The sequence below is a fragment of the Prodigiosinella confusarubida genome (assembly GCF_002847015.1).
GTDB lineage: Bacteria > Pseudomonadota > Gammaproteobacteria > Enterobacterales > Enterobacteriaceae > Prodigiosinella > Prodigiosinella aquatilis.
On record NZ_CP025085.1, the window covers coordinates 691,902 to 922,587 of the forward strand.

At 49.3% G+C, this 230,686-nt stretch carries 200 protein-coding genes, 8 tRNA genes, 3 rRNA genes, 1 pseudogene and 2 riboswitches (2 of these 214 only partly in view); of the genes and pseudogenes, 140 read left to right on the forward strand and 72 right to left on the reverse strand.

Going from position 1 to position 230,686, the window contains the following annotated elements; translation table 11 throughout:
- From CWC46_RS03185 to CWC46_RS03210, 6 genes are all read left to right on the forward strand, one after another.
- Positions 1-3,503, forward strand: the 3' portion of a protein-coding gene (locus CWC46_RS03185) for a cellulose biosynthesis protein BcsC (RefSeq protein WP_021013640.1). Its footprint begins 256 nt before the window's first position; only the last 3,503 of its 3,759 coding nucleotides appear in the window; the start codon falls outside the window, past its left edge; its stop codon occupies positions 3,501-3,503.
- A gap of 2 nt (positions 3,504-3,505) precedes the next feature.
- Positions 3,506-3,997 carry a cellulose biosynthesis protein BcsD gene (gene bcsD / locus CWC46_RS03190; protein WP_021013639.1) on the forward strand — a complete coding sequence of 164 codons (492 nt, stop codon included), beginning with the start codon at positions 3,506-3,508 and terminating at the stop codon, positions 3,995-3,997.
- On the forward strand, positions 3,994-4,992 hold the full coding sequence (locus CWC46_RS03195) for a glycosyl hydrolase family 8 (protein WP_021013638.1): 999 nt from the start codon (positions 3,994-3,996) through the stop codon (positions 4,990-4,992). The genes bcsD and CWC46_RS03195 overlap by 4 nt, the downstream gene beginning before the upstream one ends.
- A 226-nt stretch (positions 4,993-5,218) precedes the next feature.
- Positions 5,219-5,539: a hypothetical protein gene (locus CWC46_RS03200; RefSeq protein WP_021013637.1), complete on the forward strand. Its 321-nt coding sequence runs from the start codon at positions 5,219-5,221 to the stop codon at positions 5,537-5,539.
- Positions 5,520-6,806, forward strand: coding sequence for a dicarboxylate/amino acid:cation symporter (locus tag CWC46_RS03205; protein WP_021013636.1), 1,287 nt, complete (start codon positions 5,520-5,522; stop codon positions 6,804-6,806). The genes CWC46_RS03200 and CWC46_RS03205 overlap by 20 nt, the downstream gene beginning before the upstream one ends.
- Before the next feature lie 273 nt (positions 6,807-7,079).
- Positions 7,080-8,561, forward strand: coding sequence for a M16 family metallopeptidase (locus tag CWC46_RS03210; RefSeq protein ID WP_021013635.1), 1,482 nt, complete (start codon positions 7,080-7,082; stop codon positions 8,559-8,561).
- Between the two features lie 145 nt (positions 8,562-8,706).
- Here the strand turns inward: CWC46_RS03210 and kdgK are convergent, their stop codons facing one another.
- The 3 genes from kdgK to yhjD form a co-directional block, all read right to left on the reverse strand.
- Positions 8,707-9,648: a 2-dehydro-3-deoxygluconokinase gene (gene kdgK, locus CWC46_RS03215; RefSeq protein WP_021013634.1), complete on the reverse strand. Its 942-nt coding sequence runs from the start codon at positions 9,646-9,648 to the stop codon at positions 8,707-8,709.
- Positions 9,649-9,826: 178 nt separating this feature from the next.
- Positions 9,827-10,024, reverse strand: coding sequence for a 2-hydroxymuconate tautomerase family protein (locus tag CWC46_RS03220; protein WP_021013633.1), 198 nt, complete (start codon positions 10,022-10,024; stop codon positions 9,827-9,829).
- Positions 10,025-10,080: 56 nt separating this feature from the next.
- Complete coding sequence (gene yhjD, locus CWC46_RS03225) at positions 10,081-11,073, reverse strand: inner membrane protein YhjD (protein ID WP_021013632.1); 993 nt, start codon at positions 11,071-11,073, stop codon at positions 10,081-10,083.
- Positions 11,074-11,319: 246 nt separating this feature from the next.
- Between yhjD and CWC46_RS03230 the strand changes: the two genes are divergently transcribed.
- On the forward strand, positions 11,320-12,540 hold the full coding sequence (locus tag CWC46_RS03230; RefSeq protein ID WP_021013631.1) for an MFS transporter: 1,221 nt from the start codon (positions 11,320-11,322) through the stop codon (positions 12,538-12,540).
- A 45-nt stretch (positions 12,541-12,585) separates the two neighbouring features.
- Here the strand turns inward: CWC46_RS03230 and CWC46_RS03235 are convergent, their stop codons facing one another.
- Together CWC46_RS03235 and CWC46_RS03240 are read right to left on the reverse strand one after the other, a co-directional pair.
- Positions 12,586-13,149 carry a DcrB family lipoprotein gene (locus tag CWC46_RS03235; protein ID WP_021013630.1) on the reverse strand — a complete coding sequence of 188 codons (564 nt, stop codon included), beginning with the start codon at positions 13,147-13,149 and terminating at the stop codon, positions 12,586-12,588.
- A gap of 142 nt (positions 13,150-13,291) precedes the next feature.
- Positions 13,292-13,969 carry a 7-cyano-7-deazaguanine/7-aminomethyl-7-deazaguanine transporter gene (locus CWC46_RS03240; protein WP_021013629.1) on the reverse strand — a complete coding sequence of 226 codons (678 nt, stop codon included), beginning with the start codon at positions 13,967-13,969 and terminating at the stop codon, positions 13,292-13,294.
- 219 nt (positions 13,970-14,188) lie between these two features.
- On the opposite strand from CWC46_RS03240, the gene tusA reads away from it, so the two are divergent.
- Positions 14,189-14,434 (forward strand): sulfurtransferase TusA, encoded by a 246-nt coding sequence (tusA, locus tag CWC46_RS03245; protein ID WP_021013628.1) that lies wholly within the window; start codon positions 14,189-14,191, stop codon positions 14,432-14,434.
- Between the two features lie 66 nt (positions 14,435-14,500).
- On the opposite strand, the gene CWC46_RS03250 is transcribed toward tusA, so the two are convergent.
- Together CWC46_RS03250 and CWC46_RS03255 are read right to left on the reverse strand one after the other, a co-directional pair.
- On the reverse strand, positions 14,501-16,807 hold the full coding sequence (locus CWC46_RS03250) for a zinc/cadmium/mercury/lead-transporting ATPase (RefSeq protein WP_021013627.1): 2,307 nt from the start codon (positions 16,805-16,807) through the stop codon (positions 14,501-14,503).
- Positions 16,808-16,902: 95 nt separating this feature from the next.
- Positions 16,903-17,532, reverse strand: coding sequence for a lysoplasmalogenase (locus tag CWC46_RS03255; protein ID WP_021013626.1), 630 nt, complete (start codon positions 17,530-17,532; stop codon positions 16,903-16,905).
- A 259-nt stretch (positions 17,533-17,791) separates the two neighbouring features.
- Between CWC46_RS03255 and CWC46_RS03260 the strand changes: the two genes are divergently transcribed.
- Entirely contained in the window at positions 17,792-18,118 is a 327-nt protein-coding gene (locus tag CWC46_RS03260; protein WP_021013625.1) for a DUF1820 family protein, read from the forward strand.
- A 74-nt stretch (positions 18,119-18,192) separates the two neighbouring features.
- Here the strand turns inward: CWC46_RS03260 and CWC46_RS03265 are convergent, their stop codons facing one another.
- Positions 18,193-18,483 carry a DUF1145 family protein gene (locus tag CWC46_RS03265; protein WP_021013624.1) on the reverse strand — a complete coding sequence of 97 codons (291 nt, stop codon included), beginning with the start codon at positions 18,481-18,483 and terminating at the stop codon, positions 18,193-18,195.
- 31 nt (positions 18,484-18,514) lie between these two features.
- Positions 18,515-19,090, reverse strand: coding sequence for a 16S rRNA (guanine(966)-N(2))-methyltransferase (rsmD, locus tag CWC46_RS03270; RefSeq protein ID WP_021013623.1), 576 nt, complete (start codon positions 19,088-19,090; stop codon positions 18,515-18,517).
- A gap of 306 nt (positions 19,091-19,396) precedes the next feature.
- Here rsmD and ftsY point away from each other — a divergent pair, with 306 nt between their 5' ends.
- From ftsY to rpoH, 4 genes are all read left to right on the forward strand, one after another.
- A complete protein-coding gene (gene ftsY, locus CWC46_RS03275) occupies positions 19,397-20,707 on the forward strand; it encodes a signal recognition particle-docking protein FtsY (RefSeq protein ID WP_021013622.1) in 1,311 nt (436 codons plus the stop codon).
- 26 nt (positions 20,708-20,733) lie between these two features.
- Positions 20,734-21,414, forward strand: coding sequence for a cell division ATP-binding protein FtsE (gene ftsE, locus CWC46_RS03280; protein WP_021013621.1), 681 nt, complete (start codon positions 20,734-20,736; stop codon positions 21,412-21,414).
- Positions 21,395-22,363 (forward strand): permease-like cell division protein FtsX, encoded by a 969-nt coding sequence (gene ftsX / locus CWC46_RS03285; protein ID WP_021013620.1) that lies wholly within the window; start codon positions 21,395-21,397, stop codon positions 22,361-22,363. Before ftsE ends, ftsX begins: the two co-directional genes overlap by 20 nt.
- A 305-nt stretch (positions 22,364-22,668) precedes the next feature.
- Positions 22,669-23,526, forward strand: coding sequence for an RNA polymerase sigma factor RpoH (gene rpoH, locus CWC46_RS03290; RefSeq protein WP_021013619.1), 858 nt, complete (start codon positions 22,669-22,671; stop codon positions 23,524-23,526).
- A 74-nt stretch (positions 23,527-23,600) separates the two neighbouring features.
- Here the strand turns inward: rpoH and panM are convergent, their stop codons facing one another.
- Entirely contained in the window at positions 23,601-24,005 is a 405-nt protein-coding gene (panM, locus tag CWC46_RS03295; RefSeq protein WP_021013618.1) for an aspartate 1-decarboxylase autocleavage activator PanM, read from the reverse strand.
- A 404-nt stretch (positions 24,006-24,409) separates the two neighbouring features.
- Between panM and CWC46_RS03300 the strand changes: the two genes are divergently transcribed.
- The 6 genes from CWC46_RS03300 to CWC46_RS03325 all read left to right on the forward strand — a co-directional run bounded on the left by CWC46_RS03300 (position 24,410) and on the right by CWC46_RS03325 (position 30,549).
- Entirely contained in the window at positions 24,410-25,522 is a 1,113-nt protein-coding gene (locus CWC46_RS03300) for a branched-chain amino acid ABC transporter substrate-binding protein (protein ID WP_021013617.1), read from the forward strand.
- A gap of 78 nt (positions 25,523-25,600) precedes the next feature.
- Positions 25,601-26,527: a high-affinity branched-chain amino acid ABC transporter permease LivH gene (gene livH, locus CWC46_RS03305; protein WP_021013616.1), complete on the forward strand. Its 927-nt coding sequence runs from the start codon at positions 25,601-25,603 to the stop codon at positions 26,525-26,527.
- Positions 26,524-27,798: a high-affinity branched-chain amino acid ABC transporter permease LivM gene (locus tag CWC46_RS03310; RefSeq protein ID WP_021013615.1), complete on the forward strand. Its 1,275-nt coding sequence runs from the start codon at positions 26,524-26,526 to the stop codon at positions 27,796-27,798. The genes livH and CWC46_RS03310 overlap by 4 nt, the downstream gene beginning before the upstream one ends.
- Positions 27,795-28,565, forward strand: coding sequence for a high-affinity branched-chain amino acid ABC transporter ATP-binding protein LivG (gene livG / locus CWC46_RS03315; protein WP_021013614.1), 771 nt, complete (start codon positions 27,795-27,797; stop codon positions 28,563-28,565). The genes CWC46_RS03310 and livG overlap by 4 nt, the downstream gene beginning before the upstream one ends.
- Positions 28,534-29,271 carry a high-affinity branched-chain amino acid ABC transporter ATP-binding protein LivF gene (livF, locus tag CWC46_RS03320; RefSeq protein WP_071790835.1) on the forward strand — a complete coding sequence of 246 codons (738 nt, stop codon included), beginning with the start codon at positions 28,534-28,536 and terminating at the stop codon, positions 29,269-29,271. The genes livG and livF overlap by 32 nt, the downstream gene beginning before the upstream one ends.
- Positions 29,272-29,364: 93 nt before the next feature.
- Complete coding sequence (locus tag CWC46_RS03325; protein ID WP_021013612.1) at positions 29,365-30,549, forward strand: aminotransferase-like domain-containing protein; 1,185 nt, start codon at positions 29,365-29,367, stop codon at positions 30,547-30,549.
- A 133-nt stretch (positions 30,550-30,682) separates the two neighbouring features.
- Here the strand turns inward: CWC46_RS03325 and CWC46_RS03330 are convergent, their stop codons facing one another.
- The 6 genes from CWC46_RS03330 to ltnD all read right to left on the reverse strand — a co-directional run bounded on the left by CWC46_RS03330 (position 30,683) and on the right by ltnD (position 38,121).
- Positions 30,683-32,338 carry a methyl-accepting chemotaxis protein gene (locus tag CWC46_RS03330; RefSeq protein WP_021013611.1) on the reverse strand — a complete coding sequence of 552 codons (1,656 nt, stop codon included), beginning with the start codon at positions 32,336-32,338 and terminating at the stop codon, positions 30,683-30,685.
- A gap of 595 nt (positions 32,339-32,933) precedes the next feature.
- Entirely contained in the window at positions 32,934-34,289 is a 1,356-nt protein-coding gene (locus CWC46_RS03335; RefSeq protein WP_021013609.1) for a GntP family transporter, read from the reverse strand.
- Positions 34,290-34,518: 229 nt separating this feature from the next.
- The gene (gene otnI / locus CWC46_RS03340) at positions 34,519-35,295 is read right to left on the reverse strand and encodes a 2-oxo-tetronate isomerase (protein WP_021013608.1); all 777 of its coding nucleotides are present in this window, start codon (positions 35,293-35,295) and stop codon (positions 34,519-34,521) included.
- Between the two features lie 2 nt (positions 35,296-35,297).
- Complete coding sequence (gene otnC, locus CWC46_RS03345) at positions 35,298-35,939, reverse strand: 3-oxo-tetronate 4-phosphate decarboxylase (RefSeq protein WP_021013607.1); 642 nt, start codon at positions 35,937-35,939, stop codon at positions 35,298-35,300.
- On the reverse strand, positions 35,936-37,210 hold the full coding sequence (gene otnK, locus CWC46_RS03350; protein ID WP_021013606.1) for a 3-oxo-tetronate kinase: 1,275 nt from the start codon (positions 37,208-37,210) through the stop codon (positions 35,936-35,938). The genes otnC and otnK overlap by 4 nt, the downstream gene beginning before the upstream one ends.
- On the reverse strand, positions 37,207-38,121 hold the full coding sequence (ltnD, locus tag CWC46_RS03355) for an L-threonate dehydrogenase (RefSeq protein WP_021013605.1): 915 nt from the start codon (positions 38,119-38,121) through the stop codon (positions 37,207-37,209). The genes otnK and ltnD overlap by 4 nt, the downstream gene beginning before the upstream one ends.
- 300 nt (positions 38,122-38,421) lie before the next feature.
- Between ltnD and ygbI the strand changes: the two genes are divergently transcribed.
- The 7 genes from ygbI (at position 38,422) to CWC46_RS03390 (ending at position 45,665) form a co-directional block, all read left to right on the forward strand.
- Positions 38,422-39,183, forward strand: coding sequence for a DNA-binding transcriptional repressor YgbI (gene ygbI / locus CWC46_RS03360; protein WP_021013604.1), 762 nt, complete (start codon positions 38,422-38,424; stop codon positions 39,181-39,183).
- Positions 39,184-39,618: 435 nt separating this feature from the next.
- Positions 39,619-40,938: a sn-glycerol-3-phosphate ABC transporter substrate-binding protein UgpB gene (gene ugpB, locus CWC46_RS03365; protein ID WP_021013603.1), complete on the forward strand. Its 1,320-nt coding sequence runs from the start codon at positions 39,619-39,621 to the stop codon at positions 40,936-40,938.
- 53 nt (positions 40,939-40,991) lie between these two features.
- Complete coding sequence (gene ugpA / locus CWC46_RS03370; protein WP_021013602.1) at positions 40,992-41,879, forward strand: sn-glycerol-3-phosphate ABC transporter permease UgpA; 888 nt, start codon at positions 40,992-40,994, stop codon at positions 41,877-41,879.
- A gap of 11 nt (positions 41,880-41,890) precedes the next feature.
- Positions 41,891-42,739: a sn-glycerol-3-phosphate ABC transporter permease UgpE gene (gene ugpE, locus CWC46_RS03375; RefSeq protein WP_021013601.1), complete on the forward strand. Its 849-nt coding sequence runs from the start codon at positions 41,891-41,893 to the stop codon at positions 42,737-42,739.
- Positions 42,740-42,820: 81 nt separating this feature from the next.
- A complete protein-coding gene (locus CWC46_RS03380; protein WP_021013600.1) occupies positions 42,821-43,897 on the forward strand; it encodes a sn-glycerol-3-phosphate import ATP-binding protein UgpC in 1,077 nt (358 codons plus the stop codon).
- Complete coding sequence (gene ugpQ, locus CWC46_RS03385; protein WP_021013599.1) at positions 43,894-44,643, forward strand: glycerophosphodiester phosphodiesterase; 750 nt, start codon at positions 43,894-43,896, stop codon at positions 44,641-44,643. Before CWC46_RS03380 ends, ugpQ begins: the two co-directional genes overlap by 4 nt.
- Before the next feature lie 65 nt (positions 44,644-44,708).
- Positions 44,709-45,665 carry an AEC family transporter gene (locus tag CWC46_RS03390; protein WP_021013598.1) on the forward strand — a complete coding sequence of 319 codons (957 nt, stop codon included), beginning with the start codon at positions 44,709-44,711 and terminating at the stop codon, positions 45,663-45,665.
- A gap of 17 nt (positions 45,666-45,682) precedes the next feature.
- Here the strand turns inward: CWC46_RS03390 and CWC46_RS03395 are convergent, their stop codons facing one another.
- Complete coding sequence (locus tag CWC46_RS03395) at positions 45,683-45,961, reverse strand: hypothetical protein (RefSeq protein WP_021013597.1); 279 nt, start codon at positions 45,959-45,961, stop codon at positions 45,683-45,685.
- Positions 45,962-46,130: 169 nt separating this feature from the next.
- On the opposite strand from CWC46_RS03395, the gene CWC46_RS03400 reads away from it, so the two are divergent.
- Positions 46,131-46,595: a tRNA (cytidine(34)-2'-O)-methyltransferase gene (locus CWC46_RS03400; protein ID WP_021013596.1), complete on the forward strand. Its 465-nt coding sequence runs from the start codon at positions 46,131-46,133 to the stop codon at positions 46,593-46,595.
- Positions 46,596-46,665: 70 nt separating this feature from the next.
- On the opposite strand, the gene CWC46_RS03405 is transcribed toward CWC46_RS03400, so the two are convergent.
- The 4 genes from CWC46_RS03405 to cpxR all read right to left on the reverse strand — a co-directional run bounded on the left by CWC46_RS03405 (position 46,666) and on the right by cpxR (position 51,896).
- Positions 46,666-47,427: a DUF3142 domain-containing protein gene (locus CWC46_RS03405; RefSeq protein ID WP_021013595.1), complete on the reverse strand. Its 762-nt coding sequence runs from the start codon at positions 47,425-47,427 to the stop codon at positions 46,666-46,668.
- The gene (locus CWC46_RS03410; RefSeq protein WP_021013594.1) at positions 47,397-49,598 is read right to left on the reverse strand and encodes a PA5441 family protein; all 2,202 of its coding nucleotides are present in this window, start codon (positions 49,596-49,598) and stop codon (positions 47,397-47,399) included. Before CWC46_RS03410 ends, CWC46_RS03405 begins: the two co-directional genes overlap by 31 nt.
- A gap of 232 nt (positions 49,599-49,830) precedes the next feature.
- Positions 49,831-51,201: an envelope stress sensor histidine kinase CpxA gene (gene cpxA / locus CWC46_RS03415; RefSeq protein ID WP_021013593.1), complete on the reverse strand. Its 1,371-nt coding sequence runs from the start codon at positions 51,199-51,201 to the stop codon at positions 49,831-49,833.
- A complete protein-coding gene (gene cpxR / locus CWC46_RS03420; RefSeq protein ID WP_021013592.1) occupies positions 51,198-51,896 on the reverse strand; it encodes an envelope stress response regulator transcription factor CpxR in 699 nt (232 codons plus the stop codon). Before cpxR ends, cpxA begins: the two co-directional genes overlap by 4 nt.
- Positions 51,897-52,047: 151 nt before the next feature.
- Between cpxR and cpxP the strand changes: the two genes are divergently transcribed.
- From cpxP to CWC46_RS03465, 9 genes are all read left to right on the forward strand, one after another.
- Positions 52,048-52,545, forward strand: a complete 498-nt coding sequence (gene cpxP / locus CWC46_RS03425) for a cell-envelope stress modulator CpxP (protein ID WP_021013591.1) — start codon at positions 52,048-52,050, stop codon at positions 52,543-52,545.
- A 483-nt stretch (positions 52,546-53,028) separates the two neighbouring features.
- Positions 53,029-53,895, forward strand: a complete 867-nt coding sequence (locus CWC46_RS03430) for an ABC transporter substrate-binding protein (RefSeq protein ID WP_021013590.1) — start codon at positions 53,029-53,031, stop codon at positions 53,893-53,895.
- A 102-nt stretch (positions 53,896-53,997) separates the two neighbouring features.
- A complete protein-coding gene (locus CWC46_RS03435) occupies positions 53,998-54,696 on the forward strand; it encodes an amino acid ABC transporter permease (protein ID WP_021013589.1) in 699 nt (232 codons plus the stop codon).
- Position 54,697: 1 nt separating this feature from the next.
- Complete coding sequence (locus tag CWC46_RS03440) at positions 54,698-55,399, forward strand: amino acid ABC transporter permease (RefSeq protein ID WP_021013588.1); 702 nt, start codon at positions 54,698-54,700, stop codon at positions 55,397-55,399.
- 10 nt (positions 55,400-55,409) lie between these two features.
- Positions 55,410-56,135: an amino acid ABC transporter ATP-binding protein gene (locus CWC46_RS03445; RefSeq protein ID WP_021013587.1), complete on the forward strand. Its 726-nt coding sequence runs from the start codon at positions 55,410-55,412 to the stop codon at positions 56,133-56,135.
- Between the two features lie 14 nt (positions 56,136-56,149).
- Positions 56,150-57,352 (forward strand): pyridoxal phosphate-dependent aminotransferase, encoded by a 1,203-nt coding sequence (locus CWC46_RS03450; RefSeq protein ID WP_021013586.1) that lies wholly within the window; start codon positions 56,150-56,152, stop codon positions 57,350-57,352.
- 122 nt (positions 57,353-57,474) lie between these two features.
- A complete protein-coding gene (locus CWC46_RS03455) occupies positions 57,475-58,695 on the forward strand; it encodes an MFS transporter (RefSeq protein ID WP_021013585.1) in 1,221 nt (406 codons plus the stop codon).
- Positions 58,662-59,648 (forward strand): NAD(P)-dependent oxidoreductase, encoded by a 987-nt coding sequence (locus CWC46_RS03460; protein WP_021013584.1) that lies wholly within the window; start codon positions 58,662-58,664, stop codon positions 59,646-59,648. Before CWC46_RS03455 ends, CWC46_RS03460 begins: the two co-directional genes overlap by 34 nt.
- A 40-nt stretch (positions 59,649-59,688) precedes the next feature.
- Positions 59,689-60,414 (forward strand): IclR family transcriptional regulator, encoded by a 726-nt coding sequence (locus CWC46_RS03465; protein ID WP_021013583.1) that lies wholly within the window; start codon positions 59,689-59,691, stop codon positions 60,412-60,414.
- A 44-nt stretch (positions 60,415-60,458) separates the two neighbouring features.
- Here the strand turns inward: CWC46_RS03465 and CWC46_RS03470 are convergent, their stop codons facing one another.
- The gene (locus CWC46_RS03470) at positions 60,459-60,908 is read right to left on the reverse strand and encodes an NUDIX hydrolase (RefSeq protein ID WP_021013582.1); all 450 of its coding nucleotides are present in this window, start codon (positions 60,906-60,908) and stop codon (positions 60,459-60,461) included.
- A 224-nt stretch (positions 60,909-61,132) separates the two neighbouring features.
- On the opposite strand from CWC46_RS03470, the gene CWC46_RS03475 reads away from it, so the two are divergent.
- From CWC46_RS03475 to aguA, 5 genes are all read left to right on the forward strand, one after another.
- The gene (locus tag CWC46_RS03475; RefSeq protein WP_021013581.1) at positions 61,133-61,600 is read left to right on the forward strand and encodes a 2TM domain-containing protein; all 468 of its coding nucleotides are present in this window, start codon (positions 61,133-61,135) and stop codon (positions 61,598-61,600) included.
- 139 nt (positions 61,601-61,739) lie between these two features.
- Complete coding sequence (gene fieF / locus CWC46_RS03480; RefSeq protein ID WP_021013580.1) at positions 61,740-62,642, forward strand: CDF family cation-efflux transporter FieF; 903 nt, start codon at positions 61,740-61,742, stop codon at positions 62,640-62,642.
- Between the two features lie 218 nt (positions 62,643-62,860).
- The gene (pfkA, locus tag CWC46_RS03485) at positions 62,861-63,823 is read left to right on the forward strand and encodes a 6-phosphofructokinase (protein ID WP_021013579.1); all 963 of its coding nucleotides are present in this window, start codon (positions 62,861-62,863) and stop codon (positions 63,821-63,823) included.
- Positions 63,824-64,237: 414 nt separating this feature from the next.
- Positions 64,238-65,122: an N-carbamoylputrescine amidase gene (gene aguB, locus CWC46_RS03490; protein WP_021013578.1), complete on the forward strand. Its 885-nt coding sequence runs from the start codon at positions 64,238-64,240 to the stop codon at positions 65,120-65,122.
- A 3-nt stretch (positions 65,123-65,125) separates the two neighbouring features.
- Complete coding sequence (aguA, locus tag CWC46_RS03495; protein ID WP_021013577.1) at positions 65,126-66,223, forward strand: agmatine deiminase; 1,098 nt, start codon at positions 65,126-65,128, stop codon at positions 66,221-66,223.
- Positions 66,224-66,595: 372 nt separating this feature from the next.
- Here aguA and tpiA read toward each other — a convergent pair whose 3' ends face one another.
- Both tpiA and CWC46_RS03505 read right to left on the reverse strand, forming a co-directional pair.
- Entirely contained in the window at positions 66,596-67,363 is a 768-nt protein-coding gene (tpiA, locus tag CWC46_RS03500; RefSeq protein WP_021013576.1) for a triose-phosphate isomerase, read from the reverse strand.
- A gap of 127 nt (positions 67,364-67,490) precedes the next feature.
- Positions 67,491-68,084: a DUF1454 family protein gene (locus CWC46_RS03505; RefSeq protein ID WP_021013575.1), complete on the reverse strand. Its 594-nt coding sequence runs from the start codon at positions 68,082-68,084 to the stop codon at positions 67,491-67,493.
- 171 nt (positions 68,085-68,255) lie between these two features.
- Between CWC46_RS03505 and CWC46_RS03510 the strand changes: the two genes are divergently transcribed.
- Entirely contained in the window at positions 68,256-68,678 is a 423-nt protein-coding gene (locus CWC46_RS03510; protein ID WP_021013574.1) for a DUF805 domain-containing protein, read from the forward strand.
- Positions 68,679-68,722: 44 nt separating this feature from the next.
- On the opposite strand, the gene fpr is transcribed toward CWC46_RS03510, so the two are convergent.
- The 4 genes from fpr to CWC46_RS03530 form a co-directional block, all read right to left on the reverse strand.
- A complete protein-coding gene (gene fpr / locus CWC46_RS03515) occupies positions 68,723-69,469 on the reverse strand; it encodes a ferredoxin--NADP(+) reductase (protein ID WP_021013573.1) in 747 nt (248 codons plus the stop codon).
- A gap of 142 nt (positions 69,470-69,611) precedes the next feature.
- Positions 69,612-70,622, reverse strand: a complete 1,011-nt coding sequence (glpX, locus tag CWC46_RS03520; protein WP_021013572.1) for a class II fructose-bisphosphatase — start codon at positions 70,620-70,622, stop codon at positions 69,612-69,614.
- Between the two features lie 122 nt (positions 70,623-70,744).
- A complete protein-coding gene (gene glpK, locus CWC46_RS03525; RefSeq protein WP_021013571.1) occupies positions 70,745-72,256 on the reverse strand; it encodes a glycerol kinase GlpK in 1,512 nt (503 codons plus the stop codon).
- Between the two features lie 30 nt (positions 72,257-72,286).
- A complete protein-coding gene (locus CWC46_RS03530; protein ID WP_021013570.1) occupies positions 72,287-73,132 on the reverse strand; it encodes an MIP/aquaporin family protein in 846 nt (281 codons plus the stop codon).
- Positions 73,133-73,646: 514 nt separating this feature from the next.
- Here CWC46_RS03530 and zapB point away from each other — a divergent pair.
- A complete protein-coding gene (gene zapB / locus CWC46_RS03535; RefSeq protein WP_021013569.1) occupies positions 73,647-73,889 on the forward strand; it encodes a cell division protein ZapB in 243 nt (80 codons plus the stop codon).
- A gap of 64 nt (positions 73,890-73,953) precedes the next feature.
- Here zapB and rraA read toward each other — a convergent pair whose 3' ends face one another.
- The 7 genes from rraA to priA form a co-directional block, all read right to left on the reverse strand.
- Positions 73,954-74,439: a ribonuclease E activity regulator RraA gene (gene rraA, locus CWC46_RS03540; RefSeq protein ID WP_021013568.1), complete on the reverse strand. Its 486-nt coding sequence runs from the start codon at positions 74,437-74,439 to the stop codon at positions 73,954-73,956.
- A 130-nt stretch (positions 74,440-74,569) separates the two neighbouring features.
- The gene (locus tag CWC46_RS03545; RefSeq protein ID WP_021013567.1) at positions 74,570-75,487 is read right to left on the reverse strand and encodes a 1,4-dihydroxy-2-naphthoate polyprenyltransferase; all 918 of its coding nucleotides are present in this window, start codon (positions 75,485-75,487) and stop codon (positions 74,570-74,572) included.
- 108 nt (positions 75,488-75,595) lie between these two features.
- Positions 75,596-76,927 carry an HslU--HslV peptidase ATPase subunit gene (gene hslU / locus CWC46_RS03550; RefSeq protein WP_021013566.1) on the reverse strand — a complete coding sequence of 444 codons (1,332 nt, stop codon included), beginning with the start codon at positions 76,925-76,927 and terminating at the stop codon, positions 75,596-75,598.
- Between the two features lie 9 nt (positions 76,928-76,936).
- Positions 76,937-77,467, reverse strand: a complete 531-nt coding sequence (gene hslV / locus CWC46_RS03555; RefSeq protein ID WP_021013565.1) for an ATP-dependent protease subunit HslV — start codon at positions 77,465-77,467, stop codon at positions 76,937-76,939.
- Positions 77,468-77,555: 88 nt separating this feature from the next.
- A complete protein-coding gene (ftsN, locus tag CWC46_RS03560) occupies positions 77,556-78,374 on the reverse strand; it encodes a cell division protein FtsN (protein ID WP_071790834.1) in 819 nt (272 codons plus the stop codon).
- 80 nt (positions 78,375-78,454) lie between these two features.
- Positions 78,455-79,498: a DNA-binding transcriptional regulator CytR gene (cytR, locus tag CWC46_RS03565; protein ID WP_037380414.1), complete on the reverse strand. Its 1,044-nt coding sequence runs from the start codon at positions 79,496-79,498 to the stop codon at positions 78,455-78,457.
- 272 nt (positions 79,499-79,770) lie between these two features.
- On the reverse strand, positions 79,771-81,966 hold the full coding sequence (priA, locus tag CWC46_RS03570; protein ID WP_021013562.1) for a primosomal protein N': 2,196 nt from the start codon (positions 81,964-81,966) through the stop codon (positions 79,771-79,773).
- 266 nt (positions 81,967-82,232) lie between these two features.
- On the opposite strand from priA, the gene rpmE reads away from it, so the two are divergent.
- Positions 82,233-82,448, forward strand: a complete 216-nt coding sequence (gene rpmE / locus CWC46_RS03575; protein ID WP_021013561.1) for a 50S ribosomal protein L31 — start codon at positions 82,233-82,235, stop codon at positions 82,446-82,448.
- Positions 82,449-82,537: 89 nt separating this feature from the next.
- Here the strand turns inward: rpmE and metJ are convergent, their stop codons facing one another.
- Positions 82,538-82,855: a met regulon transcriptional regulator MetJ gene (gene metJ / locus CWC46_RS03580; protein ID WP_021013560.1), complete on the reverse strand. Its 318-nt coding sequence runs from the start codon at positions 82,853-82,855 to the stop codon at positions 82,538-82,540.
- Between the two features lie 186 nt (positions 82,856-83,041).
- Here metJ and metB point away from each other — a divergent pair, with 186 nt between their 5' ends.
- The 3 genes from metB to metF all read left to right on the forward strand — a co-directional run bounded on the left by metB (position 83,042) and on the right by metF (position 87,807).
- A complete protein-coding gene (metB, locus tag CWC46_RS03585) occupies positions 83,042-84,202 on the forward strand; it encodes a cystathionine gamma-synthase (RefSeq protein ID WP_021013559.1) in 1,161 nt (386 codons plus the stop codon).
- Between the two features lie 2 nt (positions 84,203-84,204).
- Positions 84,205-86,640, forward strand: a complete 2,436-nt coding sequence (locus CWC46_RS03590) for a bifunctional aspartate kinase/homoserine dehydrogenase II (RefSeq protein ID WP_021013558.1) — start codon at positions 84,205-84,207, stop codon at positions 86,638-86,640.
- 273 nt (positions 86,641-86,913) lie between these two features.
- Positions 86,914-87,807 (forward strand): methylenetetrahydrofolate reductase, encoded by an 894-nt coding sequence (metF, locus tag CWC46_RS03595; protein ID WP_021013557.1) that lies wholly within the window; start codon positions 86,914-86,916, stop codon positions 87,805-87,807.
- 168 nt (positions 87,808-87,975) lie between these two features.
- On the opposite strand, the pseudogene CWC46_RS03600 reads toward metF, so the two are convergent.
- Positions 87,976-88,618: pseudogene (locus CWC46_RS03600) on the reverse strand (redoxin family protein); the annotation flags it as partial.
- Between the two features lie 160 nt (positions 88,619-88,778).
- On the opposite strand from CWC46_RS03600, the gene oxyR reads away from it, so the two are divergent.
- On the forward strand, positions 88,779-89,696 hold the full coding sequence (oxyR, locus tag CWC46_RS03605; RefSeq protein WP_021013556.1) for a DNA-binding transcriptional regulator OxyR: 918 nt from the start codon (positions 88,779-88,781) through the stop codon (positions 89,694-89,696).
- Here the strand turns inward: oxyR and sthA are convergent.
- Positions 89,679-91,088 carry a Si-specific NAD(P)(+) transhydrogenase gene (gene sthA, locus CWC46_RS03610; protein ID WP_021013555.1) on the reverse strand — a complete coding sequence of 470 codons (1,410 nt, stop codon included), beginning with the start codon at positions 91,086-91,088 and terminating at the stop codon, positions 89,679-89,681. The genes oxyR and sthA overlap by 18 nt on opposite strands.
- Positions 91,089-91,284: 196 nt before the next feature.
- Here sthA and fabR point away from each other — a divergent pair, with 196 nt between their 5' ends.
- Positions 91,285-91,914, forward strand: coding sequence for an HTH-type transcriptional repressor FabR (fabR, locus tag CWC46_RS03615; RefSeq protein WP_037380411.1), 630 nt, complete (start codon positions 91,285-91,287; stop codon positions 91,912-91,914).
- Between the two features lie 24 nt (positions 91,915-91,938).
- Positions 91,939-92,310: a YijD family membrane protein gene (locus tag CWC46_RS03620; RefSeq protein WP_021013553.1), complete on the forward strand. Its 372-nt coding sequence runs from the start codon at positions 91,939-91,941 to the stop codon at positions 92,308-92,310.
- A gap of 61 nt (positions 92,311-92,371) precedes the next feature.
- Here the strand turns inward: CWC46_RS03620 and trmA are convergent, their stop codons facing one another.
- Entirely contained in the window at positions 92,372-93,475 is a 1,104-nt protein-coding gene (gene trmA / locus CWC46_RS03625) for a tRNA (uridine(54)-C5)-methyltransferase TrmA (protein ID WP_021013552.1), read from the reverse strand.
- A gap of 137 nt (positions 93,476-93,612) precedes the next feature.
- Positions 93,613-93,809: riboswitch (cobalamin riboswitch) on the forward strand.
- Positions 93,810-93,878: 69 nt separating this feature from the next.
- Here trmA and btuB point away from each other — a divergent pair.
- The 13 genes from btuB (at position 93,879) to yjfF (ending at position 107,460) form a co-directional block, all read left to right on the forward strand.
- Positions 93,879-95,750 carry a TonB-dependent vitamin B12 receptor BtuB gene (btuB, locus tag CWC46_RS03630; protein WP_021013551.1) on the forward strand — a complete coding sequence of 624 codons (1,872 nt, stop codon included), beginning with the start codon at positions 93,879-93,881 and terminating at the stop codon, positions 95,748-95,750.
- On the forward strand, positions 95,695-96,555 hold the full coding sequence (gene murI / locus CWC46_RS03635) for a glutamate racemase (RefSeq protein ID WP_021013550.1): 861 nt from the start codon (positions 95,695-95,697) through the stop codon (positions 96,553-96,555). Before btuB ends, murI begins: the two co-directional genes overlap by 56 nt.
- Before the next feature lie 369 nt (positions 96,556-96,924).
- Positions 96,925-98,467, forward strand: a 16S ribosomal RNA gene (locus tag CWC46_RS03645).
- 69 nt (positions 98,468-98,536) lie between these two features.
- Positions 98,537-98,613, forward strand: a tRNA-Ile gene (locus CWC46_RS03650).
- A gap of 100 nt (positions 98,614-98,713) precedes the next feature.
- A tRNA-Ala gene (locus tag CWC46_RS03655) sits at positions 98,714-98,789 on the forward strand.
- Positions 98,790-98,988: 199 nt separating this feature from the next.
- Positions 98,989-101,998 (forward strand): 23S ribosomal RNA (locus CWC46_RS03660).
- A gap of 111 nt (positions 101,999-102,109) precedes the next feature.
- Positions 102,110-102,225: ribosomal RNA gene (rrf, locus tag CWC46_RS03665) — 5S ribosomal RNA — on the forward strand.
- Together the 16S, 23S and 5S rRNA genes with 4 tRNA genes alongside form the textbook arrangement of a ribosomal RNA operon.
- A 121-nt stretch (positions 102,226-102,346) precedes the next feature.
- Positions 102,347-102,423: transfer RNA gene (locus tag CWC46_RS03670), tRNA-Asp, on the forward strand.
- A gap of 8 nt (positions 102,424-102,431) precedes the next feature.
- A tRNA-Trp gene (locus CWC46_RS03675) sits at positions 102,432-102,507 on the forward strand.
- 432 nt (positions 102,508-102,939) lie between these two features.
- A complete protein-coding gene (gene ytfQ, locus CWC46_RS03680; protein ID WP_021013549.1) occupies positions 102,940-103,896 on the forward strand; it encodes a galactofuranose ABC transporter, galactofuranose-binding protein YtfQ in 957 nt (318 codons plus the stop codon).
- An 84-nt stretch (positions 103,897-103,980) separates the two neighbouring features.
- On the forward strand, positions 103,981-105,495 hold the full coding sequence (locus CWC46_RS03685; protein WP_021013548.1) for a sugar ABC transporter ATP-binding protein: 1,515 nt from the start codon (positions 103,981-103,983) through the stop codon (positions 105,493-105,495).
- Positions 105,488-106,498 carry a galactofuranose ABC transporter, ATP-binding protein YtfT gene (gene ytfT / locus CWC46_RS03690; RefSeq protein WP_021013547.1) on the forward strand — a complete coding sequence of 337 codons (1,011 nt, stop codon included), beginning with the start codon at positions 105,488-105,490 and terminating at the stop codon, positions 106,496-106,498. The genes CWC46_RS03685 and ytfT overlap by 8 nt, the downstream gene beginning before the upstream one ends.
- Positions 106,498-107,460: a galactofuranose ABC transporter, permease protein YjfF gene (yjfF, locus tag CWC46_RS03695; protein WP_021013546.1), complete on the forward strand. Its 963-nt coding sequence runs from the start codon at positions 106,498-106,500 to the stop codon at positions 107,458-107,460. The genes ytfT and yjfF overlap by 1 nt, the downstream gene beginning before the upstream one ends.
- A gap of 19 nt (positions 107,461-107,479) precedes the next feature.
- Here the strand turns inward: yjfF and hdfR are convergent, their stop codons facing one another.
- Entirely contained in the window at positions 107,480-108,307 is an 828-nt protein-coding gene (gene hdfR / locus CWC46_RS03700; protein WP_021013545.1) for an HTH-type transcriptional regulator HdfR, read from the reverse strand.
- Between the two features lie 120 nt (positions 108,308-108,427).
- Here hdfR and CWC46_RS03705 point away from each other — a divergent pair, with 120 nt between their 5' ends.
- Entirely contained in the window at positions 108,428-108,766 is a 339-nt protein-coding gene (locus tag CWC46_RS03705; RefSeq protein ID WP_021013544.1) for a MaoP family protein, read from the forward strand.
- 61 nt (positions 108,767-108,827) lie between these two features.
- Here the strand turns inward: CWC46_RS03705 and CWC46_RS03710 are convergent, their stop codons facing one another.
- Positions 108,828-110,354: a YifB family Mg chelatase-like AAA ATPase gene (locus tag CWC46_RS03710; RefSeq protein ID WP_021013543.1), complete on the reverse strand. Its 1,527-nt coding sequence runs from the start codon at positions 110,352-110,354 to the stop codon at positions 108,828-108,830.
- A gap of 352 nt (positions 110,355-110,706) precedes the next feature.
- On the opposite strand from CWC46_RS03710, the gene CWC46_RS03715 reads away from it, so the two are divergent.
- The 8 genes from CWC46_RS03715 to CWC46_RS03750 all read left to right on the forward strand — a co-directional run bounded on the left by CWC46_RS03715 (position 110,707) and on the right by CWC46_RS03750 (position 119,489).
- Positions 110,707-111,930 (forward strand): MFS transporter, encoded by a 1,224-nt coding sequence (locus CWC46_RS03715; protein ID WP_021013542.1) that lies wholly within the window; start codon positions 110,707-110,709, stop codon positions 111,928-111,930.
- A 132-nt stretch (positions 111,931-112,062) separates the two neighbouring features.
- A complete protein-coding gene (ilvL, locus tag CWC46_RS03720; RefSeq protein WP_071790830.1) occupies positions 112,063-112,161 on the forward strand; it encodes an ilv operon leader peptide in 99 nt (32 codons plus the stop codon).
- Positions 112,162-112,300: 139 nt separating this feature from the next.
- Positions 112,301-113,968, forward strand: a complete 1,668-nt coding sequence (gene ilvG, locus CWC46_RS03725; RefSeq protein ID WP_021013541.1) for an acetolactate synthase 2 catalytic subunit — start codon at positions 112,301-112,303, stop codon at positions 113,966-113,968.
- Complete coding sequence (gene ilvM / locus CWC46_RS03730; protein ID WP_021013540.1) at positions 113,965-114,222, forward strand: acetolactate synthase 2 small subunit; 258 nt, start codon at positions 113,965-113,967, stop codon at positions 114,220-114,222. The genes ilvG and ilvM overlap by 4 nt, the downstream gene beginning before the upstream one ends.
- Before the next feature lie 24 nt (positions 114,223-114,246).
- The gene (locus CWC46_RS03735; protein ID WP_021013539.1) at positions 114,247-115,173 is read left to right on the forward strand and encodes a branched-chain amino acid transaminase; all 927 of its coding nucleotides are present in this window, start codon (positions 114,247-114,249) and stop codon (positions 115,171-115,173) included.
- Between the two features lie 74 nt (positions 115,174-115,247).
- A complete protein-coding gene (gene ilvD, locus CWC46_RS03740; protein ID WP_021013538.1) occupies positions 115,248-117,098 on the forward strand; it encodes a dihydroxy-acid dehydratase in 1,851 nt (616 codons plus the stop codon).
- 3 nt (positions 117,099-117,101) lie between these two features.
- The gene (gene ilvA / locus CWC46_RS03745) at positions 117,102-118,646 is read left to right on the forward strand and encodes a threonine ammonia-lyase, biosynthetic (protein WP_021013537.1); all 1,545 of its coding nucleotides are present in this window, start codon (positions 117,102-117,104) and stop codon (positions 118,644-118,646) included.
- A 102-nt stretch (positions 118,647-118,748) separates the two neighbouring features.
- A complete protein-coding gene (locus CWC46_RS03750; protein WP_021013536.1) occupies positions 118,749-119,489 on the forward strand; it encodes a DUF2461 domain-containing protein in 741 nt (246 codons plus the stop codon).
- Between the two features lie 106 nt (positions 119,490-119,595).
- Here the strand turns inward: CWC46_RS03750 and ilvY are convergent, their stop codons facing one another.
- Positions 119,596-120,483, reverse strand: a complete 888-nt coding sequence (gene ilvY / locus CWC46_RS03755; protein ID WP_021013535.1) for an HTH-type transcriptional activator IlvY — start codon at positions 120,481-120,483, stop codon at positions 119,596-119,598.
- A gap of 166 nt (positions 120,484-120,649) precedes the next feature.
- Here ilvY and ilvC point away from each other — a divergent pair, with 166 nt between their 5' ends.
- Positions 120,650-122,128: a ketol-acid reductoisomerase gene (ilvC, locus tag CWC46_RS03760; RefSeq protein WP_021013534.1), complete on the forward strand. Its 1,479-nt coding sequence runs from the start codon at positions 120,650-120,652 to the stop codon at positions 122,126-122,128.
- A 74-nt stretch (positions 122,129-122,202) separates the two neighbouring features.
- Here ilvC and putP read toward each other — a convergent pair whose 3' ends face one another.
- The gene (gene putP, locus CWC46_RS03765; protein ID WP_021013533.1) at positions 122,203-123,687 is read right to left on the reverse strand and encodes a sodium/proline symporter PutP; all 1,485 of its coding nucleotides are present in this window, start codon (positions 123,685-123,687) and stop codon (positions 122,203-122,205) included.
- A 462-nt stretch (positions 123,688-124,149) separates the two neighbouring features.
- On the opposite strand from putP, the gene putA reads away from it, so the two are divergent.
- A complete protein-coding gene (gene putA, locus CWC46_RS03770) occupies positions 124,150-128,124 on the forward strand; it encodes a trifunctional transcriptional regulator/proline dehydrogenase/L-glutamate gamma-semialdehyde dehydrogenase (protein ID WP_021013532.1) in 3,975 nt (1,324 codons plus the stop codon).
- A gap of 55 nt (positions 128,125-128,179) precedes the next feature.
- Here the strand turns inward: putA and ppiC are convergent, their stop codons facing one another.
- Positions 128,180-128,461 carry a peptidylprolyl isomerase PpiC gene (ppiC, locus tag CWC46_RS03775; protein WP_037380398.1) on the reverse strand — a complete coding sequence of 94 codons (282 nt, stop codon included), beginning with the start codon at positions 128,459-128,461 and terminating at the stop codon, positions 128,180-128,182.
- 158 nt (positions 128,462-128,619) lie between these two features.
- On the opposite strand from ppiC, the gene rep reads away from it, so the two are divergent.
- Entirely contained in the window at positions 128,620-130,644 is a 2,025-nt protein-coding gene (gene rep, locus CWC46_RS03780; RefSeq protein ID WP_021013530.1) for a DNA helicase Rep, read from the forward strand.
- Positions 130,645-130,739: 95 nt separating this feature from the next.
- Here the strand turns inward: rep and CWC46_RS03785 are convergent, their stop codons facing one another.
- The 3 genes from CWC46_RS03785 to rhlB all read right to left on the reverse strand — a co-directional run bounded on the left by CWC46_RS03785 (position 130,740) and on the right by rhlB (position 135,841).
- On the reverse strand, positions 130,740-132,527 hold the full coding sequence (locus CWC46_RS03785; RefSeq protein WP_021013529.1) for a glycosyl hydrolase family 28 protein: 1,788 nt from the start codon (positions 132,525-132,527) through the stop codon (positions 130,740-130,742).
- Between the two features lie 517 nt (positions 132,528-133,044).
- A complete protein-coding gene (gppA, locus tag CWC46_RS03790) occupies positions 133,045-134,541 on the reverse strand; it encodes a guanosine-5'-triphosphate,3'-diphosphate diphosphatase (protein WP_021013527.1) in 1,497 nt (498 codons plus the stop codon).
- Between the two features lie 7 nt (positions 134,542-134,548).
- Positions 134,549-135,841, reverse strand: a complete 1,293-nt coding sequence (rhlB, locus tag CWC46_RS03795; RefSeq protein ID WP_021013526.1) for an ATP-dependent RNA helicase RhlB — start codon at positions 135,839-135,841, stop codon at positions 134,549-134,551.
- 119 nt (positions 135,842-135,960) lie between these two features.
- Here rhlB and trxA point away from each other — a divergent pair, with 119 nt between their 5' ends.
- From trxA to CWC46_RS03895, 20 genes are all read left to right on the forward strand, one after another.
- Complete coding sequence (gene trxA / locus CWC46_RS03800; RefSeq protein ID WP_021013525.1) at positions 135,961-136,287, forward strand: thioredoxin TrxA; 327 nt, start codon at positions 135,961-135,963, stop codon at positions 136,285-136,287.
- Positions 136,288-136,709: 422 nt separating this feature from the next.
- The gene (rho, locus tag CWC46_RS03805; protein ID WP_037380347.1) at positions 136,710-137,969 is read left to right on the forward strand and encodes a transcription termination factor Rho; all 1,260 of its coding nucleotides are present in this window, start codon (positions 136,710-136,712) and stop codon (positions 137,967-137,969) included.
- 239 nt (positions 137,970-138,208) lie between these two features.
- Positions 138,209-139,300 carry a UDP-N-acetylglucosamine--undecaprenyl-phosphate N-acetylglucosaminephosphotransferase gene (gene wecA, locus CWC46_RS03810; protein ID WP_071790829.1) on the forward strand — a complete coding sequence of 364 codons (1,092 nt, stop codon included), beginning with the start codon at positions 138,209-138,211 and terminating at the stop codon, positions 139,298-139,300.
- A 21-nt stretch (positions 139,301-139,321) separates the two neighbouring features.
- Positions 139,322-140,368: an ECA polysaccharide chain length modulation protein gene (wzzE, locus tag CWC46_RS03815; RefSeq protein WP_021013522.1), complete on the forward strand. Its 1,047-nt coding sequence runs from the start codon at positions 139,322-139,324 to the stop codon at positions 140,366-140,368.
- 70 nt (positions 140,369-140,438) lie between these two features.
- On the forward strand, positions 140,439-141,569 hold the full coding sequence (wecB, locus tag CWC46_RS03820) for a non-hydrolyzing UDP-N-acetylglucosamine 2-epimerase (protein ID WP_037380343.1): 1,131 nt from the start codon (positions 140,439-140,441) through the stop codon (positions 141,567-141,569).
- Complete coding sequence (gene wecC, locus CWC46_RS03825) at positions 141,566-142,828, forward strand: UDP-N-acetyl-D-mannosamine dehydrogenase (protein ID WP_021013520.1); 1,263 nt, start codon at positions 141,566-141,568, stop codon at positions 142,826-142,828. Before wecB ends, wecC begins: the two co-directional genes overlap by 4 nt.
- 65 nt (positions 142,829-142,893) lie before the next feature.
- Entirely contained in the window at positions 142,894-143,595 is a 702-nt protein-coding gene (gene rffC / locus CWC46_RS03830) for a dTDP-4-amino-4,6-dideoxy-D-galactose acyltransferase (RefSeq protein WP_021013519.1), read from the forward strand.
- Between the two features lie 4 nt (positions 143,596-143,599).
- A complete protein-coding gene (rffA, locus tag CWC46_RS03835; RefSeq protein ID WP_021013518.1) occupies positions 143,600-144,730 on the forward strand; it encodes a dTDP-4-amino-4,6-dideoxygalactose transaminase in 1,131 nt (376 codons plus the stop codon).
- A 1-nt stretch (position 144,731) separates the two neighbouring features.
- The gene (gene wzxE, locus CWC46_RS03840; RefSeq protein WP_037380339.1) at positions 144,732-145,982 is read left to right on the forward strand and encodes a lipid III flippase WzxE; all 1,251 of its coding nucleotides are present in this window, start codon (positions 144,732-144,734) and stop codon (positions 145,980-145,982) included.
- Complete coding sequence (locus tag CWC46_RS03845) at positions 145,979-147,064, forward strand: TDP-N-acetylfucosamine:lipid II N-acetylfucosaminyltransferase (RefSeq protein WP_021013516.1); 1,086 nt, start codon at positions 145,979-145,981, stop codon at positions 147,062-147,064. The genes wzxE and CWC46_RS03845 overlap by 4 nt, the downstream gene beginning before the upstream one ends.
- The gene (gene wzyE, locus CWC46_RS03850) at positions 147,061-148,434 is read left to right on the forward strand and encodes an ECA oligosaccharide polymerase (RefSeq protein WP_021013515.1); all 1,374 of its coding nucleotides are present in this window, start codon (positions 147,061-147,063) and stop codon (positions 148,432-148,434) included. The genes CWC46_RS03845 and wzyE overlap by 4 nt, the downstream gene beginning before the upstream one ends.
- The gene (wecG, locus tag CWC46_RS03855) at positions 148,431-149,183 is read left to right on the forward strand and encodes a lipopolysaccharide N-acetylmannosaminouronosyltransferase (RefSeq protein WP_021013514.1); all 753 of its coding nucleotides are present in this window, start codon (positions 148,431-148,433) and stop codon (positions 149,181-149,183) included. The genes wzyE and wecG overlap by 4 nt, the downstream gene beginning before the upstream one ends.
- A gap of 166 nt (positions 149,184-149,349) precedes the next feature.
- Positions 149,350-149,426: transfer RNA gene (locus CWC46_RS03860), tRNA-Arg, on the forward strand.
- A gap of 81 nt (positions 149,427-149,507) precedes the next feature.
- Positions 149,508-149,583, forward strand: a tRNA-His gene (locus CWC46_RS03865).
- Between the two features lie 21 nt (positions 149,584-149,604).
- Positions 149,605-149,691: transfer RNA gene (locus tag CWC46_RS03870), tRNA-Leu, on the forward strand.
- 41 nt (positions 149,692-149,732) lie between these two features.
- A tRNA-Pro gene (locus CWC46_RS03875) sits at positions 149,733-149,809 on the forward strand.
- Positions 149,810-150,284: 475 nt separating this feature from the next.
- Positions 150,285-151,613: an amidohydrolase family protein gene (locus tag CWC46_RS03880; protein ID WP_051391431.1), complete on the forward strand. Its 1,329-nt coding sequence runs from the start codon at positions 150,285-150,287 to the stop codon at positions 151,611-151,613.
- Between the two features lie 239 nt (positions 151,614-151,852).
- Positions 151,853-152,632 carry an ABC transporter ATP-binding protein gene (locus CWC46_RS03885; RefSeq protein WP_021013512.1) on the forward strand — a complete coding sequence of 260 codons (780 nt, stop codon included), beginning with the start codon at positions 151,853-151,855 and terminating at the stop codon, positions 152,630-152,632.
- Positions 152,629-153,432: an ABC transporter permease gene (locus CWC46_RS03890; protein ID WP_021013511.1), complete on the forward strand. Its 804-nt coding sequence runs from the start codon at positions 152,629-152,631 to the stop codon at positions 153,430-153,432. Before CWC46_RS03885 ends, CWC46_RS03890 begins: the two co-directional genes overlap by 4 nt.
- Positions 153,433-153,451: 19 nt before the next feature.
- Positions 153,452-154,390, forward strand: coding sequence for an ABC transporter substrate-binding protein (locus CWC46_RS03895; protein WP_021013510.1), 939 nt, complete (start codon positions 153,452-153,454; stop codon positions 154,388-154,390).
- A gap of 207 nt (positions 154,391-154,597) precedes the next feature.
- Here CWC46_RS03895 and CWC46_RS03900 read toward each other — a convergent pair whose 3' ends face one another.
- From CWC46_RS03900 to CWC46_RS03920, 5 genes are all read right to left on the reverse strand, one after another.
- Positions 154,598-155,479, reverse strand: a complete 882-nt coding sequence (locus tag CWC46_RS03900) for an EamA family transporter (RefSeq protein ID WP_021013509.1) — start codon at positions 155,477-155,479, stop codon at positions 154,598-154,600.
- A gap of 323 nt (positions 155,480-155,802) precedes the next feature.
- Positions 155,803-156,540, reverse strand: coding sequence for a class I SAM-dependent methyltransferase (locus CWC46_RS03905; protein WP_021013508.1), 738 nt, complete (start codon positions 156,538-156,540; stop codon positions 155,803-155,805).
- Between the two features lie 19 nt (positions 156,541-156,559).
- Positions 156,560-157,543, reverse strand: a complete 984-nt coding sequence (locus CWC46_RS03910; protein ID WP_021013507.1) for a thymidylate synthase — start codon at positions 157,541-157,543, stop codon at positions 156,560-156,562.
- A gap of 2 nt (positions 157,544-157,545) precedes the next feature.
- A complete protein-coding gene (locus CWC46_RS03915) occupies positions 157,546-158,001 on the reverse strand; it encodes a nucleoside 2-deoxyribosyltransferase (RefSeq protein ID WP_021013506.1) in 456 nt (151 codons plus the stop codon).
- Positions 157,970-158,512, reverse strand: coding sequence for an NUDIX hydrolase (locus CWC46_RS03920; RefSeq protein WP_021013505.1), 543 nt, complete (start codon positions 158,510-158,512; stop codon positions 157,970-157,972). Before CWC46_RS03920 ends, CWC46_RS03915 begins: the two co-directional genes overlap by 32 nt.
- Before the next feature lie 90 nt (positions 158,513-158,602).
- Positions 158,603-158,707, reverse strand: a riboswitch (TPP riboswitch).
- Positions 158,708-159,350: 643 nt separating this feature from the next.
- On the opposite strand from CWC46_RS03920, the gene CWC46_RS03925 reads away from it, so the two are divergent.
- The 3 genes from CWC46_RS03925 (at position 159,351) to CWC46_RS03935 (ending at position 163,062) form a co-directional block, all read left to right on the forward strand.
- Positions 159,351-160,502 carry an MFS transporter gene (locus tag CWC46_RS03925; protein WP_021013504.1) on the forward strand — a complete coding sequence of 384 codons (1,152 nt, stop codon included), beginning with the start codon at positions 159,351-159,353 and terminating at the stop codon, positions 160,500-160,502.
- Between the two features lie 16 nt (positions 160,503-160,518).
- Positions 160,519-161,715 carry a Gfo/Idh/MocA family protein gene (locus CWC46_RS03930; protein ID WP_021013503.1) on the forward strand — a complete coding sequence of 399 codons (1,197 nt, stop codon included), beginning with the start codon at positions 160,519-160,521 and terminating at the stop codon, positions 161,713-161,715.
- A gap of 237 nt (positions 161,716-161,952) precedes the next feature.
- A complete protein-coding gene (locus CWC46_RS03935) occupies positions 161,953-163,062 on the forward strand; it encodes an acyltransferase family protein (RefSeq protein ID WP_021013502.1) in 1,110 nt (369 codons plus the stop codon).
- 66 nt (positions 163,063-163,128) lie between these two features.
- Here CWC46_RS03935 and CWC46_RS03940 read toward each other — a convergent pair whose 3' ends face one another.
- Positions 163,129-163,527 carry a MerR family transcriptional regulator gene (locus CWC46_RS03940; RefSeq protein ID WP_021013501.1) on the reverse strand — a complete coding sequence of 133 codons (399 nt, stop codon included), beginning with the start codon at positions 163,525-163,527 and terminating at the stop codon, positions 163,129-163,131.
- A gap of 268 nt (positions 163,528-163,795) precedes the next feature.
- On the opposite strand from CWC46_RS03940, the gene CWC46_RS03945 reads away from it, so the two are divergent.
- The 8 genes from CWC46_RS03945 to CWC46_RS03980 all read left to right on the forward strand — a co-directional run bounded on the left by CWC46_RS03945 (position 163,796) and on the right by CWC46_RS03980 (position 170,865).
- On the forward strand, positions 163,796-164,584 hold the full coding sequence (locus CWC46_RS03945) for an alpha/beta fold hydrolase (protein ID WP_021013500.1): 789 nt from the start codon (positions 163,796-163,798) through the stop codon (positions 164,582-164,584).
- Between the two features lie 109 nt (positions 164,585-164,693).
- Positions 164,694-165,863 carry a sedoheptulose 7-phosphate cyclase gene (locus CWC46_RS03950; RefSeq protein ID WP_021013499.1) on the forward strand — a complete coding sequence of 390 codons (1,170 nt, stop codon included), beginning with the start codon at positions 164,694-164,696 and terminating at the stop codon, positions 165,861-165,863.
- Positions 165,864-165,944: 81 nt separating this feature from the next.
- Positions 165,945-166,985: an ROK family protein gene (locus CWC46_RS03955; protein WP_021013498.1), complete on the forward strand. Its 1,041-nt coding sequence runs from the start codon at positions 165,945-165,947 to the stop codon at positions 166,983-166,985.
- 5 nt (positions 166,986-166,990) lie between these two features.
- Entirely contained in the window at positions 166,991-168,103 is a 1,113-nt protein-coding gene (locus CWC46_RS03960) for an alcohol dehydrogenase catalytic domain-containing protein (protein WP_021013497.1), read from the forward strand.
- An 11-nt stretch (positions 168,104-168,114) separates the two neighbouring features.
- Positions 168,115-168,867, forward strand: a complete 753-nt coding sequence (locus CWC46_RS03965) for an SDR family NAD(P)-dependent oxidoreductase (protein ID WP_021013496.1) — start codon at positions 168,115-168,117, stop codon at positions 168,865-168,867.
- Positions 168,864-169,640: a sugar phosphate isomerase/epimerase family protein gene (locus tag CWC46_RS03970; RefSeq protein WP_021013495.1), complete on the forward strand. Its 777-nt coding sequence runs from the start codon at positions 168,864-168,866 to the stop codon at positions 169,638-169,640. Before CWC46_RS03965 ends, CWC46_RS03970 begins: the two co-directional genes overlap by 4 nt.
- A 4-nt stretch (positions 169,641-169,644) precedes the next feature.
- Positions 169,645-170,292: an HAD-IA family hydrolase gene (locus CWC46_RS03975; RefSeq protein ID WP_021013494.1), complete on the forward strand. Its 648-nt coding sequence runs from the start codon at positions 169,645-169,647 to the stop codon at positions 170,290-170,292.
- Between the two features lie 21 nt (positions 170,293-170,313).
- Positions 170,314-170,865: an NUDIX domain-containing protein gene (locus CWC46_RS03980; protein WP_021013493.1), complete on the forward strand. Its 552-nt coding sequence runs from the start codon at positions 170,314-170,316 to the stop codon at positions 170,863-170,865.
- A 52-nt stretch (positions 170,866-170,917) separates the two neighbouring features.
- Here CWC46_RS03980 and otsA read toward each other — a convergent pair whose 3' ends face one another.
- Together otsA and otsB are read right to left on the reverse strand one after the other, a co-directional pair.
- Positions 170,918-172,342, reverse strand: a complete 1,425-nt coding sequence (gene otsA / locus CWC46_RS03985) for an alpha,alpha-trehalose-phosphate synthase (RefSeq protein WP_021013492.1) — start codon at positions 172,340-172,342, stop codon at positions 170,918-170,920.
- A complete protein-coding gene (gene otsB / locus CWC46_RS03990; protein WP_021013491.1) occupies positions 172,339-173,112 on the reverse strand; it encodes a trehalose-phosphatase in 774 nt (257 codons plus the stop codon). The genes otsA and otsB overlap by 4 nt, the downstream gene beginning before the upstream one ends.
- Positions 173,113-174,116: 1,004 nt before the next feature.
- On the opposite strand from otsB, the gene CWC46_RS22780 reads away from it, so the two are divergent.
- From CWC46_RS22780 to CWC46_RS23575, 3 genes are read left to right on the forward strand one after another with little or no spacing between them, the layout of a single operon-like run.
- Positions 174,117-176,030, forward strand: a complete 1,914-nt coding sequence (locus CWC46_RS22780; protein WP_021013490.1) for an HAD-IIB family hydrolase — start codon at positions 174,117-174,119, stop codon at positions 176,028-176,030.
- Positions 176,023-176,625: an RdgB/HAM1 family non-canonical purine NTP pyrophosphatase gene (gene rdgB / locus CWC46_RS04000; protein WP_021013489.1), complete on the forward strand. Its 603-nt coding sequence runs from the start codon at positions 176,023-176,025 to the stop codon at positions 176,623-176,625. The genes CWC46_RS22780 and rdgB overlap by 8 nt, the downstream gene beginning before the upstream one ends.
- Positions 176,626-176,628: 3 nt before the next feature.
- The gene (locus CWC46_RS23575; protein WP_021013488.1) at positions 176,629-176,871 is read left to right on the forward strand and encodes a YgjV family protein; all 243 of its coding nucleotides are present in this window, start codon (positions 176,629-176,631) and stop codon (positions 176,869-176,871) included.
- Between the two features lie 216 nt (positions 176,872-177,087).
- Here CWC46_RS23575 and CWC46_RS04010 read toward each other — a convergent pair whose 3' ends face one another.
- The 3 genes from CWC46_RS04010 to CWC46_RS23580 form a co-directional block, all read right to left on the reverse strand.
- Positions 177,088-178,065, reverse strand: a complete 978-nt coding sequence (locus CWC46_RS04010) for a zinc-binding dehydrogenase (protein WP_021013487.1) — start codon at positions 178,063-178,065, stop codon at positions 177,088-177,090.
- A 62-nt stretch (positions 178,066-178,127) separates the two neighbouring features.
- The gene (locus tag CWC46_RS04015; RefSeq protein ID WP_021013486.1) at positions 178,128-178,805 is read right to left on the reverse strand and encodes a type 1 glutamine amidotransferase domain-containing protein; all 678 of its coding nucleotides are present in this window, start codon (positions 178,803-178,805) and stop codon (positions 178,128-178,130) included.
- Between the two features lie 180 nt (positions 178,806-178,985).
- Complete coding sequence (locus CWC46_RS23580; RefSeq protein WP_416354393.1) at positions 178,986-179,159, reverse strand: DegT/DnrJ/EryC1/StrS family aminotransferase; 174 nt, start codon at positions 179,157-179,159, stop codon at positions 178,986-178,988.
- A gap of 339 nt (positions 179,160-179,498) precedes the next feature.
- Between CWC46_RS23580 and idnD the strand changes: the two genes are divergently transcribed.
- From idnD to edd, 6 genes are all read left to right on the forward strand, one after another.
- A complete protein-coding gene (idnD, locus tag CWC46_RS04020; RefSeq protein ID WP_021013485.1) occupies positions 179,499-180,530 on the forward strand; it encodes an L-idonate 5-dehydrogenase in 1,032 nt (343 codons plus the stop codon).
- A gap of 17 nt (positions 180,531-180,547) precedes the next feature.
- Positions 180,548-181,312, forward strand: a complete 765-nt coding sequence (idnO, locus tag CWC46_RS04025; RefSeq protein ID WP_021013484.1) for a gluconate 5-dehydrogenase — start codon at positions 180,548-180,550, stop codon at positions 181,310-181,312.
- 75 nt (positions 181,313-181,387) lie between these two features.
- On the forward strand, positions 181,388-182,710 hold the full coding sequence (locus tag CWC46_RS04030) for a gluconate:H+ symporter (protein ID WP_021013483.1): 1,323 nt from the start codon (positions 181,388-181,390) through the stop codon (positions 182,708-182,710).
- Between the two features lie 54 nt (positions 182,711-182,764).
- On the forward strand, positions 182,765-183,763 hold the full coding sequence (idnR, locus tag CWC46_RS04035) for a DNA-binding transcriptional regulator IdnR (protein WP_021013482.1): 999 nt from the start codon (positions 182,765-182,767) through the stop codon (positions 183,761-183,763).
- Between the two features lie 64 nt (positions 183,764-183,827).
- Complete coding sequence (locus CWC46_RS04040; protein ID WP_021013481.1) at positions 183,828-184,355, forward strand: gluconokinase; 528 nt, start codon at positions 183,828-183,830, stop codon at positions 184,353-184,355.
- 20 nt (positions 184,356-184,375) lie between these two features.
- Complete coding sequence (gene edd / locus CWC46_RS04045) at positions 184,376-186,172, forward strand: phosphogluconate dehydratase (protein ID WP_021013480.1); 1,797 nt, start codon at positions 184,376-184,378, stop codon at positions 186,170-186,172.
- Between the two features lie 200 nt (positions 186,173-186,372).
- Here the strand turns inward: edd and hemY are convergent, their stop codons facing one another.
- From hemY to hemC, 4 genes are read right to left on the reverse strand one after another with little or no spacing between them, the layout of a single operon-like run.
- Positions 186,373-187,566: a protoheme IX biogenesis protein HemY gene (hemY, locus tag CWC46_RS04050; protein WP_021013479.1), complete on the reverse strand. Its 1,194-nt coding sequence runs from the start codon at positions 187,564-187,566 to the stop codon at positions 186,373-186,375.
- Positions 187,567-187,568: 2 nt separating this feature from the next.
- Positions 187,569-188,705, reverse strand: a complete 1,137-nt coding sequence (gene hemX, locus CWC46_RS04055) for a uroporphyrinogen-III C-methyltransferase (protein ID WP_021013478.1) — start codon at positions 188,703-188,705, stop codon at positions 187,569-187,571.
- A gap of 20 nt (positions 188,706-188,725) precedes the next feature.
- On the reverse strand, positions 188,726-189,466 hold the full coding sequence (hemD, locus tag CWC46_RS04060) for a uroporphyrinogen-III synthase (protein WP_021013477.1): 741 nt from the start codon (positions 189,464-189,466) through the stop codon (positions 188,726-188,728).
- Positions 189,463-190,401, reverse strand: coding sequence for a hydroxymethylbilane synthase (gene hemC / locus CWC46_RS04065; RefSeq protein ID WP_021013476.1), 939 nt, complete (start codon positions 190,399-190,401; stop codon positions 189,463-189,465). Before hemC ends, hemD begins: the two co-directional genes overlap by 4 nt.
- A 332-nt stretch (positions 190,402-190,733) precedes the next feature.
- On the opposite strand from hemC, the gene CWC46_RS04070 reads away from it, so the two are divergent.
- The gene (locus CWC46_RS04070) at positions 190,734-193,289 is read left to right on the forward strand and encodes a class I adenylate cyclase (RefSeq protein ID WP_021013475.1); all 2,556 of its coding nucleotides are present in this window, start codon (positions 190,734-190,736) and stop codon (positions 193,287-193,289) included.
- 105 nt (positions 193,290-193,394) lie between these two features.
- Here the strand turns inward: CWC46_RS04070 and cyaY are convergent, their stop codons facing one another.
- Complete coding sequence (cyaY, locus tag CWC46_RS04075; protein WP_021013474.1) at positions 193,395-193,715, reverse strand: iron donor protein CyaY; 321 nt, start codon at positions 193,713-193,715, stop codon at positions 193,395-193,397.
- Positions 193,716-193,792: 77 nt separating this feature from the next.
- Between cyaY and lptM the strand changes: the two genes are divergently transcribed.
- The 8 genes from lptM to CWC46_RS04115 all read left to right on the forward strand — a co-directional run bounded on the left by lptM (position 193,793) and on the right by CWC46_RS04115 (position 202,248).
- A complete protein-coding gene (gene lptM, locus CWC46_RS04080) occupies positions 193,793-193,969 on the forward strand; it encodes an LPS translocon maturation chaperone LptM (RefSeq protein WP_021013473.1) in 177 nt (58 codons plus the stop codon).
- A gap of 89 nt (positions 193,970-194,058) precedes the next feature.
- Positions 194,059-194,883 (forward strand): diaminopimelate epimerase, encoded by an 825-nt coding sequence (gene dapF, locus CWC46_RS04085; RefSeq protein ID WP_021013472.1) that lies wholly within the window; start codon positions 194,059-194,061, stop codon positions 194,881-194,883.
- Positions 194,880-195,584, forward strand: a complete 705-nt coding sequence (locus tag CWC46_RS04090) for a DUF484 domain-containing protein (RefSeq protein ID WP_021013471.1) — start codon at positions 194,880-194,882, stop codon at positions 195,582-195,584. Before dapF ends, CWC46_RS04090 begins: the two co-directional genes overlap by 4 nt.
- Positions 195,581-196,492 carry a tyrosine recombinase XerC gene (gene xerC, locus CWC46_RS04095; protein ID WP_021013470.1) on the forward strand — a complete coding sequence of 304 codons (912 nt, stop codon included), beginning with the start codon at positions 195,581-195,583 and terminating at the stop codon, positions 196,490-196,492. Before CWC46_RS04090 ends, xerC begins: the two co-directional genes overlap by 4 nt.
- Positions 196,492-197,208: a 5-amino-6-(5-phospho-D-ribitylamino)uracil phosphatase YigB gene (yigB, locus tag CWC46_RS04100; RefSeq protein ID WP_021013469.1), complete on the forward strand. Its 717-nt coding sequence runs from the start codon at positions 196,492-196,494 to the stop codon at positions 197,206-197,208. The genes xerC and yigB overlap by 1 nt, the downstream gene beginning before the upstream one ends.
- Before the next feature lie 84 nt (positions 197,209-197,292).
- Positions 197,293-199,455 (forward strand): DNA helicase II, encoded by a 2,163-nt coding sequence (gene uvrD / locus CWC46_RS04105; protein ID WP_021013468.1) that lies wholly within the window; start codon positions 197,293-197,295, stop codon positions 199,453-199,455.
- Positions 199,456-200,023: 568 nt separating this feature from the next.
- A complete protein-coding gene (corA, locus tag CWC46_RS04110) occupies positions 200,024-200,974 on the forward strand; it encodes a magnesium/cobalt transporter CorA (protein ID WP_021013467.1) in 951 nt (316 codons plus the stop codon).
- A gap of 215 nt (positions 200,975-201,189) precedes the next feature.
- Positions 201,190-202,248: an AbrB family transcriptional regulator gene (locus CWC46_RS04115; protein WP_037380322.1), complete on the forward strand. Its 1,059-nt coding sequence runs from the start codon at positions 201,190-201,192 to the stop codon at positions 202,246-202,248.
- Here CWC46_RS04115 and rarD read toward each other — a convergent pair.
- Both rarD and CWC46_RS04125 read right to left on the reverse strand, forming a co-directional pair.
- Positions 202,219-203,127, reverse strand: a complete 909-nt coding sequence (gene rarD, locus CWC46_RS04120; RefSeq protein ID WP_021013465.1) for an EamA family transporter RarD — start codon at positions 203,125-203,127, stop codon at positions 202,219-202,221. The two genes, CWC46_RS04115 and rarD, sit on opposite strands and share 30 nt — an antisense overlap.
- A gap of 122 nt (positions 203,128-203,249) precedes the next feature.
- Positions 203,250-203,720, reverse strand: coding sequence for a thioesterase family protein (locus tag CWC46_RS04125; RefSeq protein ID WP_021013464.1), 471 nt, complete (start codon positions 203,718-203,720; stop codon positions 203,250-203,252).
- 222 nt (positions 203,721-203,942) lie between these two features.
- On the opposite strand from CWC46_RS04125, the gene pldA reads away from it, so the two are divergent.
- Together pldA and recQ are read left to right on the forward strand one after the other, a co-directional pair.
- Positions 203,943-204,812 carry a phospholipase A gene (gene pldA / locus CWC46_RS04130; protein WP_021013463.1) on the forward strand — a complete coding sequence of 290 codons (870 nt, stop codon included), beginning with the start codon at positions 203,943-203,945 and terminating at the stop codon, positions 204,810-204,812.
- A gap of 133 nt (positions 204,813-204,945) precedes the next feature.
- Complete coding sequence (gene recQ, locus CWC46_RS04135; protein ID WP_021013462.1) at positions 204,946-206,772, forward strand: ATP-dependent DNA helicase RecQ; 1,827 nt, start codon at positions 204,946-204,948, stop codon at positions 206,770-206,772.
- Between the two features lie 74 nt (positions 206,773-206,846).
- Here recQ and rhtB read toward each other — a convergent pair whose 3' ends face one another.
- Positions 206,847-207,467, reverse strand: a complete 621-nt coding sequence (gene rhtB / locus CWC46_RS04140) for a homoserine/homoserine lactone efflux protein (RefSeq protein ID WP_021013461.1) — start codon at positions 207,465-207,467, stop codon at positions 206,847-206,849.
- A gap of 113 nt (positions 207,468-207,580) precedes the next feature.
- Between rhtB and pldB the strand changes: the two genes are divergently transcribed.
- A complete protein-coding gene (gene pldB / locus CWC46_RS04145) occupies positions 207,581-208,573 on the forward strand; it encodes a lysophospholipase L2 (RefSeq protein ID WP_021013460.1) in 993 nt (330 codons plus the stop codon).
- Positions 208,574-208,626: 53 nt separating this feature from the next.
- A complete protein-coding gene (gene yigL / locus CWC46_RS04150) occupies positions 208,627-209,427 on the forward strand; it encodes a sugar/pyridoxal phosphate phosphatase YigL (RefSeq protein ID WP_021013459.1) in 801 nt (266 codons plus the stop codon).
- 76 nt (positions 209,428-209,503) lie between these two features.
- Here the strand turns inward: yigL and glpT are convergent, their stop codons facing one another.
- Complete coding sequence (glpT, locus tag CWC46_RS04155; RefSeq protein ID WP_021013458.1) at positions 209,504-210,853, reverse strand: glycerol-3-phosphate transporter; 1,350 nt, start codon at positions 210,851-210,853, stop codon at positions 209,504-209,506.
- Positions 210,854-211,163: 310 nt separating this feature from the next.
- Between glpT and glpA the strand changes: the two genes are divergently transcribed.
- From glpA to gntR, 5 genes are all read left to right on the forward strand, one after another.
- Complete coding sequence (gene glpA, locus CWC46_RS04160) at positions 211,164-212,807, forward strand: anaerobic glycerol-3-phosphate dehydrogenase subunit A (protein WP_021013457.1); 1,644 nt, start codon at positions 211,164-211,166, stop codon at positions 212,805-212,807.
- Positions 212,797-214,059: a glycerol-3-phosphate dehydrogenase subunit GlpB gene (gene glpB / locus CWC46_RS04165; RefSeq protein ID WP_021013456.1), complete on the forward strand. Its 1,263-nt coding sequence runs from the start codon at positions 212,797-212,799 to the stop codon at positions 214,057-214,059. The genes glpA and glpB overlap by 11 nt, the downstream gene beginning before the upstream one ends.
- On the forward strand, positions 214,056-215,267 hold the full coding sequence (gene glpC, locus CWC46_RS04170; protein ID WP_021013455.1) for an anaerobic glycerol-3-phosphate dehydrogenase subunit GlpC: 1,212 nt from the start codon (positions 214,056-214,058) through the stop codon (positions 215,265-215,267). Before glpB ends, glpC begins: the two co-directional genes overlap by 4 nt.
- A 315-nt stretch (positions 215,268-215,582) precedes the next feature.
- Entirely contained in the window at positions 215,583-216,278 is a 696-nt protein-coding gene (locus CWC46_RS04180) for a pirin family protein (RefSeq protein ID WP_021013454.1), read from the forward strand.
- 201 nt (positions 216,279-216,479) lie between these two features.
- On the forward strand, positions 216,480-217,475 hold the full coding sequence (gene gntR / locus CWC46_RS04185; protein WP_037380370.1) for a gluconate operon transcriptional repressor GntR: 996 nt from the start codon (positions 216,480-216,482) through the stop codon (positions 217,473-217,475).
- On the opposite strand, the gene CWC46_RS04190 is transcribed toward gntR, so the two are convergent.
- Positions 217,447-217,995 (reverse strand): gluconokinase, encoded by a 549-nt coding sequence (locus tag CWC46_RS04190; protein ID WP_021013452.1) that lies wholly within the window; start codon positions 217,993-217,995, stop codon positions 217,447-217,449. The genes gntR and CWC46_RS04190 overlap by 29 nt on opposite strands.
- A 157-nt stretch (positions 217,996-218,152) precedes the next feature.
- Between CWC46_RS04190 and CWC46_RS04195 the strand changes: the two genes are divergently transcribed.
- Complete coding sequence (locus tag CWC46_RS04195; RefSeq protein WP_021013451.1) at positions 218,153-219,529, forward strand: GntP family permease; 1,377 nt, start codon at positions 218,153-218,155, stop codon at positions 219,527-219,529.
- A gap of 68 nt (positions 219,530-219,597) precedes the next feature.
- Here the strand turns inward: CWC46_RS04195 and CWC46_RS04200 are convergent, their stop codons facing one another.
- On the reverse strand, positions 219,598-220,191 hold the full coding sequence (locus tag CWC46_RS04200; RefSeq protein ID WP_021013450.1) for a YhgN family NAAT transporter: 594 nt from the start codon (positions 220,189-220,191) through the stop codon (positions 219,598-219,600).
- A gap of 203 nt (positions 220,192-220,394) precedes the next feature.
- On the opposite strand from CWC46_RS04200, the gene asd reads away from it, so the two are divergent.
- The gene (gene asd / locus CWC46_RS04205; protein ID WP_021013449.1) at positions 220,395-221,498 is read left to right on the forward strand and encodes an aspartate-semialdehyde dehydrogenase; all 1,104 of its coding nucleotides are present in this window, start codon (positions 220,395-220,397) and stop codon (positions 221,496-221,498) included.
- A gap of 109 nt (positions 221,499-221,607) precedes the next feature.
- On the opposite strand, the gene CWC46_RS04210 is transcribed toward asd, so the two are convergent.
- A complete protein-coding gene (locus CWC46_RS04210; protein WP_021013448.1) occupies positions 221,608-222,669 on the reverse strand; it encodes an MBL fold metallo-hydrolase in 1,062 nt (353 codons plus the stop codon).
- 428 nt (positions 222,670-223,097) lie between these two features.
- On the opposite strand from CWC46_RS04210, the gene nikR reads away from it, so the two are divergent.
- The 5 genes from nikR to opp1C all read left to right on the forward strand — a co-directional run bounded on the left by nikR (position 223,098) and on the right by opp1C (position 227,955).
- Complete coding sequence (nikR, locus tag CWC46_RS04215; protein WP_021013447.1) at positions 223,098-223,496, forward strand: nickel-responsive transcriptional regulator NikR; 399 nt, start codon at positions 223,098-223,100, stop codon at positions 223,494-223,496.
- A 274-nt stretch (positions 223,497-223,770) separates the two neighbouring features.
- Positions 223,771-224,559 (forward strand): class I SAM-dependent methyltransferase, encoded by a 789-nt coding sequence (locus CWC46_RS04220; protein ID WP_037380315.1) that lies wholly within the window; start codon positions 223,771-223,773, stop codon positions 224,557-224,559.
- A gap of 15 nt (positions 224,560-224,574) precedes the next feature.
- Entirely contained in the window at positions 224,575-226,161 is a 1,587-nt protein-coding gene (nikA, locus tag CWC46_RS04225; protein ID WP_021013445.1) for a nickel ABC transporter substrate-binding protein, read from the forward strand.
- 13 nt (positions 226,162-226,174) lie between these two features.
- Positions 226,175-227,113 carry a nickel/cobalt ABC transporter permease gene (opp1B, locus tag CWC46_RS04230; protein ID WP_021013444.1) on the forward strand — a complete coding sequence of 313 codons (939 nt, stop codon included), beginning with the start codon at positions 226,175-226,177 and terminating at the stop codon, positions 227,111-227,113.
- Positions 227,110-227,955: a nickel/cobalt ABC transporter permease gene (opp1C, locus tag CWC46_RS04235; protein ID WP_021013443.1), complete on the forward strand. Its 846-nt coding sequence runs from the start codon at positions 227,110-227,112 to the stop codon at positions 227,953-227,955. The genes opp1B and opp1C overlap by 4 nt, the downstream gene beginning before the upstream one ends.
- A 62-nt stretch (positions 227,956-228,017) precedes the next feature.
- Here opp1C and CWC46_RS04240 read toward each other — a convergent pair whose 3' ends face one another.
- On the reverse strand, positions 228,018-229,058 hold the full coding sequence (locus CWC46_RS04240) for an aldo/keto reductase (RefSeq protein ID WP_021013442.1): 1,041 nt from the start codon (positions 229,056-229,058) through the stop codon (positions 228,018-228,020).
- A gap of 344 nt (positions 229,059-229,402) precedes the next feature.
- Positions 229,403-230,686, reverse strand: the 3' portion of a protein-coding gene (locus tag CWC46_RS04245) for an L-cysteine desulfidase family protein (RefSeq protein WP_021013441.1). It continues 36 nt past the right edge of the window; only the last 1,284 of its 1,320 coding nucleotides appear in the window; the start codon falls outside the window, past its right edge — the gene reads right to left on this strand; the stop codon is at positions 229,403-229,405.

The following is a 230,686-nucleotide window of genomic DNA, read 5'->3' on the forward strand; positions in this document are numbered from 1 at the left end:
GCGACAACGCGGAAGCGGCAAAATGGCGTGCACGACTGAGTAAAGTGTCGCCTAATGACCCGCTCCTGCAGGTGCTGGATAATGCCCGGCAGTCGGCGGCTATTCCGCCAGCGCAGTTGGCGTTGGCGCGACAACAGGCACGTAGCGGCAATATCACCGCATCATTGCAAACCTGGCGCAATCTGTTTGTCGGGAACCAGCCGCCAGCAAGTGTGGCGGCAGAGTATTATCTGACCATGGCGGGTGACCCGACGCTTCGTCCGCAAGCCATTGATTTATTACGAGGATTCGTGGCTGCTCATCCGCAGGATAGCAAGGCGGAAGTGGCGTTGGCCAAGGCGCTGACCTATCAGGATTCGACCCGCCGCGAGGGATTGACACACCTTCGTGAACTGGCCTCCGGTAGCAAAGAAGCTGATCAAGCGATGCGTCAGGCGCTGTTGTGGTTGTCGCCGAAGGCGGATGATGCGCCGCTTTATCAGGCCTATCAACAACGGCATCCCCAGGATAGTGCAGTGATGGATTATTACCGTAAGAATGTGGGCGGTGATGAGAAAGAAAAAGGTTTTCAGGCGCTGAACCGCGGTGATTTTATTGATGCGCAGAAGGCGTTTGAGACTGTACTGAAAGCCAACCCGCAGGATTCGGATGCGTTGGCAGGGATGGGTTATGCCGCCCAGCGACGCGGTGATTTTGTTACGGCGGCGTCTTATCTGGAGCGTGCATCCACGTTGGGGGGCAATGACAGCGCCCAACGCCATCAACAGGCAGAAGATGCCCGGTTTTATGCCCAGTTGGCTAAAGCCCAGCAGGCAATGAAGACCGGTGACACAGCGCAAGCGCTGGCACTCAGTGAGCCGCTGGTTCAGGTGAGCGGCGACAAAGGCGTGTCGGCGAAACTGTTCCGCGCCGATGTGTTGCGTCGCACCAATAAGATGTCTCAGGCAGAACAGCTCTACCGCAGCGTGCTGCAAACGAATGCGGATAACCGTAACGCCAAAGAAGGACTTTATTATGTGTTACGGGAGCAAAATCGCATAGCGGAAGCGAATGCTCTGGTTGCGTCCCTGCCGGCGAGCGTGCGTAAAGGTATCGAGCCTCACCCGGTGGACAATGGCGATCCGGTGCGCAATGAGGCGAAACAAGCGCTGGCGGCGGGCAATACCTCGAAGGCGATACAGTTATTGCAACAGGGCATCCAGCGTTTTCCGCACAATGGTTGGTTACGGCTCGACCTGGCACGCCTTTACCATCAGCAAGGCGATATGAATGCAGCCACAGCCCTGATGCAGCCGCTATTTCGGTCCGATGCCAGTGCTGATGAGCTGTATGCCGCCGCACTGTTTGCCAGTGATAATCATGCCTGGCAACAGGTGCGCCTCCTATTGTCGCGGATCCCGGCTCGTCGTCAGAATGCCGCCACTCGCGAGCTGGCGCAGCGGGCCAACTTTAATTTGCAGATGGCGACCGCACAGGTTTACTTGTCGCATGGTGAAAACGCCGCCGCTGCCAATACGTTGCGGGCGCTGACGGTGACGCCAGCAGAGAATCCGGTCGATGCTGGTAATCTGGCACGGTCGCTGGCCGCTGCGGGCGATATCGGTACCGCAGTCACGGTGGTGCGTAATAATATGCAGCGAGGCGTTCAGGGGAATGCCGGGGATTATGCCGCTCAGATCAGCGTGTTGAATCAGGCGGGATTATCTGATGAAGCGCGGGCCTGGCTTAGCCGACCAGAACTGGTGGCACGTAGTACCGAGTCGCAACTGGATGCGTTGAATACTGGCTTTGTGATTCAGGATGCGGACCGCCTGCGGGAGAATAAGCAGTATGCTGCGGCCTATGACAAACTGGCCCGTGCTCTGCAACAGCAGCCAAAGAATACCGACTTGATGTTTGCCATGGCGCGGCTCTACCAGGCTGGCAAGATGAACAAAGAGGCGGCGGAAGTCTATGCCTTCCTGATGGCCCATGACACCCCGCAGCAGGATGCGCGAACCGGAGCCATCAACATCGCGCTGGCGCAGAATAATGTAGCGAAGGCACGATCGCTGGCTAATGGTCTGCAAGGTGAACAGACGCCAGCTCGTCTGTTGCTGATGGCCCGAGTGTCGGATGCCGAGGGCAATAAAGAACAGGCTCTCGTTTATCTGCGCGCCGCCCATGCGAAAGCGGTGGGACTGGAAGGCGCGGCCCCCGGCAAGGCACCGGCGATCGGTGGACTGAGTGTGACGGATAATCCATTTATCAATCGTACCGAGCTGGTTTCTAACCGTACCACCGCTCAGACCGCTTATCGTAACGTGATGCCATGGCAGCAGATCGCCGGGAGTGATCCCAATGCACTGATTACCACTGCTGATAATAAGCAAGTGACTTCACAGCAGGTCGAAACGTTTAATCAGATTAACCGCATGATGGACGATCTGGAGCATGACACCGGCAGTTGGTTGCAAGCCGGGGTGCAGATGCGGAGTCGGGATGGTGAGTCTGGCCTGGGCAAGCTGACAGAGTTCAAAGCCCCATTGACCTGGTCCAGCGGATCGTTTGGTGATACGCGCGTTAATTTTACCGCAACGCCGGTGACACTCAGTGCCGGAACGGTGGATGCCACCAACAGTTGGCGTTTTGGTTCCGGGGCGACGACGCAGACATCGCCCAGCAGCCAGCATGCCTCCGGTACAGAGTTGAATCTGTCCATGACCGGCAAAAAATACAAGTTGGATCTGGGCAGCACTCCATTGGGGCAAGATCTGAGCACCATATTGGGTGGCGTGCAGTGGTCACCGAAGCTGACGGACTACCTCACACTGGTGTTGACCGGGGAACGGCGTGCGGTGACCGACAGCCTGCTGTCTTATGTGGGGGCTCGTGATTCACTCAACGGTAAGCATTGGGGGCAGGTTACCAAGAACGGCGGCAGTGTACTGCTTAGTTACGATAATGGGGACGTGGGCTTTTACGGTGGTGCCGGTGCTTACGACTACATGGGCGAGAACGTAAAAAGTAATACCGGTGTGATGGCCAATGCCGGTGCCTATATCCGCCCGTATCATGACAGCAATCATGAGCTGAAAACTGGTATCAGCATTAGCTGGATGAATTTTGCCAATAACCTCAGTTATTACAGTTATGGGCAGGGCGGCTATTTCAGCCCGCAGGACTATGTATCACTGTCGTTTCCGGTGGAATGGAGTCAGCGATATGATGACTTAAGCCTTAAGGCGGGCGTTTCTATCGGTTATCAATCCTACTCTCAGGATCGCAGTGCCTATTATCCTAATAATCCGGACTTGCAGAGTGCGCTGGAGACCACTGATGCCACAGAGTCCTACTATTCTGGAGACAGCAAAAGCGGTATTGGCTATAACGTCCATCTCGGGGCGGATTATCGGATCAACAAAGAGATGACCATTGGTGGACTGATGGGATATGACACCTACGGCAGCTATAACGAAACAACAGCCCAACTCTACTTCCGTTATGGGCTTGGAGATAAATAAGCATGAGTGAACGTCAGCAACAAACACTGGACTATTATCGTCAGCAGCAGTTTCAACCTGGCTGGATAAGCCTTCTCAATGTAGTGGTCGGAGGGATGATAGATAATGCTGGCGAACAGGATGCCACCGCTTTTCTACGCCAGACTGGTGAGCAACTGGCTGAACACTATCCTCTGAAGGAAGCGGTTACTGTGAAGGGGCTGGAGTGTGAAATTAACCGTATCCTGGCAATGTTTCACTGGGGATGTGTGGATATTCAGCCGGGTGAGCAGTCTCTGGAGATTTTTCATCTGGAGCTGCCCGATAGTGATAATGGGCTGCTAAAGGGTGAACAATGGCGAATGGCGATGGGTGCTGTTCTGCAAGGACTCTATTCCCGCTGGTTATCCGCCCAGAATGGAAATGATCATATATTGCTGTCTTGTGAGAAAACAGACAGTGATGTCGTTTTGTTATTTCGTTATCAGAACGCGGCAAGAGGCACAGCACGATGAAACAGGCATGGCGTTGCGGGTGGGTAATGTTACTGATGGTTTTCTTCAGTACATCGGCAACGGCAGCCAGTGGCTGGGAAAGTTATAAAAGCCGTTTTATGATGACTGATGGGCGTATTCAGGATACGGGTAATAAAGATATCAGTCACACGGAAGGGCAGGGATTCGCCATGTTGCTGGCGGTGCATTATGATGATCGCCGTGCGTTTGATCGCCTGTGGAACTGGACCCGTACTCATCTGCAAGACCCGGGTAATAACCTGTTTTACTGGCGTTATGTTCCGTCTGCCGCGAATCCGGTGGCAGATAAGAATGATGCCTCGGATGGTGATGTGCTCATTGGATGGGCGCTACTGAAAGCCGGAGAAAAATGGCGGGATAAACAGTATCTGCAAGCATCAGACGTTATTCAGAAAGCCATCGTGGCCCACGATATCATCCGATTTGCAGGACGAACTGTGATGTTGCCTGGCGCTGTCGGTTTTAACAAAAATAGTTATGTGATTCTCAACCCGTCTTATTTTCTGTTTCCAGCCTGGCGTGATTTTGCCAGACACAGCCACCTTCAGGTATGGAGTCAGTTGATTGACGATGGTATGGCCTTGCTGAGCAACATGCGTTTTGGCGAGGTGGCTTTACCGGTTGATTGGGTGGCGCTCAATGCGGATGGAAGTATGGCGCCAGCGACTGCCTGGCCGGCACGTTTTAGTTACGATGCCATCCGCATTCCCTTGTACCTCTACTGGTATGACGCCAAAACGTTGGCGTTGGTGCCTTTCCAGCTTTATTGGCGGAATTATGCCCGTTTGCGGACACCTGCCTGGATCGATGTGCTGAATAACAGTACTGCGCCTTACAATATGCAAGGCGGATTGCTGGCAGTGCGCGATCTGACAATGGGTGATATCAGTGATGTAACGGATAGTCTCGGCCCATCCGAAGATTACTATTCAGCCAGCTTGCACCTGTTAGCCTGGTTGGCCAGCGGCAAATAATCATCGGCATCTGTTCTGGGGGCGTTTTCCCCAGAACAGGTTTCGCCATTCTCTCCTGAATCCCATATAAAGCAGTGAATTTTAGCCATCGTTAACTGAACGAACGCGTGCTTTCATCCCCTCTCCCCATGGCGTTAGTCCCGCCGGATGCTCGTGTCAGCGGCGAAAATAGTTGCTGCTTCGGTAATGTTGTTCACTTGCGTTGATTGCCGGAAGAGAACCGGAAATGCAGCTCCCGCAGCGATGTCTCACTTCGTGGGTACCCTGGGATCATGGTGCCTTAACGCTGACAAGTATTACGGCCGTCCCAGGCTTTTTGTGCGAAATGTTGCTTGTAATTTACATTAATGTTTATTTCTATGCTGATGCGGAAGCGATTCAGCTCTTGTTTTTAACCAACGTCTCACAAACTAAAGTTATAAAAGATGTTCGCTTTGTTAGGGCAATGTTATTTTCCAGCGCAATCACTGGTGGCATGTTTTATCCGTTTTTTACCTACTGGTGTTTTCCTATCAAAGGGCATAAATATGAAAAAATCAATATTTAAAAGTTTATATTTTCAGGTGCTTACAGCTATAACACTCGGTGTTTTGTTAGGCCATTTTTACCCCGAGATGGGTGAGCAAATGAAACCTCTGGGTACTGGATTTGTTAAATTAATCAAAATGATTATTGCCCCAGTCATTTTTTGTACCGTTGTCTCGGGTATCGCCGGCATGGAAAGTATGAAGTCGGTCGGTCGTACCGGTGCGATTGCCTTACTCTATTTTGAAATCGTCAGTACGTTTGCACTGATGATTGGTTTGCTGGTAGTTAACATCCTTCAGCCTGGTGCAGGGATGAATATCGACCCGGCTACCCTGGATGTTTCATCGGTTTCCTCTTATGCCAGCCAGGCTTCGCAGCATGGTGTGATCCCATTCCTGATGGATGTGATACCGTCCAGCGTGATTGGTGCCTTTGCCAGCGGTAATATTCTGCAGGTATTGCTGTTTGCCGTGATGTTTGGTTTTGCGCTGCATCATCTGGGTGAGAAAGGCGATCTGGTGTTCAATTTCATCGAAAGCTTCTCCAAAGTGATTTTCGGTATCATTAATATGATCATGCGTCTGGCACCGCTCGGAGCCTTTGGAGCCATGGCCTTTACCATCGGTAAATATGGTGTGGGTTCGCTGTTACAGCTCGGCCAACTGATCATCTGTTTCTACATTACCTGTGTGCTGTTTGTGGTGCTTGTACTGGGCACTATTGCCAGAATTACCGGTTTCAGTATCTTTAAATTTATCCGTTACATTAGAGAAGAACTGTTAATCGTGCTCGGCACTTCTTCCTCTGAATCCGCCCTGCCACGCATGCTGGATAAAATGGAAAAAGTAGGTTGTAAGAAGTCGGTAGTGGGTCTGGTGATCCCAACCGGTTACTCTTTCAATCTGGACGGTACGTCTATTTATCTGACCATGGCGGCAGTGTTTATTGCTCAGGCAACTAATGCGCACATGGATATCTGGCATCAGATTACTCTGCTGGTGGTGCTGCTGCTGTCATCAAAAGGTGCCGCGGGTGTAACGGGCAGTGGATTCATCGTTTTGGCAGCCACGATTTCTGCGGTAGGTCATCTGCCGTTGGCGGGTCTGGCGCTGATTCTGGGTATTGACCGTTTCATGTCTGAAGCTCGTGCATTAACCAATTTGGTGGGAAATGGTGTGGCGACAGTGGTTGTCGCTAAACTGTGTAACCAGCTGGATGAAAAACAGTTGGATGATGTCCTCTCCGGTCGTGAATCGAGTCAGGGTCTGGAGTCCCGCGTATCCTGATTTCGCCTGCCTGAACTTACCCTGCCTTTTACCCACGGCGCCTGTTAGTGCTGTGGGTAAATTTCATCCAATTCGTGTTAACGTTAAGCAATATCAACTTTTTTACTATTATTTTATCCTGCTGAGTGACATAGGCAAAAGCGTGCGGTCTAACGGAATGGTACACTTTGCCTCTCTTTTTGTGTGGTGCACAGACATAAGGTGATGGGATAAGTGTCACTGACATTCACAAAAAACATACCGTATTGGATAGTGATTAAAGTAGGGGTTCACATGCAGGGCACCAAAATAGGTCTTTTAGTTGGTGGAATGTTGCTGGCGGTTGTCGGCGGTAACGTGCAGGCTGAAACGCTACAACCGGATCCTGCCTGGCAACAAGGAAAACTGGATAATGGTTTTACCTGGCAACTATTGAGCACTCCCCAGCGCCCCAGTGACCGAATCGAATTACGTCTGGTGATAAATACCGGGTCGCTGTCAGAAAATGCACAACAAGCGGGCTTTTCCCATTTTATTCCTCGCCTGGCACTGACGCCCGGTGAGCATTTCTCTGCGGGACAATTACCATCACTTTGGCAATCAGCGGATAGTGATCATCCACTGCCACCTGCCACCACATCCTATGATTTCACCTCCTACAATTTGAGTTTGCCGAATAATCGTCCCGAGTTATTGAAGGATGCACTGAACTGGCTGGCAAATACGGCGGGTCAACTACAGATTACGGATAATCGGATTGCCATAGCGTTGAAAACGATGGACCCGGTGACAACCGCACCGGCCAACCCACGGGATCCCAGCTGGCATTATCGCCTGATGAAGGACTCCACACTGCTGGCGCATGATCCTGATCAGCCGATGAAAATTCCGGTTACCACTGAACAGTTGTCCCAGTTTTATAAAACCTGGTACACCCCGGATGCCATGACGCTGTATGTGGTAGGGAATGTAGATAATCGCAGTATCATCGAGCAGATTAATAACGTCTTCGCAAAATTACACGGCAAGCGCGTATCACCATCGCCTATGCCAACATTGTCGCCAATTCCGCCGGAACCCGTCATCTTGATGAGCAGCAATGCGAAGCAGGACACGATTTCTCTGGTCTGGGATAGGCCCTGGCAAAAGATTCGAGACTCACAGGCGTTAGCCCGTTACTGGCACAGCGATCTGGCGCGGGAAGCGCTGTTCTGGCATATGCAACAGGCACTGAAAGAAAGCCCTCTGAAAGACACCAACATACGCTTTGATTGTAATGTGATGTATGGCCGGGCACAGTGCGCCATTCATCTGGATAATGTCACCAGTGAATCAGTTGAACAAGACGTCGTGTTTCTGGCAAAAGAACTGGTTTATTTACGGGATAAAGGTTTATCCCAGGCTGAGTTTGATACATTGCTGTCCCGTAAAACCGATGAGCTCAGCAAATTATTTGCTACCTATGCCCGTACCAGCACCGATATTCTTATGGAACAGCGATTGCGCTCGCAGAGAAATGGCGTCGTCGATATCGCCCCGGAGCAATATCAGAAACTACGTCATGACTATTTGTCCTCAATCACACTGGAAATGTTGAATCAGGAGTTACGTCAGCAATTTTCTCAAGATGCTACGCTAGTGATGGTACAAAAGCAGGGGGAGCCGGAGGTCAACATAAAAGCGCTGATGGAAACGTATAACCGCCTGATGAAACCAGCTGAAGGCGCGTCTCCTGCCGTGGTGGAAACGCCCGTAGAAGCGGCTCCGGCAACCTAATGAACGACGCTGATGCAATCGGCCTGAAGCTGATCACTTGCGCGTAACGTGATATAGAAAGCGCATGAGGATGCTCTTCTCTGGAGCGCGCTTCTTTCATGCGTTCTCCGGCGCCTGGGGTGACGGAGAACGGTTATGAGTGATGCTATGCCCAGGCTGGCATGGCGTCTGGCGGAATGATGGCACCGCGATGCTGAATGACAGTACTGGCGGTAAGGTGCCCACGTTTGGCTGCCTCTTCCGCACTGCCACCATTCAACCGCACTGCCAGATAGCCAGCGCTGAATGAATCACCTGCGGCGGTAGTATCAATGACCTTTTCTTTCGGTAAGCTGATGGCTGGAACATTTAACAGTTGCGGTTTACCCTTCAGAGAAATAAGGCAGGAATCCGCACCGCGTTTCACCACGACCTCCGTTACACCCAGTTTGTGGGTACGTGTCAGCACCTCTTCTATCGGCTGCTTGCCCCACAGCATGTCTTCATCATCCAGTGTCAGGAAGGCGATATCAGTACAAGAGAGCATGTCGGTATAGGCTTGCCGGGTTTCTTCTTCGCTTTGCCACAGACGTGGGCGGTAGTTGTTGTCAAAAATGACTTTTCCACCGTTGGTGCGACAAGCACGTAGCACGGACATCAGACGCTGACGGCTGGTCGGGTTAAGGATGGCCAGACTGATACCGCTCAGGTAGATATACTCGAATTGTGACAAATGCTTACTGATGGTTTCAGCATCATCACTTTCCAGCCAGTAACGGGCGGCGGCATCGTTACGCCAGTAATAGAACGTCCTCTCGCCGCTGGCATCGGTTTCGATGAAATACAGGCCTGGCAGCTTGTCATTCATACGCTGGATCAAATCGGTTTTGACACCTTCACTCTGCCAGGCGGCTATCATTTCTGTGCTGAAAGAGTCGGTACCCAGCGCGGTCACGTAGTGGACATCCAGCGCGTCGGGCTTTACCTGACGTGCAATATATACGGCAGTATTCAGAGTATCACCGCCAAAGCCGCGGCTGAGATCCGCACCTTTTTGCGACAGTTCAATCATGCATTCGCCAATGATGGCAATGTTTTTTTTAGTCATGACAAGCCGGCCTGTTGAAAAAGTAAATCGGTAAGTAACCAGGAAAAAGTCAGCGTCAGTCTCAACATTACACTGCGTAGAGTCAAGAGCGATGAAACGATGTTTTATTTTTTCATGATGTGGATCGGAAAACCAGCAGTTTCCCAATCCGATACACGGTGTGCTTGGCGCAGTGGCGTTATTTTTTACGCAGTTCAGTTACAGACTGGCCACCGATTCCCCAGTTGTCGGTATCCACTTCATCAATCACAACCATGGTGGTGGCAGGATTTTTCCCCAGGGTATCCACCAGCACTTGTGTTACCCCTGCAATCAGCTGTTTCTTCTGCTCTGCCGTTGCTCCGTCTTTGGTGATTCTGATATTAACGAAAGGCATGTTTTCTCCTGTCTGTTCGGGTAATAAAGTACAAAAATCGTTACGGAGCGTGACGCCTATTGTGGCGGGACACCGTCATCCACTGTGTTATCGCCTTTATCTTCTGACGTTGCAATCCATGCCGCACAAAAGAGTATTAGCCGAGCAAAAAAGTAGAAGAAAGTCATCAGGCCGATGACAGAGCCAAATGCGGCGCCGGAAGGTGAACGGGCAAGCCAGGGAAGTGCCACCGTCATGGCGAACTTCAGTATCTCAAAACCGATAGCCGCCATCAGTGTGCCGCGCAGCAGTGCGCTGTGTCGGGGTTTGGTGTGTGGCAACACCCACAGTATCCAGATAAATAACAGATAGTTGGCGAATATGGAGATAGACAGTGTGATCAGTGTCATCACCGGTCGCAGCCATTCGATGCCGTCCAGACCCAACGCAATAACGATGGTGCTTTGTGCGGTACCCGCCACTGATGTCAGGAACAGGGTGATAATCAGGGCGATAAGCAACCCAATCAGCGAAAAGAAATCGCGCAGGTACTGAAAATAGAGTTTCTCTTCATCATGTGGTTTACGTTCCCAGACATCACGGGATTGGGCATGGATCGCTTCACGCAGATTACCCATCCAGTTAACGCCGGAATACAGCGCAATCAGTAAACCGGTAATACCTACGGTAGTACGTTGCTGCACGGCGGTATTGACCGTGTTTTTCAGCGTATTGGCCAGGTTGGGATCACTGATGGTATTAACGATATGGTTGATCAGTTCCGCCAACATATCCGGATTGGAGGCCAGCACGAAGCCCGCCGCTGCGAAAGAAACCATCAAAATGGGAATCAGAGACAAAAAAGAGAAATAGGTGATGGCCGCGCCAAACTGATTCCCCATCCGGTCATTAAAGCGTTCCCCGGCTCGGATAAAGTGCGCTACGCTAGGGACCGTTTTTAGCCGCTCACTCCACCGTTTCATCCGTGACAGTAATGATGTGGGATCTGGCGTGTTGCCATTACTCTGAGTTTTCGGTGTGGTACGTTGTCGGTCTGGCATCGCTGGCATGACATTATCTCCTGAATACGGTCATCCATCCTATGGATTATAACTGACATCACGATAACTCCGGTTTTTTGTGCGCTGCACTTGGGTTGGTCAATACTCGGTGATCAGTACAATAATTGATATGGCATCAATTAGCGCTGAAAGTCTTGACCGGCTTGTTTATACTGCTGATTCTTGCTGTTAACACTAATCTTTCGTTTAACACGTTTGCCCCGCAAACGTTAATGTTAAGTGAGTCAATCTCTCATGCCTGCTCTGTCGCCGCCAGAACCATCACTGAGCGCGTTGCGCCTTAATGTGCGTATTGCTTCCGTGGTGATGTTTAACTTTGCCAGTTATCTGACCATTGGTTTACCGCTGGCGGTTTTGCCTGGTTATGTTCACGACCATCTTGGTTACAGCCCATTTTGGGCCGGGTTGGTGATCAGCCTACAGTATTTCGCTACCCTCTTGAGCCGCCCGCATGCTGGGCGTTATGCGGATGAAAAAGGCCCTAAAAACGTTGTGGTACTGGGGTTGGCAGGGGCGTTATTGAGTGGGGTTTTCTACGCGCTGGCGGCCTGGAATGATGTTTCGCCGGTGCTGGCATTATTATTGCTGTGTATGGGGCGCATCATTCTGGGTATCGGGCAGAGTTTTGCTGGTACCGGGGCGACGTTGTGGGGCATCGGCGTGGTGGGGGCACGGCATATTGGCCGAGTGATTTCATGGAACGGTATTGCAACCTATGGGGCGATGGCCGTGGGAGCGCCGCTGGGGGTGTGGATTTACCATCTGGGCGGGCTGATGCTGTTGGCAAAGGTCATTATGCTGGTGACAACCGCCGCCATTCTGCTGGCGCTGCCACGACAGGCTGTAAGCGCCACACCGGGGAAAAAATTACCGTTTCGCGAAGTGCTGAGCAAAGTATGGGTATATGGCGTTATTCTGGCCCTGGGCTCGGCCGGATTTGGTGTTATCGCCACTTTCATCACGTTGTTTTATGACGATAAACATTGGGAAGGGGCCGCATTGACGCTGAGTATTTTCAGCTGTGCTTTCGTCGGAACCCGTTTACTGTTTCCCAATGTGATTAACCGATTTGGTGGTTTGGCGGTTTCTTTCGTGTGTTTTGTGGTTGAAGGTGTGGGATTGCTGCTGGTGTGGCTGGCAATGTATCCTGCGATGGCGGAAGTAGGGGCCTTTCTGGCGGGAGCGGGATTCTCGCTGGTTTTCCCCGCACTGGGTGTCGTTGCCGTGAAAGCGGTATCACCACAAAATCAAGGCAGTGGACTGGCAACCTACACTATTTTCCTCGATCTCTCTCTGGGTATTGTGGGCCCGGTTGCTGGTGTGCTGATGGGGTACACCGGTGTCGCGTCAATTTATCTCGCAGCGGCATTGTTGTTGTTGGGGGGATTGTTGCTGATCTGGCGGTTGTACCGACGTTCCCTGATTGTGTCGGAAGACACATTAAGACGAGTGTAATTCTGTGATATCAGTGTCAGGGCCGTTTACGACCCTGATCCTCTGTCAACGGAGTTTTAGCGTACTGATAATGCTTTCCGCATCGCTTTGTGCCTGCTGTTGATCGCCTGCGGGTAGGGTAATTTGTAATGTCATCAGGTGGTTATCCACTTTACCCAGTACGACGGAAGAATAGGCTTTCTGTCCGCCGCTGGTGATGATGCTGTCCAACTGCTGTAGTTTCTGGCCGTCTATCTCAATCGCTTTGTTGGTCACTACCTGGAGATTGGCGTCACGGGTACGTTGCTGATCCTCCAGACGTTGGCTCAGTACGGCCAGCGTGTCAGGCGTGTTGCCGGCCAAAATAACGATCACGGCTTTTTGGCCATTTGAGTCGGCATAGACATGCATATTGTTCGACTGAGTGCCGAGTTTACCGCTTTGGTCGCTCAGGCCTGCCGGTAAGATAAACGACAGCTTCCCTGACAGCAGAGTAACCGTTTGTCCCGCTGATTTTTCGGCCGTTGCACTTTTACTTTGCACCGCGGCGTTTTTGTCACTATTCCCGTCGCACGCTGCCAGCGTTGCCGCCAGCAGACCGATTCCGAGGTATTTTGCTATATTCGGCATTGGGTCCCTTCTTTTGTCAATAAAACCGATACGGTGTTATGGCACCCGATTCAGGCAGTAAAAACAAGCGTTTTGTTGTCACAAACCCTGTCTTGTACCGGTAAAACCTGACAAAGAAGATAATTTTCCGGTTATTCCGAAATCAGTTTTCGCTTTGAGCTGCCGGATAAGGGGTATCTTTTTCCTGCCGACTCAGGCGCCGGAGCAGCATATTCAACGCTACACCATACATTGGCAGGAAAAATATCGTACAGATCGTGATTTTGAATGCATAGTCCACCATCGCGATCTCTCCCCAGTGTGCTGACATAAACGGGTTTGTGCTGTGGTAAAACGCGATAAAGAAAAACGCCATCGTATCAACGAGATTGCCCAGTACAGCAGATGCCGACGGTGCAACCCACCATGCATGGCGTTGACGCAGGCGATTGAAGACCTGTACATCCAGAATCTGCCCCAATACGTAGGCCATAAAACTGGCGGAAGCAATACGGGCGACCACGATGTTGACTTCGCTCAGCACACCAAAACCCTGCCAGGCTCCCTGATAAAACAGTGAGGAAACCAGGTAGGAAATCATCAGGGCCGGTATCATTACCGCCAGGATAATGCGGCGTGCCAGCGGTGCGCCGAAAATTCGTACCGTCAGATCGGTTGCCAGGAAGATGAACGGAAAGGTAAACGCACCCCAGGTGGTATGAAAACCAAAAATCATGATAGGGAGCTGTACTAGGTAGTTACTGGACGTGATGATCAGAACATGGAATAGCGACAACCAGCATAGGGCGGTGAGTCGCTGCTGCGGAGTAAATTGAAACATAGTATGACCTTTTTGGTTATTGGGGGGAGGGAACCCAAAAGTAACAAATCTTTTCGCCTCATATTACGGCACGACGCGGCATAATACGCAATTGTCTTATCTTTGCAATGGTTACTTTTCATGCAAGTATTTTGATGGCTTGCACCGAAAAATGCGCAAGGTAAACTAGGGCGCTTCTACTCTTTTATTGACTACAAACACCGCAAACAGAGAATTCTAATGGCTGATGTCTTTACCAACCCGGATAAAACGCTGGATGCACAGGGACTGCGTTGCCCGGAGCCGGTGATGATGGTACGCAAAACTGTGCGACAGATGGAAACGGGTCAAACGCTGCTGATCATCGCTGATGATCCTGCTACTACGCGTGATATTCCGGGTTTTTGCCGCTATATGGAGCACGAGTTGCTGGCCCAGATGACAGAGCAACTGCCGTATCGTTATCTGCTGCGTAAAGGCCAGTAAAATACCCGTTTGTATCGTGTCTACAGGGCGCTGAACACCTGATGATATTTAGCGCCCTTTGCAATATTAATCCCGTTTGCTCAGTAGCCGCAGTGCATTGGCGGTAACCAGTGCGGTGGCGCCGGAGTCTGCCAGCACCGCCAGCCATAATCCGGTAATACCCATCAGCGTGGTAATCAGGAATACCGCTTTTAGTCCCAGTGCGATAGTCACATTCTGACGGATATTACGGTAGGTCGCCCGGGATAAATCGATCATTATTACCAGCGCAGTCAATCGGCTATGGGTTAAGGCGGCATCTGCTGTTTCCAGTGCCACATCAGTGCTGTTGCCCATAGCGATGCCAATCGTTGCGGCTTTCATCGCCGGGGCGTCGTTAATGCCGTCACCCACCATGGCAGTGGCGTATTGCCGATTCAGTGCATTGACCGCCTCGACCTTATCCGCCGGGAGTAGACCGGCACGATAGTCAATTCCCAGCGTTTGCGCGATAGCGGCAGCAGCACGCGCATTGTCACCCGTTAGCATCACACATCGGATTCCCATACTGTGCAATGATTCAAGTGCGGCGCTGGCATCCGGACGTACTCCGTCACGTAATGCCAGTAAGCCCAACATCTGGTTTTCCTCTTGTACTGCCACCACGGTTTTACCTTCCCCTTCTAGCCGCTCAATCTGCTGTTGCCACACAGGTGTGAGGACGTCGTTAGACAATCGGGAAGATGAACTGACCTGAATATGTTTGCCATTAACCCGGCCTTCCACACCGATGCCAGCTTGTGTGCGACGAGCCTCTGCGAAAGGTAGCAACTTACTGCTCGCTTGTGCCCGCTGGATAATCGCCTGTGCCAACGGATGGTGTGAGCCGGATTCTACGGCGGCGGCACGGCCCAGCAACGCCATCTCACTGACCATTTCTGCGGGTATGATATCCGTTACTTGTGGTTTTCCCTCGGTCAGTGTGCCGGTTTTATCAAATGCGATAATACGTAACGTGCCGAGAGATTCCAGGGCAGCACCGCCTTTGATCAGTGCGCCATGGCGTGCCGCCGCCGCCAGCCCGACAGTAATCGCCGCTGGTGTCGAAATGACCAATGCGCAGGGGCAACCGATCAACAGCAGCGCCAGGCCACGGTAAATCCAGGGTTGCCAGAGTTGCGACAGCAACAATGGAGGAACGATCATCACCAGCAGCGAAATCAACATGATGGCGGGAGTGTAATAGCGACTGAATCGGTCGATAAAACGTTCAATGGGAGCCCGACGTTCTTCTGCTTCTTCAATCAGTTGCAACATACGGTCAATAGCATTGTTTCCCGGTTGGGATACCACTTCCAATTGCACCACATGATCAACACACAGACTACCCGCTGCGATCCGGCTTCCCTGATGATGTTCAACCGGGATGGATTCACCGGTAATGGCACTTTCATCAAAGCTGGCGTCAATGGTCAGCAGCCGGGCATCGGCAGGTAGCCGGCCGCCGGGAGACACTTCAATAATATCGCCGGGAATCAGCTCGGTGAGAGGAACGGTAACTCGCTTCTGTCCACGAAGAGTGATGGCCTCTTCCGGTAGTAATTTCATTAATGCGCTAACGCCGCTTCTGGCTCGTTGCGCCGCGTACGCTTCCAATCGTTCACCCAACATGAACAGTAACAACACTACCGTGGCCTCGGTAATAGCGCCGATAAGCAACGCGCCCAGTGCCGCTACGCTCATCAGGGTTTCGATGGCAAAGGGGGAACCTGACCGGGTAAGCTGCCAGGCTTTTTTTATAACCGGTATCAGGCCGACTAACGTTGTGGTGAAAAAGGCCGCTTCACTCTTAGAAGGTGAGATAAACGATATCATCCAGCTTGCCATCGCCAGCAGAGCGAACAGGATTAAGAAACCGTTGCCCTGCATAACGCTGGAAGGTTGGGAAACAACTGAGGAGGATGTATCCGTGGTTCGAAGCGTAAATCCGACATTGTGAACGGCTTGCTGAACCTGTTCTCGTACATCGGTACGGGCATCGACGACCAGTTTTTCGGTAGCGAACAGCACGTTGACCTGATCAATGGTGGGAATATATTTTACAGCGGTTTCGATTTTTCTGGCACAACTGGGGCAATCCATACCGTTGATTATCCAACTGAAACGTTGACGAGAGAGAGGAGCTCGCTCATCGCTGTCGGGGTCATCGGTATCGGCATTGCCGCTGCCGCTGTCATCTGATGCGCTGTGGGCGCCATCACGCTCGGTTGCCGCTATCGGATTGAGCGACGCGGCTATTGCTGAACAGCCAGTATGGGCCGACGCCGCGGAAGCCGGTTCGTGATGGTGGCCACAACGGCAACGAGGGGTTTCAGTATGGTGATGAGGATGCATAGGTTACTCCTGTTTGATAGTCATTCTCATCGGAAACTTTACACCGTCATACCTGAGGAAACCAGTAGTCAGCCCGTTTAAAACGTTTAAAACGTTTAAAAATAGAGCGATCTGACAATCAGAAAATGGCCACCAAAATAGCAGGCCGCCACAATGGCACGCTGGGCTCGGAAGCTGATGCGAAAGTGCTGGATCAGCCAGATAGCATGACCAATGAACAGCAGCCCTGTACCCACCAGCAATGAGAAATTGTAATCAGTACCCAGCGAGAAGTAATGTTCCCCTGCCACCCAGACCATGATGGTGGTCATCACCACAAAGGCGCAAACCAGCCAGCGTTGGGTACCCAACTGTTGCCACAATACGGCAATCAGCAGTGCAGCAAGTATTATCAGCACGAGCGGCAGCGGCCAGAAGAAGCTCAGGGATAATTGCGAAGAGAGAAAACTCACCGTATAGAGCAGGTGTGCTATAAAATAGGCACTGATGGCAAATAGTAGTCGTTGGGTGGGAAGCAGCAGCAGTGCATCACCAATCAGCGTTGCCAGCAGCCCTGCTATCACCAGATATCCCGGGATGCCAAGAATGGGTGTTTGCCAGGCCAAAGCAACCAGTAACAACAGTGTCACGGGCTTGAACAGCCAGCGCTGCCAGACGGGGCCACGGTAGCTGGCGTCGACGTACAACCAGCCAGAGAAGAGAACAGCAATAAAAGACCACAGCATAGATTGTCCTTGATTCAGTTAATTGACCGGTCGAAAAAACACTGACGACAGTAAGCAGCTTGTAGCCAGCCCTGGACAAGCCGTTTTCATCGTTTGTCATCAGGTGATGTTCTCCCCAGTGTAGGGACTGTTAGCGGGATCAACAACATCGGTAACGGCTAATGCGAGGCGGCAAGCTTCATGTTATGTTAACGGCCAGTTTTTTTGTAGCGTATGACATGACAAGTGTTGGCAATATGTCGAAGGAGAGCGTTGTTGCATGAGCACTGAACCTGCACTTTACCGTATTCAGTTTATAAATAACGGCAAGAACTATCAGCTCTATGTGCGAGAATTGGTACCGAGCAATCTGTTCGGCTTTATTGAAATTGCCGACTTTGTTTTCGATAGCCAATCAACGCTACTGGTTGATCCCTCAATTGAGAAACTGAAAACCGAATTTGCCGGCGTCAGTCGCAGCTTTATTCCGTTACAGGCGGTGATCCGTATCGACGCGGTGACTGAGCGGGACAAGGGGAGTGCGCGGATTTCAGAGCTGGGCGACAATGTTTCCCATTTTCCTTACTTGCCAGGTAAAAATCCCTGAATCTTCTGTTTGGCTATTTCGATTCGTTACATCGAGCCTGGATGAACGTTGTTCTCCAGGCCTGGTTGCTATGGCTATCTGTGTTTGCGGGGCGAGATGGGCGGTTGTTTTTTCTGCCACGCCAGCAGTTCGAACACACCAAACAGGAAGACGCGTAGCTGAAATGCCCGGTCGAGGGGAGGCGCATCTTTAGGTTGACTGGTCTTGAGCAACAGGAACTGGATGCCGTGCATCAGTATCATGAACCCCATCGCGACGGTCATGAAAATATTCAGCGGCCGGGGGAAAGGAGAGATCAGATTAAAAATCAGAAAACTCCATACCCCGAGCATCAGTAACCGGCCAAAATTAATCCAAATCGTCATCATTTCCTCTTTGTATCGCAATCATGCCATGCTATTGGCGGATGTAGAGCCGATAAGCCACTTGACCTGCTATCTTTTCCCGGTGTAATAGCCAGTTCTTCGGGATGGACAGCGTATGATTTTCTGCTTCGGTTTCTATGTAAATCCAGGCTTCCGGAGCCAGCCAGCCTTGCGATTCCAACAGATGGAGGGTGTTGTTAAGCAAGTCTTTGCGAAACGGCGGATCCAGAAAAACGACATCAAAAGGCTCACCCGGCTGCGCCAGCCATTGCCGTGTATCCGTATTGATGACGTTGGCATTTTCTGCCCGGAGTAATGTCAGATTCTGCACCAATTGTCGGGCAATAGTGTGCTCTGTTTCTAATAATGTGGCATGGGCAGCATAACGAGACAGTGCTTCCAGGCTGAGTGCACCACTGCCGGCAAAGCAATCCAGACAACGTGCTTGTTGAATAACCGGCGCCAACCAGTTGAATAATGTCTCACGTACCCGGTCCGTCGTTGGGCGCAATCCGGGACTGTCCGGTACGGGAAGTTTTCTGCCACGCCACTGACCGCCGATAATCCGGATTTGGCCAGTTGACGATTTTGCATTTTGTTTTGCCATAGCGTGATGTTTTACCGAATTTCGGTACCGAGAGTGGCTCTGCCGTAAAATAGAATAGCGCTATTCTAACGGCGGTCAGCGGTAGAGGGAATGTATAAGATGACATCGTTATGGTTATCTGGTGTAAAGGATGACTCCTTCGGCTTTTCTCTTCAGTGGGTTTGACATACTTGGTTACGGAGATTGTCGGTCAGAGGTACCGTTCGCTGCGTGTTGCTGTGGTCGGGAAAGTGTTAAACTCGTTGTTTTGTTGACTTCATTGATTATTTATTCGCCGCACTGGGTGGCGAGGAGCGCGATTACAATATGGCAAAAGAGAAGAAGCGCGGATTGTTTTCCTGGCTGGGATTAAAGCGGCAGGAAGAAGAGAACACCAAGCAGCCGCAAGAGAAACCTGACACAGGTGAAACGGTTGATTTGGTTCCGGATGCACCGTTATCAACGGACACCTCTGCGCCGCAGCCCTTGACGGCAGAGCCGGATGATGAACCCGTGGTCTCGCAGGAAGATGAGAAACAGGTTGTCAGTCAACAATCTGACGTTGTGGTGGAAAACGTGACGATTTCGTTATCGTCCGCAGAAGTGGAACCTGATGAACCACCCGTGGTAGCAGAAGATCGTGAAGCCAACGCCTTGTCGGAAAAGGAATTGCCACAAGAGATGGACGCCAATCCGGCACCCCAGGAGCGTCCGACCAAAGAAGGATTTTTTGCCCGACTGAAACGCAGTCTGGTCAAAACCCGACAAAATCTGGGTTCCGGATTTGTCGGATTGTTTCGTGGCAGGAAAATTGATGATGATCTGTTTGAAGCGTTGGAAGAACAACTGATTATTGCTGATGTTGGGGTAGAAACTACCCGTAAAATTATCACCAGTCTTATGGACCATGTCAGCCGTAAGCAGCTTAAAGATACCGATATGCTGATGACCAAACTCAAAGAAGAGATGGCCGGCATTCTGGCAAAAGTGGATGAACCGCTGAATATTGAAGGTAAAACACCTTTTGTCATCCTGATGGTTGGTGTCAATGGTGTCGGCAAAACCACCACTATTGGCAAAATGGCGCGTCAGTATCAGGCACAAGGGAAATCGGTGATGTTGGCGGCGGGGGATACTTTTCGTGCTGCCGCGGTAGAGCAGCTTCAGGTGTGGGGTCAACGTAATAATGTAACGGTGATCGCGCAGCATACCGGTGCTGATTCCGCCTCGGTGATTTTCGATGCTATTGAGGCAGCGAAAGCGCGTGGAGTTGATGTGTTGATTGCCGATACCGCCGGGCGTTTACAAAATAAAGCCCACTTGATGGACGAGTTGAAAAAAATCGTGCGGGTGATGAAAAAACTGGATGCAGAGGCTCCGCACGAAGTCATGCTGACGCTGGATGCCAGCACTGGACAGAATGCGGTCAGTCAAGCCAGACTGTTCAACGAAGCCGTCGGCCTGAGTGGTATTGCACTCACCAAGCTGGATGGTACTGCCAAAGGCGGTGTGATATTTGCTATTGCCGACCAGTTTGGTATCCCGATCCGGTATATCGGCGTTGGGGAAAGTATTGAAGATTTGAGACCGTTTAAGGCTGATGATTTTATTGAGGCCCTGTTTGCCCGTGAAGACTAAAAATTTGCTCGCGAGGATGAGAACGGATGATTCGCTTTGAACAGGTCAGTAAAGCTTATCTCGGCGGACGTCAGGCTTTACAGGGCGTAGATTTTCATATTCGCCCCGCTGAGATGGTATTTCTGACCGGCCATTCCGGTGCAGGGAAAAGTACCCTGCTGAAACTGATTTGCGGTATTGAGCGCCCCAGCGCAGGCCATATCCTGTTCGGTGGGCATGACATCAGCCGTCTTAAAAAGCGTGAAATACCCTTCTTGCGTCGACAGGTGGGGATGATTTTTCAGGATCATCATTTGCTGATGGATCGTACTGTTTATGAGAATGTGGCGATGCCGTTGATCATTTCCGGTGCCAGCAGTGAAGACATTCGCCGTCGTGTGTCAGCGGCATTGGATAAAGTTGGCCTGCTGGATAAAGCGCGCAATTATCCGATTCAGCTTTCTGGTGGTGAACAGCAACGGGTGGGCATCGCCCGTGCGGTGGTGAACAAACCCGTGGTACTTCTGGCGGATGAGCCAACGGGCAATCTGGACGATGTACTGTCGGAGGGTATTCTGCGGTTGTTTGAAGAGTTTAACCGGGTCGGGGTGACTGTGCTGATGGCAACCCACGATACAGGACTGATTTCATGCCGGAATTATCGGGTACTGACCCTGTCTCAGGGACGCATGCTGGGAGGACATTACGATGGTGAATCGCGCCCGTAAAACGAACAAACCCAGTATGAAAACCAAGTCACTGCGCGGTGGTTGGCGGGAGCAGTGGCGTTATGCCTGGATGAGTGCTCTGAAAGATATGCTGCGTCAGCCGCTGGCAACACTGTTGACCATCATGGTTATCGCTATTTCCCTGACATTGCCCAGTATCTGTTATTTGGTCTGGAAAAATGTCAGTCAGGCGGCGGCTCAGTGGTATCCGACACCTCAACTGACAGTCTATTTGGATAAATCGCTGGATGATAACGCCGCCGAGGCGGTTATCAATAAAATCAAGACGGAAGACGGTGTCGATAAGGTTAATTATCTGTCCCGCGCCGAAGCGATGGGTGAATTTCGTAACTGGTCCGGGTTTGGTGGTGCGCTGGATATGCTGGAAGAGAATCCGCTACCTGCCGTAGCGATAGTGACCCCCAAACTCACTTTTCAGAGTACCGACACGCTTACCTCACTGCGGGACCGCATTGCGGCAACGCAAGGTGTGGATGAAGTCCGAATGGATGACAGTTGGTTCTCGCGGCTGATGGCGTTAACCGGGTTGGTCGGTCAGATTGCCGCCACCATTGGCATTCTGATGGTGGTAGCGGTATTCCTGGTAATTGGCAACAGCGTACGTCTGAGCATCTTCAGCCGTCGTGATACGATTAACGTCATGAAGCTGATTGGCGCCACCGATGGTTTCATTTTGCGACCGTTCTTGAACGGTGGGGCGCTACTGGGGTTTTGTGGTGCGGTGTTCTCATTGATCTTGTCGCAGGCATTGGTCTGGAAACTGGCCGTTGGCGTTAAACAGGTCGCATCGGTATTCGGTACAACGTTCACGGTGCAAGGGTTAGGCTGGGATGAAGCCGTGTTGCTGATTCTGATCGCCGCCATCATCGGCTGGTTGGCTGCCTGGTTGGCTACAGTACAACATTTACGCCGTTTTACACCGGAATAAGCTTTTTTTGATATACTCTGCTTTAGTGGTACACAGGCGTACAGCAGAAGTAGCGTGTTGCTACGGTGCTTTTCAGCGCATTATTTCGCTTGTTTTGTGTTTACACATTGCGGATTTTCCATCTTGATATGTAAAACAAGATGGATAAAAATGTAGGAACTTATAGTGTAAATCACCACTCTTAATCATACATGAGCCGGATTTTGTCGTCGGTGCCATTTGCAGCACAAAAGTACTACAGAGTAGCGATGGGTATGATGCTTAATGATTCATTACTGCATGAACGATTTTATGAGAGGGATTGAATGACCAAAGATATGCAAACTTTCACTTTAGTTCCCCAGGGCAGTCTGGAAGGGTACATTCGTGCCGCCAATGCCTATCCGATGCTGACGGCAGAGGAAGAGCGGGCGCTGGCTGAACGGCTGCATTACCAGGGAGATCTGGAGGCTGCCAAGCAGCTTATCCTGCCACACCTGCGCTTTGTTATTCATGTCGCCCGTAATTATTCTGGTTATGGCTTGCCGCAAGCGGACTTGATCCAGGAAGGCAACATCGGTCTGATGAAGGCGGTGCGTCGTTTTAATCCTGATGTGGGCGTTCGTCTGGTTTCCTTTGCCGTACATTGGATCAAGGCGGAAATCCACGAATATGTGTTGCGTAACTGGCGTATCGTCAAAGTTGCGACCACTAAAGCACAGCGTAAGCTGTTCTTTAATCTGCGTAAGACTAAACAGCGCCTCGGCTGGTTCAGTGCGGATGAAGTTGAACTGGTAGCGCGTGAGCTGGGCGTGTCCAGCAAAGATGTCCTTGAAATGGAATCCCGCATGTCAGCGCAGGATATGACTTTTGATCCGACGCCGGATGATGATGCACAACCGGGCCATGCAATGGCGCCGATGCTTTATCTACAGGATAAATCCTCTGACTTTGCTGACGGCATCGAGGAAGATAACTGGGAAAGTCATGCGGCCGATAAATTGAGCTTTGCCCTGGAAGGGTTGGATGAACGTAGTCAGCATATCATCCGCGCCCGCTGGCTGGACGATGACAACAAGTCCACGTTGCAGGAGTTAGCCGATCATTATGGTGTTTCTGCTGAGCGTGTTCGTCAATTGGAAAAGAATGCCATGAAAAAGCTGCGCACTGCGATAGAAGCGTAGTTACAGCGCGGAAGGGCAAGTCAAAACGACCGGAAGTGTCCGGTCGTTTTATGTTCTTATCACCATCACCACACCTATTTCTGAACCGTATATTCCCACCCGCCTGATACCGGATAGAAACCGCAGGACTGCATGAACTTGTCCATGACTTCTTCGCTGACCATCGCGTGGTCGGCCGCATCTAGCCACCACTCCTTTATCTGAGGCAGTGCGCGTAGTACTTCTTCGATCATATATTTCCCTACGCCATGACGTCGAGTTGAATCCCGTACTTTCAAATCAGTCAGTTCGGCATATTTCCCTTCTATCTCAACGAATACGCCTGCCAGCAAATGGCCATTAAAACGGGAGACAAACAATTTACGGTCCTCACTCAACTCTTTTTCCAGTAGTTCAAAATTCTGATGTGGCCAGATTTTGGCGAGATCAAGCCTGTCCTGTTCGCTAAGTGTAGTCAGGCATTCAACCGTTAATTTCATTTGATGATGCTCCAGTTAATTCATGAAAATATTGTAGTGAGCCTGTATCAAAAAAGTTGTGTAACTTTTTCTGTACGGTTAACAGGGGAAATGTTTTTTTTGTTGCTTATTTTTCGAGTAATGGATCGATATATGATGCATAAACCAGCATAACTAACCATGTATAAAATAAAAGTTGGATTTTAAGGCTGGTATTTTATCCTGTTCGTATCGCTTATTTCTGTTAGCATGAGTTGCTTTACAGCATAAAATTCCTGTTTAATGGTATGAAAAATAAAGCCTTATTATAAACTATTGCTAATACTTAGCCTAACTCGTTATTACTTATAAAGAAAGCGTAGATAATCACGATTATCGTTAATGATTATAGCAATATCCAAAAATGACCGACGGGGTAAAAACGGATGAAATTAAATACAGGTAAAGTATTGCTGATGGGGTGTATGGCGTTTGCCATGAGTCACGCGGTTAATGCCGCCGATATCAAGATTGCGGTAGTCGGCGCCATGTCTGGCCCGGTAGCACAATACGGTGATATGGAGTTTATTGGCGCTCGACAGGCGATTGCTGACATCAACGCCAAAGGCGGTGTCAATGGCAACAAACTGGTTGGCGTCGAATATGACGATGCCTGTGACCCGAAACAGGCCGTAGCGGTAGCAAACAAGGTGATTAACGATGGCATTCGCTATGTTATCGGTCACTTATGCTCTTCTTCGACACAGCCAGCTTCTGATATTTATGAAGATGAGGGCGTGCTCATGATCACGCCCGCTGCCACCAATGCGGATCTGACCACCCGTGGTTATAAAATGATCATGCGTACCACCGGTCTGGATTCCGATCAGGGGCCGACGGCGGCGAAATATATCATGGAAACTGTGAAGCCGAAGAGAATCGCGGTGATTCATGACAAACAACAATATGGCGAAGGTTTGGCCCGTTCGGTGCAGGAAAATCTGAAAAAAGCCAACGCCAATGTAGTGTTGTTTGAAGGGATAACGGCGGGGGATAAAGATTTTTCCTCATTAGTGGCGCGCCTGAAGAAAGACGATGTTGATTTCGTTTATTTTGGTGGTTACTACCCGGAGATGGGGCAGATTCTGCGTCAGTCCCGTCAAGCAGGGTTAACCGCTCAATTTATGGGTCCTGAAGGTGTTGGTAACTCTTCTTTGTCCAACATTGCGGGTGCGGCCTCTGAAGGTATGCTGGTAACCTTGCCGAAACGCTATGATCAGGTTCCTGCCAACCAGCCGATTGTCGACGAGCTGAAAGCCAAAAAACTGGATCCGACCGGCCCGTTTGTCTGGACGACCTATGCCGCTATTCAATCACTCACTACCGCTATGAAGCGCAGCGGTAGCATGGAACCGGAAAAACTGGTTGCCGACCTGAAAGCGAAACCGGTTGATACCGTAATGGGTACATTAAGCTGGGATGCAAAAGGTGACCTGAAAGGGTTTGAATTTGGTGTATTTAAGTGGCACGCAGACGGTACTTCTTCCATCGTGAAGTAATTGGCCAAATCTGTATTACTCCTGAATGCCGATGCCCCTGCTGCTAAAAGACGTGGGGGCAATATCTAAGGTTAAGGTATGTCCGAGCAGTTCCTCTATTTCCTTCAGCAAATGTTCAACGGCCTGACGTTGGGCAGTACCTACGCGCTGATTGCCATTGGTTACACCATGGTTTACGGCATTATCGGTATGATTAACTTCGCCCACGGTGAAGTTTATATGATCGGTAGCTATGTCTCCTTTATCGTGATTGCCGCATTGATGATGATGGGCATTGATACTGGCTGGTTGTTGATCGGCGTGGCCTTCATTGCGTCGGTGGTTATTTCAAGCGCCTATGGCTGGAGCATTGAACGCGTCGCCTATAAACCGGTGCGTAACTCCAAGCGTTTGATTGCCCTTATCTCTGCCATCGGGATGTCTATATTTCTACAAAACTATGTCAGTTTGACCCAGGGCTCGCGTGATGTGGCGTTACCCAATCTGGTGAAAGGGCAATGGACGCTGGGTGAAAGCAACGGTTTTGCCGCGACCATCAGCACCATGCAGTTGATCATCTGGGTGGTGACTTTTCTGGCGATGCTGGCGCTGACGCTATTTATCCGTTATTCCCGCATGGGCCGTGCCTGCCGCGCTTGTGCAGAAGATCTGAAAATGGCTAGTCTGCTGGGCATCAGCGCGGATCGTGTCATCTCTCTGACCTTCGTTATCGGTGCTGCTATGGCGGCGGTCGCCGGTGTATTGCTGGGTCAATTTTATGGCGTGATTAATCCGTATATCGGTTTTATGGCCGGGATGAAAGCCTTTACTGCTGCCGTGTTAGGCGGGATCGGTAGTATCCCTGGGGCGATGATCGGCGGGTTAATCCTGGGTATTGCGGAGGCGCTGACTTCCGCCTATCTGAGTACGGAATACAAGGATGTTGTGTCATTTGCGTTATTGATTGTCGTGCTGTTAGTGATGCCCACCGGTATTTTGGGGCGTCCGGAGGTTGAGAAGGTATGAAGCAGCGCAATGTGATTAATGCCATCATATCGGCATTGGTACTGCTGGTGATGGCCACGTTCCTGATGGGAATGCAACTGAGTCTCGACGGCACGAAACTGGTGGTACATGGTGCCAAAGCGGTACGTTGGTACTGGATTGGGGCTGGTTGCGCGATCGTCTTTGTTTTTCAGCTATTGCGTCCAGCATTGTCGCAAGGGATGAAGAAATTCTCCGGCCCGGCATGGGTGTTACCGAGCTTTGATGGTAGTACGCCACGGCAGAAATGGCTGGCGCTGGTACTGATTGTCGCCGCGATTGCCTGGCCGTTTCTGGTATCACGCGGTACGGTAGATATCGCCACCCTGACACTGATTTATGTCATGCTGGGACTGGGTCTGAACGTGGTCGTGGGGCTTTCCGGCTTGTTGGTGTTGGGATATGGCGGATTTTATGCCATCGGTGCCTATACCTACGCGCTGTTGAGTCATTATTACGGGTTGGGATTCTGGCAGAGTCTGCCGCTGGCAGGGATTACCGCCGCATTGTCTGGTTTTCTGCTGGGTTTCCCGGTATTGCGACTGCGTGGTGATTATCTGGCGATTGTCACGCTCGGTTTTGGTGAGATTGTTCGCATCCTGTTATTGAACAATACCGGGTTCACTGGTGGGCCGAACGGTATCAGTCAGATTCCCAAACCGACGCTCTTCGGGCTGGAATTCAGCCGCACCCCGCGTGGTGGTGGCTGGGATACATTCCATCACTTCTTCGGCCTGACTTATAATCCCGATGATCGCATCGTTTTCCTGTATCTGGTGGCGCTGCTGCTGGTAATACTGACGTTGTTCGTGATCAATCGTCTGCTGCGTATGCCGTTGGGTCGTGCCTGGGAAGCCCTGCGCGAAGACGAGATCGCCTGCCGTTCTCTGGGTCTCAGCCCAACCAAAATCAAACTGACCGCCTTTACCATCAGTGCCGCATTTGCTGGCTTTGCCGGTACGCTGTTCGCTGCTCGTCAGGGATTCGTCAGCCCGGAATCCTTTACGTTTGCGGAATCCGCCTTTGTGTTGGCTATCGTGGTACTGGGTGGTATGGGATCGCAGTTTGCTGTCATTCTGGCTGCTGTTCTGCTGGTGGTTTCCCGTGAACTGATGCGTGATCTCAATGAGTACAGCATGTTGCTGCTGGGGGCGCTGATGGTGTTAATGATGATTTGGCGTCCGCAGGGGTTGTTACCGATGAAGCGTCCGCAGATGAAGCTAAAGGTGCAGAAGAAGGAAGGTCAGGCATGAGTACGCAGCCATTATTGTCGGTTAAAGGCTTGATGATGCGCTTCGGCGGCCTGCTGGCGGTGAACAATGTGGAACTGGATCTGTATAACGGGGAGATCGTTTCACTGATTGGTCCAAACGGTGCCGGTAAAACCACGGTATTTAACTGTCTGACCGGTTTTTATCGCCCTTCTGGTGGCACCATCATCTTGCGTGATCAGCATCTGGAAGGAATACCCGGCCAGCAGATTGCCCGCATGGGCGTGGTGCGTACTTTCCAGCATGTGCGTCTGTTTCGTGAAATGACCGTAATTGAGAACCTGTTGGTAGCACAGCATCAGCACCTGAAAAGTGGTGTGTTTGCCGGTTTGTTGAAAACACCTGCATTTCGTCGCGCAGAAACGGATGCACAAAACCGTGCCGAGGTGTGGCTGGAACGGGTCGGTTTGTTGGATGTGGCGAACCGTCAGGCGGGGAATCTGGCTTACGGTCAGCAGCGGCGGCTGGAGATTGCCCGTTGCATGGTGACACGTCCTGAACTATTGATGCTGGATGAGCCCGCAGCAGGTCTGAACCCGAGAGAGACGGAAGAACTGAATGATTTGATTGTCGATCTTCGCAATAACCATCAGGTTTCGGTACTGCTGATTGAGCATGATATGAAGCTGGTGATGGGGATTTCCGATCGGATTTATGTGGTCAATCAGGGAACGCCGCTGGCACAGGGCACGCCGGCAGAGATTCGTAATAACCCGGATGTTATTCGAGCATATCTGGGTGAAGGATAAGGTTATGTTGTCATTGAATCAGGTTTCGGCGCACTACGGCAAAATTCAGGCACTGCATCAGGTGAGCCTGCATATTAACCAGGGTGAAATCGTCACGCTTATCGGTGCCAATGGTGCGGGTAAAACTACATTGCTGGGGACGTTGTGTGGTGAACCGCGGGCGACGGAAGGAAGGGTAATTTTCGACGGTAAGGATATTACTGACTGGCAAACAGCGCATATCATGCGTGAAGCCATTGCTATCGTGCCAGAAGGTCGCCGAGTGTTCTCCCGCATGACGGTAGAAGAGAATCTGGCGATGGGCGGTTTTTTTGCCGACCGCGAACAGTATCAACAACGAATTGAACGAGTTTATGAGCTGTTCCCGCGATTGTATGAACGTCGTGCCCAGCGTTCGGGCACTATGTCTGGCGGGGAACAGCAGATGCTGGCTATTGGTCGTGCGCTGATGAGTCAACCGCGTTTGCTGTTGCTGGATGAGCCTTCACTGGGGCTGGCACCGATTATCATCTTGCAGATTTTCGATACTATCCAGCAATTGCGTGAAGAAGGTATGACCATATTTCTGGTGGAACAGAATGCCAATCAGGCCTTGCGTCTGGCGGATCGTGGCTATGTGTTGGAGAACGGTCGTGTTGTGCTGGAAGATACCGGGGCTGCGTTGCTTGCTAATGAGGCTGTACGTTCTGCCTATCTGGGTGGTTAGCAATTTTCGAGAGAAATGGTCAACGCTGTTGCAGGCCGATAAAACCGACCCATGGTGTGATCATCTTCTTTCCATACATAAGTGAGAGTCAAGATGTCAATTGAAGCGTTATTGGCGCAGCGCATGGCTCGCCTGAAAAGCTCCGCGATTCGTGAGTTGCTGAAGCACAGCAAAATGGACCGGGTCATTTCGTTGGCTGGAGGGATACCTTCTGATGCATTGTTTGATTTTGAGGGACTGAATCAGGCCACGCAATTAGCTATCACCGAACAGCCCAAGTCGGCATTCCAGTATGGTTTAACGGAAGGGAGCCCTTTGCTGCGCGAACGGATTGTGGCGTTGTGCGCACTACGTGGGCTCAAAACCCACGCCGACGAAATTGTGGTTACAGCGGGTTCCCAGCAAGCGTTGGATCTGGTGATGCGTGCGACGGTAAATCCACAGGATATCTTTGTGGTTGAGCGCCCCACCTATTTGGCGGCGTTGCAGACACTGGAACTGGCAGAAGCGCGAATCATGTCGGTATCATCGGATGAGAATGGCATGGTGGTGGATGAACTGGCGACACTGCTGGAAACTCAACGTATCAAAGGCGTTTATCTGGTGCCGAACTTTGGCAACCCCAGCGGCGCGACGTTGAGCGCGGCACGCCGTAAGCAGTTGGTAGAACTGGCCGCACGCTATGATTTCATCATCGTGGAAGACGACCCGTATGGCGAGTTGCGTTTTACCGATGAACGTCATGCCACGCTATATCAACTGGCGAAAGAGGCCGGATATGCTGATCGGGTGATTTATACCTCGTCATTTTCCAAAATACTGGCACCCGGCCTGCGCCTTGGATGGGCCATTCTGCCGGAATGGTTGCTGCATAAAGTGGCGATTATCAAACAGGCAGCGGATCTGCATGCCAGCTCGTTGTCTCAGACTATTGCCGAATACTATCTGGGCTTGAACCGCCTGCCGGCACAGATCGAAAAAATCCGTCAGGCATATAAAGTGAAGGGTGAACTACTGTCATCGCTGATGGAGAAGGAGCTGGGTGGGGTGATTACCTTTAACCAGCCGAAAGGCGGCATGTTCCTGTGGGCCAGGTTTCGTCAGGAATTTAATACCACCGACTGGCTGCAAAAAACGCTGGAACAAGGCGTGGTCTTTGTGCCTGGTGAGTTTTTCTTCGCAGAAAAACCTGATTATTCAACGCTGCGTTTATCCTTTGCTACCGCGACGGAAGAACAGATGCACGAAGCCGTTACTCGCCTGCGACGGACGCTGTAAGCTTGACTACTCCGGCTATCTTCGTGAAAGAAAGCGGGGATCTCTCTTAATGTTAACGCCTTGACTATCAGATAGATTCCCGCCTTGACGGGAATGCTCCGTCAGATATCAGATTTTTCACACCACAGGGTGATTAAAAACTTTCCCAGTCTTTGTTGGCGCCGTTGGCCAATGCCAGTCTGGGTTTGGGGTGCACTTTTTCCCGAGGCGTGTGGTGTTGGGCCCCGGTAATAATAAATACTTTCATCAGCTCTACCAGCTGTGATGCCTGGTCGTTCAGGCTGTCTGCCGCACTGGTTGATTCTTCCACCAGCGAGGCATTTTGCTGCGTAACCTGATCGAGCTGGTTAATGGCGTCATTAATCTGTGAAATACCGGCTTCCTGTTCATGGGTAGTGGTGCCAATCTCGTTAATCAGATCGGCCACATGACGTGCCTGGCGCACCAGTTCATCAATAGTGGTTCCCGCTTTCCCGACCAGATTTGAGCCAGTTTCCACTTTTCGCACGCTCTCGCTGATGAGCTCTTTAATTTCTTTAGCTGCGGAAGCCGAGCGTTGTGCCAGTGAACGCACTTCACCCGCCACGACGGCGAAGCCACGCCCCTGCTCGCCAGCCCGGGCAGCTTCTACCGCCGCATTGAGCGCCAGAATGTTGGTCTGGAAGGCAATGCCATCAATGACGCCGATAATGTCGCCTATCTTGCGGGAGCTGCCGGATATATCCTCCATTGTGCGAATAATATTACCGACGGCTTCTCCACTCTTGGCCGCCGTTTCGCTGGCTGAATTAGCCAGCGTGGTGGCCGAGCGAACGGTATCTGCATTTTGGCGGATAGTCTGACTCATCTCTTCCATTGAAGCCGCGGTTTGTTGCAAGCTAGCGGCTTGTTCTTCCGTCCGTTGGCTGAGATCGGTGCTGCCAGCGGCAATCTGGTTGGACCCCGTAGCGATAGATTCGCTGCTCTGGCGAACCTGATCGACAACGTTACTCAAACCTTTTTGCATTTCATTCATTGCCGCCAGCACACTGGTCGTGTCCCCAGGGCGGAGAGAAATCGTAACGGATAAGTCACCTTGCGCAACCTGTCGAGCTATCTGTGCGGCATAGATCGGTTCACCACCCAGTTGCCTTTTAATGATGTGATTAATTAGTCCAGTGACCAATATGCCAAGTACGGAGGAAATAATGGCCAGTATCAGCATGAAGTTACCGTCGGATTTTGCTTCGTGCATGGCATTAGTTGCCATGGACAGGGTCATGTTTTTTTGTGCGTCAACCATGCCATCCAATGCCTTGAACACACCATCCTGGGCGGTCTGCATTTCGTTCAGCATGATTGCTCGTGCCTGTTCCCGTAACTCGGGTTGTTGGGACATACTGAGTTCAAGTGCTTGCAGGAAAGCTTTCAGGTACGCCGGACGTGCCTTGGTCATCTGGTCCAGCGAAGCACGGGTTTCCGGGGTATCCAGTCGTTCATTCAGCTGTTTGAGAAGTGCTGTGTTACGCGCGATTTGTTTATCGATTAACTGCTTTTCTTGTTGTATTCGTTGTGGATCGGTGCTGAGTCCGATATTGCGTATCAGCCGGGCATTGATATCGAAGCCAGCTTTTGTTTCCTGTATCAGTATCAGGTCGGTCAGACGCTCTTCAGCGAGATATTGAATATCGTTACTCAGGGCAACCAATTGTGAGCGACCAAAAATAGCGACCAGCAGGCCAATGATAATCACCAGTGCGAAGCCGGTAATCAGCATGGCGCCAAGTTTCATCTTTTTTAAAACGTCCATAGATATCCTTACTTTTCTTAATTTCCATGAGTTTTTTATCGCTCCGTTTAGAAGAAAACGGTACTTCAGTGTATAATTTTGCTTAATTCGGCCTCTCTTTCACAAATCGTGTATTAATTTTTGTTAGTGCCTTTTGTTTTGGTATTTTATTATTGGATAATAAATAATGATTCATATTATATGTTCAGCTATACCCGTCATACTTCAAGTTTCAGGTGTGTTGGCTGCGTTCGTTCACCCGAATCACTTATCTGAGTAAGCTCATCGGGATTCACTCTCTTGCCGCCTTCCTGCAACTCGAATTATTTTGGGTATAATGTTTATATACCCAATGAATTTCAAGATATAAGAAGGCGTCAACCGAGTAACGAAAGGCAGATAACGCCCTTGCAACTTGCAAAATGATGGGTGTAATGGAAATACATAATTGACTGATAATAACAATAAAAACCAAGTCATCTATTTCCTTTGGTAATAACTATTATTTAATAATAAGAATAAGGAAGTGAGCGTGATTTGTCGATTGTAATGTTGGCGATCGCCACATAGAAATACCTGCATCTGTGACAGGATTCTCAGATGCAGGAATAAAATATCAGATTACCAGCCACAAACCCCAGATGATAAAAAATCCTGACAGAGAAAGTACTGTGGTGAGTAGCGTCCAGGTTTTCAGCCCATCAGAGACGGACAATCCAAGATATTTGGTGACAATCCAGAATCCAGAATCGTTTACATGTGATAATCCCAGGCCGCCAAAACAGGCCGACAGCGTGACCAGCACCAATTGGATCTGGTTTAAACCACTAACTGCCTGGGTTAACAATCCACAGGTGGTGAGAATGGCAACGGTAGCTGAACCCTGAGAGGCTCGCAGTGCCAGGGAGAGAATAAACGCGGCCGGTATCAGTGGCAGATGGATACTGGTTAGTGTCTCAGCCAGTGCCTTACCGACACCCGATTCCACCAGTACTTTACCGAATACCCCGCCAGCGCCGGTGACCATAATCACAACGGCTGCCGCTGGCATTGCATCACCCATCACCATCCCGGTTTTTTCCAGCGTCCATCCCTGACGACGGGCAATAAAGAAAAATGCCAGTGTTAGCGCGACAAGCAGTGCCACCGCCGGCGCACCAACCAGTGTGGACAGATTACGGATGGGATGCCCTGCCGGTAGAATCGTGGCAGAGACCGTACCCAGCATGATGATGGCGATCGGTATCACAATCAAGGCGGTGATCAGCCCGGCGGACGGTGCGCGGGTATTCAGCGGTGTCGTGCTGTCTTCCGATTTGGCTAACTGCAACTGTTCCAAAACGTCAATGGAGAGGGCGTAGTTGCGGCGGTTAATGAACGTCGACATCCAAAAACCGATGACACCGACCGGGATGGCAACGGCTATGCCCAGCATGGTCAGCCAGCCAATATCCGCATTCAGCAACCCTGCTGCGGCAACCGGGCCAGGATGAGGCGGCATCGCCACATGGACGGTCAGCATGACACCCGCCATCGGTAAACCGAATTTCAGTGGTGATACTTTGGCGACCTTGGCAAAACCATAAATAATCGGGGCCAGAATAATAAAACCGACATCGAAGAACACCGGGATACCGAGAATAAATGCTGCGATGGTTAGTGCGGCAATAATCCGGTGTGTTCCCAATAGTTGAGTAAAACGCTTTGCCAGGGATTCGGCACCGCCGGAAACCTCAATCATCCTGCCCAGCATGGCGCCCAGACCGATGATCATGGTGACTGACCCTAGCACGCCCCCCATCCCGCTGGTCATCACTTTCATGATTTCGCTGGTGGGAATGCCGGTAGACAGTCCTACCAGTAAGCTGACTATTAATAGCGCCACAAAAGGCTGTATTTTTATTTTTATTACTAACAAGAGCAGTAATAATACGCCCAGTATTGCGATGCAGAGTAATGCTGAGGTTGACATAATTCTGACCCTCAATTAAATAATATTTATGCGTTGATGTTTTTCCTGTTATTGCAGGTAATAGCAGGAAGTATTTTTTATTTTTTTAAGATAAAAAGATGTTCATGGAGTAATGGTCAGTGATGACAATTACTCCTGAATTTCATTTTTATAATAATGAACATATCCAATAAGTGTCACGTTACAGGAAAGCGACAATGCAATTGTAACGTGAAAGATGTCGATATACTTATTGCCAGGGTTTAATCCAGCCTAATCCCTCTTTTGTATTCCCGCGTGGATTATATTCACAACCTACCCAGCCGGAATAACCGAGACGATCCAGTTCTTCAAATAAGAATGGGTAATTTATTTCTCCTTCATCAGGTTCATGACGTCCCGGTACGGCGGCAATCTGAACATGACCGTAACGACCCTGCATTTCCCGCATAATCTGTGTCAAATTACCATCAACAATTTGGGCGTGATAGAGATCCAACTGCACCCAGACATTGTCGCGATCAATCCGGTTTACCATCTCCAGTGTTTGATATTGGCTGGCCAATAGATAACGGGGTTTCAGACCCGGGTTTAGTGCTTCCAGCATGATGCTAATATTGTGCGGGGCAAACTTATCGGCCGCGTAGCGAATATTCTCAATATAGGTGCGCTGATAAAGAGAAATATCCGCACCTTCTGGAATAACACTCGCCATAATATGTACGGAAGGACAATTCAAGGCGATGGCATATTCCAACGCGCGATCAATATCCCGGTGCGCATCCTCTACCCGTTCCGGCAACGCGGTGACTCCCCATTCACCCGCCGCGATATTACCTGGCGAGGTATTAAATAATACCTGCTGAAGCCCGTAATGCTGTAATTTCTCAGCCAGTACCTCGGCTGGATATTCATAAGGGAATAAAAATTCAACGCCGTTGAAACCCGCCTCAGCGGCAGCCTGAAAACGCTCCAGAAAGGGCAGTTCGGTAAACAGGGTCGAAAGGTTTGCAGCAAATTTCGGCATGATTAACTCCGTAATTCAGCAATTTCTTCGCCAGTTAAGTAGCGAATACGTCGGTCGCCAAGAATGAAAATCAGTTTGGCGGTTTCTTCCAGCTCTTCCATATTGTCTGCGGCGGCCCGCAAATCCTTGCCAGTGACCACCGGACCATGATTAGCCAGCAGAAAGGCGCTATAGTGTGGTGCGAGTGCGACCAGGTCTTCACCCAGACGGGCATCTCCCGGACGGTAATAAGGCACCACCGGCACCTGACCAACCCGCATTACCACATATGGCGTAAAGGGCCGGATGGCATCCTGTGTATTTAATCCTTCCAGACAGGAGAGCGCGGTTAAATAGGTACTGTGTAGATGTACCACGGCACGGCAAGCCGGGTTATTAAGATACAGCGCCCGATGGAAACTCACTTCTTTAGAGGGTTTATCGCCGGAAAGCCATTTTCCATCGAGCCTGACCTTCGAAAGTCGCTCTGCCTGCAATTCGCCCAGACAGGAACCCGTCGGGGTAGCGAGTAGCGTGCCATCATCCAGCAGCAGCGAAAGATTGCCCGCAGAGCCAGTGGCATAACCGCGCTGAAAAAATGACGCACCCAGCCTGACCATTTCGTCACGCGCCAGTTGCTCATGGGTGGGCTGACGACCTGTCATAAGGCAAACTCCTGTTGTGCTCGGGCAAAAAAGTCTTCATCACCAAAGTTGCCGGATTTTAATGCCAGTGATAACGGATGGTCGGTGGATTTAACCCACGGAACGCCAGGGGAAATAGTCGGACCGATGTGGAACGCGCGAATGCCCAACGTTTGCACCACCCTGCTGGAGGTTTCGCCGCCAGCGATGATAAAACGCCGGAATCCTGCCGTCTGTAGCTGGCTGGCCACGCAGGCGAACAGGGTTTCTACCGCATGACTGCTGGCTTGTGCCCCAAAACGTTGTTGAATAGTGGCCAATGCTTCCGGTGCCGCGGTGGCGTACAGTAACGGTGCCAGCACGTCGTTGCGGTGTTCCTCTGCCCAGCGAGCCAGTTCATGAGCATAAGTTTGCAGTGCGCTCTCACTTTCAAGGCAACGGGCCACATCGATGGCCTGATGGGCGGCCTGCTGGCAATAACGCGCCACCTGTTGGTTGGTCATCACTGAACAGGAGCCGGAAAGCACTATACCAGCGCCCGGTTGTGGTAATCCGGCTTGCGTGGCGGTGGTTGATTGTGGCGCTGATGTGGCCCACACCCGCGCCAGACCGATAGCCAGCCCGGAACCGCCGGTCACCAGTTTCATTTCCCGCAGCGCATCGCCCTGTGTCAACAGATGCTGTTCGTTCAGGGTATCCAGTACCGCGTAGCGGCATCCCTGTTCCCGAAGTTGCGCCAAATGCTGTTTTACCGCCGCTGGACCCCGGTCCATGACGGCGTATGGCACCAGACCTGCGTGTCCATTGGCCTGCTGTTCCATTAGCCGCAGCAGGTTACTGTCCGTCATAGGGGTGACCGGGTGGTGACGCATGCCGGATTCCGACAGCAACTGCCCCATCACAAACAGATAACCCTGATACACGGTACGACCATTCACCGGCAACGCCGGGGAAATCACCGTCATAGATTCGCCCAACGCGTCCAGCAGCGCATCGGTCACCGGCCCGATATTCCCGTGGACGGTGCTGTCGAAAGTGGAGCAATATTTGAAATAGAACTGCTGGCAGCCCTGTTGCTGTAGCCAGGCGAGCGCCTTCAGTGCGTCGGTAACCGCCTGTTCAGCCGGACAGGAGCGGGACTTCAGGCTAATGACCACTGCCTGCGCCGTTATCTGATAATCGGCTTCCGGCACGCCATTCAGTTGTACGGTCGGCAGGCCATTCTGCACCAGAAAACTGGCGATATCCGTAGCGCCGGTAAAATCGTCTGCGATAACGCCAAGAGTGATCATGCGTCCTCCCGTTTTTCCGGCAGCGTAATACCGCTGAAGACTTTGATCACCGCACTGTCATCCTGCTTACCAAATCCGGCGTTGCTGGCGGCAGTAAACATATTGAAAGCGGTGGAAGCCAGCGGCAGCGGGAAATGCAGCGCTTTGGCGGTGTCGGTCACCAATCCCAGATCCTTGACGAAGATATCGACGGCGGATTTTGGCGTATAGTCGCCGTCCACTACGTGGCGCATCCGGTTTTCAAACATCCACGAGTTGCCAGCGGCGTGGGTCACTACATCGTACATTACGTCCAGCGGGATACCGGCCCGGGCTGCCAGCGCCATTGCTTCTGCTCCGGCGGCGATATGCACACCTGCCAGTAACTGATGAATGATTTTTACGGTGGCGCCGAGGCCAATTTCGTTGCCGATGCGATACACCTTGCCCGCTACCGCGTTCAATACCGGCTCCAGTTTGTTGAATACATCGTCGCTGCCGGAGGCCATGACGGTCATATCACCGGCAGCGGCCTTGACCGCGCCGCCAGATACCGGGGCGTCGAGCATCAACAACTGATGCTCTGCCAATTGTGCGGCAATGTCTTTGGCATCTTGCGCTGAAATGGTGGATGACACCATGACCGCCGTACCGGCCTTGAGTTTGGCGGCGACACTCGCTTCACCGAACAGAATGCTTTTCACCTGCGCGGCATTCACGACCAGCAGGACTACGGCGTCCAACTGGTTGGCAAAGTCGTCGATACGGGTGGCGGTTTGTGCCGCACCTTCCTGGCGCAAGCGCTCCAGTGTCTGCGGGTTGATATCGATGCCATAGGTAGTGAGCCCGGCGTTGATGCAGGACGTGGCTGCACCAAATCCCATCGATCCCAGACCGATGACCGCTACCGAATACGTTAAGGTTTCATTCATGACTGTCGCCTGTTAAGTTTAGTGATTATTTGTTCTATTGTGTTAAATGTAAGCGCAGTTGTCTGTTATTATGGTGACTGTCATCACATAAATTAACATTCGGGTGGTATTATCAAACGCTCCAGTGAAAGCAATGTTTGTGATAAATGTTAGTAAGCTTTTTATATCAACAGGTTATATTTAAGGCTATGTTGAATATGTTAATCGCTGCATGGCTTATAACGTGAATTTATGGTAATTATCACCCTGAATAATGAGTGATATCACAATATTTATCACGAAAACTAACAGGAGTGCGTGGTGATACCGGTAGAGCGTCATCAAAAGATTTTGTCACTGATTACTGAACGTGGCGTGGTCAGCATCAGCGAACTGATGGAAACGCTGGGCGTATCGCACATGACGGTACGACGAGACGTGCAAAAATTGGAACAGGATGGGCTACTACTCAGTGTGTCCGGTGGTGTGCGTTCGCCGGAACGGCTGGCGGCAGAACCGTCTCATCAGGATAAATCTGTCATGTTCAGCCAGCAGAAAGACGCGATTGGCCGGCTGGCGGCGCAGCAGATCCCGCACAACAGCTGTATTTATCTGGATGCAGGCACTACTACGCTATCGCTGGCGCGGCAACTGGCGGCACGGGACGATTTGCTGATTGTCACCAACGATTTTGTCATTGCCGGGTTTTTAATTGAATCCAGCCAGTGTCGTATGATCCACACCGGCGGCACCTTGTGCCGGGAAAACTGCTCCTGCGTGGGAGAAGCGGCGGCGCAGGCACTGCGTAATCTGTTTATTGATATCGCGTTTGTTTCGGCTTCTTCCTGGAGCCTGCGCGGCTTGTCCACGCCCAATGAAGACAAAGTCGCCGTCAAACGGGCGATAGTGGCAGCCAGCAGCAAGCGCATTTTACTAAGCGACACCTCAAAATACGGTCGTATCGCCACCTATCTGGCGACACCACTAACGGTATTTGACAGCATTATTACCGACGATGGTTTACCCATTGCCGCACAGGACGCGTTGAGGAAAATAGACGTTGAGGTACTGGTGGCGCGGTGATGTGGCATTGTTATGCCGATAGACAGATTTTAGGGGAAATGCAGGATGAGGTTCCCGGAGGGGCACCGCACTCCTGTGGTCGGCCCGTGTATCTCGGTGTTTAACTGACCGGCATGAGACGCGGGGCGGGTTGCCCTGTGAGGAAGCAATATTCTGATAATAAAAAGATCACTTTCTCACATAATAAAAAATAGCGTGTTGTTGGTAGTCGAAACAGTGCGCGACATAAAATGGGAATGCGTATTTTGCGAACAATAGCGACATGATAATCAGATTGACAGGCCAAACGCACGGTGGCGGAATGCAATCGTATGCAGTTGTCATTTGTCTGTCATTTAGTGGTTATTTTTCTGTCATCTGGGCATGCCATGTTAGCTCCCGAATATAAAACACGCCGTTTTACTCAGGCGTAATCAATGATTCCAGGAGACAGGCATGTTTAACCACGCTATTCGTAAAGCCGTAGCCGGTGTAGCCATTACAATGGCACTTAGCACTCAGGCACTGGCGGTAACCGAGATCCCTTTCTGGCACTCAATGGACGGTGAATTGGGCAAGACTGTGAATTCGCTGGTGGACCGCTTTAACCAGAGCCATAGCGATGTCAAAATCGTACCCGTCTACAAAGGTAACTACGACCAAAATCTGGCGGCGGGTATTGCTGCATTCCGCAGTGGTAATCCACCTGCCATCTTACAGGTTTATGAAGTGGGCACGGCTACCATGATGGCCAGCAAGGCGATCATGCCTGTCTACCAGGTGTTCCAACAGGCCGGCATCCCATCCGATGAGAAAGCGTTTGTTCCCTCGATATCCGGCTATTACTCCGATTCCAAAACCGGGCACCTGCTGTCGCAGCCATTTAACAGCTCAACACCGGTACTGTATTACAACAAAGATGCCTTCAAAAAAGCCGGTCTTAATCCAGAACAGCCACCTAAAACCTGGCAGCAATTGGCCACAGACGCCGCCAAATTGCGTGCTGCCGGTATGAAGTGCGGTTATACCAGCGGCTGGCAGGGCTGGGTTCAGCTTGAAAACTTCAGCGCCTGGAATGGTTTGCCCTTCGCCACTAAAAACAACGGTTTTGACGGTATGGATGCTGTGTTGGAATTCAACAAGCCGGTGCAGGTCAGGCATATCCAGATGTTGGAAAATATGCTTAAGAAAGGTGATTTCAGCTACTACGGCCGTAAAGATGAAGCGACCCCGAAGTTCTATAACGGTGATTGCGCCATGCTTACCACTTCTTCCGGCTCACTGGCCAACATCCGCCAATACGCCAAATTCAACTTCGGCGTAGCAATGATGCCTTATGACGCGGACGTAAAAGGCGCACCGCAAAACGCCATCATCGGTGGGGCCAGCCTGTGGGTGATGAAAGGTAAAGATGCCGCAACTTATAAAGGTGTCGCTGAGTTCTTGCAGTTCCTGACATCGCCGAAAATTGCTGCCGAGTGGCATCAGAAAACCGGTTATCTGCCGATTACGACTGCTGCTTATGAGTTGACCAAACAGCAGGGTTTTTATGCTAAGAACCCCGGCGCAGATATTGCAACTCGTCAGATGCTGAACAAGCCGCCGTTGCCGTTCACCAAGGGTATACGTCTGGGCAACATGCCGCAGATTCGTGCTGTTATGGATGAAGAGCTGGAAAGCGTCTGGACTGGTAAGAAAACCCCGCAACAAGCGCTGGATTCCGCCGTAGCGCGCGGCAATGTGCTGTTGCGTCGTTTTGAACAAGCCAATAAGTAAAATTGTATTCCGGGCCGAAAGGAATCGGCCATCCCTTTCTGAGAACGATGTCCATGACCTCTTCCCGTCCTGTTTTTGGTCGCAGCTGGCTACCCTATGCACTGGTTTTACCGCAGATGGCGATCACTGTGGTTTTTTTCCTCTGGCCTGCCGGGCAGGCACTGTGGTATTCGGTACAAAACGTGGATCCGTTCGGGTTATCCAGCCAATTTGTCGGGCTGGCTAACTTCGTCAACCTGCTCCACGACACCTATTACCTGGGAGCGTTTTACACCACGCTGGTATTCAGTTCTCTGGTGGCGGGTTCCGGGTTGATTATTTCGTTGTTTCTGGCGGCATTGGTGGACTATGTCATCCGTTTCAGCCGTTTTTACCAGACGCTGCTGATGCTGCCTTACGCTGTGGCGCCGGCTGTCGCAGCGGTATTGTGGATGTTTTTGTTCAATCCCGGAATGGGGTTGATTACTTATGCACTGGAACAGGTTGGGTATAACTGGAACCACGCACAGAATAGCGGCCAGGCGATGTTTCTGGTGGTGCTGGCGTCGGTGTGGAAACAAATCAGCTATAACTTCCTGTTTTTTCTGGCTGCCTTGCAATCGATACCCCGCTCCCTGATTGAAGCGGCGGCGATTGACGGTGCCGGTCCAGTCCGGCGTTTTTTCAATCTGGTACTACCGCTGATTTCGCCGGTGAGTTTCTTTCTGCTGGTGGTCAACCTGGTGTACGCCTTCTTTGATACTTTCCCGGTGATTGATGCCGCCACGGAGGGTGGGCCGGTGCAGGCCACCACCACGCTGATTTACAAGATCTACCGCGAAGGGTTTGCCGGACTCGATCTCTCCAGCTCGGCGGCGCAGTCAGTGGTGCTGATGTTTGTGGTTATTGTTCTGACCGTGATTCAGTTCCGCTTTGTCGAACGAAGGGTGAATTATCAATGATCAGGAACGCAATGATTGAAAAACGTCGCGGGTTGGATATTTTCAGCCATATCATGCTGGTTATTGCCATTCTGGTGGTGTTGTTTCCGCTGTATGTGGCGTTTGTCGCTGCGACGCTGGATCATGATCAGGTATTTCAGGTGCCGATGACGCTGATTCCCGGCGGCCATTTGTGGGAAAACCTGAGCTACATCTGGCAACATGGTGTCGGCGACAATAACAGCGCCCCTTTCGGACGGATGCTGATTAACAGTTTTATCATGGCGCTGACCATTACGCTGGGGAAAATCAGCGTGTCGATGCTTTCCGCCTTTGCCATCGTTTATTTCCGCTTTCCGTTCCGTAATCTATTCTTTTGGCTTATTTTTATCACCTTGATGCTACCGGTAGAAGTACGTATTTTTCCGACGATTGAGGTGATGTCCCAGCTCCATATCATGAACAGTTACACCGGATTGACTCTGCCGCTGATGGCGTCTGCCACTGCCACATTTCTGTTTCGGCAATTCTTCATGACCTTACCGAATGAACTATTGGAAGCGGCGCGCATTGATGGTGCTGGCCCGATGCGCTTTTTCTTCGACATGGTGCTGCCATTATCCAAAACCAATCTGGCGGCACTGTTTGTCATCACGTTCATTTATGGCTGGAATCAGTATCTATGGCCATTGCTGATTATAAGCGATGCTCGTCTGGGTACGGCGGTGGCCGGTATTCAGAGCATGATTGCCATCGGTGATAGCCCAACCGAGTGGAATCAGGTGATGTCGGCAATGTTGCTGACCATGTTGCCGCCGTTGTTGGTTGTGATGCTGATGCAACGCTGGTTCGTGCGCGGCCTGGTTGATAGTGAGAAATAAAACGTTATGGCGGGTTATCTTGCCCGTTAATCAGAGGGCCGCTGTTGCGCGGCGTTACGTATTTTCCCCCGGATATTTTTTATGGCATGTTTAAAACTTCAGGCCGTTACCAAATCCTACGACGGCAAAACACAGGTAATTCAGCCCATTGATCTGGATGTGGCAGACGGTGAATTTGTGGTGATGGTCGGGCCATCCGGCTGCGGGAAATCCACACTGTTGCGGATGGTGGCGGGGCTGGAACAGACCACCAGTGGCGATATCTATATCGGTGACGAACGGGTGACCGATCGGGAGCCGAAAGATCGCGGTATTGCGATGGTTTTCCAGAACTACGCGCTTTATCCACATATGAACGTTTACGATAATATGGCTTACGGGCTGAAAATTCGCGGGTTTGGTAAAGGGCATATTCGCCAGCGAGTAGAGGAAGCGGCCCGTATTCTGGAACTACAGCCCTTGCTGACGCGTAAACCGCGTGAGCTGTCTGGCGGTCAGCGGCAGCGTGTGGCGATGGGACGTGCCATTGTGCGGGAACCGTCGGTGTTCCTGTTTGATGAACCGTTATCGAATCTGGATGCCAAGCTGCGTGTGCAGATGCGTCTTGAGTTGCAGCAACTGCACCGGCGACTGAAAACCACCAGCCTGTATGTCACTCACGATCAAGTGGAAGCGATGACGCTGGCCCAGCGGGTGATTGTGATGAATAAAGGCGTCGCCGAGCAGATTGGCGCACCGGCGGAAATCTACCGCCGCCCGGCGTCCCTGTTTGTAGCCAGCTTTATCGGTTCTCCGGCCATGAATCTATGGGCCGGAAACATGAGTGATGATGGTAGCCGTTTTGCCCTGTCACCCGATTTTGCCATTCCATTGTCGATACCGAAACCACAATGGCAGGGATGTGCATTGACGCTGGGTGTGCGTCCGGAGCATATTCAGCTCTCTACACAAGCGGCGGGCGGCATTCCGCTGATCGTCGACACACTGGAGTTGCTGGGCGCGGATAATCTGGCGCACGGTAAATGGGCGGGGCAAAATATTATTGTGCGTTTGTCGCATGAACACTGCCCGGACGTGGGGTCGACCTTGTGGCTGCATTTGCCGGAAACAGCATGGCATTTATTTGATTCACAAAGCGGATTACGGATAGAAGCATGATAAATAACTGGCCTTACCCGGCTATCGTCGCCCACCGTGGCGGCGGTTCGTTGGCACCTGAAAACACGCTGGCGGCGATTGATGTCGGTGCCCGGCACGGTCACCGGATGATTGAGTTCGACGCCAAGCTATCGCAGGACGGGCAGGTTTTCCTGCTACATGACGACACGTTGGATCGTACCAGCAATGGTTGGGGTATGGCGGGTTTGTTGCCGTGGGATAAGCTGGTTACGCTGGATGCCGGTGGTTGGTACAGTCAGGATTTCAAGGGCGAGCCGCTGCCACTGCTTTCTGAGGTGGCACAGCGTTGTGCAAAATATGGTATGGCGGCAAATATCGAAATCAAACCCACCACTGGCTGTGAAGCTGAAACCGGGCGGGTGGTCGCGCTGGCAGCCCAGCAATTGTGGCGGGACCATCCGGTGGCGCCGTTGCTTTCGTCTTTTGCGGTGGAGGCGTTGGCGGCGGCACAGCAAGCGGTACCAGGATTGCCGCGTGGCCTGTTGCTGGATGAATGGAATGACGACTGGCAAGTCCTGACGCAACGCCTGGGCTGTGTCTCCATTCATCTGAATCATCAATTGCTGGATGAATCTCGAGTGGCGTTACTGAAAGATGCCGGGTTACGCATACTGGTTTATACCGTCAATCAGCCAGCGCGAGTACGGACCTTGTTGCAATGGGGCGTTGACTGTATCTGTACTGACCGGATAGATTTGATTGGGGCAGACTTTGCTGCCGGCTGAATTCTGCTTGTCTTGCCGATTAGCGCACTGAGTGCCGGTTAAAAATAAGCGTTAAGGAAGGGGCAATGCCCACGTTTATCATTTCTCTCTGGCACCAGATTTTCCTGTCATTACCTCTGTTTGTATTGATTATGCTGGGTTACGGCCTGATCCGTTGCGGAAGATGGTCTACTGCGGTCACGGATGCTCTCAGCAAATTTGTATTCTCCGTTGCCCTGCCTGCCATGCTGTTTCGCATGATGTGCGATTTCTCCAAACGACCGTCCGTGGATGCTCGTTTGCTGATCGCTTTTTTCGGCAGTTGCATGATTGTATTTGTGCTGGGACGGCTAATTGCCAACAAGATATTCCGGCTGGATGGTGTATCCGGCTCTGTATTTGCCCTAAGCGGTATCTTTTCCAATAACGTGATGCTGGGTTTGCCGATAGCTACCCTGATGCTGGGGCCAGCAGCTATCCCGTCAGTAGCGTTGGTGCTGGTGTTTAATGGCCTGATTTTGTGGACGTTGGTCACTATATCGGTAGAGTGGGCGCGCAACGGTACGCTGTCCATGCAGGGATTCACTAAAACCACGCTTGGCGTACTGAAAAACCCACTGATTGTTGGCATTCTTTCTGGCACGTTATTTAGTCTCACTGGGTTGTCGCTACCATCCACAATTGATAAGCCGATCGCCATGCTGGGGCAAATCGCGGTACCACTGTCGCTGGTGGCGCTGGGAATGGGACTGGCGGAATACCGTGTCCGTGATGGTTGGCAGATCAGCATGGCTGTCTGCATTATCAAATTGTTGGTACAACCGCTGGTGGTGTGGCTGTTGGCCCGGGCGCTTGGCCTGCCGGAGATGGAAACCCGGGTGGTGGTGCTACTTGGCTCAATGGCGGTAGGCGTTAATATCTATCTGATGTCACGTCAGTTTAATGTGCTGGGTGGTCCTATCGCCGCCAGCCTGCTGATGTCTACCGCGCTGGCGGCGGTTACTACGCCGCTGATTCTGACCTTGATGGGGGTTCGGATGTGATGTCCGGTTCTGCCGCGTTATTTTGAATTCGGTTTCTGTGCCTGTAGTCGTTGTTGCTGGAGCTGTAATTGCAACTGCTGTTGCTGTTCACGGCTGCGCTGCTTGATATCCTGGTTCAGGCTCTGTTGATGTATCTTTTGATTCTGTTGCATATTCTGTAGCAGCTTTTTCTGGCTGCTAATGCCGTTATCAAATTCTTTCTGCTGGGCTGAAGGCGCCTGTGCATTACCGGCCTGTACCGCCAGCGGCAGTAGCAGTGAAGTCAGTAGTATGACCGGGATAAGTGTTTTATTCATATGACCTCGGTAACAATAGTCCATTTTAGTAAACGTATCTTAAGTATAATCGTCAATCAATGAATCGTCCTGATATAGACACCGGCATCGGTGAGCCCCCGGTTTTGGGGTGATCCCTATGAATGATATATACTGCCGTCAAAATTTTCTTTGCGATTGACCTCATCCCATGTTTCATATTGCGCTCTACGAGCCACAAATTGCACCCAATACTGGCAATATCATCCGGCTGGCAGCCAATAATGGCTGTTTCCTGCATTTGATTGAACCGTTCGGTTTCGATTTTGAAGAAAAAAAATTGCGCCGTGCCGGACTGGATTATCACGATCTGGCCAGTGTCAGTCGTCATAAAAACTATCAGGAATTTCTGCAGGCGGTGGAAGGATGCCGTATTTTTGCCTGCACCACCAAAGGCAGTCGTCCATATGACGAGCCCAATTATCAGCCCGGCGATGTGTTGCTGTTCGGTTCGGAAACGTCTGGACTGCCGGATGCTATCCGTAACGGTTTTGCGCCGGAATGTCGTATCCGCATTCCAATGGAGCCTGACTGTCGCAGCCTGAATCTTTCTAATTCGGTGGCGATTATTAGCTACGAAGCCTGGCGACAAAACGGATTTGGTGGTCGGCGCTAGTCTTTAGTGATATCGATACTTGCCAGAAGGATGGTGAACCATACTTCTCTCTGGTTCGCAGAAAATCGACTCAATGGGTGATCGGCACCCGTCGGGCAGGAACCGGATTGATAAGAAATACCGCTTCGCCGCGGTAGAAAGGTGAGGCGGCTAGTCGATATTGCCAGCGATCGTCCCACCGTCCATGCTGTATTAGCCCAATACGAAAGGGAACTTTTAGTGCCAGCAGGGCGGGCAGATAATCACGGTAATTATTGATGGTATGGCGCCCCTGATAGGTTTGTACCACCAGTTCATCCACGACGTGATTCAGTCGGTTAAGCTGCTTAATGTCACCGGTTTTCGCCCAGTCCAGCAGGCCGGTAACGCTCAGGCGGCACGCTGTGGGCAACTGTCGCCGCAGTGTCTGCAGGAAGGTTACGTAATGTGCTAATTCATAGCTTCGTGCGTCGAAATCAATTTGAATACCCGCAACCTGATTACCGTTGGCGAGCCATTTCTCCCGTATTTTTAACATCCGGCGTAGCTGCTTTTCACTGATGTTCAGTGTTGAGACGCGATAGGTGAGCCACAAATGGTTGATATGCAGCTTGCTGACAGGAATTCCCTGTCGCAGAAAGACGGTTTTGCCCTGACGACGGGTGATCTCTCCCTGATGCAGATAAAGTGTCTCTGCCTGATGCAACACTGGCTGAGGCCGGACAGCTGCCCACAACCAGAATGCATGATAGTGAGCGGCGTTAACGGCGCTATAAACCACCGGACTAAGCACTAAAAGGCTGGTCAGCAAGGCGATACGCGTCACCAATAGTATTTGAGCTGCATCGCCCATTGACTGCCTTTAAACTCGGTTTTGAGTTGTTGGAACCAGGCTCTGCGGGTCGCCTTACTGATGTTCTGTGATCCACAGTCGTTATAGCCGCTGGGGGCGTAACAATAAATTGCGCGGTAGAGCGCATAACTCTTGTCTTCCGGTGGCGCTTTCGGAGAGGCGATGACCTGCATGTAACCATCCAGGCGGTTATGCTCATCACCAGTAAACTGGCTTACGGCTTCCGTCAGGCCGCTGAGCATATTGTTTTCTCCCCAATCGAATCCTACTGTATTTCCGGTGCGCAGGAAAAATTCTCCCAGACAGTTAATGGCGTGGGCATCATTCGGATTCTGGCTCAGCGTGGTGACCGTCTGTTGCAACGTCGGGCATTGATAGCCATCTTCGGTATCACTGCCGTCCCAGTCAAACACTGTCAGATCATCCTCACTCCAGCTTTGGTTTTCGGTGCTTTTCAGCGGCGCAATAGATTTCAGCAATGCGCTGTCTTTCAGGTAACCGGCGTAATCACCGTGTGTTAACTGTTTGGTTAACAGGGTATGTAACGCAATCGCCCGCTCTTCATGGCTTTGCTCGGGGCCGGTCTGCTTACGCAGCAGGTCGGCATTCGCGCTGATTTTCAGTATTGCCGAGCGAAAACGCAGGTTAGTTATCGGACTTTCCGGTGTGAACACCAGCTCCGGGTGGCCACTGTTGACCAGTGTTTGCGCTAGCGCCAGTTGCAGAAACTGTTGTTGGGTATAGTTGGTTTTCAGGGTTAAAAGATGACGCCAATGCGCGGTGGCGGCGCTCCATTGTTTCTGATGGTCCAGTGCCAAACCACGCAGAACCTGCGAACTGAACGCCGTAGTGTGGGTCAGGTCCTGGCGAGTGGTCATAGGGATGGTTTTGAGTACTGCCGCATAATCCTTCTGTTGGTAAAACTGAAATGCAGCTTGCAGGTAACGATATTCATCCCGCATGCCCGCTTTTTCAAACCACGGCCGCTGCTGGTTAATCTCTTCTTGCTTCAACGCGGGAAGACCCATCCAGCCATCCTCACTACGCAGGCGTTTGATATCCTGCACCAGCATCAGAACGGGCACTTCAGCCGAAGCAATAAATCGACTGTCTTCCAGCAATTTGTTGTCAACTTCATTACTGACTTCCTGTAAATCGCTGACGTTATTCACCGATGCCAGCGTTTTCTGATAACTTTCTGCCAGTTCACGCATATCACCAATGATCCAGTAGGCACGACGATACAATCCACGAGCCGAATCTGCGTAGTTCCCGTGCGGATAGTGCTTCAGATAGTCGTTAATACGTTGTACGGCGGTCTGTCCGGCTTGTTTATCCATCTTGCGCGCATCGAACATGTTGTATTCGTCCTGCGCGTTTTTCATCGCGTCATTAATGGCAACGCGTATCAGCATATAACGAGCGGTTTCCGCCACCCACGGCTGGCTGGCGTTGACCAGTTGCTGGAAGCCGCTGCCCGCCTGATCAAGATTCCCTTCATAAAACGCTGCGGCGCTATCGAGGTAGTGCTTGAGATCGCCCGCATGGCCACTATCCGGCAGATTGACCCGTTCCGTCGCTATCGCCTTGGAAGGATGGTCGGTCGAGATGATGTCTATCCGGATTTGTGCCAGCAAGATACGCTGCGCGTCATCCAGATCTTTATCATTTAGCAATACATCGAAAAAAGTCGCCAACGCAGTCAAATCATTAGAAACCCAGCGTCCTTCCATCTCCATTGGTGTCAGGTCGCGCAGCTTTTCCTGTGTAGCTGATGGAAGATGGAGCAGTCCGGCTTTTTGCAGTAGCACCGCGTTCTCCTGCGCCACCACATCATCGGCGGAGGCATTGTCATCCGCCGCATTGTTTGGCGTGACGTCTTGCGTGGTGTCTTCCGTTGCCGCCAGTCCCATTACCCGATAAGCAGTGAACGGATCAATACGAGAACTGGCCTGATCCGGCACTGGCAAGGGAATGGGTAAGTCAATATGATTGCGACTGCTTTCCAGCAGCATCAGATTCGTGCGAGTATCGTTATCAGGCAGGAGGTAGGGCAGTGCTGGTATACCGCAATCAGCATCTGAAAAGCCACAGATGCCGTCGCTGGAGCCGAACGCATAAGTGCTGAGTACGGTAATGGCGACGCCAGCCAGTACAAATAATCCTTTCATGCCCATTTTCCTGTGGTGAGGTGTCAGGTGACATTTAAGAACCTATCTCATTAGGCCAGGAACTCCCTGCAAGACATGCGCCTAATGGGATAATTTCTCCGTTGTCAGCGCCGAATATAAAACTAACGGCGTCGAGCACACACTCTACCCGACCTAAAGAAAAACTCAATGAATGGACGTCAGAGATATACTGGGCGCTGAACATCCAGCACCGAGTATCATAAACAGGAAACTAACGCTGGTACAACGGTAACCAGATAGTGAGTTGCAGGCCGCCTAACGGGCTGTCATCTGCTTTTACCCAGCCGTTATGTTGCGAAATGGCATTTTCCACAATCGCCAAGCCCAGACCGGTTCCGCCAGACTCCCTATCACGCGCTTCATCGGTACGATAGAACGGACGGAAAATCTGTTCACGATCGTCTGGGCTGACACCAGGGCCGTCATCCCCGACGACAATGGTCACACCCAGGCGATCCGCAGAGAACGCCACGGCAATGTGGTGATGAGAATAACGCAGTGCATTACGGACTACGTTTTCTAATGCGCTGTCGAGCGCCGATGGATTGCAGCACAGCATCCAGGCACCGGGTGGTGAAGTGATCTCCAATGTTTTCCCCATCTGTTCGGCTTCAAAGCTGGCATTGGCCAATACATCGTCCCACAGTTCGTCGGCACCCAACACTTCCCGTGATAGCTCGTTCTTGTGCTGATTACGCGATAGCAACAACAGATCGTTAATCATGCTGTCCAGTCGTTGAGTTTCCGTTTCAATTCGGGTGAGTTCATTGCCTTCGCCCTGACGGCGGCGAAGCAGTGCCGTGGCCAGTTGTAAACGGGTCAGCGGTGTGCGTAATTCGTGGGAGATATCGGACAATAGCCGTTGTTGAACGGTGACCATCCGTTCCAACGCACTGACCATCTGGTTAAAGCTGGCACCGGTTGCCAGAAATTCCTGTGGACCTGACTCCAGTTCCGGATGTTGACGCAGATTGCCGCGAGCCACTTCGTCAGCCGCGTTCTTCAGCTTACGGGCCGGTTTTGCCAGACTCCACGCCAGCCACAGCAGCAGTGGTGAACTGATGAGCATGGTGACGATCAACAACAGGAGTGGGCGGTCAAACAGTAGGTTGATAAAATCGGATTGCGGGCTACTGGATGGACGGATTATGTATAACAGGTAATTATCATCGCCATCATGCACAATAAAAGGGCCAAGTAGCTCAACGCGCCCATATTTTTTCTTCTTGGGAAACTCCGGGTTATCGGACTGACCGATGAAGTTGCGCACTATCTGCATTTCGTTACGCTGAACGCCGATAACGCGACCTTCACTCGTGACCAGCAGCAGGCGCTGTCCAGGAGGCGCCCATTTTTCGATGACGCGGAAAAGGCGTCGCCACCAGAGCAGATCGTTTGCCGGGTCGGCAGCCAGTTCGGCTTCAATATGCCGCTTCAGCATCAGACCCTGGCGCTGTTCGTTTTCGAGCAGCGATGTCAGTTGCCGTGAATCCAGCTTTGGCAACATCAACACCAGCACCAGCACCAATGCCAGTGTCAGCCAGAAAATAGCAAAAATACGGGCGGTCAGACTATTAATCATGCAGTGGAAACCATCAGATAACCCCGCCCGCGCAGGGTTTTAAACCAGGGCAACCCATCCTTACGTTCTGGCAACTTGCGTCGCAGATTGGAAATATGCATGTCGATAGCGCGATCAAAAGGTGTCAGCCGTTTACCCAGTACTTCCTGGCTGAGATGTTCGCGGGAAACAACCTGACCGAGACGTTGGGCCAGCAGATACAGCAGCGTAAACTCCGTACCTGTCAGATCAAGTACAACATCATCAAAGCTGGCTTCCTGTCGCCCAGGGTTTAGCCGCAGTCCATCCACTTCCAACGTGGGTGCACTGGTTTCACCGGCATGTTGTTGATCCGTCCAGTTAGATCGGCGCAGGATGGCACGGATGCGCGCAACCAGTTCACGGTCATTAAACGGTTTAGGCAAATAATCATCCGCACCCAGTTCCAGACCCAGCACACGATCCAGCTCGCTGCCGCGGGCTGTCAGCATGATCACCGGAGTTTGGTAACGCTGGCGAACTTCTTTCAATGTATCGATGCCGTTTTTCTTCGGCATCATGACATCCAGCAATAACAGGTCAATCGTGTCATCCAGGACGCTTAACGCCTGTTCGCCATCGTAGGCGACAACGACGTCAAAGCCTTCCATTTCGAGCAATTCTTTGAGCAAAGACGTTAGCTCTTTATCGTCATCAACCAACAGGATTTTATTCATGATTTATCTACCTCCATGGGCAAAATACGTCATAGATAGCCGCTATTCCATGACTTTACGTAGTTTTACACCGTCTGACGCATGTTTGCAGCAAGGCGATTAGACTGAACTCATTAATTCGCTGAGCCACCACCACACTGAGGAGTCATTGATGCGACGCGTAGCCACATTATCACTTGCTTCGTTGCTGATGTTGGGGTCCGGCATCATTGTGACGGCAGCCGCTGAAAGTCTCCCAATGGGTGACTGGCATTATGATGAATCTGCCATGAAATGTGACCAGAGTCAGCAAAGCATGTTTGATGGTGTGACGTTGACGGAACATCAGCGTCAGCAAATGCGTGATTTGATGCAGCAAGTTCGTCATGGCACACCTTCTTACGATGTCGGCGATATGGAAGATATGCACCGATTGGTGGTGGCGAAAAATTTTGATACGTCTGCTGTCAAGGCGTTAGTGAGCAAAATGGTTCATATGCAGGTCGCGCGCCGCGTAGAAATTGCCAGGGTGTGCAACCAAATGTACAACCTGCTGACACCCGAGCAGAAGGAGACTCTGGATCAGGAACATCAGCAGTATATGCAGAAAATACAGCAGCAAATGTCGATGATGAACCAGAATGCTCAGAATTTCAGTTTGTCTAAATAGTGTTTTCAGTAATGAGTTATTTCCTGGTAGTGAGTAGTGCCGAGAGTAGTAGTGTGTAAAAGATGTACCTGTTTTCCTTGCCATAGACACCATCCCTGTCTTTTCGCCCTCCTTGATGGAGGGCTTTTTTTTGGGTTCGAAAACTAAATATAGGTTATTGAAGTGGTGCGTTTTGTTTTCCCTTCTGTGGAGCAATTTCTCACCAAAACGGTGCGACAGATCACACTACTGAACACCTGATGTTAATGCCGTCAGGGGCGTCACGGGTATATTCTTCATATCTGTTGTTGCGTTCAGTCTTCATTATCTAACTGATATATAAATATTTATTCCATTTCTTGTTTTACTTTCTCAACTCATCCGTATTTTGGCATCCGTTATGCATTCTTAAAATCATAATGACATTATGAAAATAAAATACTCAATCAAATATCTGTTATTAACGTCGTTTCATTTTCAATTCACACTTGGGAGGATTAGCCGGTGGCTAAACAAGAAACAAGTCGTACTCTGCAAAGGAAAATCAACATCGGCATGCTGGCTGGCTCACTATTTGGCTTGCTCAGCATGGTTAATTCGGTTTCTGCGAATCAACTTCAGGAGATTAGGGCTCGGGGTGAAATGGTCTGCGGCACACTTTCCACCACGGAACCGTTAGGCTTTGTCAATCCAAAAACGCGTAAAGTCACCGGATTCGATGTGGATATCTGTCAGGCGCTGGCGGATCACCTGGGTGTCAGGATGGTGCAAAAAAGCCTTTCCGTCGAAGCACGTATCCCGGAATTACAAATTGGGCGTGTTGATATTCTTTCTGCTGCGCTGGGATACACCCCCGAACGCGCTAAACAGATTGAATTTACTGATTCGCATTTTCAAGTGCCGTTGAAAATTCTGGTTCCTGTTGCGGCGGGGTACAACTCGCTGGCCGACTTAAATGGTAAACGTGTCGGGATGACGTCTGGTTCTAGCTCAGAGTACTGGCTGCGTAAATCTTTCCCGAAGATACAGATCGTTACCTATCATGATTCGCCTTCCGGATTCCTGGCGTTGCAGCAGCATAAGGTAAGTGGACTGGCGTTTGCCCAGACATCGGGTATGCGTTATCTGCGGGCAGGTAAAGGCGACTTTGCTTTTATTGATCAGCCTATCGGCTGGGAACCTAATGCGCTGGGTATTAAAAAAGGTGAACCCGAATTTCTGGCGGCAGTAAATAGCACGTTGGAAAAAATGGAGCAGGACGGGGAACTGGAAACTATTTGGAATAAATGGCTGGGACCGCAAACCGTTTATAACGTAAAACGAGATCACAAACTTGAGCCTATTGAAAAAGTGAAACTCAGTACCGAATAATGTGAGAAAAATGATCGTGAAATGGTAGGCCACATTCACCATAAATGAATGTGGCATTGAATCTATTTCCTGGCTTTTCAATACGCCGAGGAGTCGAGTCGTATGACGAATTTTGATCCCTTTTCACTATTACAGGGTGTTTATCTGCAATGGTTGATAACTGGCCTGGAAACTACACTGACTCTGTTTATTTTATGTTTGGTCTCCGGTTTTATTTTGGCGCTGTTTTTGGCGGCTATGCGTATTTCTGGTATTACACCTTTAAGATGGTTCGTTGCTATTTATGTAGAATATCATCGTAATGTTCCGGCACTGGTTCAGCTTTTATTATGGTATTTCGGTTTATCGGCCGTATTACCTTATACCTTGTCAGAATGGGTTAATCAGCACGGCAGTGAATTTCTTTTTGCCTATATCGCACTGACGTTGAATACCGCTGCATTTATGTCTGAAGATTTGCGTAGTGGTTTACGTGCGGTCGCGAAGGGTCAAATGGAGGCATGCCGGGCTTTGGGTCTGACTTTTTCTCAGGCTATGCGGGATGTTATTTTACCGCAATCAATCCGTATTTCTATTCCGCCATTAATCAGCCAATCGTTGGCATTGTATAAATCAACCAGTCTGGCAATGGCGATCAGTGTGGCAGAACTGACCTATGCCGCGAAACAGATTGAAAATGAAACCTTCAGAACCTTTGATGCCTTCGCCATCGTCTCTGTCATCTACTTACTGGGTTCGTTGCTGATTGTCAGTGTGGGCTTTACCTGTGACCGTTTAGTGTATCGGACCAGGAGCCAATAGTATGAGTGACATGATAGCTATTGTAATGAATTACCGTAATTTACTTCTGGTAGGCGCTTATCCGGATGGGCCGATCGGCGGTCTGATTTTGACACTGTTTATTGCACTCAGTGGTCTGGTTTGCGCGTTTCCGCTGGCAATATTGGTCGGTATTGCCAGAACCAGCAAATATAAAGTTTTCTTCATCCCTGCGACGATATTTTCCAGTGTTATTCGTGGATTGCCGGTATTGATGTTGGTGTTCTGGTCCTATTTTGCCGTGCCGCTGCTTTCCGGACACTCAATTTCAGGTGTTATGACGCTGACTGTGGCATTAATTATCTACGAAACGGCTTTTTTAGGTGAAGTCATCAGAGCGGGAATAAAATCAATTCCTGTTGGACAAATTGAAGCCGCAAGAACATTAGGGATTAGTTATTCACGTACTCTCGCAGAGGTTATATTGCCGCAAGCACTATTTACCATGATTCCCAGTATTCTTAATCAGTTTATTAACCTGATTAAGAATACGTCATTGGGATATGTTATTGGTGTCGCAGAACTGACATATTCCGCTTATCAGATTAATACCATCGAATTAACCAAACCATTACAGGTCTTTGGTATTTTGGCGATTATCTATTTCATTATCTGCTTTTCATTGACGCAATTGGTCGGCTATCTGGAAAACATTATTCAGCGCAAACGACAACTGAAAATATAGGAGACTCGACATGTTGAAAATAGAAAACGTTGAGAAATGGTATGGGCCGAATAAAGTGCTGAATAACGTTTCTGAAGAAGTAGCTCGCGGAGAAGTGGTCGTAGTTTGTGGGCCGTCAGGATCAGGCAAATCGACCTTGATCCGTACCATCAACCGACTGGAAGAGATCCAGAACGGACGTATTCTGGTGGATGGTATCGACAGCCGTGCCAGTGATATCGATCTGAATCAGTTTCGTAGCAACATCGGTTTTGTTTTTCAGCAATTTAATTTATTCCCCAATCTGACGGTATTACAGAACGTCACGCTGGCACAGCGCCGGGTGCGTAAAAGTGATAAACGCGACGCGGATGAGGTGTCGATGGCTTTGCTGGAGAAAGTCGGATTGTCGATGAAATTGAGCGCCTATCCCCATCAGCTTTCCGGTGGTCAGCAGCAGCGGGTTGCCATCGCACGGGCGTTGGCGATGAAACCCCCGGTGATGTTGTTCGACGAGCCAACCAGCGCCCTCGACCCGGAGATGGTCGGCGAGGTGTTGCAGGTTATGCAGCAACTGGGCAGGGAAGGCATGACCATGGTGTGTGTGACCCATGAAATGGGCTTTGCCAAAGAAGTTGCCGACCGCGTGTTATTTATGGATCGCGGTGAAATCATCGAACGGGCTACGCCTGAAGCTTTTTTCTATCAACCCCAACATCCCCGCGCACAAAAATTTGTCGCTGATATCCGCCATTGACAGGAATTGTAAGCATGAGCATGACATCTGATGTACTCACACGTATCAAACCTTCAGCCAGCAATGCTGTTAGCCAGTTAGCCCGCGATCTGAAAGCGCAGGGGCGGGATGTCATCGCGCTAAGCTCCGGGGAACCGGATTTTGACACGCCGCAGCATATCAAGCAGGCGGCGTTGCAGGCGATGAACCGCGGTGAGACAAAATACCCACCAATAGCCGGCATTCCGGCACTGCGCGAGGCGGTAGTCGCCAAATTCAAACAGGACAACCAACTGGACTATGGCATCAAACAGATCATCGTTTCCAACGGCGCCAAGCAGATTATCTCCAACGCACTGATGGCGACGTTAAATCCAGGCGACGAAGTGATTATCCCCGCGCCTTATTGGGTTTCCTATCCGGAAATGGTGGCGCTCAGTGGCGGTACGCCGGTGACGGTCCCCGTCAGTGAACGACAGGGATTCAAGTTAACCGCCGACGCGCTTGAGGCGGCGATTACGCCAAAAACCAAATGGCTGATGTTTAATTCACCCTCGAATCCTTCCGGGGCGGTATATACCTATCAGGAACTGCGTGCGCTGGCGGATGTCCTGCTGCGTCATCCCCATGTCTGGGTCATGTGTGACGATATCTATGAAAAACTGGTCTACGACGATTGCACGTTCTATACCTTTCCCCAGGTCGAACCGGCATTAATTGAACGCTCGCTGGTGATCAACGGGGTATCAAAAGCTTATGCCATGACCGGGTGGCGCGTCGGCTACGGTGCCGCCCCTGCGTGGCTTATCAACGCCATGGAGACGATTCAGGGGCAAACCACATCTGGCGTCTCTTCTATTTCACAATGGGCCGCGGTGGCTGCGTTGACGGGGTCACAGGCGTTCTTTGCCGACTGGAAGTCCAGTTTCATCATGCGCCGCAACTATGTCGTTGCCGCTCTGAATGCGGCGCCAGGAATTAATTGTCAGGTGCCTCAGGGCGCGTTTTATGTTTATCCGTCCTGTGCCGGTGCATTGCAGAAAACCACTCCGGAAGGGCGTGTGCTCCACAACGATCAGGACTTTACCGAAGCACTGCTATCCAGTGAAGGCGTGGCGCTGGTGCACGGTGGCGCATTTGGTCTGGCACCTAATTTTCGTCTCTCTTACGCGGCTTCGATGGCGCAGCTTGAGGAGGCGTGCCTGCGGATTCAGCGCTTTTGTCAGCGTCTTGCATAAGATCTCTGACGCGACCCGGGGCGAGCCATGAGTATCGCATGGCGGCTCCTTCGTTCATTTCGGGAAGGATCTCTTTTTCATTCTTCGTGTGTGCATATTGTGGCGATGTTCAAGGAAGTGAAATGACGCTGATTCGTACTTTCCCGGTATTCAGAGAGCCGATGACACGCCGGTATTTAATGGGTCAGGCCGCCTCCATCCTGGGATTGTGGACGCAGAACGTGACGTTGAATCTATTGTTATGGCAAATGACCCATGTTGCGTGGATGTTGGGGGTGCTCAATTTCCTGCTTTATTGTCCAGCGTTGATTGTTCCGTTGCTGTTTGGCAGCCGGCTGACCCCTGCGCGCGTCAAAGTCATCATGATGAAGATCCTGTTTCTCTCCATGATTATCTCGACATTACTGTTAGCCAGCGTGACGCTTCATTTCATTAGCTCAACATTTATCTTACTGATTGCCGGTGTTGCCGGATGCATTTCTTCCATGGAGCTCCCGACCCGTCAACTACTACTGACCAGTAGCCTCCATGATAAGTCATTGATGTATAACGCTGTGGCGATGAATACGATGGTATTTAATATCGGCAGGATGTTTGGCCCGGCGATAGCGGCTTACAGCTTTAATCAGGTGGGTGCAGCGGGGGGATTTGTTATTTCGCTGTGTGGGTTGATGACCATGTTTTTTGCTGTCAGGAGGATACAGGTAGTTGAGCCGGATTATAAAAACCGCAAAGCGGGCGGCATGCGCAATGCGGTCCGCTACGTCATGCAGGATAGTTTTGCCGTGCGTTTCCTGCCGATGCTGGCGGTTGTCGGTATATTTGCCGGCTCATATCAGTCATTGATTCCGGTGCTGGCTGCTCAAGGGTTTCATGATACTACCCGTTACACCGGCTGGTTTTTCAGCAGTGCCGGGATTGGCTCGCTCTGTTCGGCGCTGTTGATCTCCACAAGGGTTTCCCATCAGCGCCTATTGCAGTGGCTGAGTGTTGCTCCCTGGTGTTGCGTGTTGGCGCTGACGGGGATTTCATTCTCTCACCTTCCCGTGTTGACCAGCCTGTGCTTCCTGCTACTGGGTTTGTCGCTGACATTTTTCTCGACCATGATTAACTCAACGTTGCAGCATCACAGCCCGTCGGAGCTGCGCGGAGCGGTAGTCGGTCTGTATGGTATGTCATTCCAGGGCACCATGCCGTTGGGGAACTTACTGGTAGGAATGATGGCTTCTGTCACAAATATCATGTCGACTTTTCTGTTGATGGCCTTCATGTTGGTGGTGGTATTAGGCGGACAGTGGGGAGCTACGAAATGGAAACACACCAGCAGGAGTTACAACCGATGAGCGAGACGATGATGAAAAAAACCGTATTGATGGCCCGTATGCTTCCCCCCCGTCTGGTGCAGCAATTGCGTGAGCATTTTCACCTGATTGGTCCGTTGACCCGTCTCGACGGGCAAGATCTTCCCGTTGGGGCCGAATCAGCAGAGGTGTTGCTGACCATGAGCGGCATTCCTACGGAAAAGGCCCTGATAGATGCGCTACCCGGTCTGCGTTTGGTAAGTTGTTATGGTTCTGGCATCGAGTTCGTTGATAGCGAGTATCTGAAACAAAGGGGGATTGCGCTAACCAATGCCGCAGGCACCAACGCCAGCAGTGTTGCTGAATTTGCATTGGGGTTGATTCTGAGCAGTACCCGACAGATTTTAACCAGTGAACGCTTCCTGCGTAGCGGCCAATGGAAAGGAAACAGTGTTGAACGTTATCCGTCGGTCCCTGGGTTGGAAGGCCATCGATTGGGGATTTATGGTTTAGGCGAAATCGGTTTGCAAATCGCTCAGCGGGCGCAGGCGTTCAATATGGCGATTGGTTATCATAGCCGTACTCAGAAAGTGGTGTCATATCGCTTTCTGGAGAATCTTTTACAACTGGCCGAATGGGCGGATGTCCTGGTGCTCGCCGCGCGTGGCAGTACACAAAACTACCATATTGTGGATACCCAGGTTCTGAATGCGCTGGGGCCGCAAGGGCATCTGGTCAATATCGCTCGAGGAATGCTGGTTGATGAGGCGGCGCTGTGTGATGCGCTGGAGAACCGGCGTATTGCTGGTGCCGCGTTGGATGTGTATGAATTTGAACCCGAAATCTCTACCCGTTTGCAATCGATGGAGAATATCATTCTCACACCTCACATTGCGGCCAATACGCATTCTGCTCAGGACGCTCAACAGCAACGGATGCTGGATAATACGGTGGCTTATTTTAAGGGTGACCGCTTGATTGGCAGGGTCTGCTAATCCTTGTACATTACTTCTTTTGCTAATTTTACGGGTAGGTATGTCCAGGCAAAAAACCACTGATGTTGATCGCTCGGTCAAGGCCGTCAAACGGACGTTGGCCATTCTTGATGCATTTATTCATCACCCGGGCGGCATTACGCTGAGTGAGCTAGAAGCGCAAACCGGATTGTTCAAGAGCGTGATCCTCCGTTATATGCTCTCACTGGAAGCTGAACGCTATGTGTTAAAGCGAGCGGATGGCAGCTATGAGCTCGGTTCTCGCGCTTATCAGCTCGGTTGTACATATGAGCGCACATTTAATCTGCGTGAGCACGTGTTACCCGTGTTGGATAAGCTCACTGACGCCACATTGGAAAGCAGCACTTTCTTTGTCCGTGATGGTGACTACCGTTTGTGTTTGCTGCGTAAAGATTCGCCGCAGCATATAAAATCCAGTGTGCCGGTCGGCACGATGCTGCCAATGGATGATACTTCCGCCGCGCATGTTCTGCGCACCTTTGAACAGGGTATGCCGGCGAAATGGTCATTTCCCGCGGGTTTGTTTACGTCCACCGGTGCGGGGACTAACCGTCAGGCATCGACTACCTATCTCACTGCGTCTATCTCCGCGCCGGTATTCAAACATGATAACCAGTTGGCGGGGGCATTGAGTATCTCCGGACCTACCAGCCGGTTCGATCCTGCCGATACCCACAGCCAGCAATTATTGATGGAAGCGGCCATCGCGTTATCACTCGTATTAGGTGCCGTCATGCCTGAATAACGCTATAAAATATGAGTGAGTAATACTTGGGAGTCCGGTTTCTTTTAGGTGGAGACATGCTGGCTGAGTATGGAGACAATCTCTTGCGGAAAAACGGTTTCTGTCGTCTGACCCAGTTCATCCAGTGACCACCATTTGTACTGGGTGATGACGTGTTTTTCGTGCTCACTCCACTGGTCACCCCTCAGCGTGTTGTCCGTGGTGTAAACGATGAAAAATCGCTCATCTGCTATTACTTGCTCGCCGTTGGACAGTACCATGGGGAATGTTCGTGTCGCGATACAAACGCCGGGATCCTGAATAATGATGCCAGTCTCCTCCTGCAATTCCCGTATGGCTGCCTGCTCAAAGGTTTCACCCGCTTCCACGGCACCGCCTGGTGTGGCCCAGTAGGTTTGGCCAGCCAGCGCATCATTGGTATGGCTAAATTTGAACAACAGCACCCGTTGTTGTGGGTCGAGTATCAGTAGTCGTGATGATGGTCTGTGTTTCATGGGGTCTCCGGCGCTATATCTGATGGGGCAATCATCTTTCTCGCCGATGGGTTCGATGTCAATGTATGCAGGATACAGTGAGTGGTGTCGCTGTTATGGCCGTCTGCTTCCGCTTTTCCGCTGCCTGTCAGGATGATGTCATGTTGCTGTCGGGTCGCTGTCGTGGTGTTTTTCCAGATGCAGATTCAAGCTGGTACCCGGTTTCATATCTAAAGGAGTTTATGATGAATGCGATAAAATCATTGCGTCTTTCCCGGGCCTGGTCTCAGGAACAACTGGCTGAATTGGCTTCCCTCAGTGTTCGTACCATTCAACGTATCGAAAATGGCGAGCAAGCCAGTCTGGAAACGCTTAGCGCGATTGCCGCGGCCCTTGAGGTACGAGTTGCGGATTTGATGGAAAACAGTGGTGAGCGACATCTGCAAAGTGAATCGCTGGAACAGCGAATTCTTGATGCTAAACATCAGGTGCATGAAGAAGGAAAACTCTGGCGCAGCCTGATCTTGTTTGCCGTGATCAATAGTGTTTTATTTGTAGTTAATCGACTAATCGATCCCCATACCCACTGGTTTCTCTGGCCGTTACTGATTTGGGGAGGATTACTGATGATAAAGGCTATTAATGTGTTTTTTCTGCGCAACTGGCTGGTGCGCTGGCAGCATGGCCGATTGCAGAAGATTTTACGTAAGTGAGTTAGTGACGTTCAAGGCGCGAAGTAACATGAGTGTTTTACTTCGCGTCAACAATCCACTGGGCAACATAGCAACCTTCACGGTTTTTCTCCCCCGGCAATCCAGTATACTGAGCACCTTATTCCGTCAGGAGTCAGGTATGAATTCTCAATACGCACGCCTCGTCACGATGGCGGCTTTTCTGGCAACCGCAACTGCGTTGCTGTTGTTTGGGCTAAAAGTCTTTGCCTGGTGGTATACCGGGTCAGTTAGTTTGTTGGCGTCACTGGTGGACTCCTTAATGGATATCGCTGCTTCGTTCATTAACTTGCTGGTGGTGCGTTATTCACTGCAACCCGCTGATCCGGAACATACGTTTGGTCATGGTAAGGCTGAGTCGTTGGCGGCATTGGCCCAGAGCATGTTTATTTCCGGTTCCGCACTGTTTCTGCTATTGACCGGTATGCAGCATCTGATTTCACCCCAACCGCTGTATGCGCCGGAACTCGGGATGTGGGTTACCGTGGTTGCGCTGATCTCGACTTTACTGCTAGTGGCCTTCCAGCGTTGGGTCATCAGGAGAACGTACAGCCAGGCAGTGCGGGCAGATATGTTGCACTATCAGTCCGATGTGTTGATGAACGGTGCTATTCTGGTCGCGCTGGCCTTGAGCTGGAAAGGTGTGACTTGGGCAGATGCGGCCTTTGCGCTGGGTATTGGCGTTTATATTTTATACAGTGCATTGAGGATGGCGTACGATGCCATACAGTCATTATTGGATCGAGCATTGCCAGATGAAGAACGCGCGGAAATTATTAGTATTGTGTCATCATGGCCAGGGGTCATTGGTGGTCATGAGTTAAGAACCCGCCGTTCTGGTCCTACCCGGTTTATTCAACTTCATCTGGAAATGGATGATGCATTGCCACTGGTCGAGTCACATCAGATTGCCGACGATATAGAGCAAGCTTTGCTACGACGTTTTCTCGGCGCCGATATTATCATTCATCAGGATCCTGTTTCTGTGGTGCCTGATGAACAACGGGGACGATGGGTACTATAGCTCCGTGAAATCTGTCTCCTTGTCGTAATAGTGTTGTAAAAGTGTGATATGGAGTAGGAATATATTGGTCTTTAAGCCTGACCTGAATCAATTCAGCTACGGGCATTTGTTATAATATGCTTATAAAAGATGAAGGGTTTATCACTGGTGTCGATTGATGCCATTAACCTTACGATAGAAAAATCTGCGAATTTACATCTACAAATCCAGAGGTTGTCATGATAAAAAAAATCGGAGTATTGACGAGCGGTGGCGATGCACCCGGCATGAATGCTGCCATTCGTGGTGTCGTACGATCAGCATTAACGGAAGGTCTGGAAGTGTTCGGAATCTATGATGGCTATCTGGGTTTGTATGAAGATCGGATGGCACAACTGGATCGCTACAGCGTATCAGACATGATTAACCGCGGCGGTACTTTCCTCGGTTCAGCGCGCTTTCCTGAATTCCGTGAGGAAGCGGTACGTCAGGTTGCCATCGAAAACATGAAGAAACGGAATCTGGATGCCTTGGTGGTTATCGGTGGTGATGGTTCCTATATGGGGGCCAAGCGCCTGACGGAAATGGGTTTCCCCTGCATTGGCTTGCCGGGTACTATTGATAACGACGTTGCAGGCACTGACTACACCATCGGCTATTTTACCGCACTGGAAACCGTGGTAGAGGCAATCGACCGCCTGCGTGATACGTCTTCTTCCCACCAGCGTATTTCTATCGTGGAAGTGATGGGGCGCCACTGTGGTGACCTGACGCTGGCCGCGGCGATTGCAGGCGGCTGTGAGTTTATCGTATTGCCGGAAGTGGATTTCAAACCCGAAGATCTGGTGAACGAAATTCAGGCTGGTATCGCCAAAGGGAAAAAACACGCCATCGTGGCAATTACCGAACTGATGTGTGATGTGAGTGAACTGGCCCGTTATATTCAACAGGAAACTGGTCGTGAAACCCGCGCCACGGTACTGGGTCATATTCAGCGTGGTGGTTCTCCCGTGGCTTATGACCGAATTTTGGCTTCCCGCATGGGGGCGTACTCTATTGAGCTGTTGCTACAAGGGTACGGTGGCCGTTGTGTCGGTATCCAGAATGAGAAACTGGTACATCATGATATTATTGATGCCATTGAGAACATGAAACGCCCGTTCAAGGGTGACTGGCTGGATACGGCCAAGAAATTGTACTGATAACGTCATTCGTGCCTGAATGGTCCACGCGTCTGGATGTACCGTCTTTTTCAGGCCGCGTTTGAGGTTGATGACATGATTGCCAATAGTCTGAATCCCGCCTAATAAGGCGGGATTTCTTATTGTTAGCTATAGATATGCCAGTCATCTCGAAATCTATCGGGTATAAAACAGCGGATAGGCCATGTGCATTCCACATTGTGTGCAGTACCGCCTGGCAGTGAAAGTCTCTTCATCTGTCGCAATGAACTGGCATAATAACCAAGGCCAGGCTACGGCGCAGAAGACGTTTAGGTCTTTCTCTGCCGGACCATGGATGATTTGCTGACCTAAACTTTAATAGTCGCTTGTTGAGCCAATATTATCGGTGTGGCTCAATAACAGCATGTAAATAGATAGGATTGAGGTTTCCGAATGACAAAAGTTACCGTTGCCGCAACACAGATGGCCTGTACCTGGGACTTACCCGGCAATATCGAAAATGCCGAAAAACTGGTGCGACAGGCTCATGCCAAAGGGGCACAAATCATCCTGATTCAGGAACTGTTTGCTGCGCCTTACTTTTGCATTGATCAGAGTCCGGAGCATTATGCACTGGCGCAGGAGCTGGAAACCAGCCCCATTATCAAACACTTTTCCGCACTGGCCGCCGAACTGGAAGTGGTGTTGCCGTTGAGTTTCTTCGAGCGAGCAAATAACGCCTATTACAACTCGTTGGTGATGATTGATGCTGATGGCACGGTGCTGGATGTGTATCGCAAAACCCATATTCCGAATGGTCCCGCCTATCAGGAAAAGCAGTTTTTTGTTCCGGGCGATACTGGTTTCAAAGTATGGCAAACCCGTTATGCCAAAGTGGGTGTCGGCATCTGCTGGGATCAGTGGTTCCCGGAAACCGCCCGCAGCCTGGCGTTGATGGGGGCAGAACTGATTTTCTATCCGACGGCCATTGGCTCTGAACCAGCTTTCCCACAGTGGGACAGCCAGCCGCACTGGACACGAGTTCAGCAAGGTCATGCCGCTGCTAACCTGATTCCGGTTATCGCGTCTAACCGTATTGGTACCGAAGCCAGTAAATATATAGAGGGTCTGGAAATGACGTTCTACGGCTCGTCGTTCATTGCTGATCCGACCGGCGCGTTGGTCGAACAGGCTGGCAGAACAGATGAAGCGGTACTGGTTCACACGTTTGATCTACAGGACATCGCGAAGATGCGCGCTACCTGGGGGTTGTTCCGTGATCGTCGTCCAGATATGTATGGTGTGCTCGGCACGTCTGATGGTAAAACCCGGAGATAAGTAATGTCTCAGCTAACCACGCCGTATCAGGATGGCTTTTCCATGCCAGCGGAATGGGCACCACATGAAGCGGTCTGGATGTTATGGCCGTACCGCCATGATAACTGGCGAACTCAAGGGGGGATAATCCCGGCCCAGCAGACTTTTGCGGCCGTTGCTGCCACGATTGCCCAGACCACGCCAGTGATAATGGGGGTGCCGCATGCCCATATGGCCGCCGCTAAACGCATTATGCCGGCCAGTGTCACATTGGTGGCGATGGAAAGTGACGATGCCTGGATGCGAGACACGGGTCCGACAATGGTGCTTAATCCGATGGGTGAGCGCCGCGGTGTTGACTGGCAGTTTAACGCCTGGGGGGGGGCGCTAGGCGGTCTGTATGAAGACTGGTGTCAGGATGAGAAAGTGGCGGAACAGGTGTTGGATTATCATCATGATGCGCGTTATCCCGCGCCACTGATTCTGGAAGGCGGTTCAATTCATACTGACGGTGAAGGTGCGTTGTTGACCACGGCAGAGTGCCTGCTTAACCCAAACCGTAACCCAGATCTGAATAAGGAACAGATTGAACGACTGCTACGTGATTATTTGAGCGTATCGACGTTTATCTGGCTGGAAGAGGGTGTGTATAACGACGAGACAGATGGCCATATCGACAATATGTGCTGTTTTGTCCGTCCGGGGGAAGTGGCGCTGCACTGGACCGATGATGAAAATGATCCACAGTACCCCCGTTCAATGGCAGCTTATCAGGTGTTGTCTCAGGCTCGGGATGCGCAGGGTCGTCAGTTGAAAATCTGGAAGTTGCCAGCCCCGGGGCCGTTGTATGCCACGCAGGAAGAGACGGTGGGCGTCAGTGAAGGGAATGCCATTGAGCGTAATGCCGGATCACGACTGGCTGGGTCTTACGTTAACTTTCTCATCAGTAACCGTCAGGTCATTTATCCGTTGCTGGATGAGCGCACTGATGGCAGTGCTCATAAACTGTTACAGCAAATGTTTCCGGATTATCTGATCAGTGGCGTTCCGGCACGGGAAATTTTGCTTGGTGGTGGTAATATCCACTGCATCACTCAGCAGATTCCGGCAACAACTCGTTGAATCTCCATCATGTAAAAAAGCACCTTTCAGGAATCGTGAGTTTGATGACAACGTGTCTATAGCGGTGATAATCGGGAGCTTGTAAAGCGCTGCAAGTACCTCCTCGTAAGCTCAAGCCGCGCCATTCCAGGCGCGGATGCTTTACTCATCTCTCCCATTATCGCTTTCCTGATCCCCGTACATAGGTTGGATAGCCGCATATATTTCTCGACCCTATCGTTGTCATCTCCTTGAAAACAGGGACTCATCCCAAGACGACTACATTGATTATAAATGGATTTCCACTTGTACGAGGTGACATCGTAGAACGATAAAAGGCCGGTCACAATGTGGCCGGCCTCTGTTCTTGGGATGGAAGCGTAGAGCAATTACTCAGACGTTTTTCGCTTCGGCTGCCGCTTTTACGATCACAGTAAATGCATCCGCTTTCAGTGATGCACCACCGACCAGCGCACCATCAATATCCGGCTGGGTAAAGAGTTCTGCTGCGTTAGCTGCATTAACAGAACCGCCATACTGGATAATAACCTGTTCAGCGATAGCCGCATCCTGTTTGGCAATATGGCCGCGGATGAATTTGTGTACTGCCTGTGCCTGTGCCGGAGTCGCTGATTTACCCGTGCCGATCGCCCATACTGGTTCGTAGGCAACCACGGTATTTTCAAACGCTTTCGCGCCCAGCGTATTCAGTACGGCGTCCAACTGACGGGCGCACACCGCTTCGGTTTGACCTGCTGCGTTTTCTGCTTCGGTTTCCCCGATACACAGAACAGGGATCAGTCCGGCTTCTTTCAGAACAGCGAATTTTCTGGCAATGAATTCATCGCTTTCTTTGTGATAAGTCCGGCGTTCCGAGTGGCCGATGATGATGTATTTGGCACCGATATCTTTCAGCATGTCAGCCGATGTTTCGCCGGTAAACGCGCCTGAAAGGTTCACGTCAACATTCTGCGCGCCCAGTGCGATACGGCTACCGGACAGTTGATGTTTAGCCTGATCCAGGTAAATAGCCGGCGGGGCGATAGCAACGCCACAACCGACAACCGTGCTCAGTTCGTTACGCAGTGCGGTGATCAGTTCGTGAACCATATTGGTGCTACCGTTCAACTTCCAGTTGCCCATAACTAAGGGATGTCGCATTTTTTCCTCCAGGCGGATGGCGAGTTAATCAATATTTATGTGGCTGCCATTGGCAGTTCAACCTGACGACAGTATAGAGAGGAAACACCATCGTGGCTCTGTTTTTCGTCATTAATTACTGGGTCGATCACGATTCAGGTAGCGTTAGCTTAATCGGTTCAACAGCGAAAGTTATCCCCTTCTCACCATTATCTGCTACGACATAACGCAAGGCACCTTCCGTTTGCTGGTAGAACGGCTGACCTTTGCCTTTCTCCAGCAAGCTTTCTATCTTTTTTATGCTTTGTTCAGTTGTAACCGAAGGAACAAAGGTCCGCAGCAGCGCCGACATATACTCAATCGCCTGTTTACGACGTCTATCTTCGTCGGGGTCTTTCGGTTTGGGTAGCCAGGTGATCTGTAGCGTTTTGATTTTTCCCGTTCCTTTTTCCAGCGCAGTTGAGGAGTAGAGGTAATCGTTGATTTCGCTGGCTGCACGGGTCAGGGTAGGTAAGTTGTCACCCGTATCCACTACCCGGTATTCGCCGATGGGCAATGTCGGGTTGCTGAGATTATAGCGAGTACGAAACTGAACGATGGTCATATCGAACGTTGGTGCACCAGCCAGCAGGTAAGGTGCTGTAGTTGGTATTCTTTGCTGGAAAAGCAACACAGACCAAGCGCTGGTCGAAATGAAGATCCAGGCAGAGAAGAAACAATATGCGACGATGGTTTTTTTCATAATGATATTGACCAGCTTATTTTACGTTAACCAGGGTAGTGCATGGCAGACAATATTTCTGATTAAAGCGGTATTCGTGAGCTGTTGTCAAAAATCGCATAAAAAACACAAGCCAATCTTTTCCTTAAGGTAAACTAGTGATCATAAAAACAGGTTTGGGATGGATCGCTGATGACGTTACAGCAGTGGTGTTTTTCATTTAGTGGCCGTATTGGCCGACGGGATTTCTGGTTGTGGGTGGCCATTTGGCTGGTACTCACCGTGGTGTTGTTTACTGTCGCTGGACAAGGCTGGCTGAGCACGCAAACGGCTGCATTCGCGTTGGTGGCACTATTGTGGCCGACGGCGGCGGTATTGGTAAAGCGGCTACATGATCGCAACAAAAGTGGTGGGTGGGCGTTGTTGCTGATTCTGGCCTGGCTACTGGGTAATGGTAACTGGAACATGCTACCAGCGTTGGGGCAGTGGGGGCTGGGGCGTTTTATACCGACGTTGATCGTCATCATGATGTTGCTTGATTGCGGTGCTTTCGTTGGTACGTCGGGAGAAAATCGCTTCGGGCCACAAGCAAGACCGTTGCGGCTCTGCTTCTGAGCGTTAACAGGGAAACGGTATCTGGCTCGTTCCCCCATTTGAAATTACCAGTAGTGTTCGCTGGTGATATGGCCGGGGCGACGTCGTAGATGCTTGCTCATCTGCCGTTCATCCTTCAGTAGTTGCTGAGTATCACGTACCATCTGTGGATTCCCACATAGCATAACATGGCTGGTTTGGGCATCAATGGATAGCCCGACGGCGTTCTCCAACATACCGTTGCTGATTAATGCCGGAACGCGGCCTGTCAGTGCCTCCGCCGTTTGCTCACGACTGACGACGGTCTGGATGCGCAGTTTATCGCCATAGTGTTGCTGAAGCTGCTGCATTAGCGGCAGATAACTTAAATCACGCGCGAAGCGGGCGGCATGCACCAGTACGATGTTTTTAAACCGCGCGACGTCTTTTCCTTCCTGCAGAATGGAGAGATAAGGGCCAATGGCGGTGCCGGTGGCCAGCATCCATAGCGTTTCGCATGGCGGAATTTCCTCCAATACGAAAAAACCAGCCGCTTCCTTCGTGACCATAACGTCATCTCCGGGTTGAAGCTGGTGCAGTCGAGGACTGAGTTTCCCTTCCGGTACATCGACCAGATAGAACTCCAGACTGTTGTCGCTGGGGGCGTTTACATAAGAATAAGCACGTTGTACGCGTTCACCATTGATTTCCAGCGCCAGTTTTGCAAACTGGCCGGCGGTGAAAGGATCAATCGGCGCATGCAGCCGAACGCTAAATAAATTTTCGGTCCAGTGTTCAACCTGAATAACCTTTCCGGTCACCCATTCAGCCATAATTCAATGCTCCTGTTTTGCACCCGCTCGACACCAAAAAGAAAAAACGCGCATCATGTGTGTTCATACCGAACCTGTTGTGATGGCTCAGACTTAAGATACGCCATCTTTTAACAACAGTGAAACAATCCGCGCGGCGGCATTACAACAGAAAATCGTGTAGTGCCTGATCTTTACGATCAAGATAATGTGTGGAACTGATGCGGCGTATTGTGCGTGATTTACCGCGGATCAGCAGGGTTTCCGTAGTGGCGATATTGCCGCGCCGTGAGATGCCGTCCAGTAAATCCCCTTTGGTGATGCCTGTCGCGGAAAAAATCACGTTGTCATTGCGGGCCATCTCATTGAGCGGAAGGACTTTCCCGGCTTCAATACCCATTTGGCGGCAGCGGACCAGCTCCTGTTCGCCAATACGGCGGTTTTCTGCTGTATCGCCTTTAACGTCATGACGCGCCAACAGGCGGCCTTGCATATCGCCACCCAGCGCCCGGATTACCGCGGCGGAAATGACGCCTTCCGGTGCACCACCGATGCCATATAACACATCGACTTCACTGTCTGGCATACATGTCAAGATGGATGCAGCAACATCACCGTCAGGAATAGCGAATACTTTCACGCCCAGACGCTGCATGTCAGCGATGATGCCATCATGGCGCGGTTTGGCCAGGATGATCACTGTCAGTTGGCTCAATGGTTTATTCAGTTTTTCTGCCACGCGGCGCAGGTTATCTTTCAGTGGGCAGTTCAGATCGATAATGCCTTTGGCTTCCGGGCCGACGATCAGCTTTTCCATGTACATGTCCGGCGCATGCAGGAATGACCCTTCTTCACCGACGGCCAGCACGGCCAGCGCGTTGGCCTGACCCATCGCGGTCATTCGTGTACCTTCAATAGGATCGACGGCGATATCGACCGCGTCACCTTGCCCACTTCCCACCCGTTCACCGATATAGAGCATCGGTGCCTCATCAATTTCGCCTTCGCCAATCACAATCTGGCCGTTGATGTTGATCTGATTGAGCATAATTCGCATGGCTTGTACGGCAGCGTTGTCGGCGGCATTTTTGTCGCCACGGCCCAACCATTTATAACCTGCCAGCGCTGCCGCTTCAGTGACGCGGGAAAACTCGATGGCTAATTCACGTTTCATGGATACCTGTCTGTTATCGAACACAATAAGGGGGAGGTGGGCGGCGATTTTAACACAGGAGGGAAGGCGAGAATAAACCAGAACAAGGGAAAAATGGGCGCGACGAGCGCGCCCGGACAGTTTTACTCTTCTTTGTCTTCCCAGGCGCGGGCACGTTCGACCGCTTTTTGCCAGCCGCGATAACGATAGTTACGCTCTACGGTTTCAATACCTGGACGGAATTCGTGCTCAATGGCGGCTTTGCTCTTCACTTCATCCAGATCGCTCCAGAAACCGGTCGCCAGGCCTGCCAGGAACGCTGCACCTAATGCCGTGACTTCACGAATAGCCGGACGTTCTACGCGAGTGCCGAGAATATCGGACTGGAACTGCATCAGGAAGTTGTTGGTTACCGCGCCACCATCGACACGCAGGGATTTCAGGTGGGTATTGGCATCAGCCTGCATGGCATCCAGCACGTCACGAGTCTGATAGGCGATGGATTCCAGTGTAGCGCGGATAATATGGTTGGCATTTACGCCACGGGTCAGGCCAAAAATGGCACCACGAGCGTAGGGATCCCAATAGGGTGCGCCCAGGCCGGTGAATGCCGGGACCACATAAACACCATTGGTATCTTTTACTTTGGTAGCAAAGTATTCTGAGTCCGCAGCATCACTGATCAGTTTCAATTCATCACGCAGCCACTGAATGGCAGCGCCGCCAATAAACACAGCACCTTCCAACGCGTAGTTCACTTCTCCACGCGGACCGCAGGCGATGGTCGTCAACAAACCATGTTTTGATCTCACCGCTTCGGTGCCGGTATTCATCAGCAGGAAGCAACCGGTGCCATAAGTGTTTTTCGCCATTCCTGATTGTACGCAAAGATGGCCGTATAGCGCCGCTTGCTGGTCACCAGCGATACCGGCGATAGGAATACGGGTGCCGCCTTTACCGCCGATGTTGGTTTGGCCGTAGATCTCGGATGAGGCTTTGACTTCCGGCAGCATGGCGCGAGGGACATCCAGCGCTTGCAGCATTTTTTCGTCCCAGTTAAGGGTATGGATATTGAACATCATGGTGCGGGACGCGTTAGTGTAATCAGTAACATGGACGCGACCTTGAGTCATTTTCCAGATAAGCCAGGTATCCACCGTACCAAATAATAGCTCGCCACGTTTGGCGCGCTCACGGGATCCTTCAACATGGTCCAGAATCCATTTCACTTTGGTACCGGAAAAATAAGGGTCCACTACCAGGCCGGTGGTGGCGCGGATATATTCTTCTAAGCCTTCTTTTTTCAGTTTTTCACAGATATCTGCCGAGCGCCGGCATTGCCAGACGATGGCGTTATAGATGGGTTTGCCGGTTTCTTTTTCCCAGACGATAGTGGTTTCACGCTGGTTGGTGATCCCGATACCGGCAACTTCGTCCGCGCTGATGCCCGCTTTAGCCAGCGCTTCCACCAAGGTGGAGCTTTGTGAGGCCCAGATTTCCATCGGGTCATGCTCAACCCAGCCTGCCTTTGGATAAATCTGTGGGAATTCGCGCTGAGATACACTGATGATATTGGCATCATGATCCATCACTACGGCGCGGGAGCTGGTTGTCCCCTGATCAAGGGCGACAATGTATTTCTTTTCCTGGTTCATAAAATTAATCCTGTTATGGTTTGCCGGGTACTAAATATCGCGAGTTTCAGTATGTGTCGCGGTGTCGTCGTCAATAACGCAGATGTCACAAGGCAAGTGGCGGCCAATCAAGGCACGATAACCAAATGCACCCAGTATGGCACCGACAAGCGGGCCAAAAATCGGCACCAGAAAGTAAGGGATATCACGGGCCCCTGTGAAGGCGACTTTTCCCCAGCCAGCAACATAGGCAAACAGTTTAGGGCCAAAATCACGGGCTGGATTCAGGGCAAATCCGGTCAGTGGCCCCATGGACGCACCGATCACGGCAATTAAAATCCCGATCAGCAGTGGAGCCAACGGACCGCGCGGGATACCATTACCATCATCCGTTAAGGCCAGAATCAGACACATCAGAATGGCGGTGATCACCATTTCCACCAGGAATGCCTGCATTACAGAGATATGTGGATTGGGATAGGTGGAGAATATGCTTGCCAGATTCAGACTCTCTACGCTGCCTCGCACGATGTGGTGAGTTTGCTCAAAATCATAGAACAGGTTGTAATACAAACCGTAGACCAGTGCGGCAGCGCAAAACGCACCGGCAACCTGAGACAGAACGTAGGGAATGACTTTGCGCCTGTCAAAACAGGCAAACAGCCACAGGGCGACAGTTACCGCCGGGTTGAGATGGGCACCGGAGACAGCGGCAGTCAGATAGATTGCCATTGCAACACCGAACCCCCATGTGATGCTGATTTCCCATTGTCCGAAATTGGCTCCAGCCAGTTTCAACGCCGCAACACAGCCAACGCCAAAGAAAATCAGCAGGCCAGTGCCTAAGAACTCTGCAATGCACTGGCCTTTTAATGTTGAACTTTCAGTTTGACTCATACACGTTTCCTACTTGTAAGGTACAGCGTGGTTATTATCAGCGGACACATAAATGTTATGTCCGTTGTCTTCTCTAAATGTACTTGTGATGTGAATTTATCGTTAATGTTCGAAAACGAGAAATATCGAAATCAAAATGTGTGTTGTACGTCAAAAAAATGAGCGTATTCGCTTATCGATATAGCATTTATTATCTTTTAGGCTTGGGGGTGTGTTAACCAGAAGGTTAATTTTGTTAACATTCGTTTCCTTCAACGTCAAGGTGTGTGATTTTTGTCTTGCAGTGTTGATAGCCGCAGTCTGAAAAAAATGACAGACTTGTCGTTATGGGCGGATGTGAGCTAGACAGGTCAGAGCTGGCTACATACAATCCTTCTATGAGATTACGCCAATAACGCCTGTTAAATGGGTTCTACGGGTGTAATGAGTGGACGCCACGGTTGTTATGGCGTGAATTTCGCTATGAACCAGTATTAACCGGTTTATGCCTTGCGATGGAAAGGGGTTAGAAGTTATGTCATTTGAAGTATTTGAGAAACTGGAAGCGAAAGTTCAGCAGGCGATCGACACGATTACGCTATTGCAGATGGAAATTGAAGAGCTGAAAGAGCAGAACAATACATTGTCACAAGAGATTCAGACTGCGGCAAGTAGTCGTGATGCGCTGATGCGCGAGAACGAGCAACTACAGGAAGAGCAGAAAACATGGCAGGAACGTCTGCGTGCACTATTAGGTAAAATGGAAGACGTACAATAAATAATTTCTGAAAGGGCGATGCTATCGCCCTTTTCACCCTATTAGCTGGAACGGGTCGTCCGTATTACTCTATATCCAGCGGATCTTCCGACAGAATGATGCCAGTATTATCAGCATAAAGATGATCACCAGAGAAGAAGGTCACGCCGCCAAAATTCACGCGAATATCTGTTTCACCAATCCCTTCACTGGCTGCTCCCGCAGGAGTGGCTGCCATCGCCTGGATACCAATATCCAGTTCTGCCAGATCGTCTACCTGGCGGACGGCACCGTAAACCACGATGCCTTCCCATTCATTCTGTGTCGCCAAACGGGCCAGTTCAGCGTTGATCAATGAGCGACGCACTGAGCCGCCGCCATCAATCAACAGTATGCGTCCACTGCCGTTTTCTTCAAGCAAGTCGTAAAGCAGGCCGTTATCCTCAAAACATTTCACCGTGGTGATTTTGCCACCAAATGAACTACGCCCGCCAAAATTGGAGAAAAGAGGTTCAACAACGTTCACCTCTTCATGATAGATATCACACAGTTCGGAAGTATCGTATTTCATAGGATTTACGTCAGGTTGCGGCTGGAATAGTGAGTATATCCCTTTCTAACAGAAATTGGCAAAACCATCAGGTGTCATCTTGACCAGTATCAGTAAAACGGGAGATGATTTTGTCCCTCAGCTGCGGTAGTTAACTCAGCATTACGCCCACAGCGAACAACAAATTGGTGAGCAACGCCCCTTTGACGGTTTTCTCCAGCATTGGGCGCATACTGAACGCTGTTGTTTCCCGCAGTACATAACACGCCTGGTGGATCAGTAGCGGTAACGTTAGGATAAATAGCCAGCCAGCCAGGCTGTGTAGGTAGAACAAAGCAAACAATGCCAGGCACGCCGGTGCCGTCATCAGTAATAACATGTGATAACAGCGAGCTTTCTTGGCACCAAGTCGTACCGCCAACGTGTTTTTGCCATTCATCCGATCATTATCTATATCGCGCAGATTATTAATATTTAACACTGCCGTTGCCAATAGGCCGCAAGCGGTGGCGGGCAGGATAACAATGCTGTTGAAATGACCGGTTTGCAGATAGTACGACCCTGCCACACTGAGCCAACCAAAAAAAATCAGTACGGAAATATCGCCCAACCCAATATAGCCGTAAGGTCTATTCCCGACCGTATAAGTGATGGCGGCCAGAATCGCCAGGCAGCCCAGCGACAGGAATACGACAATATCAATCGGCTTTTCGCAGGCTAGCGTCACCAGTGCGATGCCAGAGACGATGGTTAACAATATGGTGAGAATCAGTGCGTTTCGCAGTTCAGTCAACGAGATCATACCCGTCTGAATTCCACGTAGTGGCCCGATTCGAGCTTCGGTATCACTGCCCTTGATCGCATCGCCATAGTCATTCGCCAGGTTTGAGAGGATTTGCAATAATCCGGCAGTCAGCAATGCCAACAGCGCTATACCAGGTTTGAAACTGCTATGCCAACTGGCAATGGCCGAGCCGGTAACGATGGAGGCGAAAGCCAATGGCAATGTCTTGGGACGTAAACTGTCCAGCCATGCCTGGGTTTTGCTGCTATGTATCAATGAGGTCATAGTGTGCTTCAGTTCAGGGAAAATTATGTTTGATAATGGTACCGAAAACACAAATGGGAGGCGCTGGCCTCCCACTCTTTAGTTATCAGGACGATCCGTAAATCCAGATTATAAAATAAATCGGCTCAGATCTTCATCTGCTACTAGCTCATCAAGGTGACTACGTACATAATCTGCATCAATAGTCACGGTTTCGCCACTCATTTCGCTAGCATCGTAAGAAACTTCTTCGATTAGTCGTTCCAGTACGGTGTGAAGACGGCGCGCACCGATGTTTTCAGTACGTTCATTGACCTGCCAGGCAGCCTCAGCGATATGGCGGATACCTTCCGGTGTAAACTCGATGTTTACGCCTTCAGTAGCCATCAGCGCTTTATATTGCTGTGTCAATGATGCGCTGGGTTCAGTCAGAATGCGCTCAAAATCCTCGGTTGTCAGTGCCTGTAATTCCACGCGGATGGGTAGACGACCCTGTAGTTCCGGAATCAAATCGGACGGGCTGGATACCTGAAATGCGCCAGAGGCAATGAACAGGATATGGTCAGTTTTCACCATGCCGTGCTTGGTGGAAACGGTACACCCTTCCACCAGTGGCAGTAGGTCGCGCTGAACACCTTCACGGGAGACATCAGGGCCAGACGTTTCACCACGTTTGCAGATTTTATCGATCTCATCGATAAATACGATACCGTGCTGCTCTACGGATTCAATCGCCTGTTGTTTCAGCTCTTCTGGATTGACTAGTTTAGCGGCTTCTTCTTCTACCAGCAGTTTAAAGGCTTCCTTGATTTTTACTTTACGGGTTTTCTGCTTTTGGCCCGCCAGATTCTGGAACATGGATTGTAACTGGTTAGTCATCTCCTCCATACCTGGAGGTGCCATGATTTCCACACCAACCGGCGCTGCGGCCAGGTCAACTTCAATCTCTTTATCGTCCAACTGACCTTCACGCAGTTTTTTGCGGAAAGCCTGACGGGCCGCTGAAGGCTCGTGGTTTTCTTCCGCCTGTCCCCAGTTGTTTTTGGCCGGGGGCAGTAATGCGTCGAGAACGCGTTCTTCAGCCAATTCTTCAGCACGGTGACGATTTCTCTCTATTGAGTACTGGCGTACCATTTTGATGGCTGAATCGGCCAGATCGCGGATAATGGAATCCACTTCTTTACCGACATAACCCACTTCGGTAAATTTTGTCGCTTCAACTTTGATAAAAGGTGCATTGGCCAGCTTGGCGAGTCGACGGGCAATTTCTGTTTTACCTACCCCAGTCGGTCCGATCATCAGGATGTTTTTAGGTGTAACTTCATGGCGCAGGTTCTCTTCCAGTTGCATACGGCGCCAGCGGTTACGCAGGGCAATTGCTACAGCACGCTTCGCGTTGTGCTGGCCAATGATGTAGCTATCAAGCTCACTGACTATTTCGCGCGGGGTCATTTCAGACATAGTGGATCCTTACGCCTTGGAGGCTAATTCTTCAATCGTGTGGAACTGGTTGGTATAGATACAGATATCACCGGCAATACCCAAAGATTTTTCAACAATCTCCCGTGCGCTTAATTCTGTATTTTCCAGCAAGGCGCGTGCAGCGGACTGTGCATATGGTCCACCGGAGCCGATGGCAATCAGATCATTTTCTGGCTGCACTACATCACCGTTACCGGTAATAATCAATGAGGCGTTTTCGTCCGCTACAGCCAGCAATGCTTCCAGACGGCGTAGCATGCGATCAGTACGCCAGTCTTTGGCTAATTCCACTGCCGCTTTTACCAAATGTCCCTGATGCAGTTCCAGCTTCCGTTCAAATAACTCGAACAGAGTGAAAGCATCAGCGGTACCACCGGCAAATCCAGCAATAACCCGGTCATTATACAAACGGCGTACTTTGCGCACATTCCCCTTCATGACCGTGTTGCCTAATGTGGCCTGGCCATCTCCGCCAATGACGACCTGCCCATTGCGGCGTACGCTTACGATTGTTGTCACGCGTAAATCCCCGTTACTTACTGATAAAAAGACCCCCGCGTGCCGCGGGGCATATTGCTGATAAAGATGGGGGGAAGGGGGAGGGTTTTCAACCCCCGTTAGCTAACAGGATGCAGTTGGTGCGGCCCATACCTTTAAGCCGAAGCGCCATTTTATTGGCGTTGGTGCGGTTATTATAAGGCCCCAAAATAATCCGGTTCCAGCCTCCGCTGCTGGTGATGTGGCTTTCTATTCCGGAAAATGCCAGTTCAGCCCGCACGGATTCAGCAGGCTCCGTGGTTTTGAATGAACCACACTGTACAATCCAGAGTTGTGCTTTTTTCTGCTTACTGCCATCGACCTTTTCTGGTTCATTTTTCGCTATTTTCGGCTTGGCAATTTCTGGCTTCGTCGGTGAGGGCGCTACTGTTGATACTCGGGGTACTACGGTCGGTGGTACAACCGCTTGTGGCTTGATGAAAACCTGTGAGCGGGGGACTTGAGTTTCGTTATACGGTACTTCCGACAGTGGCGTCGGTTGGTTGCGCATATCCGACTGTATCTGCTCCAGTAACTGGCGCTGTTCTTGTGTCAGCTCACCTGTTGTCTCGACATTCCCACCTGCTGAAGGTTCCGTTGGTGTTGTTACACCGATATGACGATTTTCCAGCTCTTTGATATAACGCCAGCGTTCTTCCGGTTTTGGTGGTAGTCCGTTACCTTTGCCTGTCTGATGCGGTAACACCGGAGACTCACCCGGTTTATTATGGACGATGAAATATAACCCTCCCGCAAAGGTGACAAGCACTGCTGCGGCCAGCGCGATCATAACCTTGGAGGTACCGGAACTACTACCTTTTCTCCGGTTGGATGTCTTTTTCCGACGCGTTACCGAGCGCCCACGGCTGACATAGTCTCTTTGTGCCACTATCGTTTCGCTGTGCAATAAAAAAAGTAACAGGCCGCCATGTTACTGAACCCTCAAATGTTTGACCAGCACATGAAGTCTTAAAGCCGGTTATGTGTGGAATTAGGCGGGGAGGTACTTTCCCGAATGACCAACTCACTAGCCAGCAGACGTGATCCACTCTGGACAGAATGACCATATAACTGCTCCAGCAACAATAGCGTAGCTTCACGCCCGATGTCATAGCGTGGTTGAGCTACAGTGGTGAGTGGCGGAAAGCAGTAACTGGCCTGAGTAATATTATCAAACCCCACCAATGAGAGATCTCGGGGAATATCCAACCCCACTCTTCTGGCCTGGGACAATACTCCCAACGCCATGATGTCGCTATGGCAAAAAATAGCACTGGGAGGCGCTGGATGCGACATTAGCGTGGTCAATCCCTTCATACCGGTTTCATAAGTGAAGTCGCCTCGCACTATGTACTGGTTATCGATGGTTAACCCACAGCGACGCAATGCCTGGATATAGCCTTGTAAACGGTACTGGCTCTGTGGCAGATGTTCTGGTCCGGCAATACATGCGATTCGTTGATGTCCCAACTGATGGAGATAATGCACCGCATCGAACGCCGCTGTCAGATTATCAATATGCACTGTCGGTAATTCCAGCTCGGGAGCAAATTCGTTGGCCATCACCATTGGTGGAAGATTGCGCTGTTCAGCTTTACTGACATCAAACGGCAGGTCAGAGCCCAGTAGTAACATACCGTCAATCTGTTTGGTGATAATCAGGTCGAAAAAAGTTTTATCGTTTTGACGCTGATGGGCGCAGTCACCAATCAGTACCAGGTAACCACGTTCAGTCGCAGTTTCTTCGATGCCTCTCAATATTTCCGAGAAGAAAGGGTCACATATGTCGGGCACAATCGCCAGAAGGGTTCTGGATTCATTACGCTTGAGGTTGCGGGTAATCGAATGAGGAGAATAGCCCACCGACAGTACGGCCTGCTCCACTTTTTGCCGGGTTGGGGCAGATACTTTTTCCGGGCTCATCAACGCCCGAGATACAGTGGCTGTAGAAACCCCTGCCATATCCGCAACGTCCTTCATGGTCGCTGTGGTGTTTTCTCTCTTTTGCTCCAACGCTTTTCTCCTTGCATCAGCGTCAACTGGCGCCGTAGCTTTGGCTACCGTTCGCTTTTGATAGAGAGGCGTCGGGAGCCGCTTAAAAACAGGATATTTCTGTCACTGTGCTGTTCAGCATACTGCCATCACCAACACTCTTAACAGATTGAGAGCAACATTTGTGGCTTAATTTGCTGGCAAGATGTGATGAATGTCAGTTTTTTGGAGGCAGTTCGCAATAAATCCCAGTCAAACGGTGTGAGATCTCAATGTTCTTTAACCGCACCCTGTTAGCTGTCTGTTGGGTCAACATCCAGTATCCATTTCACCTTTCGCGTCTGTGGAAGTGTGTCGATCAAAGCCAGTGAATTTCGGAGCAATTGCTGTAGACGAGCGCGGGATGGATGCTGAAGCAGTAGTTGCCAGCGAAAGCGACCCGCTCGTTTGGGTTGCAGTGCGGGAACGGGTCCCATCAGCCAGAGGGCATCATCCCGTAGTGGGCTGGCTTCCAGCAGATTGCGTAGTTGTTGCAGGAACAGCGTGGCCTGTTGATTATCATGATCCTCTGCCCGGAACAGGACATGGCTGGTAAACGGCGGTAGGAAAACGCTCTGACGTTCTTTCAGAGTCTGGTTAGCAAAGTCGTCATACCCTTGTTGCAGCAACGTCTGCAATAGCGGGTGTTCTGGATGATGAGTCTGAAGAATCACTTCCCCTGCTTTGCCAGCGCGACCAGCGCGACCGGATACCTGCGTATAAAGCTGGGCGAAGCGTTCTGCGGCTCGAAAATCAGCGGAAAACAGTGAACTGTCTACATCCAGTAGCACGACCAGTGTGACATCCGGGAAATGGTGGCCCTTGGCCAGCATCTGTGTCCCGATGAGTATCCGTGCCCCGCCTTGCCTTACCTGTGCCAGTTGTTGTTCCAGCGAACCTTTGCGGCTGGTGGTGTCCCGATCAATGCGGGTAATGGGAGTCTGGGGAAACAAGGCAGGTAGTGCCTGCTCCAACTGCTCGGTGCCTAGCCCTACAGGAACCAGATGCGTAGAGCCGCAGTGAGGACACTGTGGTGGCACCGGACGTTGGCTGTCACAGTGATGGCAACGCAATATTTGCTGATGTTGGTGCAATGTATAGTAGTGATCGCAGCGTTGACACTCGGCAATCCAACCACATTCATGACACATCACCACTGGGGCAAAACCGCGTCGGTTCAAAAACAGAATCACCTGATTATCATTATTCAAGTGATGATGGATGCGGTTGATCAATGGTTGAGACAAGCCGGTAGTCAACGGCAACCCTTTCAGATCGAGTATATGCTGTTGCGCCAGTCGTGCATTACCTGCGCGTTTACTGAGTCGGAGCTGACGATATTTGCCAATCTGTACGTTATATAAGGTTTCCAGCGCCGGAGTGGCGGAACCCATGACAATAGGAATATCTTCTTCCCGGGCACGAAATACCGCCAGATCGCGAGCATGATAGCGCCACCCCTCCTGCTGTTTATAAGAGCCATCGTGTTCTTCATCGATCACAATCAGCCCCAGTCGGGCAAATGGCGTGAACAGCGCGGAGCGAGTACCGATGACAATCGCCGCTTCGCCGCTTTTGGCCCGCAACCAGACAGCAAGGCGTTCACTGTCATTCAGCCCGGAATGCAGGGCTTCTACCGGTGCAGTAAAACGGTCTTTAAAGCGGGCGATGGTTTGTGGCGTCAGGCCGATTTCCGGCACCAGTATCAGAGCTTGTTTGCCTTGCGCCAGTATGTTTTCCAGCACGCTGAGATACACTTCGGTTTTGCCGGATCCTGTAATCCCCGCCAGTAACCAGGCGGAAAAATGGTTGTCTTCGCTGCGTATAGCGCCTACGGCGGTGGCCTGCTCCGTATTCAGCTTTAATCGTTCACCGATGATGCTGAATTCGCTACGCCAGTCGGAGAGTTGTCGGGAAAGGGGTCTCAGGTCGCACAGGCTTTTGCTGCGCAATGCCTGTAAAGCAGTTTCGGTTAGTGCTGACTCACCGACCTGATGACGGTAAAGTGGAGCATGTAGTAAGGCGGCCAGCGCCTGTTGCTGTTTAGGGGCTCGTTTCAGTGATGCCAGTGGCATTGCCCGCCCTTGTTCTGTTGCGAACCACTGCCAAAGCGGTGCGGTGTGGGCCGGTTTACCCTGACGCAGTATAATTGGCAGGGCATGAAACAGAACTTCGCCGATGGGGTAATGATAATAATCCACGGCCCACAGCAGAATGCGCCACAGGCTGGCAGGGAAAAGTGGTTCGTCATCCAGAACTTCTCGCACGACCTTGAGCTGATCCAACGGCAGTTCGCTGCTGTTGTTCAGTGTGGTAACAATGCCAATCATTTTACGGTTGCCAAAGGGTACGCTGACACGCATACCCGGCACAGGGCACAACCCTTCGGGTAATCGATAATCGAATGTACGTGCCAGCGGCACGGGCAGGGCGACCTGAACGACAGGCATGACAACTCCGTCTGGGTAATAAGCGTTGTTATTCTTCATGCTGTGCGGTTCCTGTTTCGGAATAGGCGCAGCACGCAAGAAGAAATGTCCTGGCAGTAGTGTACATGGTGTGAATGATTCTGTGTCGATGTGATTGCATCAGCTGACTAATTTCTGTATGATTCGCCGCCTTTATACCTCGTGGTATAATGATATTTTACTCAACTTCGTGTGGTGTCTGGCGGAATAGGGCTGGATAGCGACACGGCCTTAAACAGAGGTTTCCCATGAAACAAGGTATTCACCCGAATTATGCTGAAGTTACCGCTACCTGCTCTTGCGGTAATGTTATCAAAGTCCGTTCTACAGCGGGTCATGATCTGAATCTGGACGTATGTGGCGAATGCCATCCGTTCTATACCGGCAAACAACGCGTGGTTGATACCGGTGGTCGTGTTGAGCGTTTCAACAAACGTTTCAGCGTACCGGGTGCCAAAAAATAAGCTTCACCGGTTAGACAACGTTCAGCTGGACGAAAGTAAAGGCATCCTTGGATGCCTTTACTGTTTTTGAATCCCACATCAATAGATGATCAGTACTCCCAGGTATCGGGGTTGATCCCCATTTCGCGCATGATTATTTTGGCTGCTTCCGGAATTTCATCACTGCGCTCTTTACGCAGATCTTCATCATTCGGTAAGGGTTGGCCGGTAAAAGCATGCAGAAATGCTTCACAGAGTAACTCGCTGTTAGTCGCGTGACGCAGGTTGTTTACCTGACGACGCGTTCGCTCGTCAGTTAGTATTTTCAATACTTTCAATGGGATAGAAACTGTGATTTTTTTTACTTGCTCACTTTTCTTACCGTGTTCAGCGTATGGGCTTACGTATTCGCCATTCCACTCAGCCATGGGATACCTTAAAAATTGATCGTGGTGAAGACAGATACTGTCGCGTAATACCATAATTCTAGCGATTATTATAGGGATGCTCAATCTATACGCAAAGAAGTTTAGAAGTCTAGATGTATTGACGTCTATAATGTCTGCGTTTACTCTTGATATTCTTCACTCAGTCTTCAGCCAGGAAAAGCACCAATGACGCGTAAACAGGCTACTATCACAGTTCGTAGTGGGTTAAATAATGACGAGCAGTTTGGTTGTGTCGTTCCTCCCATTCACCTTTCCAGCACTTACAATTTTACCGGTTTTAATCAGCCTCGAGCGCATGACTACTCTCGTCGGGGGAACCCAACGCGTGATGTTGTGCAGCGGGCGTTGGCAGAACTGGAAGGGGGGGCCGGTTCTGTGATGACGAACACCGGTATGTCGGCGATTTTTCTGGTCTGTACGGTATTTTTACGCCCCGGCGACCTGCTGGTGGCTCCTCATGATTGTTATGGCGGTAGTTACCGGCTGTTTGAAAGTCTGAGCAAGCGGGGGGTATTCCGCGTGAAATTTGTCGATCAGGGTGATGATTCGGCGCTGAAGTCTGCTTTGGCCGAAAAACCGAAGCTGGTGCTGGTGGAGAGCCCCAGTAATCCACTGCTGCGTGTGGTGGATATTGCGGCCATTTGTCAGTCGGCGCGTGAAGCGGGTGCTGTCAGTGTAGTGGATAACACTTTCCTCAGTCCGGTGTTGCAAAATCCACTGCAATTGGGTGCCGATCTGGTGATTCATTCTTGTACCAAGTATTTGAACGGGCACTCTGACGTTGTTGCTGGAGCGGTGATTGCCAAGGACCCTGAAGTGGCTACCGAACTGGCGTGGTGGGCGAATAATATCGGTGTTACCGGTGCGGCGTTTGATAGTTACCTGCTATTGCGCGGTTTGCGCACGTTGTCGCCGCGTATGGCCGCAGCCCAGAAAAATGCGCAACAAATTGTGGCGTATTTGCAGGATCAACCGTTAGTGAAAAAGCTGTATTATCCCTCTCTGCCGCAACACCCTGGACACGACATCGCCTGCCGTCAACAGTCCGGCTTTGGCGCGATGTTAAGTTTTGAACTGGATGGTGAGGAAGACGCTTTGCGCCGTTTCCTCTCATCGTTGGAGTTGTTTACGTTGGCGGAATCGTTGGGGGGTGTTGAAAGCCTGATTTCTCATGCAGCTACCATGACTCATGCGGGCATGTCTCCAGAGGCGCGTGCCGCTGCCGGGATATCAGACACACTGCTGCGCATTTCGGTAGGTATTGAAGACGGTGATGATTTGGTTGCCGATCTGGAACAGGCGTTTCAAGCTGTAACCACGAGGTAAAAATGAGTGCTTTAGGGATAGCGGGGGCCGTCACTGGGCGGCAACTGCATAAATTTGGCGGTAGTAGTCTCGCTGATGTGAAATGTTATCAGCGTGTCGCCGGTATTATGGCGGAGTACAGCCGTCCCGGTGATTTGATGGTGGTTTCCGCTGCGGGTAGCACCACTAATCAGCTGATTAGCTGGTTGAAGTTTAGTCAGGTCGACCGTATTTCCGCCCACCAGATTCAGCAGGTATTACGCCGTTATCAGAGCGATTTGATTACCGGGTTATTACCAGCGGAGAGTGCAGATCTATTGACGGCGGAGTTTATTCACGATCTGGAACGTTTGGCTGCACTGTTGGATGGAAAGATCACCGATGCGGTGTATGCCGAAGTGGTTGGACATGGTGAAATCTGGTCAGCGCGTCTGATGTCAGCTGTACTCAATCAGAAAGAGATGTCTGCCTCTTGGCTGGACGCGCGCCAATTCCTGCGAGCAGAGCGTGCGGCTCAGCCACAGGTGGATGAAGGTCAATCCTGGCCACTGCTACAGCAGCTATTGGCACAACATGCTGATCAGCGTTTGGTTGTCACTGGTTTTATCTGCCGGAATAAAGCTGAGGAAACGGTACTATTGGGCCGTAATGGCAGTGATTATTCTGCGACCCAGATTGGTGCATTGGCTGGTGTTGAGCGTGTCACTATCTGGAGTGATGTTGCCGGGGTATACAGTGCTGATCCGCGCAAAGTGAAAGATGCCTGCCTGCTGCCGCTACTGCGGCTGGATGAGGCCAGTGAATTGGCGCGACTGGCGGCACCAGTGCTGCATACCCGCACATTACAGCCGGTTTCGGGTAGTGATATTGATCTGCAGTTGCGTTGCAGCTATCAACCGGAGCAAGGGTCTACCCGCATTGAACGAGTGCTGGCTTCCGGTACAGGTGCCAAAATCGTTACCAGCCATGATGACGTGTGCCTGATTGAAGTGAAAATCCCGGAAGAGCACGATTTTCAACGGGTGCAAAAAGACGTGGAGCAATTGCTGAAACGGGCGCAGATAAAACCTCTGGCGACAGGTGTGCATCAGGATCGTAGCTTGCTACAGCTTTGTTATACCTCTGAAGTGGTGGAGAGTGCCTGGCAGACATTGGAGCAGGCCGCATTGCCGGTACAGCTTGGCTTGCGTGAAGGCTTGGCATTGGTGGCGATGGTTGGTGCTGGTGTCGGTAAGAATCCGCTGCACAGCCACCGTTTCTATCAGCAGTTAAAAGATCAACCGATCGAGTTTATCTGGCAGGCTGAGGATGATATCAGTCTGGTCGCCGTGTTGCGTGTCGGTCCTACGGAACATGTGGTGCGTGGCCTGCATCATTCTTTGTTCCGGGCTGAAAAGCGTATCGGGCTAGTGCTGTTTGGTAAGGGGAATATTGGTTCCCGTTGGCTTGAACTGTTTTCCCGCGAGCAAAGCCTCATTTCGGCTCGTACCGGATTTGAATTTATTCTGGCCGGCGTGGTGGACAGTACCCGTAGCCTGCTGAATTATGATGGACTGGATGCCAGTCGTGTGCTGGCTTTTTTTGACGAGGATGCAAAGGAACACGACGGCGAGGATCTGTTCCTGTGGATGCGTGCACACCCGTATGATGACCTGGTAGTGCTGGATGTCACAGCCAGTCCGGCGGTTGCTGATCTCTATCTGGATTTTGCCAGTTATGGTTTCCACGTTATCAGCGCCAACAAACTGGCGGGCGCTTCCGGTGGTGATAATTATCGTCAAATCCGGGATGCGTTTGCCAAAACTGGCCGTTACTGGCTGTATAACGCCACGGTAGGCGCTGGTTTGCCCGTAAACTATGCAGTACGGGATTTACGCGAAAGTGGCGACAGTATCCTGGCTATCAGTGGTATTTTTTCCGGCACCTTATCCTGGTTGTTTTTGCAATTTGATGGCACGGTGCCATTTACCGAACTGGTGGATCAAGCCTGGCAGCAGGGATTAACGGAACCGGATCCCCGGGTTGATCTTTCTGGTCAGGATGTCATGCGTAAGCTGGTGATTCTGGCGCGTGAAGCGGGATACGAAATCGAACCAACACAGGTCCGCGTTGAGTCACTGGTGCCTGCAGGATGTGAAAATGGCTCGGTCGACCAGTTTTTTGAGGATGGTGAGTCGCTGAATCAACAGATGGAACAGCGACTGGAAGCGGCAAATGAAATGGGACTGGTGCTGCGCTATGTGGCCCGTTTTGACGCCCATGGCAAAGCCCGTGTCGGGGTGGAAGCCGTCAGACCGGATCATCCATTGGCAGCACTGCTGCCGTGTGATAACGTTTTTGCCATTGAAAGCCGCTGGTATCGTGATAATCCGTTGGTCATTCGTGGGCCGGGAGCCGGACGGGATGTTACCGCAGGGGCTATCCAGTCTGATTTAAATCGTTTAGCCCAGTTGTTGTAATACGCTTTTACGATCCCCTTATTATCGATAGCCGCTATATACACTTTGTCATCAAACGCCAAGCCTGAAACTGAATGCTTCAGGCTTTTTTGTTGCCGTCTATACTGACCGTAGTCAGTTGAATATTTTTCAAGATGCATGAATAAACATCAGCTCTCAACGCAATGAAAAGCGTTGACTCTTTATACGGATTCGGTCATTTTCTATATGGACGTCTAAACGTATAGACGTTTGTATAATAGAACAATGACAACGGCTAATTGAGGTAAGGATATGAGTTTTTTCCACGCGAACCAGCGGGAAGCGCTGAATCAGAGTCTGGCAGAGTTGCAGGGACATATTAACGTTTCCTTTGAATTTTTCCCGCCGCGCACCAGCGAGATGGAAGAAACCCTATGGAGCTCTATTGATCGTCTGAGTAGCCTGAAACCCAAATTTGTCTCAGTGACCTACGGTGCCAATTCTGGTGAACGTGACCGTACTCATAGCATCATCAAGGCGATTAAAGAACGTACCGGGCTGGATTCGGCACCACACCTTACCTGTGTTGATGCCACTCATGATGAGTTAAAGGCCATTGCTAGGGATTACTGGCAGAGCGGCATTCGCCATATTGTGGCGTTACGTGGTGATTTACCTCCGGGTAGCGGTAAGCCCGATATGTATGCCGCCGATTTGGTTACATTGTTGAAAGAGGTGGGCGATTTTGATATTTCGGTCGCGGCATATCCGGAAGTTCATCCGGAAGCGAAAAGCGCCCAGGCTGATCTGATCAATCTGAAACATAAAGTTGATGCTGGTGCCAACCGGGCCATCACACAGTTCTTCTTTGATGTGGAGAGCTATTTACGCTTTCGTGACCGCTGTGTTTCCACCGGGATTGATGTGGAGATTGTTCCGGGCATACTACCCGTTTCCAACTTTAAACAACTGCAACGCTTTGCAACCATGACAAACGTTCGTGTGCCAAACTGGATGACGGCAATGTTTGAAGGGCTCGATAACGATCCAGAAACCCGCAAAATGGTAGGGGCATCCATCGCTATGGATATGGTAAAAATCCTCAGCCGTGAAGGGGTGAAGGATTTTCACTTCTATACCCTGAATCGTGCTGAACTGAGTTATGCCATTTGCCATACCTTGGGCGTTAGACCGGCTACGGTATGATTTTCAAGCATTAATGGTGGGTGGAACCGGCCATGGTAATTTCCAGCTAGATAGCTGCGATATCAACATGCAGTTCTTTCATTTTTTCTTTCTCCCTGTATCTGATTGCGTCAAAAAAGGCGGGACAAGACCCGCCAAAGCTTCGCTGGTTCTTCTATAAGAATAACCAGCTGTCAGAAGCGCTTCGAGATCATCGCTGCCACCGATATGGCGACTACTAATGAAGACCTGGGAAACCGTGTTTCGTCCGGCTACTGTACGCAGGCTGGCCGTAACGGCATCTTTACCCAGAATAATCTCTTCATACTGGATGCCGTGATCCTGTAGCAGTTGTTTTATTTTGGTACAAAGCGGGCAACACGGTTTGGTAAACAAAGAAACAGATTTCTGAACTTTAAAGTCTGGAGCCCGCTACTTCAGCATGGAGTAACCCCAGGAGTGTGGGCCGAATCTCAACTCGGTTTTCTCCACCAGCATGTTCATGACGTTAGTGAACTCGCATTACCGTCTGGAATAAACCGAATACTCTCTGCGTTCTGGTCTGCTTTCTAGGTATTCATCACGAAAGTATCATTTACGAAAAAGCACAAAATGTTATCTACGCCAAATTGTTTGAACATGATAACTAACTCATTATAGCGTGGCAGATGGCTGGAGGAGCAGGTCGGTATAAAAACCCCCTGGCAATGAAAAAACTATAACGATTTTGTTGTTAAACACTTTGTCAGTAGTGACGTCAATCTATTGATCGTCCTTGACGAGTGTGAACAGTAGCCTGTGGGATTTCTTTGCCTTCTTGACTGACAAACATATTTAAGCCTACTTAGTGGTAAAATTATATTTTTCTTAATGAATAAGCAGAGAGATATGTTTCGCTGAGAGACTTTATTCTTTTTTGTGTTGATAGGGATAATCGTTCATTGCTATTCTATCTATCGTTGCTGGCTATCGTGGTTATGGAGAATTAGTGTATGAATATTCGGGACTTAGAGTATCTAGTGGCATTGGCCGAGCATCGTCATTTTCGTCGAGCAGCGGATTCCTGTCACGTTAGCCAACCCACACTGAGTGGGCAAATTCGTAAGCTGGAAGACGAGCTGGGCGTGATGCTGCTGGAAAGGACCAGCCGCAAGGTACTGTTTACTCAGGCGGGGTTACTGCTGGTGGAACAGGCCAGAACGGTGCTGCGTGAGGTTAAGGTACTGAAAGAGATGGCCAGCCAACAAGGGGAGAGTATGTCAGGGCCATTGCATATCGGTTTGATCCCTACGGTTGGACCGTATTTGTTACCGCAAATTATTCCCATGTTGCATCAGCTTTTTCCGAAGTTGGAAATGTACCTACACGAAGCACAGACCCATCAGTTGCTAGCCCAATTGGACAGCGGCAAGCTGGACTGCGCCATTTTGGCGATGGTGAAAGAAACAGAAGCGTTTATCGAAGTGCCACTGTTTGATGAACCTATGAAGCTGGCCATTTATCAGGATCATGCGTGGGCTAACCGTGAGCGCGTGGCAATGTCCGATTTGGCAGGAGAGAAATTGCTGATGCTGGAAGATGGTCATTGTCTGCGCGACCAGGCGATGGGATTCTGCTTCCAGGCCGGCGCAGATGAAGATACTCATTTTCGGGCCACCAGTCTGGAAACCCTGCGTAACATGGTCGCTGCTGGTAGTGGTATTACACTCCTGCCGTCACTGGCGGTACCCGCAGAACGGATACGCGATGGTGTGTGCTATCTGCCCTGCTACAAGCCAGAACCGAAGCGCACCATCGCGCTAGTTTACCGCCCAGGTTCACCATTGCGTAGCCGGTACGAGCAACTGGCTGATGCCATTCGTGAACATATGCAACAACATATGGAGCGTTTGTTAAAACAGACGGTTTAATCCATTCAGAGCCGCTACCCGGAAGGCTTCGGCCATCGTCGGGTAGTTGAAGGTCGTATTGACGAAGTACTCGATAGTATTACCTTCACCTTTCTGTTCCATGATGGCCTGACCGATGTGAATAATCTCGGCAGCCCGTTCACCAAAGCAGTGGATACCCAGAATCTGTTTGGTTTCGCGATGGAACAGAATTTTCAGACTCCCAACATTCATGCCGACAATCTGCGCCCGAGCTAGATGTTTGAATTGCGCCCGGCCCACTTCATAAGGCACTTTCAGTGCAGTCAGCTCTTGCTCGGTTTTACCTACAGAACTGATTTCAGGAATGGTGTAGATCCCGGTGGGGATATCTTCAATCAGATGAGCGCTGGCATCACCTTTGGTAATGGCCTGCGCGGCAATGCGACCTTGATCATAGGCTGCTGAAGCCAGACTCGGGTAGCCAATGACATCACCTACAGCGTAGATGTGCGCCTGTGCTGTCTGATACATGCTGTTGACTTTAAGCTGCCCACGATTGTCGGTTTCCAGTCCTATATTTTCCAGCCCCAGATTCTCGGTGTTGCCAGTACGACCGTTAGCATACAGCAGACAATCAGCCTTCATTTTCTTACCGGATTTCAGATGGACGATAACACCATCGTCCAAACCTTCAATTCGCTCAAATTCTTCGTTATGACGAATTACTACGCCATTGTTCCAGAAGTGATAGGACAGCGCATCGGACATCTCCTGATCAAGAAATGCCAGCAGGCGATCGCGGGTGTTAATTAAATCCACTTTTACATTCAGACCGCGGAAAATGGAGGCATATTCACAACCAATCACTCCGGCACCATAAATAATGACGTGCTGAGGTTCATAATCCAGTTGCAGGATAGAGTCACTGTCATAAATATGTGGGTGAGTGAAATCGACCTCCGCCGGATGATAAGGCCGGGAGCCAGGGGCGATAATGATATTGTCTGCCGTCAGCGTATCGTGCGTGTCATCCGGATAGTTGACGACGATAGTGTGGGCATCAATGAAACGTGCTTCTCCAGAAAACAAATCGCAGTGGTTCCGTTCGTAGAAGCCTTGACGCATACGGGTTTGCTGCCCAATGACACTGTCGGCATGGCGTAGGATGTCGGAAAAAGAGGAACTGATGACACGAGAGTTATCGCTGTAAAGCGGATTTTGGTTGAACTCTATAATACGGCTGACAGCGTGACGTAGGGCTTTGGAGGGAATGGTACCCCAGTGGGTACAACCGCCGCCGACACTATAGTGTTTTTCGATCACGGCGACTTTAGCGCCTTGTTTGGCTAACCCCATCGCGGCCCCTTCACCTCCGGGGCCAGATCCAATCACTATGGCATCGTAATTGTGTTGTTGCTGTTGTATGGACATGGTAGGACACACCTATTTTAATACAAATTACTAACGCGATTGTAACATCCTCTGCAAAATAACCCAATCATCCCTTTAATTCGTAGGGGAACTTATTGTTGCACTTTTAACATAGTCATTTTGGCTCAGTATGTAGTTAATAAAGTTTGCTATAGTGATTCTCTGGACAAGGAGAACAGATAATTTGGGCACGATAATGGGTATCAGAGCGCAGCAAAAAGAACGGACGCGTCGTTCCCTTATAGAGGCAGCGTTTAGCCAACTAAGTGCTGAACGTAGTTTTGCCAGTCTGAGTTTACGTGAAGTTGCTCGTGAAGCCGGGATAGCACCAACTTCTTTTTATCGCCATTTTCGTGACGTAGACGAACTGGGGCTGACCATGGTCGACGAAAGTGGACTTATGCTACGCCAACTGATGCGACAGGCACGTCAGCGGATTGCCAAAGGTGGTAGCGTCATCAAAACGTCCGTTTCCACGTTTATGGAATTTATTGGCAATAATCCTAATGCTTTTAGACTGTTGTTGAGGGAAAGATCAGGAACATCGGCCGCTTTTCGTGCTGCGGTCGCCAGAGAAATTCAACATTTTATTGCTGAACTGGCCGATTATCTCGAAGTCGAAAATCGTATCCCGCGCAGTTTTGCCGAAGCACAGGCAGAAGCGATGGTGATCATTGTTTTCAGCGCGGGTGCAGAGGCGTTGGATGTGAGTACGGAACAACGTCGTCAACTGGAAGAGCGGTTGGTGTTGCAGTTACGTATGATTTCAAAAGGTGCGTGTTACTGGTACAGAAGAGAAGCTGGTAAAGGGTTTGTTTCATCTTGAGGCTTCGTGACTTGGGGGAAAATCATGGCAGAGCAGGTGAGTAAAGAGAACGGTACATTAGTGTTGGCACTGGTTGCAGGTTTGTCAGTAAATGGCGCATTTGCTGCGTTATTTAGTTCGGTAGTGCCTTTTTCCATTTTCCCGCCAATAGCATTGGTTTTGTCTGTTTATTGTTTGCATCAACACTATATGCGTCATGTTATGCCGCAAGGTATTCCATTGCTCGCCGCAGGCTGTTTTTTGCTTGGCTTATTGCTCTACAGTGCGATTCTCCGCGCGGAATATCCACAGATCGGTTCCAATTTTGTACCGTCGATTCTCTGTGTTGTATTGGCATTGTGGTTGGTTGCTAAATTGCGTGCACGTAAGTCTGCCACCAAGGTCAATATGCTTTAGATAATATCTCCGAATACGTGAGCAAAAAACCAGGGGACCGATTCCCTGGTTGCTAGCGGTTTTATTTGCGTTTTTCCAGCAATACACCACATTCCATATGATGTGTATAAGGGAACTGATCAAACAGTGCCAATCGACTCATCTGATGGGTTTGGTTTAGGGTTTCAAGATTGGCACACAGTGTGTCTGGATTGCAGGAGATATAAAGAATACGCGGATACTCCTGTGCCAGTCGTACTGTGTCATCATCCAAGCCACTGCGTGGTGGATCAACAAATATCGTTTCACAACGATAGCTGGAAAGATCGATACCCTGCAGACGATTAAACTGGCGGACACCTCGCATTGCCTGGGTAAATTCTTCTGCTGCCATACGGATAATCTGCACATTATCAATCTGGTTGGCGACAATACTGTATTGAGCCGCGGCCACCGATGGTTTAGCGATTTCCGTTGCCAATACGCGTTCAAAATGACGAGCTAGTGCCAGTGAAAAGTTACCATTGCCGCAGTACAGCTCCAGTAAATCACCCTTAGATCCTTCCGTGACTGACAGCGCCCATTCCAGCATTTGAATGTTCATCGCCGCATTGGGCTGGGTAAAGCTATTTTCCACCTGTCGATAAATCATCTGTTTACCGGCAACTGGCAGGCACTCGTCTATATAATCGCGATCAAGACAGATTTTCGTCTTGGTCGCTCGTCCTATGAGTTGTAAGGCGAAACCTTGCGCACGCAGATAGTCCCGTAAGGCCGAGGCCTGTTGTTGCCACTCGTCATCCAACACTTTGTGATATAGCAGTGACACCACGATTTCACCACTCAATGTGGAAAGATAATCGACCTGGAACAACTTACGGCGCAGTACCGGTTGCGGACGTAATGCCGCCAGCAACACCGGCATCAGTCGGTTGATCAGTTCACTGGCCGCCGGAAATTGCTCCACCCTGATTCTCTGTTTGGTTTGCTGATCAAACATGATGTGGTAAAGGTCGTCTCCTTCATGCCAGATGCGAAATTCTGCACGCATCCGGTAATGGCTGACCGGCGAGCGGAAAACGACAGGCTCTGGCGCACTGAAAGGTGCCATTATCGCTTTAATTCGCCCGACTTTTTCTTCAAGTTGGGCATCATATTGATCGATTGGCAGGATTTCTGGCGTCATGGTTATCTCGTCTGAAAAACGGTTAGTGCGGTGACATTACTGGCGGCGATTGTAGGGAATCTTGATGGGATGTCCAGCATTGTCATGCGTATTTCCTATTCATTGAATGGAAGTCTAGACTTCCATTCGACCCGATCGTAGCATGAGCGTCCGGCCTTGCTCTATAAGTTAAAAGGGAATCCAGTGTAAATCTGGAGCTGACGCGCAGCGGTAAGGGGAAATTGGGGGCAATAGCATTTTGCAGACACTGTCGTATTACGATGGGAAGTCATTGTCTCTATGTTGGCAACAACAGTACTCAAGTCCGAAGACCTGCCGGTATACGTCGCAATGTTCATGATCATCGCGTGCTATCGATTATGGTAATGCGGCATCCTCCAATACTGTTTGGATGCTTTATAGAATGTTTGATAAAAAATTTACGCTGCTGGCAGGGCTTTGCGCCACAGCTTTTTCTGGGTGGGCACAAGGGAACAATAGTACACAGCAAGACAGTAGCGATACGTTGGTGGTTACCGCAAACCGTTTTTCCCAACCTGTTTCCTCTGTGCTGGCGTCGACAACCATTGTCACTAAAGAAGAGATTGACCGCTGGCAAGCCAAAAGTCTGATTGACGTGATGCGGCGTCTTCCGGGCGTCGATGTAGCCCAAAATGGCGGGTTGGGACAGTCGAGTTCGTTGTTTATTCGTGGGACTGAATCACGCCATGTGTTGGTGCTGATTGATGGTATTCGTCTTAATCAAGCCGGTGTTACCGGTTCTTCCGATATCAGCCAGATTCCTATTTCATTGGTTCAGAAAATTGAATACATCCGTGGGCCGCGTTCGGCTGTCTATGGATCCGATGCTATCGGTGGTGTAGTCAACATTATTACTGTTCGTAAAAAGAAGGGATCAACCCTTTCTGCTGGCATGGGATCCCATGGTTATCAAACTTATGATGCTTCCACACAACAACAACTGGGTGACAGCACGCTGGCAACGCTGGCGGGTAATTATACTTATACCAAAGGGTTTGATGTCGTAGCGAATTTGCCTGATGGTTTTGGTGACCCAGCCCAAACCGATCGTGATGGATTCATGAGTAAATCGCTGTATGGCGCGCTTGAGCATCAGTTTAGCGATATCATCAGTGGTTTTGTTCGTGGTTACGAATTTGATAATCGTACTGATTACGATGGTACATTAAGTTCCACCCGCTTAGGTGCATTGCCAGATACCCGTCAGTTATACAACCAGTCCTGGGATACAGGTCTGCGCTACCATCAAGGTATGTGGTCTTCCCAGTTGATCACCAGTTATAGCCATAGTAAAGATTACAACTACGACCCGCGTTATGGCCGCTATGATATCTCCGCGACGCTGGATGATATTCAGCAATACAACGTTCAATGGGGAAATACGTTACAGGTTGGTCAGGGTAATATCAGTGCAGGGTTGGATTGGCAGAAACAGACAACTGAACCTGGAACCAATTTTTTGACTCAAGGATATGCACTGCGCAATACCGGTATTTACACTACTGCGCAGCAACTGTTTGGGCCGATCACCCTTGAAGGTGCCGTTCGTAGTGATAACAGTTCTCAGTTTGGTCAGCATACGACCTGGCAAAGCAGTGCGGCATGGGAATTCATTTCTGGATATCGACTGCTGGCTTCCTATGGTACGGCTTATAAGGCCCCTAATCTTGGTCAGCTTTACAGTTCATACGGCAACAGCAGTTTGAAACCGGAAGAGAGCGAGCAGTGGGAAGGTGGTGTCGAAGGACTTACCGGTCCGGTTAATTGGCGGGTTTCAGCCTACCGAAACGATATAGACAACCTCATTGAGTTCGACAATTCCAGTCTTCGTTACTTCAACGTTGGTAAAGCGCGCATCAAGGGTATCGAAAGTACAGCATCCTTCGAGACTGGATTTTTCAGTCACACAATATCTTATGACTATGTTGATCCGCGAAATGCGCGAACAAATGAAGTACTTTTGAGACGTGCCAAGCAGCAGTTCAAGTATGAACTAGACTGGCAACTGTATAGTTTTGACTGGGCGGTAACTTATCATTACCTGGGGGAACGTTTTGATAATGATTTCAACCTATCTGAAAAAATAAAGATGGGAGGTGTCAGTTTATGGGACATTGCCGTTTCATATCCGATAACCTCTCAGCTTACGGTTCGTGGTAGAATTGCCAATCTGTTTGATAAAAATTATGAGACGGCATATGGCTACCGAACCGCAGGGCGAGAATATTATCTCACCGGAAGCTATACCTTCTGAGTTACCCGCTGCCCGCCCTTCCATTTTGATTTTTGATTCAGGGGTGGGCGGTTTATCCGTTTATGACGAAATCCGAAATTTACTGCCGGATTTACATTATATCTATGCATTTGATAATGAGGCTTTCCCTTATGGTGAAAAGCCGGAACAATTCATTATTGAACGAGTGTTGGCAATTGTTGGAGCTGTACAGAGACATCACTCTTTATCGTTGGTGGTCATCGCCTGTAATACTGCGAGTACTATTTCGCTTCCCGCTCTGAGAACGCGTTTTCCTTTTCCCGTTGTCGGTGTAGTTCCGGCGGTAAAACCTGCAGCAAAACTCACGCGAAATGGTGTTGTAGGATTATTGGCAACACGCGCTACAGTTCAGCGACCTTATACTTATGAACTGATTTCTCGCTTTGCCAATGACTGCAAAATTCTTTTATTGGGGTCAGCAGAATTAGTGGAATGCGGAGAGGCGAAGCTACGGGGTGACGTTATTTCGGCAGAAGTGCTGCAAAAAATTCTCAAGCCGTGGCTCAAGTTACCGGAACCACCTGATACTGTCGTTTTAGGATGTACACATTTTCCTTTATTGACAGATGAACTTCAACGAGCGTTACCGGATGGTACCCGGTTGGTTGATTCTGGCTCTGCCATTGCGAGAAGAACAGCATGGCTGATCGATCATTTGGATACGCCAGTTTTATCAAGAGAAACAAATTTGGCCTATTGTCTCACTATTACTCCCAAAGTGGCTGCTTTATGGCCAGTGCTACGTCGTTATGGCTTTCACTCGTTGGAAAAACTATCACTTTAGTGAATTGGTGGGTAAATATTGAGCGGTTGAATTTATTTTTGTATTTAGTGCTTGTCAGAGGAAAAGAACTCCCTATAATGCGCCTCCACTGACACGGCAACAGCGATGATGTTGTGGTGGTTTCAGTAAGAATTAGAGTTTGTATTACTTGACTTTCTAGCGGAAACGCATAGTATATGCGGCCCGCGACCACGAAAAGGTGGTCCTGCTCTTTAACAATATAATCAGACAATCTGTGTGGGCACTCACAGGACCCTATCGTAATCAATACGAAAAGACTTGAAGAGTGACTGACAGTAAATTCATTACGAATAGACAGTTATAAATTCTTTGAGCATCGCTTCTTCGGAAGCACATCAAACAAATCTTAAATTGAAGAGTTTGATCATGGCTCAGATTGAACGCTGGCGGCAGGCCTAACACATGCAAGTCGAGCGGCAGCGGGGGGAAGCTTGCTTCCCCGCCGGCGAGCGGCGGACGGGTGAGTAATGTCTGGGGATCTGCCTGATGGAGGGGGATAACTACTGGAAACGGTAGCTAATACCGCATGACGTCGCAAGACCAAAGTGGGGGACCTTAGGGCCTCACGCCATTGGATGAACCCAGATGGGATTAGCTGGTAGGTGAGGTAATGGCTCACCTAGGCGACGATCTCTAGCTGGTCTGAGAGGATGACCAGCCACACTGGAACTGAGACACGGTCCAGACTCCTACGGGAGGCAGCAGTGGGGAATATTGCACAATGGGGGAAACCCTGATGCAGCCATGCCGCGTGTATGAAGAAGGCCTTCGGGTTGTAAAGTACTTTCAGCGGGGAGGAAGGGGAGCACTTTAATAGAGTGTTTCATTGACGTTACCCGCAGAAGAAGCACCGGCTAACTCCGTGCCAGCAGCCGCGGTAATACGGAGGGTGCAAGCGTTAATCGGAATGACTGGGCGTAAAGCGCACGCAGGCGGTCTGTTAAGTTGGATGTGAAATCCCCGGGCTTAACCTGGGAACTGCATTCAAAACTGACAGACTAGAGTCTCGTAGAGGGGGGTAGAATTCCAGGTGTAGCGGTGAAATGCGTAGAGATCTGGAGGAATACCGGTGGCGAAGGCGGCCCCCTGGACGAAGACTGACGCTCAGGTGCGAAAGCGTGGGGAGCAAACAGGATTAGATACCCTGGTAGTCCACGCTGTAAACGATGTCGACTTGAAGGTTGTGGCCTTGAGCCGTGGCTTTCGGAGCTAACGCGTTAAGTCGACCGCCTGGGGAGTACGGCCGCAAGGTTAAAACTCAAATGAATTGACGGGGGCCCGCACAAGCGGTGGAGCATGTGGTTTAATTCGATGCAACGCGAAGAACCTTACCTACTCTTGACATCCTCAGAAGAGACTGGAGACAGACTCGTGCCTTCGGGAACTGAGAGACAGGTGCTGCATGGCTGTCGTCAGCTCGTGTTGTGAAATGTTGGGTTAAGTCCCGCAACGAGCGCAACCCTTATCCTTTGTTGCCAGCGCGTAATGGCGGGAACTCAAGGGAGACTGCCGGTGATAAACCGGAGGAAGGTGGGGATGACGTCAAGTCATCATGGCCCTTACGAGTAGGGCTACACACGTGCTACAATGGCGCATACAAAGAGAAGCGAACTCGCGAGGGCAAGCGGACCTCATAAAGTGCGTCGTAGTCCGGATTGGAGTCTGCAACTCGACTCCATGAAGTCGGAATCGCTAGTAATCGTAGATCAGAATGCTACGGTGAATACGTTCCCGGGCCTTGTACACACCGCCCGTCACACCATGGGAGTGGGTTGCAAAAGAAGTAGGTAGCTTAACCTTCGGGAGGGCGCTTACCACTTTGTGATTCATGACTGGGGTGAAGTCGTAACAAGGTAACCGTAGGGGAACCTGCGGTTGGATCACCTCCTTACCAAAGATAGCCGTTGTGTGAAGTGCTCACACAGATTGTCTGATGAAGTACGAGCAGAAATACCTTTATAGGCTTGTAGCTCAGGTGGTTAGAGCGCACCCCTGATAAGGGTGAGGTCGGTGGTTCAAGTCCACTCAGGCCTACCAATTTCTTTCCATGCTGTGTTGTGTTTTTGTCACGGGCGAGAGTCTGTGTCGAGAATGAGGCCTTGCCTGACGGAAATTTGTGTAAAGGTTTTCATGCGATGGGGCTATAGCTCAGCTGGGAGAGCGCCTGCTTTGCACGCAGGAGGTCTGCGGTTCGATCCCGCATAGCTCCACCATACAAAAAAAGACTTCAGAGTATATTGGCAACAGTATGCTGTGAAGTATTTTGCTCTTTAACAATCTGGAACAAGCTGAAAATTGAAACGATACAGCGAAACCTGCCTTGATGGCGGGAGTTGGCTGTATCAGAGTCTCTCAAATAATCGCAGCGCGAGGTGGTCTTGCTCTTTTGAAAAAGACACCTTCGGGTTGTGAGGTTAAGCGACTAAGCGTACACGGTGGATGCCTAGGCAGTCAGAGGCGATGAAGGGCGTGCTAATCTGCGAAAAGCGTCGGCAAGGTGATATGAACCGTTATACCCGACGATACCCGAATGGGGAAACCCAGTGTGTTTCGACACACTATCATGTCATGAATCCATAGTGACATGAGGCGAACCGGGGGAACTGAAACATCTCAGTACCCCGAGGAAAAGAAATCAACCGAGATTCCCCCAGTAGCGGCGAGCGAACGGGGAAGAGCCCAGAACCAGAATCAGTTTGTGCATCAGTGGAAGCGTCTGGAAAGTCGCACGGTACAGGGTGATAGTCCCGTACACAAAGATGCACTTGCTGTGAGTTCGACGAGTAGGGCGGGACACGAGATATCCTGTCTGAAGATGGGGGGACCATCCTCCAAGGCTAAATACTCCTGACTGACCGATAGTGAACCAGTACCGTGAGGGAAAGGCGAAAAGAACCCCGGCGAGGGGAGTGAAACAGAACCTGAAACCGTGTACGTACAAGCAGTGGGAGCCCCACCACCAAAGCATTCTCTGGTGATGAAGGCAGCGCAACAGCAGCATCGCGGTGGCGGCGCGTCTTTTGCGACGCCCAACACACAAGACAAGCGGTGAGTGCTTTGGGGTGGGGTGACTGCGTACCTTTTGTATAATGGGTCAGCGACTTATATTTTGTAGCAAGGTTAACCGAATAGGGGAGCCGCAGGGAAACCGAGTCTTAACTGGGCGTCAAGTTGCAAGGTATAGACCCGAAACCCGGTGATCTAGCCATGGGCAGGTTGAAGGTTGGGTAACACTAACTGGAGGACCGAACCGACTAATGTTGAAAAATTAGCGGATGACTTGTGGCTGGGGGTGAAAGGCCAATCAAACCGGGAGATAGCTGGTTCTCCCCGAAAGCTATTTAGGTAGCGCCTCGTGAAGTCATCTTCGGGGGTAGAGCACTGTTTCGACTAGGGGGCCATCCCGGCTTACCAACTCGATGCAAACTACGAATACCGAAGAATGTTATCACGGGAGACACACGGCGGGTGCTAACGTCCGTCGTGAAGAGGGAAACAACCCAGACCGCCAGCTAAGGTCCCAAAGTCATGGTTAAGTGGGAAACGATGTGGGAAGGCCCAGACAGCCAGGATGTTGGCTTAGAAGCAGCCATCATTTAAAGAAAGCGTAATAGCTCACTGGTCGAGTCGGCCTGCGCGGAAGATGTAACGGGGCTAAACCATGCACCGAAGCTGCGGCAGCGACGCTTAGGCGTTGTTGGGTAGGGGAGCGTTCTGTAAGCCGTTGAAGGTGGTCTGTGAGGATTGCTGGAGGTATCAGAAGTGCGAATGCTGACATAAGTAACGATAATGCGGGTGAAAAACCCGCACGCCGGAAGACCAAGGGTTCCTGTCCAACGTTAATCGGGGCAGGGTGAGTCGACCCCTAAGGCGAGGCCGAAAGGCGTAGTCGATGGGAAACAGGTTAATATTCCTGTACTGGGTGTTACTGCGAAGGGGGGACGGAGAAGGCTATGTTGGCCGGGCGACGGTTGTCCCGGTTTAAGCGTGTAGGTGGGTGCTCCAGGCAAATCCGGAGCGCTATTAACGCCGAGGCGTGATGACGAGGCACTACGGTGTCGAAGTGACAAATGCCACGCTTCCAGGAAAAGCCCCTAAGCATCAGGTAACATCGAATCGTACCCCAAACCGACACAGGTGGTCAGGTAGAGAATACTCAGGCGCTTGAGAGAACTCGGGTGAAGGAACTAGGCAAAATGGTGCCGTAACTTCGGGAGAAGGCACGCTGTGCGAGGTGAAGTCCCTGGCGGATGGAGCGTTGCGCAGTCGCAGATACCAGCTGGCTGCAACTGTTTACTAAAAACACAGCACTGTGCAAACACGAAAGTGGACGTATACGGTGTGACGCCTGCCCGGTGCCGGAAGGTTAATTGATGGGGTAAGCCGCAAGGCGAAGCTCTTGATCGAAGCCCCGGTAAACGGCGGCCGTAACTATAACGGTCCTAAGGTAGCGAAATTCCTTGTCGGGTAAGTTCCGACCTGCACGAATGGCGTAATGATGGCCAGGCTGTCTCCACCCGAGACTCAGTGAAATTGAACTCGCTGTGAAGATGCAGTGTACCCGCGGCAAGACGGAAAGACCCCGTGAACCTTTACTATAGCTTGACACTGAACCTTGAGCCTTGATGTGTAGGATAGGTGGGAGGCTTTGAAGCGTGGACGCCAGTCTGCGTGGAGCCAACCTTGAAATACCACCCTTTGATGTTTGATGTTCTAACGTGGGCCCGTGAACCGGGTTGCGGACAGTGTCTGGTGGGTAGTTTGACTGGGGCGGTCTCCTCCCAAAGAGTAACGGAGGAGTACGAAGGTTAGCTAATCCTGGTCGGACATCAGGAGGTTAGTGCAAAGGCATAAGCTAGCTTGACTGCGAGAGTGACGGCTCGAGCAGGTGCGAAAGCAGGTCTTAGTGATCCGGTGGTTCTGAATGGAAGGGCCATCGCTCAACGGATAAAAGGTACTCCGGGGATAACAGGCTGATACCGCCCAAGAGTTCATATCGACGGCGGTGTTTGGCACCTCGATGTCGGCTCATCACATCCTGGGGCTGAAGTAGGTCCCAAGGGTATGGCTGTTCGCCATTTAAAGTGGTACGCGAGCTGGGTTTAGAACGTCGTGAGACAGTTCGGTCCCTATCTGCCGTGGGCGTTGGAAGATTGAGGGGGGTTGCTCCTAGTACGAGAGGACCGGAGTGAACGCACCACTGGTGTACGGGTTGTGATGCCAATTGCATTGCCCGGTAGCTACGTGCGGAAGAGATAACCGCTGAAAGCATCTAAGCGGGAAACTTGCCCCGAGATGAGTCTTCCCTGGGCCTTAAAGGCCCCTGAAGGGACGTTTAAGACGAAGACGTTGATAGGCTGGGTGTGTAAGCGCAGCGATGCGTTGAGCTGACCAGTACTAATGACCCGAGAGGCTTAACCTTACAACACCGAAGGTGTTTTGGACGAGAGACGCAAAGATATTTTCAGCGATGTTCCGAGATTGGTTCTGATGGTTGCGCGGAAGTGTGACGGTCGGGATGAAACAGAATTTGCCTGGCGGCGATAGCGCGGTGGTCCCACCTGACCCCATGCCGAACTCAGCAGTGAAACGCCGTAGCGCCGATGGTAGTGTGGGGTCTCCCCATGTGAGAGTAGGGAACTGCCAGGCATCAAACACGTGCTAACAGAGATATCTGATAGCCAACAGAATTACGGAAGTAGTTCTGAGCACGGAAAGTGAGCCCTGATGAGGGGTAAGTATCAGGATGATACAACGTAGCAGAATCGGTGGAGCGGTAGTTCAGTTGGTTAGAATACCTGCCTGTCACGCAGGGGGTCGCGGGTTCGAGTCCCGTCCGTTCCGCCACCCTATTTAGGGGCGTAGTTCAATTGGTAGAGCACCGGTCTCCAAAACCGGGTGTTGGGAGTTCGAGTCTCTCCGCCCCTGCCAAGAAATAACCCTTCACATTATTGTGAAGGGTTTTTTTCGTTTAGAATTTTATGTCTCAGCTTGCATTGCATCGAATATGATATCAATTTCATAATTGTTGCTCCTCTAATTATTTAATTATCCCTTATAACTGAATATTGTTATAACCAACTGGTTCTGATGATGTTTCTATCTACAGACCTTTTTAGCTGTAATTATGCACAAAATCATCGTAATGTCAGGTTGTGAGCTTGCTCATCCATACTTCTTAATAATTCGACTACAACTATTTTATGCTCGGAACTGGTAACGATCGTTATGATCGTCACAAGGGCTGTGTTTGCTTACTCGAAATATTGTTGATATTAGTAGCGCTGTGGCAATTACGCTATGGCTCTACACTGTACCTCTGCGATCTTAAGTAGCTGTAAGACTACACAGAAGGAGTGAAATATGTTCAGGCGTTTATTGGTAGCAATGACTGTAAGTACCGTGTTATGTGGTGTGGCACAGGCGCAATCTTTAACGGTAGGTTTCTCTCAAATCGGCTCGGAGTCAGGGTGGCGTTCAGCGGAAACGAAAGTCTCTAAACAGGAAGCAGAAAAACGGAATATCACCTTAAAAATTGCTGATGCTCAACAAAAACAGGAAAATCAGATTAAAGCGGTCCGCTCCTTCATTGCTCAGGGAGTTGATGCCATTTTTATTGCACCTGTAGTAGCAACAGGCTGGGCACCTGTATTACAAGAGGCTAAAGAAGCCAAGATCCCTGTATTTTTGTTGGATAGAACGATAGACGTGAATGATCCATCACTTTATACAGCAGCTATTGCCTCTGATAGCGTTTATGAGGGGAAAGTGGCAGGTGACTGGTTAGTAAAAACAATGGCTGGCAAACCTTGTAACGTTGTTGAGTTACAGGGAACTGTTGGGTCAAGTGTTGCAATAAACCGCAAGAAAGGATTTGCAGAAGCTATCGCTGCGGCTCCACAAGTAAAAATTATCCGTTCTCAGTCTGGCGATTTTACCCGTAGTAAAGGTAAAGAAGTCATGGAAAGTTTTATCAAAGCAGAACAGAACGGTAAAAATATTTGTGCGGTATATGCACATAACGACGATATGGCTATCGGTGCAATTCAAGCTATTAAAGAAGCGGGTTTGAAGCCGGGTTCGCAAATTAAGGTTGTTTCTATTGATGGTGTTCCTGATATTTTCAAAGCCATGATGAATGGTGATGCGAATGCGACAGTAGAATTAACGCCTAATATGGCAGGGCCAGCTTTTGATGCATTTTTGGCTTTGAAGAAGGAAGGTAAACAACCCAAGAAATTTATTCAGACGGAATCACGTCTCTTATTACCTGATACAGCAAAACAGGAATACGAATCTAAAAAGAACCTGGGATATTAATTATCAGCAATGGTGGGGTAGCCCACCATTGCTATTATTATCCATCACTTTCTTACCTTATGACGCAGCGAAATAGGCGAGGCAATGGAAACGGCTCGATTATTAGATGTTCGTGGTATCAGTGTTGAGTTTCCTGGTGTGAAAGCATTGGAAAATGTCGATTTCACACTGGACAGAGGCGAGATCGTCGCTCTACTGGGAGAAAATGGTGCTGGGAAATCGACGCTGATCAAGGCGTTGACAGGTGTTTATCATCGTTCGACAGGCGAGGTTTTGCTGGAGGGTGTTGCCATTGATCCGGTGAATACTGCACATGCTCAATCTATGGGTATTGGTACCGTCTATCAGGAAGTTAATTTACTTCCCAATATGTCGGTGGCTGCGAATTTGTTTATCGGTAGAGAGCCAACCAAATATGGCATTGTTGATCAAAAACAGGTTATTCACCTAGCTGAAAATTTATTAAGTATTTATGGTTTAGACATTGATGTCAGTCAGCCGCTGGGAAAATATTCTATTGCCATTCAACAAATCGTTTCAATTGCTCGAGCTATCGATCTTTCCGCAAAAGTATTAATTCTTGATGAACCGACAGCAAGTTTGGATGCAAAAGAAGTTGATATGCTGCTGGAAATATTGCGTAAACTTCGTAGTCAAGGTGTTGGAATGATTTTTGTCACCCACTTTCTGGATCAGGTTTATCGCATCAGCGACCGTATTACTGTATTGCGTAACGGTAAATTGGTGGGAACTCGTCTGACTGATGAATTACCTCGTATTGAGTTAGTCCAGATGATGTTGGGACATACTTTTGATGAGTCTACGCTTAAGCGTGGAGAGCATAATTTAGTGACGGGCGAGCCGGTGGCGGAATTTAATAATTATGGTCGCCATGGTGTTATTAATAATTTCGATTTGGCGATATGCCCAGGTGAAATTGTTGGATTAGCCGGGTTGCTCGGTTCTGGACGGACAGAAACTGCACAGCTTATTTTTGGCATTATTACACCAGATAGCGGTCAGGCGAAAATTAATGGGCAACCTGTTCGTATTACGACTCCCCGTAAAGCTGGTCAGTTAGGATTAGGTTATTGTCCGGAGGATCGAAAGACCGATGGCATCATCGGTGCTGCTACGGTACGGGAAAATATCATTCTGGCGTTGCAGGCTCAGCGTGGTTGGTTAAAACCCATATCATTACGTGAACAGACCCGGATTGCGGAAAAATTCATTGAGCTGTTGGGCATTCGTACTCCAGGAACGGAGCAGGAAATTCAATACCTTTCTGGTGGCAATCAGCAAAAGGTGTTGTTGTCTCGCTGGCTAGCGACAGAACCTCGTTTTCTTATCCTTGATGAACCTACTCGTGGGATTGATGTAGGGGCTCATGCTGAAATTATCCGTTTGATAGAAAAATTATGTGAACAGGGGATGGCTCTGCTGGTGATTTCTTCAGAGTTGGAAGAACTGACGGGTTATGCTGATCGCATTGTGGTGCTGCGGGATCGCCAACATGTGGCACATCTTGAGCATGAAGATGTTTCTGTTGCCGCCATCATGCAGGCGATAGCGGCACAAGCAGGAGTTGCTGATGGCTGATAATAAAATTATCCCTGCCCAAAAACGTAGGTTGACCTTCTCTAAGGGTGTGCCGCAACTGATGGCATTAGTAGCAATTTTGCTGATTGATAGCCTGGTTGCACCTAATTTCTTTTCACTGCACGTTCAAGACGGACGTCTGTTTGGCAGTCTGATTGACATTCTGAACCGTGGTGCACCTGTAGCGCTTCTGGCGCTTGGTATGGCACTGGTTATTGCTACCGGGGGGATTGACTTGTCTGTTGGTGCTGTAATGGCGATAGCTGGGGCTACGGCTGCCACACTAACGGATGCCGGTCAACCTCTATCCGTTGTATTGATGACGACGTTGATGGTTGGAGCATTATGTGGTCTGTGGAACGGATTTTTAGTCGCTGTATTACAGATTCAGCCCATTGTCGCGACGCTGATGCTTATGGTGGCCGGACGTGGTATTGCCCAGTTAATCACTAAGGGGCAAATCATCACTTTTGACAACCCGGCTTTTGCCTGGCTTGGCAGCGGTGCACTGTTCTATCTGCCGATGCCGGTGATTATTACTGCCCTGATGTTACTGGTGATGTGGTTACTGGCGCGAAAAACAGCACTGGGGTTATTCATTGAAGCGGCTGGTATCAATCTGCGTTCTGCCCGTAATTCTGGGGTAAATACTGGTCTGATACTGATCGTAGTGTATATGATTTGTGGTGTCTGTGCAGCGGCAGCCGGCATTATTGTTACTGCCGATATTCGTGGTGCGGATGCCAATAATGCGGGGCTGTGGCTGGAGCTGGATGCCATTCTGGCAGTAGTTATCGGCGGAGGCTCGTTGTTGGGTGGTCGTTTTAACTTGCTGCTGTCAGTGGTAGGCGCGTTGATTATTCAGAGTATGAATACCGGCATCCTGCTGTCTGGCTATCAACCGGAATTCAATCTGGTATTAAAAGCGTTGGTAGTGTTGGCAGTACTGGTAATGCAGTCGCCCCGTTTCTCATTTCGCCGTCTGTTAAGGAGACAAGGATAATGTTGAAACGAAATCTTCCTTTGTTGATAACGATTGTGGTTTTTATCCTTGGTTACCTGTTTTGCCTGAGTCAGTTCCCGGGATTTGCATCGACCAGGGTATTTTGCGATCTGCTCACTGATAATGCCTTTCTTGGCATTGTGGCGGTGGGAATGACGTTTGTCATCCTGTCTGGCGGCATAGATCTTTCGGTGGGCTCGGTGATTGCCTTTACGGGTGTATTACTGGCAAAACTGATTGGCAGTTATGGTTTTGATCCTCTGTTTGCTATTGCCATCGTGTTAGTGATGGGGGCACTGTTTGGGGCTTTCATGGGCTGGATCATTGATACGTTAAAACTGCCGGCATTTATCATCACATTGGCTGGCATGTTCTTTGTCCGTGGCATGAGCTTTATTGTGTCGGAAGAATCGTTACCCATTAATCATCCTATCTACGCTTATCTGGCTAGCCTTGCCTGGCGTGTCCCTGGTGGCGGTCGGTTTACTTTTCTGGCCTTGATTATGTTGATAACTGTAACATTGGGCATGATATTGGCACACCGTACTCGATTTGGTAACCGGGTCTATGCTATTGGTGGCAATAGTTATTCTGCCGAATTGATGGGGGTTCCGGTCCGTCATACCACTATTCAGATTTATATGTTGTCCAGTACGCTGGCAGTGCTTTCCGGTATCATTTTTTCGCTTTATACCTCTGCCGGTTATGCTTTGGCTGCCAGTGGTGTTGAACTGGATGCGATTGCCGCTGTCGTCATCGGCGGAACCTTGTTGACTGGCGGTGTGGGGACGGTATTGGGCACACTGTTTGGTGTTCTGATTCAAGGCTTGATTCAGTCCTATATTACCTTTGATGGTATGCTGAGCTCATGGTGGACCAAGATAGTCATTGGCATTCTGCTGTTTGCATTTATTGGTTTGCAAAAAGTGTTAAGCACGTTTTGGCAAGTCAGGCGTGCTTAATCAGAACCGCCCGTTAGCGCTAGGTAGTGATATCAATGGGGGTTTTTAAGAGCTGGCGTATTAACGCTTGTTGATCGCTGTTCTGTAGCCATACAGCATAAAAAGGGCGAGTGATGGCAGAGGTATCACCCACTGTATGTAACTCTGGATATTCCTGTGACCAGTGACTGGGCAGAAATGAACACCCACCGATAGTGGATAGTAACTGACGGGTAAGGTGTGCTGATGTGGTTGTGAGGGTGGGGATCTGGTCGCTGAGTAAAAGCCGGCTTTCCTGTTGGTGAAAATCAGCTCCCCATTCCAGCTTGATGTAAGGCAACTCTTCTTTGGTTTCATTCCCTTTGACAGTAAACAACGAGAGCGAAAAATTGCCCAGTATCTGGCTGGCCAATTCCTCCATCTTGGGCGGTTCGGTGGTGATAAGCAGGTCCAGTTGACGTTCATGCAATTGTTTAACTAATGAGTGGCGAAGCGCTATACGTGCCTCCAACTGCAATAGTGGGCGCTGTTGATAGAGTGCTACTAACCATGGTGTTAGATAGGCCTCCCATAATGAGGCAGTCGCGCCGATTGATAATTGACTATGCTGCTGTGAACGGGCCACTTCTTTCTTAGCCAGTTGCCAGGTACCAATCAGGCTTTCGGCATAGGGCAGCAACCTCTCTCCTGCTGGCGTGAGTCGTATATTATTGCGATGGCGAGTGAACAAATTAGCACCAAGTTGGGTTTCAAGTTGGCGGATACGAAAACTGATTGCAGACTGCGTCAGATAGAGTGATTCTGCCGCTCGACCAAAATGTCTTGTCCGGCTAACTTCCAGGAAGGTTTTTAGTAATTCGGTGTCCATGCCTTTCTCCAAAAAAATTTTGTCGTGATGATTTAAATGTTTTGTTTTACAGAAAGTCAAGCCTATCTAATACTCCGCGCCATAAACGGCATGACCATATGAGAATTAGGAGCGTGTAAGATGGCAGAAAGCTTCTCAACAACCAGTCGTTTTTTTGATAACAAGTTTTATCCTCGAGGTTTTTCCCGGCATGGTGACTTTACGATAAAGGAAGCGCAACTGCTGGAGAAGTATGGTCACGCTCTTAACGAGCTTGATCTGGGTAAACGTCAGCCAGCAACGGAAGATGAGGTGAAATTTGTTGCGGTTTGCCGTGATGAACGTCAACCTGAAACTGAAATGGAAAAAATCTGGATGAAATATACGAATCGTATTCGTCGTCCAAAACGTTTCCATACGCTGTCTGGTGGTAAGCCTCAGATGGATGCGGTTGAAGAATATACTGAAAGCGATGATTGATGACCGTGGGGCGTAAGCCCCATTTCCATTTCTTCCCCCATAAGGCCCAGGGTGACATTTGTCATGCCAGACTTTTATGTAGCTGAATTAGTAACCTGTCCATACACCGATAGCTGAGTGCTTCAGCAAGGTGCCTACGCTCTATTTTTTCCGTGTCACTGAGATCGGCAATGGTACGGGCTACTTTCAGTATTCGGTGCCAGGCGCGGACTGAAAGTCCAAGTTTACTCATTACTTCTTCCAGATAAGCGGCGTCAACATCTGTTAAGCGACAGTGTTTTTCGATGTCAACTGGTTTCAGCAACGCATTGATCTTGCCGGTACGCTTTAATTGACGTTGTTGTGCCGACAGTACCCGCTCCTTGACTGTCGCGCTGCTTTCTCCGTTATTGGTTTGCTGGCGCAAAACGCCCGGTGGTAATAACGGCACTTCAATTGAAAGATCAAAACGATCCAAAAACGGGCCGGAGAGCCGGTTTAGATAGCGTAAAATCTGCTGGGCTGGCATGCGGTTATGAATGCCTTGATAATGCCCTGAGGGGCTGGGATTCATGGCGGCGATCAATTGGAACCGTGCCGGATAGCAAACTTTGGCTCGGGTGCGGGAGATGATAATTTCTCCTGATTCCAGCGGTTCACGTAGTGAATCCAGCACACGGCGTTCAAATTCCGGTAATTCATCCAGAAACAGTACACCATTGTGTGCCAGTGATATTTCTCCCGGTTTAGGGAGTGCTCCCCCACCGACCAACGCCGTTATGGAGGCGGTATGATGAGGCGCTCGAAACGGTCTGGCGCGCCACTGAGACAATGTGGCATTAATATTGAGTAAACTGTTAATTGCAGCGCTTTCCAAAGCTTCGTCATCGGATAATGGTGGCATAAGCCCAGGCAGACGACTGGCGAGCATAGTCTTTCCGGTACCAGGTGGGCCTAGCAGCAACAGGTTATGCCCCCCAGCGGCGGCAATTTCCAGCGCTCGTTTGGCTTGTTCCTGCCCAATAATGTCTTTTAAATCGGCGGCGTGTGTTTCAGTGTGTTCTTCAGGTGGCATATTACCACCGGGGGATAATACATCTTCACCGTGTAGAAAGGCACAAACCTGTAGCAAGTGATTAGCCAGTAACGTCTCTCCTTGCGGGATCAGCGCCATTTCCAGTTTGTTATCTTCTGGGAGCATCAAACATCGACCTGCTTTTTGTGCTTCCAGTGCGGCGGGAATTGCGCCATTGACGCCGCGCAAGGTACCCGACAATCCCAATTCACCCAGAAATTCATACTTAGCCAATTGTTCTCCCGGGATTTGTTCAGAGGCTGCCAGAATAGCCAATGCGATAGGCAGATCGTAGCGGCCTCCTTCTTTCGGCAGGTCAGCGGGTGCAAGATTGACGGTGATACGTTTTGCCGGAAAGGCGAAACCACAATTGAGCAGTGCGCTGCGGACCCGATCCCTAGCCTCTTTTACGGTGGTTTCAGGCAGCCCCACTAATGTCAGGGCTGGTAACCCATTGCTGATGTGTACTTCGATAGAAACCTCGGGTGCCTGCATCCCTAGTGTTGCCCGTGTATATGTCACTGCCAGCGTCATGTTCTGCTCCTTCCTTTGACAGATATGATCATGCCTGTTCGGCCCATCCTCGGCACGGCGAGGTTTGCAGATATGCGAAACCCCTCGATGGAATAATTCCCTTTCTCAGCGGAGATTCAAAGAATTGCGTACTCCATCGCAGCGTTGTTAATACTGATTAACAACTGCAATTAATTTGCAACACATTCGATGGGGGATATCAGTTGCGATATTAAAACTGAAGGTGTATTTAACAATTATTTAAAATAATGTCCGCAATTTAAAAACATTACCTCATCGACTGCGGCGTCCTCCTGCCGTACAGCCTGTTTTCTGCCAACTTCGTACTCTACGATACGATAGGGAAATATCTATGTTTGGTTGGACTCCCCCGCAACGCAATACCGCGATTGCCAGTTTTTTGAGCTGGTCATTGGACGCGTTCGATTTTTTTATCCTGGTTTTCTTGCTTAGCGATATTGCTCACGCCTATCAGGTTGGTATGGAACAGGTGACGCTGGCTATATTGTTGACATTGGCTGTCAGGCCATTGGGGGCGTTGATTATTGGACGTCTGGCGGAGAAGTTTGGTCGTAAGCCGATTCTGATGCTTAACATTGTGCTGTTTTCTGTATTTGAGCTGTTGTCTGCCGTTGCTCCCTCACTGATGATATTCCTGCTGTTACGGGTTCTTTATGGCGTGGCGATGGGCGGGATCTGGGGTGTGGCTTCCTCACTGACAATGGAGACGATTCCTGATAAATCCCGGGGATTAATGTCCGGTATTTTTCAGGCGGGATATCCATTTGGTTATTTGTTGGCGGCGGTCGTCTATGGGACGCTGTTCGATGTGGTTGGTTGGCGTGGTATGTTCGTGATTGGTGCGGTACCTATCTTGTTATTGCCCTTCATTTACTTCTGCGTGGAAGAGTCCCCGGTCTGGCTGGCGGCCAGAGCGCGTAAGGAGAGTACCGCCTTACTGCCGGTATTGAAATCTCACTGGAAACTCTGTTTCTACCTGGTATTGCTGATGGCGGCATTTAATTTTTTCAGTCACGGCACACAGGATCTTTATCCGGCATTTTTGAAAATTCAGCATGGTTTTGATGCTAAAACCATCAGTATTATCGCTATTAGCTACAATATTGCTTCGATCATGGGGGGCGTCTTTTTTGGTACGCTATCGGAGCGTATCGGTCGTAAAAAAGCCATTATAACTGCGTCGCTGCTGGCATTACCGATTATTCCTCTCTGGGCATTTTCTCAGGGAGCCTGGATGTTGGGATTAGGCGCTTTCCTGATGCAGTTTATGGTTCAGGGGGCCTGGGGGGTTATTCCTACTTTCCTCAATGAACTGGTACCGAGCAATACCCGTGCGGTATTGCCCGGTTTTGTGTATCAGCTGGGAAATTTGATTGCTTCCGTTAATGCCACGCTGCAGGCAATGATCGCTGAAACGCACAACCATAATTATGCACTGGCTATGGCGGCTATTGCCGGGGTGGTGGCTATCTTGATAGCTGTGCTGACGGCATTTGCCGGGAATGGGTCACTGCAGGAAAAAGGAAAGACCGGTTCAATGAATGTTAGTGTATGAATAGTAATAACTTTTACGTCTAATTATGCAAAACGGACAGAATACCTGCGAAAAAAAATGGTTGTCATACTATGACTTACTGTGGTAACTCTGTAGGTATTCGTTCGACAATAGATCAATGAACAACCTGAAATGAAAGCGTTCTCCCTAGTGATTAGCCTACTCGTGATTAGTGTGGTGGTGATTATTATCCCACCGTGCGGGGCTGCACTTGGACGAAGAATGGCTTAAAAATCAAGGCCGAATTCAAGAAAACCCCCGCACCGAAAGGTCGGGGGTTTTTTTATGCGGTCAGAAACCTAAACAAGGGAGCAGCTATGTTCAGCAGAATAAAGTCCTGTTATTCCCAAAAGACGTCGGGGAAATAACTATGAATGGGGCTCAGTGGGTGGTGCAAGCGTTGCGGGCACAGGGAGTGGATACGGTCTTCGGTTATCCTGGTGGCGCGATTATGCCAGTTTACGATGCGCTGTATGATGGCGGCGTAGAACATGTGCTATGTCGCCATGAACAGGGTGCTGCCATGGCTGCGATTGGTTATGCCAGATCCACTGGGAAAGTTGGCGTTTGTATCGCCACATCCGGGCCGGGGGCGACTAACCTGATTACAGGACTGGCTGATGCCCTGCTGGATTCTATTCCTATCGTGGCTATCACCGGTCAGGTTGGTTCGGCATTGATAGGCACTGATGCTTTTCAGGAAATCGATGTTTTAGGGTTGTCGTTGGCCTGTACCAAACACAGTTTTCTGGTGGACTCGGTAGAGTCTTTACCGGAAGTTATGGCAGAGGCTTTTGCGGTAGCTAACAGTGGTCGTCCCGGCCCGGTATTGATTGATATCCCGAAAGACATTCAATTGGCGGAAGGTGAGTTTAGCCCGTATTTCATATCGGTTGACGAGCCGTCACCTTTCCCAGCACAGACGGTTTCCCAAGCGTTTGACATGCTGACCCAGGCGAAAAAACCGGTGCTGTATGTGGGTGGCGGTGTGGGCATGGCCAGAGCCGTACCCGCGCTACGTGACTTTATTACCACGACCCAGATGCCATCCGTGGTCACGCTGAAGGGACTGGGTGCGGTAGATCATTCACACCCTTACTATCTGGGTATGATTGGTATGCACGGTACCAAAGCGGCCAATCTGATGGTGCAACAGTGCGATCTGCTGGTAGCGATAGGTGTGCGTTTTGATGACCGTGTGACTGGCAAATTGAGCGCCTTCGCGCCTTATGCCAAAGTGATTCATATGGATATCGACCCGGCAGAGCTGAATAAGTTGCGTCAGGCGCATGTTGCGTTGCAGGGGGACCTGAACTGTTTGTTGCCAGCCTTGCAGCAGCCGTTGCAGATTGATGAGTGGCGACAGCAGGCCATGATGATGAAAACGGAATATCCGTGGCGTTATGATCATCCGGGTCAGGCCATCTACGCTCCAGCACTGCTGAAAACCTTGTCTGAACGTATGGCACCGGAAACGGTGATCACGACAGATGTCGGGCAGCACCAGATGTGGTCGGCTCAGCATATGCAATTTACCCGTCCTGAAAATTTCATTACTTCCAGCGGGCTGGGCACGATGGGATTTGGTGTTCCTGCTGCGGTGGGCGCCCAGGTGGCGCGCCCGGATGATATGGTAATCTGCATTTCCGGTGATGGTTCGTTCATGATGAATGTGCAGGAGCTGGGGACCATCAAGCGAAAACGATTACCATTGAAAATCGTCCTGCTGGATAACCAGCGTTTAGGGATGGTTCGACAGTGGCAGCAACTGTTTTTTGATGAACGCTATAGTGAAACCAACCTCTCCGATAATCCTGATTTCCTGACGCTGGCAAGTGCCTTTGATATCCCAGGCCAGCGTATCACCCGCAAAGACCAGATAGATGCCGCGCTTGACGCCTTGTTGAACAGTGATGGACCATACTTGCTGCATGTTTCCATTGATGAGTATGAGAACGTCTGGCCTCTGGTGCCGCCTGGTGCCGGTAATGAAACGATGTTGGATAAAACAAAATCATGTCTGGAGAAAAACCAATGACACACCATCAGCTTTCAATTCAGGCCCGCTTTCGCCCCGAAATTCTGGAGCGTGTACTGCGGATTGCTCGTCATCGCGGCTTCCAGGTTTACGCCATGAATATGACGCAGGCTAACAGTTGCGATCACATTAATATTGAACTGACCGTTGCCAGTCAGAGATCAGTAGATTTATTGTCAACACAATTAAGTAAACTGCTGGATATTGCCTGTGTCGATATTCAGCCGATTTCATCACAACAAATTCGTGCCTGAGGGGCATCAAGAAGGAAAACAAGAATGACTAAAAAAGCTGACTATATCTGGTTCAACGGTGAAATGGTTCCCTGGGCTGAGGCCAAGGTTCATGTGATGTCTCATGCGCTGCATTACGGTACGTCGGTATTTGAAGGTGTCCGCTGCTACGATTCTCATCGTGGCCCGGTGGTGTTCCGTCACCGCGAGCATATGCAACGTCTGCATGATTCGGCCAAAATTTACCGCATGCCGTTGGCGCAAAGTGTGGATGAACTGATGGAAGCCTGTCGCGAAACGTTGCGCAGGAATAATCTGTCCAGTGCTTATATCCGTCCGCTGGTGTTTGTCGGTGATGTGGGGATGGGCGTGAATCCGCCGGAAGGCTATAAGACAGATGTGATTATTGCCGCATTTCCGTGGGGCGCTTATTTGGGTGAAGAAGCGCTTGATCAAGGGATTGACGCGATGGTGTCCTCCTGGAATCGCGCTGCTGCCAATACCATTCCGACGGCCGCTAAAGCTGGAGGCAACTATTTGTCCTCGTTGCTAGTGGGGAGTGAAGCCCGTCGTCATGGCTATCAGGAAGGGATTGCGCTGGATGTTCATGGCTATGTGTCTGAAGGTGCTGGTGAAAACCTGTTTGAAGTGAAAGATAATGTCCTTTTCACACCACCATTTACCTCTTCGGCGCTACCGGGGATTACCCGCGATGCGATTATCAAACTGGCGAAAGGTCTGGGTTTTGAAATCCGCGAACAGGTATTGTCTCGTGAATCGTTATATCTGGCTGATGAAGTGTTCATGTCCGGTACGGCGGCGGAAATTACCCCGGTACGTAGCGTGGATGGTATTCAGGTTGGTATCGGCAAATGCGGTCCGGTGACCAAGAAACTGCAGCAGGCATTCTTTGGCCTGTTTACCGGCGAAACCGAAGATAAATGGGGCTGGCTTGATCCAGTAAATCGTTAATTAATCAACTTATTATTTTTCTCTGGTGATGCGTTCCGTCACCGGTTATCTGTTTAAACTGGAGTAACAAGAGTATGCCTAAGTACCGTTCAGCCACTACTACGCATGGTCGCAATATGGCTGGAGCGCGAGCCTTGTGGCGCGCTACAGGGATGACCGACGCTGATTTTGACAAGCCCATAATTGCGGTTGTGAACTCGTTCACTCAATTTGTCCCCGGGCACGTACATTTACGTGATCTGGGAAAGTTGGTCGCTGAGCAGATAGACGCAGCAGGCGGTGTCGCCAAAGAGTTCAACACCATTGCAGTGGATGACGGTATCGCCATGGGGCATGGTGGCATGCTCTATTCTCTGCCTTCTCGCGAGCTGATCGCCGATTCCGTGGAGTATATGGTGAACGCCCACTGCGCTGACGCTATGGTCTGTATCTCCAACTGTGACAAAATCACGCCGGGGATGTTGATGGCAGCACTGCGCCTCAATATTCCGGTCATTTTTGTTTCCGGCGGCCCAATGGAGGCCGGGAAAACCAAACTCTCAGATCAGATCATCAAGCTCGACCTGATTGACGCCATGATTCAGGGTGCCAATCCGAAAGTCAGCGATGAAGACAGTGCGCAGATTGAACGTTCGGCCTGTCCGACCTGCGGCTCCTGCTCCGGTATGTTTACCGCCAATTCTATGAACTGTCTGACGGAAGCGCTGGGCTTGTCACTGCCAGGCAATGGTTCACTACTGGCAACGCATGCGGATCGTAAGCAGCTGTTTATCAATGCGGGCTCACGTATTGTTGGCCTGGCCAAACGCTATTATGAACAGGATGACGACAGCGTATTGCCGCGCAACATCGCCAACAAAGCCGCCTTTGAAAACGCCATGACGCTGGATATCGCCATGGGGGGCTCTACCAATACCGTCCTGCATCTGCTGGCTGCCGCACAGGAGGGCGAGGTGGATTTCAGCATGTCGGATATCGACCGCCTGTCCCGTCAGGTGCCGCACTTGTGTAAAGTGGCTCCCAGCATCCAGAAATATCATATGGAAGACGTCCATCGCGCGGGTGGCGTGATCGGTATTTTGGGCGAGTTGGATCGTGCAGGTTTGCTCAACCGTGGTGTGAAAAATGTACTGGGCCTGACACTGCCGGAAACGCTGGCGGAATATGACGTTATGCTGACCCAGGATGCCGAGGTGAGGAAAATGTTTACTGCCGGTCCGGCGGGTATTCGTACCACCAAGGCGTTCTCGCAGGATTGTCGCTGGGATTCACTGGATACTGACCGTCAAGAAGGATGTATCCGTTCGCGTGAATTCGCCTACAGTCAGGATGGCGGTCTGGCGATACTGTACGGCAACATCGCTGAAGATGGCTGTATTGTGAAAACCGCCGGTGTTGATAAAAGTAATCTGGTGTTCCACGGTCCAGCCAAAGTGTATGAAAGTCAGGATGATGCGGTAGAAGCGATTCTGGGCAATAAAGTGGTTGCCGGTGATGTGGTGGTTATTCGTTATGAAGGGCCGAAAGGTGGGCCGGGTATGCAGGAAATGCTATACCCTACCAGCTTCCTGAAATCCATGGGATTGGGAAAGGCCTGCGCACTGATCACCGATGGCCGTTTTTCTGGCGGTACGTCCGGCTTGTCCATTGGCCATGCCTCTCCGGAGGCCGCGAGTGGCGGCGTCATCGCGCTGGTGCAAGAGGGTGACATGATTGCCATTGATATTCCGAACCGCAGTATTGTGCTGCAAGTATCTGACAGTGAGTTGGCAACACGCCGTGAGGCCGAACTGGCCCGTGGTGATGCCGCTTGGACACCGAAAAGTCGTGACCGTCAGGTATCTTTCGCACTGCGTGCATACGCCAGCCTGGCGACTAGCGCCGATAAAGGTGCTGTCCGCGATAAAAGTAAGCTGGGAGGCTAACTCATGGCTGTCTCACAACCGCTTCCTGCCGAGCCCTGTTGCGCTGAATATTTGCGGGCGATCTTGCGCGCGCCGGTATATGAGGTGGCACAGGTTACGCCGCTGGAGAAAATGGACAAACTCTCTGCCCGGCTGGGAAATATCATTCTGGTGAAACGAGAAGATCGTCAGGCTGTACACAGCTTTAAGCTGCGTGGCGCCTACGCGATGATGGCCGGGCTGAGTGATGAACAGAAATCCCATGGTGTGATCACCGCATCGGCAGGCAATCATGCACAGGGCGTGGCGCTTTCCGCCAATCGTCTGGGTATCAAAGCGCTGATTGTGATGCCGGTTGCTACGGCGGATATCAAAGTGGATGCCGTGCGCGGTTTTGGTGGGGAGGTGTTGTTGCACGGTGATAACTTTGATGAGGCGAAAGCCAGGGCCATTGAGTTGTCACAGCAGCAGAAAATGACTTTTGTGCCGCCATTTGATCATCCGGCAGTAATTGCCGGGCAGGGTACGCTGGCGATGGAACTGTTACAGCAGGACGCGCATCTCGATCGGGTATTTGTTCCGGTTGGTGGTGGTGGTCTGGCTGCTGGGGTTGCTGTGCTGATCAAACAGTTGATGCCGCAGATCAAGGTTATTGGCGTCGAGGCGGAAGATTCCGCCTGCCTGCGCGCAGCGTTGGATGCCGGTCGCCCGGTAGATTTGCCGCGTGTCGGCTTATTTGCCGAAGGTGTGGCGGTAAAACGTGTCGGCGATGAAACGTTCCGGTTGTGCCGTGAGTACCTGGATGATGTCATCACTGTTGACAGTGATGCCATCTGTGCGGCGGTTAAGGACTTGTTCGAGGATGTTCGCGCGGTAGCTGAGCCTTCCGGGGCATTGGCGCTAGCGGGCATGAAAAAATATATCCAGCAGCACCATATTCAGGGTGAACGGCTGGCGCATGTCCTTTCCGGCGCCAACGTGAATTTTCATGGCCTGCGTTATGTTTCCGAACGCTGTGAACTGGGTGAGCAGCGTGAAGCACTGATGGCGGTCACCATTCCCGAGCAGAAAGGCAGTTTCCTCAAATTCTGCCAACTGCTGGGAGGACGCTCTGTCACCGAGTTTAATTATCGCTATGCGGATGCGGATAACGCCTGCATTTTTGTGGGTGTACGTCTGACCCGCGGTAATGTTGAGCGTCAGGAAATCATTGCTGAGCTGTCGGCAGATGGCTACCAGGTAGTGGATCTTTCCGATGATGAAATGGCCAAGTTGCATGTGCGTTATATGGTCGGTGGTCGGCCTTCCAAACCGTTGCGGGAAAGATTGTACAGTTTTGAGTTTCCGGAATCGCCCGGAGCCTTGCTGAAATTCCTCAATACGCTGGGAACGTACTGGAATATTTCGTTGTTCCATTATCGCAGTCACGGTATGGACTTTGGCCGCGTACTGGCTGCCTTTGAGCTGACGGAGCGCGATCCGGAGTTTGAGCAACATCTACAGGCACTGGGCTACGAATGTCATGATGAGACGCAGAATCCGGCATTCCGCTTTTTTCTGAAAGGGTGATGATTGCTGTTGCAATGTGCTGCGTCCGGTGGAGTTTATCCGCCGGGCGCGCTATCGTTTAGCGTGTTCTTTTACTCCTCCCGGTTTATGGATGATGACATCATGACGATACGCTTTGGCGGTTTTTCTCCGCAGGGGTTGATCTTTCTGCAACAGGTACGGCAGAAAAACAGCAAGGAATGGTTTGAGGAACATCGTTCGCTCTATGAGGAGACGCTGCTGACGCCGTTCCGTGCGCTGGTGGAATCACTGAGCATTACCATGCTACAGATTGACGATCATTTTGAAACTCGCCCGACGATAGGTAAAACCCTGTCCCGTATTCATCGCGATACCCGTTTTTCTCATGATAAATCCCGTTATCGAGACCGGATGTGGCTGACCTTTAAGCGTACCCAGAAAGACTGGACGGATGCGCCGGTCTATTTCTTTGAGATCACGCCGGACAGTTGGCGCTATGGTTTGGGTTACTACAGCGCCAGCCGTACCACCATGGAGTTGTTTCGCCAGACATTACGGGATAATCCGCAGGGATTTTTGGATATAGCGGCCTGTTTGGGTGATGAGTTTGTGCTGGAAGGGGAAAGCTATAAACGCCCGTTGATTAAAGATCAGCCCGTTGAGCTGGCCTGCTGGTATAACCGTAAGTCGTTTGCCGCCATGGTAACACGACAGGATATGGAGCTTCTTTTTGACGGAGATCTGGCATCGGTGCTGGCAAGGGGATTTACCCGGCTGGAGCCGCTGTATCATTATCTGATGAAAATTGAAATCATGAAGAAGGCGGCTGAACCAGCAAATGTCAGCCCCGCCTTTCTGGATGACAAATGGTTCAGTCGTTGAGATTACTTGGTTTTAGCCATCAGATAATTAAATAGATAACTTTCGCCTTAGCTGACGGCCTAAAAAATGGCCAACGACAAAAGTAGCATGATAAACGATAGTTCCATTATTTTTTCTGTAAGGTTTCCCAGAAGGCGGCAATAAGTGGTTCGCTCAGCCGTTTTTTCTGTACGCAAACGCCCAGTTCAAACGGTTCCATTGCCTGTCCTGGTAATACCGACACTCGATTACGTACCGGCTCCGGACTATTTTCAAGTACGACATCAGGGATTAGCGCAATACCGCACCCTAATGCGACCATCGACACCATTGCCTCATGGCCTGATACTGTGGCGTAGATTGGTGGATTGGCAATATGCTGGCGGCGAAACCAGACATCGATCCGTTTTCTCACTGGCCCATGCTCTGGCAGGATAAACGGAATCTGTGACCAGTCTGGTTCAGGTTGGCGCGCCTGTGTCTGTACCGCGCAAGGTAGTGCCGGAATAATCAATACCAGTGGAATCTTGCCGATAGGCATGAATTCTACGCTGGCAGGCAGCGTTTCCGGATGACCGGCAATACCGAGGTCGGCTTCGTTCGACTGTACTTTTTCCACCGCATCGGCAGCATCACCGGTGGTGAGTTTTATTTCCACCAGTGGATGTGCGGCTCGAAAATGGTCAAGAATGGGCGGTAGATGGCTGTAGGCGGCAGTTACTGAACAAAACAGCCGCAGTTCTCCACTCAGTGACTGGCCGCGTTGGCCCAGCACCAACTGTAATTGTTGATACTGTAACAGTGTTTGCTGAGCGAAGGTTTTCAGGTGTTCACCGGCATCGGTGAGCTGAACGGTACGGTTATCCCGCAGAAACAGCGACTGGCCGATGTCCTCTTCCAATCGCTGAATTTGCCGCGATAGTGTCGATGGGCTGATGTGCATCGCCTTGGCGGTACGACCAAAATGGTGACTTTCCACCAGATGCAGAAACAATTTGAGATCTCGTAAGTCCATGCGATGTCAGCCTCATTTTTACGTTGCATATCTTGCAATATCACGTTGTTAATATATCAATTTAAGCAACACGTTTCCTGTCATATGATGGGATATTCTGGGCGCTGTGAAAACGGCTAACCTTACTGAACATTAGCAAATAACACACGATATGGAGCACCACCACATGGCTAATTATTTCAACACATTGAACCTGCGTCAGCAGCTGGCTCAATTGGGTAAATGTCGTTTTATGGGCCGCGACGAATTCGCCGATGAAGCCAGCTATCTGAAAGGTAAAAAAGTGGTGATCGTCGGCTGTGGCGCTCAGGGTCTGAATCAGGGCCTGAACATGCGCGATTCCGGGCTGGATATTGCGTATGCCTTGCGTCGGGAGGCGATTGCCGAGAAGCGCGCATCGTGGCGTAAAGCCACCGAAAACGGTTTTAAAGTCGGTACTTATGAAGAACTGATCCCGCAGGCAGATCTGGTGGTTAATCTGACGCCGGACAAACAGCACACCTCCGTTGTGCAGGCCGTGCAGCCGTTGATGAAGCAAGGTGCTGCATTGGGTTACTCCCATGGTTTCAACATCGTTGAAGTGGGTGAACAAGTGCGCAAAGACATCACTGTGGTGATGGTGGCACCGAAATGCCCGGGTACGGAAGTACGTGAAGAATACAAACGTGGTTTTGGTGTGCCGACCCTGATTGCGGTGCATCCGGAAAACGATCCGAAAGGTGAAGGTATGGCGATTGCCAAAGCCTGGGCCGCAGCAACCGGCGGTCACCGTGCCGGCGTGCTGGAGTCCTCTTTCGTGGCGGAAGTAAAATCCGACCTGATGGGTGAGCAGACTATTCTGTGCGGCATGTTGCAGGCGGGTTCGTTGTTGAGTTTCGACAAGCTGGTGGCTGATGGTGTTAACGCGACTTATGCGGAAAAACTGGTCCAGTTCGGTTGGGAAACCATTACCGAAGCGTTGAAACAAGGCGGGATTACCCTGATGATGGATCGTCTGTCGAATCCGGCCAAGCTGCGAGCCTTCGCGTTGTCTGAGCAACTGAAAACCATCATGGAACCGTTATTCCAGAAGCATATGGACGATATCATTTCTGGCGCATTTTCCAGCGGTATGATGGCGGACTGGGCAAATGATGATGTTAAATTGCTGACCTGGCGCGAAGAAACCGGTAAAACCGCTTTTGAAAATGCGGCACAGTATGAAGGTAAAATTGCCGAGCAGGAATATTTCGATCATGGCGTATTGATGATTGCAATGGCCAAGGCCGGGGTAGAACTGGCATTTGAAACGATGGTGAGTGCCGGCATTATTGAAGAATCCGCTTATTATGAATCACTGCATGAACTGCCGTTGATTGCCAACACCATTGCCCGTAAGCGTTTGTATGAAATGAACGTAGTGATTTCCGATACGGCAGAATACGGCAACTACCTGTTTGCCAACGCGGCCGTACCATTGCTGAAAGAGAAATTCATGGGCTCTCTGCAACCGGGTGATATCGGTAGATCAGTGGCTGCGACGAATGTAGATAACGCCCAGTTGCGTGATGTGAATGAAGCTATCCGCAATCATCCAATCGAAACCATCGGTAAGAAGCTGCGTGGCTACATGACTGATATGAAACGCGTCGCTGTTGCAGGTTAATTCATTACGTTATTCCGAATAGCATAGCAAAAAGGGCACAACGCAGGTTGTGCCCTTTTTTTATTGAGAGTTGATTAGTGGGCTCTGAATTCTGCCTCTGCTGTATGGAATCGTTCGGTAATATCAGTCGATGGAGCCAGCCCCATCAGGCTGACCAGGAAAATAGCCACGGAGCTGAAAAGGAAGCCGGGAATGATTTCATACAGGCCCAGCCAGTCGTACTGTTTCCAGAGGATCACCGTAGCCGCGCCGATCAACATGCCGGCCAGCGCGCCATTGCGGGTCATCCGCGGCCAAATCAGGGAAATCAGAATGACAGGTCCAAATGCCGCACCAAAGCCAGCCCAGGCATAGCTCACCAGTCCCAGCACCCTATTCTCCGGGTTGGTTGCCAGCATAATGGCGACTACCGCAACCAGTAGCACCATCGAACGGCCTACCCATACCAACTCTTTCTGGCTGGCGTTTTTACGCAGGAATGGTTTGTATAAATCTTCCGTGATTGCGCTGGAACATACCAGTAATTGGCAGCTCAGGGTGCTCATCACTGCTGCCAGAATGGCCGCCAGAAGGATGCCTGCTATCCACGGGTTAAACAATAACATAGCCAGATCGATAAATACCCGTTCACTGTTTTGGGAAACGTTACCTGCTTGTCCGGGGTTCTCAGCGAAATAGGCAATACCGAAGAAACCGACGGTGACCGCACCCACCAGACACAGGATCATCCAGGTCATGCTGATACGGCGGGCTTGGTGGATGGTATGGTGTGAGTCAGCGGCCATAAAACGGGCCAGAATGTGGGGTTGACCGAAGTAACCCAAGCCCCAACCCATCAACGAGATGATGGCTACGGTGTTTAATCCTTTGAACATATCTATATTGGATATGCTTTTGGCTTCGATCATCGCCAGCGATGTATCAATACCGCCAACGGACAGAATGACCATCACGGGCGTCAGAATTAGCGCAAAAATCATCAGGCTGGCTTGAATCGTGTCTGTCCAGCTCACTGCCAGATAACCACCAATGAAAGTGTAGGCAATCGTCGCTATCGCACCTAGCCATAGCGCGGTACCGTAACTCATGCCAAAAGTGCTTTCAAACAGGCGGGCGCCCGCCACAATACCAGAGGCGCAGTAAACGGTGAAAAAAATCAGAATTACCAGTGCTGAGATCACTCGCAGTAGTTTGCTTTTGTCTTCAAAACGATGGGTAAAGTAGTCGGGCAATGTCAGCGAGTTATGGTTAATCTCGGTATGTACGCGTAAGCGTCCGGCAACCCACTTCCAGTTCAGGTAGGCACCGATGGTCAGGCCGATGGCGATCCAGCTTTCTGATATGCCGGAAAGAAAAACGGCTCCCGGTAAACCCATCAGCAGCCAGCCACTCATGTCGGAAGCGCCGGCAGACAGCGCTGTCACCAGACTCCCCATACGACGGCCACCCAAAATATAGTCACCGAAGTTGTTGGTTGCCCGGTATGCGATGAATCCAATCAGAACCATCCCGAAGATATACACCAGAAAGGTCACCAGCATCGGTGTGCTTATCGTCATTTATCTCTCCATTGTCATTATTATTTATTCGCACGCCCTATGCGCTTGCGATTGGCTATTCCGTTACTCTGTCCGGAACGGGGGCAGATTCGGAAGGGGGTTGGTTGCAATAAGTTGTACCTCCTGTCGGGGCTGAACGATTTTTATCCTAATTGAGATGCATTGACGTTAACAATACATTTAACATATGGATTACATAAATTTCACGCGGCGTCACATTTATCTGTCAGGTTGCACCATAAAATTACAGGAAACATGCCAGGATTATGAAAAAATCCGACAATCTACGGTGTTACAGCTAATTCCATCATCGGTTATGCATATCAGTGTCAGCAAAAACCAGCCAGATTAACAGGTTGATAAAATGAGCAAGATTGTTTTATTAACAAGGTTGCACAAAGTTGCAACATGTATGATAGTGACAATCTTTCCAACATCTATTTCTTCACCACAGGAGTGGATATGGGTTCTACCACGATGGGCGTGAAACTCGATGAGTCAACGCGTGATCGACTTAAAGCGGCGGCACAGCGTATTGATCGCACGCCGCACTGGCTTATTAAGCAGGCCATTTTTACCTATCTCGAACGCCTCGAAAGCGGCGCTGACATGCCCGAAATCCCGTTACTAGCCCTGTCCAGTCATGCTGAAACGCAAGAGATTATGCCGAAATCTCAGGAAGAAGAAACCCATCCGCCATTTTTGGATTTTGCCGAACAGGTCTTACCTCAATCGGTAGCTCGCGCTGCTATTACTTCCGTGTACCGTCGGCCTGAAAGTGAAATGGTGTCGATGTTACTGGAACAGGCGAGATTAACTGCTGATCTCGCGCAATCTACGTATCAAATGGCGTATCGGATTGCCGAAAAATTACGGACACAAAAACGTACGAACGGGCGTTCTGGTATGATCCAGAGCCTGTTACAGGAATTCTCCCTTTCTTCGCAAGAAGGTGTGGCGTTGATGTGTTTGGCGGAAGCGCTGCTGCGAATTCCCGATAAGCCAACCCGTGACGCACTGATCCGCGACAAAATCAGTACCGGTAACTGGCAGTCTCATGTGGGGCACAGTTCGTCACTGTTCGTGAATGCAGCTACCTGGGGATTACTGTTCACCGGCAAGCTGGTGGCAACACATAATGAAACCAGATTATCCGGCTCTCTGAATCGGATTATCAGTAAAAGCGGTGAACCACTGGTTCGCAAAGGCGTTGATATGGCCATGCGACTGATGGGTGAGCAGTTCGTGACGGGTGAAACCATCGCCGAAGCGTTGGCGAATGCCAGAAAATTGGAAGCGCAAGGTTTCCGCTATTCTTACGATATGCTCGGTGAAGCCGCTCTGACGGCGGAAGACGCTGAGGCGTATCTGTTGTCCTATCAGCAGGCGATTCATGCGATTGGTAAAGCTTCCAATGGGCGCGGGATTTATGAAGGGCCCGGCATTTCCATCAAACTGTCTGCTCTGCATCCTCGTTACTGCCGGGCGCAGCATGAGCGAGTGATGGAGGAGTTGTATCCTCGACTGCTATCGTTAACGTTGCTGGCTCGTCAGTACGACATCGGCATTAATATTGACGCGGAAGAGGCAGACCGGCTGGAAATGTCCCTCGATTTGCTGGAGCGCCTCTGTTTTGAACCTCAACTCGCCGGTTGGAATGGCATCGGTTTTGTGATTCAGGCTTATCAGAAACGCTGTCCGTTGGTGATTGATGCGCTGGTGGATCTGGCGCAACGCAGCCGCCGCCGTCTGATGGTCCGTCTGGTCAAAGGCGCCTACTGGGACAGTGAAATCAAACTCGCCCAGATGGACGGTCTGGAAGGCTATCCGGTTTATACCCGTAAGGTGTATACCGATGTTTCCTATCTGGCTTGCGCCCGTAAACTGCTTGCTGTACCGAATCTGATTTATCCACAGTTCGCGACGCATAATGCGCACACATTGAGTGCCATTTATCATCTGGCGGGTAATAACTACTATCCAGGGCAGTATGAGTTCCAGTGCCTGCATGGCATGGGGGAACCGCTGTATGAGCAGGTGGTAGGTAAGGTTGCCGATGGAAAGCTGAATCGACCATGCAGGATTTACGCGCCAGTAGGGACGCATGAAACCTTGTTGGCGTATCTGGTGCGACGTCTGTTGGAGAATGGCGCTAATACCTCATTTGTGAACCGTATCGCGGACAATACACTGCCGTTGGAAAGATTGGTCGCCGATCCGGTCAGCGAGGTCGACGCGTTGGCGGTGAAGGAAGGTGGCGTCGGCGTTCCACATCCGCGCATTCCGTTGCCCCGCTCGCTTTATGGTGATCAACGTATCAACTCCAGTGGACTGGACCTTTCCAATGAGCATCGTCTTGCATCGCTGTCCAGTGCCTTACTGACCAGCGCTACTCAGTTATGGCATGCCGATCCTGTGATTGACGGTGAAATCGAAACCGGAGAGGCGCAGGCGGTATTGAATCCGGCGGAACCTCGAGACATTGTGGGCTATGTGCGGGAGGCGCAGGATGTGGAAATTGAACGAGCGCTGAGCGCTGCTGTTAATGCCGGGGCTATCTGGTTTGCCACCCCGTCCGTTGAGCGTGCCGCGATTCTGGCGCGTGCCGCTGATATTATGGAGAGCCAGCTCCAGCATTTGTTGGGATTACTGGTACGTGAAGCTGGTAAAACCTTTGCCAATGCGATTGCCGAAGTGCGTGAAGCGGTGGACTTCCTGCGTTATTACGCCGGGCAGGTAAAAACTGACTTTGCTAATGATACACACCGTCCATTGGGGCCGGTAGTGTGTATCAGCCCATGGAACTTCCCCCTGGCAATCTTTACCGGACAGGTGTCTGCCGCGCTGGCGGCAGGTAACAGTGTGCTGGCAAAACCGGCGGAGCAAACACCGCTGATTGCGGCACAAGCAGTACGAATACTGCTGGAGGCGGGTATCCCGACTGGCGTCCTGCAACTGCTTCCGGGGGCGGGAGAGACGGTTGGTGCGGCGTTGGTCAACGACAGCCGGGTACGTGGTGTGATGTTTACCGGTTCAACCGAAGTGGCGGCAATCTTACAGCGCAGCCTGGCTGGCCGTCTTGACCCACAGGGAAGGCCAACACCGTTGATTGCTGAAACCGGCGGACTGAATGCGATGATTGTTGACTCTTCCGCGTTGACGGAGCAGGTAGTAACCGATGTCATCGCCTCTGCATTTGATAGTGCCGGGCAACGTTGTTCCGCGCTCAGGATCCTGTGTGTACAGGAGGATGTGGCGGAACACACGTTACAGATGTTGCGTGGCGCAATGGCGCAATGCCGGATGGGTAACACAGAACGCCTGTCGACTGACATTGGACCGTTGATTGACGCGGACGCGAAACAGGGTATTGAGCGCCATATTCAGGCGATGCGCGCCAAGGGCCGTAAAGTATTTCAGGCGGTGTACTCCCACTCCCAGGATGAACATGAGTGGGCTCGAGGCAATTTTATTCCACCGACGCTGATTGAACTGGATAGTTTTGATGAGCTGAAAAAAGAAGTGTTTGGTCCGGTTTTGCATGTCGTGCGTTATCAACGCCAGGATCTGGACCAGCTTATCAACCAGATAAATGCGGCCGGTTACGGCCTGACGTTGGGGTTGCATACCCGTATTGATGAAACCATTGCTCGGGTAACGGCCACAGCAAAAGTCGGTAATCTCTACGTTAACCGTAATATGGTGGGCGCGGTGGTTGGTGTACAACCGTTTGGTGGCGAGGGACTTTCTGGCACGGGACCAAAGGCCGGGGGGCCGCTGTATCTATACCGCTTGCTGTCACAACGCCCTGATGACGCGGTGATGCAAGGACTGATGCGACAGGATAGCGAACAACCGATTGACGCCACTCACCGAGACGCCTTATTAACAGCACATCAGGCGCTGGAAGCCTGGACGATAGCGGAAAATTATCGTCATTTGGCGCAGTGTTGTCAGCGTTATGCCGCATTGGGATTGGGCGGAACCGTGCGGTTGTTGTCCGGGCCGACGGGCGAACGTAATACTTATGCGTTGCAGCCCCGTGAGCGGGTGCTGTGTCTGGCAGATAATGATGATGATGTACTGTTGCAACTGGCCGCCGTGCTGGCGGTGGGAAGCCAGGTTCTGTGGCGCGACACACCATCATTGCGCGAACTGTATCGCCGTTTACCCGTGGTAGTGCAGGAACGTATTCAACAGAGTGTTGACTGGCAGGCTGGAGATATTGCCTTCGACGCCGTGATCTATCACGGCGATGCGGATCAACTGCGGGTATTGGGCGAGCAGATTGCTCAGCGGGAAGGGGCAATTGTTTCGGTGCAGGGGCTGGCCCAGGGTGAAACCAACATTCTGCTGGAACGGCTTGTGTATGAACGCGCCTTGAGTGTGAATACAGCGGCAGCGGGTGGGAATGCCAGCCTGATGACGATTGGATAGCACGGGTTTATCGGCTGTCTTCCTGGTAACAGGGGCGACAGCCGGTTATTCCTCTTTAATTCCGATACAACACTTTGATGATGTGATAGCCGAACTGGGTTTTTACCGGGCCGAATGGTTTGAGTAGTTCACCGGAAAATACAGCTTTATCAAATGCCGGAACCATGTCGCCTTGGCGGAATTCGCCCAGATCACCGCCGTTACGTTTGGACGGGCAGGTTGAGAATTTCTGTGCCATCTGCTGAAAATCTGCTCCTTTTTCCAACTGATCCAGAATGTCGTTTGCCTGTTGTTCCGTATCGACCAGAATATGCAACGCTGCTGCTGTATGTGCCATGTTGAGTACCATTTGATAGAAAAACTGGCGCGCAATGTAACATTGCACGGTCATAAAATGGAAATGCGGAGCGCATTACAACACCAGAATCAGCCGAACAAGACTGCCCTGACTTTTGCTACAATCGCCTTTCGTTTGATCAGTGAGCAAGATGAACCATGCGTTTAAACCCCAGCCAACAACATGCTGTTGAATTCGTTACCGGCCCTTGCTTGGTGCTGGCCGGGGCGGGTTCTGGCAAAACGCGCGTTATTACTCAAAAGATAGCGCATTTGATACGGGTGTGTGGCTATCAAGCGCGACATATCGCTGCCGTGACCTTTACCAACAAAGCGGCTCGGGAAATGAAAGCGCGTGTCGCGCAGACATTGGGACGCAAAGAAGCCCGTGGTCTGATGATTTCCACATTCCATACCCTGGGGCTGGAAATCATCAAACGGGAATACAGTGCGCTGGAAATGAAGTCCAATTTTTCGTTATTTGACGATCAGGACCAGATGGCGTTGCTGAAAGAGCTGACGGAAACCTGGCTGGAGAATGATAAAACGCTGTTACAGCAGTTGATTTCCACCATTTCCAACTGGAAAAACGATCTTGTTGACCCTGTTCTGGCGATGGCGCGGGCCAGTTCCGAGCGGGATAAGCTATTTGCCCATTGCTACCGGTTGTATACCGATCATCTGCGCGCCTGCAACGTCCTGGATTTTGACGACCTGATCCTGCTACCTACCTTGTTGTTCAAGCGTAATGAAGATGTCCGTGAGCGTTGGCAGAACCGCCTGCGTTACCTGTTGGTGGATGAGTATCAGGACACCAACACCAGCCAGTATGAGCTGGTGAAATTGCTGGTGGGAAGCCGGGCGCGGTTTACCGTGGTGGGGGATGATGACCAGTCGATTTACTCATGGCGCGGGGCGCGGCCACAGAATCTGGTGTTGTTACAGACGGATTTTCCACAATTACAGGTTATCAAGCTGGAGCAGAATTACCGTTCATCCGGTCGTATTCTGAAAGCGGCAAATATTCTTATCGCCAATAATCCTCATGTGTTTGATAAACGACTGTATTCCGAGCTGGGCTACGGCAGCGAACTGAAAATCATCACGGCCAATAACGAGGATCATGAAGCAGAGCGGGTCGTTGGGGAGTTGATTGCCCATCATTTTATCAACAAAACCCAGTACGGCGATTATGCGGTTTTGTATCGCGGCAACCATCAGTCACGTCTGTTCGAGAAGATGCTGATGCAAAACCGCATTCCTTACAAGATTTCCGGTGGAACGTCCTTTTTCTCTCGTCCGGAAATCAAGGATTTGCTGGCCTATCTGCGAGTATTGACCAATCCGGATGATGACAGCGCCTTTTTACGCATTGTAAATACGCCGAAGCGGGAAATAGGGCCGGCGACGCTGCAAAAGTTGGGGGAGTGGGCGAATCAGCGTAATCGCAGTCTGTTCAGCGCCAGCTTTGATTTCGGGTTGAGCCAAGTGTTGACCGGTCGTGGTTTGGAATCGCTACAGCGTTTTACCCAGTGGATGGCGGAGATCGCCCGTTTGGCAGAACAAGAGCCCGTAATGGCAGTGCGTGACCTGATTCATGGCCTGGGTTACGAGAGCTGGTTGCATGAAACGTCTCCTAGCCCGAAAGCCGCTGAAATGCGCATGAAAAACATTAACCAATTATTTAGCTGGATGACGGAAATGCTGAAAGGCGACGATCTGGATGAGCCGATGACGTTAACTCAGGTTGTCACCCGTTTTACGTTACGGGATATGATGGAACGCGCTGAAAATGAGGAAGATCTGGATCAGGTTCAGTTGATGACATTACATGCGTCAAAAGGATTGGAGTTCCCTTATGTGTTTTTGGTCGGTATGGAAGAAGGATTGTTACCACATCAGACCAGTATCGATGAAGACAATGTGGATGAGGAGCGGCGCCTCGCTTATGTCGGTATCACCCGTGCTCAACGGGAACTGACATTTACCTTGTGTCGGGAACGTCGTCAGTACGGCGAGCTGGTTCGTCCGGATCCAAGTCGTTTCCTACTGGAACTTCCACAGGATGATGTTATCTGGGAAACGGAACGCAAAGTGGTAAGCCCGCAGGAGAGGATGCAGAAAGGGCAGAATCATCTGGAAAATTTACGAGCACAGTTGGCGAAAGCCAGGGAAAAAAGCTGATCCTGACGGGCATGTGCATCCATAAATATCCCTCCTGGACGTGAAACCGGGCAGCACTAACTGCCACCCGGGTTTTTTCTTGCGACGAAGCACTATCAGTGTGTAACGATTTTGCCGTCTACGCTGACATTTTTCACCGTTCCGAACTTCCACGGTGTGCTGCCGCTCAACAGGTTGGTGAAGACCAGACGATTGAAGTGGCTGTCTTTAAGATCACTAATGGACGTTGGCATCACTTTGTCCAGTTTCATATCACTGAAATTCAACTGGCTGTGCCAAACGCCGTGTTTACTGTCACCAGCAATTTCAATGGCTGGCTTGTTACCGGTGGAGTTCTGAACCGTCACGTTTTTCACCGTGAAATTGTAGAAATGTGCCGGTGTGGCCGCTGGTTCATAGTCAATGGTGCCATTTGTGTCACTGTAATTCAGCGTCACTATCACAGCCTGTTTGGAGAGGTTTTTCATGGCGTTATTGCGGAATGTCACGTTACGGGCACCGCCGCCGATGGCTGTGGCGCTTTTCGCACGCAAACCAATATCTGTCATATTCATGATATTGTTTTCCGCCAGAATATCTTCGATCCAGGCGCCAGTATGGCTCCCCATCACCACCGCACCATGCCCATGGCGGAAGTAGTTGTTGAATATCCAGGCATGTTGGGTCGGTTCTTGATGTTGCGCTTTTGCTCCCATACCCGCCGCAAAGTTGACGCTGTCGTCCCCGGTATCAAACACGCTGTTAAACACCATCATGTTCTGACTATTGCCAAATTCGATACCGTCGCCGTTGTTAATGTTGTATGTCTGGTGTGTGACGCCATTGACCACTACGTTACGATTTTCCATGAACATGATGCCGTGGAACGCCGGGTTGCGGATGGTAATACCTGACAAATAGACGTTTTCTACGCCTCTCAGGGTTATCAGGCTGGAACGATACTGGCTATACGCGATTTTGGCGCTGATACCGCCTTCTATCGCTCTCTTCACTTGATTCATGGCCAGAATACCGTCCTGTTCGACGGTGATGTTGTTGCCTTTCATATACTGCGGCAACATATTTCCTGCTTCATCTTTGATTTCCCCGGGGGTGGCGAATTTCCAGCCATTTCCGTCAATTACGCCCTGACCGACAATTCTGATGTTTCTGAAGGTGCCGGGTTTGGCGCTGTCCTTGTCAATTGCGTTGATCAATGATGCCGGACGTTTCTGAGATGAATAACTGTAAAGCTGGTAGGCGTCAGGGTAGTCGGATGGGTTATCCGAGCCTAACAGTGTGGCTCCGGCCATCAGATTCAGCGTCATATCGCTTTTCAGCCACAGTGCGCCAGTTTTAAATACCCCAGCGGGAACATCAAGCCGGCAGCCAGGCGGACAGGCATTAATGGCTTTCTGGATAGCCGTAGTATTAATGGTTTTCCCGTCTGCTTTTGCACCATATTGGGTGATATTAACTATCGGCGGAACAGTGGTCGTTTTGGCGATGACTACGTTACTATCGCTTGATGTAGAGCCATTATTATAGACAGCTCGAACGGTAAACCGGTATTGGGTGTCAGCCTTCAGACCCTCAATCTTTGCGTTTTGTATTACAATTTTATGATGAAAATGGGTTTTATCGTTGGCGTAAAATGCATTGATATAGGGTTTGGCGGGAGAGTGCTTATCGCTATTCTGGCTGGCCAGCCCAATCAATCGGCCATTCTGGTAAATTTGGTAGTCGACAATAGCCGATGTATCTTCGGGTGCATCCCAAACCAGTACGATACTGTGGTCGTCATAAGCTAGAGTGGGTACCTTCAGTTGTTGTGGCGCTTGCGGGGAGGGAACGGCCGCGAATGACGTTGTAGCCATGATGGTTGTCGCTAACAGAAGCGACATGACGGATATCCTGCAAGTTCCAGGAAGGGAGAAAAGGTGCTTGTTCATCCTCGTTCGTTCCTTATCATTAATCAGCTAAAGCAGTTTTTTGCATCCGGTTATTTTTATATATCCAATAGATCTTAAATTACGGAAAGATGGCAAGCAGAAACATCTCGATGAGTTGACTCAGGTAAGTGATTCGGGTGAGTAAGCATAGCCAACGCATCTGCAACTTGAAATATGACTGATATAAAACATAATTTCACGTTAATAAGAATAACGTTTTGTAAAATACATCTACTGCTTTTACTCTTACTCGGTGCGGGATCACAAATCGGTGTGTATAAATCAGAAAAGCGGTAATGATTCTTGAGAATGTTGACAAACCAGAATCATGATAATGAGTGACAATGTGGTGTGACCGCACCAGAAATAGTGCGGTGTGGGCTTATGGGGAAATCTTTATCGGTCCGAATATTATCACCGAGTGTTATCAGCAATCAGCAGAGATAACATATCGCTACCTGTGGTTATCTCAGGCGGGATTTTCTTCCACGATCAACGTCCAGTGGACATAGCTTTGCCATAACCGTTCCTGCTCCAATGTTTCTGCCCGCAACGGGTGTTGGGATAGCCATCCTGCCGGTAGGATAACCCGCAATGCCTCTCCTTCCACTCGCAGACTGACGTGCGGTAATGTATCGTCACGGCGCCGACTGGCGAAAATAATTGCCAGTCGTAACAGACGGCAAAGCCGTTGTGCCTGCAACACTGGCAATGCATTCTGTTGGGTTAACGGTATGGGATCCAGTGGGTTACTTTGATTATTCAGTAAAGTAGCCAGTAACTTCTTTTGGGCCGGGGTGAAGCCGGGCAAATCACTATGGCTAACCAGATAAGCGGCGTGTTGCGGTGCCTGGCGAAAGTCGATACTAAGTCCAATTTCATGTACCAGGCAGGCGCTTTGCAGTAACTCCCGACATCGATTATCCAACTGCCAGTCAAGAGCCACCTGTTGTGCGAAACTATCTGCCAGCAGACTGACGCGCTTAGCCTGTTCGGCATCCAGCAAATAACGGCGTTGCAGATTATGCAAGGTCCGGTGGCGAATGTCCTGATCGATGGGGAAATGCAGCATACCGTAGACGAGTCCTTCGCGCAGTGCACCTCCGGCCAGCGTCATGGTGCTGATCTCTAGTTCCTGAAAAATGGCCAACAAGATGGCAAGACCGCTGGGGAAAACCAGGGCGCGTTCCAGCGTCAGCCCTTCAATTTCCAGTTCTTCGAGTTTGTTGCATTGAATAGCGCGTTGTTTCAACTGCTGGAGCTTGTCCAGGGTAATGTACTCATCCATACCCTGGGCCACCATGATTTCCTGTAGCGCCTGAACCGTGCCTGAAGCGCCGACACAGATTTGCCAGCCTTGTTGTCGTAAGATATCTTTTATCGGATGCAGCATCACTCTTGCTGCCTGTTCGGCATGTGCAAAATTATCTGAACCGAGATTACGATCGCCGAAGTAGCGTTCAAGCCAGGTAACGCAACCCATCGGCAGACTGAATAGCTGAGTGGTGCGAGAACCCGTGCCGGTCGCCAGTTCGGTACTACCACCGCCGATATCAACAACCAGCCGCTGTTCCGGCCCGCCAGTCGTATGGGCAACACCTTGATAAATCAACCTGGCTTCTTCTTCGCCACTGATAACCTGAATAGGTAGTCCCAGGATATGTCGGGCCTGCTGCAAAAACTCGTCAGCGTTGACGGCAAGCCTTAAGGTCGCTGTAGCCACTACCCGCACCTGTTCGGGCGGAATATCCTGCAGGCGTTCTGAGAACAGTTTCAAACATGCCCAGCCACGTTGCATTGCTTCCAGTGATAGGCAGTTTTGTGCGTCCAGTCCTGTTGCCAGCCTAACTTTACGTTTAATGCGAGACATTGTCTGCACACTGCCAGCGACTTCACGCACCACCAACATGTGAAAGCTGTTGGAACCTAAATCAATAGCCGCATAAAGCGAAGAAGAACTTGGCATCGGCGAATCAGCTCGCTCGTTTACGGTTGTTACGTGGTGCTCCGGCTCCGCTACGACGCGGCGAATTGTGCCGACGAGGGCCGCTATTGGAACGCGGACGAGTCAGCCGCTTCGGTGCGGGTAAGTCGGTCAATAATGCATCACTGTCATACTTGCTGACAGGAATATGGTGTCCAATATAGCTTTCAATAGCAGTAAGATTCAGTGCGTATTCTTCGCAAGCCAGGCTTATTGAGTAACCACTGGCACCAGCGCGACCTGTACGACCAATGCGGTGGACATAGTCTTCACAGTCATCCGGCAGATCATAGTTGAATACGTGGGTAACGGCGGGGATATGCAGGCCACGGGCAGCAACATCGGTGGCGACCAGAATATCCAAATTGCCATGGGTGAAATCATCCAGGATACGCAGTCGTTTTTTCTGTGCTACATCTCCGGTTAGCAACCCGACACGATGCCCGTCGGCAGCGAGGTGACCCCAGATGTCTTCACAACGGTGCTTGGTATTGGAAAAAATAATACAGCGATCAGGCCACTCTTCCTCAATCAGTGTCTGTAACAACCGCATTTTTTCTTCGTTAGAAGGATAAAATAGCTCTTCTGTAATGCGATAACCGGTTTTTTGCTCCGGTTCGATTTCTATGTATTCCGCATTGTTCATCTGTTCGAACGCTAATTCACGCACGCGATAGGATAGCGTGGCGGAGAACAGCATGTTTAAACGCTGATTTACGGGTGGCATCCGGCGGAACAGCCAGCGGATATCCTTGATGAAGCCTAGATCGTACATACGATCAGCCTCATCCAGTACGATAACCTGAATCGCGCCCAGGCTGATATGGTTCTGCTTGGCATAATCGATCAGGCGGCCCGTAGTACCGACCAGGATATCTACCCCGTTTTCTAGCACTTTCAGTTGTTTGTCATAACCATCGCCACCATAGGCCAGGCCTAATTTCAATCCGGTAATGCGCGCAAGTGCTTCCGCATCGGAATGGATTTGTACCGCCAGTTCACGTGTGGGGGCCATAATCAAAGCCCGTGGCTGGTTGGTCTGACGTTCAGCTGAGGCGGGGTGAGAAAGCAGATAATGGAAAGTAGACGCTAAAAAAGCCAGCGTCTTGCCCGTACCGGTTTGCGCTTGTCCCGCTACATCACGCCCTGACAAGGTCAATGGCAGAGCCAAAGCCTGGATGGGTGTGCAGTTATGAAACCCTTTACTTTCAAGTGCTTCGATAACCATCGGGTGCAGTGCGAAGTCGGAAAACTTCTGTTCAGTTAAGTATGTTTTGCTCATAGTGTGGTAGAATATCAGTTAACTATTGCTTTACGAAAGCGTATCCAGTGAAATAAAGTCAACCTCATGGTTGGTTAATGCTACACCAACTAGGTAGACATAATCCTGCGGAGTAAAACATGAGTGATAAAATTGTTCACCTGACTGATGGTAGTTTCGATACGGAAGTATTGCAGGCTGAGGGCGTAACACTGGTTGATTTCTGGGCTGAGTGGTGTGGTCCTTGTAAAATGATTGCCCCTATACTGAATGAAATTGCTGAAGAGTACGCGGGTAAATTAACGGTCACTAAACTGAACATTGATGAAAATCCAGCTACTGCGCCGAAATATGGCATTCGTGGTATTCCCACCTTACTGTTGTTCAAGAACGGTGAAGTGGCAGCAACAAAAGTAGGGGCTTTGTCTAAAGGCCAGTTAAAAGAGTTCCTGAACGCTAATTTGTAATTTGTTATATCTGCAATACCCTGGGCGGCAGTGGACAGTAAGAATTTCTCATATTGACCGCTGGACGCCCACCGGGAAGCGTGCTAGATTCATCAATACTGCATATCGTACTTACCTATGTTTGAGCCTCTAGGCTTAAACCTGAGAGTTAAAATCTAAAGCATTATTCTGTGTCAAAATCGGAAAGTCATTGATTAACGAATGTCTGTTTATCTGATTTTGGCAATCTAACAGTTTTAAATTAATTGGTTTTAAGGTGTCTTCGATCTCTTGCCGTGTGTATGTGCAAAGTCCGCGTGACTTCAGCTCGAAAAGATGCTGGCATTCGGCGATTGAAGGCTGTTTATAGAGGCACGGATGATCCTGCCATACCATTCACATTAATAGTTCGAGATTTACCCCGAGTTAAAGAACCCACCATTATGAATCTTACCGAATTAAAGAATACGCCAGTTTCTGAGTTAATTACTCTCGGCGAAAATATGGGGCTGGAAAACCTGGCTCGTATGCGTAAACAGGATATTATTTTCGCCATACTTAAGCAGCATGCCAAAAGTGGTGAAGATATTTTTGGTGACGGTGTGCTGGAAATATTGCAGGATGGTTTCGGTTTCCTCCGCTCTGCTGACAGCTCCTACCTCGCCGGTCCTGATGATATCTATGTTTCTCCCAGTCAAATCCGCCGGTTCAACCTTCGTACTGGTGATACTATCTCTGGTAAAATTCGCCCGCCGAAAGAGGGCGAACGTTATTTTGCCTTGTTGAAAGTTAACGAAGTTAACTATGACAAACCTGAAAATGCGCGCAGTAAGATTCTGTTTGAGAACCTGACTCCGCTGCATGCTAATTCGCGCCTGCGTATGGAACGTGGTAACGGTTCTACTGAAGATTTGACTGCCCGTGTGCTGGATCTGGCTGCGCCGATTGGCCGTGGTCAGCGTGGACTGATTGTGGCTCCGCCGAAAGCCGGGAAGACCATGTTGTTGCAGAATATTGCGCAGAATATTGCGTATAACCATCCTGATTGCGTGCTGATGGTGTTGCTGATTGACGAACGTCCGGAAGAAGTCACAGAGATGCAGCGTTTGGTTAAAGGAGAGGTGATAGCTTCTACCTTTGATGAACCGGCTTCCCGCCATGTGCAAGTTGCTGAGATGGTGATCGAGAAAGCCAAGCGTCTTGTCGAGCACAAAAAAGATGTCATTATTCTGCTGGACTCCATTACTCGTCTGGCGCGCGCCTATAACACTGTCGTACCATCGTCGGGTAAAGTATTAACCGGCGGTGTGGATGCTAACGCTTTACATCGCCCTAAACGTTTCTTTGGCGCTGCACGTAACGTTGAAGAAGGTGGCAGTCTGACGATTATTGCCACGGCGTTAATCGACACCGGCTCCAAAATGGATGAAGTGATCTACGAAGAGTTTAAAGGTACTGGCAACATGGAACTGCATCTCTCTCGTAAGATCGCAGAAAAACGTGTGTTCCCCGCGATTGATTACAACCGTTCCGGTACACGTAAGGAAGAGTTGTTAACCACGTCTGAAGAGCTACAGAAGATGTGGATTCTGCGCAAAATCATTCATCCTATGGGTGAAACTGATGCGATGGAGTTCCTGATTAATAAGCTGGCAATGACGAAAACCAATGATGAGTTCTTCGACATGATGAAACGTTCGTAAAAATGCTCTGGTATGAGAAAACGCCACGCGGGTCGTGGCGTTTTTTATTTCTATTCACCTATAATGGTAGAGAATAGATAAATTCTATAAACTACGTATCTTTATACTACGAGCGCCTACCCGGATGAGTAATGGTGGCAATCCATTGTTGACCCAGTATTATTCATCGAGATGGTAACAAGTTAGGCATAACAAGGCATACAATAGAACAGCCGTAGTCTCATTAACTGCTGTGAACGGTGAATTTACTCATTATGAGTACCGAATTAGTATTTATCTTTTTGTTTTCTTTTGCCTTTCTGTTTTTTTCTCGCAAGGTGGCAAAAAAAATAGGGCTGGTTGATCGTCCGGATTTTCGTAAACGCCATCAGGGGCTGATCCCATTAGTAGGCGGAATCTCAGTTTATGCGGGTATCTGTTTTACATCGGTAATCACTAATTATCACATCCCGAATTTCCAGTTGTACCTGATTTGTTCAGGTGCGTTGGTGTTTGTTGGCGCACTGGATGATCGCTTTGATATCAGTGCCTGGATTCGTGCCGCTATGCAAGCTGTTGTCGCCATGTTGATGATGGTGCATGCCAATCTATACTTACAGCACTTTGGGCGTATCCTGGGGTCTTGGGATCTTGGCGCCGGGCCATTCGGTCATGTACTGACACTACTTGCGGTTTGGGCCGCTATCAATGCGTTTAATATGGTTGACGGTATTGATGGGTTGCTTGGCGGCCTTTCTTGTGTGTCATTTGGTGCCTTGGGGTTCTTGCTGTACGAAAGTGGCAATACCAGCCTGGCATTGTGGTGTTTTGCCATGATTGCAGCCACCCTTCCTTATATCTTGTTGAACCTCGGTGTACTCGGGAAACGGTATAAAGTTTTTATGGGTGATGCGGGAAGTACCATGATTGGGTTCACTGCAATATGGCTATTGTTGCAGAGTACTCAGGGACCCAATCATGTTATACATCCGGTAACTGCGTTGTGGATTATCGCCATACCGCTGATGGATATGGTTGCCACCATGTACCGTCGGTTACGTAAAGGAATGAGTCCATTTTCACCGGATCGGCAGCATATCCATCATTTGATCATGCGGGCAGGATTTACTTCACGCCAGGCGTTTGTACTGATTACATTGGCGGCGCTAGTGCTAGCCGCTGTGGGTATTTTGGGTGAATATCTGTTGTTCATTCCCGAATGGTTCATGCTGGTATTATTTTTGCTCGCATTCTTCTTGTATGGTTACTGTCTCAAACGAGCCTGGCGTGTTGCACGGTTGATTAAACGTGTAAAACGGCGTATGCGTCGGCCAAGTAGGCAGTCATATTAACCAGAACAGTTTGGGGAAGTAATGAGAACGGATAACATTTCTGTCTTGGATGAGCAGTTAGAGAATACGCTGGATCTCCGTGGTGTATTTTGTGCGCTTTGGTGTGGAAAAGTATGGGTGCTGGGTATCACTGCGCTGTTTGTGCTCTTTGCCGTGATTTATTCTTACCTTGCCCCACAGAAATGGGGTGCCATAGCAGTAACCGATAAACCGACAGTGAATATGCTGAACGGATTCTACTCCCAACAGCAGTTTCTGCGTAATCTTGGCACTAAGGCATTTCCGGTCTCTGGACCTGAGTCACCATCTGTCGCTGCGGATGTTTACGCTGAATTTATCATGCAACTGGCCGCTTACGATACCCAGCGTGATTTTTGGTTACAGTCTGAATACTACCTATCGCGCAAGGAAGGTAATAGGAAAGCAGATGCTATTTTGCTGGATAAGTTGATAAATAATATTCAGTTTACTTCGCATAACGATGTCAAAAAGACTAATGATAGTGTGAAGTTGACGGCAGAGACGGCCACCGATGCGGATATGTTATTACGCCAGTACATCAACTTTTCAAATCAACGGGCTATCACTCACCTCAATGATGAACTGAAGGGGCTTTGGATTGCCAAAACAACCTTTATTCGTTCACAAATCAAGCAGCAGGAAGCTGTCTCCCAGGCCATTTATAACCGTGAATTGCACAATGTCGAACAGGGATTGACGATTGCCAGACAGCAAGGAATCAACCATAACCAAACCAGTAAGCTTCCTGATGCGTTGCCCGTATCGGAAATGTTTTTATTGGGAACACCCGTGCTGATGGCTCGATTGGCTTCACTGAAAGCCAATGGCCCACAATACGACATAGATTATGATCAAAACCGGGCGATATTGACCATCCTTGATGCTGGCCCGACACTGAATAAAAACATTCAGACTTACCGATATCTGCGTACACCCGAAGAGCCTGTTAAGCGAGATAGTCCCCGTCGCCTTTTTCTGCTGGCAATGTGGGGCGCTATCGGTCTGTTAATCGGGGCAGGCGTTGCATTGGTACGCCATCCCCGTTAACCGGTAATATCCAGGCACATCATTCCTGATGGGCAGAAGGCTACATCTAACCTGATTAAAGAGAGTCATTGTGAAAGTGTTGACTGTTTTTGGTACTCGTCCCGAGGCCATAAAAATGGCTCCGCTGGTTCATGCTCTAGCTCAGGATGAATTCTTTGAATCAAGAATTTGTGTGACCGCGCAGCATCGAGAGATGTTGGATCAGGTGCTGCGTCTGTTTGATATCACGCCAGATCATGACTTGAATGTCATGCAGCCGGGGCAAAACCTCAGTGACATATCCTGCCGGATTCTGGAAGGCTTACAGCCGGTCATGGAAAGCTTCAAACCTGATTTGGTACTGGTTCATGGTGATACCACCACTACGTTGATCACCAGTTTGGCGGCATTCTACCAGCGTATTCCTGTTGGACATGTAGAAGCGGGATTGCGCACGGGTAATCTTTATTCCCCCTGGCCGGAAGAAGCAAACCGTAAGCTAACCGGGCATCTGGCAATGTTCCATTTTGCACCAACACAAAGCGCTCGCCAGAATCTGTTAAAAGAGAATCTTCCTGACTCGCATATTTTCGTTACGGGAAATACGGTCATTGATTCGTTGCTCTGGGTAAAAAAACATATTATCAGCAACGCGGCGTTGTGCCGCAGTCTGGATAAACAGTATCGTTTTCTTGATGAGCACAAAAGAATGTTGCTGGTGACCGGGCATCGGCGTGAAAGCTTCGGTGATGGATTTGAGCGCATATGTAGCGCGCTGGCAGATATCGCCCGTCATCATCCTGATGTCCAGATTGTTTATCCGGTACATCTCAACCCGAATGTCAGCGAGCCGGTTAACCGAATTCTCAACGGTATTGATAATATTTTCTTGATTGGTCCGCAGGATTATTTGCCGTTTGTCTACCTGATGAACCGTGCTTATCTGATCTTGACGGACTCCGGTGGCATCCAGGAAGAAGCGCCTTCACTGGGTAAACCGGTACTGGTGATGCGGGAAGCCACGGAAAGGCCAGAGGCGCTGGTTGCTGGCACGGTCAGGCTGGTTGGCACTGATGCTGCTAAAATTCTGGCTAATGTCTCTGAATTGCTTACGGATGACGACGCTTATCAGACCATGAGTCATGCGCATAATCCCTATGGTGACGGACATGCCAGTCAACGCATTATCGACGTTTTAAAACAACATCAGGTAACGGTATGAGTTTCGAAATAATTTCAGTCATTGGCTTGGGGTATATCGGACTGCCGACGGCAGCGGCTTTCGCTTCTCGCAGAAAAAAAGTTATTGGCATTGATGTCAATAAGCATGTGGTGGAAACCATCAATCGAGGTGAGATTCATGTCGTTGAACCGGAGTTGGCGGTGCAGGTGAAAGTCATCGTGGAGAATGGTTTCCTGCGGGCGTTCAGCCAGCCGGTTCCGGCCGATGCTTTCCTGATTGCGGTGCCGACACCATTTAAACATGCCCATGAGCCGGATCTTTCAGCCGTGCAGGCTGCGGCTGAATCTATCGCGCCGGTTCTGAAACAGGGTGATTTGGTTATTCTGGAATCGACGTCTCCGGTGGGGACAACCGAATGGCTGGCTGAACACCTGGCGACAATGCGGCCTGATTTAACTTTTCCTCAGCAGGTCGGAGATGCGGCGGATATTAACATCGCCTATTGTCCTGAGCGGGTATTACCCGGGCAGATAATGACGGAACTGATAAAGAATGATCGAGTTATTGGCGGCATGACATCCCGTTGTTCTGAACGTGCCTGCGAGTTATATAACATTTTTCTGGAAGGTGATTGTGTAGTTACGCATTCCCGCACGGCAGAAATGTGCAAGTTGACAGAGAACAGTTTCCGAGACGTTAACATCGCCTTCGCCAATGAATTATCACTGATTTGCGCTGAGCAGAATATCAACGTATGGGAACTTATCCGATTGGCAAACCGTCATCCCCGGGTCAATATTCTTCAGCCGGGACCTGGCGTCGGTGGCCATTGTATCGCGGTGGATCCCTGGTTTATCGTGTCACAGAACCCACAACTGGCCCGGTTGATTCATACGGCCCGGTTGGTAAATGACGATAAGCCACTCTGGGTGGTGGACCGTGTTAAGCGCGCATTGGCAGACTGTGTAACACAAAGTGATAAGCGTGCCAGTGAAGTGAAGATTGCCTGCTTTGGCCTGGCGTTTAAACCCGATATTGATGATCTGCGGGAAAGTCCGGCCATGATGATTACCGAAATGATCGCCCGCTGGCATGCTGGCGAAACATGGGTTGTAGAGCCACATATCGACCAACTTCCGGTGGATTTGAGTGGGCAGGCTACATTAGTAGATATGACCCGTGCATTGCGTGACGCCGATATTATCGTGATGTTAGTCGATCACCGTCAGTTTCGCGCTATCAGCCCGGACCATGTAACCCAATCCTGGGTTATTGATGCGAAAGGCATCTGGCGTTGAAGCCGATTTTCATTAACCGATGACACAGGCTTTACTGGTGCTTAACGAAGTAACAGGAATCATGTATGCCCGTTTATGCCAACATTGAGCCATTACGCTGGGAGAGTGATTTTTTTCAACTTCTCAGTGGTCGGTTGATGTTCGATGCGGTAGCTCCAAAACTGACGGCTACACAACTGGATCATTATGCGGTGACGCATGCGAAGGTAGCCGCTGATCAGTTGGTATTGGCCGATGCGCTGGCGAATCTGGGATTCCGGCTGGTGGAAGGAGAAATCGACTTCAGTCTGAATGTTGCGTCGAATATTCTTATCAAGGCAAGTGGCCTGCGTGTGGCTAATGAGCGTGATATTCCTCTGTTGCGTGAGGTCGCTGCCCATACTTTTGGGTTGAGCCGTTTTCGTCCTCCCTGGTATCAGCCAAATGACAGTGGCCGTTTTTATGCCTGCTGGGTGGAAAATGCGGTGCGCGGTACGTTTGATGATGTTTGTCTGCTGCTTGAAGATAACGCCAGACAACCTCTGGGATGGGTGACACTACGCAGGTTGCCCGATCATGAGGCCCGTATTGGGTTGTTATCGGTCTGGCCGGGGCGATCTGGCCAAGGAATTGGGTTACAGCTGATTCAGTCGGCTGAAAGATGGTGCCAACAAGCTGGTATCGAGCGTCTATGGATCGCGACACAAATCAGTAATGTGGCGGCGATACGTCTTTATCTGCGCAGCGGCGCCAGCGTAGAAAGCACGGCTTACTGGTTATATAGGTGATGAGATGATTCCTTTTAACGCGCCAGCCATTGTGGGTTCTGAACTGGAGTATATGCAGGCGGCGATGCGCAGCGGAAAACTCTGTGGCGATGGTGGTTTTACCCGCCGTTGTCAGCAATGGCTGGAGCAGTATTCCGGCAGTCAGAAAGCACTGCTGACGCCTTCCTGTACTGCATCGCTGGAGATGGCTGCCATTATGCTAAATATTCAGCCCGGTGATGAAGTGATCATGCCAAGCTACACATTTGTTTCTACTGCCAACGCGTTTGTTCTGCGTGGTGCCAGCATTGTGTTTGTGGATATTCGCCCGGATACGATGAACATCGACGAAAGCAAAATCGAAGCGGCTATCACTGAAAAGACCAGAGTTATTGTTCCGGTGCATTATGCCGGCGTGGGTTGCGACATGGATGTCATTATGGCGCTGGCGGAGAAATATCACCTGCATGTAGTTGAGGATGCGGCGCAGGGGATGATGTCGCGTTATAAAGGTCGTCCGCTGGGATCCATCGGACATGTGGGTTGTTTCAGCTTTCATGAAACCAAGAATTATACTGCGGGTGGTGAAGGCGGGGCGACGCTGATTAATGAGCCGACGCTGATTGAACGGGCGGAAATCATCCGTGAAAAAGGTACCAATCGCAGCCAGTTTTTCCGGGGACAAGTCGATAAATATACCTGGCGGGATATCGGCTCCAGCTATTTGATGGCGGATATACAGGCAGCCTATCTGTGGGGACAACTGGAGGCTGTGAAGCGCATTAATGATCGCCGCCTGCAACTATGGCAAAACTATGAGCAAGCGTTTAAGCCGCTGGCGGCAGCGGGCCGGCTCGAACTGCCTTATATCCCCGCCGACTGTGAACACAATGCGCATATGTTTTATATCAAGCTACGGGATGCGGCAGAACGCACGGCGTTTATCAATCATATGAAGGAAGCGGAAATTCTGACCGTGTTCCACTACATCCCACTGCACAATTGCCCTGCGGGTCAGCGATTCGGACGCTTTGCAGGGGAAGATCGCTATACGACTCGTGAGAGCGATCGTCTGGTGCGGCTACCCCTGTTTTACAATCTGAAAAATATAAATCAGCGTACTGTGATCAACACTGTTTTGAGTTTCTTTTCCTGATATGTCATTAGCCAGAGCATCAATGTGGACGGCGGTTTCGACACTGATAAAAATTGGTGTGGGGCTGGTGGTGATCAAACTGTTGGCAGTGACATTCGGCCCGGAAGGTGTTGGTCAGGCAGGAAATTTCCGTCAGTTGATTACTGTTTTAGGCGTATTGGCGGGTGCCGGTATTTTTAACGGTGTGACCAAATACGTTGCCGAGTATCAGCAACAACCAGAACAGCTAAACGCCTTGCTGGGGACATCAGTGGTAGTGGTCCTGGGTTGTTCGGCGCTGCTGGCGGTGCTGTTTTTGTTGGCTGCGGCCCCTATTTCCCAACTGTTGTTCGGGAATGAGCATTACCAGTCCGTCATTCGTGCATTGGCATTCATCCAATTGGGGATTGCCTGTGCCAACCTGTTTCTGTCCATCCTGAAGGGGTATCGGGATGTCCGGGGAACGGCACTGACCATTATTGCCGGCAGTCTGATTGGATTGATCGCTTATTACCTCTGTTTTCAATCTGATGGTTATACCGGAGCGCTGGTAGGGTTGGCGCTAGTCCCTGCATTGGTCGTGTTACCTGCTGGCTGGTGGTTGAGGCGCCGAGCACATATCGGGCTGAGGGCGTTAATGCCGTGCTGGGATAATGTGCAGGCTGGCAATCTCGCCAAGTTTACACTGATGGCCTTGATGACAGCGGTAACCATGCCGGTGGTCTACATTATGATGCGTAACCAACTGGCCGCGCATTACAACTGGGAAGCAGTGGGGGTCTGGCAAGGTGTCAGCACCATTTCGGATGCCTATCTGCAATTTATTACCGCCTCCTTTAGTGTTTACTTGCTGCCAACGTTATCTCGCCTGGTTGATAGACGCGCTATTGCCCAAGAGGTCGTGAAATCTCTCAAATTTGTACTGCCTGCGGTGATGGCGGCCAGCTTTTGCATATGGCTGCTGCGGGATGTGGTCATCTGGCTGCTTTTTTCCCGGCAGTTTATCGCCATGCGGGATCTATTTCCGTGGCAGCTCACTGGAGATGTGTTGAAAGTGGGATCCTATCTCTTCGGTTATGTTGTCATTGCCAGGGCGGCACTGCGTTTTTATTTGCTGACGGAAGTGAGCCAGTTTTTGCTGTTGGCCGGGTTCTCACACTGGCTGATTCCCCTTCATGGGGCCCTGGGCGCGGTTCAAGCGTATATGGTGACGTATCTGATCTATTTTTTGCTGTGTTGCAGTGTATTCATTATCTATTGTAGGCGTGCATGACAACTCTCATTCATGTTTTAGGGGCGGATATTCCACACCATAATCACACTGTGCTGCGTTTTTTTAACGACACTCTGTCGCCGCAATTACCGGCCCGGCAAGTACAGCGTTTTATGGTGGTTGCCCGTGATACGGTGCCGTTGAATGATTTTCCGGCGTTAACCATTGCATTTTATCCTGATAAAAACACGCTGGCAAAGGCCGTTGTTGCGTTGGCTAAAGCCGACAGGGATACGCGTTTCTTTTTCCACGGTCAGTTTAACCCATTGATTTGGCTTGCGTTGATGTCTGGTGGAATTAAGCCATCACAGGCTTACTGGCACATATGGGGGGCGGACTTGTATGAAGAGGCTACCAGTTGGAAGTATCGCTTGTTCTATCTGATGCGCCGTATTGCCCAACGGCGTGTTGGTCATGTTTTTGCCACTCGTGGTGATTTATTTCATTACCAACAGCGAACAGCCCAGGTTGGTGCCTCACTACTTTATTTCCCGACCCGCATGACTCCGGAATTTGACAATGCTGAGCATGAAAAAGACCCAACCGCGCCACTGACTATACTGGTCGGGAATTCTGGCGATCGTACCAATCGACATATCGAAGCCTTACACGCCATTCATGAACAGTTTGGCTGTCGGGTCCGGGTGCTTGTCCCCATGGGCTATCCGGCCAATAATGATGTCTATATTTCACAGGTTCAGCAGGTGGGTAACTCGTTGTTTGGCGTGAAGTATTTCCAACTGCTCCGCCTGCCAATGTCTTTTGATGATTATCTGGCGATGCTGCGTACTTGTGATTTGGGTTATTTTATTTTTAACCGCCAGCAGGGAATCGGGACACTGTGTCTGCTCATTCAGTGTGGCATACCGTTTGTTATCAGCCGAAAAAACCCTTTCAGGCAGGATTTGACGGCACAAAATCTGCCAGTATTGTTTTATGGTGATGTGCTTGATGAGACTGTAGTGCGCAGAGCCCAGCGTGAATTGGCATTGGTGAATAAGCAGCAGATAGCGTTCTTTTACCCTAATTATCTGTATGGCTGGCGACAAGCGCTGGCGCAGGCAGCAGGAGAATCGTCATGACGCAAGCGCAGTTCAGTGGCCTGCTGGCGGTTTATCTGATCTCCGTGGTGTTCATCCTATTCCTGACCTGGCAGGAGTTCCGACGGGTGCGTTTTAATTTTAACGTGCTGTTTTCCCTACTTTACCTCTTAACGTTTTATTTTGGTTTTCCGCTCACCTGTATCCTGGTTTTCAGGTTTGATGTTGAAGTCGCTCCAGCGGAATATTTGCTGCAGGCCATGCTTTCTGCCACGGCTTTTTATGCTATCTACTTCGTCGTCTATAAAACCCGGCTGCGACCCAAAAACCGCGTAACCCGTCCCCCTGTATTTACCATGACCCGGGTGGAAGCTCATATTACCTGGCTACTGCTGGCGTTGGTTGCCGTGTGTACCGCCGGCGTGTTTTTTCTGAATAATGGCTTTCTGTTGTTCAAGCTAGATTCTTATAGCCAGATTTTTTCCAGTGCAGTCTCTGATGTGGCGTTAAAACGCTTCTTCTATTTTTTTATCCCCGCCATGTTGGTGATCTATTTCCTGCATCAGACCCGGGTTGCCTGGTGCCTGTTCCTGCTCGCTACCGTCTCTTTTGGCATCCTGACTTACCTCATCATCGGGGGAACCCGCGCCAACATTATTATTGCATTTGCCCTGTTCCTGTTTATCGGTATCCGACGCGGCTGGATTACATTATGGATGCTGGCGGTGGCCGGTACAGTGGGGGTGGTTGGTATGTTCGGGTTGGCGTTGGCTCGCTATAACCTGGATGTCAGTGGTGCAGCGGCGTTTTATACCTTTCTCTACCTGACGCGCGATACGTTTTCTCCCTGGGAGAATCTGGCATTGTTGTGGCAGCATTACGACCGTATCACGTTTCAGGGGTTGGCTCCGGTGGTGAGGGATTTCTACGTATTTATACCTGGCTGGCTGTGGCCGTCCCGCCCCACGTTGATACTGAACAGTGCCAACTACTTTACCTGGGATGTACTGAATTACCACGCTGGGCTGGCCATTTCCCCAACATTATTGGGGTCATTACTGATCATGGGCGGAGTAGCCTTTATTCCTCTGGGTGCGGTGGTCGTTGGGTTGATCATTAAATGGTTTGACTGGCTGTATGATGCCGGATTACGTGACAGTAATCGTTATAAGGCGGCAATTCTGCAAAGCTTCTGCTTTGGTGCGGTATTCAATATTATCGTTCTGGCGCGTGAAGGTGTAGATGCCTTTGTTTCCCGGATCGTCTTTTTCTGTTTTATTTTCGGCAGTTGCCTATTAATGGCCAAATTATTGTATTGGTTGTTGGACAGTGCAGGGGTTATCCGACAACGACGCTGTTCTCTAGCCTTGACACATTCAACGTCAGCCACACCAACAGACACTATGCGATGAAAAGAGAGATAGAAGAACATGACGTGATTCCCCGCTACACCATCCGGGGGATAACGCTATATGGATTTTGTCATATGGCGCAGTGTGTGGATTATCTTTTCGAGGGGGTGAGGGTAAAAACCGGGGCATTGATTGCCATGAATGCGGAAAAGTTGCTGGCTACAGAGAACGACTCAGAGTTACGTACCCTGATAGACGAGGCAGAGTATAAATATGCCGACGGTATCAGCATCGTGCGGTCTATCAGGCGAAAATATCCACAGGCGGAGGTCGCACGGATTGCTGGTGCTGATTTATGGGAGGCGATAATGCAGCGTGCCGGTCGAGAAGGGACCCCGGTTTTCCTGATCGGGGGTAAACCGGATGTGCTGGCGCAAACGGTAGATAAGCTCCGTGCACAGTGGAAGGTCAATATCGTTGGCAGCCATACAGGTTACTTTGTGCCGGAACAGCGCCAGGCACTCTTTCAGCAGGTGAGCGATAGCAGTGCGCAGATTGTCACGGTAGCGATGGGTACGCCGAGACAGGAAATACTGATGCGAGACTGTCAGCAGTCTTACCCGTATGCACTTTATATGGGTGTGGGTGGAACATATGATGTTTTTACCGGACGGGTAAAACGTGCACCGCTGGTCTGGCAAAATCTGGGACTGGAATGGTTTTATCGGTTACTCACCGAACCCAGCCGAATCAGGCGACAAATTAAGTTGCTGCGTTACCTGGCCTATCATTTCAGCGGTCGTTTGTAACGGTTAACCCTGCGTGGAGATGTGTATAAAAAACAGACCAGTGAGTTGATGTGGAGGGCAATGTGCCAGTAAATGAACAAAGCATAAGCAAACGCATCGTTTCTGAAAAAAAGCACTAGACAGCTACTCATTAAATCCGTACTATCCCCACCCGCAACGGCGCTATGCGCCCGTAGCTCAGCTGGATAGAGCGCTGCCCTCCGGAGGCAGAGGTCTCAGGTTCGAATCCTGTCGGGCGCACCATTATTATGAGTGCGAGAGCTGCGGAGGTATTTTACCCCGTAACAGAAGTACCGAATGCAGGTAGTAACGTAGTGGTATATGGTGGCTATAGCTCAGTTGGTAGAGCCCTGGATTGTGATTCCAGTTGTCGTGGGTTCGAGTCCCATTAGCCACCCCAGATTTTAAAGTTTGTGAATATGCGAAGGTGGCGGAATTGGTAGACGCGCTAGCTTCAGGTGTTAGTGTCTTAACGGACGTGAGGGTTCAAGTCCCTCTCTTCGCACCACACAAATGATGATGTCAGTGGCATCAAAGCAGTAAATTTATCGGCGAGTAGCGCAGCTTGGTAGCGCAACTGGTTTGGGACCAGTGGGTCGGAGGTTCGAATCCTCTCTCGCCGACCATCTTCTCTAAAGGTTTTGTCCATTAATGTTCGGACGAGGCCAGTAAGAAATAAAAAAAACAGTAAGTTGTCATGACTTACTGTTTTTTTATTTGTTATGTTTCCCCTCAATATAGTGAAATCCCCCCCCCCCTTTTTTTATGCATGCGTTTGGGCAAGAAATAGCGGCACATGTGATGCACTATGCTTAACAGGTATGCGCTCCTTTGAATAAATATATTGATCCGCAAGCACATCAACAGACTAAAGCGTTACGGCAGAAATGGACCGGGGAATGACTACAGATGCCCGGTTTGTTAAAACTTTTTTTCTGTCTATAGTCATATAGTGAAAATGTCGTGCTATCTGTTTTGGTAACTTTCTATTTACTCTATATTTTGTTCGTTTTTTATCAGTGGGATTGTCTGCGATACCGATACAGTCTTCTCTTCTGGCGACACAGATCCAAATTATTTTTATATGGGAAACGTGGAGGAATGATGGGGCGAATCATTATCAAAAACGGCATGGTACTCACGTTGGATGAAGCGGGTACTTATTACGAAAGCGGTACTGTTATTGTCAATGGAGATCGACTCGCCGCTATTCTGCCTGCAAGCCAGTCTTTCGAATGTTTCCCGACAGACGAAGTAATTGATGCCTCGAATAAAATCGTGATGCCGGGATTAATCGATCTGCATTATCACACCGCTATAGGTAAAGGTTTCAATGACCATATGCCTTTGTGGGAATATCTGGATGAGTGTTGGTATCCATTGGTGAGAGCATTGGATCCAGAAGCGGCTTACTGGGCTGCGCTCGCCAGCTATACGGAGTCCATTAAAGCAGGTACAACGACGGTTAACGACATGTACCGTCAGCTCGATTCTCTGGCCATGGCTGCTGAAGAAATTGGCATACGAGCGGTGCTGTGCAACGATGTTGCACTCAAGGAACATCATTTAGACTGTCTCCAGGATAACTACGATGCTTATCAGCGTAATCACGGCAAGGCCAATGGTCGTATCGAGGTACGCGTAGGTATTGAGTGGCTTCCCTTGGCTTCACCTGATTTATTACGCGAGGCGCGAGCCATGGCGGATACATTGGGAAGTGGCATTCATGTGCACCTAAATGAATCGCAAACTGAAGTCGATTTCTGTCTGGAAAAGTTTGGGCGTCGGCCAACGGAGCTGGCATATGATATGGGGCTGCTCGGCCCTGACACTATCGCTGCCCACTGTGTTTGGCTCAGTGATGGTGAAATCGCCATGATGGCCGAAACCGGAACCCACATCTCCCATAACCCAAACTCCAATGCAAAACTGGGTAACGGTATTGCGCGTGTCCCCGAGATATTGGCTGCAGGTATTAATGTTGGGCTCGGACATGACGCAGTAGAATGCAATAATAGTGCAGACATGTTTGAAGTTATGAAATACGCTTCTTTATTGCAACGTGCAAGCCGTGTCGATGCCAGCTTGATGCCAGCCAGAGAAGTCCTGCATATGGCTACTCATCATGGAGCAAAAGCATTGGGGCATGAAACTGGTCAACTGGCTGTGGGCAAAAAAGCAGACATCATTCTCGTTGAAACGAATAACGCAATCTTTACACCACTTTTGCGCGATACACCGGTTCATCTAACCAGCCATCTTGTTTTTGCTGCTAATGGCAGTACCGTTGATACGGTAATTATTAATGGTGAAATTGTGATGCGCGGCAGGGTTCTTACGCACGTTGATGAGCAACTGATCATCAGTGAGGCTAATGCGGCTTTCCGTCGCCTTAAGGACAATATAGTGGTGATGAAAGGTAATGATTGAGTTTATCTGTAGTAATTAACCACCAGATGATGAAGGCTCTACATTATGAACCAGCATGTTGCTATGCAAGCTTGCTAATGGCATTGAATTAAGTTAGCCATCATTACAAACAATTAGCTCAATTATTTAAGATATTTCCTTGCCATATGACAAAATATTGACTCTTGGCGGATAAGACGGCTCCTCTGTGATGAAATGACTACCCTCTATTATATGAATTTTTAAAAAGGTAGCGTGTAATGGGAAAAACGTCTGGCCCCCATCAGTCCGTATCCTCAGCAGCGGGAAATAGTGGGATTCCGGGAATCCGCGTAGATAACCTTACCTTACGTTTTGGTAACCATACTGTTTTCAATAAGCTGACTTTCGAGATTAAAGGTGGCGAGTTTGCGGTATTACTCGGTGAGAGTGGTGTTGGTAAAAGTAGTTTACTAAAGATTATTGCCGGGCTTTCCAACGCGACATCCGGAAATGTATGCGGTACGGATGGACAACCACTCAATAATCGCATTGCCTATATGGGCCAGCAGGATCTGCTATATCCGTGGCTTAACCTTTTTGAAAATGTAACGCTTGGTGCAAGATTAAGACGAGAAAAGGTTGATAAACGCTGGGCGGAACATCTACTTGAACGCGTAGGGCTGGCAAACCGACGCACTGCATTGCCCGCTGAATTATCAGGAGGAATGCGGCAACGAGCGGCTATTGCTAGAACGCTCTACGAACGGCGTCCCATTGTCCTGATGGATGAACCTTTCTCGGCATTAGATGCTATTACCCGAGTTAAAGTACAAGATCTGGCTGCTGAGTTACTAGAAGGGTGTACCGCGTTGTTCATTACGCATGATCCGATGGAAGCATGTCGACTCGGTCATTGCTTGATGGTGCTATCAGGACTTCCCGCCGGAATTGGGAAGCCTATTACTATCGCGGGTAATCCTCCTCGCTCCCTGGATGATCCTGAATTGCAAAGAAGCCAAGGTGAACTATTGCGTCTTTTTGTGGAGCAAGCGCAATGAATAACAAATTTTTGGCTCGTTATGCCCTTATTAGCCGGGGGATAGTGATTTTTCTCGGTCTAATCGCACTCTGGTGGGGAGGGACTTGGTTATTTAGCTTACCAAGCTACATGTTACCAACGCCGCCTAAAGTTGTAGAGGCGCTGTGGAACGGCAGAAGCTATCTTTGGAAACATACATTGATCACGATGGTTGAAATTTGTCTCGGTCTTTTCTTTGGTCTGTTGTTCGGTGTGCTTTTTGCGTTGGCGATGATGTTTTCACCGATATTACAGCGCTGGTTGATGCCAGTGCTCGTTATTAGTCAAGCTATACCGGTATTTGCACTAGCTCCATTGCTCGTGCTTTGGTTAGGTTTTGGTCTTTGGTCCAAGGTTGTTGCTACCACTTTGGTCATTTTTTTCCCGATAACGGCTTCTTTTTTTGATGGATTACGGCGAACTGAAACAGGTTGGTTAGAACTGGCCCAAACCATGGGGGCCTCTCCTTACTCACAATTACGTCATGTCCGGCTGATAGCGGCGTTACCCGCCTTCGGTTCCGGGTTGAGGGTAGCTGCAGTTATTGCACCGATTGGGGCAATTATCGGTGAATGGGTAGGCGCTGCGGGTGGACTTGGCTATGTTATGTTGAACGCAAATGCCCGAACGCAGACAGCAGTCTGTTTTGCCGCGCTTTTTATTTTGTCGATCATGGCTGTCGTGTTATGGCAACTGGTCGATGTATTTCTAAAGCATGTTCTCTACTGGGTTCCTGATTCAGAACGAAAAAATCAGCTCCCGGAGAGTAACCGTTCATGATGTCAAATAGGGGATAGGAATGCTCAAGAAAACGGTTATCAGCTCGTTATTTGGTCTACTAATGGCAACGTCGGTACATGCGCAGGAAAAAGTTACTGTTCTGTTAGATTGGTTTATTAATGCTGACCATGCTTCTCTCTTTGTCGCTGACCAGATAGGTGCTTTTAAGGCGGAAGGGTTGGAAGTCGAATTCGTGCCGCCAGCAGATCCCAGCACGCCTTCCCGTTTGGTGGCGGCAAAACAGGGAGACATAGCCATTAGCTATCAACCACAACTTTATATGTATGCAGATCAAGGACTACCACTGGTTCGGGTCGGTACTATCATCAACACGCCATTGAATACATTGGCCGTTTTATCATCGTCAGGTATTCACTCTATGGCTGACCTGAAGGGAAAAAAGATCGGCTATTCCGTTAGTGGCATTGAGGAAGCCACGTTGAACAGCATGCTTAAACAGGGAAAACTTACATTAAAAGATGTCACCCTGATCAACGTCAACTTCCAATTGGTGAGTGCCTTGATGTCAAAAAATGTCGACGCCGTGCTGGGTGGTTTTCGTAATATTGAGGCACCCGAAATCCGGGAACTTGGCGTCGAACCAATCCTATTCAATGTCGAGGATTATGGTGTGCCTGCATATGATGAATTGATTGTGCTGGTTAACAAAGATAGTGTCGGTGACCCGAAGATCAAAAAGTTTATGATAGCTTTGAAGAAAGGCACAGAATATCTAAGGATGCATCCGCAGGAAACATGGGCAGTCTTTGCTAAGCGTCATCCTGATCTGAACAACAAACTCAATAAGATTGCCTGGATGGCGACTGTACCTTATTTCGCTAAAGATCCCATGAAGTTGGATGTTGAACGTTACCGTAGTTATGGGCATTTCCTGTTCGAAAATAAGCTAATCAATAAGGAACTTCCTGTCGGTGATTATGCTGTTGAATTAAAGTAATAAGATTTGATAGCACAGCATTATGATAGGTTTGTTTTTCCCGGTTAACTGGTAGCAAGTGGATGATTGAGCAACCAAAAATTAATCACATGATGTCTTCAACAAACTCGATCATTTGCAAATTAGACACTTGTTCTCGTGACGGGGCACACATTATGTCATTTGGGCTATTCAGCACAAAGTAAATAGAACCAAGATAACGTTAACTTAAGCTGAAGATGAATTACTTGGGGCCTTGTTGGTTAAGGTTAATACCAACAAGGCTCCGGTCATAGCTAACGCGCCAATTACATTTATAGCAGTAAGTGGCATTGGGAAAAAAGGTAACGCTATCAGTGCGACAATATATGGATTTATAGCACGCAACGTATTGGATTCAAAGAAAGATAAATGGCAAACACTTTTTATATAGAAAAAGAGAGACAGGCTGGCAGAAACTGCACTTGTAAAAGCAAATATAAATGAAAAAGGGATTGTAATGAGTGAGTCCAATAAATCAATTTTTACCTGTACAGCAAGGAATGGTATTAATACTACATTGTAGCAAAATATAATCGTGGCGGGGCTTGCTGATATAGATACAAGTTTCAAAATGGCAAAGTTAAGGGCGAAAAGAAAAGCTGAGAATGAGGTAATTAATACCGCATCCCAAGGCCAGGGTGTGTTTGGTGCTGGCCAAGTTGAAATCAGTGAACTAAATATACAAACAATCGCAATTCCTATTCTCGTTGGATTAAATTTTTCATTGAAAATCCAATGCGAGAGTAAAAAACCAAATGCTATTTGGGTTCGAGATAAAAATGCATGGCTCCCAGGATCAAGTCCTTTTAAGCCTTGATAGAACATAAACATTGCCACTAGATTAGTTGCAATGGCAAGTATTCCGTACCAGGAAGTAAAAAAACGATAGAAAGATTTGAATGTGATATAAGGAAAACTAATTAGAGCAGATATAATCGCAAATACCAGTAAAAAGGCAGATGTTGATATTTGTTGTAATGCAACTTTCGCTAGCACAGCGGAGACCGCACTGGCTATAATTGAAATACACTGATAAGCGAGTGGGCGTGCTCTCTGCAAGTGAGTCATGGTAACGTTTCCTGTCTGTGAGCCTGTAAATAATTCTGTGTAACTGCTTACCTATTAACAGTGATCGTTCAGTCACACATGGCTCTCCCTGGTCGTTATCGCTAACAATAGTGACTATCTATATCCCCTTCGCCTTTCAAGATGCAGGTGTGTTGGCTGCATTCCTCCACTCGAGTCACTTATCTGGATTCACTCATTTACCGCTGTCCTGCATCTTGAAGTTTATCGGGTATATGCATTTAACATAAATAGTCTGTCTTTGGTTTTTTTCGTAAATAATGCTGATTTTTAATAAAAAGTTTATGGTTTTATGAAATAAACTATCAACACGATGCCTTAACCGTCTTAAACATAATGAAAGGTTTGGTATCTTGAAGTTCATTGAAATTTTGGCGATCAGGATTGTCAAAATTATTAACGTATTTCAATTCCTTTTCTTCAATAAGTGTCAGTCCAGCCTGAGAGAACGTTTGATGGTATGTTTGTACATCCCAGCTTTTATCAACAAGTTTTAGCGATTGTTGTCCTGGAATATTGAGATAAACGGGGCGATCTTCTCCGTCATGATAGGTCACACCATATTCACCATTACGGTAAGTGGGATATTGTATCCCTGTAGTCCGCGGATTCGTGTCTAAGACATAGTATATACCCCCGGGCTTAAGTAGACGTGCGACTTCTGAGGTTACGTGCGATAGTTCAAGTCGTTCCGGTATGTTGATAAACAGAAAACAACTAATGGCCGCGTCAAAACTACCATCAGAAAAAGGCAGCATTGGGCCGGAAATATGTACATACTGCAATTTATCGCCACCTGCCGCTTTTGCCTTGTCTATCATTGTGGGCGCAATATCCACTCCGGTAACATGATCGATACCCGCGCTTTTTAAGCGTCTCGATACTTTTCCACCACCACATCCATAATCAAGTACATTTATTTCTTTACCACATGAGTTGGTTAAGTCAGCGATCATCGGTTGATAGCCAAAGTGATCTTCAACCCAATCATCATATGCGTCGAAAAGTTCAGATGTCTGTTTTTCAGTCCAGTTTGTATTCATTGAGATTCCTACCTTTATGTTAATAGTCAGTAGTGCTGTCCCAGCGGTTGATAATAAAAGGACGATAGTATTGATTTATTGACTCCATTGCTTTCCTGGGCAGTTGTTCACCCATCTTGATTTGGCGATAGATCCAGAAGAGCAACAGTATATCCCGCCAGTATGGGGACAGAGGAATATTTAATAAATCATCAAGCGATACTTGACCTTTTCGAATTTGTGCCTCGAAGTTCAGTACAGAACTTATTGTCTCACTCGATGTTCCCAATGGCATCGTTGGAATAGATATGTTTTGTCTAAGGGTTTCTTGATTATTGAGCACTGTCAAGGCGCGTTTCAACGTATCATCGTAGACATGAAGCGATCCAACTTGATGAGTATAATGACCAATTTCACACCCGATTCTTGATGCAATATATTCTTGTAAGAATGTAAATGAAAAAATATCATTTAACAGACCAATATAGGCATCATTTGCTCGCATGAAACCAACCATATTGAGTTTCCCGTCACGTAATAATAATTGCAAACCTAACGTACACGATACATCTATATTTCGCCTAAAAAGATCTTCTTCGGCGCTAAAAATCTGGAGAACCACGCGCTTACTGTCTGCATCATCATTTTTAAGAATATCGATTGCTCGTTCAATCTGATCCAAAGCATTCGTACCATAATATCTTAATCTGGCACCATAGCCTGTTCCGGGCAGGGACTTTCCATCAGGGCTATAACGTTTCATTGAAGGAGCATAATAAGCAATGAAGTCTACGTCATTTTTACCAGATAAATACCACAATGCCTCTGCGTAGTTGAAAACGATATTTTGTTTTCGTTCTGTATTAAGACAGAAACGGGCGGTTGGATTATTTAACCGTACATTATAACCAATTATTTCGTATTCTGAATGCCCGCGAGGGGAGTTGTAGTATTCATATTTAAAACAGACTTGACGAAGAGTTGCCTTATACAATTGGGTCAAATCATTAAAACTTTCTGGCATACTTATCCCCTCTTTTCAAGACGTTTGATGGCTTGTTCAATAATCTCTGGATTTATTGAGTTATTTTCATATTCTATATATTCGACTTGGGTGATTTGATTTAATCCTTGTACAAGGTATGCATATGTCTTTTGTGTTTCCAGCAACATGATTATGGGCTTACCTAAGGCGGAAGCCCAGCCAAGTTCTATATGAGTACCGGGTGATACCGGTGAACCCGGAAAAGCGACGAAGCAGTCACAACGAGAAATTTCCTCATAATCCTTTTTTGTACAAGCATCAGGTGTCATGAAATCTTTCCCCCAATTCTCTCTCCGATGAGCGGAGTGAACATTCCACCCAATATTTTCAAAAAAAATAATTATTCTGCTAAATAATGTAATGCTTTCATCTGACATGATACCGCTACGGCTATTAACCAGTGATTTAAAAGGTCCGGCCAGAAACATTCGTCTCATTTTTTTCTCCTTCTTTAACTGAGCAATGTAAATTATAGGCTTTAAAAGCAACCTCTCTCACTTGATCTGCCAATAACCCATCAAAATTAAAAATTCCATCCGATATATGCACCCATTGGCAGTCAGTCGCGTCATCGCCAGGCCTTAGTTCACCATCAATATATTTGCACCGCATTGCAATTAACACATAATGATGATGTTTTCCCGTTAAGTCATAGCCGATAACTTCCACAATATCTACCAGCGCTTCAATTTCAGCAGTGATTCCAGTTTCTTCCATGAGTTCGCGTAAAACCGCGGTATGCAAACTTTCTCCAGGTTCAACTGAGCCTCCCGGATAACCCCAGGTGTCTTTCTGTGGTTCTTTACTGCGCTTAACAAGGATCAATTCATCGTTACGGAAAGTTACAGCAATGACCGCAAGGCGAGGCGCGGATAGTGAAGATGGATGGGGGTGTTTTCCTGGCTTATTGGACAACCTTGTTAAGGTTTCTAACTCTCTTGGTGACATAGACCCTCCAGTAATTAATTACAGGAGATCCGGGTGCGGAGTGAAAGGGTAAGAGTGAAAAGACACTTGCCTTACTGATGTTTTATGAAGTGACTGATACTTGTCCTATCCCTACGCCGGTATTACCCGGATCAGGTTCAAAGAGTTTGGATGACTCCATCTCAGCCTTTATATAAGGCACCCCTTGGATAATTAACCATTACATCCTCAAAGACATTAAGTCAACTTGCTCTGTGTATATTCATATAGCGACAGGGGTTAAGTATATATACCAGTTACCCTTCTCATTACAGATGTGCTGGCTTTCTTCGCTCATCACAGTCACTACTTGAGTGAGCTATCAGGGATTCGCTGCATTGCCGTCTTCCTGTAACTCGAATTATTTAAAATATATTTTATATTTAATTAGTTACGGGCTATGTTAACTTTTTACCGGCTGCTGATTCAGACACGTTGCCTGATAAAGAGGCGACGATAGAAAACGGAAAACTATTTAGCTTGTAGTTTTTTTGTGTATCGATCTCTGCTCTTTCCTATTCATCACTGGTTATTAGGACGGTTTTTTTATCTTATATATATGGAGTGTATTCTATTATCTAGTTGAATAGACAACCTATTTTTAGACTGCTTGTGTTGATGTTCGGCGTGAGTAGCGGTGTTGTTAACACAATTATCATAAGTTAAAAAAATGTTGACTTTGACACCGCTGTAAAGGTTTAGATAGCAAAAAATGTGAATCTCAGCACAAAAATGGATTGAAAATGGTATGAAATATTTCAGTCACACTGACGTCAGCTTATTTATTCCTGGTTCTTTTTCCAGATGGATATCGATCTTGATGCTGTCACTGGCTGCTATTGTTTTTGTAACTGCGGAGTTACTCCCGATTGGTGTACTTACTGAGATTGGTGAAACTTATAATGAATCTGCTGGCTCAATAGGTTTAATCGTTACTGGATATGCTTGGGTAGTAGCGATATCGGCGGTTTTTATTACGTCTTTATTAATTGGCGTAGAAAGAAAAAGACTATTATTAATTCTTTTGTTGGCTTTCTCTATTTCGAATCTCATCGTTTCTCAAACATCTGATCTATTTGTTCTTTATTTTGGAAGAATTATTGGTGCGTTTGCACATGGCGTGTTTTGGTCCATAGTGGGCCCTATGGCGGTAAAAATCGTACCTCAGGGTGGGAAATCAAGGGCAATGGCTATTGTGTTTGGTGGAATTGCGATTGCCAGCGTTATCGCCGTACCACTAGGAACATTTATTTCGCAGAAAGTAGGATGGCAACTGGCTTTTCTATGGCTTGCTATCAGTAGCCTGATGATTATGTTTGTTATCATTTATACGATGCCGACAATGCAATTAGAAAAAAATGATAAAGATACCTCACTTCTGGGTTTATTAACCAGACCTTATTTACGAAGGCTGTTCCCCGTCACTGCGCTTGCTATTTGTGGACATTTTTGTGCATTTACTTATATTGGACCAATTCTTGAAGATGCTGTTTATATACCACATGACCATTTACCTTTATTTTTGCTCTCTTTCGGTATTTTTGGCGTTATTGGTAATGTTTTGTCTGGGCTTATTCCTGATAAAAAGTTGGTTTTTTTTACGCTTTGTTCATTTGTCTTAATGGTGATATCGATAGTTTTACTTACTTATTTTTCCAAGAATAGAGTCATCTTATCTTATTTATTTGTCGGCCTGTGGGGTATGGGTGTTTGTCTCATCACTGTTACACTTCAGTCCATCGTACTTAATCTAGCGCCTGATGCTGGAGAGCGTGCTTCATCTATACATGTCGCTATGTTTAACACCGGCATTGGTTCTGGGGCATTTATAGGCGGAGTGATCATTAATTATTGGGGAGCGGGTATTACTGCTATTGCCGGAAGCGTGCTGTTCCTTGTCGCTTTCTTTATTTTGCTACCATTACTACGTATTTATTCGACGTCATCAATAACCGAAACCAGCAAGTTTTAAATTGAGGAAAATAAATATGACTATTCAGAAATACAGTGGAAATATACCATTTCGTGTTGGGATGGTGGGAGCAGGATTCATGGCTAAGCTACATAGTCTTTCAATGCGAAATATTGCCGGATTAATGGATGATCCTTCTGCCAGGTTTGAACTGGTAAGGATTGTTGACCTTAATGCTCAATATGCTCAGAAAGAGGCAGAACGATGGGGATGGCAAGAATCAGGAACTGATTGGCGAATGATAACGGGTGATGAAACTATCGATATCGTTGATGTTGCCACACCCAATGACAGCCACTGTGAAATTTGTCTGGATGCATTTGCTCATGGTAAACACGTTATTTGTGAAAAACCCCTGTCTACTGACAGTGAAACAGCGGCGCGCATGGCCCGTGCTGCGATCGCCTCTGGAAAGGTTCATCGTGTCAATTTTACCTATCGTGCCTGGCCAGCAATTGTTCAGGCAAAACAACTTATCGAAAGTGGTGTGCTAGGTGAAATTCGGCATTTTGAAGGACATTTCCTCCAGGATCATAATAATGATGCCACTATTCCCTTGCACTGGCGTTTTAAAGAGCAACCTGCGGGAGCCGGTGCATTAGGTGATGTGGGGGCACATGTTATTGATCTGGCTAGATTCCTGACTGGCGAATTTGAAAGCGTTTCTGCTACGATGCAACGGTTTATAACCGAGCGCCCTTTGCCAGAAGATCGTAGCCGAAAAGGCAATGTGGAAGTTGATGATCTGACCGTAGCATTAGTCAAATTCACAAATGGTGCTACAGGCACAATTAAAGCGGGTTGGGCATTGCCTGGATACAAGAATGATGTCTTTTTTACGGTTATTGGTGAAAAAGGCGCAGTGCGTTTTAGCTGGCAAAGAAGCAATGAGTTGCATTATTTTGATAGTGCTGATCCTGTGGCATTATCAGGTTATAGAACCATTTTTACCGGTAGAGCACACCCGGGAGCTGAACTATTCTGGTTCCCTGATCTGGGAGGAGATTTAGGTGTAGGCGTTACTGGTCAAGGCATTGGTTATGGTGAAGCCTTTACGCTTAGTTTCCGTAATTTTGTGAATTCATTAAAAAATGAGGTATCACCTGAGCCAAATTTTGTTGATGGATTGAGATGCTGTGAAATTATTGATGCTATTAAACTTTCTGCTAAAGAAGGGTGCTGGAAAGAGGTAAAACATACGAATGTAGCTTAATCAATGACCCATGATGGTAATAGCTATATCCGTCGTCTTCTTTCTCGTTGCTGGTGTATTGTCCGAGTTACTAAGCTTACTACATCATTTGATTTGTGTAAGCGCTTGAGGATTTATACAGTCACTGCTTTCGTGTAACTCGACATCTACCAGGTATATATTATCATAGCAATAACTATTCTATTTTTATGTTTAAATACGGAATATGAATAGTCTGTTAATAATAGGGGTTTCATTATGAATAATAGAGAAATTCGCTCCCTTACAGGGTTGCGGGGTGTCGCTGCTATATTCGTCATGTGTTATCACTTTAATTTAAGCCACTTATTAACAGGAGGAGTAGAAAATTTTTTTGGTCATGGTTATTTAATGGTAGATCTGTTTTTTATCCTTTCAGGATTCGTTATTGCAATGACATATGGCCATTGGTTTTCAGATTCTATGGATGGAAAGAGTATAGTAAATTATATTGTCAGGCGATTTGCTCGTATTTACCCACTGTATGCCGTGATGACATTGACAGCAGCAATATTAATTTCTACTGGGTGGATGGATCGCTGGCCAGGACCAGAAATTCCAGTTTCAGTGGTAGTAAATTTTACCATGTTACAGACAATCGTTGGCATTCCAAGCCTTGATACACCAGGATGGTCAGTCAGTGCGGAATGGATCATCAGTCTGCTGTTTCCTATACTGGCTTTTTTATGTCTGAAAAAATCCTGGACTATATCTATTGCGGTGATGATAATTTCCTTTGGCTTTTTCCCTATTCTGACGGTATTACCGGCCCTTATTGATGAGCCTAAACGCGCGGGACTCATGGATATTTGGCATTATGGAACTATTTATCCTGTGGTCAGAGCATTGGCGGGATTTACTATCGGTATAGTTACGTTTAGAGTAGCGAAACTTCCAAAGGTCAATGTGTTGATTGATAAAAAATGGTTATCTATTGTGGTTTTGTCTACCATCATTGTTTCAATGGCTATTAAGAATGCAGATATTATCACACTCTTATTTTTTCCACTTTTAATTATTTCTATTTGTCGTGAAAACAATCTGGTGTCACGCGTATTAGGTTCAGCACCTATTTACTATCTTGGCGTATTATCATTCAGTATCTATCTGATACATAATCAGCTAAATTATTTTATGCTGATATTAATACATCAATTGCAACGCTATGGTTTTCTGGAGGTGACTGCTACAGTCATTTCATTGATTGTATTTATATCAATAACAATAATCCTGGCGGCATGTAGTTATAAGTATATAGAAAAACCTGCCAGGGATATTATCCGAAGGGCAAGTTTCATGCCAGATGTGGCTGTTAATCTGGTTAAATAACACTGAGAAATAATTATGGTATAAAAACCATAATTATTTCTGGAGTCTGATTCTGAGTGATATTAATTAATGGTTGTTAATCCTGAAAGGTTCTCTTATCTGGCTTTCATCCGGACTTTTTTCTGTTTCAGAAAGATACTTCTCTAGTAAAAATAGAGCATGTGAATTTTTTTGCAAATCAGCCTGTATTTTTGCTTTGTGTTCTTTTAGTGTCGAAATAATTTTTGGACAAGGGGAGAAGGTTACGTGCTCATTAATGATGCAAGGCATTAATATACGGATAGAATCCAGCGTTAATCCTGCTTCCTGTAAGGATTGTATATTTCTTATTATATTCAGATCACAAGAAGAGAAACTTCGATATCCGGATGTAGTCCGATTTGGTTTCAGAAGTCCTTGTTCTTCATAATACCTGATCATTCTGGCACTAACGCCAGTTTTTGTCGAAATGTCTTTTATTTTCATTTCCATCCACCTCCATTCCGATGAAATAGCCGTTTGTAAAAAGCTGTCACAATCCAAAGCAGCTTATAATCAGAAATAGCATTTTCATCTATGAGTATTAGTCAACTATCTGAATATCACAAGGATAAATTTAGTTGCTGTCATATATAATTAATTTATATGAAACAAGAGATCGTGATTTTTATATTAAATAATTACTTGACCTTTACAGTGTTGTCAAACTTTATAATGTAAATATACCAATTGACATTGATATAAGGAGGGATAAATGCAACAGGTAAATATTTCTGGCGCACAGGTAAGTTTTCATGTTTCAGGAAAAGGACCTGGACTGGTATTGGTGCATGGGACAGGTGCTGATCATGAAACAAATTGGGGCCATCTCATTGAGCGTTTTACCGATATACGAACAGTAGTTTGCCCTGATTACGCTGGTTCTGGGAAAACACAGGATGATACGGCACAATTAACGATTGAATACATTGCGGCACAAGTTGTTGCTGCAGCACAAGCGGCACAGGTTGATTCATTTGATATTGTCGGCTTTTCTCTTGGTGCTTCTGTTGCTGCTTATATTGCGGCGGAGTATCCGGAACGGGTACGCTCTGCTATTTTACTTGCCGGTTTTTCTTCCAGCAAGGATAGCCGGATAAAACTAGAGTTTGAGCTATGGAGAGATCTTATCAAGACTGACAGGGCAGCATTGGCGAAAATCATTCTCTTAACCGGATTCAGTCCGGAATTTATTTCTTCTATGAGTGATGAAGAAATTCAGGAGAATATCAATCTGATTGTTAGCGAGAATCAATGGGAAGGAATGGCCAGACAGGTTGAACTGGATCTGAATGTAGACATCATTAGCAATGTTGGAAAGATAATTAAGCCCACCTTGGTTATTGGGTGTACTCATGATCATCTTGTTCCCGTTCAACACGCAGTTGCATTGGCTGAATTGATACCATCGGCAACTTATACGGAAATCCCCAGTGGCCACTTGGCTGTGCATGAATGTCCTGATCTATTAGTGAACATAATTAGAGATTTTATACAAAAATAGAACTCCTTTTTATTCAGCATTTCGGGGGCGCTTATTTATTTGTGTGGTTCTTATGTCATCAGATTATTTCTGAGTAAATTATCTATCTGCTAACACAAAGGATACCGTTATGAAAAATGCATCGCTTTTTGTTGAAAGAGACGAAAGTATCGATCCAGCTAGTTGGACTATTGCCTCTTCACTTCCTGTTAATTATTCTGTGGAAGTTGTTCCTGCACTATTTTCTACAGAAAACCCCAAACTTTATAACCTCTGTAAGAATAATAATAGTCATGGAATTCGAGTGCTTGTATTTATTGACAAGGAAGTCAGCAGGATCCATGGTGAAAACATTAAGGGATATCTGGATTATTATAAAATTGATTCTTCCTTGGTGGAATTGGAGGGTGATGAAGATTCCAAAAACATTGAACATGTACTTCAGGTGGCAAGAGAAATAGCAGATTCTGGCCTGTTACGGCGCTCAGAGAAAATTATTGCAATCGGTGGTGGTGTGGTTATGGATGTCGTTGGTTTCACCGCTAACTTGTATCGCCGTGGTGTACCTTATATTCGTATTCCCACAACATTGATGGGGCAAATAGATGCCGGTATAGGTATAAAGACTGGAATTAATTATCAAGATCACAAAAATAGACTGGGAACATATTATTCACCTGTCGCGTCGTTGATTGATCCTACATTTCTCGGGACGGTATCCCAGCGCCATATTACTAACGGAGTATCTGAAATAATTAAAATGGCATTAGTAAAAGACGTGCATTTATTTACGCTTCTCGAAGATATCGTGGATGAACTCACGCCTGCGGGGTTTGCTTCCCATTCACCCCGCCATCGTGAAGCAGTAGAGCGCGCAATAGATGGCATGCTGGAGGAGCTGGAACCCAACCTGTGGGAAGATAATCTGGAAAGGATTGTCGACTACGGTCATACATTCAGCCCTTCTCTTGAATTGTTATCTAATCCTCCCCTGTTACATGGTGAAGCGGTTGCTGTTGATATGGCGCTTTGTGCTGGTCTCTCTTATGTACGAGGGTTAATTTACAAGACTACAGCTGATCGGGTCGTTAGGTTTATTCAGAGTTGTAATCTTCCGGTTTATCATGAAATTTTTACCGTCGATTTACTGGCTGAGGCATTAAATGACACGATAAAACATCGTGATGGCTTACAACGTGTGCCATTGATTAATGCAATTGGTAGTGCGGTATTCTGTAATGATATTTCTCGGCAAGAAATTATCCGCGCACTTAATTATATTAAATCATTTAATAATTAATTGGTCGATATTTACGGCAACCTATATTTGTTGTCAATGATGATTGATGTATTAACCATACTTTTGCTATTAGGTGGGAAAATGAGTGAAAGGAAGGAAGAGAAAATCATTGTCTTTGATATTGGGGGAACTTACCTCAGGTGTGGGCAATGGCAGAATGATGGCACTATTACTGATATTGTCAGGGAGCCTTCGCCAAGTTTTATAACCTATCCTGATGACAGTATTTGCAGCCTGAAAAACCGGCTCCTTGAGGCTATTCTCAGCAAATTGCCCAGATCATCGGGAAATCGGGTCGGTATCAGTCTAGGGGCGGCGATGAATCACCATTCTGGTGTTGTTTATGGAGCGGCTCCGTTATGGGGAGCCTGCGAAGTAAATTTTCGGCTATTGGATGAATTACATGCAGCACGGCCGGATGTTCTATGGTTGCTCATGAATGATGTCACGGCAATGGCTATTCATTTTGCCAGCCAACCGGTTTGCCAATCCCCCCGAAAAGTTATGCTGATAACGGTAAGTAGTGGTATTGCCTGCCGAACGTTCACAACGCAACCGTTTAAAATCGACTTTGATGTGGCTGGGTTACAGGGGGAAATCGGCCATTTGCCGTTTCTGGATGCGTCTCTCCCATTAATGTGTGACTGTGGTGAAGTGGGGCACCTTGCTGCCTACTCCTCTGGTCGGGGTATACAGCGTGTTTATGAGCGCCTTTATGAGGAGGAATATCATTATCCTCCCGCAGTTATTGAGCATTTCGAGGAGAATTTTAAGGCGGCTTTGAATGCTGGTGATATTTTCGCTTTACGGGTATTAAGTACAGCGATGCGGCCTTTGGCCGATCTTATTTCAACGGCCTTAACGCTCGAGCCTACGATTGATGTGGTGGGATTATCCGGCGGAATCATTGATAACCTGCCACAGTTCGTCCGTTCGGTTTTATTGAAACGAATGATGTCATCTGGTCCGTATCTGACGACCAGACTTTCGCCTGCTTGGTTAGCGCAACATATACATATCTGTCCGCCAGATACCGCTAATGGATTATGGGGGGCGGGGCTCGCTGCCAGTCAATTTAACGAAAATAGCTGGATGAAAAATAATATTCCACACAAAGGGTGATACCAATGGAGAATCAGATTATCTTTTTTGATGGTTCTTTGTGTCACATTTTCAATGAGGAAATGACACTGGCTCCTGAGCGTGGATTGTGGCTAAAGGTGGATGCGGCCGGATTATGTGGAACGGATCTGCAAATTCTGCGCGGCATTCGGCAGGAAAGCAGTTCCATTTTGGGGCATGAAGGTATTGCTCGTGTTGTACAAGATTATCGATGGGGAGACTGTTTTTTTAAGCGTGGTCAGCGTGTGTTAATTAATCCGACAGATAAACTGAACAGTAACTTCTTGTTAGGTCATAATGTTTCTGGATTATTTCAGCAGTATTTATGTATTCCTCCTTTCGCTATAAATGATGGTGTTGTTATTCCGGTTGATTATTCATTACCAAATGAAAGTGCCGCGCTGATCGAACCTATTGCGGTTGCACTTCATGCTATAAAAAGTATCAATATTTTTTCACCTCGATCTTTTGTCATTTTTGGTGGCGGAATTATTGGTAATTTGCTGGGAATATTATTAAGAATTTTTTATGGCGGTAGTATTCCCGTCTTGTTGGTACATCACACCTGGAATAGTCGTTCCGATAGCGGAAAGGACATTGTTGCTGATATTACACATAGCCTATATCAACAGCCAGAGGTAACGGAACAATTGCATATGTCTGGCAATGCTGTATTTATTGTTACACCTCGAAATGCAACTAATAATGTATTGGATATGGTGCTCCGAACCATTGGTTCGGAATCTGTGATTAATGTTATTGGTGGTATTGATGAAAATAAATCTATATTAAATTATCCAGCATCATTATTTTCGTCGATTCGGGCGGGGAATATTTCGATTCCAGTTGAGGATCAGAGATATGAGTCGATTGATCGCTATCTTGTTGGCATAAACACCAATAGAAATATTTTTCTTACCGGGCAACGAGGCGTTACTAATCAGGAGTTTTTGGAATCTATTGATCTCCTTAAATTACATTATAACTCACTTGCGAAAATGATTACCCACCGATTCTGTTTGAATGATTTCTGCGTGTTCCTGAATCAAATGATTCACGGTAATGAGCGGATTATCCACGGTAAATACGTTCTGAAAGCAGCGTTACTCATGGATTAAAGGAGCCCTATATGGTGGAGAAAAGTAAAAAATGTGCATTGGTTGTCGGTGGCTCGACTGGCGTCGGGCATGGTGTGGCAGAAGCACTCTCGGAACAAGGATATGAAGTACATATTCTAAGTCGAAGTGAACCGGTGGGGCATGAGCAATATCATTTTCAGTGGCATCCGTGTGACTTAAAAAATACGGTAGAGAGTAAAAAAATATTGGCGGATATTGCTGTTAATGATATGGATTTTGTCTGTTTTTCTGCCGCATTCTATGGTATCAGGCGCTGTGGCTTTATGGCAACGGAGTGGCCCCTCTGGCAGGAACAATCCGCGATTATGATCGATGGCCTGTGGCTGACGTTGTCGGCTTTTTTACCGGGATTAATCCGCAGGAGAGGCATATTTCTGGGTATCTCATCTGAGGTGGCTTTTAATGCCGGCCCTGGGCGTGCAGGCTATACGGCATGTAAAGCGGCGGCGATGGGATTATTGGGATCCATTGCTGCTGAAATTCCAGCTGAGCAGGTAATAATTGCTCAAGCCTTGCCGGAAGGAATGGTGGATTCCCCAGGGATTCGGAGCCGACGACCGGCGGACTTTGATTATTCGGGTTATATGCAACCGGAGGATTTTAAAGCTTTTATCTGTTCACTGGTTATTCAGAGAAATGCTGATCTACATGGGCAGACGGTGATGGTAAAACGGCATGGTAATTGGTGTCTTGTGGATGATCGCCATTCCCCGCCTTCTCAGAGTATAAGGAGTGCATTGTGAATGATATCGGGCTAGTGAGTTGGCGTTTACCCGGTGACTTACTCAATGCACTGACACTGTGTAATAAGTTATCAACAGATGTGCTGGAAATTGATTTCGGTGGCCCAGGTCGGGGGCTGGAACTGGATAGCCTGGATTTATTCAAAATCAGGGAATATGCTGAGGTTTCCAATGTTACAGTCAGTTCACTGGCAATTAATACCTATAACGACATAGGAATAAAGTCATCTTCATATGAGTGTAAGACGCTTTTTTTTCGAGCATTGGATGTGGCTGAACAGTTAGGCATTCATTCTCTGTTTATCCCTTCTTTTAGAAAAAGTCTGATAGAAAACGAAATCGATATAATAAATACTGCTGGGTTTTTACAATGGTGCTGTGATGCAGCTGGGCCCCAGTTTGTTATTGCGTCAGAAAATACGTTGATAGTTGATGATTCGAAACTGTTGTTGTCGCTGGTGAATCGGAAGAATTTTTCATTACTTTTTGATCCTGCAAATCTTTTTCTGATGGGGATTGATCCCTATGTCTATTTTGTCGAGTTGTTCCCGGCATTATATAACGATATACATATTAAATCTCCCACCGGAGTCTCCTTTTCCGAGCTGGATAACGATTTTCTTTACTATATTCATAAATTATTTCGGACCCCTCATATTCTGCGAAAGCGATTTTATTATTTTTCCGAGAATGACTATCGGCAGGCAGGTAATGTAGCTATTCAGAACGATATTTCCTGGTTAAAAGAACATTTACAATTGATAAAGGTATAACAATATGGGAAATGTTTTTTCTGGCTTTTTATTTGACATGGATGGCACGCTCGTGGATTCCACCGCTGTGGTTGAGCAAACCTGGAGGACGTTTTCATTGGAGCATGCGCTAAATTATGGCGATGTCATTGCCTTTGCTCATGGCCGACGCACCGAGGAGACAGTAACTCATTTTTTGGGGGCCTCAAGGCTGTCGCAGAAGATCACCCATGAGATCGAATACAGAGAGACGATAATGACGGTGGGCATTACCGCTGTGCCCGGTGCCGTTGATGTCCTACAGTCCATTCAGCCCTCACATTGGGCGGTAGTTACGTCAGCCAGCCGTCAACTGGCTATTAACCGGTTATTGGCTGCGGGCTTGCCGTTACCTCCGCTGCTGATATCCGCTGAAGATGTCAAAATAGGGAAACCGGATCCGCAAGGCTATCTCCTGGGTGCGATGAAAATGGGGTTGAATATAAAAGATATTCTTGTTTTTGAGGATGCGGAAGCCGGTATGAAAGCGGCAATAGCCAGTGGCGCCTCATTGGCTATTATTGGCGATGCCGACTGTAAATTGGAACGTGTCTGGGGAATCTTACCTGATTTTAGACAGCTCAGGATTGAGTTTTGCGATGAACGTTATCAGGTCGAAATACTCAATCGTTAATCGTCACAAAGAGGATGTAACGTGAAAAATATTCCTGCTACCGAAGCATGGGGGGAGGCACAAACCGTTCATTCGAATCCATGGTTTTCCGTACAAAAGGTAGATCTTACGCAGGAGTCGGTAACGAAAACCTTTTTTTCGGTTCATCATGAACGGCCAGCCGTTGGTATTTTGGCGGTGAAGAATGAACGGATTTTGCTTATCCATCAATATCGTTATCTGACGGGCAAAGTGGTCTGGGGAATTCCCTCCGGTGGCGTGGATAAAGGGGAAACTGATGTCGCCGCCGCCAGACGAGAATTGTTGGAAGAAACGGGTTATTCAGCCTCTTCAGCTGTTCAGTTGATACGTTACTACCCGACATATGGTTGTAGTGATCAGCAATTTGTCATTTTTTTGTGTCGTGACGTGACATTTGTCGGGCTGAATGATGAACAGGATGAAGTGATCGAGGCCCGGTGGTTTTCTGCGGGAGAAATTATGGCGTTAATTACATCAGGTGAGATGATTGATGGGCTGTCGCTGACGCCATTACTGTTCTATTTTGCCACTGAAACGGTATTACTGAAATAAAAAACCCGCAAAGATACCTCCAATGCGGGTTCTTATTTTCGCGCACTTGCTATCAGGCTTGTCGCGGTAAAGTGGCAATATCCTGTGTCAGGTTATACCGTTCGTGACAACGATCTGTGGCCTGTAGGTCGGCAATAAATGATGTGCGCCAGTGCTGAATATCGTTTTGCTCCAGGACAGACATCATCTCGCTGTGACGTGATATTCGCTCCGCCAGCGACATGGTTAATGCCCGGTTCAATGCATCGGCGACCTCATTCTTATCGTAAGGATTAACGATCAATGCTGACGTCAGTTCATTGGCTGCGCCGGCAAATTTCGACAACACCAGTACGCCGGGATTCGCAGGATCCTGGGCGGCTACATACTCTTTCGCTACCAGATTCATCCCATCCCGCAATGGTGTTACCAATCCGACGTCAGTTTGACGGAATGTTTTTATCAGTAGCCGACGGTCAAAATGCTGATTGAGGTAATAAAGTGGTGTCCAGCCCATCGTCCCGTATCGGCCATTAATCCTGCCAGCTTCTGTTTCCAACAGGTGGCGAATATCTTGATAAGCCTGCACTTCTCCCCGGGACGTCGGGGCTATCTGGGTGTAGCGGATGTTGCCGTGATGCTGTGGATAATTTTCCAGTAGCGCCTCAAAAGCCAGAAAACGTTCCGGTAGGCCTTTGGAGTAATCCAGTCGTTCTACCGCGATAATATTTTTCATATGGCGCAGGTCGCGTTTGGCCTCCTCCAATCTGGCAGGAAGTGGACCTTCAGCCATTTTGCGGATACTTTCCGTTTCAATACCGATAGGATAAACCCCGGTAGTGAATACTTTGCCAAATGCAGTGTAGGTGTTTGCGCTGAGCGCTTGCACGCGGGTCAGCACCGATAGACATTCAATAAATGCCTGACGGTCATTTTCTGTCTGGAATCCCAGCAGATCGAAATCACAGAGTTTTTCCAACAATTCCTCATGCGGTGGCAACGCGTTAAAAATTTCTGGCGTTGGGAAAGGGATATGCAGGAAAAAACCGATCTGGTTCTTCATACCCAAATCACGGCAAGCTGCACCAAACGGCAACAGGTGATAGTCGTGAATCCACAACATATCATCGTCTTTCACCCAGGTATTCAAATACTTGGCCATCATATCGTTGACACGGCGATAACCTTCCCATGCGTTACGGTCATAAGAAACCAGATCGAGACGATAGTGAAAAGCGGGCCACAGCACTGCATTTGAGAACTGACAATAATACTGATCATAGTCCTGCTGACTCAGACTAAATGAAGCAAATGTGATGCCTTCTTTTTTCTGCACTTGCGGCGGTTTTTCTTCATCACTGATCTCGCCATTCCATCCGAACCATATACCACCACTACTGCTCAGTGCGTCCAGAATACCGACGGCAAGGCCGCCAGCGCTTTTTTTCTTGCCATCAGGGATAGCAATCCGATTAGATACGATGACTAAACGGCTCATAATCCTTTCTCCTTACCGATATTGCTTGTGCATCGGTGTTGTTGTTGTTTGAGCCACTGGTGTACTGCTGCAACATTATTGAGCCGAAAATGCGCTGCAGTTTCTCCCGGTCCTACTTTGATGGATAGACCGTTCAGCGTGTTGACCTGGTGAAAACCGGCTTCATCTGTCAGATCATCGCCAATAAATACCGGGATACGGCCAGAAAAAGGGTGTTCCTGCATGAAGGCACCAATGGCCGTACCTTTATCTACCCCATGTGGCTTGAGTTCCACCACGCATTTCCCAGGTTGCAACATCAGTTGCGGATAGGCGTGGCAGAGAGATTCCGCCAGTATCAGAATGTCCTGTTGGTATTCAGGAACCTGGCGATAGTGCAATGCAAACGCGATACCTTTGCTTTCCAGCTTACTGCCAGGGAAAACGGACATCGCTATAGTGAGTCGCTCCTTTAGGGCCTGTAGCATTCCTGTTGGTAGGGTAATCCGATGTACCTGGCCCAGACTGTCACGTCGCTCTGCACCGTGCACTCCTGCCAGCGGTAACGTCAGAGGTGCAAGCAGATTATCCAGTTCTGACACAGCGCGGCCTGATACCAGGGCCAGAGCACCATTACTGTATTCAGCGAGGGCATGTAGCGTGTGGAGAACCGAAGAGGGAATGACAACCTGCTCTGGTGTGGGTTTTATCTCCGCCAGGGTACCATCCAAATCAAAGAAAAAAGCGTAATTATCTTGATGTAGTGGGCTAACTGGCATGTCGTCAGTCATGTTCCCGTTCCTCCTTTATAATATTTTTCAATGCGTTAAAACTGGGCGCGCCGAATTGCCGTCAGCCCCATATATTCTTATTTCTCCTGGTGACTAATCATTACTGTGTTAAGTATAGACCTTGAGCCAGGTTATGCGATATGAAGCCGGCCACTGTAACGTCAAGCCAGGGCGCGTGTTGGTGGAGATTCTGACCGTCAGAATAGTAGAAAAATGATACCACAAGCGGTGTGTAAGAACCGCTGGGTGTAGTTTTCTGGCGACAACTTACTGTTCACGCGTCTCAAAAAGGAGACGGATAATTCATTGAAATATAATAAATAATTTATTTTTGAATTAAAGTGTCTTGTATCTGCGACATATCGGGTGATCTCCCGTTCATTCCTAAGGTGGGTAGGTTGAACAGTAAATAGTGAAGTAATAAAAAATTCTTTACTTATCAACCGATAATTCAAGGTTACTCCTTTCGTTCGACTCTTGTTTGATATTTTGGCATAATATGTGCTTAACTTAACGCGTAGATGCTCATTCCACCTTCTATGTTTGCTCCGGCTTCATAAACCTGGGAATGACGCAGAGCCGTTTACGGTGCTTATCGTCCAACACCATATGAAGGATATCTTCATTGGACTTTTCGGACATGACGTTGAGTGAGGCACCACAAATTGTCTTATAGACCTGATTTTATTTAACGCTTGTCGTTTATCGGCAAGCGTTTTTTTTCGTGTCAGGGAAAGCCATTAACCGCGTAGCAGTATTTTGCCCTGGCAGCTCAGCCGCTGTTCATTGGCCGTCGCTTGAACCGTATTAGAAAGATCGAATAGCGTAATATCAGATCAACGCTGATGAAGCTTGTACCACGTTATGCGACTTACCGTAGTAAAACGGTAGAACGGGCATTTCACCAAGTTAAATCAGAGGCAATTTATCCCCTTTCGTATTTGTGAACCTCATGTTAAAATACGTTATGTATTCTAATATATAACGAGAAGAGAAAGGTACGCGTGAGAACTTATATCTTTGATTTAGATGGGACTATAGTTACAAACGGCAAAGTTATACATGATGTTATTGCTAACAAAATTTCATCATTAGCTGATAAGTATACTGTGATATTCGCTTCTGCAAGGCCAATCAGGGATATGTTGCCGCTGATACCAGAAAATCTCCGAAATTGCCTGATGGTTGGATGTAATGGAGGTATGGCATGGGAGAAAAACGCGTTTGTCTTTTCACATACTTTTGCCGATGAAAAAGCAAAGAGAATAGTTAGTTTCCTCAAGGCAAATAAGATCCCTTATGTCTTGGATGGCAACTGGAAATTTTCAGTATCAGACATAAGCCATGACTTCCATTCATATATAAGATCACTATCAGAGAATGAAACGAGTGAAGAATATATTTTTGATAGTGGTATCACTAAAATATTAGTTTTGGATGGATGCTCAAGAGAAAAAATAAACACATTCTTCCATAACGAAGATTTTAATTTTAATATTCATCATCATAGGAATGAAAACATTTTTGATATTACACCTCAAGTGGAGAATAAGTACTTATCTTTGTCTAAACTGGGTGTGAGTTTTGAAGAGGCGATTGTTTTTGGGAATGATGAAAATGATTTTGCTATGTTGGATAATGCTCGGCTTTCTGTTTTCGTCGGTGCTATGTCTGACTACCCGAAAGCGACATTTTACTGTCGGACTGAATATATCCCAACAATTTTAAATGAAGTCTCTGATACATTTGACCGAGGGATTAATAAACATTATGTAAATAAACAACAAATAGCAATTGAAAGTATTGATGATTTAATCCGTTTACAGAAAACCACCAGTAGTTGGGTACCTTGTGAACCTGATATTCTGTTGAAACTACAAATTGCAAAAATATCATCCTGGATTGGATATTCATTGTATGAATTGTATAGTATTGCTTTGGAAAGAAGTGTTTTTCATAAAAAAAGAGGCATTACCTCTCCAAAAGAAGATGATGGAGGAAAGAAGAGTTCTTCATTATATAAGATGAAGGAATCAATGATTGTTGCACTCAATAAAGAATTGTTGAGAATTAAAAACAATCTTGAGTTTTCTTCTTCCTTACACAATGAGGTTAGATATAAAAGAATCAATGAGCGATTGAATAATTCAGCCTTGATTATAGAAAAAATACTCACCATGACAAACACGCTTCTTTCTGAAATAAATATCCAAAACGATGATTCAACTGAATTTGTTAATATTCATCATGAATGTTTTATTTCTCCATCTTTACCGGTTCGAGAACATGAAGGTGAGATTTCGCATTCCGTAACGAAAAAAATGCGAATGATGTATTCTAATTATATTAATCTGGAAGTTCCAACCGTAGAGTGTTGTTGTGCGATTCTTAATGACTTTGAATTTGACTGGTCTAATACTCCATTTATTCATGATCTCAGTCGGCAAATAGAAGACGAAGTTTATCATGCAATTATATTACGAGAGGAGTATGAAAAACACGGAGGAGGTGGGCCTGCATTAAATTCTCATTTTAGATTTTGGCAGATGGCGAGAGGGGAAGATCTCCCTACACGTCTTTATATCCACCAGAAAATGGGTGAATGGATAGGTATCGATGCCGCTATTATGCAAGTATTGACTTGCAATGATAGTGATGTAACAGAAATTTATACGTCTATTGTCAGTGATGAAATAAATCATACTCGTTTAGGAACATATTGGATCGATCAATATTGTGATGATTATGAAAAGGTTAAAGAAAAGGCATTAAATAAAAGAAAACAGTTCGATGAAACTGACGAAGGGCCAGTAAAATTTCCGGTTAATGAGTATGTATGCGAGCTATGTGAATTCAAACGTGATGAAATTATTCAGCTTTTAGAACGTGAGTCTACATTCGGACGGTTAAATGGATAAGAATATGCGTATTATATTGGCAACTCAGAATAGTGGGAAGTTGAAGGAGTTCTCATCTATTGCAAAACTCGCTTGTGCAAGTGTTAATTTTGAGATCAAACCTATCGCTAATGATATCGGTGATATTCATGAGACTGGCGATAATTATCTAGACAATGCATTGATAAAAGCTGAAACCGTTTATGCTTTCTACCATAGCCCCGTGCTTTCTGATGATTCGGGTCTTGAACTCATTGATTTTAACAATATCCCGGGTGTTTATTCTGCGCGATTCGCTGGTATTTCTGCTAACGATGGGGAAAACAGGAATAAACTTTGTGAATTTATGACATCGAATTCTGTTTCTTCTACCCCGGCGCGATACCGTTGTTTACTTATTTATAAACCAGATGTAGCATCTTATTTCAAATTTGAAGCAATTTGGGATGGGGTGATCACAACCGATTTAAGAGGAAATTCCGGCTTTGGCTATGACCCTATGTTCATCCCAAATGGTTTTAGATGCACAGCAGCAGAATTAGATAATGAAGTTAAAAATAAAGTTTCTCATAGAGCAAAAGCTTTATTTGGGCTTTTCAAATTTTTGGGAGCGTAGATAATGTCGTTTCTTGATGTGTTTGGTTACATAGGGACGGTAGTCGTTGCGCTATCATTTATCTGTAAGAGTATTTTACGGTTAAGGCTACTAAATATGATAGGCGCCACAATAATAACACTATATGCATTAACAATACGAGCATATCCAGTTGCCGTTCTCGATGGCCTTATAGTAATAATTAATGGATATCAACTATATCTGATTTATAAAAGTAAAAAAGGTATCAGGATAAATGCCTTGTAATTAAGTGCTTTTATATCTCGGTAAAATAGATGGCTTTCCAAAATATGGTAAATAATCATGTAATTAAAATTAATTGCATGCCTGTTATATTTCACGTTACATGTGTGTAATCCAGCACGTAGATTCCCATGCCATATTTTCCCTGGTTTTATAAATCTGATTTTATTTAACGCTTGTCGCTTATCGGCAAGCGTTTTTTCGTGTCAGGGAAAGCCATTAACCGCGTAGCAGTATTTTACCCTGGCGCCCAGGTCGTTCGCTGGCCGTCACCGCCTGAACCGCGTCGGAAAGATCGAATAGCGAGTCTACCGGCAGTATCAGATCACCGCTGGCAGCCAGATGTATCAATTCGCCGATCATCCGTTGCTTATCTTGGGCTGGCACCGTGCTGGCTACTTTACTGGCCCAAAATCCCTTAATGGTCACCTGTTTGAAAATCATGTCACCGGAACTGATTTGCATAGGTTGACCGCTCATGGCACCAAACGAAACCAGCACTCCTCCTTCACTCAGCAGATGTAACAAATCGCCACTGCTTTTACCGCCTACAGAGTCAACTGCACGTACCAGTGGTTTTCCGTCCAACAGGGCAGCAATCTGTTCTTGCCAGTCGGGATGGTCGGTCGAAATCGTATTTCTCAATCCTAGTGCGGCCATCTCTTTGATGGTCCCATGGCGACGAACCAGATTAATGACATGAATTCCCCGTGATTTTGCCAGCATGGCTACGGTTTTCCCAACTGTACCGTTGGCGGCGTTCTGAATCATCCATTGTCCGGGTTTGATATCAAGGTATTCCAGCAGCATCAATGCGCTTACCGGCATAGCAATCAGTTGGCAACCAACCTTGTCATTAATCTCATCCGGTAATGGTACCGCCGCTGTAGCCGTTGCCAGAAAATATTCCGCCCAGGTGCCATGTACGCCAGCGGTTACCACGCGCTGACCGATTTTCAGGTGCTGCACGTTACTACCGAGAGCATCGATTACGCCGGCGGCTTCACTACCACCGATTCCGGGTAACACCGGTTTATGGCCGTACATTCCCCTTATTGTCCAAAGATCGTGGTTATGAATGGGAGAATAGGTCATGCGAACAAGGATTTGTTCAGGACCTGGTTGGGGTTGAGGTACTTCGGTCAGAGTAAGGACTTCGGCCGGATTGCCAAATGAAGCGTGGGTGACACTGCGCATTCTGGTTTCCTTATAGTATTTTCGCCGGAAAAACCGTGCTGCCTTTGTCAGCGTGCACAAGGTTAAGCCATCAGTTTCAGCATTTCAGAGGCAACTGGCGCAGAGCTGGCCGGATTTTGCCCGGTGACCAGCAGCCCATCAGTGACCACATGTGGATGCCAGTCGGCGGTTTTTTCGTAAATACCACCTTGCCGTTTCAGTTCATCTTCTACCAGAAAAGGTACGACATTGGTGAGTTGTACGGCCTCTTCTTCACTATTGGTGAAACCCGTGACTTTGCGCCCTTTAACCAGTGGTGCGCCATCACTGTTTTTCACATGGCGTAATACGCCAGGGGCATGACAAACCGCGCCAACCGGTTTTCCAGCACTGGCAAATGCTTCAATTAAGGCGATGGAATGCGGATCTTGTGCCAGATCCCATAGCGGACCGTGGCCACCGGGATAAAATACAGCGTCGAAATCGGCTTCATGTACGTCCGACAAGCGTTGTGTCGAGGCCAGCATCTGTTGGGCTTCCGGGTCTTGTCTGAAACGTTCCGTATATTCGGTTTGTGCATCGGGCGCATCACTTTTCGGATCAAGCGGTGGGTGCCCCCCTTTTGGTGAAGCTAGTGTCAGTGAAGCTCCGGCATCTTTGAAAACATAATAGGGGGCGGCGAATTCCTCCAGCCAGAACCCGGTTTTTTTCCCAGTGTTACCCAACTGATCGTGTGATGTCAGTATCATCAAAATCTTCATGATTATCAGTCCTATGGTGTAAAAACGTTAAGTGCATAAGTCCATGGGTCGGGTTATCAAAACATAGAGTGTATTTCCGTTTGTCACCCTGACTAATGAGCTTGGCGTAATAGCGTTCGATATGCAGAGAAGGATAGCAGATGCGGAGAGATAAAAGGGTCGAGGCGGAATCGGTAAGTGTCAGGATTGATGTACTCCTGTTATATTCCTGACCATCAGGGTCAGCATTAAACTGATCGTTGCTGAGGGCGCGGCAGTGATGTGATCAACTCCGATAGCGTTTCTCACTGCTTTTTCATAAGCGCGCTTAATACGGCCTTTGATGAGCATATCTGTTGTAATTACTGAGCGAATATTTTTTTCATCTCCTTATTTTTTATAAATTTAATTTCATTAAACTTTAATATTAATACTTTCCTGGTATCAGGTGCTTAAGAAATTGTCGATATTTCCAAAATATATGGGTTTTCCTCAATACTGATTAACCTGTCGTGTCTTTTATTTACGCCATAAGAGCGTTTATGTTTTCTCAGTCACGTTATTTGTAACATGGATTTTGTAACAACAGGGTGATGACTTCACGTTATGCGTAACATACGTTACGTAACATGAATTATAGTGACGCACTTCAAATTTTTAAGGGGAATGTTCCTGTTTTATAGCGACATCTCTTAATGAGTAACGAGGTGTAGAATGATCGATGAAACAAAATCCTGCGTTGTGTCAGGAAAAAATAAAGTCAGTGTTATTCAGCAGGAAATCAATTATCAGGGAATAGGGACATTGGTAAGAATTACTCGTGGTGGGATCTGTGGTTCTGATCTGCATTATTATCATGAGGGTAAGGTCGGGACCTATCAGGTTAAACAACCGATGATACTGGGTCATGAAGTTATCGGGGTTGTTGTTGAGAGTGATAGCGATAAGATTATTAAAAACCAGAAAGTCGCTATTAATCCAAGTAAGCCTTGTGGTCACTGTGAATATTGTAAGTCGCATGAAGAAAATCAATGTGTCAATATGCGATTTTTTGGCAGTGCTATGTATTTCCCCCATGTAGATGGTGGGTTTACGCAATATAAAATAGTAGATACAAGTCAGTGTATTCCTTTTGATGATCAAGCCAGTGAACAGGTTATGGCATTTGCCGAGCCATTGGCTGTCGCAATTCACGCTGTTAATCAGTCTGGTGATATTAAAGGGAAGAAAGTTTTCATATCCGGTGTCGGCCCTATCGGCTGTCTGGTGGTTGCCGCAGCAAAAGCGATGGGGGCAAAAGAGATTGTTTGCACCGATGTAAGTGAGCGGTCACTAACTATGGCGAGTGCCATGGGGGCGACAACCGTACTTAATGCCGTATCGGCTGATTTCTCTTCCTATCTGAAAGACAAAGGTTACTTTGATGTTTCGTTCGAGGTGTCTGGTCATCCGCAATCGATCTCGCGTTGTTTAGCGGTCACCCGGGCGAAAGGAACGATGGTTCAGGTGGGTATGGGTGGCGCGGTGCCCGATTTCCCGATCATGATGCTTATTGCCAAAGAAATAACGTTGACCGGAACATTCAGGTTTAAAGAGGAATTTAATACATCAGTGGAGTGGTTAAATAACAATACTATTAATCCATTGCCATTGTTAAGCGCTGAGTTTTGTTACGACGAATTGGAAAAGGCGCTTTTATTCGCATCAGATAAAACAAAAGCAGCAAAAGTACAGTTAACGTTTTAATTTTAATTGAGGTTGTTATGAAAAATCTGTTTTCATTAGAGAATAAAAAAATACTTATTACTGGCGCAGCACAGGGCATCGGTTTTTTACTCGCCAAAGGGTTGGCTGAGTATGGCGCGGAAATTATTGTAAACGATGTGACCGCCGAGCGTTCAGAAAATGCTGTCTCGGAATTAAAAAAAATGGGTTATATGGCTTATTCGATGCCATTTGATGTGACAAATCATCATAGTGTGAATGAGTCCGTTGATTACATAGAAGACAATATCGGTGAAATTGATGTTTTGATCAATAATGCTGGTATTCAACGGCGTCACCCTTTTACTGAATTCCCTGAGAATGAGTGGAACGATGTTATTGCTGTTAATCAGACAGCCGTATTTTTTGTTTCTCAAGCCGTGGCCCGTAAAATGATGGTTCGCAGGAGCGGGAAGATTATTAATATCTGTTCAATGCAAAGTGAGCTGGGTAGAGATACGATTACACCGTATGCCGCATCAAAAGGCGCTGTGAAAATGTTAACACGCGGCATGTGTGTAGAGCTCGCTCGTTATAATATTCAGATAAATGGTATTGCCCCTGGGTATTTTAAAACTGAAATGACGAAAGCGCTGGTTGAAAACGAAGAGTTTACTTCATGGTTGACGAAGCGTACTCCTGCCGCGCGTTGGGGTGATCCGAAAGAGCTTATTGGTTCTGCTGTCTTTTTATCATCACAAGCATCAGATTTTGTTAATGGACACTTATTATTCGTTGATGGTGGAATGTTGGTCGCCGTATAAATCTGATATTGAGACTAAATATATATTGTTTCCATTGGCGGCGGATTATCGCTGCCTTTATTCCAGGAGTATTGTATGCCGTTAATAATAATAGCGATTGGTGTCGTTCTCTTACTTATTCTTATGATTGGCTTCAAAATAAATGGATTTATCGCACTAGTGCTGGTTGCTGCGCTTGTCGGAATTGCCGAAGGAATGACACCACTTAAAACGATTGCCTCTATTCAGTCTGGTATAGGTAATACCCTTGGCGGGTTAGCACTTATTCTTGGGTTCGGTGCGATGCTTGGCCGATTGATTTCTGATACCGGGGCGGCACAACGTATTGCGTCTACCCTGATTCATCGATTTGGCAGAAATAATATTCAATGGGCCTTGTTAATTACCGGATTGATTGTTGGCTTGGCCATGTTCTATGAAGTAGGTTTTGTATTATTGCTGCCGCTGGTTTTTACTATTGTTGCCTCTGCCGGATTACCGTTGCTTTACGTTGGGGTTCCCATGGTGGCCGCGCTTTCTGTGACCCACTGTTTTCTGCCGCCTCATCCTGGTCCGACAGCGATTGCCACCATTTTTAATGCAAACCTGGGCACAACATTGCTCTATGGCCTTATTATTGCGATTCCTACGGTTATCATCGCTGGTCCTTTATTTTCAAAGTTGCTTAAAAAATACGAAAAAGAACCCCCTAAGGGACTGTTTAATCCCCATGTATTTGCTGAAGAAGAGATGCCGGGTTTTGGCGTCAGCCTGTTATCCGCTATTATCCCGGTTATTTTAATGGCGTCTGCTGCAATTTGTGAAATGTTGTTGCCAAAAGGTAATACGGTACGATTACTTTTTGAATTTATCGGACACCCTGCCGTTGCTCTTTTTATTGCTATCGTATTGGCTATATTTACGTTGGGTCTGCGTAATGGGCGAAATATAGAGTCGGTCATGGCGATTGCGAGTGACTCTATCGGTGCCATAGCCATGATCATGTTTATTATTGCTGGTGGCGGCGCATTTAAACAGGTCCTGGTTGATAGTGGGGTGGGCAATTATATTGCGATGCTCATGAAAGGCTCATCTCTATCTCCATTGCTGATGTGCTGGACAGTAGCCGCCTTGCTGAGAGTTGCCCTGGGATCGGCGACGGTCGCGGCGATTACTACCGCGGGTATTGTATTACCTTTGATTGCGATTACACATGTTGATCCCGCGTTAATGGTGTTGGCCGTGGGGGCCGGCAGTGTGATTGCGTCACATGTGAATGATCCAGGATTCTGGTTGTTTAAAGGGTATTTCAATCTTAGTGTGGTAGAAACATTAAAGGTGTGGACGGTGATGGAAACACTGATATCCATATTGGGACTTATTGGTGTCCTCATGCTTAATAGTGTTATCCACGTGTAGGCGTTCAATCATCAGGGCAGGAAGTTCCTGCCCTGAAGTAATGGCAGAGAGAGCATGAAAAACCATAGAGTAACGTTGCAGGATATAGCGAATCTAGCGAATGTGACCAAGATGACGGTGAGTCGGTATCTGAGGACACCTAACCAGGTTGCGCCTGAAACAGGGAAAAAAATTGCTCAGATTATGGAGGAGGTTAATTATATCCCCAACCGGGCACCAGAAATGTTGCTTAATACAAAGAGTTACACGATTGGTGTTTTGATCCCTTCGTTCAAAAACCAAATCTTTGCCGATATGCTCGCAGGTATTGAATCGGTTACTTCCGGGAAGCAATATCAAATATTGATTGCTAATTACAATTACAAACAGAAATCGGAAGAAGAACAAATCATAAATTTGCTCGCTTATAATATTGATGGAATTATTTTGTCTGAAAAATCGCACACGGTGCGAGCCGTGAAATATTTACGCTCAGCTAAAATCCCTATTGTGGAAGTTATGGATATTGAAGGACCATGCCTGGATATGGAAGTTGGTTACTCTAACAGTAAAGCCGCATTCGACATGGTTTCAACGATGCTGGAAAACCGTAATAAGAAAAAGATTATTTATCTTGGTTCTCAGGATGATCTGCGTGATGAATTACGGTTTCAAGGGTATTGTGAGGCCATGAGAAAAAAAGGATTACCTACTCACCATATTAACCCTAAATCCATTTCATCCATTCAGCTTGGCACACAATTATTGGCATTGGCATTAAAGGAACATCCGGATCTTGATGGTATTTTCTGTACTAATGATGATATCGCTGTTGGTGCGTTGATTAGCTGTTTTAAAAAAGGGATCAACGTTCCTGATGATATATCGATTGCAGGATTCCACGGGCTTGAAATCGGGAAGGAGATGGTTCCCAGTCTCGCCAGTGTTATCACTCCCCGGTTTATGGTCGGTCAAAAAGCAGCAAGTATTCTGTTAAATAAAATCAACGATACTCATTATTCGACGCATTCAATGGATTTGGGATATCAAATTTATCTCGGAGAAACACTGTAATTTTTTGTATCAAATGGGTGTGCTGACTTGTCTGTGTGAAATTATTTTTAGATAAGGTTTATAAATGAAACGGGAAAAAGGCGGGAAAAGTTTTGTTCTGATGGGCGTGGCAAGTACAGGGAAGTCAACAATAGGTGCAGCATTGGCAAGAACGCTTGGCGCCAAGTTTATTGATGGAGATGATCTGCATCCTCGCCATAATATTTTAAAGATGGCGAGTGGGCATCCTTTAAACGATGATGACCGATTACCTTGGCTTGAACGTATTCGTGATGCAGCATTCAGTATGGAAAAGAAAAATGAAACCGGCATTATTGTTTGCTCGGCGCTGAAAAAGAAGTACCGCGATATGATTCGAGATGGTAATGAGCATGTTGCCTTTATTCATTTATACGGTTCCTTTGAACTGGTATTAGCACGTATGCAGGCCCGTACCGGTCATTTCATGCCGGTTGAACTACTGAAGAGTCAGTTTGAGACGCTGGAAATGCCAGGTGATGATGAACCTGATGTTCTCCATGTGGATATCGACGGTGATTTTGATGATGTCGTGACGCGTTGTGTTAACGCGGTCCGCTGTTACTGTCTTTAAAATATCGTGGAGGTGGGTGTATGAATAACATCATTGAACAGATCAGCCGTAACATCGCCGGGCGGAGCCAGGAAACACGCCGTCGTTATCTGAACAAAATTGATGCACAGGCTGTGAAGTGGAAACGCCGTGCACACTTATCCTGCGGTAATCTGGCCCATACGGTCGCTGCCTGTTCCGCCATGCAGAAAAAATCCATTCTGGATTTTACCCGGGTCAACGTGGGGATTATTACCGCATACAGCGATATGTTAAGTGCTCATCAGCCTTACGCGTTCTACCCTGACCTGATTAAACGGGCACTGGCGCAACTGGGGCACAGCGCCCAGGTTGCCGGCGGCGTACCCGCTATGTGTGACGGTATAACACAGGGACAGGACGGTATGTCATTGTCTCTGTTTTCCCGGGATTTGATTGCGCAGGCGACGGCCGTATCACTGAGCCACAATACATTTGATGCCTCACTGCTGCTGGGCGTGTGCGATAAAATTGCTCCTGGTCAGTTGATTGGTGCGCTTTCTTTCGGTCACTTACCAACCGCGTTTGTACCATCAGGGCCGATGCCAACCGGGATCAGCAATAATTATAAAGTGAAAATACGTCAACAATATGCGGCGGGTGAGGTTGGTAAAGATGCGTTGCTGCATATGGAATGCGATGCCTACCATGCCCTGGGAACCTGCACTTTTTTCGGTACTGCCAATACCAATCAACTGGTATTTGAAGCAATGGGGCTGATGCTGCCCGGCTCGGCATTTGTTCCCCCTGCCGATCCGCTGCGTGAGGCTCTGACGATAAAAATAGCAGAGCATATTGCTGCTATCAGCCATAACAATGCGCAATACCGCTCTTTGTCCAGCGTGCTGGATGAAAAGTCGTTGGTGAATGGATTGGTTGCGTTACTGGCATCGGGAGGAAGCACTAACCATTCCATTCATATGGTTGCAGTGGCTGCCGCGGCCGGTTATATCCTGAACTGGGATGACATCGATGCCCTGTCGCAAGTCGTCCCCTTACTGGTGAAGATGTATCCGAACGGGCCGGCTGATATCAATGAATTTCAGCGGGCTGGCGGGGTGCCTACTTTGATGAAGGCGTTGGCAGAACGTGATTTGCTGCATCTGGATGCCACTCCGGTCTTTGGCAGCCTGTCCGACTATATGAAAGTGCCCCGGCTGGATGACGGACAGATAACGTATCATCCGGCCACCGACTCTATGAATTCTGATGTCATTGCGCTTCCTGGTGAGCATTTCAGTGCCCACGGCGGACTCAAGGTGGTGGGAGGTAATCTGGGCCGTGGGATCATTAAAGTCAGTGCGGTTGCCCCGGAGTGCCGTTTCATCGAAGCGCCGGCCCGGGTGTTTGAATCACAACATGATGTCGAGAGCGCTTATCACGCCAATGAGTTCACGCAAGATGTCGTGATTGTGGTCCGGCACAATGGTCCCGCGGCCAATGGAATGCCGGAGCTGCATAAGTTAATGCCGATACTGGGTAATCTGATGAAGGATGGGTTGAAGGTCTTTCTTGTCACGGACGGACGGTTATCCGGTGCGTCGGGTAAGGTTCCGGCGGTACTTCATCTCTGCCCGGAAGCGAAAAAAGACGGGCCATTATGCCGTCTCGTCGATGGCGATATCATTCGGATTGATGCAGACAGCGGGCAAATTGATGTCTTGGCCGATCTAACTGACCGTGTAGCATATCATCCAGATTGGACGGCGGAGCAGGTAGGCTCGGGCCAGGAATTGTTCTCGGTGTTTCGTCAAGCCGTTTCCAATGCGGAACAGGGCGCGACAATTTTCCGTTTTTAGTAAAAGCCGATAGTGATTCACTGGTCGGGTGAATACGGCTATGCCGGGAAAGAGAAGCGCGTGTCAGGAATTGTGGCAGAGGCTATCTGAGGACGAGGATACTCAACGGCTGCACTGTTGCGTGTCCTGAAATCTTTATACGTTCAGGCTATTTCCCCTGAACGTATAAAAGGATGGTGGGATTAATGCCGGTTAACCTATTACTGCGGGTTTGATTGCAGTGTCAACAGCAACCCTTCTCGTCGCATATGGGTCGCTTCATCCGGCAGATGCAGGCGATCCAGCGCATCCGCGCACCAGGCGTAATCATAGGCATCTGGTCGTATTTCCAATGCGGCGCGGAAGGCATCTACAGCCTGTTGCCATTCACCGTGCTTCATCAACAACTGCCCCAGCGTACTGTGTAGTAAGGGTGTGGAACCGTGTTGTTTAAGCAATTGACGCAGTATTTTTTCCAGTTGATCAGGGTTTCCGGCTTTGATGCGCGGCATGAGTAGTATCAGACGCTCGTCATACTGGCGTTTTAGACCATCCACAATAATCTGTTGGGCGGTATCGGGGTCGTCACATTGGATTAAATGTTCCGCCATCGCTATTTGTAACGTCAGTTCCTGACGCGTTTTCCGGCTCTGGTTTTTCCACCACTGCCTGAGTCCCTCGCTACCCCCTTCGGACATGGCCTGATTCATCAGCCCAATGGTTGAGCGTTGCTGGAGATCCTGTAGTTGTTGTTCATCGTGCAACTGAATTTTGCGCATGGCGGGCAGAATATCCAGCAACGCGCTGTAAGCGCCGGTACGCAGGAACGCCTGTTCCGCTAGCCGCAGCACTTCCGGGTGCCGTGGGGCGACTTCCAGCAGATGATCAATACCGTGACGGGCAGCATGATCTTCGTTGCGAGCCAACTGGATACGCACGCGGGTAATATCCACCGGAAGCTGATTGGTATCCGCAATTTCTGCTGCACGCTCCAGATATTGTTTGGTACGAAAGTCATCGCCACGTTGCTGAGCCGCCTCTGCCGCCAACAGGTAATTTACCACCGGTTGATCGGCATGATCGGCATTACGCATCAGTAGTTTTTCTACCTGTAGATAATCGCCTTCGGCCAGTTTAAGTAACGCCGCCTTGGTTTGCTTACGGGCCCGACTGCTTTTGCGTCCGATAAACCAGCCATGAGTACGTGAACCGGTACGAAAAATCCGGCGTAGCAACCATTCGATGATCAGAAAAGCCAGCAAAAACAGAACCAGCATAATCACCAGGCCGGTAACGCTGGTCTCAACGTTATAGTTGTCGGTCTGAATCAATACATAACCCTGATGCCCCGCCATCATTGGGCCAACGACGATACCGGCGATAAGCACGATAAACAGCAACAAGACCTTTAGCATAATCAGCCCTCCTGCGGCGTGGCTGACGGCTGCGCCAGCAGGTTACGGACTCGGGTCTGCATGACTTTTTCCAGCAGCGCCTGGCTTTCCAGTTCGGTGGGGACATCCATCGAAATGGATTGCTTGCTCAGTGCATCCAACTGTTCCAGGAACGCTTTAGTGCTGGGATCATTGTCATCAAAATAGGCCCGGACCCAAACAGCAGCGGTTTCCAGCGACTGTTTGTAGATTTCGTTCTGGTGACGGGGAATGGCCTGGGCAGCGATTAACAGGCGCGAGCGAATATTTTCACGCAGGTAAACATCCTGATTCGGCGCCAGCAATGGCTCGGCGGTACTGTCACGACGACGGATAGTAATGAAATCCGAGAGGAAGTTATGCCAGCTTTTGATCAGGTTTTGCCGCCATTCGCTCAAGGAAGCCGATACCGCAGTGTCGTTGTCGTCCATGGGCGCTTCATTGGTATCGTTATCCGCCAGACGCAGATTGTCTACCTGATCGGCCAACTGGTTAACTTTAAGAATGATGCCGTCAAAATCAATCTGGTTGACAGCAGCCAGCGTACTGATGTCATGCGTTAACGCGCGGCGCACATCAATCAGGCTTGGATCGTGCATGTCGGCCAGACTCATATCAGCACTTTTCAGCAATGCGACAGCGGTCGTCACGTCTTTATCACTCCAGAGCTTGCGGCCTGCCATTTTCACCAGAAAATCGGCCTGCGCCAATAACCAGGTTTGAGAGTCGCCATTGGAGATTGTCGCCAGTTTTTCCCGCATTTCATCCGACTGGCGAGTTAATGTCGCAATCTGCTGTTCTGCCGCGCTCTGCGCTTTGCCTTGTTGCACCTGCGTCTGCTGCCATTGCTGCTGTTCCTGCTGATATTGTTTTTGCATGGCGGCGATCTGGGTTTGCAGGAGATCAATATTGGCGGACTGACGTTGTGCCTGTTGATGCATGTAGTAGTAAAGACCGCCGCTTAACCCTAATGCGATAACGATTGCTGTTATACCCAGAAGCACACCGTGGCGTTTGGGGGCGGGGGTCAGCGGTTTTTTCTGTTCTTTCTGCGGATGTACGGGGTCAACCCGTCCGACAACCTCTTCCGGAGGGGGCGGGGGGGTAATGTGTTCCGTCATAATGATACCTATGATCAGGGTTATTGTAGTGCGCGCATCAGCGCATCGTTATCCGCATTATCGGCGATCCGGATATCACTCCAGCCAAGCTCTCGTGCCAGATCGGCCAGACGCTCGCTTACGACAATCACTCGGCAACACAGCAGCCAGGATGTCCGATAATAATCAGGTACTAAAGTATATAGCTGTTGCAGCATTTCTCCGCTGGTTATTACCAACGTATTAATGTTTAACGACTGCCAGTGCTGGCTCTGCTCCATACCGTTATAAAAGACCGGATTACGCTGGTAGCATTCACAGTAACTGACGTCGGCGCCGCGTTCTTGCAGTGTGTTGCCAAGCAGCTCCCTACCACCGTTACCGCGCAACAGTAACGCCCGTTTACCTGCTACGTGCTGTAATGAAGGCAGTTGCAACAGGGTTTCACTGGTTCCCCGTTCCGATGGATATTGCACGGGCAAGCTGCTAACGGTATGCAGGGATAATCCGGTCGTGCGCCCCACGGCATAGTAGGTTAACGCTTTAGGCCATCCGGTTTCGGTACGGACCAACACCGGATTAGCATGATCCACTACCTGCTGGGAAAGGACAATAACCAGATCGCCAGGATGTAATGCAGCAAGCATGTTCGGCAACTGGGATAACTCCCGTCCAGGCGAAAAATCAATCAATGGACTGTGATAAGCTGGCAGACCGGCCAGACAGAGGCGGGCTACCAGTTGCTCACCCGCAGGGGAGGGACGGGTAACCAGAATCGTCATGATGGCGTGTCCCCATAAACGGCTTGTAAAATGGTTTTGGCACCTCGGGCTAACAACTCTTCCGCCAGATTGATGCCAATCTGTTCTGCATACTGCAAGTTGCCTCGGCGTTCACTCCGGATAATGCAACTGCCATCCGGTGCGCCGACCAGCGCCCGTAGCCACAGCGTCTCACCTTCCAGTTCGGCGTAACTGCCAATAGGAACCTGACAGCCTCCTTCCAGTCGCGTATTCATGGCGCGCTCAGCCTGTACCCTTATTGCCGTTTCTGTGTGATTGAGTGGTGCCAGCAGCATGCGGGTATGCTCATCATCCAACCGACATTCAATACCAACGGCACCTTGCCCAACCGCGGGTAACGACTCTTCCGGGCTTAATGCACAACGAATGCGATTTTCCAGCCCCAGACGTTTCAGACCAGCGACGGCCAGAATAATGGCGTCATATTCGCCACTATCAAGCTTCGCCAGCCGTGTGCCGACGTTGCCACGTAAATCACGGATGGTCAGATCGGGGCGCTGCGCCCGCAACTGACATTGACGGCGCAGGCTAGATGTCCCGACGCAGCTTCCAGCGGGTAAATCCGTCAGACCAGAATAGTGATTGGAAACAAAGGCGTCACGGGGATCTTCGCGTTCACAGATCGTGACCAGACCCAGGCCTTGAGGAAATTCAATAGGAACATCTTTCATGGAGTGTACGGCGATATCTGCGCGTTTTTCCATCAGAGCCAATTCTAACTCTTTGACGAACAAACCTTTACCACCAACTTTTGCCAGCGGTGTATCCAGCAGAACATCACCGCGGGTGATCATTGGCACCAGATCTACGCGTAAACCGGGATGGTATGCCTGTAGCCGATGTTGGACATACTGAGCTTGCCATAGGGCGAGTGGGCTCTGTCGGGTGGCGATTCTGAGAATATTGTCTAACATGCTTGATACCGTTTTTAGCATTTTTAGCCATCGTACCATTGATGACGCGCTGGTGTCAGTTGCCTGGCATCTGCAATTAAGGATGAAAAGACGGAAATGGGGGGATGCCCCTGCTGGTGATAAGGTAACAAGAAAAGGAGAGAATGTAGTCACAGGCGAAGCAGCAATAAGCGCGTCTAACTTTCTTTACTTTCTTTACGCCCTTTCAGCAAGGTGTTAGATTGATCACGTTTCCAGCAATAATCTGTCAGACATTCTTCCAATACACCTTCAGTGGCAGAAGCGGAATAACGGTATTTTTTGTAGGCACTGGGATAAGCAGGCGAAACGTCTTGTACTTCTACATCGAGACACTGAAGCAGAGACTGGATGCGATTAACCAACTACGTGTTGATCGTGCTCTTGGAGCGATGAAACCCGTTTTTCAGCAGGTTTACAGTCTTCTGCCAGTTTTATTACATCATCATCATCCTCTGATGCCGGGTTATCTTGAAGGTAAGGTTCCGCACGGTATCTGCATGTTCACGCCTGATGAAAAACAACAACACTATCTCGACAGTGTAGAACTGAAATGGGGCGAGTTGTCTTGTCCTGATACTCGGGGCGAGTTGCCTATTACCGGCGTTTATTCCATGGGCAGTACCTCCTCTATTGGCCAAAGCTGTCGTTCGGATCTGGACATTTGGGTATGCCATCAGTCCTGGCTCGACAATGAAGAACGTCAACACTTACAGCAAAAATGTTCACTGCTTGAAAAATGGGCCGCTGCCCAGGGTGTGGATGTCAGCTTTTTTGTGATGGATGAAAACCGTTTCCGCCACAATGAAAGCGGCAATCTCGGTGGTGAAGATTGCGGTTCGACCCAGCATATTCTGTTGTTGGATGAGTTTTACCGTACTGCTGTACGCATGGCTGGCAAACGTATCCTGTGGAATATGGTGCCGGTGGACGAGGAAGCCAATTATGATGAATTCGTGCTCTCCCTTTATGCGCAAGGCGCACTGACACCCAACGAATGGCTGGATTTGGGGGGACTGAGTACGTTATCTGCCGAAGAGTATTTCGGCGCCAGCCTGTGGCAACTGTATAAAAGCATCGATTCGCCTTACAAGGCGGTGCTGAAAACCCTGTTACTGGAAGCGTATTCCTGGGAATACCCTAATACCCGGTTGTTATCCTCCGAGATTAAAACTCGTCTGCACAACGGTGAAATTGTCTCTTTCGGGCTTGACCCTTATTGCATGATGCTGGAGCGCGTCACCCAGTATCTGATAGCTATTGATGACCCGGCCCGCCTGGATCTGGTTCGCCGCTGTTTCTATCTCAAAGTGTGTGAAAAACTCTCCATTGAACGCGCCTGCACGGCATGGCGTCGCCAAATCCTGTTGCAATTGGTGCAGGCGTGGGGATGGGGCGAAGAACGCATTCTGATGCTGGACAACCGCGCCAACTGGAAAATCGAACGGGTGCGTGAAGCCCATAATGAACTGCTTGATGCGATGATGCAGAGTTATCGTAATTTGATCCGCTTTGCCCGTCGCAATAACCTGAGTGTGAGTGCCAGCCCGCAGGATATTGGCGTATTAACCCGTAAACTGTATGCCGCTTTTGAGGCATTACCGGGTAAAGTGACATTGGTTAATCCACAAATCTCGCCGGATCTGTCAGAAGTTAATCTGACCTTCATTTTTGTGCCGCCAGGACGTGCCAATCGTTCTGGTTGGTATCTGTACAATCAGGCTCCTTCCATGGATGCTATCGTCAGCCATCAGCCGTTGGAATATAACCGTTACCTGAATAAACTGGTGGCCTGGGCTTACTTTAATGGTCTGCTGACGCCAGCAACGCGCCTGCATATCAAGGGTAGTGAGCTGTGCGGGATTGACAGATTGCAAGAGCTGGTTGCCGATGTCTCCAGCCATTTCCCACTGCGTGTACCCGCACCGACACCTAAAGCGCTATATAGTCCATGTGAAATCCGGCATTTGGCGATTATCGTTAATCTGGAACATGATCCGACGGCGGCGTTCCGTAATCAGGTGGTTCATTTTGATTTCCGCCAGTTGGATGTTTTCAGCTTTGGCCAGCAGCAGCAGTGTCTGGTGGGGAGTATCGACTTGTTGTATCGCAACTCCTGGAACGAAGTGCGTACCTTGCATTTCAGCGGTGAGCAATCAGTATTGGATTCACTGAAAACCATTCTCGGCAAGATGCATCAGGATGCGGCGCTGCCGGAATCGCTGGAAGTGTTCTGTTACAGTCAACATCTGCGTGGACTGATTCGGACCCGGGTACAACAATTGGTTTCCGAGTGTATTGAGCTGCGTTTGTCCAGCACCCGTCATGAACCGGGTCGCTTCAAGGCGTTGAAGGTTGCCGGACAAACCTGGGGGCTGTTCTTCGAACGTTTAAGTGTCTCGGTGCAGAAACTGGAGAACGCCGTGGAATTCTACGGCGCCATTTCCAATAATAAATTGCAGGGATTGCCAATCCAGGTAGAAACCAACCATGTCCATCTGCCACCAGTGGTTGATGGCGTCGCCAGTGAAGGTATTATCCAGTTTTTTTTCGAAGATCAGTTAGATAATCAAGGGTTTAATATCTATATTCTCGATGAATCCAATCGGGTGGAAGTCTACCACCACTGTGAAGGCAGTAAGGAAGAACTGGTGCGCGATGTCAGCCGTTTCTACTCATCGTCGCACGATCGTTTCACCTATGGTTCCAGTTTTATCAATTTTAACCTGCCTCAGTTCTATCAAATTGTTCAATTGGATAACCGTACACAAGTCATTCCGTTTCGTAGCAGTGCATTGACACATCTATGTGTGACACCTTCGTCGGAAGATAACGCGTTGATCATGAATCAGCGATTACAAATGCTCTGAGCTTTTTGTCTGTTATTCAGCCCGAAAAAGGTATCACGATGGATAGTGCGTAGCGGAAAACGCTGACCTTTACCCGTGCTCGGACATATATGCATCAGCGCACGATCAGTTGAAACGAATGGTTTCACCAGCCTGAGTCGAGCAGGCGCTGCTCAGCAGTGACAAAAATTCATCACCATTGCGATTACAAATCCATTTTTGATCGAGATAATCAAAATGGTAGCCGCCGCCTTTGGTGGCCAGCCAGATTTGATGCAGTGGTTCCTGCCGGTTGATCACAATTTTGCTGCCGTTTTCAAAACTCAGTGTCATCACCCCGCCGTTAGTTTCATAATCGATATCGGCATCGCCATCAAATTGGTCCAGTGTTTCCTCCAATTGACGCATCAGTGTGTCGGCTAATTGATGAAACTCGCTATCGTTCATATTCGATTCCTATTGATTTTCATGATCCACCTGCGATTATAGAGAGCATACATCGATGAGTGACAGGTTTTAACGTTATGATAAATCTATTTCGCCATGTGTGCCTGGCATTAACTGTACTGGCACTGGCTGGTTGTGGCCTGAAGGGGCCGCTTTATTTTCCGCCGGAGAAATCGAAAGCTCCTGCGCCTGCGAAGACCACGCAGCAGCAACATATAACAAAAACACCGCAACAATCACCTGTCCAGCAATAATGGTGATATTGCGATTGGTCTACCATCATTTTATAACAGGTCACGATAGTGTGTTTACCGCGTCCGGTTAAGTCAGCGGAGTCAGGATAATGCAGTTCGCCAAAATGCACGGTTTGGGCAATGACTTTATGGTTGTTGATGCCGTTACGCAGAATGTCTATTTTTCACCTGAGTTGATTCGACGTTTGTCGGATCGGCATTGTGGTGTTGGCTTTGATCAACTGCTGGTGGTTGAGCCACCTTACGATCCTGAACTGGATTTTCATTACCGTATTTTCAATGCAGATGGTAGTGAAGTGACTCAGTGTGGTAATGGTGCCCGTTGTTTTGCCCGATTTGTGCGTCTTAAGGGATTAACCAACAAACGAGATATCAGTGTCAGCACCCAGACTGGGCGTATGATTCTGAGCGTTACGGATGATGAACTGGTGCGAGTCAATATGGGTGAACCCAATTTTGAGCCGCAGCAGGTCCCTTTCCGCGCAGTTAAAGCGGAAAAAACGTATATTATGCGAGCAGAAGAACATACCGTACTGTGTGGTGTAGTTTCGATGGGGAATCCCCATTGTGTGATACAGGTGGATGATGTGGATACTGCGAAGGTCGATGTGTTGGGACCGCTGCTGGAGAGCCATGAGCGTTTTCCGGAACGTGCCAACATTGGGTTTATGCAGGTTGTGGATGACCACACTATCCGATTGCGTGTCTATGAACGCGGGGTGGGAGAAACTCAAGCTTGCGGTAGTGGAGCCTGTGGGGCTGTTGCGGTAGGTATTCAGCAAGGGCTGCTGGCCGACAATGTTAAGGTTAAATTGACTGGCGGTGAGCTTGATATTAACTGGGCAGGTCCAGGTAAGCCGTTATTTATGACCGGGCCAGCTACGCACGTTTACGATGGGTCCATTCATTTATGAAAAGCGTTGAGGAGCAGGTGGAACACCGGATTTCACTCACTGACGAGATGGTTCTGCAGTTTTTGCACCAAAATCCTGACTTTTTTATCCGTAATTCACGTCAGATCGAACAGATGAGAATTCCTCATCCGGTGCGGGGCAGCGTGTCGCTGGTTGAGTGGCAGTTGGCACGCCAGCGTAACCATATAGATAAACTGGAAGAAGAAATCACCCTTCTGATGGAGCAGGCTACTTCGAATGAGGCGTTGTTTAACCAGTTGCTTCAAGTAAATATGGAACTGTCCGCGGCGGACAGTCTACAGGACTTTCTGGAGCGTTTACGTCGCTGGGCGCGAACGCTGGGTTTGCTGGGAGCATCGGTACGGCTGTTCAGTGATAAATGGCACGTTGGTGCTCCTTCTGATTTTACTCATCTGGCGCTTAATCGCACATTGTTCGAGTCACTGCGTATTCAACGCTTTGGCAACGGGAGTCATTATTTAGGTACGTTGAACGGACCAGAACTGCTGCTTCTGTTGCCTGAAGCCAAACAGGTTGGTTCGGTTGCCTTGTCATTAATGGGCCCTAATGGTGATTTGGGCCTGCTGCTTTTCAGTAGTCGTGACAGTCATCATTATCAGAAAGGGATGGGAACCGTGCTGTTACAGCATCTGTCATCAACGCTCCCCGTGCTGCTGCAACGCTGGGTTGAACGTTTATGAATCAAGCCGTATCGCCGTTACTGATACAAACAAATGCTTTTTTGCGTTACCTCAAGGTTGAACGGCAATTGAGTCCGTTGACGCAGAGTAGTTATGCGCATCAGTTACAGGTGATAACGGAGATATTGTCTGCTGTTGGGATAACGGCATGGCAGAACCTCGATGCCGCAGGCGTACGCTCGGTGGTGACGCGCAGTAAACGTGACGGATTACAGTCTTCCAGTCTGGCATTACGCCTTTCCGCGCTGCGCAGTTTTCTTGACTGGCTGGTGAGCCGGGGGGAGCTGGGCGCAAACCCGGCCAAAGGGGTTTCCACCCCAAGGGCCGGGCGCCACCTTCCCAAAAATATGGATGTAGACGAAGTGAACCGTCTGCTGGACATTAACCTGAATGATCCACTGGCTGTGCGTGATAGGACAATGCTGGAAGTGATGTATGGCGCCGGGTTGCGTCTGGCCGAATTGGTCGGCATGGATTGCCAGCACGTGGAGCTGGACAGCGGCGAAGTCTGGGTGATGGGTAAGGGTAGTAAAGAGCGTAGATTGCCCATTGGCGCGACGGCCGTCACCTGGCTGCGCCGCTGGCTGGAACTGCGTGAGATTTATGATCCACAGGATGATGCGGTGTTTGTTTCCAGCCTCGGGAAACGCATTTCCATGCGTAATGTACAGAAACGTTTTGCGGAGTGGGGGGTGAAGCAGGGAGTCAACAGCCACGTTAATCCACATAAACTGCGCCACTCTTTTGCCACCCATATGCTGGAGTCCAGCGGTGACCTGCGTGCGGTGCAGGAGCTATTGGGGCATGCCAACCTCTCTACCACCCAGATTTATACCCACCTGGATTTCCAGCATTTGGCATCAGTGTATGATGCCGCGCACCCACGCGCCAAACGAGGAAAGGGTTGATGCATTTCTACCGCCCGCTGACTGCAATTTCAGCCATCACCTTTGATCTGGATGACACACTGTATGATAACCATGATGTGATACGACGTACCGAGCAGGAATCCATCCGTTTCCTGCAAGGACACTATCCCGTGTTGAAGTATATGCAGGCTGTTGATTTTCAGCGTTTACGCGCAGAGCTTCGCGCCCAGGAGCCGGAAATTTACCACGATGTCACTCTATGGCGCTGGCGTGCGGTGCAGTTGGCGCTCATCCGTCACGGCGTCAGTGAAGCGGAAGCCTCGGCAGGTGCGAATGTCGCGATGGAGAACTTTGCTTATTGGCGTAGTCGTATTACCGTTCCGCAGTCAACCCATGACACACTTGGCGCACTGGCCGAACACTGTCCATTAGTTGCCATTACCAACGGTAACGCCGATCCGTATGCCTGCGGGCTGGGTGATTACTTTCAGTTTATTTTGCGAGCCGGCCCGAACGGTCGTGCAAAACCTTTCAGCGACATGTACCACCTGGCAGCGGAAAAACTGAACCTCCCTGTAAAACAACTGCTGCATGTCGGCGATGATCTGACGACTGACGTAGCGGGCGCTGTGCGCTGTGGGATGCAAGCTTGTTGGGTTAACTTGCGTGAAGGAAATCTGATGCACATTGATGACACCCGGTTATTGCCACATATTGAAATTTCCCGGTTGGAATCGCTGACAGCATTGCTATAATTCTTTTTATTATGCTGTATGAATAACCAGTAAAATGTGTATCCTTTGTGATTATACGTTTTTCCGCCAATGGATAACGGTGTTATGGACGTCTCTGACCTGCTTGATAGTTTGAATGATAAACAACGCGATGCGGTAGCTGCTCCGCGCCATAATGTGCTGGTGCTGGCTGGCGCGGGCAGTGGTAAAACACGAGTCCTGGTACACCGTATCGCCTGGCTCCTGACGGTAGAAAACAGCTCACCATACTCCATTCTGGCCGTCACCTTTACCAACAAAGCGGCGGCCGAGATGCGCCACCGTATTGATCAGCTTATCGGCACCAGTCAAGGTGGGATGTGGATCGGCACTTTTCATGGTTTGGCGCATCGCTTGTTACGGGCTCATCATCTGGATGCCAATTTGCCGCAGGACTTTCAGATCCTCGATAGTGAAGATCAACTGCGTTTGCTCAAGCGTTTGATCAAAGCGCTGAACCTGGATGAGAAACAGTGGCCGCCACGGCAGGCCATGTGGTACATCAACGGGAAAAAGGATGAGGGGCTGCGTCCTCAGCACATCGAAAGCTATGGCAACCCGGTAGAGCAAACCTGGCAGCGAATTTATCAGGCTTATCAGGAAGCGTGCGATCGCGCCGGTCTGGTAGATTTCGCCGAACTGTTGTTACGGGCCCACGAACTATGGCTGAACAAGCCACATATTTTGCAGCATTATCGCGAGCGCTTTCACAATATTCTGGTGGATGAGTTTCAGGATACCAATAGTATTCAGTACGCTTGGATCCGTCTGCTGGCGGGCGATAGCGCCAATGTGATGATTGTTGGTGATGATGATCAGTCCATTTATGGCTGGCGAGGCGCTCAGGTCGAAAACATCCAGCATTTCCTGCGCGACTTTCCCAATGTTGAAACTATTCGTCTGGAGCAGAATTACCGCTCTACCAGCAACATCCTCAATGCAGCGAACGCGTTAATCGCCCATAACGGTGATCGTCTGGGGAAAAACTTGTGGACTGACGGTGTCGAGGGGGAACTGATCTCCCTCTATTGCGCGTTTAACGAACTAGATGAAGCCCGGTTTGTGGTTAATCGCATCAAAGTGTGGCAGGAAGCCGGCGGTTCGTTAACCGAGAACGCCATTCTTTACCGCAGTAATGCCCAGTCACGTGTACTGGAAGAGGCGTTGATTCAACAGAATCTGCCTTACCGTATTTATGGTGGTATGCGCTTTTTTGAACGACAGGAAATCAAGGACGCGTTGTCTTATCTGCGTTTGATTGCCAACCGTAATGATGACTCCGCCTTTGAGCGTGTAGTGAATACGCCGACGCGTGGTATTGGCGACCGTACGCTGGATGTGGTGCGTCATACGGCGCGTGACCGTCAGATCACAATGTGGCAGGCTAGTCGTGTTCTGTTGCAAGAGAAAGCCTTGGCGGGCCGCGCGGCTTCTGCATTACAGCGTTTTCTGGAGTTGGTGGATGCGCTGGCCTATGAAACAGCCGAATTACCATTGCATGTTCAGACAGACCGGGCCATCAAGGATTCCGGATTGTGGAATATGTATGAGCAGGAAAAAGGTGAGAAGGGTCAGGCGCGGGTAGAAAACCTGGAAGAGCTGGTGACAGCAACGCGCCAATTCAGCTATCAGGAAGAAGATCAGGATTTGATGCCGTTACAGGCATTTCTTTCACATGCGGCACTGGAAGCGGGTGATGGACAAGCTGATGCGCACCAGGATGCGGTGCAGCTTATGACGTTGCATTCTGCCAAAGGTCTGGAGTTTCCGCAGGTATTCATTGTTGGCATGGAAGAGGGTATGTTCCCCAGCCAGATGTCGCTGGATGAAGGTGGACGTCTTGAGGAAGAACGACGCCTGGCATATGTCGGTGTGACTCGAGCCATGCAGAAGTTGACCCTCACTTATGCGGAAACCCGGCGTTTATACGGGAAAGAAGTGTATCACCGCCCATCGCGTTTTGTTGGTGAACTGCCAGCGGAGTGTGTGGAGGAGGTGCGGTTACGAGCCAGTGTGTCGCGCCCGGTCAACCATCAGCGACTGGGAACCCCGGTCAGTCAGAGTGACAGCGGCTTCACATTGGGGCAGCGTGTGCGTCATGCCAAATTCGGTGAAGGGACTATCGTCAATCTGGAAGGAAGCGGCGAACATTGCCGGATTCAGGTGGCGTTTCCAGGGCAAGGCATCAAATGGCTGGTCGCCGCTTATGCTCGTTTGGACGCGATATAACAGGCCTGTACCCGACATGGAATAGTGTCAGTCAGTTCGGGTAGTGAGAGAGCGGGTAACGGTGGAAGTAAGATCTTCCCGGGGTTTTATCTCTCTCCCTCCGGGCCTGAGTATGGCCAGCAATGGACATTGTGTAACAACGGTTTTCCCCAGCATTTACTGATCCGCCCAGATGATTTGGTTCGCGTCTTTCAGCCGTGTGAAATGGTTGCCAACGGTGTTCATGACCGGAGGTGGAGCACCGGCCAAGATATTGTTGCGTTAATAACCTTTCTGCGTGTTGACAGCCTTTTTCATCTCGGCGTAACATGCGCCCATCATTATTTCCGGAGGACCCACGCCTTGGACACACCCAGTCGATGCTGGCTCAATAACCTACTGATTAGGTACAACCACTAAGGCTATCCTCCGCTGTATGCTGATAGCCTTAGTGGTTGTCAGCGATATCATCTGTGTCGCGTCGAGTCAGAACCGTCGAACGGTCTGAAACCTGATGGTGACCTTTCACCCCTGTTTCTGTGTTTCAATCGCGTTTTGTCCATCTCTGTTACGTTTAGGGAGCTGGCCTATGCTGAGCGCATTTAAACTGGAAAACTGCCGTTTATCTCGTCTGGAACTGGATGACACCGACGATCTCACCTTATCACTCTGGGTTGATTTGGTTGAGCCTGAGGATGACGAGCGAGAACAAGTACAAAACCAATTGGGGCAAAGTCTGGCAACCCGGCCAGAACTGGAAGACATCGAGGCATCGGCCCGTTTTTTTGAAGATGAAGATGGCTTGCATATTCACTCCTTCTTCTTCTATGAAGATGCTGACGATCATGCGGGAAACTCTACGGTCGCTTTTACTATTCGTGATGGTCGTTTATTCACGCTGCGTGAGCGCGAGTTGCCTGCGTTTCGTCTCTATCGTATGCGAGCCCGCAGTCAGATATTGGTCGATGGGAATGCTTATGAACTGCTGCTTGATCTGTTTGAAACCAAAATTGAACAGTTGGCGGACGAAATTGAGAACATCTACAGCGATCTGGAAGCATTAAGCCGGGTCATCATGGATGGCCACCAGGGCGACGAGTATGATGATGCGCTTTCTACACTGGCGGAATTGGAAGATATCGGTTGGAAAGTTCGCCTATGTCTGATGGATACTCAACGGGCGCTGAACTTTCTGGTGCGCAAGGCCCGGTTACCTAGTGGTCAGTTGGAACAGGCACGTGAAATCTTGAGGGACATCGAATCACTTTTGCCGCATAACGAATCCCTGTTCCAGAAGGTGAACTTCCTGATGCAGGCGGCGATGGGTTTCATCAATATTGAGCAGAACCGTATTATTAAAATTTTCTCCGTGGTGTCTGTGGTCTTCTTGCCACCGACGTTAGTGGCATCCAGCTATGGGATGAACTTTAAATTTATGCCGGAACTGGAGTGGTCATTTGGTTATCCGGGAGCGCTGGCATTGATGTTACTGGCGGGTTTGGCCCCCTACCTCTATTTTAAACGTCGCAACTGGCTGTGACCGTGGCGTATACCTTCAGCAGCGTGCGTCATACCTGACTCGTCTGCTTGACTACGGGAATGGCATTTCTGTCGAGATACTTCATTCCCGTGCCTACCCTGGCGATTTCATTTTTTATCCGTTTTGTACTGCGTTTAAGCTGGATTTTCATGTCCTGGAACAGGCTATCCGTTTAGAATGAAATCACTGTCTTATTTTTGTCATGGGTAATGTGCATGGAGAAAACCCCCGTGCTACTGCAATGGGGCATACTGCTATCGGTATCGCTGATTCTGGGATTCGGTTTACAAATTTATCATGTGCCGGCAGCGTTGTTGCTGGGACCGATGCTGGTGGGCGTCGTGATGGGATTAAATGGCTCCACCATTCGTATTCCCCGCCCTTTTTTTTACGCCAGTAACGCCGTACTTGGGTGTCTGGTGGCGCAAAGTCTCTCTTTGTCCATTCTGCGTCCATTATTGAATGAGTGGCCGCTGGTACTGTTTACTCTATTGGCGACATTGGTTATCAGCGGCTTGTCCGGATGGTGTCTGATGCGTTACAGCGAACTGCCCGGTACGACGGGAACCTGGGGCGCGTCACCGGGCGGTGCTTCCGCCATGGTTGCCATGGCCGGTGAATTCGGGGCAGATGTACGTCTGGTGGCGTTTATGCAGTATTTGCGCGTACTGATGGTGACGGCGTCGGCGGCATTTGTCGCCCGTTTTAGCCTGGGGGATAGTTCGGCAGGTAACCATGCCATGACGCTCTGGTTCCCGGCCCTTGACTGGCGTTTCCCTGCCACACTGTGTATGGCCTTCAGTTGCGCCTGGGTCGCCCGCCGGCTGCGGATCCCTTCTGGTCAGTTGTTGGGCCCGATGATTGTCGGTTCAATATTGCATTCGACCGGTACGCTGACATTGCAGACACCCGAGTGGCTGTTGGCATTAGCGTATTCGTTTATTGGCTGGAGTGTCGGCCTCTGTTTTACCCGCCCAATCTTCCGGCTGGCATTACGCACTCTGCCGCAAATGATGATCTCGATAGTGATGTTAATGCTGCTGTGTGGGGGGATGGCGTTTATGCTGACTCGTCTATTACCAGTGGATATGCTGACAGCTTATCTGGCAACCAGTCCCGGTGGGCTGGATTCCATCGCGATTATTGCCGCGGGAAGCCGGGTGGATATGGCTTTCGTGATCGCCATGCAGACGCTGCGTCTGTTTTCCACCCTGATTTTCAGTCCGATAATGTCGCGTTATATCTCACGCCACGCGGTCCCGCACGCGACGTAACTTACGCTGGGTATAGAGTGCGTCGAGGATGAAAATGGCCAATGCTGTCCAGATAAAGGCGAAGGTGAGCAACTTGTCGCGAGTCATGGTTTCACCGTAAACCATGACGGCAAGAAGCAGTGTCATGGTCGGGCCGATATATTGGAAAAAACCTAGTGTAGACAGACGCAGACGCATCGCCGCTGCGGTGAAAAATAACAAGGGAACGGTGGTGATGATCCCGGCGAGGGCTAACAACAAATTCAGTGATAGTGGATTCTGCATCAGGTGGCTGCTCGGTGAGTCCGCGATCATAAACAGGTAAATGAAGGCGGCGGGCAATAGCCACAGCGTTTCAATCAACATCCCCGTTTGTCCATCAATACCGATCTTCTTACGCAGCAGACCATAAAACCCAAAACTGAAAGCCAGAGCCAGGGCAATTACTGGCAATGATCCGAATTGCCAGAGTTGCACCAGTATTCCACACACCGCCAGTGCGACTGCCAGCCATTGCATGGGGCGGAAACGTTCCCGCAAAAACAGCATCCCCAGCATGATATTCACCAATGGATTGATGAAATAACCCAGACTGGCTTCCAGCATATGATTGTGATTGACCGACCAGATATAAACCAGCCAGTTACTCCCTACCAGCATGGCAGTGACCGCCAGTAACAACAGTTGCCTGGGTTTTTGGCAGGCATACCGCACCTGACGCCATTTAAGGCTGATACTCAGCAGGATGATCATAAAGAAAAACGACCAGATGATACGGTGCGCTAGTATCTCCGTTGCCGGAACCTGTATAAGTAATTTGAAGTAGACTGGAGCAATGCCCCAGATGAGATAGGCGCCAAGCGCGAAGAGGATCCCCTGACGGGTTTGTTGTACTTCCATGAATGATGGCTCGGTATAAAAGCGAGTAAACCGTGATTTTACGCAAAAAACGGTCTTTTTCCATCGCAACATACCCAGCGGTATCTTATCCGTTGCCATCGCATGTAACGGCGGGAACGCTACTAGCCAACAATATACGTCGCAGTGGCGCTAGCGATATGTAACTGTTGCTCATTGTGGAGTTCAGAGCGTGCAACCGCAATTTTATTGCCTCCACGCAGTAAGTGACTGGTAATGATGAAGCGCTCACCACGACCAGGACGCAGATAATCCACACGCATGTCAATCGTGCCCATGCGCGACAAGCGGTGATGAAATTCCGCTTCATTGATGGCTTCATGGCGCAACAGGGTATTCCCCACGCATACCAGCCCGGCCGCAACATCCAGCCCGGCAGCAATCACGCCGCCATGCAAGATTTGCTGCAAAACGTTGCCTATCATTTTGTCCTGACGGGCGAAAGTGAGTGTGGCGTGATCCTGGGCAAACTCAAGCAACTCTAGTCCCAGTGCCTGATTGAAAGGCATTTGATAAATAAAGATATCACTGACACGCTGGCGAACAATATCCTGACTTAACAACACATCTGGCATGATGTTTTTCCTGTGGTTTTGTTGGCATGAGTAAATAATAGGTTGAGGTCAGAGAAAAATGATAACAAAAAGTTAATTATTTGTTTGTTTTGTGGTGCATTTTGTCGCTTTCCGGAAAAAGCTAATAACTGGCAGGATAGTGATTCACCGACGGTTTATCTGTGTACAATATCGCTCTGAATCTACGGGATATCATCATTATCAGTCGGGGGAAATACACCCATGCGTAAACGAATGGGGATTGTGATGGGGCTACTGCTGGCAGCAAATGCCCAGGCGGAGGAAGCAAAAGTACAGAAGATTCATGATGATCCCGCGGTCCGCGGTAGTATTATTGCTGGCCTGCTACAGGAACATGATAGTCCTTTCGTTCTTTATCCTTATGAAAGTAATTACGCGCTTTATACATACACCAGCGATATCAATAAACAGTCTATTCAGAGCTATAAGTGGGCCAATCATGCTCGCAAAGACGAAGTGAACTTCCAGATTAGTCTTGGTTTTCCGTTGTGGCGCGGCATTGCGGGGGATAATTCTCTGCTGGGTGCTTCCTATACACAGCGCTCCTGGTGGCAGATGTCCAATAAAAGCGAGTCGACGCCGTTTCGGGAAACCAATTATGAGCCGCAACTGTTTTTAGGCTGGGCAGTGGATGACACTTTTGCCGGCTGGACACTACGGGATGTGGAATTCGGGGTAAATCATCAGTCTAATGGTCGCGCAGATCCCACCTCACGCAGTTGGAATCGGGTATATGCCCGACTGATGGCTCAACATAATAACTGGCAGGTGGAGGTTAAACCCTGGATCCGTCTTACTGACAGCGATGATGACAACCCGAATATCATTCACTATATGGGACATTATCGTTTGCGAATTGGTTATGTCTGGGGTGATAGCATTTTCAGTGCGGAAGGTCGCTATAACTGGAACAGTGGCTATGGGGGGGGTGACGTGAGTTGGAGTTATCCGCTTACCAAACATGTCCGCTTCTATACCAAGGTATTTAGTGGGTATGGCGAGTCGTTAATTGACTACAATTATCGTCAGACACGTTTCGGTATCGGGATCATACTCAACGACATGCTCTGAGTTATTACCGTTTCCTCTCGCTGAGAGAGAAGAGCCGCGAGCGGCGTGATCAGCACATGCAGACAATCATTGCAGTTTTATCAAACGGCGCTGAAAATAACGCCTGTTTGTCTTTATTAAGGTCGGGTAAGGCGTGTCTACGGCAGAAGTATTGAATAAAGAAGCGCTGGCAGTACAGGTACTGCGCGAGACCTTCGGCTATCAGCAATTCCGTCCGGGTCAACAAGGGATTATCAACGCTGTTATCGGCGGGCAGGATTGTCTGGTTATCATGCCCACTGGCGGTGGTAAATCCCTGTGCTATCAAATTCCCGCATTGGTGATGGATGGCTTGACGCTGGTGGTGTCGCCGTTGATTTCGCTGATGAAAGATCAGGTGGATCAACTGCAGGCTTACGGTGTAGCCGCCGCCTGCCTCAATTCTACCCAGACCAGGGAGCAGCAACTGGAGGTGATGACAGGTTGCCGTAATGGTCAGATTAAACTGCTGTACATTGCCCCTGAGCGCCTAACTACCGACAGTTTTCTCGAACATCTCACTTACTGGAATCTCTCATTGATTGCGGTTGATGAAGCACACTGTATTTCTCAGTGGGGACATGATTTCCGGCCGGAATATCGGGCACTGGGCCAGATTAAGCAACGTTTCCCTTCATTACCGATTGTGGCTCTGACCGCTACCGCCGACGAAACCACGCGGCGGGATATCATCCGGCTGCTGGATTTACCGGATCCGCTTATCCATGTTAGTAGTTTTGACCGGCCCAATATCCGCTATACGCTGGTGGAGAAATTTAAACCGCTCGACCAACTATGGCTGTTTGTACAAGGTCAGCGTGGCAAAAGCGGCATTATTTACTGTAACAGCCGCGCCAAAGTGGAAGATATCAGCGCCCGGTTGCAGAATCGGGGTCTGAGTGTCGCGGCGTATCATGCTGGTCTGGATAATAATTGTCGGGCGCAGGTACAGGACGCGTTTCTTCGTGACGACTTGCAGGTGGTAGTGGCGACGGTGGCATTTGGTATGGGCATCAACAAACCTAACGTGCGGTTTGTGGTGCACTTCGATATTCCACGCAATATCGAATCCTATTATCAGGAAACCGGACGGGCTGGGCGGGATGGTCTGCCAGCCGAAGCCGCGTTGTTTTATGATCCGGCTGATATGGCGTGGTTGCGCCGTTGTCTGGAAGAGAAACCAGCGGGGGCGCAACTGGATATTGAGCGGCACAAGCTCAACGCCATGGGCGCATTCGCCGAAGCGCAGACTTGTCGCCGTCTGGTATTGCTTAACTACTTTGGTGAAGGTCGCCAGCAGCCTTGTGGCAACTGTGATATTTGCCTCGATCCTCCCAAACGTTATGATGGGTTGGTGGATGCACAGAAGGCGTTATCCTGTGTCTATCGTGTCGGGCAACGCTTCGGGATGGGGTATATCGCAGAAGTTCTGCGTGGTGCTAATAATCAGCGTATCCGTGAGTTTGGGCATGACAAACTGCCGGTGTATGGCATTGGCCGTGATAAGACGCAAGAGCAATGGGTTAGCATTCTGCGACAGCTTATTCATTTGGGATTGCTCAACCAAAATATTACTCAGCATTCGGCATTGCAGTTAACTGAACCGGCGCGGCCTATCTTGCGGGGCGAAGTATCGTTGCAACTGGCGGTGCCGCGCATGATTAACCTGAAGCCGCGCGTCAGTCAAAAATCTTACGGCGGCAACTATGATCGCAAACTGTTTGCCAAGCTGCGGAAATTGCGAAAATCCATTGCAGATGATGCCAATATTCCGCCGTATGTGGTGTTCAGTGACGCCACATTGTTGGAAATGGCAGAAATCATGCCAGTAACGGCCAATGAACTGCTGACCATTAATGGCGTTGGGCATCGTAAACTGGAGCGTTTTGGCATGCCATTCATGACATTAATTGGCGATCATCTTAACGACGAGGATAACTAGTCGCAATTTGACACGGATGATCGCTCTCTTTTCAAGGTGTTGGGGTTGAGTCAATAGAGAAGCGTATTATGTGCTCACGACTTGTGAGCGGAAGCAAGCAGCGTTCCTACCAGCATAAACATTGAGCCAAAAATCCGATTCAGACGCTGCATCTGGCGCGGTCCTTTCAGCCATACGGCAATCCGTGTCGCCAGCGAGGCATAGCCAATCATTACCACAATGTCCACAACGACGGTGGTTATACCCAGTACCAGGTATTGCGCCGCCTGAGGTTGATGCGGAATGATAAATTGTGGGAACAGCGCAGCGAGAAACACAATGCTTTTCGGGTTGGTGAGGTTAACCAGTATGGCACGCTTGAACAGTTTACGGCGCGGCATTGTGTTAGCCAGCGTATTCAGGTCAAGTGCTCCGGCACTGCGCCATTGCTGGATGCCGAGCCAAATCAGATAGGCGGCACCTACCCATTTTAGAACATCAAACGCCATCACCGATTGGGACAGCAGTGCGCCGAGGCCAATGCCCACGAGCATAATATGAATAATCAGTCCAACCTGTAGCCCGGCAATGGAAGCTGACGCGCCACGGTAGCCGTGGCTGATGCCGGTACTCATGGTATTGATAGCGCCGGAACCGGGTGAAAGGCTTAGAACCAGTGTCGTGATAAAGTAAGTTAACCACCAGTCGAAGGTCATTGGCGAAGGCTCCCTGATTGCCGTTTTTTGTGCCACAATACGCTAATGCCGATTATTGTGCTATAGCTCCCAAAGTTGCCTTATGACCACGATGGTTAATTGTGAGGGGAATGATGAGCCAGTATCTGGATCGTCTACTGAAAAGGGAAGCGCAGTTTGCCGCATTTGCCACTGGGCCGTTGCTGGACTTCTGGCGGCAGCGTGAAGAGGGTGAATTTATTGGTGTCGACAATGTACCGATCCGCTTTGTGCGTTTTACCTCAGCAGCGCACCAGCAACTGGTCGTGATCTTCTCTGGCCGGACAGAGAGCTACATTAAATATAATGAAGTGGCCTACGACCTGTTTCAGTGCGGTTATGATGTCATGATGATGGATCATCGCGGGCAGGGCCGCTCTGGCCGGTTATTGAAAGACCGTCATCGTGGCCATGTGTTGCGGTTCGGTGATTATGTCGATGACGTGGCGACGTTCTGGCAGCAACAGATTGCCTCTGGACGCTATGTCCGCCGTTTTGCGCTATCTCATTCCATGGGCGGCACCATTCTGTCACAGTTTCTGGCGCGTCAGCCACAGGCGTTTGATGCGGCAGTGCTTTGTGCGCCGATGTGCGGTATTCACCTGCCCGTGCCTCATTGGCTGGCCTGGCGTTTTCTTAACTGGGGGGAACGTCATCCGGCGGTGCGGGACTACTATGCCATCGGCACCCGGCAGTGGCAGGCGCTTCCATTTCTGGTGAATATTTTGACGCACAGCTATGAACGTTATCAGCGTAGTGTACGGTTTTACGCCGATGATCCCGATTTACGGGTCGGAGGGCCAACGTATCACTGGGTGCGAGAGGCGCTAATGGCGGGGGAACAGTTATTGTCACAGGCAGTGGACATCACCACACCATTGCTGTTGTTGCAGGCAGAAGAAGATCGAGTGGTGGATAATCACAGTCAGGATGTTTTCTGCCAGGCGTTGGCTGAGGCCGGACATCCCAGCGCGGGTAGTGCACCTCGGGTAATTAACGGCGCTCGCCATGAAATCCTGTTTGAAAAAGATACGATGCGGGCTGAGGCCTTCAGGTTGATTTTTGAATATTTTGAATATTATCGTTAAATGCTGTTGAGCGGCGGAGCCGCCCTGCACCAGCGGAGGTTAGATTTACCCTTATGTACCCTATTGTCGCTTCCGACCTGGATGGCACTTTGCTATCCCCCGATCACACCCTATCGCCCTATGCCAAAGAAACACTCCAATTATTGACAGAACGGGGCACTTATTTTGTTTTTGCCACTGGGCGTCACCATATGGATGTGGCGCAAATCCGCGATAATCTGGCGATCACTGCGTTTATGATTACGTCAAACGGCGCCCGTGTACATAATTCGGACGGTGAGTTGATCTTCAGTCACAATCTGGACAGTGACATTGCACAGGAGCTGTACGGCATGATATTTCACCGCCCGGATATCATGACCCATATTTATCGTCATGATGACTGGTTTATTAGCCGTCCGCGTCCGGAAGAGGAGCGTTTTTTCCGGGAGTCGGTGTTCAAATACAAAATTTTTGATCCCGATGTGTTGGGAACTGATGGCGTGGGGAAAGTCTTTTTTACCTGCGAGGATCACAATAAGCTACTGCCGCTGGAAGATGCGCTCAACGCGCGCTGGGGTGATCGGGTCAATGTCAGTTTTTCCACATTGAGCTGTCTGGAAGTGATGGCCGGTGGTGTTTCCAAAGGCCATGCGCTGGAACAGGTGGCGAAAACTATCGGTTTTACTATCAAGGATTGCATCGCGTTCGGCGACGGTATGAATGATTATGAAATGCTGTCGATGGCGGGCAAGGGTTGCATAATGGCAAACGCCCATCAGCGGCTGAAAGATTTACTGCCTGATCGAGAAGTGATCGGCACTAATATTGATGATGCAGTGCCCAAATATCTGCGTCGTATGTTCCTGAAGTAAGTGTTGAACGGGCGAATAAGTGCAGGAATAGCCGTACCAAGGGCGTTCCCGGTAGGGAACACCCTGAATGACAGAGTTAAGCGAATTTTTCTATTTTTTCTTTATGCTTTCTTTCTTGGATCATGGTCAGTGAAAGCAATAGTATTGCCAGCACACTGCCGCCGATCATCACCATGAACCCTCCGTTCCAACCGAAGAAATCAACGGTATAACCGACAATAGCGCTGGCCGCGACCGAACCCCCCAGATAGCCAAACAGTCCGGTAAACCCGGCAGCGGTACCGGCGGCTTTTTTCGGTGCCAGTTCCAGTGCATGTAGACCTATCAGCATGACCGGTCCATAAATCAGGAAGCCGATGATGATCATGCAAGCCATGTCAATCCCCGGATTGCCGGCTGGGTTCAGCCAATATACAACGGTGGCGATAGTGACCAGCATCATGAAGAACACGCCGGTTGCGCCGCGGTTGCCCTTGAACACGTTGTCCGACATCCAGCCACACAGCAACGTACCGGGGATCCCTGCATATTCGTACATGAAGTAGGCCCAGGACGATTTATCCAGTGCGAAGTGCTTCACTTCTTTCAAATAGGTCGGTGACCAGTCGAGAATGCCGTAGCGCAGCAGATAAACGAATACGTTCGCTATTGCGATGCACCACAACAGCTTGTTGGGGAAAATATACTTCATGAAGATTTCTTTGGCCGTCAGTTCCTGTTCGGTTTTTTCGTCATAATCTGGCGGGTAATCGTCTTTATACTCTTCAATCGGTGGCAGACCACAGGACTGCGGGGTATCCCGCATCATAAAGAAGGCAAACAGCGCTAACAAAATAGCCGCCAGCGCCGGCATATACAGCGCCGCTTTCCAGTCATTGAACCAGAACATCCCCAGCAGAAACAGCAGCGGCGGAAGTCCGCCACCCACGTTATGGGCGCAGTTCCAGACAGAAACCACGCTACCGCGTTCTTTCTGCGACCACCAGTGCACCATGGTCCGTCCGCACGGTGGCCATCCCATGCCCTGGAACCAACCGCACAGAAACAGCAAGACAAACATACTCATAATACTGGAGGTCGCCCAAGGGACGAAACCCATGAACAGCATTACCGAAGCGGCCAGAATTAACCCGGCTGGCAGGAATACGCGTGGGTTGGAGCGGTCAGATACCGAGCCCATGATGAATTTGGAAAAACCGTAGGCGATGGAAATACCGGATAATGCAAAACCCAGATCGCCACGGGAAAAACCCTGTTCAATCAGATAGGGCATTGCCAGCGTAAAGTTTTTTCTTACCAGATAGTAAGCCGCATAACCAAAAAAGATTCCCAGAAAAATTTGCCAGCGCAGACGACGGTAGTGTGGATCTATCTGATCCTCTGTGACGCGTGGACGGTGCATTGCTGGTTTAAAGATACTCAGCATAAAATCCCCCTGATGAGGTAAAGTGTTAATGTTTGTTCTATAACGCTCATAAAGGGTATCGAATACGCTTGCGTTCCGGTGTGAGTTATCGCTCAATTGTTACACTTTTATGAATATTGGTGATATTTTGTGCTGCATTTAACAAAAGTAAGATGATACTTATTCGTCAATAAGTGACATAAGTCATAAAATTAACCACGTTGGGATTTTTATTTTTCGTTTATTGCTCGATTTTGTTCTTTATCAAACATTATGGGTTGTTTTTATGCCCAAATGAATAATGGAATGATCAAGATGAAGTGAGGCGGTTATGGGAAACAACGGGTCCTATCGTGAAACGGATGTCATTATCATCGGTGGTGGTGCAACGGGGGCAGGAACCGCACGCGACTGTGCTTTACGCGGATTACGTTGTCTTCTGCTGGAGCGTTATGACATTGCGACCGGCGCGACAGGTCGTAACCATGGCCTGCTGCATAGTGGTTCACGCTATGCGGTGACGGACGGAGAATCCGCCCGCGAGTGTATTGAAGAAAATCGTATTCTGCGCCGCATTGCCCGTCATTGTGTCGAGCCTACTGACGGCCTGTTTCTGACGCTACCGGAGGACGATCTGGCGTATCAGTCGCAGTTTATCGCGTGTTGCCAGCAGGCCGGGATCAATGCCCAGGCTATCGACCCGAAAGAGGCTTTGAGACTGGAACCCGCTGCCAATCCATCATTGATGGGCGCGGTACGGGTGCCGGACGGTACTATCGATCCTTTTCGCCTGACGACGGCAAATATGATTGATGCGTGTGAACATGGTGCGGAGGTCCTGACCTACCATGAAGTCATCGGCTTGATTCGGCAGGGGGATCGGATCACCGGTGTGCGCGTTTTCGACCATAAAAAAGGGATTCAGTCAGAAATCCATGCCCGGATAGTGGTAAACGCTGCTGGTATTTGGGGACAGCACATTGCGGAATATGCTGACTTACGAGTACGTATGTTCCCGGCGAAAGGGGCGCTGTTAATCCTTGGTCATCGCATCAACAATATGGTGATCAACCGCTGCCGTAAACCAGCGGATGCCGACATTCTGGTACCCGGTGACACCATTTCCTTGATTGGTACGACATCTACACATATCGATTACGATCAGATAGACAACATGATCGTGACGCCCGCTGAAGTGGAAACGCTGATGCGTGAAGGTAGCAAACTGGCGCCGCAACTGGCGAAAACCCGAATTCTGCGTGCTTATGCTGGCGTTCGTCCGCTGGTGGCCAATGACAACGACCCTACCGGGCGCAGTGTGAGTCGCGGCATCGTTTTGCTCGATCACGCCAGTCGCGACGGGCTGGAAGGTTTTATCACCATCACTGGCGGCAAGCTGATGACATACCGGCTGATGGCCGAGCGGGTCACGGATAAAGTCTGTGAAAAGTTGAATCACTCCGTGGCCTGCACTACCGCCTCCCGCCCATTGCCAGGGTCCGAAGCGGTGGTATCCGATAAACCGATGTCTGCCTCATTACTCTCCGCTCCTTTGCGTGGTTCGGCGATTTATCGTCACGGACAGCGCGCTGAACAAGTGGTCAGCGGCGATCGTGTTGATAGTAGTCTGGTCTGCGAGTGCGAAGCGGTAACGGCGGGAGAAGTGCGTTATGCAGTGGAGTCGCTACAGGTCAATAACCTGATCGACTTGCGTCGCCGCACACGGGTGGGGATGGGAACCTGTCAGGGTGAATTGTGTGCCTGCCGCGCCGCTGGGCTGTTGTGCAAACTGGGACAATCCACACCACAGCAATCGGTCGCCCAACTCAGTCAGTTTTTAAATGAGCGTTGGAAAGGCATTCGTCCGGTTGCCTGGGGTAATACCCTGCGGGAAAGCGAATTTACCAGTTGGGTTTATCAAGGATTATGCGGCTTGACCGCCAGTGATTGTCAGGAGAACAGTGATGCGCTATGACGTGGTAATTATCGGTGGTGGCCTGGCGGGATTAACCTGCGGTATCCGTTTACAGGAGCAGGGGAAACGATGTGCCATCGTCAGTGCCGGACAGAGTGCATTGCATTTCTCCTCTGGTTCTCTGGATCTACTGTCAGCTTTGCCGGACGGTACTGCTGTCATGCAACCCGTCGATGCGTTGGCCGCGTTAGCTGAACAGGCGCCACAGCATCCTTACACGTTGATGGGAAAGTCCTGCGTAACGCAATTGATTCCCGAGGCAGAAGCATTGCTGTCACGCAGCGGTTTATGGTTGCGAGGTGAAGGTTCGGACAACCACCAGCGCATGACACCATTGGGAAAATGGCGCCCATGCTGGTTAAGCCCGGCAGATAGCGTTACGCGTGGTTTGGCGGGGACACCCAAATGGCGTAATCCACTAGTGGCGGGAATTGACGGGTTTCTTGATTTTCAGTCTCGCATGGTTGCTGGCGAGCTACAGGCACAAGGCATCGCCGCTCACAGCGGCGATCTGAAACTACCGGTTCTGGATCGGCTGCGACAAAACCCCAGTGAGTTTCGAGCGGTAAACCTTGCTCGTGTGCTGGACCAGCCGGCAAGTCTGGTGGGGCTAACAGAAGAGTTGATGCGGCTCTCGCATGACAATGATGCCGTTATCCTGCCTGCTTGCATCGGCCTGGAATCCTCTGCGCCGCTGGAGCAACTGCGTAGAGCGTTGGGTAAGCCTGTCGGGCTACTGCCAACATTACCTCCATCACTGTTAGGACTGCGTTTATATCATGCGCTGCTGAGCCGTTTTCGCCTGTTGGGGGGGATGTTCATGCCCGGTGACCGAGTATTGAGTTCGGTACAACTGCCGCAGGATGTGGCGATTTATACCCATAATCACGGTGATATTCCGCTGCATGCCCGACGGGTCGTACTGGCCAGCGGTAGCTTTTTCAGTAACGGGTTGGTGGCGGAATTTGACCAGGTTTCCGAGCCGGTGTTCGGGCTGGATGTTTATTTCCATGCCCAACGCGAAGACTGGAGCCAGTCGAATGTCTTTGCGGTTCAGCCGTATCTGCAATTTGGTGTCATTACTGACAACCAACTTCATCCCTACATCAAGGGACAGACTCAACCTAACCTGTATGCCATCGGCGCGGTTCTACAGGGATTTGATCCATTACAGCAAGGGTGCGGTGCGGGAGTATCAATACTTAGCGCCTTATATGTCGCCGATGCCGTGCTGATGGAGGATAAGCAATGAGTCTGACGGATAACAGTTTTGAGAATTGCATCAAATGCACCGTTTGCACCACGTATTGTCCGGTCTCACGGGTTAATCCACTTTATCCGGGACCAAAGCAGGCTGGGCCGGATGGCGAACGTTTGCGTCGCAAGGATCCGGCGCTGTATGACGAAGCGCTGAAATACTGCACCAACTGTAAGCGTTGCGAAGTTGCTTGCCCGTCGGAAGTGAAAATCGGCGACATTATTCAGCGCGCCAAAGCCAGTTACAGCGAGCATAAGCCAACGCTGCGTGATGCCATCCTGAGCCATACCGACGTGATGGGTAGTCTTGCTACTCCCTTTGCCCCACTGGTAAATACCGCTACTGCGCTGAAACCGGTGCGTCAGTTGCTGGATAAAGTGCTGAAGATCGACCATCGCCGCCAGTTACCGAAGTACTCTTTTGGCACGTTCCGTCGGTGGTATCGTCAACAGGCAGAGACGCAGCGTCAGTACAGTGAGCAGGTCGCCTATTTCCACGGTTGTTACGTTAATTACAACCATCCTCAGTTAGGTAAGGATCTCATCCGCATTTTCAACGCCATGGGGATTGGCGTACAACTGCTGACGAAAGAAAAATGCTGCGGTGTGGCGTTGATTGCCAATGGTTTTCTCGATCAGGCGCGCAAACAAGCCAACATTAATCTGACATCTCTGGATGAAGCCATTAATACCCGCTCAATTCCAGTAGTGGCAACCTCCTCAAGCTGTACTTTTACGCTGCGGGATGAATATCCACATCTGTTAGGTATCGATAATCATCAAGTGCGTGATGGTATTGAACTGGCAACCCGCTATGTTTACCGGTTGCTGGACCAGGGGCGTGAACTACCATTGCGTAGTTTACCGTTGCGAGTGGTCTATCATACGCCGTGTCATCTGGAGCGAATGGGCTGGACCGCCTATACGCTGGAGCTGTTACGGCGCATCCCTGATCTTGAACTGATCGTGCTTGATTCCCAGTGCTGCGGCATCGCCGGCACCTATGGTTTCAAGAAGGAAAATTACACCACGGCGCAGGGCATTGGCGCGTCGTTATTTCGCCAGATAGAAGAGAGTGGGGCCGATTTGGTGATTACCGACTGTGAAACCTGTAAATGGCAGATAGAGATGTCGACCAGTAAAGCCTGTGAACATCCGTTTAGTCTGCTGGCGAGGGCGTTGGCACCGGAGTCCGTCGTGTAAATTCAGAGTGAGTAAAAAAAATGCTTTACAGATGCGAATGATAATGATTATTATTAGTGCGCGTTCCGGGAAAGCCTGATGATAATGTCCTTGCGACACATCGCGGTTTTACTGTGAAGGCACGACATTGCTCACATTGCTTCCAGTATTTTTTAGCCAGCCAAGTGCTGGCTTTTTTTTTTGCTTCTTTATTTTTTGGAATTTATGTTTCCTAAAATTTCCTGTTCGTATTTTTTGAACAGCGCGTTGAGTTTTTTACGCTTTCTTATTCTCTTCCTGCCGCTAGACTAAAACAAACATCGGGAGGAACGGATCATGATTTATTTACGCAAAGCCCATCAACGTGGACATGCCAATCACGGTTGGCTGGATAGCTGGCACACCTTTTCGTTTGCGGATTATTACGACCCTGACTTTATGGGATTTTCCGCACTGAGAGTGATCAATGAAGATCGGATTGATGCCGGACAGGGTTTTGGCACCCATCCTCACCGGGATATGGAAATTCTGACCTATGTGCTGGAAGGAACGGTTGAGCATCAGGATAGCATGGGTAACAAAGAACAGATTCACACTGGCGAATTCCAGATTATGAGCGCCGGTACCGGCATCCGTCATTCGGAATATAACGCCAGTCAGGATACGTTGCTGCATCTGTACCAGATCTGGATTATTCCGGAAAAAACCGGTCTGACACCGCGCTATGAACAGCGGCGTTTTGATGCTCCACAGGGGCGACAGTTAGTGCTGTCACCAGATGCTCGTGATGGTTCCCTTAAAATTTTTCAGGATATGACGCTGTGGCGTTGGCCACTAAAATCACAGGAACAGTCTGTCTATCAGATTCAGGCGGGACGCCAGATCTGGATTCAGGTGGTACGCGGTACGATTGAAATTAACGGTCATCAGGCGACCACCAGTGATGCGTTGGCCATCAAGGATGAAACCGCACTCTCCATCCACGCTGGCGAAGACAGTGAAATTCTACTGTTTGATCTGCCGCCAGTATAATGCCCATTATCAGGGTAATCTCACATTACCCTGATTTTTTCTGCTTACTTTCTTATCTAATCGTGAAAATATTCACTGTTTCCTATCATTATTAATGGTCCAATTCATTGCCTGTACCTGCCGGATGTCGGATATATATTCCACTAATTACTTTTTTGTTAGACTTCGGAAAATTTTTCTCTTAATGGATATCAACGGATGATAAAGAAGAAAAGACCGGTACTCCAGGATGTCGCCGACCGAGTTGGTGTCACCAAAATGACGGTTAGCCGTTATCTGCGCCATCCTTCTCAGGTTTCCCCAGCGTTGCAGAAAAAGATCGCCATAGTGCTTGATGAACTGGGCTACATTCCCAATCGTGCGCCACACATTCTGGCCAGTGCCACCAGCCGGGCGATTGGCGTGTTGCTGCCCTCGTTGACCAATCAGGTATTTGCCGAGGTGTTGCGTGGCATTGAGCGGGTGGCGGATGCTCATGGGTATCAAACGATGCTGGCGCATTACGGTTACGACCCTGAGAAGGAGGAACAGCGGCTGATGTCGTTACTGTCTTATAATATTGACGGACTGATTTTGGCCGAGCGTACACATACTGTCCGTACCCGTCAGATGATTGAAGTGGCGGGGATTCCGGTAGTGGAACTGATGGATTCGGTTTCACCTTGTCTCGATTTGGCCGTCGGGTTTGATAATGTGGAGGCCGCCCGGCAGATGACGCACTATATGATTGACCGGGGCTATCGTCATGCTGTGTATCTGGGCGCACGGTTGGATGAACGCACTCTCATGAAACGTGAAGGTTATGAGCAAGCCATGCAAGCGGCTGGTCTGGTCAGCCACTGTGTCATGAGTGAAATTGCGTCGTCATATTCGCTGGGAGGCGAGCTGCTGCGCCAGGCGCAGGCGGAATATCCCCAGGTGGATAGCGTATTCTGCACCAATGATGATCTGGCGGTCGGCGCGATGTTTGAATGTGTACGGCAGGGATTACGTATCCCGCAGGATATGGGCATTGCCGGTTTTCACGGTCACGATATTGGCCAGGCAATGGTGCCCCGGTTGTCCAGCGTTCTGACACCGCGTGAGCGCATGGGGGAAATCGGTGCTGAACGTTTGCTGGCGCGTTTGCGTGGAGAGCAGATTACGCCAGCGGTGGAAGATGTTGGTTTTACGCTGTTGGCAGGGGAAAGTTTGTAGCATCAGTCAGACGTGCGCGCAATGCTGTCGCGCAACGTTTCACTACTTGTTCCAGTGTACCGTCAATATCCACGGTGATGACGTCATGTTCGTCTTGCCCTGGTTCTTCCAGCGCGTCAAACTGGCTTTTCAGCAGTTTGGTTGGCATAAAATGTCCGGCTCTGGCTTGATGCCGTTGCAAAATCATCTCGATGCTCCCTTTCAGATAGAGAAAAATCATTCCCTCCTCATTACCGTTGCGAAGTCGGTCACGATAGCGTTTTTTCAACGCCGAACACACGATGATACCGGTCTCATTTTTGTGAAACAGGCTGTATGCCGCATCGTTCAATCGTTCCAGCCATGGTGCCCGGTCGTCGTCGTTGAGAGGATGACCACTGGCCATTTTCTGGATGTTGGCACGGGGATGCAGATCGTCCCCATCAATAAATTTAGCGCTAATTACCTTGGCCAGTGCCGCACCGACAGAAGATTTCCCGCTACCAGACACGCCCATCAAAATAATACATAGACCTGACATAATTTGATCTCCATCCCAAAATGTAAATTAAATGCATCATAGTGGTTTCGGATTTTAACATGTTACCGGTATCATTGAATGGGTAACAAATGGCGTTGTGATAGGTTTCACAAACAATTAGTCATACTAAAATAATGGCTGGAAGGGATAACAAATAATGACAGATATTACCTCTACCTACAGTGCCGGCCCGTTGTTGTTGATTGCCGTTGGTGCCGTTGCTTTACTGCTGCTATTGATCATGCGCTTTAAAGTTCATGCTTTTCTGGCGTTGACGTTGGTCAGTATCATCACTGCGTTGGTCACTAAAGTCCCCTATGATAAAATTGTTTCCACCATGTTAAGCGGCTTTGGCAGTACGCTCGCCTCCGTTGCTTTGTTGGTCGGCCTGGGGGCAATGATTGGTCGTTTGCTGGAGGTCACCGGCGGCGCCAATGTCCTCGCTGATACGTTAATCAGTAAATTTGGCGAAAGGCGCGCCCCGTTTGCGCTGGGTATTGCCTCATTGCTGTTTGGTTTCCCCATTTTTTTCGACGCTGGCCTGGTCGTCATGCTGCCGATTATCTTTAGTGTCGCGAAGCGGTTTGGCGGCTCGACATTAAAGTATGCTTTACCGTCAGCCGGGGCCTTTGCCGTGATGCATGCCTTGCTGCCACCTCACCCCGGCCCGGTTGCCGCCAGCGAACTTCTCGGGGCCAACATTGGACTGATGGTACTGGTCGGGGCCGTTATTGCCCTTCCTACCTGGTATTTCGGCAGTTATCTGTTTGGTCTGGTGGCCGGTAGCAAGTTTGTGTTGCCATTGCCGTCACTCTTTACCGATGATGTCGACGTTGATGAAACCCATACGCCACCCCGGTTTGGTATCGTGCTTAGCGTATTGCTGTTGCCGTTGTTATTGATCTCGCTCGATACTCTGTTAAATACTTTGACGGTAGCCAAAGTGATTAACGGTGGTGACGTATGGGTACAAAGCCTGCGTATGTTGGGTAAAACGCCGGTGGCGTTGTTGATTACGGTCTTTTTTGCTCTGTGGATTTTCAGCCGGGAACGTAGCATGAAGCACCTGCAAAAAGTGTGTGATGGTGCATTAGGCCCGGTTTGTTCAATCATTCTGGTGACCGGTGCTGGCGGGATGTTCGGCGGCGTGTTGCGTGCCAGCGGTATTGGCAACGCTCTGGCGGAGATGCTTTCCGATACCGGACTGCCAGTGATTGTGGCGGCGTTTATTGTTTCGGCGGCATTGCGAGTCGCTCAGGGATCGGCGACCGTCGCGTTGACGACCACCGCCGCATTGATGGCTCCGACGGTAGCGGCGACGGCCGGTCTGAGCCAGTTTGATCTGTGCTTCATTGTGGTTGCGATTGCCGGTGGCGCCACCGTCTTGTCACATGTGAACGATTCCGGTTTCTGGCTGGTTGGCCGTTTTCTGGAAATGGATGAGAAAACCACGCTGAAAACCTGGACCGTAATGGAAACATTGTTGGGTACCATCGCCTTCCTGCTGGCGGGGCTTGGCAGTTTATTTCTGTAAGGCGGAATAGGCGGATAGTTGTGTCGTTGAACGGTGGATTCCCGTGAGGGCGGGATCCACCGTTCAAGTTACAGTTGCATATAGGCGCGCACACCATCCAGGAACATCTGGGTGGATAGCATGACCAGTACCAGTCCCATCAACCTTTCCAACGCGCCGACGCCTTTATCCCCCAACAGACGCAGGAATACGTTCGACATCAGCAAAATCACAAAAGAGATACCCCAGGCGATAAACAGCGCCAGCGCCAGGTGCAACAGTTGATACGGGTACTGGTGTGACAACAGCATCAACGTCGCCAGTATAGACGGGCCGGCAACCAGAGGAATGGCCATCGGTACCAGAAAAGGTTCATCCCCGGCCGGCAACCCGGTGGAATCCCCTTCCTGTGACGGGAAAATCATACGAATAGCGATCAAAAACAGCACGATGCCACCGGATATCGACACGGTTTCAGTGCGCAGATTCAGCACTGCCAGAATTTTTTCTCCGGCAAACAGGAAAACCAGCATAACGCCCAGTGCAATAATCATTTCCCGCATCAACACGATGCGTCGCCGTTTGGGATCCAGATGTTTTAACACCGACATAAAAATCGGCAGATTACCGAGTGGGTCCATAATTAATAGCAACAGCACGGTTGCCGAGATCATTTCGGTCATGTTAGTGGTGGACTCCTTTAATCCCTGAACATCGGGCAGTGACCGTAATATTAGGTCTACTGCTGAAAAACCTTGTGTTATCGAATAAATTCACTTGCGACTTTGTGTACATTTTGTAAGGCTGAATGTCATCACTTTAAACTATGTTTACTGCCATAACTGGCAGCCAGACTTCTTTTGTCATCCCAAGCAGGACAGTTACCATGAAAAATGTTGGTTTTATTGGCTGGCGCGGCATGGTCGGTTCGGTACTCATGCAGCGCATGGTGGAAGAACGCGATTTTGATGCGATTCGCCCGGTATTTTTTTCCACTTCTCAGCACGGTCAGCCAGCACCGACATTGGGTGGTCAGCAAGGTGTATTGCAGGACGCTTACGATCTGGACACGCTGCGGGCGCTGGATATCGTCATTACCTGTCAAGGCGGCGATTATACCAATGAAGTTTATCCAAAGCTGCGTGAAAGTGGCTGGCAAGGATACTGGATCGACGCCGCATCTTCTCTACGTATGAGTGATGACGCAATTATTATTCTGGATCCCGTTAACCATGGCGTAATTAAGCAAGGTCTGGATAACGGTGTTAAAACCTTTATTGGTGGTAACTGTACTGTCAGTCTGATGCTGATGTCGCTGGGTGGTCTGTTTGCCAACGATTTGGTGGAATGGGTGTCGGTTGCGACTTATCAGGCCGCATCCGGCGGTGGTGCACGTCATATGCGCGAACTGCTGGTGCAGATGGGGCAATTGAACGCTGAAGTGGCTAACGAGTTAAACGATCCGGCGTCCGCGATTCTGGATATCGAACGGAAAGTCACGGCGTTGACGCGTAGTGGATCTCTGCCAGTGGACAATTTCGGTGTACCGCTGGCGGGCAGTCTGATTCCGTGGATTGACAAACAACTGGATAACGGTCAAAGCCGTGAAGAGTGGAAAGGTCAGGCAGAAACCAACAAGATTCTGGGTACTCAGCGTGTGATTCCAGTTGATGGTCTGTGCGTGCGCGTTGGGGCACTGCGTTGCCACAGTCAGGCATTCACCATCAAGCTGAAGAAAGATGTGGCGCTGCCGGAAATCGAACAGATGCTGGCAACGCATAACGACTGGGTGAAAGTGATACCGAATGACCGTGACATCTCCATGCGTGAACTGACACCTGCCGCAGTAACTGGCACGTTGTCTACGCCGGTTGGGCGTCTGCGTAAGCTAAACATGGGGCCACAGTACCTGTCCGCGTTCACCGTGGGTGACCAATTGCTGTGGGGCGCGGCTGAACCACTGCGCCGCATGCTGCGTATCCTGCTGTAGTTTCTGTAAAACAGGCGCATTCCCTAGCGAATGCGCCTGTTGCGGTACCCCCCCTTACCAATAGGCCGGATTCAGCACTACATTTACCACTTAGCGTTCTGCTTCCGGTTTAAAATTCACACTCTTTTTCCCAGGTAATACGGCCAGACAACCTTTCTTCGATCTGTGAGGCGTTATAGGGTGCCACAAATGCGGGTAGAATCTGACTGGCGTTGGTGGTTTTTGCCAGCATCAGTTGATCTTGCAATCGGGGGTGAACGTTCCAGGGTAGCCAGCGCGCTTTTTCCGCTTGCAGCATTGCTAACGCCGGTGTACCACGTGCGATATAACTGCCGAAGATAAAACGGAATGTCTCGGTCTGTTGACTCAGTTCGGCAGAAAGCCCGCTTTTTGCTGTGGCATCACAGCAGATAATCACATCATCTGGCTGGTAAGGCTGTGTGGTTTGCTGGGTCAGCAGTGTGGATAGTCTGTCCTTCACATATCCGGATAATTTCGGCAACTGTAAGGTGATTTCCCGTATGATCTGCGGGCAAAACCGCGGCATGATGCCGGACTCCATCAGATACAGCGCTATTTCTGGCGCACGACCCCAGGCCGGAACTGCAATGACGGCACCTTCCCGTGCCTGTTGTAGCAGAACGGACTTCTGTTCCGGCAACGACTGAGTGCGATCACCATAGGTGGCATCAGTGATCAGTAGCGCTGCCTGCGGAGGCAGATCGAAGGGGAAGACGTTGGATTCGGTACTCCAGTCGCCAGTGTAGGTCATGCCTGTACTTTCATTCAGATGCAGCCAGATACCACCGGGTGAGTGACCACTGCGCCCGGTGATGACGTTCAACGGGCCGATATGTCCGTGCCCGTGTTCCAGCAGGGTATGGCGATCGGTTTCGGCCACTACGGTGGTGGGGATCTGCTGCCAGACCATGGCGGTGGTGTAAACTGGCGGGTTGCCCCACTGGGAACGTAGCGCCAGCCCACCACAATGATCTTCATGGGCATGGCTTAGGTAGATGGCATCCGGTGGCGATACATTCTGGATATCGGGTAATATCCCCGATTCTGGACCCATTCCCAGGTCCAGCAGTAAACGAAATCCGTTTACTTCGACCATAAATGCGGCAGGGTTCTTCCCTCCTACGCCACTGATTGCGGTGAGTTTCGGCATTGTGTGTCTCCTTTCACAACAGCATTATACCGGCCAGTACAAATCGCTGGCGGGTAATGTCGGACCCTCAGGGGATTCATCAACACAGTATCTGTGTGGTCAAGAAACGTCAGGTAACCCGACATCACGACAATGCAGACGTTTCCCCCTTAATCTTGAAAGATAATTATCGGTCTGGGGGTTTGAACCTGTGAAGAGACCAACAAAATGGCGATCTGCATCCCGTAGAATAAACTGAAGAAAGCGATAATTACACCGGCAATGCATACCGTTGCCAGCAACGGAAGTAAGGTATATCAGGCCTAAATTAGCGGTGTAGTATTACAGGATGTTGACATATCGCGCCGTATCACTGACGCTGCAACCGAATGGAACATAGAGTATATAATGCGGCTGGCGGTATTTTTCTTTCCCCTATGAGGATGACAATGCAAAGACTGACGATTTCAATGGACGACCAACTGGCGGAAGACTTTGACGAGCTGATGACACGCAAAGGTTATGCCAATCGTTCGGAAGCGTTTCGGGATATGCTGCGCCGTGAACTGGGGGAAATGACGGTGGCAGCGGATAAAGAAGCACACTGCGTTGCGGTGTTGAGCTACGTTTATGATCATCATGAACGCCAGCTTTCCAGCCGTCTGGCGGGTATGCAGCATGACCATCATGACCTGACCGTCTCCACCATGCACATCCATCTGAGTCATGATGAATGCGTGGAAACAGTGGTCCTGCGTGGTATGACCTCGCTGGTGGAACAGTTTGCCGAATCGGTGATTGCCCAGACCGGTGTGCGCCATGGCCGTCTTAATCTGATTCCGCTGTAATGCCAGGGCCTGCGATTCCGTTTTTTGCTCTCTGCTGAATATTATCTCTCCGGCTGCATCGTTTTGCGGCCCAAAACACGGTGGTAACGTGCTGCAATATTAAGCCAGATCAAGAAAGTATGATTTTTTATGAAAACTTCATACACTGTAATTAACCCACACCAGACAATCTGTTATAAATCGGCACAGTAGTTTCCCTCTCCCTTTTTGGTATCCCGTCAAGCAGACCGTCGTGGGCAGAGGCATTTCCGACCAACATATTACCGATTAAAGGATGATCCGTGTGAGTCAACTTCTCCTTGATAAGGATAACCAGCCGTTGCTGGAGGACGTCCAGCGTTATTGGAGCCATCGTGCTGCCGATTACAGCCAGATTAATGTTGCCGAGCTCGCTAATGCCAAACGAGTCGCCTGGCTGAGTAAAATTACTGAATATGCGCCGAATAAACCGGTGTTGCGGGTGCTGGATATTGGCACCGGGCCGGGTTTTTTCGCGGTTACGCTGGCGCTGGCGGGGCATCAGGTTACGGCGGTGGATATTACGGAAGCGATGCTCGATCAAGCCAGGGACAATGCAGAACATCATGGCGTATCGATCAATTTTGTCCACTCGGATGTGCATAACCTGCCGTTTGACGATGACAGCTTTGATCTGGTGGTTTCTCGTAACGTGACCTGGAATCTGGATGCGCCACAGTGTGCCTATCAGGAATGGCGGCGGGTGTTGATGCCCGGCGGACGGATGGTGAACTTTGATGCCAACTGGTATCTGCAACTGTTTGATGAGGCCAGCCGTCTGGGGTATCTGGAGGATCGCGCCAATGCCCGTTATCTGGGGCTGGACGATCACTACGTCAACACGGATACCACTGCGATGGAAAACATCGCCCGCCAACTTCCGCTCAGCCGTGAGCGTCGCCCGCAATGGGATACTGCCGCACTGCTGCACTGCGGTTATCACAAAGTGATGATGGATACCCGCGTTGGCGAAACGCTGTGGGATGAAACGGAGAGAGTGAACTACGCCTCAACGCCACTATTTTTGGTGTGCGCGGAAAAATAAGCCGAAGTGATCACAATGAAACCTGTTCAAAATCTGATCCTGCTGCTGTTTACCGGCTTGATGACGGCGTTTGGTTTGCCTGCGGCGGAATCCCGGCCGGAGAGTACAACCACGCTGCAATACGCCAGTACCAAAGATATTCGTGATATTAACCCGCATCTTTACCGCGGGGAAATGGCTGCGCAGAACATGGTGTTTGAGTCGCTGGTCATTAACACCAACGATGGTGTAAAACCCTGGCTGGCGCAGCGCTGGGACATTTCACCGGATGGTAAGGTTTACACCTTCCATCTGCGCCCGCATGTTATGTTCAGCGACGGTATGCCATTTAATGCGCAAGCGGTGAAACTGAACATTGATGCTGTGCTGGCCAACTACCAGCGGCACGCCTGGCTGGAACTGGTGCAACAGATTGACCATGTGGCGGTTGTGGATGACCTCACGGTGGCGTTATATCTGAAAAATCCCTACTACCCGACGCTGATTGAACTGGGGCTGACACGGCCTTTCCGTTTTATTTCCCCCCGTAGCTTCATCGATGGCCAGACTAAAAAGGGGGTCAGCGGCTATAGTGGTACCGGGCCGTGGCTGTTAACCCAGCATGTGAAAAACCAGTACGCGGTGTTTGCCGTTAACCCGAATTACTGGGGAAGTCGGCCACGCATTTCGCGTGTGGTATGGCGAGTCATTCCCGAACGACAGAGTATGTTGATGGCACTGAAAAAGGGCGATATTCAGCTTATTTACGGTGCGGATGGCGACATGCTGAACAGTGATAGCTTTATCGCGTTGCAAGCTGCCGGAAAGTTTCATACCGACATCAGTGAACCGGTAGCGTCACGGGCATTAGTGCTCAACAGCAGTCGCCCGATCACGTCGGATCGTCAGGTTCGGATGGCGCTGGAATATGCGGTGAATAAAGAAGCACTAGCGCAGGGCGTCATGTCGGGCAGTGAAAGCGTAGCGGATACCCTACTGGCGCGTAGTGTGCCATATGCCAATATCCCTGACCTGCCGATCTACCGCTACAATACGGCAAAAGCCAATGCGTTACTGGATACTGCTGGCTGGACATTGCCCCGTGGCGGCAAGGTGCGCCAGAAACAGGGTAAAACGCTGCAACTGCTTTTTTCCTATAACAGCAACAATGCTGGCGAACGGGATATCGCCGAGATGGTGCAGAGTGATTTTCGGCAGGTTGGCGTGGATCTGGTGTTATTGGGTGAGGAAAAACAGGCCTATCTGGACCGCCAGAAATCCGGTGATTTTGATATTCAATACTCGTTATCCTGGGGAAAACCTTACGATCCGCAATCTTACGTCTCTTCTTTTCGCATTCCGGCTCACGCCGATTATCAGGGGCAAAAAGGCTTGCCAGACAAGGCCGACATCGACCGTATGATCGGCGAGGTGCTGATTGCGCATAATGAAGTGACTCGCAAATCACTGTACCGACAGATTTTGACGACACTGGCGAATGAATGTGTGTATATCCCGCTGACCTACTCGCGGACCAAAGCGGTGTTCAGCCCATGTCTGCAAGGGGTTTCATTCAATCCCTCTCAGTACGAAATCCCGTTTGAAAAGATGTTTTTCCGCTGATTACGGGTGGAGGATGACGCGTTATCTGTTAACCCGGTTTTGCATGATGGTGCCACTGATATTGGTGATCTCCCTGATCGCTTTTACACTGATCCGTCTTTCGCCTTCTGACCCCGCCGAGGTTGCTTTGCGGGTGAATGCCATTGTCCCTACCGATGCCGCCATCGCTACCATGCACCATGAGTTGGGTCTGGACAAACCGTTCTGGCAACAATATCTGTCCTGGCTAAAACAGAGTCTGCATCTCGATTTTGGCACTTCGTTTGTAACCCGTGATGGCGTCTGGCAGGAGCTGATGTTGGCGTTGCCTGCAACATTGCGGCTGGCTGGCGCGGCACTGGGCATGATTCTGGTTGGATCACTGTCGTTGGCGATGTTATGTGTTGTCCGTGTTGGACGCTGGCCGGATAAGGTGTTGCGCACCTTGTTATTCCTGCTGACTGCCATGCCGAATTACTGGACAGGGTTGCTGCTGCTCTGGCTGGTGGCGTTAAAATTGGACTGGCTGCCTGTGGGCGGGATGACTGAGTCCGGCGCGGTGATTCTGCCAGCGTTGACGCTGGCGCTGGGTTATCTCGGCACCTATGTGCGATTACTGCGCAATAACATGCTGAGTCATCTCAACCAACCTTATGTGACATATGCCAAAGCGCGCGGTTTGTCTCAGCGTCGTATCCTGTGGCGGCATGTGTTGGTGAATGCGCTGTATTCACCGTTGGTGGCGCTGGGAATGAGTATTCCCAAACTGATTGCCGGTACACTGGTGATCGAAAATATTTTTTCCTGGCCCGGACTGGGGCGATTGTGCGTCACCGCCATTTTCAATCGCGACTATCCAGTGATTCAGGCTTACATCCTGTTGATGGCATTGCTGTTTGTGGTCGGTAATTTCCTGATCGATGTGCTGCAATTGTGGCTGGACCCACGGTTACGTCAGGGGGTGACGCGATGATCAGACGATTGTGGCAGATATTAAAAGCGGATTGTCTGGTGCAATTAAGTCTGTCTCTTCTGCTGTTGGTCTTGCTGACCGGCGTGCTGGCACCCTGGATCGCGCCACATGATCCACTGTTAGTGTCGTGGCGTGATAAATACCAGGGCATCAGCATGAACCATCTGTTGGGGGCCGATCATCTGGGCCGTGATGTGTTGTCGCGTCTGTTGTTCGGTATCCGCAGTACGGTATTTGTGTCGCTGCTGGCAATGAGTGTCACGCTGTTGGTCGGCATGGTCATTGGCGTATTGGCGGGATATTGTCGGGGCCGCGTGGATGCGCTGTTGATGCGTTTGTGTGATGTGATGCTGGCTTTCCCGGCGGAAGTGATGATTTTTGCATTGGTAGGGATGATGGGGCCGGGGTTAGGCAATATCCTGCTGGCGGTATTGCTGGTGAAATGGGCGTGGTATGCCCGCATGATTCGCGGCATCGTGCTGCAATACAGCAGCGGCCATTATATTCATTACGCCCGGCTGATTGGTGGCTCACCGCGCTATATCGTACTGCGGCATCTATTGCCAGTAACGGCGGCAGAAATGGCCCTGCTGGCGACCACCGACAGTGGTGCGGTCATTCTGATGCTTTCCGCACTTTCATTTCTTGGCCTGGGTGTTCAGCCCCCGACACCAGAGTGGGGCGCGATGCTGGGTGAGGCCAAAAACGTGATGATGACGCACCCGGAGCAGATGTTGCCCGCCGGGATTGCCATCGTGCTGGTTGTGGCCGCGTTTAACTATCTGGGTGATTTTTTGCGCGATGTACTGGATGTCACCCATGATTCAGGCAAGAGGGAATAACTGAGGGAAAGGCACTCACCCTGAGTATCCGATGTTAAACGTAAAAGATGTCTTCAGCCCTGTTATTTGTCTGACGACGCTTGCCATAGATTCAGTTGTCCGTCTGCTACATGCTTATCGATAATGGCGAGTTCTTCCGCGCTAAAACACAGATTTTCCAGTGCGTTCACGTTTTCTTCCAGTTGCTCTGGGTGGCTCGCGCCAATCAATACCGACGTCACGCGGTTGTCCTTAAGCAGCCAGCTCAACGCCATTTGCGCCATACTTTGGCCGCGCTGCTGCGCCATATCGTTAAGCAGACGCAAACTGTTAAGGTTGGTCTCTGAAAGCATCTTTTCCGTCAGGCCACGCGCTTTTTTTCCTTCGACCTGCATACGTGAACCCGCGGGAATGCCGTTGAGGTATTTCCCGGTTAATAGACCCTGCGCCAGTGGCGTAAAGGCGATGCAGCCCACACCGTTATCTTCAAGCGTGTCCAGCAAGCCACTCTTATCCACCCAACGGTTAAGCAGATTGTAGGAAGGCTGGTGGATAAGCAGCGGGATTTTCCACTCACGTAGTAACTCAGCCATCTTTTGAGTACGCTCCGGCGAGTAGGAAGAGATGCCAACGTACAGTGCCTTGCCGCATTGCACGGCCTGAGCGAGTGCAGCGGCGGTTTCTTCCAGCGGTGTGTTTTCATCCACGCGATGGGAATAGAAAATATCGACGTACTCAAGTCCCATACGTTTCAGACTTTGATCAAGGCTTGAGAGCAGGTATTTCCGTGAGCCGCCCGAACCATACGGCCCTGGCCACATATCGTATCCCGCTTTGGTGGAAATCAGTAGTTCGTCGCGATAGCCCGCGAAATCCGCTTTTAGCAGACGCCCAAAATTTTCTTCGGCGGACCCTGATGGCGGACCGTAGTTATTAGCGAGATCAAAATGGGTGATGCCCAGATCGAAGGCTTTACGTAGCAGTGCGCGCTGTGACTCAAGGGCGTTGACGTGGCCAAAACTGTGCCATAGGCCGAGGGATAGCGCGGGAATTTTAAGGCCGCTACGCCCACAGTAGCGATATTGCATGGATTCATAGCGTGACGGGTTGGCCTGATACGGCATGTTGCCTCCTTATCCTTATTAGCTAAGTAATTTGAAACGCTGTTTTTATTGCCATGTTGACATTATTAGCTACGGGTGGGGAGCCTGAAAGGTTAATGTGGATCACAGAATGAAAAGAAAGGATGGGGGACGGAAAAACAGGTTTCCCCGCTCTGACAGAAAACGACTAACAAGGGAACCGTGCTCAGATAAACGAGCGCGAAAAATTGAAGATAACGACATAACCAGCGAGGTGGTGCCCATGAACGTTGCGCCCAAACAGTCATGCCAGAGATGGCGTTCGACGCCGAGCGCAGGTTCGTCAGTAGCCTGATACATAGCTTATGACAGTTATTCCCGGTGCGCTAGGCATAGGCTTTTCTTACCATAATATCAATGACCTGAGTGTCTATTCGCTGCATTGAACCACAGGCTAACGCACACAGGTTGGCAATTGATTTATCCACATCACCAGCCACAATCCCTTCGTTGCCACTCACGCCACTGCGATCCAGCGCCATCAATACCGCCTTATAAGCCGCCGTCGCACTGGTAGACACTTTCATGGCGCAACTGTTGGCGGCACCGTCGCATATGATCCCGCTAATATCGCCAATCATGCTGCTAATTGCCATAGCGACCAGCTCGTAGCGTGGCTCCAATAGCCAAGACATCCCGGCTGCCGCACCCATTGATGCTGTAGTGGCAGCACATAATGCTGACAAGGTTGGTAACTGGCTATGAATATAAATCGCCATCAAATGTGACAAGGTTAACGCTCTGGCTAATTTTTCTTCGCTTACGTCCAGATATTCCGCCACCACCACCACTGGCATTGTCGCTGCGATACCCTGATTGCCGGAACCTGAATTGCTCATTGCTGGCAATAGCGCGCCGCCCATCCGTGCGTCAGAGGCAGAAGCGGTGCGGATCATGATATCGGACAGCAGGTCTTTAACCAGTAAGCCGCGTTCACGCTGCCGGGATAAAGTGGCGCCAATATGCAAGCCATAATTACGGCTCAGTCCCTCGCTGGACAAGTTCTCGTTCAGTGTGGCCGCTTGTAAAATAAACGCGATCTGCTCAAAGGGGACCTCAGTCGCAAACTGGTAAATCTGTTGCGCTGTGGCCTGTTTCAGACAATAACCCTGTTGGTACGTCTCGGCATTGATAGATGACGCCGTTTCTGTCGTCGCATCAAAAAGCACGTCGTCATTCTTCACGATTCTTATCACACGGGTATGATTCCCGGTAATGGTGACAGCAACCCATTCATCGCCGTGATGAACCCGCGATTCTACAAACAGGATTTCATCCCCGGCCTGCATCCCAATATTTACTCTCCCTTGTGATAGCATCGCTTTGGCTGCCACCACCTGTTCCTGCGTAACCTGTTTAAGCACTTCCAACCCGGCTGTCGGGTTCCCTCCCAATGCACCAACTGCAGCCGCTATTGGTAATCCGACCATTCCAGTACCTGGAACCATTACCCCCATCCCATTCTTCATCAGGTTTGGCGAGACCCGTGCGTCGATGCGTTCTACCGTGCCGGATAAATAGGAGGTAGCTATAGCGGATGCCAGCGCTAATGAGATGGGCTCAGTACAGCCTATCGCAGGTTTAACTTCCTGGATTAGCGCCCGGATAAA

What these genes read in the sequence shown, in the direction of transcription:
- bcsD (WP_021013639.1), top strand. Translation starts at nt 3,506, where the DNA reads ATGAGTGAACGTCAGCAACAAACACTGGACTATTATCGTCAGCAGCAG.
- CWC46_RS03195 (WP_021013638.1), top strand. Translation starts at nt 3,994, where the DNA reads ATGAAACAGGCATGGCGTTGCGGGTGGGTAATGTTACTGATGGTTTTC.
- CWC46_RS03200 (WP_021013637.1), top strand. Translation starts at nt 5,219, where the DNA reads ATGCAGCTCCCGCAGCGATGTCTCACTTCGTGGGTACCCTGGGATCAT.
- CWC46_RS03205 (WP_021013636.1), top strand. Translation starts at nt 5,520, where the DNA reads ATGAAAAAATCAATATTTAAAAGTTTATATTTTCAGGTGCTTACAGCT.
- CWC46_RS03210 (WP_021013635.1), top strand. Translation starts at nt 7,080, where the DNA reads ATGCAGGGCACCAAAATAGGTCTTTTAGTTGGTGGAATGTTGCTGGCG.
- kdgK (WP_021013634.1), bottom strand. Translation starts at nt 9,648, where the DNA reads ATGACTAAAAAAAACATTGCCATCATTGGCGAATGCATGATTGAACTG.
- CWC46_RS03220 (WP_021013633.1), bottom strand. Translation starts at nt 10,024, where the DNA reads ATGCCTTTCGTTAATATCAGAATCACCAAAGACGGAGCAACGGCAGAG.
- yhjD (WP_021013632.1), bottom strand. Translation starts at nt 11,073, where the DNA reads ATGCCAGCGATGCCAGACCGACAACGTACCACACCGAAAACTCAGAGT.
- CWC46_RS03230 (WP_021013631.1), top strand. Translation starts at nt 11,320, where the DNA reads ATGCCTGCTCTGTCGCCGCCAGAACCATCACTGAGCGCGTTGCGCCTT.
- CWC46_RS03235 (WP_021013630.1), bottom strand. Translation starts at nt 13,149, where the DNA reads ATGCCGAATATAGCAAAATACCTCGGAATCGGTCTGCTGGCGGCAACG.
- CWC46_RS03240 (WP_021013629.1), bottom strand. Translation starts at nt 13,969, where the DNA reads ATGTTTCAATTTACTCCGCAGCAGCGACTCACCGCCCTATGCTGGTTG.
- tusA (WP_021013628.1), top strand. Translation starts at nt 14,189, where the DNA reads ATGGCTGATGTCTTTACCAACCCGGATAAAACGCTGGATGCACAGGGA.
- CWC46_RS03250 (WP_021013627.1), bottom strand. Translation starts at nt 16,807, where the DNA reads ATGCATCCTCATCACCATACTGAAACCCCTCGTTGCCGTTGTGGCCAC.
- CWC46_RS03255 (WP_021013626.1), bottom strand. Translation starts at nt 17,532, where the DNA reads ATGCTGTGGTCTTTTATTGCTGTTCTCTTCTCTGGCTGGTTGTACGTC.
- CWC46_RS03260 (WP_021013625.1), top strand. Translation starts at nt 17,792, where the DNA reads ATGAGCACTGAACCTGCACTTTACCGTATTCAGTTTATAAATAACGGC.
- CWC46_RS03265 (WP_021013624.1), bottom strand. Translation starts at nt 18,483, where the DNA reads ATGACGATTTGGATTAATTTTGGCCGGTTACTGATGCTCGGGGTATGG.
- rsmD (WP_021013623.1), bottom strand. Translation starts at nt 19,090, where the DNA reads ATGGCAAAACAAAATGCAAAATCGTCAACTGGCCAAATCCGGATTATC.
- ftsY (WP_021013622.1), top strand. Translation starts at nt 19,397, where the DNA reads ATGGCAAAAGAGAAGAAGCGCGGATTGTTTTCCTGGCTGGGATTAAAG.
- ftsE (WP_021013621.1), top strand. Translation starts at nt 20,734, where the DNA reads ATGATTCGCTTTGAACAGGTCAGTAAAGCTTATCTCGGCGGACGTCAG.
- ftsX (WP_021013620.1), top strand. Translation starts at nt 21,395, where the DNA reads ATGGTGAATCGCGCCCGTAAAACGAACAAACCCAGTATGAAAACCAAG.
- rpoH (WP_021013619.1), top strand. Translation starts at nt 22,669, where the DNA reads ATGACCAAAGATATGCAAACTTTCACTTTAGTTCCCCAGGGCAGTCTG.
- panM (WP_021013618.1), bottom strand. Translation starts at nt 24,005, where the DNA reads ATGAAATTAACGGTTGAATGCCTGACTACACTTAGCGAACAGGACAGG.
- CWC46_RS03300 (WP_021013617.1), top strand. Translation starts at nt 24,410, where the DNA reads ATGAAATTAAATACAGGTAAAGTATTGCTGATGGGGTGTATGGCGTTT.
- livH (WP_021013616.1), top strand. Translation starts at nt 25,601, where the DNA reads ATGTCCGAGCAGTTCCTCTATTTCCTTCAGCAAATGTTCAACGGCCTG.
- CWC46_RS03310 (WP_021013615.1), top strand. Translation starts at nt 26,524, where the DNA reads ATGAAGCAGCGCAATGTGATTAATGCCATCATATCGGCATTGGTACTG.
- livG (WP_021013614.1), top strand. Translation starts at nt 27,795, where the DNA reads ATGAGTACGCAGCCATTATTGTCGGTTAAAGGCTTGATGATGCGCTTC.
- livF (WP_071790835.1), top strand. Translation starts at nt 28,534, where the DNA reads ATGTTATTCGAGCATATCTGGGTGAAGGATAAGGTTATGTTGTCATTG.
- CWC46_RS03325 (WP_021013612.1), top strand. Translation starts at nt 29,365, where the DNA reads ATGTCAATTGAAGCGTTATTGGCGCAGCGCATGGCTCGCCTGAAAAGC.
- CWC46_RS03330 (WP_021013611.1), bottom strand. Translation starts at nt 32,338, where the DNA reads ATGGACGTTTTAAAAAAGATGAAACTTGGCGCCATGCTGATTACCGGC.
- CWC46_RS03335 (WP_021013609.1), bottom strand. Translation starts at nt 34,289, where the DNA reads ATGTCAACCTCAGCATTACTCTGCATCGCAATACTGGGCGTATTATTA.
- otnI (WP_021013608.1), bottom strand. Translation starts at nt 35,295, where the DNA reads ATGCCGAAATTTGCTGCAAACCTTTCGACCCTGTTTACCGAACTGCCC.
- otnC (WP_021013607.1), bottom strand. Translation starts at nt 35,939, where the DNA reads ATGACAGGTCGTCAGCCCACCCATGAGCAACTGGCGCGTGACGAAATG.
- otnK (WP_021013606.1), bottom strand. Translation starts at nt 37,210, where the DNA reads ATGATCACTCTTGGCGTTATCGCAGACGATTTTACCGGCGCTACGGAT.
- ltnD (WP_021013605.1), bottom strand. Translation starts at nt 38,121, where the DNA reads ATGAATGAAACCTTAACGTATTCGGTAGCGGTCATCGGTCTGGGATCG.
- ugpB (WP_021013603.1), top strand. Translation starts at nt 39,619, where the DNA reads ATGTTTAACCACGCTATTCGTAAAGCCGTAGCCGGTGTAGCCATTACA.
- ugpA (WP_021013602.1), top strand. Translation starts at nt 40,992, where the DNA reads ATGACCTCTTCCCGTCCTGTTTTTGGTCGCAGCTGGCTACCCTATGCA.
- ugpE (WP_021013601.1), top strand. Translation starts at nt 41,891, where the DNA reads ATGATTGAAAAACGTCGCGGGTTGGATATTTTCAGCCATATCATGCTG.
- CWC46_RS03380 (WP_021013600.1), top strand. Translation starts at nt 42,821, where the DNA reads ATGGCATGTTTAAAACTTCAGGCCGTTACCAAATCCTACGACGGCAAA.
- ugpQ (WP_021013599.1), top strand. Translation starts at nt 43,894, where the DNA reads ATGATAAATAACTGGCCTTACCCGGCTATCGTCGCCCACCGTGGCGGC.
- CWC46_RS03390 (WP_021013598.1), top strand. Translation starts at nt 44,709, where the DNA reads ATGCCCACGTTTATCATTTCTCTCTGGCACCAGATTTTCCTGTCATTA.
- CWC46_RS03395 (WP_021013597.1), bottom strand. Translation starts at nt 45,961, where the DNA reads ATGAATAAAACACTTATCCCGGTCATACTACTGACTTCACTGCTACTG.
- CWC46_RS03400 (WP_021013596.1), top strand. Translation starts at nt 46,131, where the DNA reads ATGTTTCATATTGCGCTCTACGAGCCACAAATTGCACCCAATACTGGC.
- CWC46_RS03405 (WP_021013595.1), bottom strand. Translation starts at nt 47,427, where the DNA reads ATGGGCGATGCAGCTCAAATACTATTGGTGACGCGTATCGCCTTGCTG.
- CWC46_RS03410 (WP_021013594.1), bottom strand. Translation starts at nt 49,598, where the DNA reads ATGAAAGGATTATTTGTACTGGCTGGCGTCGCCATTACCGTACTCAGC.
- cpxA (WP_021013593.1), bottom strand. Translation starts at nt 51,201, where the DNA reads ATGATTAATAGTCTGACCGCCCGTATTTTTGCTATTTTCTGGCTGACA.
- cpxR (WP_021013592.1), bottom strand. Translation starts at nt 51,896, where the DNA reads ATGAATAAAATCCTGTTGGTTGATGACGATAAAGAGCTAACGTCTTTG.
- cpxP (WP_021013591.1), top strand. Translation starts at nt 52,048, where the DNA reads ATGCGACGCGTAGCCACATTATCACTTGCTTCGTTGCTGATGTTGGGG.
- CWC46_RS03435 (WP_021013589.1), top strand. Translation starts at nt 53,998, where the DNA reads ATGACGAATTTTGATCCCTTTTCACTATTACAGGGTGTTTATCTGCAA.
- CWC46_RS03440 (WP_021013588.1), top strand. Translation starts at nt 54,698, where the DNA reads ATGAGTGACATGATAGCTATTGTAATGAATTACCGTAATTTACTTCTG.
- CWC46_RS03445 (WP_021013587.1), top strand. Translation starts at nt 55,410, where the DNA reads ATGTTGAAAATAGAAAACGTTGAGAAATGGTATGGGCCGAATAAAGTG.
- CWC46_RS03450 (WP_021013586.1), top strand. Translation starts at nt 56,150, where the DNA reads ATGAGCATGACATCTGATGTACTCACACGTATCAAACCTTCAGCCAGC.
- CWC46_RS03455 (WP_021013585.1), top strand. Translation starts at nt 57,475, where the DNA reads ATGACGCTGATTCGTACTTTCCCGGTATTCAGAGAGCCGATGACACGC.
- CWC46_RS03460 (WP_021013584.1), top strand. Translation starts at nt 58,662, where the DNA reads ATGGAAACACACCAGCAGGAGTTACAACCGATGAGCGAGACGATGATG.
- CWC46_RS03465 (WP_021013583.1), top strand. Translation starts at nt 59,689, where the DNA reads ATGTCCAGGCAAAAAACCACTGATGTTGATCGCTCGGTCAAGGCCGTC.
- CWC46_RS03470 (WP_021013582.1), bottom strand. Translation starts at nt 60,908, where the DNA reads ATGAAACACAGACCATCATCACGACTACTGATACTCGACCCACAACAA.
- CWC46_RS03475 (WP_021013581.1), top strand. Translation starts at nt 61,133, where the DNA reads ATGAATGCGATAAAATCATTGCGTCTTTCCCGGGCCTGGTCTCAGGAA.
- fieF (WP_021013580.1), top strand. Translation starts at nt 61,740, where the DNA reads ATGAATTCTCAATACGCACGCCTCGTCACGATGGCGGCTTTTCTGGCA.
- pfkA (WP_021013579.1), top strand. Translation starts at nt 62,861, where the DNA reads ATGATAAAAAAAATCGGAGTATTGACGAGCGGTGGCGATGCACCCGGC.
- aguB (WP_021013578.1), top strand. Translation starts at nt 64,238, where the DNA reads ATGACAAAAGTTACCGTTGCCGCAACACAGATGGCCTGTACCTGGGAC.
- aguA (WP_021013577.1), top strand. Translation starts at nt 65,126, where the DNA reads ATGTCTCAGCTAACCACGCCGTATCAGGATGGCTTTTCCATGCCAGCG.
- tpiA (WP_021013576.1), bottom strand. Translation starts at nt 67,363, where the DNA reads ATGCGACATCCCTTAGTTATGGGCAACTGGAAGTTGAACGGTAGCACC.
- CWC46_RS03505 (WP_021013575.1), bottom strand. Translation starts at nt 68,084, where the DNA reads ATGAAAAAAACCATCGTCGCATATTGTTTCTTCTCTGCCTGGATCTTC.
- CWC46_RS03510 (WP_021013574.1), top strand. Translation starts at nt 68,256, where the DNA reads ATGACGTTACAGCAGTGGTGTTTTTCATTTAGTGGCCGTATTGGCCGA.
- fpr (WP_021013573.1), bottom strand. Translation starts at nt 69,469, where the DNA reads ATGGCTGAATGGGTGACCGGAAAGGTTATTCAGGTTGAACACTGGACC.
- glpX (WP_021013572.1), bottom strand. Translation starts at nt 70,622, where the DNA reads ATGAAACGTGAATTAGCCATCGAGTTTTCCCGCGTCACTGAAGCGGCA.
- glpK (WP_021013571.1), bottom strand. Translation starts at nt 72,256, where the DNA reads ATGAACCAGGAAAAGAAATACATTGTCGCCCTTGATCAGGGGACAACC.
- CWC46_RS03530 (WP_021013570.1), bottom strand. Translation starts at nt 73,132, where the DNA reads ATGAGTCAAACTGAAAGTTCAACATTAAAAGGCCAGTGCATTGCAGAG.
- zapB (WP_021013569.1), top strand. Translation starts at nt 73,647, where the DNA reads ATGTCATTTGAAGTATTTGAGAAACTGGAAGCGAAAGTTCAGCAGGCG.
- rraA (WP_021013568.1), bottom strand. Translation starts at nt 74,439, where the DNA reads ATGAAATACGATACTTCCGAACTGTGTGATATCTATCATGAAGAGGTG.
- CWC46_RS03545 (WP_021013567.1), bottom strand. Translation starts at nt 75,487, where the DNA reads ATGACCTCATTGATACATAGCAGCAAAACCCAGGCATGGCTGGACAGT.
- hslU (WP_021013566.1), bottom strand. Translation starts at nt 76,927, where the DNA reads ATGTCTGAAATGACCCCGCGCGAAATAGTCAGTGAGCTTGATAGCTAC.
- priA (WP_021013562.1), bottom strand. Translation starts at nt 81,966, where the DNA reads ATGCCTGTCGTTCAGGTCGCCCTGCCCGTGCCGCTGGCACGTACATTC.
- rpmE (WP_021013561.1), top strand. Translation starts at nt 82,233, where the DNA reads ATGAAACAAGGTATTCACCCGAATTATGCTGAAGTTACCGCTACCTGC.
- metJ (WP_021013560.1), bottom strand. Translation starts at nt 82,855, where the DNA reads ATGGCTGAGTGGAATGGCGAATACGTAAGCCCATACGCTGAACACGGT.
- metB (WP_021013559.1), top strand. Translation starts at nt 83,042, where the DNA reads ATGACGCGTAAACAGGCTACTATCACAGTTCGTAGTGGGTTAAATAAT.
- CWC46_RS03590 (WP_021013558.1), top strand. Translation starts at nt 84,205, where the DNA reads ATGAGTGCTTTAGGGATAGCGGGGGCCGTCACTGGGCGGCAACTGCAT.
- metF (WP_021013557.1), top strand. Translation starts at nt 86,914, where the DNA reads ATGAGTTTTTTCCACGCGAACCAGCGGGAAGCGCTGAATCAGAGTCTG.
- oxyR (WP_021013556.1), top strand. Translation starts at nt 88,779, where the DNA reads ATGAATATTCGGGACTTAGAGTATCTAGTGGCATTGGCCGAGCATCGT.
- sthA (WP_021013555.1), bottom strand. Translation starts at nt 91,088, where the DNA reads ATGTCCATACAACAGCAACAACACAATTACGATGCCATAGTGATTGGA.
- fabR (WP_037380411.1), top strand. Translation starts at nt 91,285, where the DNA reads ATGGGTATCAGAGCGCAGCAAAAAGAACGGACGCGTCGTTCCCTTATA.
- CWC46_RS03620 (WP_021013553.1), top strand. Translation starts at nt 91,939, where the DNA reads ATGGCAGAGCAGGTGAGTAAAGAGAACGGTACATTAGTGTTGGCACTG.
- trmA (WP_021013552.1), bottom strand. Translation starts at nt 93,475, where the DNA reads ATGACGCCAGAAATCCTGCCAATCGATCAATATGATGCCCAACTTGAA.
- btuB (WP_021013551.1), top strand. Translation starts at nt 93,879, where the DNA reads ATGTTTGATAAAAAATTTACGCTGCTGGCAGGGCTTTGCGCCACAGCT.
- murI (WP_021013550.1), top strand. Translation starts at nt 95,695, where the DNA reads ATGGCTACCGAACCGCAGGGCGAGAATATTATCTCACCGGAAGCTATA.
- ytfQ (WP_021013549.1), top strand. Translation starts at nt 102,940, where the DNA reads ATGTTCAGGCGTTTATTGGTAGCAATGACTGTAAGTACCGTGTTATGT.
- CWC46_RS03685 (WP_021013548.1), top strand. Translation starts at nt 103,981, where the DNA reads ATGGAAACGGCTCGATTATTAGATGTTCGTGGTATCAGTGTTGAGTTT.
- ytfT (WP_021013547.1), top strand. Translation starts at nt 105,488, where the DNA reads ATGGCTGATAATAAAATTATCCCTGCCCAAAAACGTAGGTTGACCTTC.
- yjfF (WP_021013546.1), top strand. Translation starts at nt 106,498, where the DNA reads ATGTTGAAACGAAATCTTCCTTTGTTGATAACGATTGTGGTTTTTATC.
- hdfR (WP_021013545.1), bottom strand. Translation starts at nt 108,307, where the DNA reads ATGGACACCGAATTACTAAAAACCTTCCTGGAAGTTAGCCGGACAAGA.
- CWC46_RS03705 (WP_021013544.1), top strand. Translation starts at nt 108,428, where the DNA reads ATGGCAGAAAGCTTCTCAACAACCAGTCGTTTTTTTGATAACAAGTTT.
- CWC46_RS03710 (WP_021013543.1), bottom strand. Translation starts at nt 110,354, where the DNA reads ATGACGCTGGCAGTGACATATACACGGGCAACACTAGGGATGCAGGCA.
- CWC46_RS03715 (WP_021013542.1), top strand. Translation starts at nt 110,707, where the DNA reads ATGTTTGGTTGGACTCCCCCGCAACGCAATACCGCGATTGCCAGTTTT.
- ilvL (WP_071790830.1), top strand. Translation starts at nt 112,063, where the DNA reads ATGAAAGCGTTCTCCCTAGTGATTAGCCTACTCGTGATTAGTGTGGTG.
- ilvG (WP_021013541.1), top strand. Translation starts at nt 112,301, where the DNA reads ATGAATGGGGCTCAGTGGGTGGTGCAAGCGTTGCGGGCACAGGGAGTG.
- ilvM (WP_021013540.1), top strand. Translation starts at nt 113,965, where the DNA reads ATGACACACCATCAGCTTTCAATTCAGGCCCGCTTTCGCCCCGAAATT.
- CWC46_RS03735 (WP_021013539.1), top strand. Translation starts at nt 114,247, where the DNA reads ATGACTAAAAAAGCTGACTATATCTGGTTCAACGGTGAAATGGTTCCC.
- ilvD (WP_021013538.1), top strand. Translation starts at nt 115,248, where the DNA reads ATGCCTAAGTACCGTTCAGCCACTACTACGCATGGTCGCAATATGGCT.
- ilvA (WP_021013537.1), top strand. Translation starts at nt 117,102, where the DNA reads ATGGCTGTCTCACAACCGCTTCCTGCCGAGCCCTGTTGCGCTGAATAT.
- CWC46_RS03750 (WP_021013536.1), top strand. Translation starts at nt 118,749, where the DNA reads ATGACGATACGCTTTGGCGGTTTTTCTCCGCAGGGGTTGATCTTTCTG.
- ilvY (WP_021013535.1), bottom strand. Translation starts at nt 120,483, where the DNA reads ATGGACTTACGAGATCTCAAATTGTTTCTGCATCTGGTGGAAAGTCAC.
- ilvC (WP_021013534.1), top strand. Translation starts at nt 120,650, where the DNA reads ATGGCTAATTATTTCAACACATTGAACCTGCGTCAGCAGCTGGCTCAA.
- putP (WP_021013533.1), bottom strand. Translation starts at nt 123,687, where the DNA reads ATGACGATAAGCACACCGATGCTGGTGACCTTTCTGGTGTATATCTTC.
- putA (WP_021013532.1), top strand. Translation starts at nt 124,150, where the DNA reads ATGGGTTCTACCACGATGGGCGTGAAACTCGATGAGTCAACGCGTGAT.
- ppiC (WP_037380398.1), bottom strand. Translation starts at nt 128,461, where the DNA reads ATGGCACATACAGCAGCAGCGTTGCATATTCTGGTCGATACGGAACAA.
- rep (WP_021013530.1), top strand. Translation starts at nt 128,620, where the DNA reads ATGCGTTTAAACCCCAGCCAACAACATGCTGTTGAATTCGTTACCGGC.
- CWC46_RS03785 (WP_021013529.1), bottom strand. Translation starts at nt 132,527, where the DNA reads ATGTCGCTTCTGTTAGCGACAACCATCATGGCTACAACGTCATTCGCG.
- gppA (WP_021013527.1), bottom strand. Translation starts at nt 134,541, where the DNA reads ATGCCAAGTTCTTCTTCGCTTTATGCGGCTATTGATTTAGGTTCCAAC.
- rhlB (WP_021013526.1), bottom strand. Translation starts at nt 135,841, where the DNA reads ATGAGCAAAACATACTTAACTGAACAGAAGTTTTCCGACTTCGCACTG.
- trxA (WP_021013525.1), top strand. Translation starts at nt 135,961, where the DNA reads ATGAGTGATAAAATTGTTCACCTGACTGATGGTAGTTTCGATACGGAA.
- rho (WP_037380347.1), top strand. Translation starts at nt 136,710, where the DNA reads ATGAATCTTACCGAATTAAAGAATACGCCAGTTTCTGAGTTAATTACT.
- wzzE (WP_021013522.1), top strand. Translation starts at nt 139,322, where the DNA reads ATGAGAACGGATAACATTTCTGTCTTGGATGAGCAGTTAGAGAATACG.
- wecC (WP_021013520.1), top strand. Translation starts at nt 141,566, where the DNA reads ATGAGTTTCGAAATAATTTCAGTCATTGGCTTGGGGTATATCGGACTG.
- rffC (WP_021013519.1), top strand. Translation starts at nt 142,894, where the DNA reads ATGCCCGTTTATGCCAACATTGAGCCATTACGCTGGGAGAGTGATTTT.
- rffA (WP_021013518.1), top strand. Translation starts at nt 143,600, where the DNA reads ATGATTCCTTTTAACGCGCCAGCCATTGTGGGTTCTGAACTGGAGTAT.
- wzxE (WP_037380339.1), top strand. Translation starts at nt 144,732, where the DNA reads ATGTCATTAGCCAGAGCATCAATGTGGACGGCGGTTTCGACACTGATA.
- CWC46_RS03845 (WP_021013516.1), top strand. Translation starts at nt 145,979, where the DNA reads ATGACAACTCTCATTCATGTTTTAGGGGCGGATATTCCACACCATAAT.
- wzyE (WP_021013515.1), top strand. Translation starts at nt 147,061, where the DNA reads ATGACGCAAGCGCAGTTCAGTGGCCTGCTGGCGGTTTATCTGATCTCC.
- wecG (WP_021013514.1), top strand. Translation starts at nt 148,431, where the DNA reads ATGAAAAGAGAGATAGAAGAACATGACGTGATTCCCCGCTACACCATC.
- CWC46_RS03880 (WP_051391431.1), top strand. Translation starts at nt 150,285, where the DNA reads ATGATGGGGCGAATCATTATCAAAAACGGCATGGTACTCACGTTGGAT.
- CWC46_RS03885 (WP_021013512.1), top strand. Translation starts at nt 151,853, where the DNA reads ATGGGAAAAACGTCTGGCCCCCATCAGTCCGTATCCTCAGCAGCGGGA.
- CWC46_RS03890 (WP_021013511.1), top strand. Translation starts at nt 152,629, where the DNA reads ATGAATAACAAATTTTTGGCTCGTTATGCCCTTATTAGCCGGGGGATA.
- CWC46_RS03895 (WP_021013510.1), top strand. Translation starts at nt 153,452, where the DNA reads ATGCTCAAGAAAACGGTTATCAGCTCGTTATTTGGTCTACTAATGGCA.
- CWC46_RS03900 (WP_021013509.1), bottom strand. Translation starts at nt 155,479, where the DNA reads ATGACTCACTTGCAGAGAGCACGCCCACTCGCTTATCAGTGTATTTCA.
- CWC46_RS03905 (WP_021013508.1), bottom strand. Translation starts at nt 156,540, where the DNA reads ATGAATACAAACTGGACTGAAAAACAGACATCTGAACTTTTCGACGCA.
- CWC46_RS03910 (WP_021013507.1), bottom strand. Translation starts at nt 157,543, where the DNA reads ATGCCAGAAAGTTTTAATGATTTGACCCAATTGTATAAGGCAACTCTT.
- CWC46_RS03915 (WP_021013506.1), bottom strand. Translation starts at nt 158,001, where the DNA reads ATGAGACGAATGTTTCTGGCCGGACCTTTTAAATCACTGGTTAATAGC.
- CWC46_RS03920 (WP_021013505.1), bottom strand. Translation starts at nt 158,512, where the DNA reads ATGTCACCAAGAGAGTTAGAAACCTTAACAAGGTTGTCCAATAAGCCA.
- CWC46_RS03925 (WP_021013504.1), top strand. Translation starts at nt 159,351, where the DNA reads ATGCTGTCACTGGCTGCTATTGTTTTTGTAACTGCGGAGTTACTCCCG.
- CWC46_RS03930 (WP_021013503.1), top strand. Translation starts at nt 160,519, where the DNA reads ATGACTATTCAGAAATACAGTGGAAATATACCATTTCGTGTTGGGATG.
- CWC46_RS03935 (WP_021013502.1), top strand. Translation starts at nt 161,953, where the DNA reads ATGAATAATAGAGAAATTCGCTCCCTTACAGGGTTGCGGGGTGTCGCT.
- CWC46_RS03940 (WP_021013501.1), bottom strand. Translation starts at nt 163,527, where the DNA reads ATGAAAATAAAAGACATTTCGACAAAAACTGGCGTTAGTGCCAGAATG.
- CWC46_RS03945 (WP_021013500.1), top strand. Translation starts at nt 163,796, where the DNA reads ATGCAACAGGTAAATATTTCTGGCGCACAGGTAAGTTTTCATGTTTCA.
- CWC46_RS03950 (WP_021013499.1), top strand. Translation starts at nt 164,694, where the DNA reads ATGAAAAATGCATCGCTTTTTGTTGAAAGAGACGAAAGTATCGATCCA.
- CWC46_RS03955 (WP_021013498.1), top strand. Translation starts at nt 165,945, where the DNA reads ATGAGTGAAAGGAAGGAAGAGAAAATCATTGTCTTTGATATTGGGGGA.
- CWC46_RS03960 (WP_021013497.1), top strand. Translation starts at nt 166,991, where the DNA reads ATGGAGAATCAGATTATCTTTTTTGATGGTTCTTTGTGTCACATTTTC.
- CWC46_RS03965 (WP_021013496.1), top strand. Translation starts at nt 168,115, where the DNA reads ATGGTGGAGAAAAGTAAAAAATGTGCATTGGTTGTCGGTGGCTCGACT.
- CWC46_RS03975 (WP_021013494.1), top strand. Translation starts at nt 169,645, where the DNA reads ATGGGAAATGTTTTTTCTGGCTTTTTATTTGACATGGATGGCACGCTC.
- otsA (WP_021013492.1), bottom strand. Translation starts at nt 172,342, where the DNA reads ATGAGCCGTTTAGTCATCGTATCTAATCGGATTGCTATCCCTGATGGC.
- otsB (WP_021013491.1), bottom strand. Translation starts at nt 173,112, where the DNA reads ATGACTGACGACATGCCAGTTAGCCCACTACATCAAGATAATTACGCT.
- rdgB (WP_021013489.1), top strand. Translation starts at nt 176,023, where the DNA reads ATGGATAAGAATATGCGTATTATATTGGCAACTCAGAATAGTGGGAAG.
- CWC46_RS23575 (WP_021013488.1), top strand. Translation starts at nt 176,629, where the DNA reads ATGTCGTTTCTTGATGTGTTTGGTTACATAGGGACGGTAGTCGTTGCG.
- CWC46_RS04010 (WP_021013487.1), bottom strand. Translation starts at nt 178,065, where the DNA reads ATGCGCAGTGTCACCCACGCTTCATTTGGCAATCCGGCCGAAGTCCTT.
- CWC46_RS04015 (WP_021013486.1), bottom strand. Translation starts at nt 178,805, where the DNA reads ATGAAGATTTTGATGATACTGACATCACACGATCAGTTGGGTAACACT.
- idnD (WP_021013485.1), top strand. Translation starts at nt 179,499, where the DNA reads ATGATCGATGAAACAAAATCCTGCGTTGTGTCAGGAAAAAATAAAGTC.
- idnO (WP_021013484.1), top strand. Translation starts at nt 180,548, where the DNA reads ATGAAAAATCTGTTTTCATTAGAGAATAAAAAAATACTTATTACTGGC.
- CWC46_RS04030 (WP_021013483.1), top strand. Translation starts at nt 181,388, where the DNA reads ATGCCGTTAATAATAATAGCGATTGGTGTCGTTCTCTTACTTATTCTT.
- idnR (WP_021013482.1), top strand. Translation starts at nt 182,765, where the DNA reads ATGAAAAACCATAGAGTAACGTTGCAGGATATAGCGAATCTAGCGAAT.
- CWC46_RS04040 (WP_021013481.1), top strand. Translation starts at nt 183,828, where the DNA reads ATGAAACGGGAAAAAGGCGGGAAAAGTTTTGTTCTGATGGGCGTGGCA.
- edd (WP_021013480.1), top strand. Translation starts at nt 184,376, where the DNA reads ATGAATAACATCATTGAACAGATCAGCCGTAACATCGCCGGGCGGAGC.
- hemY (WP_021013479.1), bottom strand. Translation starts at nt 187,566, where the DNA reads ATGCTAAAGGTCTTGTTGCTGTTTATCGTGCTTATCGCCGGTATCGTC.
- hemX (WP_021013478.1), bottom strand. Translation starts at nt 188,705, where the DNA reads ATGACGGAACACATTACCCCCCCGCCCCCTCCGGAAGAGGTTGTCGGA.
- hemD (WP_021013477.1), bottom strand. Translation starts at nt 189,466, where the DNA reads ATGACGATTCTGGTTACCCGTCCCTCCCCTGCGGGTGAGCAACTGGTA.
- hemC (WP_021013476.1), bottom strand. Translation starts at nt 190,401, where the DNA reads ATGTTAGACAATATTCTCAGAATCGCCACCCGACAGAGCCCACTCGCC.
- cyaY (WP_021013474.1), bottom strand. Translation starts at nt 193,715, where the DNA reads ATGAACGATAGCGAGTTTCATCAATTAGCCGACACACTGATGCGTCAA.
- lptM (WP_021013473.1), top strand. Translation starts at nt 193,793, where the DNA reads ATGATAAATCTATTTCGCCATGTGTGCCTGGCATTAACTGTACTGGCA.
- dapF (WP_021013472.1), top strand. Translation starts at nt 194,059, where the DNA reads ATGCAGTTCGCCAAAATGCACGGTTTGGGCAATGACTTTATGGTTGTT.
- CWC46_RS04090 (WP_021013471.1), top strand. Translation starts at nt 194,880, where the DNA reads ATGAAAAGCGTTGAGGAGCAGGTGGAACACCGGATTTCACTCACTGAC.
- xerC (WP_021013470.1), top strand. Translation starts at nt 195,581, where the DNA reads ATGAATCAAGCCGTATCGCCGTTACTGATACAAACAAATGCTTTTTTG.
- yigB (WP_021013469.1), top strand. Translation starts at nt 196,492, where the DNA reads ATGCATTTCTACCGCCCGCTGACTGCAATTTCAGCCATCACCTTTGAT.
- uvrD (WP_021013468.1), top strand. Translation starts at nt 197,293, where the DNA reads ATGGACGTCTCTGACCTGCTTGATAGTTTGAATGATAAACAACGCGAT.
- corA (WP_021013467.1), top strand. Translation starts at nt 200,024, where the DNA reads ATGCTGAGCGCATTTAAACTGGAAAACTGCCGTTTATCTCGTCTGGAA.
- CWC46_RS04115 (WP_037380322.1), top strand. Translation starts at nt 201,190, where the DNA reads ATGGAGAAAACCCCCGTGCTACTGCAATGGGGCATACTGCTATCGGTA.
- rarD (WP_021013465.1), bottom strand. Translation starts at nt 203,127, where the DNA reads ATGGAAGTACAACAAACCCGTCAGGGGATCCTCTTCGCGCTTGGCGCC.
- CWC46_RS04125 (WP_021013464.1), bottom strand. Translation starts at nt 203,720, where the DNA reads ATGCCAGATGTGTTGTTAAGTCAGGATATTGTTCGCCAGCGTGTCAGT.
- pldA (WP_021013463.1), top strand. Translation starts at nt 203,943, where the DNA reads ATGCGTAAACGAATGGGGATTGTGATGGGGCTACTGCTGGCAGCAAAT.
- rhtB (WP_021013461.1), bottom strand. Translation starts at nt 207,467, where the DNA reads ATGACCTTCGACTGGTGGTTAACTTACTTTATCACGACACTGGTTCTA.
- pldB (WP_021013460.1), top strand. Translation starts at nt 207,581, where the DNA reads ATGAGCCAGTATCTGGATCGTCTACTGAAAAGGGAAGCGCAGTTTGCC.
- yigL (WP_021013459.1), top strand. Translation starts at nt 208,627, where the DNA reads ATGTACCCTATTGTCGCTTCCGACCTGGATGGCACTTTGCTATCCCCC.
- glpT (WP_021013458.1), bottom strand. Translation starts at nt 210,853, where the DNA reads ATGCTGAGTATCTTTAAACCAGCAATGCACCGTCCACGCGTCACAGAG.
- glpA (WP_021013457.1), top strand. Translation starts at nt 211,164, where the DNA reads ATGGGAAACAACGGGTCCTATCGTGAAACGGATGTCATTATCATCGGT.
- glpB (WP_021013456.1), top strand. Translation starts at nt 212,797, where the DNA reads ATGCGCTATGACGTGGTAATTATCGGTGGTGGCCTGGCGGGATTAACC.
- glpC (WP_021013455.1), top strand. Translation starts at nt 214,056, where the DNA reads ATGAGTCTGACGGATAACAGTTTTGAGAATTGCATCAAATGCACCGTT.
- CWC46_RS04180 (WP_021013454.1), top strand. Translation starts at nt 215,583, where the DNA reads ATGATTTATTTACGCAAAGCCCATCAACGTGGACATGCCAATCACGGT.
- CWC46_RS04190 (WP_021013452.1), bottom strand. Translation starts at nt 217,995, where the DNA reads ATGTCAGGTCTATGTATTATTTTGATGGGCGTGTCTGGTAGCGGGAAA.
- CWC46_RS04195 (WP_021013451.1), top strand. Translation starts at nt 218,153, where the DNA reads ATGACAGATATTACCTCTACCTACAGTGCCGGCCCGTTGTTGTTGATT.
- CWC46_RS04200 (WP_021013450.1), bottom strand. Translation starts at nt 220,191, where the DNA reads ATGACCGAAATGATCTCGGCAACCGTGCTGTTGCTATTAATTATGGAC.
- asd (WP_021013449.1), top strand. Translation starts at nt 220,395, where the DNA reads ATGAAAAATGTTGGTTTTATTGGCTGGCGCGGCATGGTCGGTTCGGTA.
- CWC46_RS04210 (WP_021013448.1), bottom strand. Translation starts at nt 222,669, where the DNA reads ATGCCGAAACTCACCGCAATCAGTGGCGTAGGAGGGAAGAACCCTGCC.
- nikR (WP_021013447.1), top strand. Translation starts at nt 223,098, where the DNA reads ATGCAAAGACTGACGATTTCAATGGACGACCAACTGGCGGAAGACTTT.
- CWC46_RS04220 (WP_037380315.1), top strand. Translation starts at nt 223,771, where the DNA reads ATGATCCGTGTGAGTCAACTTCTCCTTGATAAGGATAACCAGCCGTTG.
- nikA (WP_021013445.1), top strand. Translation starts at nt 224,575, where the DNA reads ATGAAACCTGTTCAAAATCTGATCCTGCTGCTGTTTACCGGCTTGATG.
- opp1B (WP_021013444.1), top strand. Translation starts at nt 226,175, where the DNA reads ATGACGCGTTATCTGTTAACCCGGTTTTGCATGATGGTGCCACTGATA.
- opp1C (WP_021013443.1), top strand. Translation starts at nt 227,110, where the DNA reads ATGATCAGACGATTGTGGCAGATATTAAAAGCGGATTGTCTGGTGCAA.
- CWC46_RS04240 (WP_021013442.1), bottom strand. Translation starts at nt 229,058, where the DNA reads ATGCCGTATCAGGCCAACCCGTCACGCTATGAATCCATGCAATATCGC.